This window comes from Terrabacter sp. 2YAF2, assembly GCF_052114705.1.
Lineage (GTDB): Bacteria > Actinomycetota > Actinomycetes > Actinomycetales > Dermatophilaceae > Terrabacter.
In genome coordinates, this window is the sequence record NZ_JBFRFG010000005.1 from 115,344 (window position 1) to 339,832 (window position 224,489).

General features: G+C 71.5%; 227 protein-coding genes and 2 pseudogenes (2 of these 229 cut by a window edge). 119 read left to right on the plus strand and 110 right to left on the minus strand.

Features of this window, described 5'->3' with window-relative positions:
* The 5 genes from AB4030_RS07070 to cobA form a co-directional block, all read left to right on the plus strand.
* Positions 1-861, plus strand: partial view of a nitrite/sulfite reductase gene (locus AB4030_RS07070; protein WP_442278496.1) — the 3' portion only. It extends 864 nt beyond the left edge of the window; 861 of the gene's 1,725 nt are visible here — the last part of the coding sequence; its start codon lies beyond the left edge, outside the window; it ends in the stop codon at positions 859-861.
* A complete protein-coding gene (locus AB4030_RS07075; RefSeq protein ID WP_442278497.1) occupies positions 858-1,625 on the plus strand; it encodes a phosphoadenylyl-sulfate reductase in 768 nt (255 codons plus the stop codon). Before AB4030_RS07070 ends, AB4030_RS07075 begins: the two co-directional genes overlap by 4 nt.
* Positions 1,622-2,614 (plus strand): sulfate adenylyltransferase subunit CysD, encoded by a 993-nt coding sequence (gene cysD, locus AB4030_RS07080; RefSeq protein ID WP_442278498.1) that lies wholly within the window; start codon positions 1,622-1,624, stop codon positions 2,612-2,614. Before AB4030_RS07075 ends, cysD begins: the two co-directional genes overlap by 4 nt.
* A 73-nt stretch (positions 2,615-2,687) precedes the next feature.
* On the plus strand, positions 2,688-4,007 hold the full coding sequence (locus AB4030_RS07085) for a sulfate adenylyltransferase subunit 1 (RefSeq protein ID WP_442278499.1): 1,320 nt from the start codon (positions 2,688-2,690) through the stop codon (positions 4,005-4,007).
* Positions 4,008-4,111: 104 nt separating this feature from the next.
* Positions 4,112-5,347 (plus strand): uroporphyrinogen-III C-methyltransferase, encoded by a 1,236-nt coding sequence (gene cobA, locus AB4030_RS07090; RefSeq protein WP_442278500.1) that lies wholly within the window; start codon positions 4,112-4,114, stop codon positions 5,345-5,347.
* Positions 5,348-5,378: 31 nt separating this feature from the next.
* Here the strand turns inward: cobA and AB4030_RS07095 are convergent.
* Both AB4030_RS07095 and AB4030_RS07100 read right to left on the minus strand, forming a co-directional pair.
* Positions 5,379-5,567, minus strand: a pseudogene (locus AB4030_RS07095) (DUF302 domain-containing protein); the annotation flags it as partial.
* Entirely contained in the window at positions 5,564-5,968 is a 405-nt protein-coding gene (locus tag AB4030_RS07100; RefSeq protein WP_442278828.1) for a thioredoxin family protein, read from the minus strand. The gene AB4030_RS07100 and the pseudogene AB4030_RS07095, both read right to left, overlap by 4 nt.
* 155 nt (positions 5,969-6,123) lie before the next feature.
* On the opposite strand from AB4030_RS07100, the gene AB4030_RS07105 reads away from it, so the two are divergent.
* Positions 6,124-6,300 carry a hypothetical protein gene (locus AB4030_RS07105; protein ID WP_442278501.1) on the plus strand — a complete coding sequence of 59 codons (177 nt, stop codon included), beginning with the start codon at positions 6,124-6,126 and terminating at the stop codon, positions 6,298-6,300.
* Positions 6,301-6,324: 24 nt separating this feature from the next.
* On the opposite strand, the gene AB4030_RS07110 is transcribed toward AB4030_RS07105, so the two are convergent.
* Entirely contained in the window at positions 6,325-6,879 is a 555-nt protein-coding gene (locus AB4030_RS07110) for a hypothetical protein (RefSeq protein WP_442278502.1), read from the minus strand.
* 107 nt (positions 6,880-6,986) lie between these two features.
* Here AB4030_RS07110 and AB4030_RS07115 point away from each other — a divergent pair, with 107 nt between their 5' ends.
* Positions 6,987-8,219: an AGE family epimerase/isomerase gene (locus tag AB4030_RS07115; RefSeq protein ID WP_442278503.1), complete on the plus strand. Its 1,233-nt coding sequence runs from the start codon at positions 6,987-6,989 to the stop codon at positions 8,217-8,219.
* 15 nt (positions 8,220-8,234) lie between these two features.
* Here the strand turns inward: AB4030_RS07115 and AB4030_RS07120 are convergent, their stop codons facing one another.
* Together AB4030_RS07120 and AB4030_RS07125 are read right to left on the minus strand one after the other, a co-directional pair.
* On the minus strand, positions 8,235-9,176 hold the full coding sequence (locus AB4030_RS07120) for a phosphotransferase enzyme family protein (RefSeq protein WP_442278504.1): 942 nt from the start codon (positions 9,174-9,176) through the stop codon (positions 8,235-8,237).
* Positions 9,177-9,206: 30 nt separating this feature from the next.
* A complete protein-coding gene (locus AB4030_RS07125) occupies positions 9,207-9,728 on the minus strand; it encodes a hypothetical protein (protein WP_442278505.1) in 522 nt (173 codons plus the stop codon).
* A 91-nt stretch (positions 9,729-9,819) separates the two neighbouring features.
* Between AB4030_RS07125 and AB4030_RS07130 the strand changes: the two genes are divergently transcribed.
* Genes AB4030_RS07130 through AB4030_RS07145 form a run of 4 tightly spaced genes read left to right on the plus strand, consistent with a single transcriptional unit; the run spans position 9,820 to position 12,879 of the window.
* A complete protein-coding gene (locus AB4030_RS07130; protein ID WP_442278506.1) occupies positions 9,820-10,287 on the plus strand; it encodes a YciI family protein in 468 nt (155 codons plus the stop codon).
* A gap of 5 nt (positions 10,288-10,292) precedes the next feature.
* Positions 10,293-10,679: a YciI family protein gene (locus AB4030_RS07135; protein ID WP_442278507.1), complete on the plus strand. Its 387-nt coding sequence runs from the start codon at positions 10,293-10,295 to the stop codon at positions 10,677-10,679.
* On the plus strand, positions 10,676-11,920 hold the full coding sequence (locus AB4030_RS07140) for an RNA polymerase sigma factor (protein ID WP_442278508.1): 1,245 nt from the start codon (positions 10,676-10,678) through the stop codon (positions 11,918-11,920). Before AB4030_RS07135 ends, AB4030_RS07140 begins: the two co-directional genes overlap by 4 nt.
* A gap of 47 nt (positions 11,921-11,967) precedes the next feature.
* Positions 11,968-12,879 (plus strand): class I SAM-dependent methyltransferase, encoded by a 912-nt coding sequence (locus tag AB4030_RS07145; RefSeq protein ID WP_442278509.1) that lies wholly within the window; start codon positions 11,968-11,970, stop codon positions 12,877-12,879.
* Between the two features lie 31 nt (positions 12,880-12,910).
* Here AB4030_RS07145 and AB4030_RS07150 read toward each other — a convergent pair whose 3' ends face one another.
* A complete protein-coding gene (locus AB4030_RS07150; protein WP_442278510.1) occupies positions 12,911-13,249 on the minus strand; it encodes a hypothetical protein in 339 nt (112 codons plus the stop codon).
* A 163-nt stretch (positions 13,250-13,412) separates the two neighbouring features.
* Positions 13,413-13,883, minus strand: a complete 471-nt coding sequence (locus AB4030_RS07155; protein WP_442278511.1) for a hypothetical protein — start codon at positions 13,881-13,883, stop codon at positions 13,413-13,415.
* Positions 13,884-14,022: 139 nt separating this feature from the next.
* Between AB4030_RS07155 and AB4030_RS07160 the strand changes: the two genes are divergently transcribed.
* Complete coding sequence (locus AB4030_RS07160) at positions 14,023-14,796, plus strand: aminoglycoside adenylyltransferase domain-containing protein (protein WP_442278512.1); 774 nt, start codon at positions 14,023-14,025, stop codon at positions 14,794-14,796.
* A gap of 22 nt (positions 14,797-14,818) precedes the next feature.
* Here the strand turns inward: AB4030_RS07160 and AB4030_RS07165 are convergent, their stop codons facing one another.
* Together AB4030_RS07165 and argE are read right to left on the minus strand one after the other, a co-directional pair.
* Positions 14,819-16,102, minus strand: coding sequence for an MFS transporter (locus tag AB4030_RS07165; protein ID WP_442278513.1), 1,284 nt, complete (start codon positions 16,100-16,102; stop codon positions 14,819-14,821).
* A 27-nt stretch (positions 16,103-16,129) separates the two neighbouring features.
* On the minus strand, positions 16,130-17,329 hold the full coding sequence (gene argE, locus AB4030_RS07170) for an acetylornithine deacetylase (protein ID WP_442278514.1): 1,200 nt from the start codon (positions 17,327-17,329) through the stop codon (positions 16,130-16,132).
* 72 nt (positions 17,330-17,401) lie between these two features.
* Between argE and AB4030_RS07175 the strand changes: the two genes are divergently transcribed.
* Complete coding sequence (locus tag AB4030_RS07175) at positions 17,402-18,520, plus strand: Lrp/AsnC family transcriptional regulator (RefSeq protein WP_442278515.1); 1,119 nt, start codon at positions 17,402-17,404, stop codon at positions 18,518-18,520.
* Between the two features lie 83 nt (positions 18,521-18,603).
* The gene (locus tag AB4030_RS07180; RefSeq protein WP_442278516.1) at positions 18,604-18,966 is read left to right on the plus strand and encodes a cupin domain-containing protein; all 363 of its coding nucleotides are present in this window, start codon (positions 18,604-18,606) and stop codon (positions 18,964-18,966) included.
* Between the two features lie 109 nt (positions 18,967-19,075).
* On the opposite strand, the gene AB4030_RS07185 is transcribed toward AB4030_RS07180, so the two are convergent.
* From AB4030_RS07185 to AB4030_RS07220, 8 genes are all read right to left on the minus strand, one after another.
* A complete protein-coding gene (locus tag AB4030_RS07185) occupies positions 19,076-19,327 on the minus strand; it encodes a DUF4242 domain-containing protein (RefSeq protein WP_442278517.1) in 252 nt (83 codons plus the stop codon).
* Positions 19,328-19,401: 74 nt separating this feature from the next.
* The gene (locus AB4030_RS07190; RefSeq protein ID WP_442278518.1) at positions 19,402-22,059 is read right to left on the minus strand and encodes an ATP-binding protein; all 2,658 of its coding nucleotides are present in this window, start codon (positions 22,057-22,059) and stop codon (positions 19,402-19,404) included.
* 65 nt (positions 22,060-22,124) lie between these two features.
* Positions 22,125-22,958: a M55 family metallopeptidase gene (locus AB4030_RS07195; protein WP_442278519.1), complete on the minus strand. Its 834-nt coding sequence runs from the start codon at positions 22,956-22,958 to the stop codon at positions 22,125-22,127.
* Positions 22,955-23,365, minus strand: coding sequence for a TIGR03618 family F420-dependent PPOX class oxidoreductase (locus AB4030_RS07200; protein WP_442278520.1), 411 nt, complete (start codon positions 23,363-23,365; stop codon positions 22,955-22,957). The genes AB4030_RS07195 and AB4030_RS07200 overlap by 4 nt, the downstream gene beginning before the upstream one ends.
* A 123-nt stretch (positions 23,366-23,488) precedes the next feature.
* Positions 23,489-24,259: an anti-sigma factor gene (locus AB4030_RS07205; RefSeq protein ID WP_442278521.1), complete on the minus strand. Its 771-nt coding sequence runs from the start codon at positions 24,257-24,259 to the stop codon at positions 23,489-23,491.
* Positions 24,256-24,867, minus strand: a complete 612-nt coding sequence (gene sigK, locus AB4030_RS07210; protein ID WP_442278522.1) for an ECF RNA polymerase sigma factor SigK — start codon at positions 24,865-24,867, stop codon at positions 24,256-24,258. Before sigK ends, AB4030_RS07205 begins: the two co-directional genes overlap by 4 nt.
* A 46-nt stretch (positions 24,868-24,913) precedes the next feature.
* Positions 24,914-25,576 (minus strand): fasciclin domain-containing protein, encoded by a 663-nt coding sequence (locus AB4030_RS07215; RefSeq protein ID WP_442278523.1) that lies wholly within the window; start codon positions 25,574-25,576, stop codon positions 24,914-24,916.
* Positions 25,577-25,688: 112 nt separating this feature from the next.
* Complete coding sequence (locus AB4030_RS07220) at positions 25,689-27,233, minus strand: molybdopterin-dependent oxidoreductase (protein WP_442278524.1); 1,545 nt, start codon at positions 27,231-27,233, stop codon at positions 25,689-25,691.
* Positions 27,234-27,327: 94 nt separating this feature from the next.
* Here AB4030_RS07220 and AB4030_RS07225 point away from each other — a divergent pair, with 94 nt between their 5' ends.
* On the plus strand, positions 27,328-28,344 hold the full coding sequence (locus AB4030_RS07225) for an LLM class flavin-dependent oxidoreductase (protein WP_442278525.1): 1,017 nt from the start codon (positions 27,328-27,330) through the stop codon (positions 28,342-28,344).
* Between the two features lie 6 nt (positions 28,345-28,350).
* Here AB4030_RS07225 and AB4030_RS07230 read toward each other — a convergent pair whose 3' ends face one another.
* Positions 28,351-28,794, minus strand: coding sequence for an SRPBCC family protein (locus AB4030_RS07230; protein ID WP_442278526.1), 444 nt, complete (start codon positions 28,792-28,794; stop codon positions 28,351-28,353).
* A 100-nt stretch (positions 28,795-28,894) separates the two neighbouring features.
* Between AB4030_RS07230 and AB4030_RS07235 the strand changes: the two genes are divergently transcribed.
* From AB4030_RS07235 to AB4030_RS07255, 5 genes are all read left to right on the plus strand, one after another.
* Positions 28,895-29,911 (plus strand): ABC transporter ATP-binding protein, encoded by a 1,017-nt coding sequence (locus tag AB4030_RS07235; protein WP_442278527.1) that lies wholly within the window; start codon positions 28,895-28,897, stop codon positions 29,909-29,911.
* A complete protein-coding gene (locus tag AB4030_RS07240; RefSeq protein WP_442278528.1) occupies positions 29,908-30,654 on the plus strand; it encodes an ABC transporter permease in 747 nt (248 codons plus the stop codon). Before AB4030_RS07235 ends, AB4030_RS07240 begins: the two co-directional genes overlap by 4 nt.
* On the plus strand, positions 30,651-31,778 hold the full coding sequence (locus AB4030_RS07245) for a sensor histidine kinase (RefSeq protein ID WP_442278529.1): 1,128 nt from the start codon (positions 30,651-30,653) through the stop codon (positions 31,776-31,778). The genes AB4030_RS07240 and AB4030_RS07245 overlap by 4 nt, the downstream gene beginning before the upstream one ends.
* Positions 31,775-32,389 (plus strand): response regulator transcription factor, encoded by a 615-nt coding sequence (locus AB4030_RS07250; protein WP_442278530.1) that lies wholly within the window; start codon positions 31,775-31,777, stop codon positions 32,387-32,389. The genes AB4030_RS07245 and AB4030_RS07250 overlap by 4 nt, the downstream gene beginning before the upstream one ends.
* A gap of 126 nt (positions 32,390-32,515) precedes the next feature.
* Positions 32,516-32,884, plus strand: coding sequence for a YciI family protein (locus AB4030_RS07255; protein ID WP_442278531.1), 369 nt, complete (start codon positions 32,516-32,518; stop codon positions 32,882-32,884).
* 76 nt (positions 32,885-32,960) lie between these two features.
* Here the strand turns inward: AB4030_RS07255 and AB4030_RS07260 are convergent, their stop codons facing one another.
* Complete coding sequence (locus AB4030_RS07260) at positions 32,961-33,569, minus strand: HdeD family acid-resistance protein (RefSeq protein WP_442278532.1); 609 nt, start codon at positions 33,567-33,569, stop codon at positions 32,961-32,963.
* A 150-nt stretch (positions 33,570-33,719) separates the two neighbouring features.
* On the opposite strand from AB4030_RS07260, the gene AB4030_RS07265 reads away from it, so the two are divergent.
* The 8 genes from AB4030_RS07265 (at position 33,720) to AB4030_RS07300 (ending at position 43,476) form a co-directional block, all read left to right on the plus strand.
* Positions 33,720-34,949, plus strand: coding sequence for an ATP-grasp domain-containing protein (locus AB4030_RS07265; RefSeq protein WP_442278533.1), 1,230 nt, complete (start codon positions 33,720-33,722; stop codon positions 34,947-34,949).
* 10 nt (positions 34,950-34,959) lie between these two features.
* On the plus strand, positions 34,960-35,886 hold the full coding sequence (locus AB4030_RS07270) for a Type 1 glutamine amidotransferase-like domain-containing protein (protein ID WP_442278534.1): 927 nt from the start codon (positions 34,960-34,962) through the stop codon (positions 35,884-35,886).
* Entirely contained in the window at positions 35,883-37,034 is a 1,152-nt protein-coding gene (locus AB4030_RS07275) for an alpha/beta hydrolase (RefSeq protein WP_442278535.1), read from the plus strand. The genes AB4030_RS07270 and AB4030_RS07275 overlap by 4 nt, the downstream gene beginning before the upstream one ends.
* 25 nt (positions 37,035-37,059) lie before the next feature.
* Positions 37,060-37,788, plus strand: coding sequence for an esterase family protein (locus tag AB4030_RS07280; protein ID WP_442278536.1), 729 nt, complete (start codon positions 37,060-37,062; stop codon positions 37,786-37,788).
* A complete protein-coding gene (locus AB4030_RS07285) occupies positions 37,785-38,519 on the plus strand; it encodes a glutamine amidotransferase (RefSeq protein ID WP_442278537.1) in 735 nt (244 codons plus the stop codon). The genes AB4030_RS07280 and AB4030_RS07285 overlap by 4 nt, the downstream gene beginning before the upstream one ends.
* A gap of 51 nt (positions 38,520-38,570) precedes the next feature.
* A complete protein-coding gene (locus tag AB4030_RS07290) occupies positions 38,571-40,973 on the plus strand; it encodes an ATP-binding cassette domain-containing protein (RefSeq protein WP_442278538.1) in 2,403 nt (800 codons plus the stop codon).
* An 84-nt stretch (positions 40,974-41,057) separates the two neighbouring features.
* Complete coding sequence (locus tag AB4030_RS07295) at positions 41,058-41,468, plus strand: hypothetical protein (protein ID WP_442278539.1); 411 nt, start codon at positions 41,058-41,060, stop codon at positions 41,466-41,468.
* A 127-nt stretch (positions 41,469-41,595) separates the two neighbouring features.
* Positions 41,596-43,476, plus strand: coding sequence for an ABC transporter substrate-binding protein (locus AB4030_RS07300; protein WP_442278540.1), 1,881 nt, complete (start codon positions 41,596-41,598; stop codon positions 43,474-43,476).
* A 27-nt stretch (positions 43,477-43,503) separates the two neighbouring features.
* Here the strand turns inward: AB4030_RS07300 and AB4030_RS07305 are convergent, their stop codons facing one another.
* Complete coding sequence (locus AB4030_RS07305) at positions 43,504-43,860, minus strand: VOC family protein (RefSeq protein ID WP_442278541.1); 357 nt, start codon at positions 43,858-43,860, stop codon at positions 43,504-43,506.
* Positions 43,861-43,912: 52 nt separating this feature from the next.
* Positions 43,913-44,899 (minus strand): GNAT family N-acetyltransferase, encoded by a 987-nt coding sequence (locus AB4030_RS07310; protein ID WP_442278542.1) that lies wholly within the window; start codon positions 44,897-44,899, stop codon positions 43,913-43,915.
* Positions 44,900-45,018: 119 nt separating this feature from the next.
* Between AB4030_RS07310 and AB4030_RS07315 the strand changes: the two genes are divergently transcribed.
* Positions 45,019-45,363 carry a DUF2200 domain-containing protein gene (locus tag AB4030_RS07315; protein WP_442278543.1) on the plus strand — a complete coding sequence of 115 codons (345 nt, stop codon included), beginning with the start codon at positions 45,019-45,021 and terminating at the stop codon, positions 45,361-45,363.
* 22 nt (positions 45,364-45,385) lie between these two features.
* Here the strand turns inward: AB4030_RS07315 and AB4030_RS07320 are convergent, their stop codons facing one another.
* The gene (locus AB4030_RS07320) at positions 45,386-46,216 is read right to left on the minus strand and encodes an isocitrate lyase/PEP mutase family protein (RefSeq protein WP_442278544.1); all 831 of its coding nucleotides are present in this window, start codon (positions 46,214-46,216) and stop codon (positions 45,386-45,388) included.
* Between the two features lie 143 nt (positions 46,217-46,359).
* On the opposite strand from AB4030_RS07320, the gene AB4030_RS07325 reads away from it, so the two are divergent.
* Positions 46,360-47,148 (plus strand): CPBP family intramembrane glutamic endopeptidase, encoded by a 789-nt coding sequence (locus tag AB4030_RS07325; RefSeq protein ID WP_442278545.1) that lies wholly within the window; start codon positions 46,360-46,362, stop codon positions 47,146-47,148.
* A 33-nt stretch (positions 47,149-47,181) separates the two neighbouring features.
* Here AB4030_RS07325 and AB4030_RS07330 read toward each other — a convergent pair whose 3' ends face one another.
* Positions 47,182-47,523 carry a nuclear transport factor 2 family protein gene (locus tag AB4030_RS07330; protein WP_442278546.1) on the minus strand — a complete coding sequence of 114 codons (342 nt, stop codon included), beginning with the start codon at positions 47,521-47,523 and terminating at the stop codon, positions 47,182-47,184.
* A gap of 175 nt (positions 47,524-47,698) precedes the next feature.
* On the opposite strand from AB4030_RS07330, the gene AB4030_RS07335 reads away from it, so the two are divergent.
* On the plus strand, positions 47,699-48,724 hold the full coding sequence (locus AB4030_RS07335; protein ID WP_442278547.1) for an NAD(P)-dependent alcohol dehydrogenase: 1,026 nt from the start codon (positions 47,699-47,701) through the stop codon (positions 48,722-48,724).
* A gap of 45 nt (positions 48,725-48,769) precedes the next feature.
* Here the strand turns inward: AB4030_RS07335 and arr are convergent, their stop codons facing one another.
* The 6 genes from arr to AB4030_RS07365 all read right to left on the minus strand — a co-directional run bounded on the left by arr (position 48,770) and on the right by AB4030_RS07365 (position 51,816).
* A complete protein-coding gene (arr, locus tag AB4030_RS07340; protein ID WP_442278548.1) occupies positions 48,770-49,723 on the minus strand; it encodes an NAD(+)--rifampin ADP-ribosyltransferase in 954 nt (317 codons plus the stop codon).
* A gap of 66 nt (positions 49,724-49,789) precedes the next feature.
* Complete coding sequence (locus tag AB4030_RS07345) at positions 49,790-50,185, minus strand: hypothetical protein (RefSeq protein ID WP_442278549.1); 396 nt, start codon at positions 50,183-50,185, stop codon at positions 49,790-49,792.
* Complete coding sequence (locus AB4030_RS07350; RefSeq protein ID WP_442278550.1) at positions 50,182-50,733, minus strand: hypothetical protein; 552 nt, start codon at positions 50,731-50,733, stop codon at positions 50,182-50,184. The genes AB4030_RS07345 and AB4030_RS07350 overlap by 4 nt, the downstream gene beginning before the upstream one ends.
* Positions 50,734-50,770: 37 nt before the next feature.
* The gene (locus tag AB4030_RS07355; RefSeq protein WP_442278551.1) at positions 50,771-50,998 is read right to left on the minus strand and encodes a hypothetical protein; all 228 of its coding nucleotides are present in this window, start codon (positions 50,996-50,998) and stop codon (positions 50,771-50,773) included.
* A gap of 20 nt (positions 50,999-51,018) precedes the next feature.
* The gene (locus tag AB4030_RS07360; protein WP_442278552.1) at positions 51,019-51,459 is read right to left on the minus strand and encodes a VOC family protein; all 441 of its coding nucleotides are present in this window, start codon (positions 51,457-51,459) and stop codon (positions 51,019-51,021) included.
* Positions 51,460-51,492: 33 nt separating this feature from the next.
* Positions 51,493-51,816, minus strand: coding sequence for a hypothetical protein (locus tag AB4030_RS07365; protein ID WP_442278553.1), 324 nt, complete (start codon positions 51,814-51,816; stop codon positions 51,493-51,495).
* A gap of 129 nt (positions 51,817-51,945) precedes the next feature.
* Here AB4030_RS07365 and AB4030_RS07370 point away from each other — a divergent pair, with 129 nt between their 5' ends.
* Positions 51,946-53,175: a S1C family serine protease gene (locus AB4030_RS07370; RefSeq protein WP_442278554.1), complete on the plus strand. Its 1,230-nt coding sequence runs from the start codon at positions 51,946-51,948 to the stop codon at positions 53,173-53,175.
* A 72-nt stretch (positions 53,176-53,247) separates the two neighbouring features.
* Here AB4030_RS07370 and AB4030_RS07375 read toward each other — a convergent pair whose 3' ends face one another.
* Complete coding sequence (locus tag AB4030_RS07375) at positions 53,248-54,378, minus strand: TIGR03118 family protein (protein WP_442278555.1); 1,131 nt, start codon at positions 54,376-54,378, stop codon at positions 53,248-53,250.
* A 133-nt stretch (positions 54,379-54,511) separates the two neighbouring features.
* On the opposite strand from AB4030_RS07375, the gene AB4030_RS07380 reads away from it, so the two are divergent.
* Positions 54,512-55,627 (plus strand): winged helix DNA-binding domain-containing protein, encoded by a 1,116-nt coding sequence (locus AB4030_RS07380; RefSeq protein WP_442278556.1) that lies wholly within the window; start codon positions 54,512-54,514, stop codon positions 55,625-55,627.
* A gap of 188 nt (positions 55,628-55,815) precedes the next feature.
* A complete protein-coding gene (locus AB4030_RS07385; protein ID WP_442278557.1) occupies positions 55,816-56,211 on the plus strand; it encodes a VOC family protein in 396 nt (131 codons plus the stop codon).
* A gap of 61 nt (positions 56,212-56,272) precedes the next feature.
* Here AB4030_RS07385 and AB4030_RS07390 read toward each other — a convergent pair whose 3' ends face one another.
* The gene (locus AB4030_RS07390; protein ID WP_442278558.1) at positions 56,273-57,184 is read right to left on the minus strand and encodes an alpha/beta hydrolase; all 912 of its coding nucleotides are present in this window, start codon (positions 57,182-57,184) and stop codon (positions 56,273-56,275) included.
* Between the two features lie 180 nt (positions 57,185-57,364).
* Here AB4030_RS07390 and AB4030_RS07395 point away from each other — a divergent pair, with 180 nt between their 5' ends.
* Positions 57,365-58,231, plus strand: a complete 867-nt coding sequence (locus tag AB4030_RS07395) for an aldo/keto reductase (protein WP_442278559.1) — start codon at positions 57,365-57,367, stop codon at positions 58,229-58,231.
* 37 nt (positions 58,232-58,268) lie between these two features.
* Here AB4030_RS07395 and AB4030_RS07400 read toward each other — a convergent pair whose 3' ends face one another.
* The 4 genes from AB4030_RS07400 to AB4030_RS07415 all read right to left on the minus strand — a co-directional run bounded on the left by AB4030_RS07400 (position 58,269) and on the right by AB4030_RS07415 (position 61,640).
* Positions 58,269-58,532 (minus strand): hypothetical protein, encoded by a 264-nt coding sequence (locus AB4030_RS07400; RefSeq protein ID WP_442278560.1) that lies wholly within the window; start codon positions 58,530-58,532, stop codon positions 58,269-58,271.
* Positions 58,533-58,659: 127 nt separating this feature from the next.
* On the minus strand, positions 58,660-59,466 hold the full coding sequence (locus AB4030_RS07405; RefSeq protein ID WP_442278561.1) for a hypothetical protein: 807 nt from the start codon (positions 59,464-59,466) through the stop codon (positions 58,660-58,662).
* 142 nt (positions 59,467-59,608) lie between these two features.
* Complete coding sequence (locus AB4030_RS07410; RefSeq protein WP_442278562.1) at positions 59,609-60,946, minus strand: threonine/serine ThrE exporter family protein; 1,338 nt, start codon at positions 60,944-60,946, stop codon at positions 59,609-59,611.
* Between the two features lie 79 nt (positions 60,947-61,025).
* Complete coding sequence (locus tag AB4030_RS07415) at positions 61,026-61,640, minus strand: YdeI/OmpD-associated family protein (RefSeq protein WP_442278563.1); 615 nt, start codon at positions 61,638-61,640, stop codon at positions 61,026-61,028.
* 94 nt (positions 61,641-61,734) lie between these two features.
* On the opposite strand from AB4030_RS07415, the gene AB4030_RS07420 reads away from it, so the two are divergent.
* Entirely contained in the window at positions 61,735-62,406 is a 672-nt protein-coding gene (locus tag AB4030_RS07420; RefSeq protein WP_442278564.1) for an MBL fold metallo-hydrolase, read from the plus strand.
* Between the two features lie 155 nt (positions 62,407-62,561).
* On the opposite strand, the gene AB4030_RS07425 is transcribed toward AB4030_RS07420, so the two are convergent.
* Positions 62,562-62,960, minus strand: coding sequence for a hypothetical protein (locus AB4030_RS07425; protein WP_442278565.1), 399 nt, complete (start codon positions 62,958-62,960; stop codon positions 62,562-62,564).
* A gap of 459 nt (positions 62,961-63,419) precedes the next feature.
* Here AB4030_RS07425 and AB4030_RS07430 point away from each other — a divergent pair, with 459 nt between their 5' ends.
* Both AB4030_RS07430 and AB4030_RS07435 read left to right on the plus strand, forming a co-directional pair.
* Positions 63,420-64,013 (plus strand): GNAT family N-acetyltransferase, encoded by a 594-nt coding sequence (locus AB4030_RS07430; RefSeq protein ID WP_442278566.1) that lies wholly within the window; start codon positions 63,420-63,422, stop codon positions 64,011-64,013.
* A gap of 186 nt (positions 64,014-64,199) precedes the next feature.
* On the plus strand, positions 64,200-66,032 hold the full coding sequence (locus tag AB4030_RS07435; protein WP_442278567.1) for a GMC family oxidoreductase: 1,833 nt from the start codon (positions 64,200-64,202) through the stop codon (positions 66,030-66,032).
* A gap of 366 nt (positions 66,033-66,398) precedes the next feature.
* Here the strand turns inward: AB4030_RS07435 and AB4030_RS07440 are convergent, their stop codons facing one another.
* Positions 66,399-66,815 carry a VOC family protein gene (locus tag AB4030_RS07440; RefSeq protein WP_442278568.1) on the minus strand — a complete coding sequence of 139 codons (417 nt, stop codon included), beginning with the start codon at positions 66,813-66,815 and terminating at the stop codon, positions 66,399-66,401.
* A 153-nt stretch (positions 66,816-66,968) separates the two neighbouring features.
* Between AB4030_RS07440 and AB4030_RS07445 the strand changes: the two genes are divergently transcribed.
* The 4 genes from AB4030_RS07445 (at position 66,969) to AB4030_RS07460 (ending at position 69,477) form a co-directional block, all read left to right on the plus strand.
* On the plus strand, positions 66,969-67,439 hold the full coding sequence (locus tag AB4030_RS07445) for a GNAT family N-acetyltransferase (RefSeq protein ID WP_442278569.1): 471 nt from the start codon (positions 66,969-66,971) through the stop codon (positions 67,437-67,439).
* A gap of 169 nt (positions 67,440-67,608) precedes the next feature.
* Positions 67,609-67,980, plus strand: a complete 372-nt coding sequence (locus AB4030_RS07450) for a DUF898 family protein (protein WP_442278570.1) — start codon at positions 67,609-67,611, stop codon at positions 67,978-67,980.
* A 103-nt stretch (positions 67,981-68,083) separates the two neighbouring features.
* Entirely contained in the window at positions 68,084-68,446 is a 363-nt protein-coding gene (locus AB4030_RS07455) for a YciI family protein (RefSeq protein ID WP_442278571.1), read from the plus strand.
* A 104-nt stretch (positions 68,447-68,550) separates the two neighbouring features.
* Positions 68,551-69,477 (plus strand): NAD-dependent epimerase/dehydratase family protein, encoded by a 927-nt coding sequence (locus AB4030_RS07460; protein WP_442278572.1) that lies wholly within the window; start codon positions 68,551-68,553, stop codon positions 69,475-69,477.
* A gap of 33 nt (positions 69,478-69,510) precedes the next feature.
* Here AB4030_RS07460 and AB4030_RS07465 read toward each other — a convergent pair whose 3' ends face one another.
* Positions 69,511-70,074: a GNAT family N-acetyltransferase gene (locus AB4030_RS07465; RefSeq protein WP_442278573.1), complete on the minus strand. Its 564-nt coding sequence runs from the start codon at positions 70,072-70,074 to the stop codon at positions 69,511-69,513.
* Positions 70,075-70,183: 109 nt separating this feature from the next.
* Between AB4030_RS07465 and AB4030_RS07470 the strand changes: the two genes are divergently transcribed.
* Both AB4030_RS07470 and AB4030_RS07475 read left to right on the plus strand, forming a co-directional pair.
* Entirely contained in the window at positions 70,184-71,083 is a 900-nt protein-coding gene (locus AB4030_RS07470; protein ID WP_442278574.1) for an NAD-dependent epimerase/dehydratase family protein, read from the plus strand.
* A gap of 58 nt (positions 71,084-71,141) precedes the next feature.
* Positions 71,142-71,864, plus strand: a complete 723-nt coding sequence (locus AB4030_RS07475) for a DUF72 domain-containing protein (protein ID WP_442278575.1) — start codon at positions 71,142-71,144, stop codon at positions 71,862-71,864.
* A gap of 42 nt (positions 71,865-71,906) precedes the next feature.
* On the opposite strand, the pseudogene AB4030_RS07480 reads toward AB4030_RS07475, so the two are convergent.
* Positions 71,907-72,320 (minus strand): annotated as a pseudogene (locus AB4030_RS07480) (nitroreductase family deazaflavin-dependent oxidoreductase); the annotation flags it as partial.
* 74 nt (positions 72,321-72,394) lie between these two features.
* Entirely contained in the window at positions 72,395-73,108 is a 714-nt protein-coding gene (locus AB4030_RS07485) for an alpha/beta fold hydrolase (protein WP_442278576.1), read from the minus strand.
* 188 nt (positions 73,109-73,296) lie between these two features.
* On the opposite strand from AB4030_RS07485, the gene AB4030_RS07490 reads away from it, so the two are divergent.
* The gene (locus AB4030_RS07490) at positions 73,297-73,551 is read left to right on the plus strand and encodes a Smr/MutS family protein (RefSeq protein ID WP_442278577.1); all 255 of its coding nucleotides are present in this window, start codon (positions 73,297-73,299) and stop codon (positions 73,549-73,551) included.
* A gap of 513 nt (positions 73,552-74,064) precedes the next feature.
* Here the strand turns inward: AB4030_RS07490 and AB4030_RS07495 are convergent.
* From AB4030_RS07495 to AB4030_RS07510, 4 genes are all read right to left on the minus strand, one after another.
* Positions 74,065-74,892, minus strand: coding sequence for a DUF2182 domain-containing protein (locus tag AB4030_RS07495; RefSeq protein ID WP_442278578.1), 828 nt, complete (start codon positions 74,890-74,892; stop codon positions 74,065-74,067).
* Between the two features lie 4 nt (positions 74,893-74,896).
* A complete protein-coding gene (locus AB4030_RS07500) occupies positions 74,897-75,499 on the minus strand; it encodes a DUF1326 domain-containing protein (RefSeq protein WP_442278579.1) in 603 nt (200 codons plus the stop codon).
* Between the two features lie 456 nt (positions 75,500-75,955).
* Positions 75,956-77,803, minus strand: a complete 1,848-nt coding sequence (locus tag AB4030_RS07505; RefSeq protein WP_442278580.1) for a SulP family inorganic anion transporter — start codon at positions 77,801-77,803, stop codon at positions 75,956-75,958.
* A gap of 241 nt (positions 77,804-78,044) precedes the next feature.
* A complete protein-coding gene (locus tag AB4030_RS07510) occupies positions 78,045-79,160 on the minus strand; it encodes an ROK family protein (protein ID WP_442278581.1) in 1,116 nt (371 codons plus the stop codon).
* Positions 79,161-79,385: 225 nt separating this feature from the next.
* On the opposite strand from AB4030_RS07510, the gene AB4030_RS07515 reads away from it, so the two are divergent.
* From AB4030_RS07515 to AB4030_RS07535, 5 genes are read left to right on the plus strand one after another with little or no spacing between them, the layout of a single operon-like run.
* Positions 79,386-80,666 (plus strand): extracellular solute-binding protein, encoded by a 1,281-nt coding sequence (locus AB4030_RS07515; protein ID WP_442278582.1) that lies wholly within the window; start codon positions 79,386-79,388, stop codon positions 80,664-80,666.
* Positions 80,663-81,619 (plus strand): carbohydrate ABC transporter permease, encoded by a 957-nt coding sequence (locus AB4030_RS07520; RefSeq protein WP_442278583.1) that lies wholly within the window; start codon positions 80,663-80,665, stop codon positions 81,617-81,619. The genes AB4030_RS07515 and AB4030_RS07520 overlap by 4 nt, the downstream gene beginning before the upstream one ends.
* Before the next feature lie 56 nt (positions 81,620-81,675).
* Positions 81,676-82,470 carry a carbohydrate ABC transporter permease gene (locus AB4030_RS07525; protein ID WP_442278584.1) on the plus strand — a complete coding sequence of 265 codons (795 nt, stop codon included), beginning with the start codon at positions 81,676-81,678 and terminating at the stop codon, positions 82,468-82,470.
* Positions 82,467-83,555 (plus strand): glycoside hydrolase family 15 protein, encoded by a 1,089-nt coding sequence (locus tag AB4030_RS07530; RefSeq protein WP_442278585.1) that lies wholly within the window; start codon positions 82,467-82,469, stop codon positions 83,553-83,555. Before AB4030_RS07525 ends, AB4030_RS07530 begins: the two co-directional genes overlap by 4 nt.
* The gene (locus tag AB4030_RS07535) at positions 83,552-85,156 is read left to right on the plus strand and encodes a glycoside hydrolase family 66 protein (RefSeq protein WP_442278586.1); all 1,605 of its coding nucleotides are present in this window, start codon (positions 83,552-83,554) and stop codon (positions 85,154-85,156) included. The genes AB4030_RS07530 and AB4030_RS07535 overlap by 4 nt, the downstream gene beginning before the upstream one ends.
* Before the next feature lie 489 nt (positions 85,157-85,645).
* On the opposite strand, the gene AB4030_RS07540 is transcribed toward AB4030_RS07535, so the two are convergent.
* The 6 genes from AB4030_RS07540 to AB4030_RS07565 all read right to left on the minus strand — a co-directional run bounded on the left by AB4030_RS07540 (position 85,646) and on the right by AB4030_RS07565 (position 88,457).
* Positions 85,646-85,942 (minus strand): hypothetical protein, encoded by a 297-nt coding sequence (locus AB4030_RS07540; protein ID WP_442278587.1) that lies wholly within the window; start codon positions 85,940-85,942, stop codon positions 85,646-85,648.
* A complete protein-coding gene (locus tag AB4030_RS07545; protein ID WP_442278829.1) occupies positions 85,851-86,717 on the minus strand; it encodes a class I SAM-dependent methyltransferase in 867 nt (288 codons plus the stop codon). The genes AB4030_RS07540 and AB4030_RS07545 overlap by 92 nt, the downstream gene beginning before the upstream one ends.
* Positions 86,714-86,809, minus strand: a complete 96-nt coding sequence (locus AB4030_RS07550; RefSeq protein ID WP_442278588.1) for a hypothetical protein — start codon at positions 86,807-86,809, stop codon at positions 86,714-86,716. Before AB4030_RS07550 ends, AB4030_RS07545 begins: the two co-directional genes overlap by 4 nt.
* Entirely contained in the window at positions 86,767-86,985 is a 219-nt protein-coding gene (locus AB4030_RS07555) for a hypothetical protein (protein WP_442278833.1), read from the minus strand. The genes AB4030_RS07550 and AB4030_RS07555 overlap by 43 nt, the downstream gene beginning before the upstream one ends.
* Positions 86,986-87,047: 62 nt before the next feature.
* Complete coding sequence (nrtS, locus tag AB4030_RS07560; protein ID WP_442278589.1) at positions 87,048-87,326, minus strand: nitrate/nitrite transporter NrtS; 279 nt, start codon at positions 87,324-87,326, stop codon at positions 87,048-87,050.
* 81 nt (positions 87,327-87,407) lie between these two features.
* A complete protein-coding gene (locus tag AB4030_RS07565; protein ID WP_442278590.1) occupies positions 87,408-88,457 on the minus strand; it encodes an alpha/beta fold hydrolase in 1,050 nt (349 codons plus the stop codon).
* Positions 88,458-88,765: 308 nt separating this feature from the next.
* On the opposite strand from AB4030_RS07565, the gene AB4030_RS07570 reads away from it, so the two are divergent.
* Together AB4030_RS07570 and AB4030_RS07575 are read left to right on the plus strand one after the other, a co-directional pair.
* Complete coding sequence (locus AB4030_RS07570; RefSeq protein ID WP_442278591.1) at positions 88,766-89,050, plus strand: ASCH domain-containing protein; 285 nt, start codon at positions 88,766-88,768, stop codon at positions 89,048-89,050.
* Positions 89,051-89,124: 74 nt separating this feature from the next.
* Complete coding sequence (locus AB4030_RS07575) at positions 89,125-90,081, plus strand: NAD(P)-dependent alcohol dehydrogenase (protein ID WP_442278592.1); 957 nt, start codon at positions 89,125-89,127, stop codon at positions 90,079-90,081.
* A gap of 386 nt (positions 90,082-90,467) precedes the next feature.
* Here AB4030_RS07575 and AB4030_RS07580 read toward each other — a convergent pair whose 3' ends face one another.
* From AB4030_RS07580 to AB4030_RS07595, 4 genes are read right to left on the minus strand one after another with little or no spacing between them, the layout of a single operon-like run.
* Entirely contained in the window at positions 90,468-91,733 is a 1,266-nt protein-coding gene (locus tag AB4030_RS07580) for an NAD(P)/FAD-dependent oxidoreductase (protein ID WP_442278593.1), read from the minus strand.
* Positions 91,733-92,638, minus strand: coding sequence for an amino acid ABC transporter ATP-binding protein (locus AB4030_RS07585; protein ID WP_442278594.1), 906 nt, complete (start codon positions 92,636-92,638; stop codon positions 91,733-91,735). The genes AB4030_RS07580 and AB4030_RS07585 overlap by 1 nt, the downstream gene beginning before the upstream one ends.
* Positions 92,635-93,456, minus strand: coding sequence for an amino acid ABC transporter permease (locus tag AB4030_RS07590; protein WP_442278595.1), 822 nt, complete (start codon positions 93,454-93,456; stop codon positions 92,635-92,637). The genes AB4030_RS07585 and AB4030_RS07590 overlap by 4 nt, the downstream gene beginning before the upstream one ends.
* Positions 93,457-93,466: 10 nt before the next feature.
* Positions 93,467-94,318 (minus strand): ABC transporter substrate-binding protein, encoded by an 852-nt coding sequence (locus tag AB4030_RS07595; RefSeq protein WP_442278596.1) that lies wholly within the window; start codon positions 94,316-94,318, stop codon positions 93,467-93,469.
* Between the two features lie 154 nt (positions 94,319-94,472).
* On the opposite strand from AB4030_RS07595, the gene AB4030_RS07600 reads away from it, so the two are divergent.
* From AB4030_RS07600 to AB4030_RS07615, 4 genes are read left to right on the plus strand one after another with little or no spacing between them, the layout of a single operon-like run.
* Positions 94,473-95,147: a nucleotidyltransferase family protein gene (locus AB4030_RS07600; protein WP_442278597.1), complete on the plus strand. Its 675-nt coding sequence runs from the start codon at positions 94,473-94,475 to the stop codon at positions 95,145-95,147.
* A gap of 48 nt (positions 95,148-95,195) precedes the next feature.
* On the plus strand, positions 95,196-96,083 hold the full coding sequence (locus tag AB4030_RS07605) for an AAA family ATPase (RefSeq protein ID WP_442278598.1): 888 nt from the start codon (positions 95,196-95,198) through the stop codon (positions 96,081-96,083).
* The gene (locus AB4030_RS07610; protein ID WP_442278599.1) at positions 96,080-97,201 is read left to right on the plus strand and encodes a vWA domain-containing protein; all 1,122 of its coding nucleotides are present in this window, start codon (positions 96,080-96,082) and stop codon (positions 97,199-97,201) included. Before AB4030_RS07605 ends, AB4030_RS07610 begins: the two co-directional genes overlap by 4 nt.
* Positions 97,194-98,405, plus strand: coding sequence for an XdhC family protein (locus AB4030_RS07615; protein ID WP_442278600.1), 1,212 nt, complete (start codon positions 97,194-97,196; stop codon positions 98,403-98,405). Before AB4030_RS07610 ends, AB4030_RS07615 begins: the two co-directional genes overlap by 8 nt.
* Positions 98,406-98,464: 59 nt before the next feature.
* Here AB4030_RS07615 and AB4030_RS07620 read toward each other — a convergent pair whose 3' ends face one another.
* The gene (locus AB4030_RS07620; RefSeq protein ID WP_442278601.1) at positions 98,465-98,956 is read right to left on the minus strand and encodes a PaaI family thioesterase; all 492 of its coding nucleotides are present in this window, start codon (positions 98,954-98,956) and stop codon (positions 98,465-98,467) included.
* Positions 98,957-99,039: 83 nt separating this feature from the next.
* Here AB4030_RS07620 and AB4030_RS07625 point away from each other — a divergent pair, with 83 nt between their 5' ends.
* Both AB4030_RS07625 and AB4030_RS07630 read left to right on the plus strand, forming a co-directional pair.
* Positions 99,040-99,762 carry a FadR/GntR family transcriptional regulator gene (locus AB4030_RS07625; protein WP_442278602.1) on the plus strand — a complete coding sequence of 241 codons (723 nt, stop codon included), beginning with the start codon at positions 99,040-99,042 and terminating at the stop codon, positions 99,760-99,762.
* A gap of 72 nt (positions 99,763-99,834) precedes the next feature.
* Positions 99,835-100,404: an NADPH-dependent FMN reductase gene (locus AB4030_RS07630; protein ID WP_442278603.1), complete on the plus strand. Its 570-nt coding sequence runs from the start codon at positions 99,835-99,837 to the stop codon at positions 100,402-100,404.
* Positions 100,405-100,537: 133 nt separating this feature from the next.
* On the opposite strand, the gene mgrA is transcribed toward AB4030_RS07630, so the two are convergent.
* A complete protein-coding gene (gene mgrA / locus AB4030_RS07635) occupies positions 100,538-101,581 on the minus strand; it encodes an L-glyceraldehyde 3-phosphate reductase (RefSeq protein WP_442278604.1) in 1,044 nt (347 codons plus the stop codon).
* Between the two features lie 132 nt (positions 101,582-101,713).
* On the opposite strand from mgrA, the gene AB4030_RS07640 reads away from it, so the two are divergent.
* From AB4030_RS07640 to AB4030_RS07665, 6 genes are all read left to right on the plus strand, one after another.
* On the plus strand, positions 101,714-102,205 hold the full coding sequence (locus AB4030_RS07640; protein WP_442278605.1) for a (2Fe-2S)-binding protein: 492 nt from the start codon (positions 101,714-101,716) through the stop codon (positions 102,203-102,205).
* Positions 102,202-104,685 carry a xanthine dehydrogenase family protein molybdopterin-binding subunit gene (locus tag AB4030_RS07645; RefSeq protein WP_442278606.1) on the plus strand — a complete coding sequence of 828 codons (2,484 nt, stop codon included), beginning with the start codon at positions 102,202-102,204 and terminating at the stop codon, positions 104,683-104,685. Before AB4030_RS07640 ends, AB4030_RS07645 begins: the two co-directional genes overlap by 4 nt.
* The gene (locus tag AB4030_RS07650; protein WP_442278607.1) at positions 104,682-105,539 is read left to right on the plus strand and encodes an FAD binding domain-containing protein; all 858 of its coding nucleotides are present in this window, start codon (positions 104,682-104,684) and stop codon (positions 105,537-105,539) included. Before AB4030_RS07645 ends, AB4030_RS07650 begins: the two co-directional genes overlap by 4 nt.
* A gap of 7 nt (positions 105,540-105,546) precedes the next feature.
* Positions 105,547-106,299 (plus strand): SRPBCC family protein, encoded by a 753-nt coding sequence (locus AB4030_RS07655; RefSeq protein WP_442278608.1) that lies wholly within the window; start codon positions 105,547-105,549, stop codon positions 106,297-106,299.
* Between the two features lie 112 nt (positions 106,300-106,411).
* A complete protein-coding gene (locus AB4030_RS07660; protein WP_442278609.1) occupies positions 106,412-107,071 on the plus strand; it encodes an NAD(P)-dependent oxidoreductase in 660 nt (219 codons plus the stop codon).
* A gap of 207 nt (positions 107,072-107,278) precedes the next feature.
* Positions 107,279-108,652: an L-serine ammonia-lyase gene (locus tag AB4030_RS07665; RefSeq protein ID WP_442278610.1), complete on the plus strand. Its 1,374-nt coding sequence runs from the start codon at positions 107,279-107,281 to the stop codon at positions 108,650-108,652.
* Here AB4030_RS07665 and AB4030_RS07670 read toward each other — a convergent pair.
* The gene (locus AB4030_RS07670) at positions 108,639-109,085 is read right to left on the minus strand and encodes a hypothetical protein (protein ID WP_442278611.1); all 447 of its coding nucleotides are present in this window, start codon (positions 109,083-109,085) and stop codon (positions 108,639-108,641) included. The genes AB4030_RS07665 and AB4030_RS07670 overlap by 14 nt on opposite strands.
* A 92-nt stretch (positions 109,086-109,177) precedes the next feature.
* On the opposite strand from AB4030_RS07670, the gene AB4030_RS07675 reads away from it, so the two are divergent.
* From AB4030_RS07675 to AB4030_RS07685, 3 genes are all read left to right on the plus strand, one after another.
* Positions 109,178-110,371 (plus strand): molybdopterin molybdotransferase MoeA, encoded by a 1,194-nt coding sequence (locus AB4030_RS07675; protein ID WP_442278612.1) that lies wholly within the window; start codon positions 109,178-109,180, stop codon positions 110,369-110,371.
* 36 nt (positions 110,372-110,407) lie between these two features.
* Positions 110,408-112,045, plus strand: a complete 1,638-nt coding sequence (locus tag AB4030_RS07680) for an ABC-F family ATP-binding cassette domain-containing protein (RefSeq protein ID WP_442278613.1) — start codon at positions 110,408-110,410, stop codon at positions 112,043-112,045.
* Between the two features lie 88 nt (positions 112,046-112,133).
* Entirely contained in the window at positions 112,134-112,484 is a 351-nt protein-coding gene (locus AB4030_RS07685) for a VOC family protein (RefSeq protein ID WP_442278614.1), read from the plus strand.
* Positions 112,485-112,500: 16 nt separating this feature from the next.
* Here AB4030_RS07685 and AB4030_RS07690 read toward each other — a convergent pair whose 3' ends face one another.
* The 3 genes from AB4030_RS07690 to fdhD all read right to left on the minus strand — a co-directional run bounded on the left by AB4030_RS07690 (position 112,501) and on the right by fdhD (position 115,403).
* Positions 112,501-114,078 (minus strand): DUF222 domain-containing protein, encoded by a 1,578-nt coding sequence (locus tag AB4030_RS07690; protein ID WP_442278615.1) that lies wholly within the window; start codon positions 114,076-114,078, stop codon positions 112,501-112,503.
* A 101-nt stretch (positions 114,079-114,179) separates the two neighbouring features.
* Positions 114,180-114,518, minus strand: coding sequence for a YciI family protein (locus AB4030_RS07695; RefSeq protein ID WP_442278616.1), 339 nt, complete (start codon positions 114,516-114,518; stop codon positions 114,180-114,182).
* A 36-nt stretch (positions 114,519-114,554) separates the two neighbouring features.
* Positions 114,555-115,403 (minus strand): formate dehydrogenase accessory sulfurtransferase FdhD, encoded by an 849-nt coding sequence (gene fdhD / locus AB4030_RS07700; RefSeq protein ID WP_442278617.1) that lies wholly within the window; start codon positions 115,401-115,403, stop codon positions 114,555-114,557.
* Between the two features lie 37 nt (positions 115,404-115,440).
* On the opposite strand from fdhD, the gene mobA reads away from it, so the two are divergent.
* Together mobA and AB4030_RS07710 are read left to right on the plus strand one after the other, a co-directional pair.
* Positions 115,441-116,055, plus strand: a complete 615-nt coding sequence (gene mobA / locus AB4030_RS07705; protein ID WP_442278618.1) for a molybdenum cofactor guanylyltransferase — start codon at positions 115,441-115,443, stop codon at positions 116,053-116,055.
* A gap of 230 nt (positions 116,056-116,285) precedes the next feature.
* Positions 116,286-118,346 (plus strand): M4 family metallopeptidase, encoded by a 2,061-nt coding sequence (locus AB4030_RS07710; protein WP_442278619.1) that lies wholly within the window; start codon positions 116,286-116,288, stop codon positions 118,344-118,346.
* Positions 118,347-118,492: 146 nt separating this feature from the next.
* Here AB4030_RS07710 and AB4030_RS07715 read toward each other — a convergent pair whose 3' ends face one another.
* Positions 118,493-119,104: a hypothetical protein gene (locus AB4030_RS07715; protein ID WP_442278620.1), complete on the minus strand. Its 612-nt coding sequence runs from the start codon at positions 119,102-119,104 to the stop codon at positions 118,493-118,495.
* 290 nt (positions 119,105-119,394) lie between these two features.
* Here AB4030_RS07715 and AB4030_RS07720 point away from each other — a divergent pair, with 290 nt between their 5' ends.
* Positions 119,395-121,308 (plus strand): N-acetylmuramoyl-L-alanine amidase, encoded by a 1,914-nt coding sequence (locus AB4030_RS07720; RefSeq protein WP_442278621.1) that lies wholly within the window; start codon positions 119,395-119,397, stop codon positions 121,306-121,308.
* Positions 121,309-121,468: 160 nt separating this feature from the next.
* Here AB4030_RS07720 and AB4030_RS07725 read toward each other — a convergent pair whose 3' ends face one another.
* A complete protein-coding gene (locus AB4030_RS07725) occupies positions 121,469-123,394 on the minus strand; it encodes a penicillin-binding transpeptidase domain-containing protein (protein ID WP_442278622.1) in 1,926 nt (641 codons plus the stop codon).
* A 46-nt stretch (positions 123,395-123,440) separates the two neighbouring features.
* Positions 123,441-124,073 carry an N-acetyltransferase gene (locus AB4030_RS07730; protein ID WP_442278623.1) on the minus strand — a complete coding sequence of 211 codons (633 nt, stop codon included), beginning with the start codon at positions 124,071-124,073 and terminating at the stop codon, positions 123,441-123,443.
* Positions 124,074-124,163: 90 nt separating this feature from the next.
* On the opposite strand from AB4030_RS07730, the gene AB4030_RS07735 reads away from it, so the two are divergent.
* Complete coding sequence (locus tag AB4030_RS07735) at positions 124,164-125,276, plus strand: App1 family protein (RefSeq protein ID WP_442278624.1); 1,113 nt, start codon at positions 124,164-124,166, stop codon at positions 125,274-125,276.
* A 12-nt stretch (positions 125,277-125,288) separates the two neighbouring features.
* Entirely contained in the window at positions 125,289-126,149 is an 861-nt protein-coding gene (locus tag AB4030_RS07740) for an Fpg/Nei family DNA glycosylase (RefSeq protein WP_442278625.1), read from the plus strand.
* Between the two features lie 44 nt (positions 126,150-126,193).
* Here the strand turns inward: AB4030_RS07740 and AB4030_RS07745 are convergent, their stop codons facing one another.
* A complete protein-coding gene (locus tag AB4030_RS07745) occupies positions 126,194-127,876 on the minus strand; it encodes a phospholipase C (protein ID WP_442278626.1) in 1,683 nt (560 codons plus the stop codon).
* A gap of 232 nt (positions 127,877-128,108) precedes the next feature.
* On the opposite strand from AB4030_RS07745, the gene AB4030_RS07750 reads away from it, so the two are divergent.
* Entirely contained in the window at positions 128,109-128,810 is a 702-nt protein-coding gene (locus AB4030_RS07750) for a hypothetical protein (RefSeq protein ID WP_442278627.1), read from the plus strand.
* A gap of 16 nt (positions 128,811-128,826) precedes the next feature.
* Here the strand turns inward: AB4030_RS07750 and AB4030_RS07755 are convergent, their stop codons facing one another.
* Both AB4030_RS07755 and AB4030_RS07760 read right to left on the minus strand, forming a co-directional pair.
* Positions 128,827-129,300, minus strand: coding sequence for a CD225/dispanin family protein (locus AB4030_RS07755; protein ID WP_442278628.1), 474 nt, complete (start codon positions 129,298-129,300; stop codon positions 128,827-128,829).
* A gap of 31 nt (positions 129,301-129,331) precedes the next feature.
* A complete protein-coding gene (locus AB4030_RS07760) occupies positions 129,332-129,655 on the minus strand; it encodes a rhodanese-like domain-containing protein (RefSeq protein ID WP_442278629.1) in 324 nt (107 codons plus the stop codon).
* An 82-nt stretch (positions 129,656-129,737) separates the two neighbouring features.
* On the opposite strand from AB4030_RS07760, the gene pdxY reads away from it, so the two are divergent.
* From pdxY to AB4030_RS07795, 7 genes are all read left to right on the plus strand, one after another.
* Positions 129,738-130,586 carry a pyridoxal kinase PdxY gene (gene pdxY, locus AB4030_RS07765; protein WP_442278630.1) on the plus strand — a complete coding sequence of 283 codons (849 nt, stop codon included), beginning with the start codon at positions 129,738-129,740 and terminating at the stop codon, positions 130,584-130,586.
* Positions 130,587-130,828: 242 nt separating this feature from the next.
* Positions 130,829-132,094: an ATP-binding protein gene (locus AB4030_RS07770; protein ID WP_442278631.1), complete on the plus strand. Its 1,266-nt coding sequence runs from the start codon at positions 130,829-130,831 to the stop codon at positions 132,092-132,094.
* Positions 132,095-132,172: 78 nt separating this feature from the next.
* Positions 132,173-133,264 (plus strand): sensor histidine kinase, encoded by a 1,092-nt coding sequence (locus AB4030_RS07775; RefSeq protein ID WP_442278632.1) that lies wholly within the window; start codon positions 132,173-132,175, stop codon positions 133,262-133,264.
* A complete protein-coding gene (locus tag AB4030_RS07780) occupies positions 133,261-133,926 on the plus strand; it encodes a response regulator (RefSeq protein ID WP_442278633.1) in 666 nt (221 codons plus the stop codon). The genes AB4030_RS07775 and AB4030_RS07780 overlap by 4 nt, the downstream gene beginning before the upstream one ends.
* 79 nt (positions 133,927-134,005) lie before the next feature.
* A complete protein-coding gene (locus AB4030_RS07785) occupies positions 134,006-135,202 on the plus strand; it encodes a hypothetical protein (RefSeq protein WP_442278634.1) in 1,197 nt (398 codons plus the stop codon).
* Positions 135,203-135,226: 24 nt separating this feature from the next.
* Positions 135,227-135,823, plus strand: a complete 597-nt coding sequence (locus AB4030_RS07790; protein ID WP_442278635.1) for an AAA family ATPase — start codon at positions 135,227-135,229, stop codon at positions 135,821-135,823.
* Between the two features lie 100 nt (positions 135,824-135,923).
* Positions 135,924-136,715, plus strand: coding sequence for an HNH endonuclease family protein (locus AB4030_RS07795; RefSeq protein ID WP_442278636.1), 792 nt, complete (start codon positions 135,924-135,926; stop codon positions 136,713-136,715).
* Here the strand turns inward: AB4030_RS07795 and AB4030_RS07800 are convergent.
* Positions 136,693-138,093, minus strand: coding sequence for an alanine--tRNA ligase-related protein (locus AB4030_RS07800; RefSeq protein WP_442278637.1), 1,401 nt, complete (start codon positions 138,091-138,093; stop codon positions 136,693-136,695). The two genes, AB4030_RS07795 and AB4030_RS07800, sit on opposite strands and share 23 nt — an antisense overlap.
* A 78-nt stretch (positions 138,094-138,171) precedes the next feature.
* Between AB4030_RS07800 and AB4030_RS07805 the strand changes: the two genes are divergently transcribed.
* Positions 138,172-139,152 carry a YdcF family protein gene (locus tag AB4030_RS07805; protein WP_442278638.1) on the plus strand — a complete coding sequence of 327 codons (981 nt, stop codon included), beginning with the start codon at positions 138,172-138,174 and terminating at the stop codon, positions 139,150-139,152.
* Positions 139,153-139,166: 14 nt separating this feature from the next.
* Here AB4030_RS07805 and AB4030_RS07810 read toward each other — a convergent pair whose 3' ends face one another.
* Entirely contained in the window at positions 139,167-140,705 is a 1,539-nt protein-coding gene (locus AB4030_RS07810; RefSeq protein ID WP_442278639.1) for an acyl-CoA synthetase, read from the minus strand.
* Positions 140,702-141,496 (minus strand): enoyl-CoA hydratase/isomerase family protein, encoded by a 795-nt coding sequence (locus AB4030_RS07815; protein ID WP_442278640.1) that lies wholly within the window; start codon positions 141,494-141,496, stop codon positions 140,702-140,704. Before AB4030_RS07815 ends, AB4030_RS07810 begins: the two co-directional genes overlap by 4 nt.
* Positions 141,497-141,677: 181 nt before the next feature.
* Between AB4030_RS07815 and AB4030_RS07820 the strand changes: the two genes are divergently transcribed.
* From AB4030_RS07820 to AB4030_RS07845, 6 genes are all read left to right on the plus strand, one after another.
* Complete coding sequence (locus AB4030_RS07820; RefSeq protein WP_442278641.1) at positions 141,678-141,962, plus strand: DUF4242 domain-containing protein; 285 nt, start codon at positions 141,678-141,680, stop codon at positions 141,960-141,962.
* Between the two features lie 21 nt (positions 141,963-141,983).
* A complete protein-coding gene (locus AB4030_RS07825) occupies positions 141,984-142,145 on the plus strand; it encodes a hypothetical protein (RefSeq protein ID WP_442278642.1) in 162 nt (53 codons plus the stop codon).
* A gap of 170 nt (positions 142,146-142,315) precedes the next feature.
* A complete protein-coding gene (locus AB4030_RS07830) occupies positions 142,316-144,904 on the plus strand; it encodes an ATP-binding protein (RefSeq protein WP_442278643.1) in 2,589 nt (862 codons plus the stop codon).
* A 53-nt stretch (positions 144,905-144,957) separates the two neighbouring features.
* A complete protein-coding gene (locus AB4030_RS07835) occupies positions 144,958-145,557 on the plus strand; it encodes a sulfite oxidase-like oxidoreductase (RefSeq protein ID WP_442278644.1) in 600 nt (199 codons plus the stop codon).
* The gene (locus AB4030_RS07840) at positions 145,527-146,294 is read left to right on the plus strand and encodes a ferredoxin reductase (RefSeq protein ID WP_442278645.1); all 768 of its coding nucleotides are present in this window, start codon (positions 145,527-145,529) and stop codon (positions 146,292-146,294) included. Before AB4030_RS07835 ends, AB4030_RS07840 begins: the two co-directional genes overlap by 31 nt.
* A gap of 13 nt (positions 146,295-146,307) precedes the next feature.
* Positions 146,308-146,643, plus strand: a complete 336-nt coding sequence (locus AB4030_RS07845; protein WP_442278646.1) for a DUF6510 family protein — start codon at positions 146,308-146,310, stop codon at positions 146,641-146,643.
* A gap of 60 nt (positions 146,644-146,703) precedes the next feature.
* Here AB4030_RS07845 and AB4030_RS07850 read toward each other — a convergent pair whose 3' ends face one another.
* Both AB4030_RS07850 and AB4030_RS07855 read right to left on the minus strand, forming a co-directional pair.
* Entirely contained in the window at positions 146,704-152,241 is a 5,538-nt protein-coding gene (locus tag AB4030_RS07850) for an ATP-binding protein (protein ID WP_442278647.1), read from the minus strand.
* 110 nt (positions 152,242-152,351) lie between these two features.
* The gene (locus AB4030_RS07855; RefSeq protein WP_442278648.1) at positions 152,352-153,254 is read right to left on the minus strand and encodes an aminoglycoside phosphotransferase family protein; all 903 of its coding nucleotides are present in this window, start codon (positions 153,252-153,254) and stop codon (positions 152,352-152,354) included.
* Positions 153,255-153,334: 80 nt separating this feature from the next.
* Between AB4030_RS07855 and AB4030_RS07860 the strand changes: the two genes are divergently transcribed.
* Positions 153,335-153,952, plus strand: coding sequence for a thymidine kinase (locus AB4030_RS07860; RefSeq protein WP_442278649.1), 618 nt, complete (start codon positions 153,335-153,337; stop codon positions 153,950-153,952).
* Between the two features lie 100 nt (positions 153,953-154,052).
* Here the strand turns inward: AB4030_RS07860 and AB4030_RS07865 are convergent, their stop codons facing one another.
* From AB4030_RS07865 to AB4030_RS07880, 4 genes are all read right to left on the minus strand, one after another.
* On the minus strand, positions 154,053-154,418 hold the full coding sequence (locus tag AB4030_RS07865) for a hypothetical protein (protein ID WP_442278650.1): 366 nt from the start codon (positions 154,416-154,418) through the stop codon (positions 154,053-154,055).
* 68 nt (positions 154,419-154,486) lie between these two features.
* Positions 154,487-155,800 carry an MFS transporter gene (locus AB4030_RS07870; protein ID WP_442278651.1) on the minus strand — a complete coding sequence of 438 codons (1,314 nt, stop codon included), beginning with the start codon at positions 155,798-155,800 and terminating at the stop codon, positions 154,487-154,489.
* A gap of 23 nt (positions 155,801-155,823) precedes the next feature.
* The gene (locus AB4030_RS07875) at positions 155,824-156,018 is read right to left on the minus strand and encodes a hypothetical protein (protein ID WP_442278652.1); all 195 of its coding nucleotides are present in this window, start codon (positions 156,016-156,018) and stop codon (positions 155,824-155,826) included.
* Positions 156,019-156,128: 110 nt separating this feature from the next.
* Entirely contained in the window at positions 156,129-156,797 is a 669-nt protein-coding gene (locus AB4030_RS07880; RefSeq protein ID WP_442278653.1) for a cobalamin B12-binding domain-containing protein, read from the minus strand.
* Between the two features lie 156 nt (positions 156,798-156,953).
* Here AB4030_RS07880 and AB4030_RS07885 point away from each other — a divergent pair, with 156 nt between their 5' ends.
* Positions 156,954-157,973, plus strand: coding sequence for a hypothetical protein (locus tag AB4030_RS07885; RefSeq protein WP_442278654.1), 1,020 nt, complete (start codon positions 156,954-156,956; stop codon positions 157,971-157,973).
* 809 nt (positions 157,974-158,782) lie between these two features.
* Here AB4030_RS07885 and AB4030_RS07890 read toward each other — a convergent pair.
* The 3 genes from AB4030_RS07890 to AB4030_RS07900 form a co-directional block, all read right to left on the minus strand.
* Positions 158,783-159,103, minus strand: a complete 321-nt coding sequence (locus tag AB4030_RS07890; protein ID WP_442278655.1) for a DUF2853 family protein — start codon at positions 159,101-159,103, stop codon at positions 158,783-158,785.
* 114 nt (positions 159,104-159,217) lie between these two features.
* Positions 159,218-160,219 carry a peptidoglycan-binding protein gene (locus tag AB4030_RS07895; protein WP_442278656.1) on the minus strand — a complete coding sequence of 334 codons (1,002 nt, stop codon included), beginning with the start codon at positions 160,217-160,219 and terminating at the stop codon, positions 159,218-159,220.
* 58 nt (positions 160,220-160,277) lie between these two features.
* Positions 160,278-161,273, minus strand: a complete 996-nt coding sequence (locus tag AB4030_RS07900; protein ID WP_442278657.1) for an ArsR/SmtB family transcription factor — start codon at positions 161,271-161,273, stop codon at positions 160,278-160,280.
* Positions 161,274-161,330: 57 nt separating this feature from the next.
* Between AB4030_RS07900 and AB4030_RS07905 the strand changes: the two genes are divergently transcribed.
* The gene (locus tag AB4030_RS07905) at positions 161,331-162,539 is read left to right on the plus strand and encodes a hypothetical protein (protein WP_442278658.1); all 1,209 of its coding nucleotides are present in this window, start codon (positions 161,331-161,333) and stop codon (positions 162,537-162,539) included.
* On the opposite strand, the gene mgtA is transcribed toward AB4030_RS07905, so the two are convergent.
* The 5 genes from mgtA to AB4030_RS07930 form a co-directional block, all read right to left on the minus strand.
* Positions 162,478-165,174, minus strand: coding sequence for a magnesium-translocating P-type ATPase (gene mgtA / locus AB4030_RS07910; protein WP_442278659.1), 2,697 nt, complete (start codon positions 165,172-165,174; stop codon positions 162,478-162,480). The genes AB4030_RS07905 and mgtA overlap by 62 nt on opposite strands.
* A 73-nt stretch (positions 165,175-165,247) precedes the next feature.
* The gene (locus AB4030_RS07915) at positions 165,248-168,226 is read right to left on the minus strand and encodes a helix-turn-helix transcriptional regulator (RefSeq protein WP_442278660.1); all 2,979 of its coding nucleotides are present in this window, start codon (positions 168,224-168,226) and stop codon (positions 165,248-165,250) included.
* Positions 168,227-168,294: 68 nt separating this feature from the next.
* Positions 168,295-168,453, minus strand: coding sequence for a hypothetical protein (locus AB4030_RS07920; protein ID WP_442278661.1), 159 nt, complete (start codon positions 168,451-168,453; stop codon positions 168,295-168,297).
* A gap of 156 nt (positions 168,454-168,609) precedes the next feature.
* Positions 168,610-169,314, minus strand: coding sequence for a nuclease-related domain-containing protein (locus AB4030_RS07925; RefSeq protein WP_442278662.1), 705 nt, complete (start codon positions 169,312-169,314; stop codon positions 168,610-168,612).
* Positions 169,315-169,387: 73 nt separating this feature from the next.
* The gene (locus tag AB4030_RS07930) at positions 169,388-169,984 is read right to left on the minus strand and encodes a LysE/ArgO family amino acid transporter (RefSeq protein ID WP_442278663.1); all 597 of its coding nucleotides are present in this window, start codon (positions 169,982-169,984) and stop codon (positions 169,388-169,390) included.
* Between the two features lie 70 nt (positions 169,985-170,054).
* Between AB4030_RS07930 and AB4030_RS07935 the strand changes: the two genes are divergently transcribed.
* The 4 genes from AB4030_RS07935 to AB4030_RS07950 all read left to right on the plus strand — a co-directional run bounded on the left by AB4030_RS07935 (position 170,055) and on the right by AB4030_RS07950 (position 174,578).
* Positions 170,055-170,936 (plus strand): LysR family transcriptional regulator ArgP, encoded by an 882-nt coding sequence (locus AB4030_RS07935; RefSeq protein WP_442278664.1) that lies wholly within the window; start codon positions 170,055-170,057, stop codon positions 170,934-170,936.
* A 178-nt stretch (positions 170,937-171,114) separates the two neighbouring features.
* The gene (locus tag AB4030_RS07940; RefSeq protein WP_442278665.1) at positions 171,115-172,449 is read left to right on the plus strand and encodes a chloride channel protein; all 1,335 of its coding nucleotides are present in this window, start codon (positions 171,115-171,117) and stop codon (positions 172,447-172,449) included.
* Positions 172,446-173,147, plus strand: coding sequence for a hypothetical protein (locus AB4030_RS07945; protein ID WP_442278666.1), 702 nt, complete (start codon positions 172,446-172,448; stop codon positions 173,145-173,147). Before AB4030_RS07940 ends, AB4030_RS07945 begins: the two co-directional genes overlap by 4 nt.
* 54 nt (positions 173,148-173,201) lie before the next feature.
* The gene (locus tag AB4030_RS07950) at positions 173,202-174,578 is read left to right on the plus strand and encodes a glutamate decarboxylase (protein WP_442278667.1); all 1,377 of its coding nucleotides are present in this window, start codon (positions 173,202-173,204) and stop codon (positions 174,576-174,578) included.
* A 20-nt stretch (positions 174,579-174,598) separates the two neighbouring features.
* On the opposite strand, the gene AB4030_RS07955 is transcribed toward AB4030_RS07950, so the two are convergent.
* The gene (locus tag AB4030_RS07955) at positions 174,599-175,039 is read right to left on the minus strand and encodes a rhodanese-like domain-containing protein (RefSeq protein ID WP_442278668.1); all 441 of its coding nucleotides are present in this window, start codon (positions 175,037-175,039) and stop codon (positions 174,599-174,601) included.
* Complete coding sequence (locus AB4030_RS07960; protein WP_442278669.1) at positions 175,036-175,533, minus strand: cysteine dioxygenase; 498 nt, start codon at positions 175,531-175,533, stop codon at positions 175,036-175,038. The genes AB4030_RS07955 and AB4030_RS07960 overlap by 4 nt, the downstream gene beginning before the upstream one ends.
* A gap of 267 nt (positions 175,534-175,800) precedes the next feature.
* On the opposite strand from AB4030_RS07960, the gene AB4030_RS07965 reads away from it, so the two are divergent.
* Positions 175,801-176,733, plus strand: coding sequence for a DMT family transporter (locus AB4030_RS07965; protein WP_442278670.1), 933 nt, complete (start codon positions 175,801-175,803; stop codon positions 176,731-176,733).
* A gap of 125 nt (positions 176,734-176,858) precedes the next feature.
* Positions 176,859-178,517, plus strand: a complete 1,659-nt coding sequence (locus AB4030_RS07970; protein WP_442278671.1) for an HNH endonuclease signature motif containing protein — start codon at positions 176,859-176,861, stop codon at positions 178,515-178,517.
* Positions 178,518-178,611: 94 nt separating this feature from the next.
* Here the strand turns inward: AB4030_RS07970 and AB4030_RS07975 are convergent, their stop codons facing one another.
* On the minus strand, positions 178,612-178,791 hold the full coding sequence (locus AB4030_RS07975) for a hypothetical protein (protein WP_442278672.1): 180 nt from the start codon (positions 178,789-178,791) through the stop codon (positions 178,612-178,614).
* A 91-nt stretch (positions 178,792-178,882) separates the two neighbouring features.
* Here AB4030_RS07975 and AB4030_RS07980 point away from each other — a divergent pair, with 91 nt between their 5' ends.
* Positions 178,883-179,845, plus strand: a complete 963-nt coding sequence (locus AB4030_RS07980) for a GlxA family transcriptional regulator (protein ID WP_442278673.1) — start codon at positions 178,883-178,885, stop codon at positions 179,843-179,845.
* 140 nt (positions 179,846-179,985) lie between these two features.
* On the opposite strand, the gene AB4030_RS07985 is transcribed toward AB4030_RS07980, so the two are convergent.
* The 6 genes from AB4030_RS07985 to AB4030_RS08010 are packed head-to-tail and all read right to left on the minus strand — an operon-like array spanning position 179,986 to position 186,850.
* On the minus strand, positions 179,986-181,383 hold the full coding sequence (locus AB4030_RS07985) for a tryptophan-rich sensory protein (protein WP_442278674.1): 1,398 nt from the start codon (positions 181,381-181,383) through the stop codon (positions 179,986-179,988).
* A 4-nt stretch (positions 181,384-181,387) separates the two neighbouring features.
* Positions 181,388-182,110: a CPBP family intramembrane glutamic endopeptidase gene (locus AB4030_RS07990; protein ID WP_442278675.1), complete on the minus strand. Its 723-nt coding sequence runs from the start codon at positions 182,108-182,110 to the stop codon at positions 181,388-181,390.
* A gap of 36 nt (positions 182,111-182,146) precedes the next feature.
* Positions 182,147-183,514: a cryptochrome/photolyase family protein gene (locus tag AB4030_RS07995; RefSeq protein ID WP_442278676.1), complete on the minus strand. Its 1,368-nt coding sequence runs from the start codon at positions 183,512-183,514 to the stop codon at positions 182,147-182,149.
* Positions 183,514-184,803 carry a class I SAM-dependent methyltransferase gene (locus AB4030_RS08000; protein ID WP_442278677.1) on the minus strand — a complete coding sequence of 430 codons (1,290 nt, stop codon included), beginning with the start codon at positions 184,801-184,803 and terminating at the stop codon, positions 183,514-183,516. The genes AB4030_RS07995 and AB4030_RS08000 overlap by 1 nt, the downstream gene beginning before the upstream one ends.
* The gene (locus tag AB4030_RS08005; protein ID WP_442278678.1) at positions 184,800-185,555 is read right to left on the minus strand and encodes a DUF1365 domain-containing protein; all 756 of its coding nucleotides are present in this window, start codon (positions 185,553-185,555) and stop codon (positions 184,800-184,802) included. Before AB4030_RS08005 ends, AB4030_RS08000 begins: the two co-directional genes overlap by 4 nt.
* Entirely contained in the window at positions 185,552-186,850 is a 1,299-nt protein-coding gene (locus AB4030_RS08010) for an NAD(P)/FAD-dependent oxidoreductase (RefSeq protein ID WP_442278679.1), read from the minus strand. Before AB4030_RS08010 ends, AB4030_RS08005 begins: the two co-directional genes overlap by 4 nt.
* Before the next feature lie 149 nt (positions 186,851-186,999).
* Between AB4030_RS08010 and AB4030_RS08015 the strand changes: the two genes are divergently transcribed.
* From AB4030_RS08015 to AB4030_RS08030, 4 genes are all read left to right on the plus strand, one after another.
* Complete coding sequence (locus tag AB4030_RS08015) at positions 187,000-187,455, plus strand: SRPBCC family protein (RefSeq protein WP_442278680.1); 456 nt, start codon at positions 187,000-187,002, stop codon at positions 187,453-187,455.
* Positions 187,456-187,458: 3 nt separating this feature from the next.
* A complete protein-coding gene (locus AB4030_RS08020; protein ID WP_442278681.1) occupies positions 187,459-188,394 on the plus strand; it encodes a MerR family transcriptional regulator in 936 nt (311 codons plus the stop codon).
* A 62-nt stretch (positions 188,395-188,456) separates the two neighbouring features.
* The gene (locus AB4030_RS08025) at positions 188,457-190,241 is read left to right on the plus strand and encodes a SulP family inorganic anion transporter (RefSeq protein WP_442278682.1); all 1,785 of its coding nucleotides are present in this window, start codon (positions 188,457-188,459) and stop codon (positions 190,239-190,241) included.
* A 10-nt stretch (positions 190,242-190,251) separates the two neighbouring features.
* Positions 190,252-190,710: an MOSC domain-containing protein gene (locus AB4030_RS08030; protein WP_442278683.1), complete on the plus strand. Its 459-nt coding sequence runs from the start codon at positions 190,252-190,254 to the stop codon at positions 190,708-190,710.
* Here the strand turns inward: AB4030_RS08030 and AB4030_RS08035 are convergent.
* The 7 genes from AB4030_RS08035 to AB4030_RS08065 form a co-directional block, all read right to left on the minus strand.
* Complete coding sequence (locus AB4030_RS08035) at positions 190,702-191,490, minus strand: hypothetical protein (protein ID WP_442278684.1); 789 nt, start codon at positions 191,488-191,490, stop codon at positions 190,702-190,704. The genes AB4030_RS08030 and AB4030_RS08035 overlap by 9 nt on opposite strands.
* Positions 191,487-191,981, minus strand: a complete 495-nt coding sequence (locus AB4030_RS08040; RefSeq protein ID WP_442278685.1) for a hypothetical protein — start codon at positions 191,979-191,981, stop codon at positions 191,487-191,489. Before AB4030_RS08040 ends, AB4030_RS08035 begins: the two co-directional genes overlap by 4 nt.
* Positions 191,978-192,352, minus strand: coding sequence for a hypothetical protein (locus tag AB4030_RS08045; RefSeq protein WP_442278686.1), 375 nt, complete (start codon positions 192,350-192,352; stop codon positions 191,978-191,980). Before AB4030_RS08045 ends, AB4030_RS08040 begins: the two co-directional genes overlap by 4 nt.
* A gap of 57 nt (positions 192,353-192,409) precedes the next feature.
* Entirely contained in the window at positions 192,410-193,471 is a 1,062-nt protein-coding gene (locus tag AB4030_RS08050) for a hypothetical protein (protein ID WP_442278687.1), read from the minus strand.
* Positions 193,472-193,619: 148 nt separating this feature from the next.
* Positions 193,620-194,402 (minus strand): ESX secretion-associated protein EspG, encoded by a 783-nt coding sequence (locus AB4030_RS08055; RefSeq protein ID WP_442278688.1) that lies wholly within the window; start codon positions 194,400-194,402, stop codon positions 193,620-193,622.
* Positions 194,403-194,633: 231 nt separating this feature from the next.
* On the minus strand, positions 194,634-194,924 hold the full coding sequence (locus AB4030_RS08060) for a DUF1905 domain-containing protein (protein WP_442278689.1): 291 nt from the start codon (positions 194,922-194,924) through the stop codon (positions 194,634-194,636).
* An 87-nt stretch (positions 194,925-195,011) separates the two neighbouring features.
* The gene (locus tag AB4030_RS08065; RefSeq protein WP_442278690.1) at positions 195,012-195,590 is read right to left on the minus strand and encodes an ArsR/SmtB family transcription factor; all 579 of its coding nucleotides are present in this window, start codon (positions 195,588-195,590) and stop codon (positions 195,012-195,014) included.
* Positions 195,591-195,651: 61 nt separating this feature from the next.
* Here AB4030_RS08065 and AB4030_RS08070 point away from each other — a divergent pair, with 61 nt between their 5' ends.
* Entirely contained in the window at positions 195,652-196,227 is a 576-nt protein-coding gene (locus AB4030_RS08070) for a dienelactone hydrolase family protein (RefSeq protein ID WP_442278691.1), read from the plus strand.
* Positions 196,228-196,242: 15 nt separating this feature from the next.
* On the opposite strand, the gene cobF is transcribed toward AB4030_RS08070, so the two are convergent.
* Complete coding sequence (cobF, locus tag AB4030_RS08075; RefSeq protein WP_442278692.1) at positions 196,243-197,586, minus strand: precorrin-6A synthase (deacetylating); 1,344 nt, start codon at positions 197,584-197,586, stop codon at positions 196,243-196,245.
* Positions 197,583-199,127 (minus strand): cobyric acid synthase, encoded by a 1,545-nt coding sequence (locus AB4030_RS08080; protein ID WP_442278693.1) that lies wholly within the window; start codon positions 199,125-199,127, stop codon positions 197,583-197,585. The genes cobF and AB4030_RS08080 overlap by 4 nt, the downstream gene beginning before the upstream one ends.
* Before the next feature lie 54 nt (positions 199,128-199,181).
* Between AB4030_RS08080 and AB4030_RS08085 the strand changes: the two genes are divergently transcribed.
* Complete coding sequence (locus tag AB4030_RS08085) at positions 199,182-199,688, plus strand: nitroreductase/quinone reductase family protein (protein WP_442278694.1); 507 nt, start codon at positions 199,182-199,184, stop codon at positions 199,686-199,688.
* 32 nt (positions 199,689-199,720) lie between these two features.
* Here the strand turns inward: AB4030_RS08085 and AB4030_RS08090 are convergent, their stop codons facing one another.
* The gene (locus AB4030_RS08090; protein WP_442278695.1) at positions 199,721-200,425 is read right to left on the minus strand and encodes a PadR family transcriptional regulator; all 705 of its coding nucleotides are present in this window, start codon (positions 200,423-200,425) and stop codon (positions 199,721-199,723) included.
* A 379-nt stretch (positions 200,426-200,804) separates the two neighbouring features.
* Between AB4030_RS08090 and AB4030_RS08095 the strand changes: the two genes are divergently transcribed.
* The 4 genes from AB4030_RS08095 to AB4030_RS08110 are packed head-to-tail and all read left to right on the plus strand — an operon-like array spanning position 200,805 to position 204,386.
* A complete protein-coding gene (locus AB4030_RS08095; protein ID WP_442278696.1) occupies positions 200,805-201,239 on the plus strand; it encodes an ATP-binding protein in 435 nt (144 codons plus the stop codon).
* A 21-nt stretch (positions 201,240-201,260) separates the two neighbouring features.
* On the plus strand, positions 201,261-202,724 hold the full coding sequence (locus tag AB4030_RS08100) for an LLM class flavin-dependent oxidoreductase (protein WP_442278697.1): 1,464 nt from the start codon (positions 201,261-201,263) through the stop codon (positions 202,722-202,724).
* A 28-nt stretch (positions 202,725-202,752) separates the two neighbouring features.
* A complete protein-coding gene (locus AB4030_RS08105) occupies positions 202,753-203,640 on the plus strand; it encodes a DUF5926 family protein (protein ID WP_442278698.1) in 888 nt (295 codons plus the stop codon).
* A gap of 14 nt (positions 203,641-203,654) precedes the next feature.
* Complete coding sequence (locus tag AB4030_RS08110) at positions 203,655-204,386, plus strand: glycosyltransferase (protein ID WP_442278699.1); 732 nt, start codon at positions 203,655-203,657, stop codon at positions 204,384-204,386.
* A 47-nt stretch (positions 204,387-204,433) separates the two neighbouring features.
* On the opposite strand, the gene AB4030_RS08115 is transcribed toward AB4030_RS08110, so the two are convergent.
* A complete protein-coding gene (locus AB4030_RS08115) occupies positions 204,434-206,623 on the minus strand; it encodes a hypothetical protein (RefSeq protein ID WP_442278700.1) in 2,190 nt (729 codons plus the stop codon).
* Positions 206,624-206,720: 97 nt separating this feature from the next.
* Between AB4030_RS08115 and AB4030_RS08120 the strand changes: the two genes are divergently transcribed.
* Together AB4030_RS08120 and pheA are read left to right on the plus strand one after the other, a co-directional pair.
* The gene (locus AB4030_RS08120; protein WP_442278701.1) at positions 206,721-207,260 is read left to right on the plus strand and encodes a DUF4446 family protein; all 540 of its coding nucleotides are present in this window, start codon (positions 206,721-206,723) and stop codon (positions 207,258-207,260) included.
* A complete protein-coding gene (gene pheA / locus AB4030_RS08125; RefSeq protein WP_442278702.1) occupies positions 207,257-208,204 on the plus strand; it encodes a prephenate dehydratase in 948 nt (315 codons plus the stop codon). The genes AB4030_RS08120 and pheA overlap by 4 nt, the downstream gene beginning before the upstream one ends.
* A gap of 30 nt (positions 208,205-208,234) precedes the next feature.
* Here the strand turns inward: pheA and AB4030_RS08130 are convergent, their stop codons facing one another.
* Positions 208,235-208,984 (minus strand): peptidoglycan-binding domain-containing protein, encoded by a 750-nt coding sequence (locus tag AB4030_RS08130; protein ID WP_442278703.1) that lies wholly within the window; start codon positions 208,982-208,984, stop codon positions 208,235-208,237.
* Between the two features lie 480 nt (positions 208,985-209,464).
* Between AB4030_RS08130 and AB4030_RS08135 the strand changes: the two genes are divergently transcribed.
* The 4 genes from AB4030_RS08135 (at position 209,465) to AB4030_RS08150 (ending at position 214,778) form a co-directional block, all read left to right on the plus strand.
* Positions 209,465-211,027, plus strand: a complete 1,563-nt coding sequence (locus AB4030_RS08135; protein WP_442278704.1) for a S8/S53 family peptidase — start codon at positions 209,465-209,467, stop codon at positions 211,025-211,027.
* On the plus strand, positions 211,024-211,605 hold the full coding sequence (locus AB4030_RS08140) for an RNA polymerase sigma factor (RefSeq protein ID WP_442278705.1): 582 nt from the start codon (positions 211,024-211,026) through the stop codon (positions 211,603-211,605). The genes AB4030_RS08135 and AB4030_RS08140 overlap by 4 nt, the downstream gene beginning before the upstream one ends.
* Before the next feature lies 1 nt (position 211,606).
* Positions 211,607-212,104: a hypothetical protein gene (locus AB4030_RS08145; protein ID WP_442278706.1), complete on the plus strand. Its 498-nt coding sequence runs from the start codon at positions 211,607-211,609 to the stop codon at positions 212,102-212,104.
* Between the two features lie 106 nt (positions 212,105-212,210).
* Positions 212,211-214,778 carry a CHAT domain-containing protein gene (locus AB4030_RS08150; RefSeq protein ID WP_442278707.1) on the plus strand — a complete coding sequence of 856 codons (2,568 nt, stop codon included), beginning with the start codon at positions 212,211-212,213 and terminating at the stop codon, positions 214,776-214,778.
* 11 nt (positions 214,779-214,789) lie between these two features.
* Here AB4030_RS08150 and AB4030_RS08155 read toward each other — a convergent pair whose 3' ends face one another.
* Entirely contained in the window at positions 214,790-215,974 is a 1,185-nt protein-coding gene (locus AB4030_RS08155; RefSeq protein ID WP_442278708.1) for a flavin-containing monooxygenase, read from the minus strand.
* 78 nt (positions 215,975-216,052) lie between these two features.
* Here AB4030_RS08155 and AB4030_RS08160 point away from each other — a divergent pair, with 78 nt between their 5' ends.
* Positions 216,053-216,919 carry a methyltransferase domain-containing protein gene (locus AB4030_RS08160; protein ID WP_442278709.1) on the plus strand — a complete coding sequence of 289 codons (867 nt, stop codon included), beginning with the start codon at positions 216,053-216,055 and terminating at the stop codon, positions 216,917-216,919.
* A gap of 14 nt (positions 216,920-216,933) precedes the next feature.
* Here the strand turns inward: AB4030_RS08160 and AB4030_RS08165 are convergent, their stop codons facing one another.
* Together AB4030_RS08165 and AB4030_RS08170 are read right to left on the minus strand one after the other, a co-directional pair.
* On the minus strand, positions 216,934-217,599 hold the full coding sequence (locus AB4030_RS08165; protein ID WP_442278710.1) for a DUF2461 domain-containing protein: 666 nt from the start codon (positions 217,597-217,599) through the stop codon (positions 216,934-216,936).
* A gap of 54 nt (positions 217,600-217,653) precedes the next feature.
* Positions 217,654-218,754, minus strand: a complete 1,101-nt coding sequence (locus tag AB4030_RS08170; protein ID WP_442278711.1) for a diacylglycerol/lipid kinase family protein — start codon at positions 218,752-218,754, stop codon at positions 217,654-217,656.
* Positions 218,755-218,833: 79 nt separating this feature from the next.
* Between AB4030_RS08170 and AB4030_RS08175 the strand changes: the two genes are divergently transcribed.
* The 5 genes from AB4030_RS08175 to AB4030_RS08195 all read left to right on the plus strand — a co-directional run bounded on the left by AB4030_RS08175 (position 218,834) and on the right by AB4030_RS08195 (position 223,038).
* The gene (locus AB4030_RS08175; protein ID WP_442278712.1) at positions 218,834-219,382 is read left to right on the plus strand and encodes a DinB family protein; all 549 of its coding nucleotides are present in this window, start codon (positions 218,834-218,836) and stop codon (positions 219,380-219,382) included.
* Positions 219,379-220,434, plus strand: a complete 1,056-nt coding sequence (locus AB4030_RS08180; RefSeq protein ID WP_442278713.1) for a Gfo/Idh/MocA family protein — start codon at positions 219,379-219,381, stop codon at positions 220,432-220,434. Before AB4030_RS08175 ends, AB4030_RS08180 begins: the two co-directional genes overlap by 4 nt.
* 121 nt (positions 220,435-220,555) lie before the next feature.
* The gene (locus tag AB4030_RS08185; protein WP_442278714.1) at positions 220,556-221,287 is read left to right on the plus strand and encodes a DUF998 domain-containing protein; all 732 of its coding nucleotides are present in this window, start codon (positions 220,556-220,558) and stop codon (positions 221,285-221,287) included.
* Between the two features lie 31 nt (positions 221,288-221,318).
* Positions 221,319-221,690 carry a YciI family protein gene (locus tag AB4030_RS08190; RefSeq protein WP_442278715.1) on the plus strand — a complete coding sequence of 124 codons (372 nt, stop codon included), beginning with the start codon at positions 221,319-221,321 and terminating at the stop codon, positions 221,688-221,690.
* Between the two features lie 46 nt (positions 221,691-221,736).
* On the plus strand, positions 221,737-223,038 hold the full coding sequence (locus AB4030_RS08195) for an RNA polymerase sigma factor (protein ID WP_442278716.1): 1,302 nt from the start codon (positions 221,737-221,739) through the stop codon (positions 223,036-223,038).
* 64 nt (positions 223,039-223,102) lie between these two features.
* On the opposite strand, the gene AB4030_RS08200 is transcribed toward AB4030_RS08195, so the two are convergent.
* The 3 genes in view from AB4030_RS08200 to AB4030_RS08210 are tightly spaced (at most 60 nt apart) and all read right to left on the minus strand, a layout consistent with a single transcriptional unit that may run on beyond the window.
* On the minus strand, positions 223,103-223,633 hold the full coding sequence (locus AB4030_RS08200) for a cupin domain-containing protein (RefSeq protein WP_442278717.1): 531 nt from the start codon (positions 223,631-223,633) through the stop codon (positions 223,103-223,105).
* The gene (locus tag AB4030_RS08205) at positions 223,630-223,902 is read right to left on the minus strand and encodes a hypothetical protein (protein ID WP_442278718.1); all 273 of its coding nucleotides are present in this window, start codon (positions 223,900-223,902) and stop codon (positions 223,630-223,632) included. The genes AB4030_RS08200 and AB4030_RS08205 overlap by 4 nt, the downstream gene beginning before the upstream one ends.
* Before the next feature lie 60 nt (positions 223,903-223,962).
* Positions 223,963-224,489: the final stretch of an AAA family ATPase gene (locus tag AB4030_RS08210; RefSeq protein ID WP_442278719.1), read on the minus strand. The gene runs 2,197 nt beyond the window's last position; 527 of the gene's 2,724 nt are visible here — the last part of the coding sequence; the start codon falls outside the window, past its right edge; it ends in the stop codon at positions 223,963-223,965.

The window sequence follows — 224,489 nt, forward strand, 5'->3', positions numbered from 1 at the left end:
TCGATCTTCCGCGACTACGGCTACCGCCGGCTGCGCAACAAGGCGCGTCTGAAGTTCCTGCTCGCCGAGTGGGGTCCGGCGAAGTTCCGGGAGGTGCTCGAGACCGAGTACCTCGGCCACCCGCTCCCCGACGGACCGCCGCCGGCACCCGCCACGGGCCCGGGCGACCACGTGGGAGTGCACCGGCAGAAGGACGGCAACTTCTACGTCGGGGCGACGCCCACGGTCGGCCGCATCAGCGGCACCCTGCTGACCGGCCTCGGCGATCTCGTCGAGTCCTACGGCGCCAGCGCCGTGCGGCTCACCGCGCACCAGAAGCTCGTCGTCCTGGGCGTCCCCGCCGACCGGGTCGACGCGTTCGTGGCAGACCTCGAGGGGCTCGGCCTGACGGCCCGACCCAGCCCGTTCCGTCGCACGACGATGGCGTGCACCGGCATCGAGTACTGCAAGCTCGCCATCGTCGAGACGAAGCAGACCGCCACGGCCGCCATCGCAGAGCTCGAGGACCGGCTCGCCGACCTCGTCGAGGACGGCTCGCTCGATGCGCCGATCCTGCTCAACGTCAACGGCTGCCCCAACTCCTGCGCCCGCATCCAGACCGCCGACATCGGCCTCAAGGGCCAGATCATCACCGTCGACGGCGAGCAGCAGCCCGGCTTCCAGGTCCACCTCGGCGGTGGGCTCGCGTCCCACGACCGCGACGAAGCGGGTCTCGGTCGCACGGTCCGCGGTCTCAAGGTCCCGGCCACGGAGCTGCCCGACTACGTCGAGCGCGTCGTGCGCTCCTACGTCGCCGGGCGCGTCGACGGCGAGACCTTCGCCGCGTGGAGCCACCGAGCAGACGAAGGAGCCCTGCAGTGAGCGGCACCCCCACCTCCACCCGTGTCACCCTGGCCACCCCGAAGGTGCCGCGCCGGCGCCGGAGCGAGGCCGAGCTCAAGGCCGTCGTCGACGACTTCAACGCCACCCTGGGTGCCGACCCGCGGCGGGAGCCGACGGCCGACGAGGTCGCGGCGTGGGCAGCCTTCCACTTCGACGGCACCCTCGCGGTGGCCTGCTCGATGGCGGATGCCGTGCTCCCGCACGTCGTGTCGCGGTTCGCTCCCGGGGTCGACGTGATCTTCCTCGACACGGGCTACCACTTCTCCGACACGCTCGTGACCCGCGACATCGTCGCCGAGGACCTGCCGATCACCCTCGTGAACGTCCTGCCCGAGCTCACGGTCGCCGAGCAGGACGAGAAGTACGGCGCGCGGCTCTACGAGCGCGACCCGGCCCTGTGCTGCCAGATGCGCAAGGTCGAACCCCTGGCGCGGAGCCTCGGGAGCTACGAGGCGTGGGTGACGGGCGTGCGCCGCGAGGAGTCGGAGACCCGCGCCGAGACGCCCCTCGTCTCCTGGGACGAGAAGAACGGTCTCGTCAAGATCAACCCGATCGCCGCGTGGACCTTCGACGAGGTCATCACGTATGCCGAGGAGCACCGGGTCGAGGTCAACTCGCTCCTCTCCGACGGCTACCCGTCCATCGGCTGCGAGCCGTGCACCCGCCGGGTCGCGCCCGGCGAAGACCCCCGTGCCGGCCGCTGGGCCGGCTTCGCCAAGACCGAGTGCGGACTCCACACATGACGACGACCGTGAACCCCACTGCAGCCCAGGCCATCTCGCCAACCGCGCTCGAGGCCGAGACGGCCCGGCCGGCATACCGCAACGGTGCGGACGACCGGCGGCTGAGCCAGCTCGACGTGCTCGAGGCAGAGGCGATCCTCGTCATCCGCGAGATGGCCGGCGAGCTCGAGCGTCCCGCGCTGCTCTTCAGTGGTGGCAAGGACTCCGTCGTCATGCTGCACCTGGCGACGAAGGCGTTCTGGCCGGCGCCGATCCCCTTCCCGGTGCTGCACGTCGACACCGGCCACAACTTTCCCGAGGTGATCGCCTACCGCGACGAGACGGTCGAGCGTCTCGGTCTGCGCCTCGTGGTCGCGAGCGTGCAGGACTACATCGACGACGGCCGGCTGCGTGAGCGCGCCGACGGCACCCGCAACCCGCTCCAGACCGTTCCGCTGCTCGACGCCATCGCCGAGCACCGGTTCGACGGCCTCTTCGGCGGTGCCCGGCGCGACGAGGAGAAGGCGCGCGCCAAGGAGCGGATCGTCAGCCTCCGCGACGAGTTCGGTCAGTGGGACCCGAAGAACCAGCGCCCCGAGCTGTGGAACCTCTTCAACCCCAGGCACCGTCCCGGCGAGCACGTCCGAGTCTTCCCGATCAGCAACTGGACCGAGGTCGACATCTGGCGCTACATCGAGCGTGAGGACATCCCGCTCGCACCGCTCTACTACGCCCACGAGCGCGAGGTCTTCCACCGGGACGGCATGTGGCTCGCCGTCGGCCCGGTGAGCCGGCCCCGTGACGACGAGCCGGTCGAGACCCGGCTCGTGCGCTACCGCACCGTCGGTGACATGTCGTGCACCGGGGCCGTCGAGTCCCCGGCCCGCACGAACGCCGACATCGTCGTCGAGGTGGCCGCCTCCACGCTGACCGAGCGCGGCGCCACGCGCGCCGACGACCGGATCTCCGAAGCCGCCATGGAGGACCGCAAGAAAGAGGGGTACTTCTGAACACCCCCACGAAGTTCTCCGCTCGTTCCTCGCTCCGATACTTCGCGGGGACCCCAAGAGAAGGAACCTTCTGATGGCTGGCACGCTGCTGCGCCTCGCGACCGCTGGGTCGGTCGACGACGGCAAGTCGACCCTCGTCGGGCGTCTGCTCCACGACACGAAGTCCGTCCTGTCCGACCAACTCGCCGCCGTCGAGCGGGTCAGCCGGGACCGCGGCCTGACGGCCGCCGACCTCGCGCTGCTCACCGACGGCCTGCGCGCGGAACGCGAGCAGGGCATCACGATCGACGTCGCCTACCGCTACTTCGCCACGGCCAACCGCTCGTTCGTGCTCGCCGATTGCCCCGGCCACGTGCAGTACACGCGCAACACCGTCACCGGCAGCTCGACGGCCGACGTCGTCGTGCTCCTCGTCGACGCCCGCAAGGGCGTGCTCGAGCAGACCCGACGCCACCTCGCCGTCACCGCACTGCTCCGGGTGCCGCACGTCGTCGTCGCCGTCAACAAGATCGACCTCGTCGACTTCTCGCAGGAGGTCTACGAGCGGGTCGAGGCCGAGGTGCAGGCCGTGGCCCGCGAGCTCGGCGTCGTCGACGCGATCGCCATCCCGGTCAGCGCCCTCGACGGCGACAACATCGCCGAGCGTTCCGAGCGCACGCCGTGGTACTCCGGGCCCAGCCTCCTCGAGCTGCTCGAGGCCCTGCCGCCGTCGGACGACCCGTCGCACGAGTCCTTCCGACTCTCGGTGCAGCTCGTCATCCGCCCGCAGGGTGCGGCGCGCGACGACGCCCACCGCGACTACCGGGGGTATGCCGGCCAGGTGGCCTCGGGCGTGGTGCGTGTCGGTGACGACGTGGTGGCCCTCCCGTCGGGGCGGCGCACGACCGTCGTCGGCATCGACCTCGGTGAGCAGCCGCTCGACGAGGCCTACGCCCCGCAGTCGGTGACGCTGCGCCTCGCCGACGAGATCGACCTCTCGCGCGGTGACGTCATCGCCGCCGTGGCCGACGCGCCCGAGCCGACCCAGGACATCAAGGCCGTCGTCTGCTGGCTCGGTGATGCTCCCCTGCGTCCGGGCCAGCGGCTGCTGCTCAAGCACGGGTCGCGCACGGTCCAGACGGCCGTCCGTTCGCTCGATGGCGCCCTCGACCTCGACGGCCTGCACACCGTCGCGTCGGATGCCTTGTCCCTCAACGACATCGGGCTCGTCACGCTCCGCCTCGCGTCGCCCCTTCCGGTCGAGAACTACTCCGTCTCCCGCCGCGGCGGCTCGTTCCTGCTCATCGACGCCCACGACGGGCGCACCGTCGCCGCCGGCATGGTCGGCGCGACGCTCCCCACGGCGGTACCCGCGCCGACCGAGCCGGAGGGTGATGAGGAATGGGACATCTGAACCCTCACGCTCGGGGGGCTCCGCCCCCCGAGTTCCCCCCGACGACCCGCGTGGCGGGCTCGGGCGGTCCGGCTCAAGCGGGGCTGAAGTCAGCGCTGCCGGTCGTGCTCGACCTGACCGGGCGCCTCGTCGTCGCTGTGGGCGGCGGTCCGGTGTCCGCGCGCCGCGTCAAGGCGTTCCTCGACGAGGGCGCCGTCGTCCGCGTCGTCTCCCCGTGGCTCTGCGAGGACCTCCGCGACCTGGCGGACGCGGGCCGGATCGACTGGGTCGAGCGGGACTACTGCGGCCCCACCGACCTCGACCGCGCGTGGTTCGCGCACACCGCCACGGGCGAGCCCTCCGTCGACCGCGAGGTCGCCGGCGACGCCGGGGCCTTGCGGATCTGGTGCGTCGACGCGACCGACGCGTCTGGCACCTCCGCCAGCGTCGCCGCGCGCGCGGACGTCAGCACGCCGGACGGCCGGGTCACCGTGTCTGCGTATGCCGCCGGCGACCCCGGTCTGGCCGTGACGGTCCGCGACGGGGTCGAGCGGGCGCTGGTCTCCGGCACTCTCGACCTGCGCCGCACCCGGACCCACCGGCAGCACGGGCAGCACGGACAGCACGGCTGGGTCGCCCTCGTCGGTGGCGGGCCCGGCACGGACGGCCTGCTGACGGCGCGCGGACACGAGCTGCTCGCGTCCGCCGACGTCGTCGTCGTCGACCGGCTCGCCCCCCGCGCCGTCGTCGACCGGCTTCCGGCATCGGTGCGCGTCATCGACGTCGGGAAGACGTCAGGGAACCACCCGGTGCCCCAGGCGCGGATCAACGACATCCTCGTCGAGGAGGCGCAGCGCGGCCTCGGCGTCGTCCGGCTCAAGGGCGGCGACCCCTACGTGCTCGGCCGCGGCGGCGAGGAGCGCGACGCGTGCCAGGCACACGGCATACGCGTGGAGGTGGTCCCCGGCGTGACGAGCGCGGTGAGCGTTCCCGCGGCGGCCGGCATACCGGTGACCCACCGCGGCGTGGCACGCGGCTTCACCGTGGTCACCGGCCACGAGGACATCCCGGTGCTGCCCACCGGCGGCGACCACACTCTCGTGCTGCTCATGGGCGTGACCCAGCTCGCGCGCACCGCCGAGCTGCTCGCCCAGCACGGCCGGTCGGCGGACTGCCCCGTGGCGGTCGTCGAGCGCGGCTTCGCCCCCGACCAGCGCACCACCTTCGGCACGGTCGCCACCATCGGCGAGCTCGCTCGTGAACGCGGCGTGCAGGCGCCGGCCGTCGTGGTCGTCGGCGACGTGGTGCGTCTCGGCCCGGACTGGCGGGCCGGGCACGAGGCGGACGGGGGTACTCGCTGACGGTCTCGCTCGAGAGCGCCTCGAGGGCGGCCAGGGCCAGCGGCGGCCGGCACGCCCCGAGGATCACCTGCGGGGCGATGTCGGCTCCGGCCTTGGCCTTGAGCGTGCCCGCGAGGTCGATCTCGCTGACGCCGAAGCCGGCGTCGGCGAGCCGGGCCTTCGTCGCGTCGAGGGTCTCGGCGCAGCCCTGCTCGACGGTGGTGCTAAGGGTGTGGCTCATGGTGGCGCCTCGGGTGTCGGCGGGTCAGGCGGTGACGTCGTCGGCCTGCTGGGCGGCGACCGACGGCGGACGTCGTCCATGTCGAGGTCGCGGACGGCGGCGATGACCTGCTCCAGCCCGACCGCGGGCAGGGCACCCGGCTGGCTGAAGACGAGGATGCCGTCGCGGAACGCCATGAGGGTCGGGATCGAGGTGATCCGGGCCGCCGCGGCGAGCTGCAGCTCTGCCTCGGTGTTGATCTTGCCGAAGACGATGTCGGGGTGCTGCTCGGAGGCCGCGTCGTAGACGGGCGCGAACATGCGGCACGGGCCGCACCACGACGCCCAGAAGTCCACGAGGACGATCGGATTCTCGGAGATCGTGGTGCCGAAGTCGGCGGCCGTGAGGTTTCGGGTGCTCAGGAGGCTCCTTCTCTGTCGTTCGATGTCATACCCACCGGGGTATATAACGGCAGGCTCTCCGACGGTGTTCCCGGCTTGGCCAGGTGCTCTGCGTCGGCTATCGTGAGCTGGGAAACATACCCCTACGGGTATCACCGGACTTTGAGGAGACCACCATGTGCCGTGCTGCCACCTGCAGGACCTGCGGTAAGACGACGTGGGCCGGCTGCGGCCAGCACGTCGACCAGGTCATGCGCAACGTGCCCTCGGGCCAGCGCTGCCCCGGCCACTCCCCGGCCGAGAAGGCCCAAGGCGGCGGCGGCTTCCTCGGTCGCATCCTCGGCCGCTCCTGACGCGTCCCCCTCGGCGGGGCTGCGTCAGCCGAGCGCGGCCACCTGGGCCTCGACGATCGCCGCGAGCTGCGGCCACCGGACGGCTTCGGCCCGCCCACCGAGCGCGGCGACGACGACGGTGCCGGCGACGACGCACCACACGGTCAGGGTGCGTGAGTGCTCGCCGTCGAGCACGAAAGGCTGCTCGGCCGCCTCGACATGGGTCGTGCCGGCCACCTCGGGTGCGGCGACCGCCCGCAGCTGTCCGACGTCGGAGAGGCCCTTGCACTTCGGCATCGTCCGGGGGAGGGCGCGCAGCTCCGTGAGCGCAGCGCGTGCGTCCTCCGGCGACGCGAACGGGATGACCTGGATGAACAGGTCGGCGCGGCCGACCTCCTGGTAGGCGCGGACGCTCGTCACCGACCGCATCTCCCGCGCCCTGGTGATGGCCCCGCTCGTGCTGCCGCTCGCCCCGGTCCGGTAGGTCCGTCCTCCGCGTGCGACCCAGGGACCCCCGGGCACGTCGCCCGCCGCGAGGCAGGCGTTCCGCGACCCGAGCGACCTGACCTGCGCCAGCATGAGGCGTCCGATGCTCGTCACGCGGCCACGATATGCCGCGGAGGCTGCAACGGTCGTACACCGAGCACGGTCGTGCGCGAGGATGGAGCACCGACCAGCCCGCCCGCACCGACCTGACGAGGACGACGATGCCCGTGACGCCCCTTCCCGAGAGCGCCCCCAGCCTCCCGCAGGCCGAGGTCCGACGCCTCGACGACGCGGCGGCCCGGCTCGTCGACGTCGCGACCCGCTCGCTCGACCCGGCAGGCGGATTCGGCTGGCTCGACGACGCGGGTCGGCTCACGCCGGGCCGTCCCGCCGAGACGTGGGTGACGTGCCGGATGACGCACACCTTCGCGCTGGCCCACCTCCACGGTGACGCCCGCGCGGCCGACCTCGTCGACCACGGGGTCCAGGCGCTGCGCACGACGCTGCACGACGACCGCCACGGTGGCTGGCTGTCGGTCGCGGGCAAGCAGGACGGTGGCAAGGAGGCGTATGCGCACGCCTTCGTCGTCCTGGCCGCGGCCTCTGCCACGGGGATGGGTCACCCGGACGGTCGAGCCCTGCTCGACGACGCGCTCGGCGTCATGGTCGACCGGTTCTGGGACGAGGGCGAGGGGCTCGTCGTCGACCAGTGGGACGCGTCGTGGACGCGCCTCGAGCCCTATCGCGGCGTCAACGCCAACATGCACACGGTCGAGTCGTTCCTGGCCGCGGCCGACGTCACGGGCGACCGGGTCTGGCTCGACCGGGCGACCCGCGTGCTGACCCGGGTCGTCGACGGCTTCGCGCGGTCGCACGACTGGCGGCTGCCCGAGCACTTCGACGAGCAGTGGCGCCCGATGCTCGACCACAACGTCGACGACCCGGGCCACCCGTTCCAGCCCTACGGCGTGACGATCGGACACCTCATCGAGTGGTCGCGGCTGTCGCTGCATGTCGCGACGGCGCTCGGCGACGAGGCACCCGCCTGGATCCCGGGCGCCGCCCGCGACCTCTACGCCGCCGGGGTTCAGCGCGGCTGGGACGTCGATGGCGCCCCCGGCTTCGTCTACACGACCGACTTCCAGGACCGGCCGGTCGTGCGCGAGCGCATGCACTGGGTCGTCGCCGAGGCCATCGCCGCCGCGTGGACGCTGCACCGCGCGACGGGCGACACGGCATACGCCGACGACTACACGCGGTGGTGGGCGTATGCCGTCCAGCACCTCGTCGACGACCGTGACGGCTCGTGGCGCCACGAGCTCGACGAGCACAACGAGCCGTCGAGCCGCGTGTGGTCGGGCCGTCCCGACGTCTACCACGCCTACCAGGCCACGGTGCTGCCGCTGATGCGCGAGGCTGCGAGCTTCATCGGCGCGGCGCGCGGCGGCTGGTGACGGGCGCCGTCGTCGTCAGGTGACGGCGGCGAGCACCCGGTCGATGCGCGGCAGTGTGACCGGGTCGTCGGGGATCTCGAGGAACCACGTGGCGAGGCGCTCGCGGTCGGACTCGCTGCTCGCGCCGACCCACCGGGAGCACGCCAGCTGACCGATGTGGGCCTGCTCGGCCACGAGCATCGTGAAGTGGCCACGCCGCGTCACGCGTCCCGGGCCGCCGGCGTCGCGGTAGGCCGTGTGGATGAGTCGCGCCCGTGACGGGTCGTCGTCGCCGAACTCGAAGAGCACCATGGCCAGCTCCTGGCTCGGGTCGGCCGGGCCGAGGTTCTCGAAGTCGACGACGCAGACCCGGCCGTCCTCGGTGGCCAGCACGTTGTCGGCCCACAGGTCACGGTGGCAGACGATGGTCGACTCGTGCGGCTCGATGACGGACTCGACGGCGACGAGCTCGTCGACGAGGGCACCGAGGTGCCCGGCGAAGGGCGCCCGCTCGTCGACGACTCGCTGGTGCAGCTCGCGCCAGCGCTGCTCCCCGAGGCCCGTCGCGAACCAGTTGTCCACGGGCTCGTCCGTCGGTGGCCCTGCTCGGTGCAGTGCCGCGAGGGTGGCCCCGACGGCCGCGGGGTCGAGACCACGCATCGGGCCGCGCAGGTCGACCCACTCGAACACTCGGATGGCCGTGTCGGCGACCGTCGTGGCCACGGCCCCCGTGGGGGTGTGCACGATGCGTGGCGTGACGACGCCCTCGGCCCGCGCCGCCGCGACGAGATCGGCGTCCCGCGACATGGTGGCGAGGTCCGGCGTCGCGAACCATTCCTTGACGGCATGGGTGCCCGCCTCGGTGTCGAGCCGCCACACCTGTCCCAGCTGCCCTCGTGCGACCGGGCCGGTCAGGGTGGCCGAGCCTCCGAGGCCGTATGCGTCGGCGACATCCTGCGCCGTCGCGGCCGTGAGCATCGGATTCCCTTTCGGCTCAGACGATCCCGTTCACGGCAGCAATCGCCAGACGGCGATGCCCACCGTGAGGACGGCGAGAACCAGTGAGGACCATCCGAGCGGTGACCGACCGGCGCGGCCTCGCCCGAGGAGGAGCAGCAGGGCCGCGAGCACCGACAGCACCGCGGCGACGACGGTCTCTTCGGCGCCGAGGTCGATGGTGCGGATGAGGATCGTGTCGGTGAGGCCGTTGCGGGTGAGGTAGCCGAGGGCCCGGATGAGGAAGAAGACCCACCAGCCGACCGTGATCCAGAAGAGGGCGACGCCGATCTGGCCGAGGAGGGGGTCGATGTTCTCGTCGACAGCGCGTCCCGCGGGCCCGGAAGGGGCGGGCGTGCCCGGCCAGACCGGCTGTCCGGCATGCGGGTTCGGCGGCACGGGGAGCTCACGGGTCGGCTCGAAGACGGGAATCGCCGGGGTCGGGGCGGTCACCATGTTGGGCACCGGCACGGTGAACTGCTCGTCGGGTGCTCGGGACCCGCTGGACCCGCTCGAGGCGGGACTGTCGCTCATGGCGTCAACGTACCCGCCGCAGGAGTCGCGATGCTGGTGCTGCCCCGACGAGGATTTTCCGGAAGGGTGTCGTATGAGGACGATGTCGTTCGTGGAAGAAGTGTCCGGCGGCCGACTCGGCCCGTCGGGAGCGGGGGGCCGGGACGGACCTCTCGCCCAGGACCAGGAGGAGCTGACGATGACGGAGTACCTGATCACCTTCAACGACGAGTGGGTGCAGGAGCACACGGAGGACGAGATCAAGGCCAAGGGAGTGGCCAGCAGGGCGGTGGTGCGCGAGATGCAGGAGCAGGGCGTGCTCCTCTTCACCAACGGCGGCCTGGACGCCGACACCGCAATCTGCAGCGTCGTGGCCGAGGACGGCAAGCCCGTCTTCACCGACGGACCCTTCGTCGAGACGAAGGAGCACCTCGGCGGCTTCTGCGCGGTGGACGTGCCGGACGACGAGACGGCACGCTACTGGGCCGGACGGCTCGCCGTGGCGCTCGAGTGGCCGCAGGAGGTGCACCGGTTCCGCGGTGCCGGGATGGCCCGCCGCGACATCGCCGGGCAGGTGTGAGCGCCATGGCCAGATACCTGTTGTCCGTCTTCGGAACACCGGAGACCACCGAGTTCGGCGCCTATCCCTCCCGGGAGGACATGCTCGAGGCGTTCGCCGCCACCGGCGAGTTCAACGACATGCTCAAGAGGGACGGGCACTTCGTCTTCGCCGACGGCCTCGAGCCGGCCTCGACCGCCACGACCGTGGACGGGCAGGGCGAGCGACCGGTGTTCACCGACGGCCCCTATCTCGAGACGAAGGAGTACCTCGGCGGCTTCTGGGTCATCGAGGCGGCCGACCTCGACGTCGCGCTCGCGCTGGCCGCCCAGGGGTCGAAGGCCTGCCGCGGCACGGTCGAGGTGCGGCCCTTCCGGACGGCGGAGTCCGTGCAGGCCCTGATGGAGCCGTGACCGAGCCCGACGTCGCACAGACGATCACCCGCGTCCACCAGCAGGAGTGGGGGCGGGTGGTCGCCGGCCTCGCGCGCCGCTTCGGCGACCTCGACGTCGCCGAGGAGGCCGCGGCCGAGGCGTTCGCCGCAGCCGCGGAGCGGTGGCCGCGAGACGGCATACCGCCCAACCCCGGCGGCTGGCTCGCCACGACGGCCAACCGCAAGGCGATCGACCGGCTCCGTCGCGAGTCCCAGCGCGACGCCAAGCACCAGGCGGCCCTGATGATGCACGACGACAGCCCTGCCGAGCCGACCGGCCCGGTCGAGGACGACCGGCTGAGGCTCGTCTTCACCTGCTGCCACCCCGCGCTCGCGATGGAGGCCCGGGTGGCCCTGACCCTGCGCCTGCTCGGCGGTCTCACGGTCGCCGAGATTGCTCGAGCCTTCCTCGTGCAGGAGACCACGATGGCGCGGCGGATCACCCGCGCCAAGGTCAAGATCGCCGCAGCGCACATCCCCTACCGCGTGCCGTCGGCCGACGACCTCCGTGAACGGCTCGCTGGAGTCCTCGCGGTCGTCTACCTCGTCTTCAACGAGGGCTACCTCGCCGGCGACGGTGACGACGCCGTCCGGGTCGACCTCACCGACGAGGCGATCCGGCTCGGGCGCCTGCTCCGGGACCTCCTCCCGGACGACGGCGAGGTGACCGGACTGCTCGCCCTGATGCTCCTGACGGACGCCCGGCGAGCCGCCAGGGTGTCCCGCACCGGGGAGCTGGTCACCCTCGCCGAGCAGGACCGGGGTGCGTGGGACCGATCCCTCATCGCCGAGGGCCGGGCCCTGGTCGACGAGCGCCTGCGGGTCGTCGCCTCCGGTGGTGAACGGCCGGGGCGCTACCAGCTGCTGGCGGCGATCAACGTCGTCCACACCGACGCCCCCTCGGCCCCGGACACGGACTGGTCCCGGGTCGTCGCCCTCTACGACGCGATGCTGCGCATCGACCCGTCGCCGATCGTGCGGCTCAACCGGGCCGTGGCGGTCGCCGAGCTGGACGGACCCCTGGTCGGACTGGCCGAGGTCGACCGCCTCGGTGACGCCCTCGACGGCTACCACGCCTTCCACGTCGCCCGGGCCGAGCTGCTGCGACGGCTCGGTCGCAGCGGTGAGTCGCGCACGGCATACGACCGGGCCATCGCCCTGACCGGCAACCCGGGGGAGCGGGCCCACCTCACGCGACGACGCGACCAGCTCACCGGCTGAGCGCCGGGCGGGCCGCTCCTACGTCTGGCGGTCCTACCGTGGCAGTCATGACGCACTCCCATCACGACGCTTCCGTTCCCCGAACGCACGGGCCGGCTGCCGGCCGCCCCCACGTCCACGACCAGGTGGACGCCTCGGACGGAGGGGACGACCTGCTCGACCTCGACGGCGAGGTCCTGGAGGCGTACTGGGGTGTGGCGCTCGACCGGGTGACGGCAGCAGCGGCGGAGGGTCTCGGGGTCGTCGGACGCTCGCCGGCCCGGGTCGTGGACCTCGGCGCGGGCACCGGCACGGGCGCCGTCGGGCTGGCGCGTCGCCTGCCGGAGGCGGAGGTCGTCGCCGTCGACGTCTCCGAGCCCTCGCTGGCCCGCGTGGCGGTCAAGGCGCACGCAGCCGGCGTCGGTGCTCGGGTGCGCACGCTCGTGGCCGACCTCGACACCGGTTGGCCCGACCTTTCCCCGATCGACCTCACGTGGGCCTCGATGTCGCTGCACCACCTCGCTGACCCGGTCCGGTCGCTGGCGGAGGTTCGCCGGCTCACCTCTCCCGGCGGCCTGCTCGCGGTGTCGGAGTTCGATGAGCCGTTGCGCTTCCTGCCCGACGACCTCGGCATCGGCCGGCCCGGTTTCGAGACCCGGGCGCTCGAGGTCCTCTCGACCGTCCACGCCGAGGCGCTGCCCAACATCGGGGCGTCATGGGCCGCGATGCTCGCCGAGTCGGGGTGGACCGTGGTCGACCAGCACGACGTGGTCATCGACGAACGTGCACCGGACCATCCGCTCGCCGGCCGCTATGCCAGGGCCTGGTTCGCCCGGCTCGAGGACGGGCTCAGTGGTCGCCTCGACGCCGAGGACCAGGTCACGCTCGAGGCCCTCCTCGACGACGGCCCGCAGGGGTTGCTGCACCGGAGCGACCTGCACCTGCACGGCATACGTTCGTTGACGCTCGCCCGAGCCTGACCGGCGAAGGTCCCGGTCGGCCCGCGGGGGATCAAGGCAGCTTCGGCCCGGGCCAGTGGCGGTCACGCACCCCGAGACGAAGTCCTGCAAGGCCGAGGGCAACGAGCAGGACGCAGGGGAGGAGGATCGGCGAGCGCCAGGGCTCGAAGGCGCCGTAACCCTGAACGGCGACCGCCACCCCGGCGACCATGGTGGCGCCGGCAAGGAGCTCGATGATGCTGAGGACCAGTGACAGCGGGCTACGACGAGCGGGTCCCGGTGTGAGCACGAGGACGGCCGCCCACGTGAAGAGCGCGGCAGCCACAGCGAGGATCACCCCGATCCCGAGGAGCACACCGCCCAACCCGGCCTCGGGGTCACGGCCTGCCACGATCATCACGCCGGCGAACACGAGGGCGGACCCCCCGACCAGCAGATGACCGCAGCTGATGACGCTTCGTGTGATGGAGCGGGGCCGGCCGGTTCCCATGACCCATCGAAACACGCGCCGGCCGCTGCCCGCCTGAGCAGTGCTACTCGCTCGGCGTGACCGGCTACGCGCCGCGGGCTGACAGGATCGCGGTGGCCAGCAGGATGTCGATGGTGGCCGCGACGACCAGGACGGCGGCCATGAGGCCGAGCTTGGCTCCGTTGGATCGCTCGGCCCTGACGATGCCCATGTTGACGGACAGTGCACCGAAGGCGACCAGGATGCCCAGGGCGCCCTGCACGAGCAGCAGCAGCAGGAGCGGGAGCAGCGCCAGGACCTGCTGGGCCTTGGGGGTGGGCGGTCCGGTCGGGTAGTCCTTGCCGTCGATGACCAACGACGGATAGGCACGCGCCACACCGCCCTTGACCTTGGCCTCGATCGGTCCGGCGGCGCCGGGAAGCGTCAGACGGTTGCGCGGGAAGCCGTGCGGCTTGACCTGCTGGCCGGCGACGCTGAACTTGAAGCCCTTCCAGAACGACTGCTCGACGGCGATGTCGCCGGAGACGCCCGGGATGTTGACTGTGGCGATAGGCATGGGCGGAGTGTGGCAGATGTGATGGTTTGCGGCTTTCACGCCTCGCCGGCTGGCGGCCTGTCGAGCTTCGGTCCGCCTCACGAGCTCGTCGCCCGTAACTCGCTGGCCGCGGGTCGGAGGTCTGGGCAGACTCCTGCGGGTGGACTCCCACGTCGTCGACGCGCTCCGTGATGCAGTGGTGCACCGGTCTCCCGGTCACCCGATCGGCCTGTACCTCACGGGCTCCAGCTGCGACGGCGGCCTGCGACCCGACAGCGACCTCGAAATCCTGCTCCTCACACGCGACAGCCTCGACGACGATGAGCGGCGGTATCTGGTTGGCCACCTGCTGAAGCACTCCGGACGACGCGCGACCGTGCGGCCTGGCCGCCCGGTCGAGCTCACGTCCCTCGTCCGCACCGACGTCGTGCCGTGGCGCTACCCAGCAGTCCGCGACTTCCGCTACGGCGAATGGCTCCGCGCCGACTACGAGACCGGCCACCTGCCCGCCCGCGAGGTCGATCCCGACCTGGCCGTGTTGTTGACCTCGGTCTCGGGGTCAGGCCGACAGCGCGCACGAGTGCTGCTCGGCCCCCCTCTCGCGGGGCTCGTCGATCCCGTCCCTCGCGCTGACCTGGCCAGGTCGATCTTCGACGCGCTGCCGGAGCTGCTCGACAACCTCGAGGGCGACGAGCGCAACGTCCTGCTGACCCTCGCGCGGATGCTGTACACCCTGCGCACCGGCCTGATCGCCCCCAAGGACACCGCCGCCGTCGCCGTGGCAGCGACCTTGAGTCCGGCCCGGGCGCGGACGCTCGACCTTGCGGCGACGGCATACCTCGGGAAGGCCGAGGACGACTGGGCCGCCCTGGGCGACGAGGCGGAAGCGCTGGCGACGGCTCTCGTCGCTGAGATCGACGCGCTCCGTCCCTGACAGCCTCCCGTTCGGCCTGCGGTCAGCGGACGTCGTACCGCCGACGCGCGACCGCGAGGCCGATGAGCGAGATGACGGCGACGGCCATGTAGTAGACGCTGGGCGCGTTGAGGGATCCGGTGAGCCCGATGAGCCAGGTGAGCACGAGCGGGGCGATGCCACCCATCACCGTGACGCCCACGTTGTAGGCGACCGAGACGCCGGTGGCTCGCACGTCACGCGGGAAGAGGGTCGTGAGCAGGGCCGGCAGCGGGCCGAAGTAGAGGGCCATGATGACGCCGAGGATGCCGATCGCGACGACGAGGACGGGGACGGTCGGCGACGCGATGACCACGGCGAACAACGGCCAGGCCAGCACCAGTGCGCCGATGGCGGCCCAGACCATGACCCGGGCCGGTCCGACGCGGTCGGCCAGCCGCCCGACCAGGGGGACGCCGACCATGGTGACCACGCCCGCCACGACGCCGCCGAGGTAGGCGGCGCTCGCCGGCACGCCGAGGTTCTTCACGGCATACGTGGGCATGAAGAGGATGAGGTAGACCGAGATCGTCGCGACGCCGACGCAGGCCGAGCCGGTGACCACGCGGCCCAGGTGCTCGGTGAAGGTCGCGCGGATCGGCGCCTCGTGCGGGGTGCTCTCGGTGAACTCCTTGGTCTCCGTCAGTCGGGCCCGGATGTAGAGGCCCACCGGGCCGATGAGGCAGCCGAGGACGAACGGGATCCGCCAGCCCCACGAGTAGAGGTCCGGCTTCGACAGCTGCGTGAACAGGACGTAGCCGAAGGCCGAGGCGAGGAACATCGAGATGCCCTGGCTCGCCACCTGCCAGGAGGCGTAGTAGGCCTTGCGGTTCGGAGCCGTTTCGACGAGGAACGTTGTCGCCGAACCGAACTCGCCACCGGCCGAGAAGCCCTGGACGAGTCGTGAGATCAGGATGATGACGCCCGCCCAGGCGCCCACCATGGCGTGCGTCGGCGCCGCCGCCATGAGGATCGTGCCCACCATCATGAGCAGGAGCGTGAGGGTCAGGGCCTTCTTGCGTCCGTGGCGGTCCCCGTAGCCGCCGATGAGCATGCCGCCGAGCGGCCGGACGAGGTAGGAGATGGCGAACGTCGCGAAGGTGAGGATCAGACCCAGCGTCTTGTCGCCCTCGGGGAAGAAGTTCTCGGCGATGACGATGGCGAACGACGCGTAGACGATGATGTCGAACCACTCGAGCGCGGCACCGATGGAGCTGCTGAGGACTGCCTTGCGTGCCTCGGTCAGGCGTTCGGGAGTCACCTCTGTGGGTGTGGCGGTCAGGGTCATGATGCTCCTTCGGTCCGGCGTGGGCGGTCAGGCGGTGAGGTGGCTGATGAGGTGATCGAGCAGCTCGTCACAGCGCTCGATCTGCTCGAGGGCGACGAACTCGTCCGGCGCGTGGGCCTGGGCGATGTCTCCGGGACCGCACACCACTGTCGGGATGCCGGCGCGCTGGAAGAGCCCGGCCTCGGTGCCGTAGGCCACCTTCTCCATGCTCGCGTCGGCGCCGAGGCCGGTCACGAGCGCGATGACGTCCTCGTCGTCGGCCGTGTCGAGCCCGGGGGCCTGCGCGCCGATGGAGACCTCGACGCGGGCGTCGGGGTTCTCCTCCCGCATGGCCTCCTCGATGCGGCGCGCCTCGGCGCGGAACGCCTCGATGGTGGCGTCGACGTCGACGGCCCCGACCGCGCGGAACTCGAAGGTGAGGGAGCACTCGGCGGGGACCGTGTTGACGGCGATGCCGCCCTCGATCTGGTTGACGGTGGCCGTCGTGAAGGGCACGTCGTAGTGCTCGTCGAACGGCCCGTCCGCACGGAACCCGTCAGCAACGCCACGGACGAAGCGGACGAGCTGAGCGGCATACTCGATCGCGTTGACGCCGTGGGGAGTTCGCGACGAGTGGGCCGCGACGCCGTGGAAGACGACCTCGATCATCGTCAGCGACTTGTGCCCACGGATGACGCGCATGCTCGTCGGCTCGCCCACGACGCAGGCGCGGGGACGCAGCCCGCGCTCGACGATCTCGTCCACGAGCGAGACGGCGCCGACGCAGCCGACCTCCTCGTCGTAGGAGAAGGCGAGGTGCACCGGCTCGCTCAGCGGCGTGCGGCTGAGCCGCGGCACCGCGGTCATGACCGACCCGATGAAGGCCTTCATGTCGCACGTGCCCCGGCCGTAGAGGCGGCCGTCGCGGATCTCGGGGACGAACGGCTCGCTCGACCAGTCCTGCCCGTCGACCGGCACGACGTCGGTGTGCCCCGAGAGGACGACGCCTCCGGTCGTCGTGCCGTCGGCGGCCGGGAAGGTCGCGAGGAGGTTGGCCTTCGTCCCCTCCTCGTTGGTGACGAGGACGGGCTCGACCCCGTGCGCGCGCAGCTCGTCGGCGACGAGGTCGATGAGCGGCAGGTTGGTCTCGCGGCTCGTCGTGTCGACCTGCAGCAGCCGCGTGGTCCAGTCCAGGCTGACCGGCTGGGTGGGGCGCGAGGTCTCGCGGGTGGCGCCAACGGACGGCATTCATCTCTCCCGGGTCGTGGTCTGCGTGCCGGGACTTGAGGCATCCCGCACTGGTGACCGAGGATGGCAGCCATGCCACCGAGAGGCCGCTCGACGCAGGATGACGCGACGCGTCGTGAGATGGCGCAGGATTCCGCCGGCCGCGCCGACGAGCTCGACCTGGCGATCGTCAACTGCCTGCAGCTGCAGCCGCGCGCCTCGTGGACCCTCGTGGGTAGGGCGCTCGACGTCGACCCGGTGACGGTGGCCCGCCGGTGGCAGCGCCTCTCCGCGGCCGGCATCGCGTGGGTGTCGGGTCGGGCGACCGGGCAGGGTCGCCCCGAGTCGTGCCTCGCCGTGGTCGAGCTGAGCTGCACCGCGGCCGAGACGCTCGCCATCGCACGGCGCGTGACCGAGCTGCCCCACGTGCTCAGCGTCGAGCACACGAGCGGGCCGCGCTCGTTGACGATCCTCGTCGAGGTGCGCGACCTCGCCTTCCTCTCCCGCTTCCTCCTCGAGTCGGTCGGGACGATCCCGGGCGTCGTCGCGACGAGCAGCCACGCCGTGACCAAGGTCTACTCGATGGGCGACCACTGGCAGCTGCACGTGCTCGACCCCGCGCAGCGGGGCGTGATGCTGCGGGCCCAGCAGCCGCGCCTCGACGGACTGACCTCCGACCAGGCCGACCTGGCGCGCGGCTACGACCCCGTCGACCGGCAGCTGATCCTGCTGCTCGGTGAGGACGGTCGTATGCCGGTCGCGACCATGGCCGCGCGCGCCAGCCTCAGCGAGAGCACCGTGCGTCGCCGCCTGGCGGGCCTCGTCGGCAACGGCCGGGTCGTCCTGCGCTGCGACATGGCGCTGCCCGACTCCGGCTGGCCCGTCATCAGCTGGCTCTGGGCCTCCGCGGATGCCGGTGACATCGACGACGTCGCCATGACCCTGCGTCGCCTGCCGGGCATCCGCGTGTGCTGGCGCATCTCCGGGGGTGGGCCGAACCTCATGCTCGCGCTCACGACGCACTCGCTGCACGAGCTGTCGCAGGTCGAGGCACGGCTGGCCGCGGAGGTGCCGCAGATGACGATCCACGACCGGTCGATGGTCCTGCGGTCGATCAAGCGGATGGGTCGCGAGCTCGACCTCGACGGCCGCAGCGTCCGCTCGGTGCCCCTGGACATCTGGGCCGACACCGTCGGCCCACAGCCGTCCTGAACCGCAAGAGGGAGCCCGACGCCCACGTCATGCCCGGGTCGATCGTCCGTCAGAGGGCGGTCGAGGCTTGGCAGACTGGATCGATGACCGATGACGTCGTGGACCTCGACAGCAAGTTCGCCCTCTTCGCCGAGCCGTGGTCGCCCAAGCTCGTGGCGCGCGTCAACGACTACGAGATCAAGCTCGTCAGGCTCGAGGGCGAGTTCGTCTGGCACACCCATGAGGACACCGACGAGCTGTTCCTGGTGGTCGAGGGGCAGCTGACCATCCAGCTGCGCGATCGCGACGTCGTCCTCGGACCCGGACAGCTGTTCGTGGTGCCACGCGGGGTCGAGCACTGCCCGCGCGCGGACCACGAGGTGAAGGCCCTGCTCCTTGAGCCTGCCGGCGTCGTCAACACGGGAGATGCAGGCGGCGACCTGACCGCTGTCGTCGAGGCGATCTGAGCCACCTTCGTGGTCAGCTTCCATGGTGGGTTCTCCTCGAAGCGAGAAGGCAGACGGAGGCATGCCGCCGGCTGCGGCCGACGGCATACCTCTCGTGGGTGCGCCGCGGTCAGGCGCCTTCCCTCACCTCGTAGATCGAGTCCGCCACGAGGCCGTGCGCGTCACGATGCACGGTGTGGGCGGCCTCGGCGTCAGGCGCCTCGACGAGGCAGAAGATCTGGCCCCGGTCCTCGTCGACCCAGTAGCGCAGGTAGCTGACGCCGTGCGGTCCCTGCGTGGCGAGGTCGGCCTGGTGGGCTTGTGCGACGGCGTCCATGGTGACCCCGTCGCCGAGGGAGTGGATGTCCATGAAGAGCGGCATGCTCGTGGTCCTTTCTGGTGCGGAATGGATACGTCCAGCGTCGCCGTCCGGGACCGCAGGGTCATGGGTGGTGGCTACCCATCCGCTCGTGGGGCGCCACCCATCTTGAGCAGCTCACGTCGGCTCGACACCCCCAGCTTCGCGAGGACCGAGGACACGTGGTGCTCGGCCGTTCGGCGGGAGATGACGAGCTGCTCGGCGATCGCGGCGTCCGTGCACCCTCGCTCGAGCAGGTCGAGCACCTCCGCCTCTCGCGCGGTCAGCCCCGCAGGGTGCTCGCGCGTCGACGTGCGGGGGGCACGTGACGTCGCCCACCCGTGCCCTCGCATCTCCGTCCGGGCGCGTGCAGCCGCCGCGTGGGCGCCGAGTCGGTCGAAGCCGGCCACTGCCTCGGCAAGCGCCTCCCGCTCGCCGCTCCGTGCCAGCGCGAGGCTCCGGTCGAACGGGCACCCGAGCGACTCCCAGCTGTCGGCGGCCTCGCGCCACGCCCCTGCCAGCTCGGCCGCGAACGGGGGAGCCACGCGTCCGATCGCCGCCGCCCCTCCGAAGGCCTCGAGCCGGCCGGCATCCGGTCGATCGGCGCCCAGCCAGCGCGCCACGCTGCCGCGGTTCCACGGGCCCTCTGCTGACTTGACGATTGGCCACGCCTCTGCTGCCAACGTGGCGGCGCGTCGAAGGTCGCCTCCGATCCAGGCGATCTCACACCTGGCGCCGACCGCAGGTACCACGCGCTGGATCTCGTTCGTGCCGGAGGCCAGCGTCCACACGCGCGCCAACGGCTCGTCGACGTCCCCCTCGCCGGTGCGGCCACACACGTGTGCAAGCGTGACGAGGGGCTGGATGGCGTCGATGACGGGAAGGTCGGGACGGCTGAGAAGCATCTCGGCGCAGGCCTTGGCGCGGCCCAGGTCGCCGCGGTCGAGATGCAGCTGGGCCTCCCAGCCCTCGAGATAGCGGGTCCACGAGTCCAGGTCGCGCTCGGTGCAGTACTCGAGACCCTCGCTCAGGTAGCGGCGTGCAGCGTCGTGCCGACGTTGGAGCACCGCAGGAGAGGCCAGGTTGCAGTAGGCCCGGGCGGCGTGCTCGTGCAGCTCGTGGGTGCGAGCCTGGTGCAGGCTTTGGTCCAGCAGCATCGTTCCGCCCACGATGTCGCCGGCGGCGAGCTCCATGGCGCCGAGGTTGTTGAGGGCATGCACCCGCACCTCGGTGCGCTGGGCGTCGGGTAGGGATTCGGCGAGCTCGAGGCTCCGTCCGGCCCACTCTCGCGTGCCGGCGAGGTCGTCGGCGAGCATCCTCAGCTGTGCCCGGTTGCTGTAGGCGAGCGCCAGCTCGTACGTCCCGGTGCCCTCCAAGAGGTCGATGGCTACCCGCGCCATCGACTCCGCGTCGTCGTTGCGGCCGGCCATCCAGCTGAGTCGCGACAGGGAGCGCCACGCGTCGCCGACCCGGACCGTCGTGTTGGTCCGCTCCCAGATCTTCCGGGCCGCCCCCACTGCCGTGATCGCTTCGTCGATGTGGTCGGTGAGGTAGAGCTCGTAGCCGAGGCCCCACAAGAGCTCGGCGTGCCGCTCGGGGGGCACTTCCGTCTCGCCCAGCGCGTCGGCATGGTGCAGGGCGCGCCGGTACTGCTCGGCGGCCTGTCGGTGGGCACCGAGCCTGGACGCTCGTGCCCCCGCCTCCGGGGCGTGCTCCAGCACGGAGCGGGCCAGGCCGGCGGCGTCGGCGTGGTGGGCCAGCCGGGCCGGGTCGGCCCCGCGAGCCTCCAGCGCGGCGAGGAGCCGGCGGTGGATGTGGATCCGGCGCCCCGCGGGGACCTCGCCGGCGACGGCGAGCCGGCCGAGCTCGTGCCGAAACGTGATGTCGTGGTCAGTGTGGATGAGCAGTCGCCGGCGGAGGGGCTCATCGATGACGAGGAGTCCCTCGGTCAACAGCTCCTCCAGCACGTCGGGCTCGACCCGCGACCCGGCCAGCGCGACGATTTCGAGCGCCCGGCGCGCCGGCTCGGGCAGCCGTGACACTCGCGCGAGCACGGCATCCCGCACGGTGGGTGGAACCCCCGTCGTGTCGCCCCAGAGCACCTCGGTGACGAAGAACGCGTTGCCACCGGTGACGTCGTAGAGGTGACCGGCATCGAGCGCCACGGAACCCGACAGCTGCCCGGCCCGCTCCGTGGCGAGGGTGGCCACCGCACGGGGGCTCAGGGCCGGGAGATCGATCCGACGCGTGCCATCAGCGGACGCCGTGTCTCCCAACAGGATTCGCAAGGCACTGCCGATGTGAGTGTCCTCGGGACGATACGTCACCAGCACCAGAGCGCGACATCCGTGGATCCGACGCGCCAGGTGACGCACGAGGTCGAGTGTTGCCTCGTCCGCCCAGTGCGCGTCCTCGATGACGAGGAGGTAGGGCTCGCCGGGTGGCGCGGCCCGGAGGGCGTCGACGACCCGGGCGAAGACCTCCGGACGGGAGGCGTCCTCGGACCAGACACCGGCTGGCAACGTGGGCAGCATGTCTCGCAGCGGCCCCAGCGGCGCCGGAGTGGCCGACCCGTCACAGGCGCCGATCCCGACGCGGGCGAGGCCCGCAGCCGCGGTCGCGGCCGCGGTCACGAACGACGTCTTGCCGATACCGGCCTCACCCGAGACGAAGACGAGCCGACCCCGTCCCGCGGCCGCCTCCTCGAGGTGGCCCGCGACGGCCCGGAGCTGCTCACGGCGCTCGAGAAGCGTCACCTGTCGATGCTAGGTCGTGCTCGCGCGCGCGGGTCAGGGTTCGGCGAGACCCGCGGGCCGGTCGCTCAGCGGCCTCCGGCCTGCCGGGTGATGTAGCTGACGGCGACGAAGGACCGGAAGGCCGCGAGCGCATCGTCCGACTCGATGCGGATGGTCCGGGTGCCGACGCGCTCGGCGCCCTTGACCCAGCTGCCGACCTCGGCCATGTCGGCGGTATGCACCTCGAGCTCGAGCCGCACCGGCCTGTCGAGCTGCGGCGGCCGGAGCCGGCCGTCGAGCGCGCGCCTGACCGCTTCGGCGGCCGCCTCCTCGATCCGCTCGCGAGCCACGCGCGGGTGCAGGCTGCTCGCGGCGAAGCGGGTGATCGAGTGCTTGGTGATGACCGTCGCGGCCTCTGGGGCAAAGGGCGACGTCTCGGTGATCGTCACCTCGTCGCCGGTGACCAGGCCGATCGGCACCCCGAAGTGCGCGGCCACGAGGGCGTTGATGCCGCTCTCGCCGACCTCGGTGTCGCCGATCCGCGCGGCGGAGAACACCTCCGGGTTGTAGGTGTGCGACAGCGTCGACGACTCCCCGGAGATCGAACCGTGGTAGCCGACCAGGAAGACGACGTCGAAGGAGTCGTCGAGTCCCTCCATCATGTAGAGCGGCTTGTGGCGACCCGAGATGTAGCTCGCGTCGTGGGACAGGTCGTCCGGGTCGAGATTGCGCATCTGTCCGTGCGAGTCGTTGACGACCACCTGGGTGGCACCTCCGCGCACGGCACCTTCGATCGCCGCGTTCACCTCGCCGAGCGTGAGGGCGCAGCCGATGTCGTATGCCGTCGTCCCCTCCCGACACTGCGTCCAGTCGACGATCCCTGCCACGCCTTCGAAGTCGAACGACAGGTAGGCCTTCACCGCACGTCCTTGAGCCGGCCCCACGCGTGCCACCGGTCGATCTCGACCCAGGCGCTGACGCGCGGGCGGTCGCGGACGGCATACGCCTTCCCGGTGTAGTGCCGGGCGATCCGGTCGATGTCGCGCAGCTCGGCGTCGTCGACGATCTCGGCGACGCGGCCCAGGATGCTGATGTGAGTGATCCAGTCACCTGGGTCCATGGCGCTGAGGCTCACCCGCGGGTTGGTCCGCAGATGATCGAGCCGCTTCCGCCCGGCATCCATGTTGACGAGCACTCTGCCGTCCTCGTAGAGGTACCAGGTCGGCACGGAGACCGGCTGCCCGTCCGGACGCACGGTGCTGATCGTCGCGTGCCAGGGCTTGACGAGCTCGTCTGCCACGGCTGCCGGCAGGGGTGGCTTGGGCACGAAGACTCCTCTGGTCGGGCTTCCCACCGTAGACCGCCGCCCCGCTGCGCGGCGGTCACGAGTCCCAGGCGGGGAAGCCGGGACGAGACTCGTGACCGCCGGATCAGGGGACGGCCGCGGGCGTCAGGCGAAGGCGACGAAGGCGATCGGGTTGGACGTCGGCTGGTCCGAGCCGCCGGCGGGCTCGACCGTGATGCCGGCGCCCTTCGAGTGCGTGGCGTCGCCGCTCAGCACGACGACCTGGTCGCCACCCCCGGGCATCAGGCCCGCGGAGGTCATGTGACCCGTCGCGTCCTGGAGCCACAGCTGGAAGACCTTGCCGGCGGGCGGCTGCGCCATACCCGAGGTGATGAGGACGGCCCGGTGGAGAGAGCTGGACCGGACCACGGTGGCTGTGGCTCCGCCTGCGAGGCGTTCCCCGTAGCGTGTCGCGTCCGACGCGGCGAGCACCTGGTCGGCCATGACCCGCTGGGGATCCTGACTGACCTGGCGCCACACGGTGAACCCGCCGATGGCGAGCACCGCCACCGTGGCGGCTGCCACGACGAGGCGCCAGCCCCGGCCGAACCCACGACCTGCGCGGGACCGGCGGCGTTCCGCGAGCTCGTCGGCCGTACTGTCCTCGGCCGGTTCGCTGCCCTCGGCTGGTTGGGGGGCCTCGATCGGCGGCAGCGGACGCACGGTCGAGATCTCGGCGAGCACCTTGGCCCGGAGCGACGGCGGCGGCGCGACCTCGGTCAGTGCCGACAGCTGGTGCGCGGCGGCGACGAGGCTGTCGACCTCGGCCTGGCAGGCCGAGCAGCCGGCGAGGTGGCGCTCGAACCGCGCCCGCTCGACCTCGTCGAGGGCGTCGACGGCATACGCGCCGGAGAGCGCGTGGATGTCCTCGCTCACAGGGTCACCCCCAACGTGTCTCGTAGTCTGATGAGTCCATCACGGATGCGTGTCTTGGCGGTCCCGAGCGGCAGGTCGAGCATGCTTGCCACCTCCGTGTGCGTGTACCCCGAGAGGTAGGCCATCTCCAACGCCTGCCGTTGGACCGGGGTGAGCGTCTCCAACGCCCGATGAACCCGCTCCGCATCGAGCCGTTCGACGACGGCCTCCGCGGTGGAGTCGTGCGTGACGTCCTGGTTGCTGGCGCCGTAGCCCTCGTCGCGGTTGCGAGCCGCCTCCGCCGACCGGACCCGGTCGACGGCCTTGCGGTGGGCGATCGTGAGCATCCACGACATCGCCGCACCCTTGCTCGGGTCGAAGCGTGCGCTGTGCCGCCAGATCTCGAGGAAGACCTCCTGGGTGACCTCCTCGGACTGGGCGGGGTCGCGCACGACCCGGCGGACGAGACCGAAGAGCCGGGAGGAGACCGCGTCGTAGAGCTCTGCGAACGCCGTCTCATCGCCGGTCGCCGCTCTGTGGAGCAGCTGCTCCAGATGGACTGGGCGGGCGGCCCCCTCCGGCGACTCATCGCCGGAGGGGACCACCGAGAACCGTGACATGGGGTCCATTGTGTCGCCCGTCGTCGTGCTCTGCGTCAGCCTGGTCGGCAGACGATCAGGGCATCAGCACGCCGTCGATGATGTACACCGTGGCGTTGGCGGTCGGGACGTTGCCGCAGATGACCTTCGCGTCGGCCTTGCCGACGGTGAAGTTCTCACCGGAGCCCTTGACCGTGATCGTCGTGCCGGCGAGCGTCTTGTGGTCGCCCGCGAGCTGGTCCGGCGAGAGCTTGCCGGCCACGACGTGGTTCGTGAGGATCTTGGTGAGGGTCGGCTTGTCGGCGAGGACCTTCTGGAGGTCGGCGGCCGGGATCTTGGCGAACGCGTCGTTGACGGGCGCGAAGACGGTGATCTCGGGAGCCGAGTTCAGGGTGTCGACGAGGCCGGCCTGCTTGACGGCGGTGACGAGGGTCGAGAGCAGCGGGTTGTTGCTCGCGGCGGTCGCGACCGGGTCGGTGGCCATGCCGTTGAACGAGCCCTTGCCGTCCTTCGGCACGGCCTGGCAGCCCGGGCCGAAGACGGCCGATGCGGCGTCCATCGAGGCGGACGAGGACATCGTGTCGGACGGGGTGTTCGACATCGTGTCGGCGGGCGTGCTCGCGGCAGGCGTGCTGCCACCGGAGGGCGCGGCGTCGCTGGAGCTGCTGCAGGCCGCGAGGCTCAGGGGCAGGGCGATGGCGAGGGCGACGAGGCCGGTACGGGTCTTCATGCTCTTCATGTCAGTCACTCCTTGTGGCTGTGTGGTGCACGGTCATAGGGGGTTCGGGGCCGCTCGGGCTCCGGATTGCTTGTCGGACAAGTTTTTTCGCGGGTTTCTCGGTCGTATGCGTTCACGCGACGGTCACCACCACCTCCTGGATGCCGCTCGACCCGCTGGGGAACGGCGTGGCACGTTCGGTGATCTGTGCCTGTCCCTTGAGGTCGGTCGCGCGCACGGAGATCCGGTGCAGCCCCGGCTTGGCGTCCCACGGGACGTACCACTGGCGCCAGTAGTCGACACCGACGTCGGGCCCGAGCTTTGTTGCCTGCCAAGGGCCGTCGTCGATCTTGACCTCGACCTTGCCGACACCGCGGTGCTGGGCCCAGGCGACGCCGCCGATGGCGGTCGTGCCGGCCTTGATCGTCGACAGCGGCGCCGGGGTGTCGATGCGGGCGCTCGTCTTGATGGGGGCGTCCGTCGCCCACTGGCGCTTCGTCCAGTAGGACTGGTCGGCGGCATACGTGGTCAGGGTGAGCTTGGTCAGCCACTTCGTCGCTCCGACGAAGCCGTAGAGGCCCGGCGTGATGAGGCGGGCCGGGAAGCCGTGGGTGTCGCTGAGCTGGGCACCGTTCATGCCGATGGCGATCATCGCGTCGCGTCCGTCGCGGACGACGCCGAGCGGCGTGCTGATGGTGAAGCCGTCGACCGCGGTGCTCAGCACCTGGTCCGGGTTGCCCTTGGTGCCGGCCCGGTCGAGCACGTCGGTGAGCCGGACGCCGAGCCAGCGGGCGGCGCCGATGTAGCCGCCGCCGACCTCGTTGGAGACGCAGGTCATGGTGATGTCGCGCTCGATGAGCGGCATCGCGGCGAGCTCGGCGAAGGTCAGGGTGAAGGGCTTCTCGACCATGCCGCCGACCTCGAGGGTCCAGCTGTCGACGTCGACCTTCGGCACGCTGAGGTTCGTGTCGACGCGGTAGAACTTCTCGGTCGGCGTGCGCAGGGGCGAGATGCCGGGGACCTTCGTCTCGAGGCCGGCCGGCAGTGGCTTGGCCTTGTCAGCGGCGGCGGGCAGGACGACCTTCTTGATCGTCTGGGCCCCGCTGCGGAGCTGGCCACCGACAGCCGCGAGCACCGAGAGCGCGGTGACGCCGAGCGCGCCGACGACGAAGCCTCGGCGGCTGGCGCCGGAGCGGGTGCCGAGATCGGCACCGAGGCCCGCATCTGGGCCCGCGCCGCGGTCGGCGTCGCCCGCGGCGCCGGCCAGGCGCGCGAGCCAGACGAGCGTGGCGACGCCGGCGACCATGGCGGCGAGGGCCGGCAGCGCGTCGAGGGGACGGGCCGCGGGTCGTAGCAGCGCAGCGGCACCGGCCAGCCCGGTGAGCAGCACGATGAGACCGACAGCGAGCGGCATCCGGCGGCGGGCGAGCAGACCCGCCACGGCGGCGAGGACGAGCGTCACCACAAGGACCGAGCCCTGCAGGATCAGCTTGTCGTTGGTCCCGAAGGTTGCGATCGCCCACTCCTTGACGGGCGTGGGGGTCAGGTCGATGACGGTCGACCCGATGGCGAGCACCGGCGACGATGCAGGGGCGAGGAAGCCCGCGACGAGGTGGCCGGCGGCGATCCCGGCCACCGCGGCGAGGATCCCGCTGAGGGCAAGTCGTAGGCGCATCATGCCTCGTGCTTCGGCGCGAGGGGGCGGACCGGATTGTCCGGCGCCGTCGACGGGAGTCCGGGAAGAGCGTCGCGACCCCGGTTGTTGACCGCACGTGAAGAAGATCGGATTCCTCTCGTTCGGGCACTGGAACCCGTCCCCCCACTCGGGGACGCGGTCGGCGGCCGACGCCCTGCTCCAGTCGATCGACCTGGCCGTCGCCGCCGAGGACCTCGGCGCCGACGGTGCCTACTTCCGGGTGCACCACTTCGCTCGCCAGCTGGCGTCGCCGTTCGCGCTGCTCGCCGCGGTCGGGGCGCGCACGAGCCGGATCGAGATCGGGACCGGGGTCATCGACATGCGCTACGAGAACCCCCTCTACATGGCCGAGGACGCGGGCGCCGCGGACCTCATCTCCGGCGGCCGGCTCCAGCTCGGCATCAGCCGGGGGTCACCCGAGCAGGTCGTCGACGGCTTCCGCTACTTCGGCTACGAGCCGAACGACGGCGACCATGCCGGCATGGCCCGACAGCACACCGAGGTCTTCCTCGACGTCCTGTCCGGCCGGGGCTTCGCCGAGCCCAACCCGCGACCGATGTTCCCCAACCCGCCCGGCCTGCTGCGCATCGAGCCGCACTCGCCCGGCCTGCGCGACCGCATCTGGTGGGGTGCCGGGAGCCGGGCCACCGCGGAGTGGACGGCTGAGCAGGGCATGAACCTCATGAGCTCGACCCTGCTCACGGAGGACACCGGGGTGCCCTTCCACCGCCTGCAGGCCGAGCAGATCCAGCGTTTCCGCGATGCGTGGACGGCGGCCGGCCACGAGCGCGAGCCGCGCGTCTCGGTGAGCCGCAGCGTCTTCCCCATCGTGAGCGACCTGGACCGGGCGTACTTCGGCCGCGAGTCGGCCAGCCAGGACCAGGTCGGCATCATCGACGGCGGCACGGCGCGTTTCGGCAAGACGTATGCCGGTGAGCCCGACCAGCTCGTCCGTGACCTCGCGGAGGACGAGGCGGTCGCGGCCGCCGACACCCTCCTCATCACCGTGCCCAACCAGCTCGGTGTCGACTACAACGCCCACGTCATCGAGAGCCTCCTGACGCACGTGGCGCCCGAGCTCGGCTGGCGCTGAACGGGTTCAGCCGCGGCTGAGCAGTCGGCGCAGCGTCGAGGCGTAGGCGGCGCACGCCACCCTCGACACGACCGGGTCGAGGATCGCCGGCACCGCCCGCACCCCGATCCGCTGCGCCCAGACGACCGCCGAACCAACTGCGGTCGGCGTCACCCTCAGGTCGATGACACCGCGGACCACATTGCCCTCCTTGCGGATCCGCGCGTGACCAGCCGAGGTCGATGTCGGCGGGACGATGGCCTCGACGACCATGACGTCGTCGAAGCCCATCGGCCCCAGTCCGGTCCGGGCGGTGAAGCGAGACCCGTCGACGAGCTCGCCGGCCGTCATCGCGTCACCCGTCACCGTGGTGAGCGGGATGACCGCGGTGTGCGCGCGTAGGTCGAGGATGCGTCTCCACGCCTCCGGGGCGGGCAACGGGGGGTCGAGGTGCACCTCGAAGTCGGCCATGCCCACAGTCTGTCCGGTCCCGGTCCCCGTGACACCTGTCATGCGCAGGACGTGACGCGTGCTGCTGACGCGTCACGTCCCGCCGCGGGAGAGTGGGGCCATGACCACCACATACTCATCGGTCGCCGGCGCCTCGGGGGCGCCGGCGGTCGAGCTGCGTTCGCTCGTCAAGACCTTCCCTGCCCGACGCGGGTCGCACGACACGGAGGTCCGCGCCGTCGACGGCGTCGACCTGCGCATCGAGCCCGGCGAGGTCGTCGCATTCCTCGGCCCCAACGGGGCGGGCAAGACGACGACCCTCGACATGGTGCTCGGGCTCACCGAGCCGACGACCGGGACGGCCCGGGTCTTCGGCCACCGGCCCCGCGAGGCGGTCGTCGCCGGCCACGTCTCCGCCGTCCTCCAGACCGGCGGCCTGCTGCGCGACCTCACCGTCCGCGAGACCGTGCGCATGATCGCGTCGACGTATGCCGCCAGCACCCCCGTCGACGAGGTGATCGACCTCGCGGGGTTGAGGGCGCTGGCCGACCGCCGCGTGTCCAAGTGCTCCGGCGGTGAGCAGCAGCGGCTCCGTTTCGCGCTGGCCCTGCTGCCGGACCCGCGGCTGCTCGTCCTCGACGAGCCGACGGCAGGCATGGACGTGACGGCCCGCCGCGACTTCTGGGACACCATGCACGCCGACGCGAGCGCGGGGCGCACCGTCGTCTTCGCGACGCACTACCTCGAAGAGGCCGACGCCTTCGCCGACCGCATCGTCCTCATCGCCGGTGGCCGCATCGTCGCGGACGGCACGACGGCCGAGATCCGGTCCCGCGCGAGCGGCCGCACCGTCTCGGCGACCCTGCCGTCGAGCTCGCTCGCCGCGGCCGTGGCGCGACTACGCGCCGTCGACGGCGTCCGCGACGTCGAGGAGCGCGGCTCCCGGGTGGTCGTCACGGCCGCCGACTCGGACGCGGTGGCGCGGATGCTGCTGCTCGACCTCGACGGCACCGACCTCGAGATCGTCACCGCCGGCCTCGAGCAGGCCTTCATGACCCTGACGGGCGACGAGCGCGACGGCCGTGGCGCCGGAGCCCACGACCACGACCAGGACCACGCAGAGGAGCTCGTCCGATGAACGTCACCTTCACCCTGCTCGAGATGCGGCGCATCACGCGCGACTGGAGCGGCATGTTCTTCACCGCCGTCCTGCCGGCCTTCTTCTACCTCATCTTCGGTGCGACGGTCGACGCCAAGGACGCGAGCATCGGCAATGGCAACGTCGCGATGTACGTCATGATCAGCATGGCCGCCTACGGCGCCGTCACCGCGACGACGAGCATCGGCGGCAACGCGGCCGTCGAGCGACAGCAGGGCTGGGGTCGCCAGCTCGGGCTCACCCCGCTGGCCGACTCGTCCTACATCGCCATGAAGGCGCTCATCGCGATGACCGTCGCCGCCGTGCCGGTCCTGCTCACCTTCACCCTCGGCGTCGCCACGGGCGCCAGGGGCTCGGCGCAGGCCTGGGCCCTCAGCGCCCTGCTCGTCCTCGGCGGTTCGGCGGTCTTCGCGCTCTACGGCCTGCTCATCGGGACGGCCTTCCGCTCCGAGGCCGCGGTCGGCGCGGCGGCGGGGACGCTCGTCATCTTCGCGTTCCTCGGCAACCTCTTCATCCCGCTGTCGGGTGCGCTGCTGTCCTTCGCGAAGCTGACCCCGCTCTACGGGTATGCCGCCCTGGCCCGCTACCCACTGACCGAGGGCTACCTCCCCGACGGCACGCGTGACCCGCTCTGGCTGCCGATCGTCAACGTGCTCGCCTGGCTCGCGATCTTCGGCGTGCTCGCCGTGGTGCTCGTCCGCCGCGGGCGGGAGCGCCAGTGACGGAGCAGGTCAGTGCCGTGACCCCGTTCGCCGAGCCGGCGAGCGGGGCGCCGGGGCGCAATCCCTGGGAGCGCTACGGCTGGGTGGTGCGCGGGGTCTGGCTCGTCTTCCTCGTCTTCCCCGTGCTCTCCCTCGTCACGGTGGCCCGGCCGTGGTGGCAGACCGTGGTCGGACTGCTGCTCGTGGTCGTCTTCGCGGTCACCTACGTCGTCGGGTCGCAGGGCCTCGAGCGGCGACCACGGGGGGCGGCCACGACGCGTCACGCGACGGCATACCTCGTGGTGCTGCTCGGGTGCACCGCCGGGACGGCACCGCTGATCGGGGCCGGCAGCCTCGGCTTCCTGCCGTTCGTCGTCGCCTTCGGCATGTTCGCGCTGCCGCTCGCGTGGGCGATCGCCCTCGGCGTCGTCGCGACCGTCATCGCCGGCAGCGCGGCCATGCTCGCCGACCCTGACGAGGGCACGTGGAGCGTGGCGATCATCGTCTTCGCCGTCGGGGTCATGACGGGCGGTGTGCGGATCGTCGCCGACCGGGGTGAGGACTACGAGCGGATGTCGCGTGACCTCGCGATCGTCGAGGAGCGCGAACGCGTGGCTCGGGACGTGCACGACGTGCTGGGTCACTCGCTGACCGTCGTCACCGTCAAGGCGGAGCTCGCCGAGCGCCTCGTCGACCTCGACCCCGAACGGGCCAAGGAGGAGCTGGCCGAGATCCAGGCGCTGAGTCGTCAGGCGCTCGCCGAGATCCGGGCCACGGTGGGCGGGCTCCGGGTGGCGCGGCTCGGAGACGAGCTGGCCGCCGCGAGGACGGCCCTCGCAGGCGCCGGGATCGAGGCCCACGTCCCTGAGGCTCCTGGTGTCGTCGACCCGCGCCACCGCACGGTGCTCGCCTGGGTGCTGCGGGAGGCGACGACCAACGTCGTGCGCCACAGCGATGCCGACACGTGCTGGGTCGAGCTCGCGACGAACCGGCTCACCGTCCGGGACGACGGGCGCGGCCTCGGCGGGCGCCCCGAGGGCAACGGCATACGTGGGCTGCGTGAGAGGGTCGGGGCCGCGGGGGGCCGGCTCTCGCTCGAGACGGGCCCGGAAGGTCATGGAACCGTGCTGGAGGTGACGCTGTGAGCGAGACGATCAAGGTGCTGCTCGCCGACGACCAGGCCCTCGTGCGTGGGGCGCTCGCGGCGCTGCTCGCGCTCGAGCCCGACCTCGAGGTGGTCGCCGAGGTGGGCCGGGGCGACGAGGTCGTCGACGCGGCCCGAGTCTCCGGCGCCGACGTGTGCCTGCTCGACATCGAGATGCCGGGCGTCGACGGCATCGCCGCCGCGGCCGCCGTCCGCAGCGCCCTGCCCGGGGTGCGCACCCTCGTGGTGACGACGTTCGGCCGGCCGGGCTACCTGCGCCGCGCGCTCGAGGCGGGGGCCTCCGGCTTCGTCGTCAAGGACACCCCCGCGCGCCAGCTCGCCGAGGCCGTTCGCCGCGTGCACGCCGGTCTGCGGGTCGTCGACCCCTCCCTCGCCACCGAGTCGCTCGTCGACGGCGCCAACCCTCTGACCGACCGGGAGCGTGAGGTCCTCGGTGTGGCGCTGCGCGGCGGCACGGTCGCCGCCATCGCCGGGGTCGTCCACCTGTCGCAGGGCACGGTGCGCAACCACCTCAGCTCGGCCATCGGCAAGACCGGCACCTCGACCCGCGCCGAGGCCGCTAGGGTCGCCCAGGACCGCGGCTGGCTCTGAGCCCGGACGTGTCGAGTCGGGGCACCCTGGCTCGACGTCGTGGTGGAGGCTGGGACCGACCCGGCACGCACCCGACACGCGCGCGATACCCCCGCGATACCCCGCGACACCCACGCAAGGAGAGCCATGCGCTACCTCATGATCCACAAGATCGACGAGTCCCGCCCCGAGGCGTCGAACCCCAGCCCGGAGTTCCAGGCCGCGATGGGCGCGTTCATGCAGGAGTGCGCCGCGTCCGGGGTGCTGCTCGCCGCCGAGGGCGTCACCCAGAGCAAGGACGGCGCCGTCCTGCGCAAGACCGAGGGCGGCGGCGTCACCGTGACCGACGGGCCGTTCACCGAGGCCCGTGAGGTCGTGGGCGGTTTCGCCGTCGTCAAGGTCGACAGCAAGGAGCAGGCCCTCGAGCTCGCTCAGCGGTTCATGTCGCTCTTCGAGGAGGTGTCGGTGGAGGTCCGCCGCATCTACGAGTTCGAGGACCTGCCGCCGCAGTCCTGACCTGGGCTGTCCTGACCCCACCGTGGACGGTCGCGCCCCCTCCCGGGGGTGCGAACGTCCACGCGGTCGTATGCGGTCAGGCCGCGGCGGGTGCCGGCCGGCTGCCCGTGCTTCCCGTGCCGGCGGCGCGACGGGCCATGAAGGCCGCGACGATCTCCGCGATGCCGATGAGGATGAGCATGATGCCCGCGAGCCGGGCGAGCAGCACGAGCGAGGACCCGGGGAAGATCGCCACGACGAGGCCGGCGATGATCGACACGACGCCGCAGACGATGAGGAAGACGCGGGTGCCGGTCGTGCGGTCCGAGCCGAAACCCTGGGCCAGGGCCGCGATGCCCTCGGCGATCCAGCCGATCGCGATGAAGATCGCGATGACGAAGAGCGAGGCGTTGGGTCGGAAGAGGCAGATCACACCGGCGACGATCGAGAGCACCCCGAGCCCCATCGAGACCGGCCGGAGCCAGCCCGGATCGCTCGGCAGGTCCCGGCTGACCGAGAGGCGCACGGCCCCGGCCGCGATGAGCTGCAGTCCGAAGGTGATCGCCACGACGAGAAGGGTCGCCTCGGGCCAGACGAGGACGATCACGCCCAGGACGAGGGACAGGATGCCCAGGGCGACGAGGGGCCCCGACCAGCCGGCCGGGCTCGTGGCGGGTGATGCCGGGTTCGGGACGGTCCTCGACATGGCTTCCTCCTGAGGGTGAGGTGATGCCCGAGATGCGACACCTCCATCTTCGTCCCGGACGGCCATCCGCGCATGCGTTTCGGGCGTGACCCGCGCGACGGCACACGGCAGCCGTGGCGACCCCTCCGGCTGACCGATAGCGTCGGCGAGGTGAACATCATCTTCGTGGAGCCGTCGTTCCCGGCGAACCAACGTCGCTTCGTCCACGCGCTCGCCTCGGTGGGGGCGAACGTCTACGGCATCGGCGAGTCCGACGAGGCCCACCTCGGCGACGACGTGCTGGGTGCGCTTCGCGGCTACTACCGCGTCGGGTCGGTGACGAACGTCGACCAGATGGTCGAGGCCGTCCGTCACTTCCAGGGCAAGGTGTGGATCGACGCCCTCGAGGCGACCGTCGAGGCGCACACGATGCCGGCGGCGCAGGTGCGCGAGGTGTGCGGCATCCCCGGCACGAGCGTGCGCACGACCTGGCTGTGCCGCGACAAGCCGTCGATGAAGGAGGCGCTGCGCCAGGCCGGGGTCCCCACGGCTGCCAGTGCCGCCGTCGACTCCGCCGCCGAGGCGCGCGCCTTCGCTGAGCGCGAGGGCTACCCGCTCATCCTCAAGCCGCGTGCCGGCGCCGGGGCGCAGGGAACGGTCCGCGTCGACAGTGACCACGAGCTCGAGGAGGCGCTGGCCGCATACGGCCGCGAGGGCGCGAGCTCGATCGCCATCGAGGAGTTCGTCGAGGGCCACGAGGGCTTCTACGACACGATCACCCTCGACGGCCACGTCGTGCACGACTGGGCGACGCACTACTACCCCAACGTCCTCGAGGCGATGCGCCACCGCTGGATCTCGCCGCAGTTCATCACGACGAACCGCGTCGACGAGCCGGGCAACGCCTTCTACGCCGAGGTCCGCGACCTCGGCCGCCGCGTCATCGAGGCGCTCGGCATCGAGACGTCAGCCACGCACATGGAGTGGTTCTACGGCCCGAAGGGCCTCAAGTTCAGCGAGATCGGTGCCCGGCCGCCGGGCGTCGGTGCGTGGGACGTCTACTCAGCCGCCAACGAGGTCGACGTCTACCGCGAGTGGGCGCACGTCATCACCCACCGCGCCCCCGAGCAGCAGATGAAGCGGACGTATGCCGCGGGCATCGTCGCGCTGCGCCCCGACCGCGACGGGTCGGTCACCGGCTACACCGGCATCGACGAGATCCAGTCGCGCTACGGCGAGTGGGTCATCGACGGCCACTTCCCGCCGGTCGGCCACGGCACCCAGGCGGTCGAGGCGGGCTACATGGCCAACGCCTGGGTGCGTCTGCGCCACCCCGACTTCGACACGGCGCGCGCCATGCTCGACGACGTGGGCCGCACCATCCACATGCACGCGGGCTGAGCCCCCGCCGATGTCGACGACGATCCTGCTCGGGCCGCAACGCTTCACGACGACGGTCGGTTCGACCGTGCGCGCCCTCGAGCTGACCGGGCGCATCGCCATGGTCAACTCCGGCTGGGAGGAGCGCGAGTCCGACGACGCCGAGCTCGCCGGCCACCTCGACGGCCGTGGCGTCAACCTCCGGCTGCACCACCGGATGCTCGACGTGCTGGCCAAGGACAGGCACGTCGCCGCGGCGGTGCTCGCGTTCCGCGACCGCATGGACGAGCTGCGCGCCTTCTACGGCATCCGGCTGCAGGCGGCGATCGACGCCGTGCAGGCGGTCGCCCACCGCACTTCGCTGCACGCCGTCGGTCCGGTCGCCGAGGAGGCCGCGATGGAGGCCGTGCGCGACGTCGACCGGTGGTATGCCGAGCAGCTCGCCGAGCTGTACCGCTCGACCCGTGCCCTCGCGGCGTCGGACGAGAACGGCACGGTCGGGTGGCACCAGGGCGAGATCGGCGCGATCCTCGACGAGTGCGAGGCCGTCGTCATCGCCGGCGGCAACGTGCGCACCCTGCTCTGGACGCTCCGTTTCTTCGACGTGACGATGAGTCGCGAGCAGACGGTCGTCGCCTGGTCGGCGGGGGCGATGGCGCTGACGGACAAGGTCGTCCTCTTCCACGACTTCACCCCGCAGGGAGTCACGGCGGCCGAGGTGCACGACACGGGGCTCGGCCGGCTGCCCGGCCTGATCGCGCTGCCGCACGCCAAGCGGCGCCTGCAGCTCGACGACCACGAGCGGATGTCGGTGCTGGCGAGGCGCTTCGGTGAGCACCGGCTGCTGCTCCTGGACGACGGCGCCGTCGTGCGCTTCCCCGACGGCGCGACCGACCTGCCTCCGGGCGCCCGCGTCATCGACCGCACCGGTCACGTGTCCGTGGTGGGCGCCGCATGAGTGCCATGGAACGCCTCGCCATCAACCTGCTGCGCGATCGGATGCCGCTCGACGGGCCGATGATCGACCGCTTCCTCGAGCGCCACGGCTGCCCGATCGTCGAGGGCGAGCGGGCGACCTTCCTCTACCGCGGCCACGTCGACGAGGTGTGGGTGCGGCACCGGGTCGTCGGTCTGCCGGACCCGTTGCCGCTCAAGAGGATCGGTGAGTCCGACCTCTGGGCCGTGACGACCGTGCTGCCCGAGGGGTCGCGGGTCGAGTACCAGATCGAGATCCGCAAGGGCGAGCACTACGAGCGCTTCAACGACCCGCTCAACTCCCGTCTGGCCCACAGCCCGATGGGGTCGTCGTCGGTGTGCGCGGCGATCGGCTACCGCGTGCCCGAGTGGGTCGCCGTCGACCCGGAGGCCCGCCCCGGCACCCTCGTCGAGGAGCAGGTCCGCAGCAAGGCCCTGCGGCGCGACCAGCCGGTGCAGATCTACCTGCCGGCCCGCTTCAACCGGGCGCAGCGCTACCCGTTGCTCGTCGTGCACGACGGCACCGACTACCTCCAGTTCGCCGCGATGAAGACCGTCCTCGACAACCTCATCCACCGGCTCGACATCGACCCGCTCGTCGCGGTCTTCGTGCCGCCGCGCGACCGGCTCAAGGAGTATCCCAACCACGCCCCGCACGCCCGGTTCATCGCGCGCGAGCTCGTGCCGATGCTCACCGAGCGACTGCCCCTGGTCGACGCCCCGGAGGCGCGCTGCCTCATGGGCAGCTCGTTCGGCGGCGTCGCCTCGCTCTCGACGGCGGTGCGCTATCCCGGCTTCTTCGGCTCGCTGCTGCTCCAGTCGGCCTCCCTCGTCTTCACCGACATCGGCTTCGAGCACGGCGGCGGTCCGGCGTTCGACCCGGTCGTGAAGTTCGTCAACCGCTTCCGGGAGAAGCCGACCGCGGTCGTCGACCGGATCTTCATGTCGTGCGGCGTCTACGAGCCGCTCATCAGCCCGAACCGGTCGATGGTCCCGGTCTTCCGCCAGACCGGCATGACAGTGCGCTACACGGAGTCGCGCGACGGCCACAACTGGGAGAACTGGCGCGACCGGCTCGGCGACGGCCTGTCCTGGATCTTCCCCGGACCCCAGAAGTTCGTCTACGAGTGAATGCAACTGAGAGGGCAGGCAATCCATGAAGATGACCGACCGGTGGTACTCCGACCGTCTGGGCCAGGACATCAGCGTTGCGAGGTGGGGCACCTACGGCGCGCCCGTGCTGCTCTTCCCGACCGCGGGCGGTGACGCGGAGGAGGTCGAGCGGCACCACCTGATCGCCCACCTCGAGCCCCTCATCGCCGCGGGCCGGGCCAAGGTCTACTCCGTCGACAGCGTCGCCGGCCGCGCCCTGGCCCAGCACCGCGGCACCGTCGAGCACCGCCTCGCCCTCTTCAACGCCTTCCACGAGACGATCGCCCGCGAGGTGATCCCGGCGATCCACTCCGACCTCGGCGGCCACCACGTCCCGGTCACCGTCGCCGGCTCGTCCATCGGCGCCTTCAACGCCCTCGCCATCACCTGTCGCTACCCCGAGCTCGTCCAGTCGGCGGTCTGCATGAGCGGGACGTACGCCATCGAGAAGTTCCTCGGCGGCCACGTCAACGACGACCTCTACTTCAGCTCGCCGCTGCGCTTCCTGCCCGGCCTCGAGGGCCCGTCCCTCGACCTGCTGCGCACCCGGATGGTCGTGCTGGCCTCGGGCAGTGGGCGGTGGGAGGACGTCGGGGAGTCGCTTGCCGTCGCCCACGTGCTCGGGAGCAAGGGCATCCCCAACCGCGTCGACGACTGGGGCAGCGCCTACGACCACGACTGGCCGACGTGGTGGGCGATGCTGCCGCTCTACCTCGACGACCTGCTCCCGTGATCGGGCGCCCCTTCCTGCTGCTCACCTCCCGCGTCGACGACGCGCTGGCCGAGCAGGAACGGGCGGCGTTCCTGCGGCTGACCGGCCTCGGCGCAGACGCCGTCGTGCACGTGCGCCTCGAGGAGGGACCCGTCCTGCCCCTGGACGTGACGGCATACGCCGGCGTCGTGCTGGGCGGCAGCCCGTTCACCGTGAGCGAGCCGGACTCGGCGAAGTCGCCCACCGAGCGGCGCGTCGAGGGGGAGCTGACCGTGCTGGTGCGCGAGCTCGTGGCGCGCCAGGTGCCCTTTCTCGGGCTCTGCTACGGCGTGGGCGTGACGAGCCTCGCGCTCGGCGGCGTCGTCGACCGGACCTACGGCGAGCCCGTCGGCACGACGACCGTGCGCGTCACCGCGGCGGGTCGTGACGACCTGATCTTCGGGTCGCTGCCCGAGGTCTTCGCCGCGTTCGTCGGGCACAAGGAGGCGGCCACCGAGCCGCCGCCGGGCGCCGTCGTCGTGGCGACCAGCGACGCGTGCCCGGTGCAGGGGTACCGGGTCGGGCCGTGCGCCTGGGTCACGCAGTTCCATCCCGAGCTCGAGGCCGAGGCCTTCGTCGAACGGATCCGGGCCTACGCCCACCTCGGCTACTTCCGGCCGGACGAGCAGGACGCGATCATCGAGGTCGTCCGCGCCGCCGACGCGTCGGCCGCGCACGACGTCCTGCGCCGGTTCGTCGCCGAGTTCGCCTGACCCCGGCCGGGACGGCCCCGTGGGTCGGCGGGGCGCCGTAGCGTACGTCGCATGGAGACGAAGAGCGCCGCCGCGCGCACCGCATCCGGCCCGTCGCGGGGGTCGCACCCCGCCGACGTCCACGACACGATCCGGGTCCAGGGGGCCCGGGAGAACAACCTCAAGGACGTCAGCCTCGAGCTGCCGAAGCGCCGGCTCACGGCCTTCACCGGCGTCTCGGGCTCGGGCAAGAGCTCGCTCGTCTTCTCCACGATCGCTGCCGAGTCGCAGCGGATGATCAACGAGACCTACAGCGCCTTCGTCCAGGGCTTCATGCCGTCGCTGGCCCGGCCCGACGTCGACCACCTCGAGGGACTGACGACGGCCATCATCGTCGACCAGGAGCGCATGGGGGCCAACCCCCGCTCGACCGTCGGCACCGCGACCGACGCCAACGCCATGCTGCGGATCCTCTTCAGCCGCATCGGGACCCCACACATCGGACCGCCGACCGCCTTCGCCTTCAACGTCCCCACCCGAGTCGCGAGCGGCGTCATGAAGACCGACCGCGGCAACCGGACGGAGACCTCGATCGTCCGCGAGGCCGTCTACCAGGGCGGCATGTGCGCACGCTGCGAGGGGATGGGGTCGATCAACGACTTCGACCTCACCGCCATCTACGACGAGTCCAAGTCCCTCTCGGAGGGCGCGCTGCTCGTCCCCGGCTACAGCATGGACGGGTGGTACGGCCGGATCTTCAGCGGTGCCGGCCTGCCCATGGACAAGCCGATCGCGAAGTTCACCGACAGGCAGCGGCAGAAGCTGCTCTACGGCGAGCCGGAGAAGATCAAAGTCGAGGGCGTCAACCTCACCTACGAGGGTGTCCTCACCAAGATCCAGAAGTCGATGCTGTCCAAGGACCTCGACGCGATGCAGCCGCACGTGCGGCGGTTCGTCGAGCGCGCGGTCACCTTCACCACGTGCCCGGACTGCCGGGGCACCCGCCTGTCCAAGGAGGCGCTGTCCTCGAAGGTCAGGGGCAAGAACATCGCCGAGCTCTGCTCGATGCAGATCAGCGACCTCGCCGAGTGGCTGCGCGACGTCGACGAGCCGTCGGTCGCGCCGCTGCTGCGCGGGCTGCAGCACCTGCTGGACTCGTTCGCCGAGATCGGCCTGGGCTACCTCTCGCTCGACCGCCCGGCCGGCACGCTCTCCGGGGGAGAGGCCCAGCGCACCAAGATGATCCGGCACCTCGGCTCCTCACTCACCGACGTGACGTACGTCTTCGACGAGCCGACGATCGGCCTGCACCCGCACGACATCGCGCGGATGAACTCGCTGCTGCTCCAGCTGCGCGACAAGGGCAACACGGTCCTCGTCGTCGAGCACAAGCCGGAGACCATCGCCATCGCCGACCACGTCGTCGACCTCGGACCAGGAGCCGGCACCGCCGGTGGCGAGGTCGTCTTCGAGGGCACCGTCGAGGCGCTGCGCCGGAGCGACACCATCACCGGGCACCACCTCGACGACCGGGTCAGCCTCAAGCAGGCCCTGCGCCAGGGCTCGGGGGCGATGGAGATCCGCGGAGCGTCGACGCACAACCTGCGCGACGTCGACGTCGACATCCCGCTCGGGGTGCTGTGCATCGTCACCGGCGTCGCCGGCTCCGGCAAGAGCTCGCTCGTCCACGGGTCGCTGGCCAAGCGCGAGGGGGTCGTCGTCGTCGACCAGGGCGCGATCCGGGGCTCGCGCCGCAGCAACCCGGCGACCTACACCGGCCTGCTCGAGCCGATCCGCAAGGCGTTCGCCAAGGTCAACGGCGTCAAGCCCGCGCTCTTCAGCTCCAACTCCGAGGGCGCGTGCCCGGCGTGCAACGGCGCCGGCGTCATCTACACCGAGCTCGGTGTCATGGCGACCGTCGAGTCGACGTGCGAGGAGTGCGAGGGCCGGCGCTTCCAGGCCGCGGTGCTTGACTACGAGCTGGGCGGACGCAACATCGCCGAGGTGCTCGCCATGCCGGTCACCGAGGCGCTGGAGTTCTTCGCCGACGGCGAGGCCCGCACCCCGGCCGCCCACACGATCCTGACGCGGCTCGCCGACGTCGGTCTCGGCTACCTCACCCTCGGGCAGCCCCTCACCACGCTGTCCGGCGGGGAGCGCCAGCGCCTCAAGCTCGCCGCGCAGATGGCCGAGAAGGGCGACGTCTACGTCCTCGACGAGCCGACGACCGGCCTGCACCTCGCCGACGTCGAGAACCTCCTCGGCCTGCTCGACCGGCTCGTCGAGTCCGGCAAGTCGGTGGTCGTCATCGAGCACCACCAGGCGGTCATGGCGCACGGCGACTGGATCATCGACCTCGGTCCGGGCGCCGGCCACGACGGCGGCAACGTCGTCTTCGAGGGGACGCCCGCCGAGCTCGTCGCGGGCCGCGCCACGCTCACCGGTGAGCACCTGGCGGCCTACGTCGGCGCCTGAGCGGTATCACCGCGCTCGGGAGTGCCCTCTGAGGTGAAGGGCCCGCTGGCCGAGCCGGCCCGACCGACCAAGGACGTGGCCACCATGAGCGTCACCGACGTCTTCCCCCTCATCAGGATGCCCGAGGCGTGGCCTGTGCCCGTCGTCGCGACGATCGCCATGGTCAGCCTCGCCGCGCTCGACCTCGCGGGCGCGCTCTTCGCCAAGGAGTGGGCACAGAACGGGAGCGCCCGGGGTCTCGTCCTCGGCGCAGGCGTCTTCCTCGTCCTCTTCTGGGTGTATGCGTCGTCGCTGAGGTACGCCGAGCTCGCCCTCGTCACGATGGGCTGGATCGTCATGCTCCAGGTCGGGCTCGTCCTCGTCGACCGGTGGCGCTACGGGGTGGAGCTGCCCACCGGCAAGTGGGTCGCCATCGGGATCCTGCTCGTCGCGCAGGCCTACCTCGTGCTCGCGCCCAGCGCCGCGCCAGTGAGCGCTGCCGCAGGCGGCGGCTAGACTCCGGAGACGGACAGCGGTGCTCCGGGTCGCCGTCGGCGCCACCTGTCGTCCCGCTCCCGTCCCGCTCCCCGTGCCTGCCGCAGTCCCAGTCCGGCCCCGTGCCGGGCGCCCCCGAAGGAAGTCCATGCGTCGACGTCTCGTCCGCCCCACGACGGTGGCGGCGATCGGCGTGCTCACGGTGGCGTCGGCGGCCGCCTGCACGGCCGGGTCAGCGGGGCCGCTCTCCTCGGCCACGACGTCGGGCAGGGCATCGGGCACGACCCCGGGCAGCGCGACGGCACCCGCGACCGCCTCGGCGCCGCTCGTCGTCGGCGCCGTCTTCGACCACTCGACCCTCGACCCGACCCGCCAGTTCGACCGCAGTGGAGCGATGCTGACGCACGCCCTCTACCAGACCCTGACGAGCCTCGACCCCGCCGACCCGACGAAGGTCGTGCCGGGGATGGCCGAGTACACGCTCTCGCCCGAGGGCCGCTGGCTCACCCTGCGCCTGCGCAAGGGGCTCCGCTTCTCCGACGGCACGCCCGTCACGACCGACGACGTCCTCTTCACCCTCGAGCGCGCGAAGGGGCTGTCGGGTCCGACCGCGTCGATCATCGGCGCGATCACGTTGACCAAGGTCGACAACCGCACCTTCACGCTCACCTCGGCAGGCTCGAACTTCGCCCTTCCGGCGATCCTCGCCAACCCGGCGTTCGGCATCCTCAACTCGACGGCCGTCAAGGCCCACGGCGGCACCATCGGACCCGGTGACACCGCGAGCGCCTACCTCTCGCAGCACTCCGCGGGCTCCGGTCCCTACGTCATCGAGAGCGTCCGCGGGACGACCGAGGTTCGGCTGCAAGCCAATCCGCTGTGGTCGGGGCCCAAGCCCGCCTTCCCCGAGATCATCGTGCGCAACCTCGACGCGGACCACCAGCTTGCCGAGCTGCGGTCCGGCGGCGTCGACGTCGCCCTCGACCTCTCACCCGGCCAGGCCGCCGCGGTCGGCACTCGGCCGGCGGCCTCGCAGACCGCGCCGGCCTCGCAGACTGCGCCGACGTCGGCGACCGCGCCCGCCTCGGCCGTCAGGGTCACGACGATGCGCTCGAGCTCGCTCGTCTACCTCGCCCTCGGGCGCAACCCGGCCCTCAACGCGTGGACCGCCAACCCCGACTTCGCCGATGCGGTGCGGCGCGGCATCGACCGGGACGCGCTGAGCCGTGTCGCGTCGGGCTCGACCCCCGCGGCCGGGCTCATCCCCGAGGGCATTGTCGGAGCGCTCGAGGACCTGGCACCCAAACCGGGGCCGACCGCGACCCCGGACGGCACCGGCGGCACCAGCACCGGCACGCCGGCCCCGTCGTCGACCACCTCCCCAGCGACCCCGGTCCCGTCGTCGTCCGGCTCCTCGGCGACGCCGACGGATGCCTCCACGACCGGGGCGAACGGCAAGCCCACGCCGGTCGTGACGCTGCCGCTCGTGCCCGCCCGCGACCTCGTGGCCGCGAAGGCGGCGCTGCGCCGGTCGGGCTACAAGGGTCAGCCGGTCCCGTTGTCGTATGCCGTGGACCTGCCGATCCAGGGCATCCCGGCGAGTGCGCTCGCGGTGGCCGTCCGCTCCCAGCTCGCCGAGGTCGGCATCAAGGTCCAGCTCAACCCGGCGCCGGCCGCCCAGGCGATCGCCGCCTACCGGGCGGGGCGCAGCGCGTTCAGCCTGTGGAGCTGGAGCCCGGACTACCCGGACCCCGAGAACTACCTCGCGTTCGCCCCCGGCGAGCTGCTCGGCTCCCGCGCCGGCTGGGCCCGCGGGACCGACCGGACGATCGACGACCTCACCGACACCGCGGGCGACTCCGTCGGTGACGACCGGGCTGGGGCGTATGCCGCGTGGCAGCTCGCGATGAATGCGCGCAGCCCGTTCGTCCCCCTCATCCAGCCCGCGACGCGCGTCGCGAGCGACGCCCGGGTCACGACCGTGCCGGGCAACCCGGTTTGGACCGTGGACCTCGCCCGGATCAGCTGACCAGGCGCCGCTCGCCCACGGCTGCTGTCAGTCGACGCAGAGGCAGAAGGGGTGGCCGGCGGGGTCGAGGAAGACGCGGAACGACGTGCCGGGCTGGTGCGCGTGCTTCGTCGCACCGAGGGCCAGCACGGCCGGCTCGGCCTCGTCGAGGTCCTCGACCATGACGTCGAGGTGCATCTGCTGCGGCACGTCCTGGCCCGGCCACTGCGGCGGCGTGAACCCCTCGACCTGCTGGAAGCAGATGCACTGACCGGTGGTGTCACGGATCTCGCCCCACCCGTCGGACGTCTTGACCGTCCAGTCGAGGAGGGTGCCGTAGAAGGTCGCGAGCCCGGTGGCGTCGGGGCAGTCGATGACGAGGCTGGGGTAGCGGGCGATGGCCATGGGAACGACGGTAGGGCCCATCCCGGACGATCGGCGTCCGCGGACGCGACGATCAGCGGCGTCGGTGCACGATCACCTCGGACTCGACGGGGACGAAGCCGAGGTCGGCGTTGATCCGGCGCATCCACACGTTCTCGTCGTCGCTGCTCGTCCGGACCCGGGATGCGCGACCGTGCTCGCGGCAGGCGCGCAGCGACGCCACCTTGACCGCCCTCCCGAGACCGTGTCCGCGGTGCTCTGCCAGGACCAGCGTCCCCTCGATCTGCGCCGCGCGGGCAGCGTCGGCCGCCACGACGACGCCGGTCCAGGCGACGACGGCGCCGTCCGGGCCGAGGGCGACGGACTCGATCGTCGTGCGATCCTGCTCCTGCGCGAGCGCGATCTCGGCGGCGTACTCCTCCACGCTGACCGGGGTGGGTTGCCAGTCGAGCTCGCCGTTGGGCGCCTCCGCGTCGACGAGTCCCTTGAGCACGCCCACCTGGGCGCGCAGCTCGTGCGGGACGCCATCGACGTGCGTCGAGATCGCGTATGCCGTGGGGTGGCCGGTCGCGCCGGCCTGCAGCTCGGCGTGGACCAGATCGAGCTCGACCACGGTCTCCGTCGTGGCGACCTGGTAGCCGAGGCGCCGGGCGAAGCCTTCGACGAGCTCGTCGACCGCGGCGGACGTGGGCCGGTAGGCGCTGGCGACGAAACGGCTCACGTCGGGCAGGGCGCTGTCCTCGACCGACCGCGCCAGACGCAGACCGACGCCGCGTCGTTGGGCTCTAGGGTGCACCACGACGTCGACCCAGCACGTGTCGGGAGTGTCGTGGGCCGTCTGGGCCGAGGCGACGCCCACGAGGTCGGTGCCGTCGAAGGCTCCGACGAGGAGACGATGCCACCCGTTGTCGGCTCGCCACGCCGCGAGGCGAGCGGACTCTCCCAACGGCACCCAGCCGGCACGGACGTGGCTCGTCGCAGCCGACTCGACGGTATACGCCCCAGCCAGCTCTGCGTCGTCGCCGAGTTGGAGGGGGCGGACGGACACCGTGATGCTCATACGAGAACCGTTCTGGCAGAAGGGTTGGGCTCCCGATCGTGCCGCAGGCGACCGGGTCCGGCCACCGAGAATCGCCGGACCGGGGCCTCCCCGTCACCGCTCGTGGCTACCCTCGAGGGATGGCGCATCGCATCTTCACGACGTCCGTCGCGTCGGTCTACCCCGCCTACGTGAACAAGGTCGAGCGCAAGGGGCGCAGCAAGGCCGAGCTCGACGAGGTCATCGAGTGGCTGACGGGCTACGACGAGAAGGCGCTCGGCCGGCATCTCGAGGACGGGACGACCTTCGAGGACTTCTTCGCCCAGGCCCACCTCAACCCGAACGTCTCGGAGATCAGGGGCGTGGTCTGCGGCGTTCGCGTCGAGGACGTCGAGGACCCGCTCATGCAGAAGATCCGCTACCTCGACAAGCTCGTCGACGAGCTGGCCAAGGGCAAGGCGATGGACAAGGTCCTGCGGGCCTGACGGCGCCCGCAGAGCGGAGCGGTCACCGGCTGAAGCGTCGCTGCAGGTCGGCGTAGCCGATCGCACCGTCGAGGAAGCCGAGGGTGCCGGTGTCGAGCAGCTCCCGTCCGGCGCGCTCGACCAGGCTGAGGGCGGCCCGGGCGAGGCTGCCGCCCAGGCTGACCCGTCTGACACCGAGCGAGAAGAGCGTGCGCGCGTCGATGGTGCTGGCCAGCCCTGCCACCACGTTGAGCGGGCCGGGGATGGCTGCCGCGAGTCGCCGGATCGTGTCCTCCTCGACGACGCCGGGGACGAAGACGCAGTCGGCCCCGGCGTCGAGGTAGCGGCTCGCCCGCTCGACCGTCTGCGCGAACAGGTCGTCACTGTCGCGACCCGGGAGGCTCGGGTCGACGAAGTAGGTGTCGGTGCGGGCATTCAGCACGAAGGAGCCGCTCGGGGCGGCGGCCCGGGCGGCCGCGAGGCGGTCGACGGCCTCCTCGATGCCGAACAGCCCACCGTCACTGGCGTCCTCGATGTTCGCGCCGACCGCCCCGACCTCCGCGGCCAGAGCCACGGTGCGCCCGACGTCGGCCGAGGTGTCGCCGTAGCCGGCCTCGAGGTCGGCGGTCACGGGCACGCCCACGGCCGCCACGATGCGGCCGACGTGCTCGAGCATCGTGTCGCGATCCAGGGCCTCACCGTCCGGGACTCCGCAGGACCACGCGATGCCCGCGCTGGTCGTCGCGATGGCCGGGAAGCCGATCTGCTCGAGGATGCGGGCCGAGCCAGGGTCCCAGGCGTTCGGGAGCACGAAGCCGGGACCGGCGTGCAGGGCGAGGAGGATCGCGGCCTTGTCCAGCTCTGGGGTGGGCACCACCCCATGATCGGACATCACCGCCACGTAGGGCACCCGAACGTGACTGCTCGGGGTCGGCTCAGGAGGGACGTCAGGGTGATCCCGGATGTGGGACCGAGTCGCCGGCGCGCATCCTGCTGAGCGAGCCTGAGGAGGTCAACATGTCCCACTCCAACACGTCGGTGGTCGCGACCCGGTCGTCCGCGGGTGCGGTGACGCCGCGCCAGTACGACCTGCACCGGATCCTCGGCGTCTGGGCTGCGGCGGCGCTGCCGATGGCTGCGCTGTCCTGGCTCGTGGCCCCGGCACTCGCGGCGCAGCTGGACGGTCCGACCGCGTGGCCGCGGGCGCTGGTGGCCTGCCTGACCGTGGGCCTGGTCTGGCAGGGCGTGCTGGTGCTGGTGCTCGTGCGGCGCGAGACCGGGACGCTGCGGTGGCGTGCCGTCGCGGACGCGCTGTGGCTGCACCGGCCCCGCAGTCCGCGCACCGGCCGCGTCGGTGGGCGCGTGTGGTGGGTGCTGCTCCCAGCGGTGCTCGTCGTCGGTCTCGAGCAGCTCCTGCCGTCACTGCACGTCCCGGCCGGTCGCGACCTGGGCGCGTTCCTGCGGTCGACGAACGGGCACGAGTTCCTCTCCGGGAACTGGCCGTGGTTCGCCGCGATCGTCGTCATGACGGTCTTCAACACGGTGCTCGGCGAGGAGCTGCTCTTCCGCGGCCTGCTGCTTCCGCGGATGCGCGGCGTCTTCGGGCGAGCCGACTGGCTGGCGAACGGGCTCCTCTTCGCGCTCTACCACCTGCACATGCCGTGGGCGATCCCGAAGGCGCTGCTCGACACCCTGGCGCTGGCCTACCCGTCCCGTCGCTACGAGAGCGCCTGGCTCGGGATCATCGTGCACAGCCTCCAGTCGGTCCTCATCGTCGGCGCATCACTGGCCCTCGTGCTGCGGTGACCGGCCCCGGAGCCTGCGAGCGAGACAGCGACCTCAGCCGTGCTGGACGTGGTAGACGACCGTCTGCACGCGGATCTTGCCGTCGGCGAAGACGAAGGTGTCGATGCCGTCCTCGACCTTGAACCCCTCCCCGGTCGCAGACCACTCGAGGTAGAGGACGTCGTCGGCGAAGGTGGTGGAGAGGCTCCAGTCAGCGTTCGGGACGTCGCTGAGCAGCTGGGTGAAGACCTCCCGGGCCCCGTCCAGTCCTCGAAGGACCTTCCCCTGCACGATGAAGAGCGAGTCCTCGCTGTAGTCCTCGAGGATGCCCTCCAGGTCGCCCGCCCCCAGGACCTGCCCGTGGTGTGCGAAGACTTCTTCCGGAGTGCGCGACATGGAGCTCCCCTTCACTTTCCGTGGGTGGTGTCTGCAAGGGCGACATGGGGATTGTCGCACCCGGCAAATCCGTGCGGCAGGGTTTTGCCGCCTCTGGCCAACCGGACGCCGCGGTGCTTGGCTCTCCTCAGGCGGCCCAGACGGTCACCGCTTCCCCACCACGCGAGGAGAGGTCATGAAGGCGGTCCGACTGCACGAGTACACCCGGCGTCCTGTGGTCGAGGAGGTCCCGGAGCCGACGCTCGCGGGTCCGCTGGATGTCATCGTCGACATCGGCGGCGCCGGTCTGTGCCGGACCGATCTGCACATCGTCGAGGGACAGTGGGCGCCGAAGAGCAACGTCACCCTGCCCTACACGCTGGGGCACGAGAACGCCGGATGGGTGCGCGAGGTCGGCTCCGCGGTCGATCACCTCGCGCCCGGCGACGCGGTCATCCTGCACCCGCTCGTCACGTGCGGCTTCTGCCGGGCCTGCCGCGCTGGTGACGACGTGCACTGCATGGCGAGCCAGTTCCCGGGCATCGACACGGACGGTGGCATGGCCGAACGGATCCGGACCTCGGCCCGGTCCGTCGTCAAGCTCGCCCAGGGGATCGAACCGGCCGCCGTGGCGGCGCTCGCGGACGCCGGCCTCACGGCATACCACGCGGTGAAGAAGGCAGTCCCGCTGCTCTTCCCGGGATCGACGTGCGTGGTCATCGGCGCGGGAGGCCTGGGGCACATCGGGATCCAGGCGCTGCGCGCCATGAGCGCCACCCGGATCGTCGTCCTCGACCCGAACCCGGAGGCGCTCGCCCTCACGGCGGAGATGGGCGCCGACGAGATGGTCCTCGCCGACGGCAGCCACGTGGCGAAGGTCCTCGAGATGACCGACGGCAACGGCGCCGAGGTGGTGCTCGACTTCGTCGGCGAGCAGGGCGCCGAGACCGAGGCCTGGGCCATGACGCGGCGGGCCGGGAGCGACTTCGTCATCGGCTACGGCGGCACGATCGAGATCCCGGCGATCGACGTCATCTCCACCGAGCGCAACGTCATCGGCAACCTCGTCGGCTCCTACAACGACCTGGTCGAGCTCATGGCCCTCAACGCTGCAGGCAAGGTCAGCATGCACACCCGCACGTACGAGCTCGGCGCCGTCAACGAGGCGATGGACGACCTCGAGGCCGGTCGGGTGCGTGGGCGCGCCATCCTCGTCCCCTAGGAGTGCCGTCGCAGTCCCGGCCGCGGGGCGCGGGGCCCACCGCCGTCAGTCGTCCATCGCCTCGATCCCGAGCTCGGCGAGCTCGGCCATCCGCTCGCGCATGTGCTGCACCATCTCCTGCGGAGGCCGCTCCCAGCCCGTGATCTCCTCGAGGACCCGCAGCGGCTCGGTCGTCCGGTAGGAGCGGGTCGGGTTGCCGGGGAAGCGCTTGTCGGTGACGTTCGGGTCGTCCTCGATCGTGCCGAGGGGCTCGACCCGGTAGACCCGTCCTGGCCCCTCGCCGCGGGCCAGCTCGGCGGCCAGCGGCGCGCCCGCGCGCGTGGCCGTGAGGTAGATGTGGTTGGACTGGCGCTGCGAGCCGTAGTTCGAGCGCCAGCCCGGGGTGAGCAGGTCGCCCGGACGCACGTCGGCTCTGGTCCCGTGGAAGAACGGCCCGGGGTCGTCGACGACGCGCGGCGTCGGGGGAGGGTCGCGGAGCAGGCTGTCGAGCCGTTGCATGAGAACCGCGATCCGGCTGCGCCCCTTGGGTGCTCGCGGATAGCGGCCCAGCACGTCGAGGACGGCCGGCGTGGCCCGCTTTGCGGCGGCGGTGACGACGTACTCCGCGACCACCGGGTCGTCGCCCCGCGCGAGCTCGGCCGCCCGGGCGGCGTGGGTCGCGGCCCCGAGGATGTGGCGCACCTGCGTCGCCTTGGCCAGGGGATGGAGGTATGCCGCGGCGGCGGCATCCCCTGCAGCGCTCGCTGCGTGCCGGGCGGGCTCGGTCGTGGCGTCCCGGGCCGCGCGGTGGGCGTCGGCCGCGGCGGTCCGTTGGAGGCGGGACCGAGGCGCTCCCTCGGCGAAGACGCGCGCGGCTTCGAGAGCCGCCGCCGGGCGCGGGTCGTCGGGATGGGCCTTCGCGAAGATCACGAGGGCGGGCTCGGCGCACGCCACGGCATACGCGGCGACCGCCCGCAGCTCGTCGGTCGTCAGAGCGAAGTCACCCGAGAGCGTGTCCATCTGTCGGAGTTTCGCACAGCGCGCCGCCCGATCCCGGTCTGAGGGAGGACGCCCCTGACACGGGTCTCAGAGTCGGAAGAGCCAGCGCAGGAACCTGACAGGTCGCGGCCACTCGCCGGCTCGGTAGCTCTCGGAGAGATAGCGAGCGGCTCGGCGGGCGTTCCACAGGGTCACGACGAGCAGGCCGATCCCCACCACCCAGGCTGTGGTCAGCGCGACATACTCCGGCGCGACGCTGCCCCCGCCCGTCCAGTAACGGACGACGTCGCCGGTGCTGAGGAGCAGGAACACGACGAACCAGACGACGAGGACGACGCCGATCCCGACGATGCGCCAGCCCGCACCCGGATCACGAGCCGGCGCCGACAGGACCCCTCGGGCGTAACCGAGCACGGCCGCGACCCCCAGGGCGGCTGGCCCACCGAGCAGTGCCGCCATGGTGGTGGCCTGGGTCGGGGTCACTTCTTGGCGGGGAGGTCGGCCTTCGGGAAGTCGTCGCCCAGGACGACAGCCCACGGATGAGCATCGTCATCGGTGACGACCCGGACCTCGACACCCGTGCGACCCGCATAGGCGACGAGGGCGTCGCGACGGTCCTCCGACTCCAGGGTGACCTTGGTGCCGTTGAGACCGTCGACGGTCAGGCGACCCAGCTGCCGGGCGCCGCGCATCGACCACGCGAGGGTCAGCGCGTCGGCGTCGTCGCTGTAGGTGGCGAGCAACGTTGCCCGCATGCTGCCGGCCTGTCGTGGCGTCACGCGGAAGAGGGCCTGGATCTCGAAGTCCTCGATGACCCGGCCGAGCTGGCGGCTGATCTCGACCAGGATGGCGGAGCGCTCGGCCACGAGGCTGGTGGGGACGGGCCCCGACTCGACGGTTCGGGAGTACGCGTTGCGTTCCATGGCGTCGAGGTATGCCGCGACGAGCACCTTGGCGTTCGAGCGCACTCCGAGGCGACGGGCCACCACCGTCTCCAGCTGGCTCTGCTCGTCCTTCGTCAACCCCGCCATGGCGGCACCCTAGCCCCGTGGGGGGACGGACCAAGGCCTACTCGTCCTCGTCGTTGGCGACGGTCTCGATCCAGTCGACCGCCTCGTCGGAGAGCTGCGTCTGCCCGTCCGCCGAGGGGCCGGTCCACCACTGTGCGCTGGCCTGACCGCCGGTGACGCCGAGGATCTCGGCCACGAGCTGGTCGGGCAGGGGCTCGCCGTTGTGCTCGACGAGCCATGAGCGGCTCGACGGGCTCAGGCGCGGCCAGATCTCCGGGAAGTCCATGGAGCCATGATTCCTCGCACTCAGCCGATGCGCGCGGCTATGGACACGATGATCCCCTCGGGACCGCGGACGTAGGCCATCCGCCACGTGTTCTCGTAGTCGCCGATCCCACCGACGAGGCCGTACCCGTCCGCGGCCAGCTGGTCGACGGCTGCGTGGACGTCGGCGACCTCGAAGGCCACGTTGCGCAGGCCCAGCTCGTTCGCCATCGCGGCCGGGGACCCGGGCTCGTGGTCGGGCCGGACGAAGCTCGAGAGCTCGAGCATGGTCCCGCCGGCGGGCGGCCGGAGCATGACGATCTCGGTGCGCACGTCCGGGATGCCGGTGACGGTGTCGACGAACTCGCCTTCGACGAAAGTCCGTCCCTCGACCTCGAGACCCAGCCCGACGAAGAACGCCGTCACCGCGTCGAGGTCCGCGACGGTGATGCCGACATGGTCGAAACGTTGGATGTGTGGCACGTGCTGCTCCTCGGTGGATCGTCTGGGGTCCGGTCACCGGGCTGGCGGAAGGAGCTGGACCAAGGCGTTGGACATCCGGTCCCGGCCGGCTCCCTTGCGACCCCAGCCGGTCAGGCCGAACTGGAGGTCCGACGACAGCGTCACTTGCACGGTCCCCGTCGCGGCCTCGCGCACCCGGACCGTGACCTTCTCGCCGAAGGCCAGCACGGTCCTCCCGGAGGTGAAGACCAGGATCCCCCTCGCCGGGTCTGCGGAGAGGTGCTGCATCCCCGCACGACGGGCCGCCTCCTCGATCGCCGTGATCGCCTCTCTGGCGCTCGCCGAGAAGGTCATCGACGTCCCGCCACGTGCGGCCATGTCACCCCTCCCTCACGCCGACGCCGACGGGCCGACTCACAACCAACTCATGGCTGTCCCAGAGACACCTCATGGGCGCCCTTGGTCAACTCATCTCAGCAGATCCGGTACGTCTTGAAGGAAGCAACGATGGAACCCACAGGCAACGCCGCGGCCGTCACGCAGTCGGTTGACAGCCCCTCCACATCTCCCGCCCACAGCCGACGGCTCCGACGTGGCGCGCTCGGCGCAGCCACCGCGCTGCTCGTCTGCCTGGCCGCTGCCTCGCCGGCCCTGGCCGCTGGGCACTCGACCGGCGCACCCACGTTGCGGGACTGGGGCTCGTCCTCGTCCCAGGGCGGCTCCGGCGCGCAGTCGTGGGAGTCCCCCTACGGCTCGGGCAGCTCGGGCAGCTTCGGAGCGGGCGCGACGTCGCAGCCGGCCACCGCGGCCGAGTCCGCCGGTGTCGTGCTCATCGACACGGTGCTGCCGTACCAGCACGGCCAGGCCGCCGGCACCGGCATGGTCCTGACCTCGAACGGCCAGGTGCTGACGAACTACCACGTCGTCCAGGGCTCGGGTTCGATCCGGGTCACTGTCGCCCAGACCGGACAGACGTACCAGGCGACCGTGGTCGGTGCCGACCCGACGCAGGACGTCGCGCTCATCCAGCTCGCCGGTGCCTCCGGTCTGACGACGATCAAGCCCGACCCCGATGGGGTGGACGTGGGCTCTCAGGTGACCGCGGTCGGAAACGCTGGTGGCACAGGCACTTTGACCGCGGCCGACGGCGAGATCACCGGGCTCGACTCCTCGGTCACCGCAGCCTCCGAGGACGGGACCGCTCCCGAGACCCTCACCGGCATGCTCGAGACCAACGCCAACGTGCTCGCCGGCGACTCCGGTGGACCGCTGTTCGACGCCCAGGGCGAAGTGGTCGGCATCGACACGGCCGGTTCGTCCGGTGGCGCGCCCGACGCATACGCCATCCCGATCGACCGCGCGCTCTCGATCGCGCAGGAGATCCAGTCGGGTCACGAGACGAGCACGGTGCGGATCGGTCCGGCCGCGTTCCTCGGGGTCCAGGTCAGCAGCGCTTCCTCGTACCCCGGCTACGGCGACGGTGCCCGTGGTGGGTTCGCGACGACGCCCGGGGCGCAGGTCAGTGGCGTCGTCAGCGGGGAGGCGGCCGCCAACGCCGGCCTCCAGACCGGCGACGTCATCACCAGCCTCAACGGCCGGGCCGTCTCCACTCCGGACGACGTGTCGGCAGCGCTCGTCGGGGCGAACCCGGGTGACAACGTGCCGATGGGGTGGACCAGCCAGGACGGAAGCCAGCACGAGGCGCCCGTCACGCTCGGAGCCAGCCCGGTCGCGTGACCCGGCGGGGGTGCTGCGGGGGTGCTGCGGGGTCGTCCAGCCGACCCCGCAGCACCGTCACGTCACGTCACGTCAGGACGTCGCGTGCAGCAGGCCGAGCAGGCCGTGTGCCTCCTTCTGCGGACCGGCGGTGAACAGCACGTCATGGGTCGATCCCTCGGTGCCGTAGCCCGGCAGGAGGGCCCAGAGCCCGTCGATCGCCACGGCCTTGCCGCCCGGGGTCCGGAGGGCACCCGCGAAGTCCAGCGTGCGGGGGTTGAAGGCGTTGATCCGCCCGTCACCGAAGTTGCCGACGAGCAGGTCCCCGGAGAACGTGCCGAAGCCCGACGGGGCGATGGTGAGGCCCCAGGGCGCGTTGAGCACGCTGTGGCTCGACAGGTGCCGGAGGAGGACGCCGTCCTGGGTGAAGACGTCGACCCGACCCCGTCCGGCACCGGCGATCTCGTCGTGGCGCGCACTGTCCTGCTTCGCGTACGAGACGTAGACCTTGCCGCCGGAGACCATGACGTTGAAGGGCGCATAGCCTTGGGGCAGTTGGGTGTCCGTGAAGTTGCCCTTGGTGATGACGCGCTGGAAGTCACCGTTGTAGACGTCCACGACGCCGGCGGAGAAGTCCGCGACGTAGAGCATCGGGCCGGCTGCCGTCTGGCCCATGGCCATCCCCTTGTCGACGGCGCCCGGGGTGACCACTGCGTCGACGGCGTGGGTCGACGGAGGCGCACCGGTGCCACCCACGGCAGGGTTCCACCCGCTGAGGTGGCCGGTCTCCCCGACGAAGAGGAAGCGCGCGGGTGCCGAGTGGCCTGCGGCGTCATGCACCGCGAAGGACGTCGTGGCGTTGGACACCTGACCGGTGGGCGCGCCGCCCGGGATGCTCACGACGAGCGGGACGATGGTCTGCGGGCTGCCGTTGACTGCTCCGGAGTAGAGCGTCGTGACGTCCGCGCCGTTGTCCGAGACCCAGAGCGGGCTCGCGCCCAGGTGAGACGCGCCCCAGGCGTTGACCAGGTGCGGGTCGGTGACCTGGGCCCTCCCGGGCACGTCCGAGACCAGATTGACCTGTTTGTAGGCAGAGGGACCGCTCGAGTGCGCAGCGAGGGCGGTCGCGCCGGCTGGGGCGCTGACGGCCAGCAGGCCGACGGCCGCGCCGAGGCCGGCGCCGAAGGCCAGCAGCGATGACGGACGACGGATGGTGTGTCTCATGGGAAACCTCCCGTTCGAAAGCGCACAGCCCGAATTGGACCGGCACCCTTGAGAAGACGACACCGGCCACCAGCCGGTTCAGCAGTGGTTCACCAGGGCGTCTTCCGTCCGGAACCGGTGCGACGATGCGGGCATGAGGAGCACGACCGAAGCCACCACCTCGTGGGACCAGGCGCTGGCCTGGCGGCTGGAGCGACACCTGCTCGACCCGGTCGGGTCCTCCTCGGTCGCCGAGGTCGTTCGCCGGCTCGGGGCGGTGCTGTCGATGGACGAGTCGCTGGCCGACCTCGCGGTGCGAACGCGCAGCACGACGGCGCGTGCCGGCGACCTCGCGCAGGCCCTGGCGGACGGGTCGGTGATCAAGGCGTTCGCGTTCCGCGGGTCGATGCACTACCTGTCGCCCGAGGACGGTGGCGTCTACCTCGCGCTCCGGTCGGCCGGGCGGCAGTGGGAGCTGCCGAGCTGGGTGGACCACTACCGGCTCGCGCCGTCGGACTGGCCGGACTTCCGCGCGGCGGTGCGTGAGGCGCTGAGCGACGGACCGTTGACGATCGGGGAGCTCGGTGACGCGCTGACGAAGCACACGGCATACGCCCACCTGGGAGCGGTCTTCGACGAGGGTGCGGGCACGCTCGTCAAGCCGTTGACGTGGCAGGGGGACATGAGCTTCGGGGCGCCCCGCGACGGGCAGCACACCTTCCAGCGGCTCGACACCAACCCGCGCTGGGCGGGCATCCCCGACCTCGACGACGCCGGTCCGCGGGCCGTCACGGCCTACCTGCGCACCTACGGGCCGGCGACGCTCGAGCACGTCCACTACTGGCTCGGCAACGGGCTGAGCGCCGGTCGTCGACGACTCGATCGGTGGATCGAGGGACTTCGCGACCAGCTGGTCGCCGTCGACGTCGACGGCACGACCGCGTACGTCGTGCGCGAGGACGTCCCGTCCCTGCTCGACGCGCGGCCGTCGGAGGCCGTGCGGTTCCTCCCGGGGCACGACCAGTGGGTCATGGGTCCGGGGACCAAGGACGTCCACGTCACGCCGCCGCCGCTTCGGGACGCCATGACCCGCAAGGCCAACCCGCTCGTCGTCGGTGGGGTCGTCCGAGGGACGTGGACGCGGAAGGGTGACGCGCTCACGGTCTCCTGGCTGGACGGGCGACGGCGACCCGACGAGGCCATCGAGCAGGAGGCGGCGCGGCTGGCCGGCATGCTGGGCACGGACCTCCACATGACACCGGCCCGTTAGCCGGCACCCGGAGCGCGACCGCGTCAGGCTGGGTGAGGGGACTTTCAGGCAACGCCGCCCATACCCGCCGCTATCGCGAAGCTGCCTTCGCGGTTCGGCTGCGGCGGCGCCGGAGGAGGTGTATCGCGGGATGAGGGCCATCGCAGATGTGGCCCGGAACCACCTTCGTCAGCCGCAGGAGGACCCCCATGCTCACGAGTGCATCCGTCACCGCCAACATCCCGGCCGCCGACATCGCGCGGGCCCGATCGTTCTATGCCGACACCCTCGGCCTCAAGCCGGCCAGCGAGGTCGGGGACGCCGGAATGCTCATCTACCGCACCGACGGCGGAACGATGTTCAGCGTCTACCAGACCGACTACGCCGGCCAGGCCGGTCACACCATCGCCCAGTTCCACGTCGCCGACGTCGTGGCAGAGGCCCGCGCCCTGCAGGCCAAGGGCGTCGCGCTCGAGACCTACGACATGCCCGGCGTGAGCTGGGACGACGGCGTCGCCGACATGGGTGGGATGGGCAAGGCGGCCTGGTTCAAGGACAGCGAGGGCAACACTCTCTGCATCGACTCCGGCTTCCCGGAGGGCTGAGCAGCCGAGCCCAGCCCAGCCGAGGCCACAAACAGCCCACGGGACCGGAGGCGCGCGACAGTCACGACCGCAGCGCGCGGTCGAGTGCGCTCTTGATCGTCGCCGGCCAGTCCTCGGGCTTCGGCACCGTCAGCATCTCGGACGGCGATGACATCGCGAGCACCCGGCGCTGGAACTGCCGCCACGCCGCATCCATCTTCTTCGCGTCGACCGCCGCCGGCCACGGCTGCGCCTGCGCCTCGACGAGGTCGTAGAGCGGCGTGGACATCGCCGGGAGGCGCAAGTAGGCCGCCCACGACCTCGGGTCGAGGCTCTCCTTGTTCGTCGCCGGCTGGTTGAACCTGTCGATGTCGGCCCACAGGTTGGCCAGCTCCGGATCGCCCGGGTCCTTCGGCGGCAACAGCTTCACCAGGGCCCCGTCCGGGCCGAAGTAGCCGGGTGGAACGGGGTCGAACAGCACGACCGCGCGCGCGTCGGCCTGGTGCCGGCTCACCCACGACAGCACGATGGGGGCGCCCATCTCGTGGCCCATCACGACGACGGGCCGGGTCAGCCCCAGCGCCGAGATCACGCCGTCGAGGTCGTTCGCGAGGCCTGCGAAGGTCTGCAGGTCCGGGGCCGGGTCGCTGCGCCCGACCCCGAGACGGTCGTAGACGCAGACCCGACTGCTCGCCGCGAGGGTCTGCGGGATCGTGCCCCACGCGTCGTCCATGGCCCGTCCGATGTCGGCCAGCATGACGACCGACGGCCCGTTGCCGGCGCACCGGGCCTTGAAGTGCCGGCCGGCGACGGTGACGTCACGTTCGGGCTCGAGCGTCGTGGCCATGGCTCCGCCGGGGGTCGTCGCGGTCGTATGCCGTGTGCTGGCGTTCGTCGACGACGCCGGGTCGGCGCCGGACGTGCACCCGGACAGCCCGAGGCCGAGCACCATCACGGCCACCGCGGCCAGCCGTCCGTGTCCGTGTCTGCTCACGCGGCGGTGCGTGGTGGCTGTGCCGCGGCGGCGTTCGGTCGGTGTTCCCATCTCGGTCTCCTCGGCGAGCGCGAGGGCGTCCTTCGTCCACGTCGATGATGGCCGTTCGAGGCGCGCCTGTCTGTGCGCCCGGTGACACAGGTGTTGCCCCCACCGTGCGGGTGGCCGAAGGTGGGGGGCATGGAGACGCGAAGACTCGGTCGGCTCGGGCACCGGAGCTCGGTGCTCATCTATGGCGCGGCGGCCCTGAGCGAGGTGTCCCAGGACGTGGCCGACGCCTCGATCCAGGAGGCCCTCGACGGCGGGATCAACCATTTCGACGTCGCTGCGAGCTACGGAGACGCGGAGCTGCGGCTCGGGCCGTGGATGCCCCGGATCCGCGACCAGATCTTCCTGGCCACGAAGACCGGTCGCCGCGACCGTGAGTCGGCCTGGCGAGAGATCAACGAGTCGCTGGAGCGGCTGCAGACCGACCGGGTCGACCTGCTGCAGCTCCACGCGGTCGGCGACCTCGGGGAGCTCGACCTGGCCACCGGCCCGGACGGCGCCCTGGAGGCAGCGGTTCGCGCGGTGGACGAGGGACTCGTCGGCGCGGTCGGCGTGACCGGGCACGGCACGGAGGCCGCCCAGACCCACCTGGAGGCGTTGCGTCGCTACCCGTTCGCGACCGTGCTGACCCCGCTCAACCCCGTGCTGTGGCGCGACGACACGTACCAGACGGCATACCTGGCGCTCGTCGACGAGATCCGTCGCCAGGACGCCGGGCTGATGACCATCAAGACCGTGTCGCGGCGCAACTGGCCCGAGGGTGCGGCTCGCTCGCACACGACGTGGTACGAGCCGTACCACCACCAGAGGCCGATCACCGCGGCGCTGTCGTGGGTGCTGAACCACGACGAGGTCACCGGGATCCCCACGGCCGGAGACGTCGGGCTGCTGGGCATGCTTCTCGAGGCCGAGCGGAACCGGGTCTCTCCAGCTGAAGCCGAACGGCAGCTGGCCGGCGACGACGACTACTCGTCACCGTTCATCGCGATGCCGTTCTGACGCCGTCCTGACTCCGTCGCGCTGCGGTCCGAGGGGTCTAGGCCTCGACGAGGATCACCAGGGTCTCGGGCAGCACGCCGTCGTGGGCCATCGCCTCGGCCGCGCCCTCGGACTGCATCGCGGCCTGGAAGGTGTCCATGTCGGCGACGTCCATGAGCACCGCGACGTGGTTCGGGTTCTGGGGGTCGACGAACGTGCGGATGTTGGAGACCCCGAGCGGCCCGAAGAACTCCTCGCGCTTCGGCGACGCCAGCCAGTGGTCGCGGTCCTTCACGTCGTGGTGACCAATCAACGTCGGCATAGCTCCTCCTCGGCATCCAAGGCCGACGGGAGTCAAGCCCTGTGGTTCGACGCTAGACCCGGGTCACTCACGCACGCATCGGCCAAACCGCGTAGGCCTTCCATCTGCAGTGGTCCCGCGCCGCCGCTCAGGCGTGACCGCTGAGCTGGCCGAGGCGGTCGGCGAGCGCGTCGACCATGGCGCCGGCGCGCTTGTCGGAGAGCGGCGCCTTCTTGTCGCCGCCCTGGCTCGAGACGGGGAGCACGTCGACGGAGAGCTTCGCGCCGCCGGCGAGGGCGCGGAGGGCGTCGATCTTGTCGCCGAAGGGTGAGCCGCTGCCCGGGGAGTAGTAGCGGACGACCTCGTCGATGTCGTCGGGGTAGAGGTCGGTCTTCGTCACCGCGATGATGAGGAAGATCGGCTTGTGGCGGCGCACGGCCATCGAGGCGACGCGGTGCGAGGTGATGGCCCAGTCCTCGAGCTCGGCGGCGAGCTGCTCGTCGCGCGTGGCGCTCGCAGTGCCGGTGGTGCCGCCGGTGCGGCGCGGGGTGGCGTAGCCGTTGGCGACGACGTGGATCACCCCGTCGACCGGTTCGTCGTGGAAGACCTCGTCCAGGGCGCCGAGCCTCGTGGCGGCGTTGTCGCCGGGCACGACGAGGAAGCGGAAGCCGTGCAGCCTGGCCCCCTTGCGGGTGCGACGCTCCATGACGGCCGAGCCGACCTGCGCCACGGCCTCGTCGGTGGAGCGGCGGGTCAGGCGGTCGACGAGCTGGCTCTTGCCGACCCCGGTCATCCCGGTGACGGCCACCATGGGATAGCGGTCCCGCAGGAGCCGGCCGAGCCGCTCGGGCGCCTGGGCGATCGCGGTCAGCAGGCCGGTGGCGACGGTGGCGCCGAGGGCAGTGCGACTCGACGTCGGCAGGATCGTCTTGATCCGGGATGAGGTCTGAGACACGGGTGGCTCCTCCGCGTGGCTGGTCACAGGTGCCAGTTGGCCCCTAGAGCCTACGTTCCGTACCCATGACGGCGGTCCCCGCACCCGTGGCGACGAACAACACCCCGTCCTGGCGAGAGGACAGGGTGTTGCGTCTGCGACTCTAGTCGGCTGCGGCCTCTGGTGCTGACGTGGCTGCCTCAGGCAGCGGCGCCGCGAGGCGCCCGCGCAGGGCGCGGCCGAGCGACGAGCCGACGAGCAGGCCGAGGGAGATCGCGATGGCCACGCCGAGCAGGCCGAGGGCGACGTCGGTGACGGACTCGCGACCCGCGGCGAGCTCGGTGACGCCGACGAGGCCGAGGCTTCCGGGCACGAGCAGCCAGAACGCGGGGAGGAAGAGCACGAGGCGGGGCAGCAGGGGGCGGCGCAGCTCGACGATGCTCGCGCCGAGGCTCGCGGCGATGGCGCCGACGAAGCCGCCGAGGGCGATCGTGCCGAGCTGCTGCCCGGCGACCTGGGCGCCGAAGGCGAGACTGAGGACGAGCAGGACCCAGCCCTGCAGGCGCAGCGGCACACCCTCCATGAGGCAGATGCTCGCGCCGATGAGCACGAGCCCGACCGGGGCCCCGGCCCAGCCGATCTCGTCGACGCGGAGGTTGACGAGGGTCTCGGTGGGGATCCGGAGCAGCGCGGTGGCCATCAGGAGGCCGAGGGCGAAGAGGCCGAGCTGAGCCAGGCCGTAGGCGAGGCGGGCCGAGCCGGCCTGCATGTGCCCGGAGGCGAGCTCCGACATCCCGTTGACGACGAGCGCGCCGGGGAGCAGGACAGCGAGCGGGGGGAGGACGGTGCGGAGCGGGCCGTCGAGCAGGCCGGCGTTCGCCGCGCCGAAGACGGCGAGCGACACGGCGAAGGCCGCGAGGGTCGGCAGCAGGGCCTTGACCACCTCGTGGCGTTCGGCGAGCTGGACGAGCGCGAGGACGATGAGGGCGCCGACCGCGGCGGCGGCGACGTTGGCCCAGCCGGGCTGGAGGATGAGCGCGATGCCGACGGCGAGCACGGGCCACGCGAGGGCGACGAGCCACGGGGGCTGCTGGACGGGACGTGTGGCCGTCGCTGCGAGCTCGTCACGGGCGGCGGGGATGGTCAGCTCGTCGTGCAGCAGCTGGTGGCGGATCAGGCGGACGCTCGCCGACTGGTGCAGGCGCAGGCCGGCGGGGGCCGAGCGGTAGGTGGAGGGTCCGCCGGCGGTGAGGGTGACCATGAGGCCGGTGGGACCGACGGCCGACTGGACCTCGGGGTAGCCGAGCCGGGCGCTCACTTCGGCGAGCTCCTCCTCGATCTCCTGCACGGGCTGCCCGGTCGCGATCATGGCGGTGCCGAGCTCGGCGAGCAGGGCGCGGGTCTCGGTCTCGCGGTCGGGTTGCGTGTGGGCTGCGGCTGGCTGGGCCGGCTGGGCCGGCTGGGCTGCGTCGGGCTGGTGCGCGGCCGCAGGTCCCTCCATGCCGGTCATCATGTCAAAGCGCGAGGCCGGGCCGTCGGGGCATCACCTGCGAGCGCTGGCTCGCTGCGGCTTCGTCCAGCTATGCGTGGAGGTCGCCATCCTGGTCCCTCGCAGGGTTGGGGTAGATGGTTTCTCCCCGCGCGAGCATGGCGACGAACTGCTCGATGCGTCGGCTTCGGGTCTCGGCACGCTTGGCGGTCTCGATGCGGTAGAGCACGGCGTAGCGATTACGGCCGTTGAGGTTCTCGAACATCGTCCGCGCGGCACGGTTGGACTCCAGGGCTGCGGCGAGATCGGTCGGTACCTCGATGCTCGCCGGTCCGGCATACGCGGCGTCCCAACGGCCGTCAGCCTTGGCGCGCTCCACCGCATCGAGTCCTGCCGCCTGCATGCGCCCTTCCGTCATTAGCCGCTCGGCGATGGCGACGTTGCGCTTCGACCACCCGCTGCGCGGAGTGCGGGGCGTGAAGCGCTGTCGGTAGCTGTCCTTGTCGCCGCCGCGGATCTGCCCGTCGATCCACCCGTGGCACAGCGCCTCCTCGAGCGCCTCGTCGTAGGTGAGGCTCGTGGGTGCGGCAGCGCCCTTCTTCGCCAGGGTCAGCCACACCCCGCGGTCATCGCTGTGGTGCTCTTTGAGCCAGGCGCGCCACGCGATGCTGTCCGCGACCGTCAAGGCAGGCAGCTCGTCAGTCACGCTGCCAACCTTCGCACGCGCACCCAGGCGGCGTTCCCGGTACAGGCCAGCCAAAGACGCGCGCCGCCGGCCACTCTGCACCAGACTCTCCGCCATGGGTGATCCACGAATCGAGAAGGGCGGGGGACCGGAAGGCAAGGTCTCGTCGCTGACCGTCACGCCAGTGCTCGTCGCCGAGCTGCTCGCGGACGGCGAGCGGATGCCGGTCTACGTGCACGTCATCGACCATCCCGACGCGCGGGTGCTCGTCGACACCGGCATGACGCAGCTGCATCCGGCGGTCGACGACATGGACCCTCAGCTCACTCCACTGAGCGAGCAGGCCGACTTCGACCCGGCCGGGATCGACATCGTCGTCAACACGCACCTGCACTTCGACCACTGCGGCGGCAACCACCTCTTCAGCGGCAGGCCGGTCTACGTCCAGCAGGCGGAGCTGGACGATGCGCGCAGCCAGGACGACTACACGATCCGGGAGTGGGTGGACGCGCCTGGGGTGCGATACGTGCCCGTCGACGGCGTGCTCGAGCTGCTGCCGGGCATCCGGCTCGTCCCGACGCCAGGTCACACCCGGGGCTCGCAGGTCGTGGTCGTTGGAACGGGCGACAGCTCAGTCGTCATCGCCGGTGACACGGCCGTCTTCTTCGACGAGCTCGACGATCCCCGCACCGAAGGACAGCGGCTGGTCCGGGCACTCGCTCCCGAGGAGGTCTGGCTCTCGCACCAGCACGAGCCGTGGCGCCCGTCGAGCGATCACGACGCATGAGCAGCCGGTTCTCGAGGAGACCGACCGGTTTCTCGCGTGGGGGTGGGGAACGCCGCCCGGGAGCGTGAGCGAGCGCCACCAGCTCTGTGGTGTTGCCTTCGGTCCAGCACAGCACTTCTGGTCGCTGAACTGAGATGCAACGGTTGGTCCGGGTGCTAGGACGCCGGCGTGATGAAGATGACCGAGGTCCCGACTCCGTGGAAGGTCCCGGTCGGCGTGACTCGAACGAAGTCGAAGTGGCAGGTCACGAGGTCTCCGACCGGATGTGGTTTGGTGGTGTCCACTTGTGACACGACGACGGGCTCACCGCCAGTCGGGGTGAATGTCGCGGTGGCCCTCAGTGACTGGATGACATACGTCGCTGTGCTGCCGACAACATGCCCTGGTGTGAAGTTGCCGTTCCCGTTGAAGGCGGCCTCGACGGACTGGCCGTTGTCGCAGGTCAGCGGGATCGTGGTGTTCTTGGGGTCCGCGGAGGCAACGGGCGCGATGGCCACCGCCGCGACCGCTGCGATGGCTCCGAAGAAGACTGAGGCGTATGGACGCTTGACCATGCGTGGCTTTCCTTTCGGCTGTGAGTCGGTTCCTACAGGCTTTCTGAGGGGTGCGCCGCGCCGTGGGATCTGTCCGTTCGGGACCGGATGGATCAGCGCAGACCAAATGGACCGGTGTGTGCGAGTCGGATGGTTCGCGAGACCAGATCGTCTGCCAGTCACTCTCCTTGCCAATGCCTGGCAGCAGGACGACGAGAGCGCGCTTGGCGTGCACCCCGACGAGAGAGCTCTTGGCGTGCGCCGCGGCGGAGAAGGTGCGCGAGCGGTCATGGTGCCACCTCGTCGGTGGGTCTAGGGCAATCGGCGAGTAGCCCTCGTCCCGGCTTACTCCTCATCGGATCGTCTCGCAGGGGAATCACTCCCACGGTGGGCGTTCGTGCCGGTTCTGCCCGACCTTGCACCAAACGGAATGATGGTCACTGCGTCGTTCCTGGCGGCGGCCGCGACTAGTCTCGCGGTGTGCCCGAGTTCAGCTGGCGACCGGCCAACGACGCGACGCTCGAGGACGTCGAGGCCGTGTTCGACGCCGGCGGCGCCCGCAAGTGCCGCTGCCAGGCGCTCAAGGTCCCGGGCTGGATCTGGCGCGACACGACCCAGGAGAAGCGCGACGCCGCGTTCCGGGAGCAGGCCGGCTGCGGCACGAGCGGTCTTACATCCGGCCTCGTCGGGTACGTCGACGGCGAGCCCGCCGGCTGGGTCGCGGTCGAGCCGCGGGAGAACTACCCGAGGATCTGGGCACGGCAGAAGTCGTGGATGCGGATGGAGCCCGACCTCGATGGCGTCTGGTCGGTCACCTGCTTCGTCGTGCGCAAGGGCTTCCGTCGCCAAGGACTGCTGTACGAGCTCGCAGCCGCAACCGTCGAGTACGGCAGGCAGGTCGGCGCTCGCGTCCTCGAGGGCTACCCCACCGCCCCGCCGCCGGGGAAGACCGTGATCTGGGACGAGGCGTCGGTCGGGCTGCTCCAGGTCTTCCTCGACGCCGGCTACGAGGTCGAGGCGTCGCCCACCCTGCGCCGGAGGGTGGTGCGACACCGACTCGGCGCGTCGTCCTGACGGTCGGTTCCGTCCCAGCCCGGGCAGAGTCGTCGGACCTGGGCCCATCGCTCTCCACAGCGGTTGGGCACCCTCGGTGTCGTTCGAGGCCGGGGCCACCGACTCCCTTGTCGGCTCCCCCTGAGTGTGGTTGCGTGGCCACACCGTCCCCGCCGTCCGGCGAGGCACCACGACGAGGTGGTAGCGATGGGCTCGACGTACGACTACGTGATCGTTGGGGCGGGATCGGCGGGAGCCGTGGTCGCCGCCCGACTGACTGAGGACCCCGAGGTCCGGGTGTGCCTGCTCGAGGCCGGCGGCCCGCCGCCGCCCGCGGAGCTGGTGCCGGCCGCGGTCGCGAGCTTGCAGAACAACCCCGCGACCGACTGGATGTTCAACGGCGACCCCGGTGGGGTGGGGAAGGGACTCGTCGGCGGCCAGATGATGGTGCCCCGGGGAAAGATGCTCGGCGGCTCCTCCGGCCTGAACTACATGGCATACGTCCGGGGACACCCCGGCGACTTCGACTCCTGGGCCGCTGGGGGCGCGGAGGGCTGGTCGTATGACGAGGTGCTGCCCTACTTCCTCAAGGCCGAGGGGTTCGTGGACAGCCCCGAGCTGCACCCGGACCGCGAGATGCACGCCCACAACGGCCCGGTGGGGGTGTCGGTGCGCCAGCCGATCCTCCGCGCCTCGACGCAGTTCGTCGAGGCCGCGGGCGCCGCGGGTCTGAAGCAGGGCGACTACAACGGTCGCGACCGCCTCGACCCCGAGGGGGTGGCCTCGCTCTTCCAGACGACGACGAAGGACGGCCGGCGCAGCTCGACCTTCCACGCCTACCTCGAACCAGCGATGGACCGGGAGAACCTGACCGTGGTCACCGGCGCGCTCGTCGAGCGGGTCCTGCTCGAGGCGGACGGAGAGGTGGTCCGGGCCACCGGGGTCGCCTACCGCACCGAGCACGGCACCCACGAGGAGGTGGCCGCGGGCACCGAGGTGGTGCTGTGCGCGGGCGCCATCGGCTCGCCGCACATCCTGCTGCTCTCCGGGGTCGGGGCGCGCGACGAACTGGCAGCCGTCGGGGTGGACTGCGTCGTGGACCTCCCCGACGTCGGGCGTCACCTCAAGGACCACCTCCACACACCCTTGATGTTCGCCGCGGACGGCATCGGCGAGACGATGACCGACGTCGCCATGGCCCTCGGGCCGGACGCGCTGCGGGCCCCGGCCGGTCCGCTCCCGGCCGACCCCGCCGACGACGTCGACCTCCCCGAGCCGCTCGCCGCCGCCAAGGCCGAGGCCGAGCGCCGCATCGGCGAGTGGTTCACCACCGGCCGCGGCCTCGCGTCGTCCTCCCTCTACGACGCCGTCGCGTTCTTCTCGACCGGGCTGGGCGACGAGCACACGCACGACGCGCAGATCGGTTTCCTCGCGACGGGCTACACCCCGCCGATCTGGGAGGCCGTCTTCCGACTCCCGCCGTCCGCGTTCTTCGAGGACCCGGAGTCCTTCCTCGACCCGACCCGCGGCCAGGTGGTCGTGCTGCCCAATCCCGTGCAACCCCACTCCGAGGGGTCGGTCACGCTGGCCAGCGCGGACCCCGCCGTCCCACCCCGGATCGACCTCAACTACTTCGACGACCCGCACGACGTGAGGGTCATGATCGCCGTGATGCGCAGGGCCCTGGAGATCGCGAAGGCCTGGCCCGGCGGTGGTCTGGGTGGGCCGGTCATCCCGCCGCACCTGGCACAGGCCCACGGCCACGAGGTCGGCTCCGAGCCGAGCGACGCTCTGCTGGAGGACCTGGCTCGCCACTACGCGCTGACCGTCTACCACGCGACGTCGACCTGCCGGATCGGGGAGGTCGTCGACCCGCGGCTGCGGGTGCACGGCATCGAGGCGCTGCGCGTGGCGGACGCGAGCGTGATGCCGAACGTCGTCAGCGGCAACACCAACGCCGCGGCCATCATGATCGGTGAGAAGGCGGCCGAGCTGATCGCGACGGACCACGGCGTCCACCTCCACGAGCTGGTCGGCTGACGGCTCGCGTGTTCGAGAAGCTCTTGCAGCGCGGGGCGATCACCAGACAGGTATCCCGAGGTCGACGTGTCGTCCTCCTGCGATCGGTCGGACGCCAGAGGGCGTGCGTTGTCGTCGTGGTGGGCGATGGCCGTGGGTGTCGCGTTGACGCTCGCCGGGGGTGTTGGCGCAGTCTGGGGCCTGTCGTATCTTCGCGACGCGCTGGCTCCTGGCAATGCCTCGAATCCCTTGCGGGACATCGGAATCGCCATCGGCGTTGGAGTCAGTGTGCTCGGCGTTCTTCCTTGCCTATGCGGTGTCGCTGTGATGACGGCGTCCATTCGGCACAGGGGTCGGTCCTCACCCAAGCGTCGCCGCCCGCGATAGTTACTGGGTTCCGCGACGCGGGGACACGGTTTGACCGCCCCACTGCTCGGGCGCGACGTCGACGATCGTCTGGTTGAGGACCCACTGGTGCCCGAACGGGTCATCGATCGTGGCCTGTCGCTCGCCGTACTCCCAGTCGTGCGGCGGGTCGACCATAACGGCGCCTCGAGCCGTCGCCCTCTCGACCACGCGCGCGACGTCGGCGACCTTGAGCATCACTTGGTGCGACCGCTCTCCTTGAGGCGTTCGCCGTCCGGGCCGAACCTCGGCCACCACGAGCTCGGCGGGCTCCCCGTTCGGCAGCCCGAGCTGCGAGCGGTGTCCTTCGCCGATGCGGACGTGTTCGACGAACCCGAACACGTCGGCGTACCAGGCCACCGCCGCCCGAACGTCGGCGACGGTCAGAACGGGTGTCACGCGCGCATGCGGCGCAGACCGGTTCGTGAGCATCCAGCCACAGTAGATCGTTGGGCACGTGCGCACACCAGCACGCGCCAACCCTTGCGGCACCGCAGCGGCGACCATGTAATGCTCCGCAGCTGCCGGCCGTTTGAGTGTCAGCATGACGTCGTGCCCACTACTCCCGGCGGTCTCCTGCGCATCGCCTCTCCCGGCGACGGTCCTGAACTCGTGCGATTGTGGGCGCTGCTGTTCGACGAGGACGACTCTCCGCGCGACGACGTCTGGCGCGGCCATGCACGCGAGTGGTTCACGCAGTTCGTCGCGCGGCCCAGCCTCGTCAGATTTCCGCTGGTCGAGGTCGACGGCGAGATCGTGGCGACGGCAATAGGCACACTCGAGGTGGGTGTCCCGAATCCTCAGTGCCCTCGAGGGCGCACGGTCCGGCTCGCGAACGTCATTACTCTCGCCGCGCACCGGGGCGTCGGCTACGGCACCTTGCTCGTCAACGACGTGACCGACTGGGCCAGGTCGATCGACGCGGACCGTGTCGACCTCAGCGCCACGCCGGAGGGCCAGCGGATCTACGCGAGGGCGGGATTCGTCCTGACGTCGGCGCCCCGCATGAAGCTCGTCCTCTGACACCTGACGCGCGGACGGCATATGGCGCCTGGGCAAATTGCGCGTTTCGGGTTCTACCGGTTGCTGGAACTGGCAGAGTCGGCGCGGCCGCTGGGCTATCCGCACTGCGTCAGACGAGTCGCGGAGGGGCGCCCTACACGATCAGCATGCACACCACAGGGGAGAGTCAGTGTCGTACAACTCCGGGCGTTTTCGGTTTGACGGGGGTGCCGGGACCTACCTCGGGACGGCCATCCTGGGAGTCCTCATCACGGTCCTCACCGCCGGTATCTGCTACCCGTTCGCGCTGGTGTTGAACGAGCGGTGGCGAGCGAAGCACTCCTACATCGACGGACAGCGACTCGTCTTCACGGGCACGGCTCTGGGCCTCTTCGGAACCTGGATCAAGTGGCTGGCCCTCACCTTCGTCACGGCGGGCATCTACCTCTTCTGGGTGGGCCCGCGCATCGTCCGATGGAAGTGGGAGCACACCGACTTCGACCCGACGACGCGCCTGGCTCAGCCTCAGGGCCCGACGGTCAACGTGAACCTGCGGGCGTGAGAACGCGTTCGGAGTGGATGTCGAAGACTCTGACCGTCGTTCGACGTACGAGTGTGAGACAACACCCCAGCAACCCCGAGGAGTGATCGAGATGCCGCGTTTCATGGGATTCGTGAGGATGGAAGAGGGGATCGGCACCCCACCGCAGGCGCTGTTCGACGCGATGGACGTCCACATCGGCGAACGGGCCGCCGCAGGTGTGTTCCTCGACGGCGGTGGTCTGTACGGGACGGAGGACGCGGTGAACTTCGTGGTCCGGCAAGGCGAGGTCAGCCGGCACGACGGACCGTATGCCGAGGCGCGGGAGGTCGTCGGAGGCTGGTCGATCCTGCAGTACGACACGCTCGAGGAGGCCGTGGCCGACCAGGAGAAGTTCGCCGAGCTGCACGCCAAGTACTGGCCTGAGGTCACCGTGATCTCGACGCTGCGCCAGATCTCCAACGGCCCGGAGGCCCCCGCCGACTGAGGCTGAGGCTGTAGCGCGACGCCAGCGCTTCGACGTGGCAGGCCGAGTCGGCCTGCCACGTCGGCTGACTCGACCGGGGATCGGTGCTGGTTAGTGTTGCCGGCATGCGCGTAGTGGTCATCGGCGGCACCGGACACATCGGCACCTATCTCGTCCCGGGCCTGGTGGATGCCGGCCACGAGGTCGTCGTCATCAGCCGCGGGTCTCGCCAGCCCTATCGGGAGGACCCGCTGTGGGTCGAGGTCGAGATGGTGACGTGCGACCGGGAAGCGGCGGAGGGCGACGGCCGGTTCGGCACGTTCGTCGCCGACCTGCGACCCGATGCGGTCGTGGACCTCACGTGCTTCAGCACCGCCCAGGCCGAGCAGCTCGTCGAGGCGCTCGACGGCCAGCACCTGGTCCACACCGGCAGCGTCTGGTCCTACGGACCCAGCACGCTCGTCCCGACGACGGAGGACGCGCCCAAGCACCCCTACGGGGACTACGGCGTGGGCAAGCTCGCCATCGAGGAGTACCTCATGGCCCAGGACCGGGTGCGCGCCAGCGTCGTGCACCCCGGCCACATCAGCGGTCCCGGGTGGATGCCCATCGGACCGGCCGGCAACGTCGACCCGGCCGTCATCGAGTCCCTGCGCGCGGACGGCTCGTGCGTGCTCCCCGACCGTGGCGGCGAGACCATCCACCACGTGCACGCCGAGGACGTGGCGGGCCTGCACCAGGCCTGCCTCGAGCGTCCGGAGGCCGCGACGGGGGAGAGCTTCAACAGCGTGTGTATGCAGGCACTGACCCTTCGCGGCTACGCCGAGCTCGTCGCGCGCCACTTCGGTCACGAGCCCCGGCTCGAGTTCGTGCCGTGGGCCGAGTTCGTGACGAGGCTGGACCCGGAGCAGGCCGCGCTGACGATGGACCACATCGGGCGGTCCCCGATGTTCTCGATGGACAAGGCCCGCGCGCTGCTCGGCTTCGTCCCGAAGCACAGCGTCACCGACACCGTGCTCGAGGCCATCGACGCCTGGGTGGCGTCGCAGTGACGTGCCGAAACCTCCACCAGTCCCAGACGAACGTCAGGGCACGGTCCGGCGCATGACGCAGTTGCCTTGGCCCTTGGCGCGGACGTAGGTGAAGCCGGCTCGCTCGAAGAGAGCCCGAGTCCCGTCGTAGAGGACCGACTTCTTCATGCCCGCGTTGTCGTGCGGGTAGCCCTCGACGGTGCCGCCACCCGCCGCCGCGATGAGGTCGACTGCGCCCTGCAGGACGAGGTCCGACAGGTGCTTCCGGCGGTAGCGCTTGTCGACGAAGATGCACGTGATCCGGTAGTCGGGCAGGAGGTCGAGCTCTTCGTCGTACTGCTTGCGGTGGTAGATGTTGGGCAGCTCGGCGGGCGACCCGAACTGCGCCCACGCGACGGCCTCGTCGCCGTCGAAGACAAGCGCCGCGTGGGCTCGGTCCTCGTGGACGAGGCGCTTCTTGAGGGCGCAGTTGGCGTCGTAGGTGCGCTCCTTCTCGGCGGGCATCGTCTGGAACCATGTGCACCAGCACCCGCCGAAGACGCCGTTGTGCCGTTCCATCATCGCGGCGTACGCGTCCCAGGTGTCCGGGGCCAGCGCCCTGACCTCGTAGTCCGTCAACGGTCCCTCCTTCGCCGGGCCGCGACGCGTCGTCGCGGGTGTCACCCAGCATGCTGCCGGAGGCGGACGATCCGGAGTCGCAAAGCGCATCGGTGATTGGATCGGGTTCATGCGCATCTTCTTCACGGGCGGCAGCGGCAAGGCCGGAAAGCACGTCGCACCCTTCCTCGCCGAGCAGGGTCACCAGGTCACCAACGCGGACCTCGTCCCGCTGGGGCACCCGGGCGTCGACGACCTCAAGGTCGACCTCACCGACATCGGAGAGACGTACTCCGCCCTCGCGGGACTGGCGCGCTTCGACGAGCTGGAGCTTGCGGCCAAGCCGGCATACGACGCCGTCGTGCACTTCGCGGCGGTGCCGGCGATCCTGCTCACGTCGGAGGCCAAGACGTACGCCACGAACGTGCTCAGCACGTACAACGTGCTCGAGGCGGCGACCCGGCTCGGCATCCGCAAGGTGATCTTCGCGTCGTCGGAGACGACCTACGGCATCTGCTTCGCCCAGGGGGAGCGGCGGCCGCTCTACGTGCCGGTCGACGAGGATCACCCGACGGTGCCGGAGGACTCGTACGCGATGTCGAAGGTGGCCAACGAGGTGACGGCGCGCTCGTTCCAGGCCCGCACCGGCGCCGACCTCTACGGGCTGCGGATCAACAACGTCATCGAGCCGCACGAGTACGCCGAGATGTTCCCGCCGTTCCTGGCCGACCCGGCGTTGCGGCGGCGCAACGTCTTCGCCTACATCGACACCCGCGACCTCGGCCAGATGGTGCAGCGCTGCCTCGAGGTGGACGGGCTGGGCTACGAGGTCTTCAACGTCGCCAACGCCGACATGTCCGTCGCCGCGACGACCGACGAGGTGCGCGAGCGCTTCTACGACGGGGTGGAGCTGCGTCGGCCGATGGGGCGCAACGAGACGTTCTACTCCATCGACAAGGCCCGGGATCTGCTGGGCTACTCGCCGCAGCACTCGTGGCGTGACGTCCTGCCGGATCCGCACGCCTCGTGAAGGCGGTCGTCTACTGCCTCGTGCGGCTGCCGAACCCGGTTCCGGGAGGGGTAGGCACGTGGACGTTCGGGTAGGGCTGTGCGGTTGGACGGTCTCGCAGGCCTCGTATGTGCGGCGCTTCCCCGTCGTCGAGGTGCAGAACACGTTCTACGACCCGCCGACGGACGCCGTGCTGACGCGCTGGCGGTCCCAGGTGCCGGCTGGCTTCGAGTTCACGATGAAGGCGTGGCAGATCGTCACGCATGAGTCCAACAGCCCCACGTACCGGCGCATGACGCGGCCTCTGCCGGAGAGCGCCCATGGCCAGGTGGGATCGTTCCGGACGACGCCGGAGGCCCTTGCGGGTTGGGAGCGGACTCTCGAGTGCGCCCGCACCCTGCAGGCCAGCGCTGTGCTCCTTCAGTGCCCGAAGAGCTTTCGCCCGACGCCGGAGAACATCCGGCGGCTGCGTGACTTCCTGACCCAGGTGGAGCGACCGGCCGGTCGGCTGCTCTGGGAGCCCCGCGGTGAGTGGCCCACGCAGCTGCTCACGGAACTCTGCGCCGAGCTGGACCTGGTGCACGTCGTGGACCCCATGCAGACCGAGACGGTGACACCGGAGCAGACCTACTACCGGCTGCACGGCACCACGGGCTCGCGCCACGTCCACACCGACGACGAGCTGCGTCGGCTGCGGGACCTCGTCGACGGCCGACCGAGGCCGTACGTCATGTTCAACAACCTGCCCCGCACGGGCGATGCAGAGCGGTTCCTCGCCCTGCTCGCCGGTGGAGGTGGGTGAGCAGGCGGAAGTGTTGCCCGGTCCCTCCCCCGGCAAGGACTCTCAAAGGTCGGGTTCATGGTCGGCCGGGTCGTGAACCGTGAGCACGATGAGCGGACTGTGCTTCAGCATCTCCGGTACGTCGGTGCGACGCCAACGCCTGGCGGCGGCCTCGATGTACGGTTTGCGCTCGTCGGGGTCGGTCACCACTCGCGCGGTCGCAGGGACATCGGCGACCACTGACTGCTTCAGGTGGATGATGACGTGCGGGTCGGCTTCGACGTTGTAGATCCAGTCACGCGTTCGGTCGCTCCGGGGCATGCCCGTGATGAACAGCTGGTCATCGTCGTAGTGCAAGAAGATCTCGATGCGCCGGGGCTGGCCGGTTCGCCGGCCAGTCGTCGTGAGGTCGATGACCTGGCTGTGGTGCAAGGCGGCTCGGGTCGCCTCGCTCGCAGAGTGAGCACGGTCCATGGCGCGATCCTCTCGACTGGCCCGATCCTCAGAACTCTACGGGCATCCCGACCACGCCAAGGCCAGGCGTCGCGTCGTTAGAGGGTCACTGCTTCGAGTAGCTTGCCGACAGCGGCCGCGACTGCACTCGGTTGCTCCTGGGCGATCATGTGGCCGGCGTCCGGGACGAGGGTGAGCTGGGCGTCTGGGACGGAGTCGGCGATCTCGACCGCGTTCTCCGGTGCGATGAGCTGGTCCCCGGTGCCATGGACAACGGCCGTTGGGCAACGGATCGACGCGAGGTCGGGGCGTGAGTCCGGACGGGTCATGACAGCCGCGAGCTGGGTCAGGAAGGCGTCGGGACCGATCTCGTGCGCCATCGTTCTCCAGAAGTCGGCCAGGTCCTTGCGCGTGATGTTGCCGGCGTCGACCAGGACGGGGTAGACGGCATCAACGAGCTCGTCGAAACGGCCCGCGGACACGGCACGCGCCTGCTCGCGTCGGCTCGCCACCTGTTCGGGTGAATCTGGACGTGCCGAAGTACTGATCAGCGCCAGCCCCGTGACCCGATCCGGGTAGAGGCGCATGACCTCGAGGGCGACGTACCCGCCCATGCTGAGACCTGCGAGTGCGAATCGGTCGGGCGCTGCGGCGAGCAGCCGTTGGGCCATCGCGGTCACCGTGCTGTCGCGGCGGTTGTCGGCGACGGTGACGCTGCCGTAGGACCACACAGGCGGCAGCAGCTGCTCGTACAGTCGGGCCGAGCACAGCAGGCCGGGGATCAGGACAGTGTGAAAGGGGGCTGTCGCCATTCCGGCAACGGTACAGAGCGAGTCAGACATGGCAGTCCCGCACGATGACCACTACCGGGTGCCGGGACGCGACGTAAGGACGCGAATCGCTTCTGCCGCTCGGGATTCCGGGCCTCGGGCGGGTCAAGTCCGGGTCGCTGCTGCCCTCCTTCGGGTCGGCGGATGCCCGTCGGGTGGAGGATTCCGTCATGAAGCTCAAGCTCGACCTGCACGACATCTACAACCGGGGGGACGAGATCGAGCGAGCCCTCAAGGCCATCATCGACGAGGCCATCGAGAAGAAGGCGCCCTTGGTGGAGATCATCCCGGGGAAGGGCTCCGGACAGCTCAAGAAGCGGGTGCTGCGGTTCCTGGATCGCAAGGACATCAAGGCGCTCTATCACCGGGTCGAAAAGGACTCCGACAACTTCGGTCGCATCTTCGTCCACTTCAGGTGGAAGTAGCCACCGAAAGCGAGCGGGCCTCGCCAGCTCATCCGTGCCCACCTGGAGGGAGTGCCCGGGCTCACTGGCCGTCAGGTTGGTCGCTTGCGGCGGTTGGACGCAGCTCGCGTGACCATCAGACCTGGCGGATCGCGGCCGAAATCCCATGTTCCATTCGTCCCACGCGAACGCGCCCGACAAAGGGCACGATGTGGGTATGCGTCTGCGGGATCACAACAAGGGAGACCTCGCCCTTACAGGACTGACCCTGACCGTCGCAGCAGCGGCAGCTGCGAGAGAATTAGTCAGTTGGGCAGGCCGACGTCACCGTCGACGACGCCACCCCGCGCAGGCGCTGCGCCGCACGCCGAAATAGGCGCCCGGGGGTCGTCGAGCCGACGAGCTCGGATGGAAGGTCACCGTGGCGGGCCAGACCCTCAGGTTCTGCCCAATCGATGCGCGGGCCAGGGCACGTGGGCGTGACGTGCCGCCCGCCAGGCGGCGCTACGACGCAGGTGGTCGAGCTCTTGCCATTCAGTGCCCCATCGGGGTCGTCACGGACATGGAGTCGTGTCCTGGGACGGTGAGACCGGGTAGCGCATCCGGGGCGACGAGGACGAGCACGCCGAGCACAAAGAGGACGAGCGCCGTGCCGTAGACGGCTGTTCGGCGCCACGGCAGGATCTTCTCGACTGCGATGAAGCCAGCGACGATGGCCATCCAGATGAGGCTCATGACACCCAACGCGAACAGTGACGCCATCAGGGCCCAGCAGCACCCAACGCACCAGGCACCGTTCTTCAGCCCCATGCGAAGGGCGCCGAGTGAGCCGTCGCGCCACGACCCCAGAAGGGTGCCGAGCGGGCTGCGGCACTTGCCCAGGCATACGTTCTTGAGTGGTGTCAGCTCGTAGACGGCGGCCAGGATCAGGATTGCCCCAGCTATCGGGCGCCCCGCCTGTCCCCATGACAGCTCGCCCGCCGCTGCACGGGTTGCGGCGAGCCCGAGCACGAAGGCGACGACTCCGAATCCAGCCCAGGTCACGAGATAGCCACCGGTGAACACCCACGGCTTCAGTGACGACGGCCCGCTCAGCCGCGAGAACAGCGCGACCGTGGGAGCGATGGATGGGAACATCATCGCCGCCATCATGACCACCCAGACGCCGAGGAACCATCCGAACGTGCCGAGGCCGGTCCAGGGCCCCTCGTCCATTCCGCGCATCTGTTCGGCCGTCCACCACCAGGCCGCTACAGCAAGGGCGAAGAGGGCTACGACGAGCACCCAATGAGCGCGGCTGGCGGCGAACGCCGGGCGAAGGCCTCTCTGGGCGGACGAGGTGGGCGACCCGATGTCGCTCATTCCCTCAGGCGGCCCACGAGAAGTCCGACTTGGACAGTCCGGTCTTTCCTTCGTACTCGATGCCGAAGGCCTTGATCCTCGACCGCTTGGCTTCGGCCATCGTCAGATCGGAGCCGGCTGGGTGGAACATCCCCGAGAACTTCACCGGCTGGGCGGTCTCCACTCCGAACGGAACGATGTCCTCGATCTCGAAGTCGATGATCTCGCCGATGCGCACGCTGTGGCGCAGCCCGTCATCGTCAACATCGATACGCGCCCGCTCAACGCCCAACATCTCACCGATCAGCGGAGCCAGTGCCCCCATGGGCCCACCCAGCTGCCCGCTGAAGACCTGAACGAGCTGGTCGAACTGGGCGTCGGTCGCGCGGTCGTCGACGAAAACGCCGACGCGCCAGTTGCCGTCGGTCATCACCTTCGGCGTATCGGCTATCAGCGCAACCTTGCAGCCACCGACGTCCGTGCTGTCGACGGCACCCTGGTGGATGTTGAAGACGAGAGTCACGCGACAGAAGTCATAGGTGGCTCCGTGATCGAGTGACAGGTTGCACGGGCACATGAGTTCGCACGAGCAGGTCTCGACGTAACTTCCCGCCAGGTTCCACGACATGAGACCCTCCCTTGCCCAGGCTTTGAGTGTCCCGCCGCAGATCAACCCCGTCAACGGGCCGGGACGCCGCTGCGGCGTCAGCGACGTCCGATATCCGACGTTCCGGACGACGGTCGCTCAGTGCGGGTGGCCATCGCGCCGAACCGTGGCCAGGCTCGACCTGTCCCGTGTCCTGGATCCGATTGCTGACCCCGTCCTCCTCTCCTAGGTCAGCTGAGGATGCCGGCTCCATCGGACCTGCACGCACTGCCGACACGCGGCGGTGCGGCCGGTTTCGTCGAGTGGCCACGATGCCTACCGGGGCCGCTCGTCGGGAAATCGCCGTGTCCAGGGAGCTGCGACTTGCTCTCCCGGCAGAGTCTGTGACTCGTCATCCGCACCCGTGTCGTACTCGTCTGGCCTCCCGACGATCCGTGCTATCACCTCGCTGCAGCTCGTCTCCCTCGCGCACCGCGATCACGAGGACCCCTGTTCGTTCGGCGGGACTGGACCTGGGTCCCGGGCCACGATGTGTTCCTCGCCGTCGGCATCGAGGGGTTCGGCGGCCAAGGCTTCGTCGGCGGGTGGCGCGCCTTCGAGGGCAGCGGGGTCGAGCAGGCCGTGCACTCGGCGCGCCTCTCGCACACCCTGGGAGATGCTGTGCCATAGGTGGTCTTCGCCGAGTTCGGGGATCAGTCCGGAGCGGCGCAGCGCCTTGCGGACCGGCCACATGACTCGGACGAGAAAGAGGTCGACATCTCGTCGCAGCAAGGCAGCCCGGAGGTCCGCGAGGGCGTCCGCGCTGGTCGTGTCCATCTGGTTGGTCGCCTCCAGGTCGAGGACCAGGGCGCGCGTGCCCGGCGTGGAGTCGATCAGGGCGAGGATGCTGTCGTTGGCCGGCGCGGCCGTGACCCAGAAGAGCGGCACGTCGAGCCGAAGCACGATCACCCCGGGGTACGTCGAGCGCTCAGCGTGGTTGCGCGTGCTGCCCCAGGCCGCCTTCTCATGGGGCACTTTGCCCATCACTTCGACGTCGACCCTGGTGGAGCGGAAGACCAGGCCGATCACCGATCCGGCGACGGCGAGCAGCAGGCCATTGAGGGGGCCGAAGGCCAGCACGCCCACCGCAGCGACGACCGCGGCGACGATGTCGTTGCGGCGCACCCGGCTGTATCGACCCAAGGCCTCGAAGTCCATGAGCTTCCATACCGCGTTGACCACGATCGCGCTCAATACCGCCCGTGGGAGCACCGACAGCGCGGGGGCGATGGCGACGATGACGACCACGGCCAGCCCCGCCGCAGCCAGCCCAGTCAGCTGCGTCCGCCCGCGCGCGTCACTGACTGCAGCCGTCTTGGACAGGCTCCCGGCCACGCCGAGCCCACCGAACAGGCCGCACGCGACGTTGGCCGCGCCGGAGGCGAGCAACTCCTGGTCGGCGTCGATCCGGTAGGCCCCTCGGGCCGCGAAGAGGCGGGCCGCGCTCAGGCCCTCCGCCAGGCCCACGAGCGCGAGTGCCGCTCCGGCGGTGAGCAGCCCGGCCAGATCGGCGGGGTCGACGACAGGTATGCCGGGCGTCGGCAGCCCACGCGGGACCGGGCCGACAACCTCGACGCCGAGTGCCTGAAGATCCAGCGCCGCCGACGCCGCCAAGCCGCCGAGCAGGACCACGAGACCCCACGGGACCTTTGGAAGCAGACGGTGGCCGCCGAAGAGGACCACGAGCGAGACCGCCGACACGGCCACAGTCGTGAGGTCGGTCTCGCCGCGCGTGACACTCGAGCCCAGGGCGCCGACCCGTTCGATCACCTTCCCTGCGGGCGTCGGCACCCCGACCAGGTGGGGCACCTCGTTGAGGATGACAAGCAGGGTCAGTCCGAGGACGAAGCCTGTGACGATGGGCTTGGACAGGAACTCGGCCATCCACCCGATCCGGACGAAGCCCGCGGCGACGAGCACCAGCCCTGAGCCGAGAGCGAGGGCGGCCGTGTACGACGCGGCGCGCGCCGTGCCGGCGACCCCGAAGCTGGCCAGGAAGGACCCGGACAGCACGGACACGGTCGACACCGGGCCCACGACGAGCTGTCGGGACGAGCCGAACACGGCATATGCCACGAGCGCCACCGGGAGCGCGTACAGGCCGACCTCAACGGGAGCACCTGCGATCGACGCGTAGCCGAGAGCCTGCGGAATCGCGAGCGCCGCCACCACTGCGCCAGCGATCAGGTCCCCGCGCAGCCACGCAGCCTGGTAGCGCGGCAGCCAGCGGACCATCGGAACCCGGCGCCAGCGGCCCTCCGAGAGTGCCATCGTGTCATCGCTCACCCGTGCCACCTCGTTCTGCCAGGTGTGCTGCCACGCTACCGGAGCAGATCCGTGGCGCCCCAAGCCAATGGGCCACGCGGCGAAAGGACTGTGAGGATCGCCAAGGCAGCCTGAACGAAGCGGTCGAGCCGCTGTCCCGCCCGGCCGGACCCTCTGGCGGCCCAGCCTTGCTGAACGACACCTTGCAATCGTCTTGCAATCGTCGAGACAAGGGCGCGTCGCCGGTGACTCCGCGTGATCGTCAGCGAGCTGGTGCGTCGCTGCTGAGCATGAAGTGCTGGATGGCCACGGCTGCTGCGCCCCGGGCCCAGAGGTCGGACTCGTATGGCTGCAGAACGAGGTCGACCGCCGAGGCGTTGGGGTCGCGGTCGCGTGCGATTCCCGCGCGGACATGCTGCTCACCGATCTGGGCAAGGCGGATGCCTTCACCGGACACGAAGATCCTCTGGCTCATGGTGAGGTTGGCGACGGCCGCGACGAGCCGTCCGAGCGCGAGTGACGACTCCCGGACGATCGCGGACATGGCCGGGTCGCCCTCTTCGGCGAGGTCTAGAACGTCGTCGTAGGAGAGATCGCGCCTCAACGCCACGGCGGCCTGGGAGCGCACCCCGCTGATGCTGAGCATCGTGTCTGCGCAGCCGCGGTGGCCGTCAGCGCACCAGGGGCCTTCGGGCGCCACCGGGAAATGACCGACGAGACCCACCCCGGCGTCGGGGCTTGTCACCAGACGTCGGTGGGTCACCAGGCCGTAGCCAACGCCTGCGCCGATGGTGAGCACGGCGAAGTTGTCGATGTCGCGGCCGTCGCCGAACCACTGTTCGGCGAGCGTCATGGCGAGAAGGTCGTTCTCGATGGCGGTGGGTCGTCCCAGGCGCTCGGTCACCAGGGCTGCAAGAGGAACGCCGGTCCAGCCGAGGAAAGGGGCCCGCGAGACCTCGCGGTGGTCGGGGGTGCTCCCACCGAGGCTGATGCCGATGGCCGTCACGGCGCTCGGCTCGGCCAGCGACACGACGAGCCGCTCGACGGCGTCGACGACGGCAGTCGGGTCGTGGTCCTCCAGCCGCGCGTCGACCGACTCCAGCACCCGGGCCCGCAGGTCGGTGCGCACGGCGTGAATCGAGTCGCCCGAGAGCTTGATTCCGACGAACTCATGGTTGCCGGTCACGATGTCGAGGGGGCGAGCTGGGCGGCCCAGCCGACCGGCGACGGGTTCGTCGGCGGATTCGAGCAGGCCACCGTCTACGAGCGGGGCAGTCAGCCGGGTGAGCGTGGGGGCGGACACGCCGAGTCGGTCGGCCAGCTCCGAGCGGGTGATCGGGCCGTGGATGAGGACGGCGAGGACCAGGTCGCGGGTCAATCCGTCGAGCTCGTCGAGCCCCCGGCCGCCGTCGAACGTCGTGGCTATTGTCGTACCTCCCTCCTCGGCAAACGCCCAGACTTCATTTCAGATGAATGCTAAAGCATCCGACGGGCCGGTGAAAGGTCCCGGTCTTGACGCTGACTAAGTTCCATGTTGAAAATATACCCGACGACATGCCCGTCGTCACCAGACGCAACGACGCGTTACCCCTGGAGGACGAAGATGCGGACCAGTTCCCGCACAGCACTGCTCGCCGTGGTCGGGACCACGGCCACGGCTCTGGCCCTGACGGCTTGCTCCGGTGGGTCGTCGGCCTCGACGACGGACGCCAACAAGAAGGTCACCCTCACCTACTGGCACGCGTACAGCGCGGACAGCCCCGAGGTGCACCAGCTCGAGACGGTCGTCATCCCGGCCTTCACCAAGGCCCACCCCAACATCACCGTCAAGGACGTGGCGTTCCCCTACGACCAGCTGCACCAGAAGCTGCTCACCTCCGCGGCCGGCGGCAACCTGCCGTGCCTCGTGCGCAGCGACATCATCTGGGTGCCTGAGCTGGCCAAGCTCGGCGCGATCGTCGACATGGACAAGCAGCTGCCCGAGTTCGGGACGATCGCCGGCCGGACCTACCCTGGCGCTCTGGCGACGAACCTCTACAAGGGGGAGCACTTCGGCCTGCCACTGGACACGAACACGCGCGTGCTCATGTACAACCAGGCGACGCTGACCAAGGCGGGCATGACCAGCCCGCCGAAGACCTTCGACGACGTGCGCGCGCTCGCGGCCAAGCTCAAGGGCACCGGCGACGTCGCGTTCGCCGACAACGGCACGAGTGGCTGGAACCTCTTCCCCTGGATCTGGTCGGCCGGCGGCGACGTCACCGATCCCGCCCAGACCAAGGCGACCGGCTACCTCAACTCGGCCAAGTCGGTGGCCGGGGTGCAACTGCTCGTCGATCTGTACAAGCAGGGCCAGCTGCCCAACATCGTCATGGGCGGCAAGGGCGGACTGGACACCGCGGTCGGACTGCCCAACGGCAAGTACGCATCGATCCTCGACGGCCCGTGGATGTACCCGATCTTCCAGAAGCAGAACCCGACGTTCGCCCTCAAGACCGCCCCGGTCCCCGACGGGGGCGGAGGCTCGATCTCGGTCGTCGGCGGTGAGGACCTCGTCATGACGAGCAGCTGCCCCGACATGCCCGAGGCCTCGGAGTTCGCCCGCTACATGCTGAGCGACGACGCCCAGATCGCCATGGCCAAGGTCGGACAGATGCCGGTCCTGAAGGATCTCGGCAGCAAGTTGACCGCCATCCAGCCGTACTACGCACCCTTCGTCGCGCAGCTGCAGACGGCCAAGCCGCGGCTGCCCAACCCGGAGTACCCGAAGATCGAGACGATCATCTCCGACGAGGTCCAGAAGGCGTTCAAGGGTCAGGAGACGGTTCAGCAGGCACTCGACGCCGCGGCGAGCCAGATGGACCCGCTCCTGGCGAACGGATGACGGCCCTTTCCAACCGGCTGCGGGAGGCGCGCGGCCCCCACCTGCGCGCCGCCCGCAGCACCCAGCCGCACGGCAAGCGCACTGGCACGGCATACGCGTTCCTCGCCCCGGGGCTGGTCCTCTTCCTGGCCCTGATCGCCTACCCGGTCTTCCTTGCCCTGAAGATCAGCTTCTACGACTGGAAGGTCATGCCGGGCGCGATCAGCCCGTTCGTCGGCCTCGACCAGTACACCCGGGCGCTCAAGGACCCAATCCTGCGCAAGGCAGCAGTGAACACGGTGTTCTACCTCGTCGCGACCGTCCCCGCGCAGATGGTGATCGGCATGCTGCTGGCGCTGCTGCTCAACGGGGCGATCCGTGGCCGGGTCGTGTTCCGGGCGCTCTACTACCTCCCGGTGATCACGAGCTGGGTCGTCGTGTCGTTGGTCTTCGAGTACCTCTTCGGTTCCGACGCAGGCCTGGTCAACCACGTGCTCCACGACTGGCTCCACGTCATCGGAGCCCCGGTCGACTGGCTGGGGTCACGCTGGCCGGCGATGATCACCCTTGCCCTCCTCGGCATCTGGAAGGGCGTCGGGTGGTCGATGCTGATCTTCCTCGCCGCGCTCCAGGCGGTCCCCAAGGAGCTGCTCGACTCGGCCGCCGTCGACGGCGCCGGTCCGGCGCGGCAGTTCTTCTCGGTGACGCTGCCGCTGCTGCGTCCCGTGGTCGCCTTCGTGACGGTCATGCTCGTCATCGGCGGTTTCAACGTGTTCATCTCCGTCTTCATCATGACCGGCGGGGGCCCCGCCAGCGACACCGAGGTCGTGCTCACCTACATGTACAAACAGGCCTTCACGTTCCTCGACTTCGGCTACGGCTCCGCCATCGCCTACCTCCTTGCGCTGTGCATCTTCGCCCTGTCGTTCGTCCAGATGCGACTGTTCCGCTTCGACCAGGAGGTCGGTCAATGAGCGGGTATGCCGGCGGTCGGAGTCTCCGTAGTCGAGGCGGGTTCGCGGGGCGGCATGTGGTGCTGGCCCTCGGGGCCTTCGTGTTCTGCGTGCCGTTCCTCATGATGGTGTCGACGTCATTCAAGAAGCAGACCTTCGTCCTCGAGGTGCCGCCCCGACTGCTGCCCCACGACCCGACGGCGGCCAACTACCAGCAGGCGCTGGCGTCCAACGGCTTCGCCCTCTACTTCGCCAACAGCCTGCTCGTCTCGGTGGCGACCGTCGTCGGCGTCCTGTTCCTGGGCGCGATGATGGCCTACGCCTTTGCCCGGTTCGAGTTCGTCGGCAAGCGGGTCGTCTTCCTCGGCCTGGTCGCCACCCTGATGATCCCCGGGATGATGCTCGTCATCCCGCAGTACCTCGTGGCCCGGGACCTGCACGTCCTGGACTCCCGCATCGGGCTCGTCCTGTTCTACGTCGCCGGGCAGCTGGCCTTCACCACCTTCCTGCTGCGGGGTTTCATCGCGTCGATACCGCGTGAGCTGGACGAGGCGATGGTCATCGACGGGGCGGGGCCGTTCCGCATCTTCTGGTCGCTCATCCTCCCGCTGTGCCGACCCGCGCTCGCGACGGCCGGGATCTTCGCCTTCCTCGGATCGTGGGACGAGTTCGTCTGGGCGCTGACGATCATCGACTCGCCGGAGAAGCGGACCCTGCCCATCGCCATCGCCCTGTTCCAGGGACAGCACGCCACGTCGTGGGGGCTGGTCTTCGCCGCCTCGGTCATCGCCGTGCTCCCTGTCGTCATCGTGTTCATCATCTTCCAGCGCCAGTTCGTCGCCGGAGTCCAGGCAGGAGCCCTCAAGGGATGACCATCAGCCCCCCCACGACCGACGCGCTGGTCTCGCACGCAGTGGAAGTGCTGCTGTCGGGTCAGGCCGCATCAGGTGCGTTCGTCGCAGCCCCCACCTACCCCACCTACCGGTTCGCCTGGCTGCGTGACGGGAGTTTCTGCGCTGATGCGCTCGACCGGCACGGTCGAGGCCCCGCGGCGTCGAAGTTCCATGCCTGGGTCGTGCGCACCCTCCTCGGCATGGCACGCCACGTCGAGCACGTGACGGCCTCGGCCGCCACGACGCCGGCGGACGGCATGCTCCCCACCCGCTTCGAGCTCGACGGGACGGTGGAGTCAGGCGAGGAGAACTGGCCCAACTTCCAGCTCGACGGCTACGGCACCTGGCTGTGGGCTTTTGCCGAGCATGTCGCCCGCCGCGGAGCCACCCCCGACGATGCCGAGCGGCAGGCCATCCGCTTGGTGGCGGACTACCTGGTCGCGACTGGCGACCGAGCCTGCTACGACTGCTGGGAAGAGTCCGACGACCGGCGGCACGCCGCGACCGTGGCCGCCTCCGTCGCCGGATTGCGCGCCGCCGCGGCCCTTCTCGCCGATGACCACTACCGTCGGTCCGCGGACGACCTCCATTCAGTGCTGATGCGCGACTTCGTCAGCGACGGCTCGTTCGTCAAGCACGATGACACGAACGCGGTCGACGCCTCGCTGTTGTGGATCGCCGTCCCGTTCGGGGTCGTCGACGTCCACGACCCCGTCTTCGCGCGCACGGCGGCACGGGTCGAGGCCGAGCTGCTCACTCCCGGCGGCGGTGTGCTGCGCTACCTCGGCGACACCTACTACGGCGGCGGCGAGTGGCTGCTCTTGACGGCCTGGAGCGGCTGGGTGCACCTGTCAGCCGGTCGGGTCGACACGGCATACGAACGCCTGCGCTGGGTCGAGCGCCAGGCCAGCGAGACGCTCGACCTGCCCGAGCAGGTCATCGACCACCCGCAGGACCCGACCCGTGTGGGGGAGTGGCTCGAACGCTGGGGCCCGGTTGCGACCCCGCTGCTCTGGTCACACGCGATGTACCTCACCCTCGTCCACGAGATCGGATCGGCATGACCGCAAGCACCTTCGACGTCCGGAGCGAACGCGGCAGCCACGACCCGGGCACTCTCGTCGTCCTGCTGCTCGACGCGCCCTCCTCCGGGGAGGTCGTGGTCGAGGTGCGCAGACTCGCCACGGTCGTCGACACCCAGTCCTTCATGACGTCGACTGGGCGCAACCGCCTCACCCTCGGGCGCTTCGACGTCGGTGCGTATGCCGTCCTCGTCCGGTCCGGCGAGTCAGTCGCTAGGACGGCCTTCGACGTCCTCGCCGACGCGAACGCGCGTCCGCGATACGGCTTCGTCACCGACTTCCGGCCCGGCCGGCCCGACGCCGACGCGGTCGCCGACTCGTTCCGCGCCTTTCACCTCACCCACATCCAGTTCTACGACTGGATGTACCGGCACGCCGCCCTCCTGCCACCCACCGACGAGTTCGTCGACACCCTCGGCCGCGAGCTGTCGCTGCCCGTCGTCCGCGACTTCATCCGGGCCACGCGCGAAGCCGGCGCCCAGACGCTCGCGTACGCCGCCGTGTACGCGGCGGGCAAGGAGTACGCGGCGGAGCATCCCGAGCAGCTCGTCAGCCACCCGGACGGTTCGCCCTGGATGCTCGGCGACTTCCTGTGGAACACCGACCTGCGGCCCGGCTCGGCCTGGTCGCGGCATCTGGTCTCCGAGATGGGCGCCGCCGTGGACGAGGTGGGCTTCGACGGCCTGCACCTGGACCAGTACGGCGACCCCAAGCACGCCACCGCCTCCGACGGGGTGGTCATCGACTATGCCGAGGCGTTCCCCGCCTACATCGACGCGGTCCGTGCCCGACTGCCGCACTCCACCCTGATCTTCAACAACGTCAACGACTACCCGACACGCGCCACCGTCCGGGCCAGGCAGGACGCCACCTACATCGAGGTGTGGTCGCCGCACGACACGCACGCCGACCTCGTCGACCTGGTGCGCCGAGCCCGTGACCTCGCCCCCGAGCGGCCGGTCATCCTGGCCGCCTACCTCGAGCCATTCGCTGCCGCCTGCGGACCGGCCGAGGTGAGTGCCGCCAAGCTCGCACTCGCGACGGTGTGGGCCGAGGGTGGGCAGTACCTCCTCTTCGGCGAACGGGACGGCGCTCTGGTCCATCCGTACTACCCCAACTACGCGACCTTGACGGCGGAAGCCCTCGCCGTGCTGCGGAAGTTCGCCGACTTCGCGGTAGCGGCCGGGGACCTGCTCTACGACCCCTCGATCCGAGAGGGGACGAGTCACCTGTTCGGCGGGATCAACCAGGACGTCATGGTCGAAGGCGCTCCGACGTCGCTCCGCCCATCGCCGGGCAGCGTGTGGGTCCGCGTCAGCACTCTCGGCCGGCGGACCATCGTCCAGCTCATCGACTTCCGCTCTCAAGACGACGGCCAATGGAACGTGCCCCGCCAACAGATCGGGCTGTGCAGCCGCGTCCGCGTCCGCGTCAAGATCGCGTCGACCTCGGCCTCGGCAATAGTCGGACAGCCAATGGACGGTCCTCAGTTCTCGCCGGTTGACCTTGCGCTGGACGGCGAGTATGCCGTCATCGACGTCCCTGAGTTCGACACCTGGGCCGTCATCGTCGTCGACCACTAACCGCGGGGCGACCCGTCGAGACTCGGGAAGGGGGTGCGCCGTCGCCACGCTCGCATCCTGGAGTTCCTTTCGAAGAGGCGAGCTCTCCGTCAGTAGCGATACGGCGACCACGAAGGAGTCCTGGCTGACTCGATGAAGTCCTTCGCCCTGTTGCAGGTCCGAGACTTGGACGTCCTCCGTGTCCAAGAGAGGTCGAGCCAGCGATGCCCCTTGCTACCTCACCGACCACCCCAGGGCGTGCATCGAGATCGTTACCGAGATATGTAGCGCACGCATCGAAGTCTGGCTCCTGAACGCAGACGGCAACAGCAAGATTCAGGGATTGAAGGACGGGGTTGACAGTGTCCAACACGCGGCGGGATGACGCGCCATTCCGAGTCGAGCGCGGTCCCTTTGTCGCGGGCGTCCACCGCGGGGACCGGACCGCTTGGCAAGGACTGAACTCCTGGGTGCCACGGAGAGGGCGCACCAGCGCCGGTGCCAGCAGGTCTACAGCTCTACTTCGCGCAGCACGTCGAGGTTGCGAAAGGTTGGCGCACCCTCGCAAATCCCGGCCAGGAACGCGGCAAACTCCGCGGTCTGGGGGCGGTTGGAGTTCTTCATAGCCTGCTCGTGCGACGCGAACACCACCAAGAGCGTGTACTGGTCGTCGGCGTCCCGGTCCTTTGTCAACACGGCGCGGTGCGGGATCCGATCACCTTCGGTCCTGGCCATCCAGGCATCGAGATAGTGGTCGAAGTCTGCGATCCGACCCGACCTGAAGTTGATCGTCTGGGCAAACTTCACGATGCTCTCGCCTCCAGCACGACGTTGAACGGCGTCTCGGCCACCCGTCGGAAAGTCGAGAACCCGCGCCGACAACGATTTCACGCAGTCTGGACTCCCCCGCTTGCGCACCAAGCGCGGCACCCACGTCCTGCGACAACGAGCTCGGAGTGCAGAGCAGTGTCGAGAACCCGTAGTAGGCGGCGCCGACCGGGTTGAGGTTGTCGCTGAGGTCATCATTGGCGAACGGCTCGATGAGCATGAGGGTCCCGCCCGGCGCCAGATGATCGCGGGTGTGGGCACATGCACCGGCCGGGTCGCCCATGTCGTGCAGGCAGTCGAAGAAGCAGACGAGATCGAAGGCCCCTTCGAACGTCGCGGCGGAGGCGACCTCGAAGCGAACCCGATCGGCCAGTCCTGCGTCTGCGGCACGCTTCCGCGCTGCCTCGATCGACCCTTCGTGCGCATCGAAACCGACGATGCTCGAGGCCGGGTACTCCTGCGCGAGGAGCAACGTGGACGCACCGTGTCCGCATCCGACGTCGGCGACGTGGGCGCCGGCCCTGAGCTTGGCCTCGACACCGTCGAGCGCGAGGATCCAGGCATTGGCCAGGTTGTTGAGGTAGCCGGGCCGGAAGAACCGTTCGCAGCCGCCGAGGACGTGGGCGTCGTGGTCGCCCCAGGAGAAGCCCTTGCCGGTCCGGAACCGCTCGGCGATCGTGTCCGTCGCGTAGACCGATCCGACGGCGATCTCGAAGGCTCCGATGACGCAGGCTGGGCTGGTCTCATCGGTCAGGGGATGGCGTGTTCATCGGGGAGCAGGAACCGGCCGTCACCGTCGTACATCAGGTAGCCGCGTGCCGCTTGTGCGCTCGACCACTCGCGCACGTACCGCTCGGCGGTGCCGGTGCGGCCGGCCAGGTCCGCCGGGCTGAGCCAACCGGCCCGGCCATCGCGCGGTACAGGCCGAGCTTGTCGCCGATGACGACCAACGAACCGCCGAGCAGGGCTCCGACATCGCAGATGGCTTTCTCGACGAATTCGGTCATTCTCGCCTCGTTCATGTCCTTCTTCCTTTCCTGCTCTTGGCATCATTGCTCTGGTGTGGGTGAGGAGTTCGCCGCTCTCAACCGGTTTGGGTTGAACGCGAGCGGTGCACAGTTCTGCGGGTGGCCGACAAGAGGCCGAAGTTCGAGACGCAAAACGGAGTCAGGTAGGTCAGAACGGCCTTCACCCAGACCAGGACGGTCGCGCGCCCAGCCAGGATGACGCCGAGCTGGTTCATCGCGAAGAACGCGGTTCCGACAATCAACATGACGGAAACCGTCCGCTTGAGCTGCCGTCGCGAAAAGGCCACCGACAGCAGTTCACGCGGCGTGGACCACGTTGACCCTGACTCGTTCATCTCGACCTCCCTCGATCTGGGGTTGTCGATCAAAGTAGGCAGGGACGGTCAGAGATACCTCCGTATAGATACGGGACTTTGCTAGATTCCGAGCTCGGCGGCCCGGCGCACCAGTTCCGTCTTCGAACCGATCTCGAGCTTTTCGTAGACGTTGACGAGGTGACTCTCCACGGTGCGCTTGCTCACACCGAGCTGGCCGGCGATCGCGCTGGCCGTCTCGCCGCGGGAGGCGAGCAGAGCCACCTCGCGTTCGCGTCGGCTCAACGCATCGACCCCCAGACTGGTCCGCCGCCTCGGACGGCTCTTTCGACCGGTCACGAAGATCTCGACCTCATCAGCGATCGCGTCGACGTCGCCGAGCCAAGGCCGGTGGTCAGTTCCGGACAGCTCGACGTAACGGGCTCCGGGAAGGTGCTCAGCGAGGTACCGCGCGTGGCCCACCTCGATCCACGTGTCACCTGCCCGGTGCAAGATCAGGGCCGGCTGCTCGACCTTCGGGAGCAGGTCCCGGACGTCCATCCGCATGTTCATCCGGATGGCGTTCTGCGCCATGGCCGGGCTCGCCGCCATCCGCAGGTACCGCGCCCACCACGCGCGATGCTGCGCATCGTCGGCTGGACTCGGGCGGCCACCATCCCACCACGTGCCCGACGCCCACGCCCGGTCCATCCCGACGATGGTGTCCTCGAGCTGCTCAGCGGAGGGGCCGTAGGGGTAGTCGGGTCCGGCAAGGCGACGTGCCCACGACCCGTACAGGACCAGCGCCCGCGTCCGCTCCGGGTGCTTGTGGGCGAACAGCAGGCTGAGTGTGCCGCCTTCCGATACGCCGAACAGGGTGGCACGGCGCGATCCGGCGGCATCCATGACAGCGCGGATGTCGTCCATCCGCTGCTCCATCGACGGCGGGCGGTCAACGGGGTCGGACATGCCGGAACCCCGCTTGTCGAACACGATCAGCCGCGAGAACGAGGCCAGTCGGCTCAGGAAGTGAGCCAACCGCGGCTGCTCCCACGCCACCTCGACATGAGAGACGAAGCCCGGCACCAGGATCAGGTCATGCGACCCGTCACCCACGACCTGGTAGGCGACGCTGACCCCATCGCTCTTCGCGTATTGCGTCTCCGGCTTCATCATCCAGCACTCCAGCCCGCGAGGCCGCCGAGACAGCCTCCCGTCAACGATAGAGCCCGGGCCCGGCAGGAACCACGGATACCTGCGCTTGACGGCGGCGCATGCACGCGAGCGGCACCCGAAGGACGTCGTGCCGTCATCCGGCCCGGGTAGCTGGCCGATCCCGGTCAGTCTGGACGCTGAGGATGCGCTTCGCCGATGAGGTCTCGAAGTGGGCCGGAGGAGCTCGCGCGCCGGCGACCTTGGCGGCGGAAGGGGCCACATCGACGAGCACCTGCAGGCGGTTTTAGCGGGTTTAGCGTATTGGGATGATGTTCAGTCGAGACCTTCGCGACCGGGTTGCATGTGGCGAAATCACGGTCTCGATCAGGCTATGGAGCAGGCCGCAAGTCAAGGTGGGGGGCCGCTACCAGACTGCTGGCGTCGTCATCGAAATCGAGTCCCTCGATGTGCTGCCGTTCTCGGCTGTGACCGAAGACGACTTGGCCGCATCAGGCGAGGCTGATCTTGAGGCCCTTCGGGACCGGGCGGCCCACTCTGGGCCGATCGCCGACGACACCCTCGTTCACAGAGTCGAGTTCCATGTCGTGTAGCGACAGGGGGCGGAGTGACGCACGCCCTTCGAGCAGACCTGACAGGATCGAGGCATGGCCGCATTGGAGGGGGCATGAGGGCAGTCGTCTACGAGCGCTACGGGGGCCCCGGGGTGTTGCGTGTCCAGGACGTCCCGACTCCGTCCCCTGCTGCCGGGCAGGTCCTGGTGAAGATTGCGGCCACGTCGATCAACCTCAGCGACTGGGAGGCCTTGCGTGGCTCGCCCGGGTACGCGCGCCTGGGTGGGCTGCGCACGCCGCGACGTCGCACGCTTGGCTCGGACATCGCCGGGCTTGTCGAGGCCGTCGGCCACGGCGTCACTCGATTCCAGCCGGGTGAGGAGGTCTACGGCGACAACCTGGCGCTGATGGGCGGCTTCGCCGAGTACTCGGTGGCACCCGCGTCGGCCCTGGCTCTCAAGCCGCCGGAGCTGACCTTCGCCGAGGCCTCGACGATCCCGCAGGCCGGCGCGATCGCGCTGCAGGGCACGGTCCGCGCCTCGAGCGGGCGCCGAGTGCTCATCAACGGTGCGGGCGGTGGCTCGGGTTCCTTCGCCATCCAGCTGGCCAAGCGCTCAGGTGCGCACGTCACCGGCGTCGACAACGCCCACAAGCTGGAGTTCATGCGGACCCTCGGCGCCGATGAGGTGATCGACTACCGCCACGATGACTTCACCCGGGGCCACGAGCCGTACGACCTCATCCTGGACCTCGTGGCCCAGCGGTCGGTGTTCGCCTACCGTCGCGCGCTCGCTCCCGGCGGCTGGTACCGGTGCGTGGGCGGGTCCGTCCGAGCGCTGCTGCGGGTGCTCACGATCGGCGCGACGGCGGGGATGATCACGGGCCGCCGCATCGGGGTGATGGTCGTGCAGCCGGGTCCGGCCCACTTCCAGCCGTTGACCGATCTGTGCGTCGCCGGGCAGGTGGGCATTCACATCGACCGCACCTACCCGCTCGAAGAGGTACCGGAAGCGCTGGCCCGCGTCGGGCAGGGCCGCGCCCTCGGCAAGGTCGTCATCACCCCAACCTGACGCCGGTACGCTTCGGCAGTCTGAATCTGCCCTGGCTGCCGCGCCTCAGCGCGCGATGTGGGCGCTGCTGTGGCCTGCTGACACCTGGGAAGATGGGCAGGCCGGTGTGAACCGAGATGGGCGAGCATTGCCGTGGTCCAGTCGACATGCGCAGACGAAGTGGATTCCACAGCAGTCGCTTACGCGGCGGAAGGGAGCGACTTCGTCACGCACCGCATCGAGGCGGTGGGACGCCGCTGTGGGGTCGGACGAAGCTGGTGCCGAAGGCTTGCGGATCGCGGCGTATGACGTCAGCCCGTTGCAGTTGCCGGCATGGCCGGGCGGTCCTGCGCCTCCCTTCGGTGTGCTGCTCTTCCTCGACGCCAGGCGTCGGAACGACACGCGTCCTAACGGTGTCGTCGGGTGAAACGCATCGGGTCGAAGGCCGGGAGCGAAGCGGCTGGGCCACGCGCGACGAGTTCGGCCACCAGTGACGCAGTGGGGGCGGCGAGGCTGAGTCCGAGCATGTTGTGCCCGGTCGCCACGACGATGCGTTCGGCTCCCGGCGCGCAGCCGATGAGCGGCTTGCCGTCGGGCGTCATGGGGCGAGGTCCGGCCTGCTCGTCCGTGCTGGCACGCCAGTCGATCCCGGACAGGTAGGGCGCGGCTTTGCGCTTCATGACGTCGATGCGCCCGGCGTTCAGGCCGTCCGGGGTGCCGTCGAACTCGACCATGCCGACCAGCCGCGTCCGGTCACCCATGGGGGTCACCCCGACGTGCGTGTCGCCGAGGCGGAGTACGTGCGTCGGTGGGTGCTCGGGATGGATCGTGAAGCTGTAGCCCTTGCCCGGGGTCACGTAACCCCGGATCCCGAGCGGCCGGAGCAGCTGCTCGGACCAGGCGCCCGCCGCGACGACGGCATGGCTGGCCTCCACCACGCCAGAGGGGGTCGCGAGCTCGACCCGGGTCCCGCGCTGTCGCACCGCCCGGACCGGCGTGCCGGTCGCGAAACGTGCACCTCGCGAACTCAGCGAGGCGGCAAGGCGATCCACCAACCGCGACGGATCCAGCCACCGGTCACCTCGGTGGACGAACCCGAACTGCGATGCCTCACCGAGCCCCGGCTCGAGCTCGACAAGCGCCTGCCGTCCCACGATCGGATCGGGCGCCGGACAGAGCCCGCGCCGCGAGACCGCGAGCAGGGACGCCCGTGACACCTCGGCCTCCGAACGGGTCGAGTGCAGCATGAGGAAGCCCTCGTCCTGCAAGTCGTCGATGATCCCGGCCTCCACGAGCTTGTCCACGAGCCCGGCTGTCCGACCGTTCAGCACGTCGAGCTCGTCCCAGGAGCGGACGAACCGGCCCTCGCCCGAGCTCGCGAGGAACCGCGCGAGGTAGCCCGCCACCCGCGGGAGCGCCCTCGCGCGCAAGAAGAAGCTGCCGCTCCCCGGCGAGGTGAGCGAACGCATCCCGTCGCGGACGACACCCCACGACGGCAGCGGGTCGCTGCGTGCCGGACAGACCCAGCCCCCGTTGACGCGAGCCGCACCCCCGCCGAGCCCGCCCGCCTCGACGACCGTGACGGCATACCCACGTTCGAGCAGGTAGTGCGCGCTGAAGAGACCGATCAGCCCAGCACCGACGACGGCGACGTCCCCCGTCGGACCCGGCATCAGAACCGCTGCTCCTTGATGTCGTCGGGCACGTGGGGCTGCGCCCGCGCCGAGAGCTCGGCCTCCCTGATCTGGGAGCGCCGCTCGTCGCCGGGGTCCTCGTCGACGTCCGGGTCGACGTGCGTGGGGTCGAGGACCCGCTTGAGGAACGTCCGGGTCCGACGGTGCTGCGGGTCGCCGATGACGCGGTCGGGGTGCCCCTCCTCGACGATGACGCCGCCGTCCATGAAGATGACGCGGTCGGCGACCTCGCGCGCGAACGCCATCTCGTGCGTCACCACGATCATCGTCATGCCCTCGGACGCCAGCCGTCGCATGACCGCCAGGACCTCGCCGACGAGCTCGGGGTCGAGCGCAGACGTCGGCTCGTCGAAGAGCATGAGCTCCGGCTCCATCGAGAGCGCCCTGGCGATCGCGACGCGCTGCTGCTGCCCGCCTGACAGCTGGGCAGGGAAGGCGTCGGTCCGGCCCGCGAGCCCCACCTTGTCGAGGTTGGCCCTCGCGATCTTCTCGGCCTCGGCCTTGCCCCGCTTGTGGACGACCTGCTGCGCGACCGTGCAGTTGTCGAGCACGGTCAGGTGCGAGAAGAGGTTGAACTGCTGGAAGACCATCCCCATCTTGCTGCGCACCCGGTCGATGTCGCAGTCGGGGTCGGTGACATCGATCCCGTCGACGAGCACCGTGCCGCCGCTCGGCTCTTCGAGCAGGTTGATGCAGCGCAGCAGCGTCGACTTCCCCGAGCCGGAGGGGCCGATGACGCAGACCACCTCGCCCTGCTTGATCGTCGTCGTGATGTTGGTCAGGACCTCGACCGACCCGAACGACTTGCGCAGGTCCGTGATCTCGACGACGACAGCCTCGCCGTCCGAGGAGGTCGTATGCGTGGGGGTCTGGTTCGCCGTCATCGTGCCCTCGCCGACTTCGCTTCCATGCGCCTGACCGCGAAGGTGAGCGGCAGCGTGATGAGGAGGTAGCAGAGACCCGCGATGACGAGCGGGGTGAGATTCGCGTTCGTGTTGGCGAGGTCCCGGCCGTACTTCGTCAGGTCGAAGGACGTCGCGGACAGTCCGATGATGTAGGCGAGGGAGCTGTCCTTGACGACGAGGATGAGCTCGTTCGTCAACGGCGGCGTGACGATCCGGAACGCCTGGGGGAGCACGATCTTGCGCGTCGCGGCGCCGGCCGGCATGCCGAGCGACCGGGCTGCCTCGACCTGCCCCTTCGGCACGGCCTGGATGCCGGCGCGGATCGTCTCGGCCATGTAGGCCGCCGCGACGATGCCGAGCGCGCTCCACACCGTCCCGTAGATGCCGAACGGGATCTCCAGGCCCGGGAAGGCCAGCGGGAGCAGCCCGAAAGCCAGGAGCACGATGATGGCCGGCAACCCTCGGAAGAACTCGATGTAGACCGTCGCGATCCAACGGTAGGGGCCGACGGACGACAGGCGCATGAGGGCGAGGACCGTCCCGAGCACCAGGCCCAGGACGAAGGCGCCCAGCGCATAGATGACAGTGTTGAAGAGCGCGCGGCCGAGTCCCTGGGTCAGGGTGTCGACGATCAGGTCACCCCGGAAGAAGACCTTCTGGATCTGGCGGAGGTCTGCGACCGCTATGAGCAGGGCGACGGCGGCGACGAGGACGGCGTACTGCACCCACCGGATGCGCTGGGCCCGCTTGCGGGGTGAGAGCCTCCGCGCTCGCCCCGCTGCTGCAGGGGACGTCATGGCAGTGTCCTCACGACACGGTCGGCATCACGGCCGGGTCCGAGCCGAACCACTTCTTGTAGCTGTCCTTGTAGGACCCGTCCTGGATCGACTTCTTGAGGGCCGCGTTGAAGGCGTCCTTGATCTTGGCGGCGTTGGCATCGTCCTTCTGGAAGAGGAAGCCGTACTGCTCGCCGGTGTCGAACTCCTTGACCACCGCGAAGTCCGGGTTGGACTTGGCGAAGTCGAGGAGTGGGCCGTTGTCGTTGATGGCGGCGTCGACCCGGCCGGACTGGACGCCGGCGATCTCGGTGGGCAGGTCGTCGAAGACGACGGTCTCGTAGCCGTTGGCGTCCTTGTTCTTCTCGGCGTAGGCCTGTCCCGTCGTGTCGGTCTGGACACCGACCTTCTTGCCCTTGAGAGACGACAGGTCGGTGACGTTGGAGGACTTCTTCGCGAGCAGGGCCTGCGTCGCGCTGAAGTAGGGGGTCGAGAAGGCCACGGACTGCTTCCGCTTGTCGTTGATGGTGACCGCGCCCATCGCCATGTCGCACTTCTTCGCGGCGAACACTGCGCCGGAGGTCTGCGAGGCGAAGTCGATGTCGACGATGGTGACCTTGGACTGCCCCAGCTGCTTCGCGGCGTTCTGCGCGAGGTCCATGTCGAAGCCGACGACGTTGCCCGAGCTGTCCTTGAACTCGAACGGCTTGTAGGACAGGTGCGTGCACACCGTCAGGGCGTCCGAGCTGACGAGCTGGGGCCCACCGGAGGGGTTGCTTCCACCAGTGCTGCCGCTCGAGTTCGAGCCGCAGGCGGCGAGGGCGAGGGCCGTGAGGGAGACGACGGCCGCGTAGCCGAGAAGGGGAGACCTGAGCTGCGACATCTGCATTCCTCCAGAATTGACGGTTGGTGGCGAGACTACAGAGCGTCGGCGACTCCATGGGACAGGCGAGCGGCTGAGCCTCCCCCGGGTCCTGAGATCCTCGAGGCGTCACGGGAAGCCCGCCGGGGCTGCGTCCGCGGGGTACGTTCCGCAGGTGAGCGAGAGTGAGAACGCGCCCCACCCGGCTTCGGTTCACGGGCGGGCCCCGCACGTGCGTGGTCTCGTCCTCGCCGCCGGCGCCGGCCGACGGATGGGCGGCCCCAAGGCCCTCATCCGCCGTCACCCGAACGACCCGACCCTCGTCGAGGGCGCCGTCCGGCTGTTGCACGACGGCGGCTGCGCCGGGATCACCGTCGTCGTCGGGGCTGCCGGCCAGGAGGTCACCGCCATCGTGACGGCCCTCGGTCGGGACATCGATGTCGTCACCTGCCACGACTGGGACGAGGGGATGGGCGCGAGCCTCCGGTCCGGCCTGACCGCGCTGGCCCGCGCGAGCCACGAGGGCGAGGCGCGCGTCGACGCCGTGCTCGTGACCCTCGTCGACCTGCCCGACCTCACCCCGGACGTCGTCGCCCGGGTGCTCGACGTGCCGCGCCAGGAGGACGAGCCCGCGCTGCGTCGGGTGCTGCGGCGGGCGGCATACGACCACCACCCGGGGCACCCCGCGCTCATCGGGCGCGAGCACTGGGAGGGCGTCGTCGCGATGGCCGTCGGCGACCACGGCGCCCGGCACTACTACCGCGCGCACCCGCACGAGCTCGTCGAGTGCGGCGACCTCGCGACGGGACGCGACGCCGACACCCCGGGCGACCTCGACACGTCCCGCTGAAAAGGCCCTCCGCTTCCCCAAGCCCGGTTCATGAGTGATGCTCAGGGGATGGATCACCTGTTCACCAGTGCCGACGACGTCACGACCGCCCTGGGCGGCACGGGCTACCTCGCCGACGAGGCGCTCGCGACGGTGACCTTCCTCGCGAGCCGGCTGAACCGGCCGATCCTGCTCGAGGGCGAGCCCGGCACCGGCAAGACGGCGCTCGCCGAGGGCCTCGCCCAAGCGCTCGACCTCAAGCTCATCCGCCTCCAGTGCTACGAGGGCATCGACGCGACGCAGGCCCTCTACGACTGGGACTTCCCGCGCCAGATCCTCCACCTGCGCACCGTCGAGGCCCTGAGCCGCGACGAGCACCACGACGCCAAAGCGCTGGAGGCCGAGCTCTTCGACGAGCGCTTCCTCCTCGCCCGCCCCGTGCTGCAGGCTCTCCGTGAAGCCCCGTGCGTCCTGCTCATCGACGAGATCGACCGCGCCGACGACGAGTTCGAGGCCTTCCTGCTCGAGGTGCTCTCCACGTGGCAGGTGACGATCCCCGAGCTCGGCACCATCAGTGCCGCCACGCCCCCGATCGTCGTGCTGACCTCCAACCGCACCCGCGAGCTGCACGACGCCCTCAAGCGCCGCTGCCTCTACCACTGGATCGACCACCCGGGACTGGCCCGCGAGCTCGAGATCGTGCGCACCCGCCTGCCCGAGGTCAGCGCCGCGCTCGCCGAGCAGGTCGTCACCCTCGTCCAGCGGCTGCGCAGCTCGGGCGAGCTCATCAAGCCCCCGGGCGTCGCCGAGACGCTCGACTGGGCGCGCGCGCTCGAGACCGTCGGCGCCACCCGCCTCGACGCCGAGGTCGCCGCCGCCACCCTCGGCGCCGCCCTGAAGTACCGCGAGGACTCCGAGAGGATCCGCGCCTCGCTCGACAAGCTGCTCACCGCATGACCGTCGAGCTCCAGCCACCTCCCGAGCCCGACGTCGACGAGCTGCTCCTCGGCTTCGCCCGCGCCCTGCGCGCCGCCGGCCTCCACGTCACCGCCGACCGCGAGCGCACCTTCCTCGTCGCCGCGGCCACCGTCGGGATGGGCGAGCGCACCGGCGTCTACTGGGCCGGCCGCGCCACGCTGACGAGCACCCCGGCCGACTTCCCGGCCTACGACGAGCTCTTCGAGCGCTGGTTCGGCGGCGAGTCCATCCCGAAGGGGCAGCGCGTCGACATCCAGCGCCCGCCGGTGAGCCAGGCCCCGCTCGACAGCGGCGAAGGCGAGGCCGGGGACGGCGACACCGACAGCGTCCAGGCCCGCGCGAGCGCGCAGGAGGTGCTGCGCCACCGCGACGTCGCGACCCTCAACGCGGCCGACCGCGCCGCTGCCGCACGGATGTTCGCCGGTCTCGACCCGCGCTCACCGCTGCGCCGCGCCCGCCGCCACGTGCGGGCGCGGAGCGGCGCCATCGACGGACCGGCCACCTTGCGCGAGCAGCTGCGCCGGATGGGCGAGCCGGGCCGCGTCCACCACCGCCGCCGCGGCACCCGCCCGCGCCGCATCGTCCTGCTCATCGACGTCTCCGGGTCGATGAGCGCGTATGCCGACAGCCTCCTCCGCCTCGCCCACGTCTTCGTGCGCACGGTGCCCCACGTCGAGGTCTTCACCATGGGCACGCGCCTGACCCACGTGACTCGTGCCCTCGCCGAGCGCGACCCCGACCGGGCGCTCGCCGCCGCCGGACGCGTGGTCCCCGACTGGTCCGGCGGCACCCGCCTCGGCGACTCCATCGGCGCGTTCCTGGACCGCTGGGGCCGGCGGGGTATGGCCCGCGGCTCTGTCGTCGTTGTCTTCTCCGACGGCTGGGAACGCGAAGGACCGGAGATGCTCGGCGAGCAGATGCGCCGGCTCGCCGCCCTCTCGCACCGGATCGTGTGGGTCAACCCGCACCGCGGGAAGGCCGGCTACGCGCCGGTGCAGCAAGGGATCGTCGCGGCCCTGCCGCACATCGACGACTTCGTCGCGGGGCACTCGCTCGCGACGTTCGAGGAGCTGATCGAGGTGGTGGCCCGTGCGTGAGGTGATGGACGAGCTGATGCAATGGTGGTCGGCGGGCGAGACCGTCGGCGTCGGCACCGTCGTCGGCACGTGGCGCTCGGCGCCGCGACAGGCCGGCGCCTCGATGCTCGTCGGCCCCGGCGGGGAGGCCGTCGGCTCCGTCTCGGGCGGCTGCGTCGAGGGCGCCGTCTACGAGCTGGCCCAGGAGGTCGTCGAGTCGGGCCACCCCGTGCTCCAGCGCTACGGCGTCAGCGACGACGAGGCGTATGCCGTGGGCCTGACCTGCGGGGGCATCCTCGACGTCTTCGTCGAGAAGGTCTCACGCGACACCTTCCCCGAGCTCGGCGAGGTCGCCGCCGACATCGCCGCCGGTCGGGCCGTCGCCGTCGTCACCGTCATCGAGCACCCCGAGCCGTCGTGGGTCGGTCGGCGCGTCGTCGTGCACCCCGAGGAAGTCGACGAGGCCACCGAACGGGCCGGGGGGAGCACGGGGGGCGGAGCCCCCCGTGGGTCGGCATCCGTCCTCGGCTCGCTCGGCAGCGGACGTGCGGACGACGCCGTCCGCGACGACGCGAGGGGGCTTCTCGCGCAAGGCCGCTCGGCCATCCTCACCTACGGTCCCGACGGGGAGCGTCGTGGCGAGGGGATGCGGGTCTTCGTGGCGGCGCACGCGCCGAAGCCGCGGATGCTCGTCTTCGGCGCCATCGACTTCGCCGCTGCCGTCGCGCGGGTCGGCGGCTTCCTCGGCTACTACGTCACCGTGTGCGACGCGCGCCCCGTCTTCGCGACGAAGACGCGCTTCCCCGGCGCCGACGAGGTCATCGTAAAGTGGCCGCACGACTACCTCCAGAACGAGGTCGACGAGGGGCGCATCGACAGCCGGACCGTCATCGCGGTGCTGACCCACGACCCGAAGTTCGACGTGCCGCTGCTCGAGGTGGCGCTGCGCCTGCCGGACGTCGCCTACATCGGCGCCATGGGGTCGCGGCGCACCCACGAGAACCGGCTCGACCGGCTGCGCGAGGCCGGACTCACCGACGACGAGCTGTCCCGGATGAGCTCACCGATCGGGCTCGACCTCGGGGCGCGCACGCCCGAGGAGACCGCCGTCTCGATCGCGGCCGAGATCATCGCCCTGCGCTGGGGCGGTGCGGGTGAGCGGCTCGCCGCCACCGAGGGGCCGATCCACCACCACCATCCCGCCCACGACACCACCCCCGAATGATCGAAAGAGCGATCCGTCCGGCACGCGCGCGGACGGATCGCTCTTTCGATCGGGGTGGGTCAGGTCCGCGGGCGCCACCGCTTCCAGACGGCGGTCGCCTCTGCGCGCACCTTGCCGTCGAAGCGCAGCACGGCCGCCACGGTGATCTGCGGCTCGTCCGCCGCGGTGACCACGGCGTGCAGCTCCACGGTGTCGTGCAGCGGGGCCGGGCGCAGGAATCGCACGTCGAGCCCGGCCGTGACGTAGGCGAGGTCTGCCCCCGGCAGGGCCGGCCACCCGCGGCGCTTCGCCTCGAGCATGACGGCCGCGGCGCTGTGGCAGTCGAGGACCGTGCCGATGATGCCGCCGTTGAGGTAGCCGACGCCGTTGTCGTGCTCGGGCCACGGCGTGAACGAGGCCGTGACGCCACCGGCCCACCCGTCTCCGATCGGGTAGCTCCTGAGCCGCAGGCCCTTGTCGTTGGCCGGCCCGCAGCCGAAGCACGGGAGGTTCGGGTAGAGCCACTCCTGGATGCTGAGCGCCTCGTCGGCGTCGGGTGCGAGGTCCGCCATGGGGTCACGCTACTAAACGCCGCGCGTGACAGAACTGGTCGAACCTCTTGATGAGTCGAGGCGCCGGTGTCATCCTCGTCGTCGTGAGGAAGCGCGGAGACCGGGGCGAGTCCGACGAGGTCTTCGTCGAGCTGCGCGACGCCGTGCTCACCGGGCGGTTCGCTGCCGGTGACGCGCTGCCGTCCGAGGGCGAGCTCGCCGTCTCCCTCGGCATCAACCGGGACGCGGTCCGCGAGGCCCTCCAGCGCCTCGAGGCCGCTGGCTTCGTCAGGGTCGTCCACGGCGGCGGCGCAGTGGTCCTCGACGTCCGCAGCAGCGCCGGCCTCGACCTGCTCGCTCACCTCGCGCGATCCGGCGAGGGACTCGACCCGATGATCCTGCGCGACGGCCTCGAGATGCGCCGCTGCATCGGCGTCGAGGCGGCCCGCGTCGCCGCGACCCGGGCGTCCGACGCGGCGAGGGTCCGCATCATGGCGGCAGCGGGGGCATACGACCTCGACGACCACGGCGACGCCGACCGGCACTTCTGGCTCGAGGTCGTCGAGGCGAGCGGCAACCTCGCCTTCCGGCTCGCACTCAACTCGCTCGTCATGGCCATAAACAGCTGCCCCGAGGTCATGGACGCCCTGCTCGCCGGTGACCGGTCCGACCTCGTGGCGCACGCGCCGCTCGCCGCCGCCATAGCCGCCCGCGACGCCGACCTGGCCGCTCGCCTCGCCGACGCGATCCTCACCCAGGCGGTCGACGTGTGGGCCTCGCTCACCGACTCCGGGCGCACCCTCGACCCGGTGACCCGGGGCGCCTGACGGTCGACATCGTCGGCGCGGGGGAGGAGGGTACGAGGTGCGCCAAGGACTTTCCCGCCCGAGGAGGACAACGTGAGCACGTACCAGGTCGGCTACTTCGTGGGCAGCCTGTCATCGACCTCGATCAACCGAATCCTGAGCCGGGCCCTGATCAAGCTGGCACCGGCGGACCTCCAGTTCACCGAGATCCCCATCGGTGACCTCCCGCTCTACAGCCCGGACTTCGACGCCGACTACCCTCCGGCGGCGCGCGCCCTCAAGGAGGCCATCGGCCGGGCGTCGGCCGTCCTCTTCGTCACCCCGGAGTACAACCGCTCCATCCCGGGCGCCCTGAAGAACGCCATCGACTGGGCGTCCCGCCCGTGGGGTCAGAACTCCTTCAACCACATGCCGGCGGCCGTCATCGGCGCCTCGCCGGGCCAGATCGGCACGGCGCTCGCCCAGCAGAGCCTGCGCGGCGTTCTCAGCTTCTGCAACGCCCGCCAGATGACCGCGCCCGAGGCCTACATCAGCCTCCGGCCCGGCCTGATCACGGACGACGGCGAGGTCACCGACGACTCGACCGCGACCTTCCTGTCCGACTTCATGCGGGAGTTCCGCGACCACATCGAGCGGGTCCTCACCGTCCTGCCCCGCGACTGACACCCGACCGCCGACGTCCGGCCGGCTACGGCCGACGCCCGCCATCCGGCAACACACCCGGTAAGGGTCAGCGCGGCGCGGTTGCAACCGTCGTCGGCTGACTGTTACCGGGTGTGTTGCGTGGCGCCCGGGGTCAGTGGGCGCTCGAGGTCTTCCAGAGGTTGATGCCGCCCTCGACGGCGTGCTGGTCGATCTGGTCGAGCTCCTCCTGCGAGAACTCGAGGTTGTCGAGCGAGCCGAGGCTGTTCTCGAGCTGGCCGACAGACGACGCGCCGACGAGCACCGACGTGACGCGCTGGTCCCGAAGGATCCACGCGAGCGCCATCTGCGCGAGGGACTGGCCGCGCTCCTTCGCCATGCCGTTGAGGGCGCGGATGTGTGTCAGGTTCTGCTCGGTCAGCAGGTCGGTCGACAGGGACTTGTCCTGCGCCGCGCGGGAGCCCTCCGGCACCCCGTCGAGGTACTTGTCGGTGAGCATGCCCTGGGCGAGCGGGCTGAACGCGATGCAGCCGACGCCCTCCTCACCGAGCACGTCGAGCAGGTCCTCCTCGACCCAGCGGTTGAGCATCGAGTAGCTCGGCTGGTGGATGAGCAGCGGCGTGCCGAGCGACCGCAGGATCTCGACGGCCTCGCGAGTGCGCGGACCCGAGTAGGAGGAGATGCCGGCATACAACGCCTTGCCCTGACGAACGGCGGTGTCGAGCGCGCCCATCGTCTCCTCGAGCGGCGTCGTCTCGTCGAAACGGTGGGAGTAGAAGATGTCGACGTAGTCGACGCCCATCCGCTGCAGCGACTGGTCGAGCGAGGACAGGACGTACTTGCGGCTGCCGCCGCCCTGGCCGTAGGGGCCGGGCCACATGTCGTAGCCGGCCTTCGTCGAGAGGATCAGCTCGTCGCGGTAGCGCTTGAAGTCCTGCGCGTAGATGGCGCCGAAGTTGCGCTCGGCGCTGCCGTAGGGCGGGCCGTAGTTGTTGGCGAGGTCGAAGTGCGTGACGCCGAGGTCGAAGGCGCGGCGCAGCGTCGCGCGCTGGCGGTCGAGGGGCACGTCGTCACCGAAGTTGTGCCACAGCCCGAGCGAGACGGCGGGCAGGTCGAGGCCCGATCGGCCGGTGCGGCGGTAGGTCATCGAGTCGTAGCGGCTGCGCGAGGCCTGGTAGTCGTCGGCGTGAAGAGTCATGCGCCCCAGTCTGCCCCCTTCGCTCGGGCCCTCGAATCCGGGGAAGCCCTTGTGCACTCGTCACTTGTGACAAAGACTGCGCGTGGGGAAGTCAACGATGTCAACTGCAGCGTGGCAGGAGGACCGACAAGCATGACCCGTATCAATGTGACCGTCGACGGGGTGAGCTACTCCGACGAGGTCGAGCCCAGGACCCTTTTGGTCCAGTATCTTCGCGAGAGCCTCGGCAAGACCGGAACCGTCGTGGGGTGCGACACGAGCAACTGCGGTGCCTGCACCGTGCACCTCGACGGCACGAGCGTGAAGTCGTGCAACGTCCTCGCCGTCCAGGCGGACGGCCACGAGGTGACGACGATCGAGGGGCTCGCCAAGGATGGCGAGCTCCACCCGGTTCAGCAGGCCTTCCACGAGTGCCACGCCCTCCAGTGCGGCTACTGCACTCCCGGCATGATCATGCAGGCGTGCGACGTCCTCAAGGACAACCCCGACCCCAGTGAGCAGGAGATCCGCGAGGGTCTCGAGGGCAACCTCTGCCGCTGCACCGGCTACCACAACATCGTCAAGGCCGTGCAGCAGGCGGCCGGCGCGATGAGCGGCGCCGGCTCGCAGGCGGTGTCCTCATGACCATCACCGAGGACCGCGCTGACACGCCGTCGGGCGAGATCGGCAAGGCGCGCACCCGCAAGGAGGACCAGCGCCTCATCACCGGCCGGACGCGCTGGACCGACAACATCCAGCTGCCCGGCATGCTGCACCTCGCCATGGTGCGCAGCCCCTTCGCCCATGCCACCGTGACGGCGATCAACACCGACGAGGCCAAGGCTGCGCCGGGTGTCATCGCCGTCGTCACCGGCGCCGACATCAAGGACGTCCAGGGCGCCGTCGCCAACGCGTGGCCGCTCAACAACGAGCAGAAGACCCCGAACCACCTGCCCGTCGTCGTCGACCACGTCGCGTGCGCCGGCGAGATCGTCGCCGTCGTCGCGGCCCGCACTGCGGCCGAGGCCCGCGACGCCGCCGAGCTCGTCGACGTCGACTACGACGAGCTGCCGGCCGTCCTCGACCTCAAGGAGGCCGTCAAGGACGAGGTGCTCGCGCACCCCGACCTCGGCACCAACACCTCCGCCGTCTGGACCCTCGACTCCGCGGCGCAGGGGTCGGGCACCGACGTCGAGGACGAGATCGCCAAGGCCCGTGACGGCGGCATCGTCATCGAGCGCGAGTTCCGTCAGCAGCGGCTCATCCCCGCCTTCATGGAGCCGCGCTCGACGGTGTGCGACCCGACCGGTGAGCAGATGACGGTGTGGAGCTCGACGCAGGTGCCGCACATCCTGCGCTTCCTCGTCGCCGCGACGACCGGCATCCCCGAGTCGAAGGTGCGGATCATCGCGCCCGACGTGGGCGGCGGTTTCGGCGGCAAGCTCCAGACGACGCCGGAGGAGTTCGCGACCATCGCCGTGGCCCGCCGGCTGGGCAAGCCGTGCAAGTACACCGAGACCCGGTCGGAGTCGCTGCTCTCGGGCCACCACGGCCGCGACCAGTGGCAGAAGCTGACGCTCAGCGCCCGCAAGGACGGCACCGTCACCGGCCTCAAGGTCGAGCTGCTCGCCGACCTGGGTGCCTACGTCGGCGTCGTCGGCGGTGGCGTCCCCGTGCTCGGCGCGTGGATGTACAACTCCATCTACAAGTTCGCGGCCTACCACTTCACCGTGCGGACGCTGCTGACCAACAAGACGTGGGTCGACGCCTACCGCGGGGCCGGTCGGCCCGAGGCGACCTACGCCATCGAGCGGATGATGGACGAGCTCGCCGCCGAGCTCGGTCGTGACCCGCTCGAGGTCCGCCAGCAGAACTGGATCACGCACGACGAGTTCCCGTTCACCTCGGTCGCCGGCATGACGTACGACTCCGGCAACTACGAGGCGGCGACCGCCAAGGCGAAGGAGCTCTTCGGCTACGACGAGCTGCGCGCCGAGCAGCAGCGCCGGCGCGAGAGCAACGACCCGGTCCAGCTCGGCATCGGCATCTCGACGTTCACCGAGATGTGCGGTCTCGCCCCGTCACGCATCCTCGGCGCCCTCAACTACGGCGCCGGCGGCTGGGAGAGCGCCAGCATCCGCATGCTCGCGACCGGCAAGGTCGAGGTCATCACCGGTGTCTCACCGCACGGCCAGGGCCACGAGACGGCATGGAGCCAGATCGTCGCCGACCGGCTCGGGGTCCCGTTCGAGGACGTCGAGGTGCTGCACGGCGACACGCAGATCGCGCCCAAGGGCATGGACACCTACGGTTCGCGCTCCCTCGTCGTGGGCGCCGAGGCCGTCGTCCGGGCCGCCGACAAGGTCATCGAGAAGGCCAAGGTCGTCGCCGCGCACCTGCTCGAGGCCAGCGCCGACGACCTGGAGTTCACGGCCGGCCGCTTCGGCGTCAAGGGCACCGACAAGGGCATCGGCATGGCCGAGATCGCCCTCGCGACGTGGACCGGCCACAACTTCCCCGAAGGCGTGGAGCCGACGATCGACGCCGACGCGACGTTCGACCCCGACAACTTCTCCTTCCCGCACGGCACCCACCTGTGCGCCATGGAGGTCGACACCGAGACCGGGGCCACGACGATGCGCAAGTACGTCTGCGTCGACGACATCGGCGTCATCATCAACCCGCTCATCGTCGAGGGCCAGGTGCACGGCGGCCTCGTCCAGGGCATCGCCCAGGCCCTCTGGGAGGGGGCGGAGTACGACGAGCAGGGCACCCTCGTGACCGGCTCGTTCGTCGACTACACCCTGCCGACGTCGGCCGACACGATCAGCTTCGTCACCGACCACACGACGTCGCCGTCGACCTACAACACCTTGGGCACCAAGGGAGTCGGTGAGGCGGGCGCCATCGCCTCGACACCGGCGGTCGTCAACGCGATCGTCGACGCGGTGCGTCCTTTCGGCGTCGACGACATCGTCATGCCGTGCACGCCGGAGCGGGTGTGGAAGGCCATCCAGGCCGGCCACCCCGTCTCGCACGAGGGCGAGCGTGAGGCCGCGCCGCACTTCGATGAAGGGGCGCCCAACCAGGATCCCGGTGCGGCCAGTGAAGGGAGCCAGGCATGATCCCCGCCCAGTTCGACTACCTCGCCCCCTCCACCGTCCAGGAGGCCGTGGCGGCACTTGCCGAGCATGGCGACGACGCCAAGGTGCTCGCCGGCGGCCAGTCGCTGCTGCCGATCCTGCGGATGCGCCTCAACGCACCCGGCGTCGTCATCGACCTCGGCCGGATCGCCGAGCTCCAGGGCATCTCCGAGGAGGGTGACCACCTCGTCATCGGCGCCATGACGACGTATGCCGCCGTCCTGGCCTCCGAGGCCGTGTCCACCCATGCGGGCCTGCTGTCCAAGGCGATCCAGACCGTCGCCGACCCGCAGATCCGGCACCGCGGCACCATCGGCGGCGCCCTGGTGCACGCCGACCCTGCGGGTGATGTCGGTGCGCCGGCGCTTGCCCTGGGGGCCGAGCTCGTCATCGCCGGCACGGACGGCTCGACCCGCACCGTGGCGGCGGAGGACTTCTTTGAGGACCTCTTCACGACGGCCGTCGGGGAGGGTGAGCTGCTGACGCAGATCCGCGTCCCGAAGCACACCGGCTGGGGGTCGCACTACGAGAAGTTCGTCCGCGTCAGCCACCAGTGGTCGATCGTCGGCGTGGCGGCAACGGTGCGCAGCGAAGGCGGCTCGATCGCCGAGGCACGCGTCGGCCTGACCAACATGGGCTCGACCCCTCTGCGGGCTCGCTCGGTCGAGGAGGCCCTCGTCGGGCAACCCGCGACCGACGAGGCCGTCCGGGCGGCGGTCGCGTCGGTGGCCGAGGGCACCAACCCGCCCTCGGACCTCAACGGCGACTCCGACTACCGCAAGCACCTCGCCACGGTGCTGACGCGGCGCGCGGTCCTCGCCGCGGCAGGAGCGTGATCGCCGGATGGAGCTGACGCACTCCTTCACCGTGCCGACCTCGGTCGACGACGCCTGGGCCCTGTTCATGGACCTCGAACGCGTCGGCGGGTGCTTCCCCGGGGCGACCGTGACGGAGGTGACCGACGACACCTTCTCCGGCACGGTCAAGGTCAAGCTCGGGCCGATCGCCCTCGTCTACACCGGGTCGGGCGCGTTCGTCGAGCGTGACGACGCGGCGCACCACGCCGTCATCGAGGCCAAGGGCAAGGACAAGCGCGGCAACGGCACGGCCGGGGCCACGGTCTCCATCACCCTGAGCCCCGACGGCGGTGGTGGTGGCGCCCGGGCCGACGTCGTCACCGACCTCGCCGTCACCGGCAAGCCGGCGCAGTTCGGCCGCGGCGTCATGCAGGACGTCTCGGACAAGCTGCTCCAGGCCTTCGTCGCCTGCATCGAGAAGCAGCTGACGGGACCTGCGGCCGCACCGGAGCCGGAGGTGCCGGTGGCCGCGGCCGCCTCGACCGCCTACGTCGAGACGGGCTCCGACGCGCTCGCCGCGGACACGGGCGCGCCGAGACCCGCCGCCCCGGCGGCGGCGGCGCACGAGGCTCATCCGCCGCGCCGGGTCCCGGCCGACCTCGAGGAGGATGCACCGCTCGACCTCGGCTCGACCGTCATGCCGGTGCTCATCCAGCGCTACGCCGGCTATGCGGTCGCCACCGCCATCGGGATCGTCATCGGTTGGCTCATCGGCCGCGGCAGCAGCAGCGGCGGCTGACCGCCCCCGCACGCTCAATCGAAAGAGCAATCCGTCCCCCATCAGAGGGGACGGATTGCTCTTTCGATCGGCTTCTCGTGTCTCTGAGGCGCGACTCTGCGACGCTGGAGCCATGTCACGAGTGATCATCATCGGCGGCCACGGCAAGGTCGCCCTGCTCGCCGCCCCGCTGCTCGTCGCCGACGGTCACGACGTCACCTCCGTCGTGCGCAACCCGGACCAGGTGGCCGACGTCGAGGCGACGGGAGCCACAGCGACCGTGCTCGACGTCGAGAACAGCTCGACCGAGCAGATCGCCGACCTCGTGCGCGGCAGCGACATCGTCGTCTGGTCAGCAGGAGCCGGCGGCGGCAGCCCCGAGCGGACGTATGCCGTCGACCGCGATGCCGCGATCCGCTCGATGGACGCCGCCACGCAGTCGGGCGTCGGGCGCTACGTCATGGTGTCCTACTTCGGCGCCGGCCCCGACCACGGCGTCCCCGAGGACAACGTGTTCCACGCCTACGCCGAGGCCAAGGCTGCCGCCGACGAGCACCTGCAGGGCACCGACCTGGCGTGGACGATCCTGCGCCCGAGCGCGCTGACGACCGGCGCGGCCACCGGCCACATCGCGACGGGTGAGGGAATGGTCGCCGGTGAGGTGTCCCGCGACAACGTCGCCCACGTCATCCGCTCGGTCGTCGAGCACCCGGAGTCGACGGCCCGTCGGATCCTTGCCTTCAACGACGGCTTCCAGCCCATCGACGAGGTCGTCGCCAAAACCCCCGCCTGACACTCGAGCGGGAGGAACGGGCGGCGGGTCGAGGTGATGCGCGACGGCATACGGTCGCGGATCACCTCGATCGAAGGAGGGGGCAGGCCTGCGACGGGGAGGTCCCTCCACGCATGTGCGTGGGATGGCCCGCCGGACGTAGGCTCGATCGGGTCGCCCGCCACCCCTGGGCGACAGACGTCAACGACGACACGAAGTCAGGACACCATGGCGCTCAGCGTTTTCGATCTCTTCTCGATCGGCATCGGCCCGTCGAGCTCACACACCGTCGGGCCCATGCGGGCCGCGGCGCTCTTCGCGGAGCGGCTCCACGACGAGGGCGTCCTCGACCGGGTCGCGCGGGTGCGCTCGCAGCTGTTCGGCTCGCTCGGCGCCACAGGTCACGGGCACGGGAGCGACAAGGCCGTCCTCCTCGGCCTCACCGGTGAGCGGCCCGAGCTGTGCGACCCGCGCAAGGTCGAGGGACGCCTCGCCGAGATCCGCGCGACGAAACGGCTCTCGCTGCTCGGGCGGCACGAGATCGACTTCAACGAGGACGAGGACCTCACCCTGCACCGGCGCAAGACCCTGCCGGTGCACCCGAACGGCATGACGTTCACGGCTCTCGACGCCGCCGGACTGACGCTCGCCGAGCACACGTACTACTCCGTCGGCGGCGGCTTCGTCGTCGGCGAGGACGCCGACGGCTCGACGATGGTCGTGCAGGACACGACCCCGGTCGCGCACCCGTTCCGCACCGGCGACGAGCTGCTGGCCCACTGCAAGGAGACCGGCAAGTCGATCGCCCGCATCATGCTCGAGAACGAGCTGTCGTGGCGCACCGAGCAGGAGGTCCGCGCCGGCCTGCTCGAGATCTGGCGCGTCATGAAGGAGTGCGTCCGCAACGGCATCGCCACCGAGGGGGTCCTGCCCGGCGGTCTGCGCGTGCGCCGTCGCGCGCCCGAGCTGGCGCGGCGCCTCCAGCTCGAGGGGGAGAGCGACGACCCGCTGCGTGGCATGGACTGGATCACCCTCTACGCCCTCGCCGTCAACGAGGAGAACGCGTCGGGTGGACGCGTCGTCACCGCCCCGACCAACGGCGCCGCCGGCATCATCCCGGCCGTGCTGCACTACTACGTGAACTTCGTCAACGGCGCCGACCGCGACGGCATCGTCCGCTTCCTGCTCACGGCTGGAGCCATCGGCGTCATCTACATGGAGACCGCGTCGATCTCCGGCGCTGAGGTCGGCTGCCAGGGCGAGGTCGGCTCGGCGTGCTCGATGGCGGCCGGTGCCATGGCCGCGGTCATGGGGGGCACGCCCGAACAGGTCGAGAACGCCGCCGAGATCGGCATGGAGCACAACCTCGGCCTCACCTGCGACCCCGTCGGCGGCCTCGTCCAGATCCCGTGCATCGAGCGCAACGCCATCGCCTCGGTCAAGGCCATCACCGCCGCCCGCACCGCCCTGCGCGGCGACGGCTCCCATGTCGTCAGCCTCGACAAGGTCATCAAGACGATGCGCGAGACCGGTCGCGACATGAAGGTGAAGTACAAGGAGACGGCGCGGGGCGGGCTCGCCGTCAATGTCATCGAGTGCTGAGGCCCTGGGTCTCGTCGAGGCTGGGCAGGGGCAGCTCGACCTCGCACTCGTAGTAGCGCATGGCCAGCTTGTAGCGCACGGGGTCGACGGCTCCTTCGCCGATCGCGAGCACGTCGTTGAGCCAGAGGTGTGACGGCGTATCCGTCTGGAAGGTGAGGACGTGCAGGCCGCGGCCGTCGCTCAGTGACGAGAGCCCGGTCAGTGCGAACAGGACGATGCCGCCGCCGTCGACCTCGATGACGCCCTGGGCGTGCGGCGACGCGTAGCCCTCCCGGATGCGGGGGAAGTTCGACCACGTCGCCGTCCCCGACAGGCGCCCCGTGACCGTGCCCGTCCCCTGGCCGTAGACGCGGCCATCGCGACCCGGTGAGGGCTCGACCCTCTGGACGAGGTCGTAGGTCCAGTTCGCATCGCACAGATGGTTCAGGCGCATGACAGCCTCCTCGGAAGAGTCCGGTCCTTTCGACGGTACTCCCGGCGAGGGGTGGGATCCCGGCCGTCGCAGGATGCGACAGACTGGCGCACGTGGGTCACGTGTCCGTCGCAGATCACCGCGCCGCCGTTGCGCGGCTCCTCGGCGACGGCTCGCTGGAGCGGTTGACACTGGACCGCCATGCAGCGGGGCGGCGCCTGGCCGCCGACCTCGTCGCCGCCGACGACCTGCCACGCTTCGACAACTCAGCCATGGACGGGTATGCCGTGTGCCCGGGTGCGCCCGACCAGCGCAGCTATCCGGTGGTCGGCGACGTGCCGGCCGGGTCCGCGCCGGACTTCGTGCTCGCACCCGGCGAGGCGGCGCGGGTCATGACCGGGGCCCGGGTGCCGGACGGCACCGTCGCGGTCGTCCCGGTCGAGCGCACCGACGCGAGCCCGACCGGACCGGCGCCGCAGCACGTCACCGTCGACCTCGACCCGGCGCCGGGTCAGCACGTGCGGTCCCGCGGCGAGGACGTGACGGCCGGGTCGGTCATCGCCGCGGCCGGGTCCGCCGTCACGCCGGCGCTCATCGCCCTGGGGCGCTCGTCCGGCTGCACCACCGTCGACGTGCACGTGCCGACGCGCGTGGCCGTCATCGCCACCGGCGCCGAGCTCGCGCCGCCCGAGGCCGACCCGGGCGCGGGGGGCATCCATGAGTCGAACTCCGACATGGTGGCCGCGCTCGCCGAGGCCGCCGGCTGCGACGTGCGCCGGGTCGAGGTGTGCTCCGACGAGCCCACCGACCTCCGCTCGCTGCTCGCCGAGCTCGACGCCGATCCGGGCATCGATGTCGTCGTCACGACCGGCGGCGTCAGTGCCGGTGCCTACGAGGTCGTCCGCCAGGTGTGTTCACCGCTGCCGACCTTCGACTTCGTGCACCTGGCGATGCAGCCCGGTGGGCCACAGGGGCTCGGCTGCTTCGGCTCCACGCCGGTCGTCTGCCTGCCGGGGACGCCGGTCGGCGCCTTCGTCGCCTTCCACGTCCTCGTGCGTCCCGCCCTCGACCGACGCCACGGGGTGCCGGCGGCGCGACCCGGCCACGCGGCATACGCGGGCAGGACCCGGCACACGCGCGCCGGGCGCGTCCAGTTCCTCACGAGCGTGCTCCACGACGACGGGACCGTGTGCGCCCCGGACGCCCGGCACCTCACGGCGCTCGCCGCCGCGAACTGCCTCATCGAGGTGCCCGAGGCCGTCGACCAGCTCATCGACGGCGACGTCGTCACGGTCCACCTGCTGTGAACGGGGCACCGGCCGCGCGGCCCTAGGCTGTGGGGCGTGAGCGCGACCCTCGTGGCCAAGGACCTCGCCGGGGGCCACGCCCACCGGACCCTCTTCGAGCACCTCGACCTCACGGTCGCACCGGGTGACGTCGTCGGTGTCGTCGGCGCCAACGGCGCGGGCAAGTCGACGCTGCTGCGCCTGCTCGCCGGCGAGGACGTTCCTCTCTCTGGCACGGTGACGACGGCGCCGTCCGACGCGTTCGTCGGGTGGCTGCCGCAGGAGCACGAGCGGGTGTCCGGCGAGACCGTCGCCGACCACATCGGTCGCCGCACCGGCGCCACGGCCGCCACGACCGCCATGGAGAAGGCCGCGGCTGCCCTCGGCGGCGACGACCCCACGGCCGACGAGACGTATGCCGTCGCCCTCGACCACTGGCTCGTCAGCGGAGCGCCCGACCTCGACGAGCGCATCCCGCCCATGCTCGCGGAGCTCGGTCTCGAGGTCGGGCCGGACGCTCTCATGACCTCCCTCTCGGGTGGGCAGGCCGCCCGGGCGGCGCTCGCCGCGCTGCTGCTGAGCCGCTTCGACCTCGTGCTGCTCGACGAGCCGACGAACGACCTCGACCTAGCGGGGCTCGACCGCCTCGAGGCCTTCGTCCACGGCCAGCGGGGCGGCGTCGTGCTCGTCTCGCACGACCGGGAGTTCCTCGCCCGCTGCGTCACGCGCATCGTCGAGCTCGACCTCGCGCAGAACTCCGTCTCGGTCCACGACGGCGGCTACGAGTCCTACCTGGAGGAGCGCGAGGTCGCCCGCCGGCACGCCCGCGAGGCGTACGAGGCGTATGCCGGCACCAAGTCCGACCTCGAGGCGCGGGCGCGCACGCAGCGCGAGTGGTCGTCCAAGGGCGTGCGCAATGCGATGAAGAAGAGCCCCGACAACGACAAGAACCGTCGCGCCGCGAGCATCGAGTCGTCCGAGAAGCAGGCCCGCAAGGTGCGACAGATGGAGTCGCGGATCGCCCGGCTCGACGAGGTCGCCGAGCCGCGCAAGGAGTGGGTGCTGCAGTTCTCGATCGGGGCCGCGCCACGGTCGAGCTCGGTCGTGTCGACCCTCAACGAGGCGGTGGTCTTCAGGGGCGACTGGACGTTCGGGCCGGCGTCGCTGCAGGTCGAGGCGCGCCGGCGCATCGGCATCACCGGGCCCAACGGCGCCGGCAAGACCACTCTGCTCTCGCTGCTGCTCGGACGGGTCGCGCCCGACGACGGCAGCGCGTCGCTCGGCGCGAGCGTGGCCATCGGCGAGATCGACCAGGCGCGCACCGGGCTGCGCGAGGACCTGCCGCTCGGCGACGCGTTCGGCGAGGCCGTCCCCGACCTCAACCCCGCCGATCGGCGCACGCTGCTCGCCAAGTTCGGACTCAAGGCCGACCAGGTCGCCAGCGCCGTCGGGCGGCTCTCACCCGGCGAGCGCACCCGGGCGGCGATGGCGCTGCTCCAGACGCGCGGCGTCAACCTGCTCGTCCTCGACGAGCCGACCAATCACCTCGACCTGCCCGCCATCGAGCAGCTCGAGGAGGCGCTCGACTCCTACGACGGGGCGCTGCTGCTCGTGTCGCACGACCGTCGCCTGCTCGGGAACGTGCGCCTCGACGAGCGCTGGCACGTCGAGGCCGGTCAGGTCACCCGCCTCTGACGCTGCACGGGTGTCGATTTCGGGGCCGCTCGTTCGTCAAGGAGGTGAGCGGTCACCGGCCGGTGGCCGTGAACCCCAGGAGGTCATCATGAGTCACCCCATCGTCCACGCCGAGATCCGCTCCAGCGACCCCGACGCGACCCGCGCCTTCTTCGGCGACCTGTTCGGGTGGACCTACCCCAATGAGGGAGCCTTCCCCGGCTACACGTTCGTCGAGACCGGCGTCCCGGACGCGCTCTACACCGCCATCAGCCCGCTCCAGGGCGACGATGACCTCGTCACGTTCTTCGTGGGCGTCGACGACATGGCCGAGTCCATCGAGAACGCGACCCGGCTCGGCGGCCGTGTCGTCCAGGACCCGGTCACCGTCCCGGGAGTGTCGTTCGCGCTCATCGCGGACCCCCAGGGTCACGTGGTGGGCCTGGCCCAGCAGCTCTGACTGTGCCCGGGACGCGTCAGGCGGCCAGCGCGAGGGTGAGGGCGCGTTCGACTGGGCTGAGGTAGGGCGCGCGGAGGTCGGGCGGGCTGAGGTCGGGTGGGCGGGGTGGTCGGGCGGGGAGCAGGGGTGGGGCGTGGGAGGTGTAGGTGTGTCCGGTCGGGGTGGTGGTCTGCACAGTGTGGGGTGCGCCGGGCTGCGGGCCGGTGATGGTGGTGGCGGTGAAGCCGGGGAGCTGTTTGGTGTGGTTGCAGCGCACGCAGAGGCTTTGGCCGTTGGTGTCGGTGGTGGGTCCGCCGTCGGCGTGGTCGTGGATGTGGTCGAGGTGGCGGGCTGGGGCGTCGCACCAGGGGATGCGGCAGGTGCCGGCGTCGCGGGTGAGCAGGTAGCGGCGCAGGCCGCCGTCGAAGGTGCGGCGGACCGAGTCCATCGCGACCAGGGCCCCGGTGACCGGGTGGGTGAAGAGCCGGCGGAGCCACACGTTCGCCGCCCGGGCCCCGGCGGCACCCGCCGCGGCCTCCCCGGTGGCCGGGCCGGTGGCCGGGGCGGTGGCCGGGTCGGTGGCGTGGTGGAGTCGAGTGAGGAGGTCTCGGACCCACTGTGCTGGGACGGGGCCGTAGCCCGTGACGTGCGCGGGGGTGTCGTCGTCGGCGAGGAGGGCTTCGTCGGTCATGACGAGCTGGACCTCGACCGGGACCGCGTCGGCGGTCGCCTGCCCGGTGACCCGCTCCACGAGGGTGTCGGCCATGACCTGGCCCTTGCCGCGGTCGTCGCCGGCCGCGGCGCGGGCGGCATCCGCTGCGGCCGTCAACGCGGCGTGGGCGGCGACGGCCTGCGCGACGGGCAGCAGCGCGGTGAGGTAGGCCATCGTATCCGGCGCGGGCCGCAGCGTGACCCGGCGGTCCGCCTCAGCCTTCGCAGCCCGGGCCATGACCGAGGCGGCGTCGATGCGGTAGGCGACGGCACGCACGCGACGGGCGAGCTCTTGGTCACCGAACGCCGCGACCGGCTGGGTCGGGTCACCCACGACCTCGGCGTCGACCAGGGATCGCTGCTCGCTGGTCAGGGTGGCGGTCTCCCGGACGATGATCTGGGCGCGCCATTCGCTCAGCTCGCCGGCCTCGAGCGCGGCCAGGGTGTGCGGCATCTCGCGGGTCAGCGCGAGCGCGAGCCGGACGTGCCCGGCGCCCCGGAACGGTGACTCGTGCCGGGCCAGCGCGACCTGGGCCGCGACCCCGGTCAGCCCCGACGGCCGACGCCGTCGCCGCTGGGAGCCGCTGTCGGAGCTCTCGTCGTCGGCGTCGTCGAAGGATGCGGCGCGGGCCCGCTCCCGCGCGGCCCGCCACCCGTCGAAGTCCCCGGCGTCGGAGCACTCCCGCGCCCGCTCCGACCAGGCCTGCGCGACCTGCTCCTGGGAGTCCACGAACGCCGCCGTCACCCGCACCTGCGCCGCCGCCACCGCGGACTTCACCCGCTCCAGCGCCGTGAGCTGGTCGACCCGGGCCTGATCGGACTCGTCGTCCGACCCGACCCGCGACAGCGCCGACACGAGGGCCTCGAGGCCCTCCGTCGTCACCACCGTCGCGTCGTCGATCATGTGTTCGATTCTACCTGACCGAAGGCGACACCAGAAGGCTCATCCACAACCAGTTCGCCTGAAAGACAAGCGAATTGGAGGTGGATGAGCCCCCTGAAAAGTCAGCCCGGGGAGTTGGTCGGGTCCGCGACCCAGGGCCCCAGCGGCGGGTCCCACTGGCGCACCACCCGTCGCAGGATGTGCCCGCCGAGCCAGTAGGGGTCCTGGTCGAACGTCTCCGCGACGGCCTCGAGCGAATCGGCCGAGTAGACGATGAGTGCGGCGTTCGCCGGCTCCTGGTCGGTCGGCTCACCCTCGCTCACCTCGTCGATGCCGGGTTGGTACATCCCGGCGACGAGCAGCCCCGACAGCCCGGCGAGGAACTCGCGGTGCTCAGGCCGGATCGTCAGCATCTCGGTGACGTCGTCGGGGTAGGTGTAGTGGATCGCGAAGATCGCCACGGTGGTGCCTCCAGGTGCTCGGGTGGACGTCGGTGGTCAGTCGGTCGTGATGCGGTGCGCGCCGGCATACACGTTGAGGCGGCTTCCGCGCACGAAGCCGAGCAGGCTCATCCCGGCGTCCTCGGCGCACTCCACAGCCAAGGACGAAGGCGCGGACACCGCTGCGAGACAGGGAATCCCGGCCATGATCGCCTTTTGCGTCAGCTCGAACGACGCGCGACCCGACACGACGAGCACGCACCCGACGCCGGGGACGCGGCCACTCTGCAGCGCCCATCCGACGACCTTGTCGACGGCGTTGTGCCGACCGACGTCCTCGCGCACGACGAGCAGCTCGCCGTCGGCGGTGAAGAGTCCGGCCGCGTGCAGGCCGCCCGTCTTGTCGAACGACCGCTGCTCGCCGCGCAGCGCGTCAGGCAGCTCGGCGAGGACCTTGGCCGCGAACTCCGTTGCGTCCGAACGCACGTCGAAGGCCGACTGTGCCCGCAGCTGCTCGATGCTCGCCTTGCCGCAGACCCCGCACGACGAGTTGGTGAAGAAGGCCCGCGTCGCAGACGGTGCCGGGGCCGCCACACCCGGCGCCAGGCTCACGTCGATGACGTTGTAGGTGTTCTCGTCGAATCCGCTCTCGCCGGAGACGACCGCGCCCTCGCAGTAGCGGGCCAGCGCGATGTCGTCGGCCGACCGGATCAGCCCCTCCGACATGAGGAAGCCGTGCACGAGCTCGATGTCGTGCCCCGGCGTGCGCATCGTGACCGTGAGCGGCGTCCCGTTGACGCGCAACTCGAGCGGCTCCTCGACGGTGAGCGTGTCTGGGCGGGTCGTCGTCGACGGGGTCGCGAGATCGATCGTCGTGACCCTGCGCCGTACCGTCACCCGTCCCATGGACTCAGCCTGCCAGACTCCGTGCCAGACTCCGAGAGTGCCACCTGTCCCAGCCGCCACGTCCGCGGTCGTCGTCGTCCTCACGGGCGGCGCGTCACGGCGCATGGGCTCGCACAAGCCGCTGCTCGACGTGGGCGGCCGACCGCTCGTCGCGCGCGTGCTCGACGCCGCCGGTCACCGCCCGGCGCTCGTCGTGGGCCCCGGCCAGGGAGTCCCGGAGGGCGTACGCGTCGTGCTCGAGCGGGTGCCCGGCGGTGGTCCCGTGGCCGGCCTGGCCACCGCCGTCGAGACCCTGACGGCCGCTGCCGACGCGTCCCTTCCGGATGCCGTGGTGGTCCTCGCCGCCGACCTGCCGTTCGTGACCTCCGCCCACGTCGACCGACTGCTGGGCGCCCTGGGTGACGCCGACCTCGCGGTCACCGTCGACCGCGATGGCCGCACGAACTGGCTCTGCGCGGCCTGGCGACTCCCGGCCCTGCGAGCCCGGTTCGGCGAGGTCGGTGATGCCTACGGAAGGAGCATGCGCGAGCTGGCATCCGGCATACGCACGCAGTCCGTCGACGACCCCGCCGAGCTGGCCCTCGACGTCGACACCCCGGCCGACCTGGCCCGCGCCCGAGCACGCTCGGAAGGTGCTCAGACCTCCGGCTGACGGCGGGTCCCGACGACTCTGAGAGATCACCAAGTCGCGCCCTGCGGCGAATCGCCTTGCCGCCAAGCGCCGCTCAGGACTTGGAACGCATATGGCAAAGACTTGGCAAGGCCGTTGACCGGTGTTCTCCGCGGCTGCGAGCGTCGCGCTCGTTCCGGCCCGATCTCAAGTCGTGGGATGGCGGAACTCTCTCGAGCGGCCACCTGCCGCAACTCGACAAGGAGCAACCAGTGAATCGACTGAAGTCCGGGCTGGCGACCGGAGGGCTGCTCGCCCTCGCTCTCGCCATCTCGCCGGCGATCCCGGCGGGCGCAGCGGCCGGTGCAGGGCGCGACAAGGCGCCTGCCCCCGAGTCCCAGAGCCTCAAGACGACCGAGCAGTCCCGAGCCGCGGCATCCGCCAGCGCCCTCGGCCTCGCCTCGGGCGAAAAGCTCATCGTCAAGTCCGTCATCGCGGACCCCGACGGTGCCACCCACGTCCGGTACGAGCGCACCCTCGACGGTCTCCGCGTCATCGGCGGCGACTTCGTCAGCCACAAGGACTCCTCGGGCGCCGTCAAGAGCGTCACCTGGAACGTCCGCAAGGGCGTCACCCCGTCGACGATGACGCCGACCGTCTCCAAGAGCCAGGCGCACCAGGCCGGTCTCGCCGCCGCCAAGGCCAACAAGGAGACCGCCACCCCGGGTGAGCTCGTCGTCTTCCAGTCGGCCACCGGACCCAAGCTGGCGTATGAGGTCATCACCGAGGGCATCAAGGCCGACCAGACCCCGACCAAGCTCCACACGATCGTCGACGCCACCACGGGCAAGACCCTGACGAGCTGGGACGACGTCAAGGAGGGCACCGGCAACGGCATCTTCGTCGGAAGCGTGTCGCTCGCGACCTCGGGCAGCTCCGGTGCCTACACGATGAAGGACTCGCACGGGAACTACACGACGGACCTCAACCAGGCCACGTCCGGCAACGGGACGACGTTCACCGACGCCGACGACGTCTGGGGCACGGGCTCGCAGAGCAACCGGCAGTCGGCAGCGGTCGACGCGCACTACGGCGCGGGCAAGACGTACGACTACTACAACACCCAGCTCGGCCGCGCCGGCATCTGGAACAACGGCACCGGCGCCCGCAGCCGGGTCCACTACGGCCAGAACTACTCCAACGCCTTCTGGGACGGCACGCAGATGACGTACGGCGACGGCGCCGGCAACGCCGCCCCGCTGGTGGAGATCGACGTCGCCGGTCACGAGATGAGCCACGGCGTCACCGAGAACACCGCTGGTCTCGCGTACACCGGGGACGCGGGCGGCCTCAACGAGGCGACGTCCGACATCTTCGGCACGGGCGTCGAGTGGTACACGAACAACCCCAACGACACCCCCGACTACCTCATCGGCGAGAAGCTCAACCTCAACGGCAACGGCACGCCGCTGCGCTACATGGACAAGCCGAGCAAGGACGGCGCCTCGAAGGACTGCTGGAGCTCGACCCTCGGAAGCCTCGACCCGCACTACTCCTCCGGTCCGCTCAACCACTGGTACTACCTGGCCTCCGAGGGCTCGGGCGCCAAGACGGTCAACGGCGTCAGCTACAACAGCCCCACGTGTGACGGCTCGACCGTGACGGGCATCGGCCACGTCAAGGCCGAGAAGATCTGGTACCGCACGCTCTCGACGTACCTCACCTCGTCGAGCAACTACGCCGCGGCGCGCACCGGTGTCATCAAGGCGGCCAAGGACCTCTACGGCGTCGGCTCCGCCGAGTGCACCGCCGTCGACAAGGCGATGGGCGCCATCTCCGCACCCGCCAGCACCGAGACGTGCGGTACGAGCGGAGGCGGCGGAACGGGTGCTGCGCTGACGAACGGCGGCTTCGAGTCCGGCCAGACCGGGTGGACCGGAACCGCCGGCCCGATCACCAACGACACGGGTCGCCCGGCCCACAGCGGCTCGTACAAGATGTGGCTCGGTGGCAACGGGGTCTCCGGCTCGGAGAACGAGTCGCAGACCTTCGCCGTCCCGTCCACGGCCACCTCGCCGACCCTGACCTACTGGATCCGGATCGACACGTCCGAGACGTCGACGACCAGCGCCTACGACACGGCGACGGTGCAGATCAACGGCGTCACGAAGCAGAGCTACTCGAACCTGTCCACGCCGAAGGCGTCCTACGTCCAGAAGACGATCGACCTGACGGCCTACAAGGGCACGAACGTCACGCTGAAGCTCGCCGACACCGAGGACTCCTCGCTGCAGACGAGCTTCGTCGTGGACGACGTCGCGACGAACTTCTGAGCGAGCGCTCGGTCATCTGACACGCGCACCATCCCCAGAGGTCGGTATGCCGCGGGCTCAGCCCCGCGGCATACCGACCTCGTGCGTGTGGCGGGTGAGTCCTCGACGGCGAGCGACCGGGGAGCGGGCGCCCAGGGCGCGAGCGCTCAGGGAGCGGGCGCGACGGCGGGCTTCGCCGACGTCGTGCAGCGGGTGGTCGCGGGCACCGAGAGCGTGACGTCGCTGACGAGGGTGCCGACCAGGCCCGAGACCTCGCCGAGCGAAGGGTCGCTGAGGTCGACCCGGCGCGCCTCGTGGTCGGTCACCGAGATGGTGATCGGGTCGGTCACGGGGTCGGGACTGACCGCGCTGGTCTCCCCAGCAGGCGCGTCGCCGGACGGCAGGTCCTCGCTCGGGCGCGGGCCGAGGCGCAAGGTGGCGAGGAGCGCCACGAGCTGACGCAGCTGGGGAGCGCCGAGCGTGCAGACGCGGCCGTGGACCGTGCGCGTCTCGACATGGACCCGGCCGTCGAGGTCGAGGACGACGTGGTCGTCGAAGCCGGCCATCCCGCCGGTGCGGCGCAGGGTCAGCGGGAACGCCGGCCCGTGGGGGGCGGAGAGGGCATCGTTCCCACCGCCGCCGACCCGCGGTGGAGCCGGTGTCGACGACGTGGCGGTGGAGGAGGTCGGGTCAGTCTGGTCGCCGGGCGAGACGGCCCCGCAGCCCCCGAGAAGGAGTCCTGCGATGGCCAACCCCGCGCCCACGTGTGCGCGCCCCATGTGAACCATGGTGCTCCCTCCCGGAAGGCGGTGCATGCCGGACGCGGTGGATCGGGGATGACGGGTGGGTGACGGTTTCAAGTGGCGGGCCTCAAGGTGCACGGGAATGCTCGGTCTCAGAGGTGTGTGCCGACCGGGGTCGGACGCGCACCCAGTCGCAGGACGACGACGCCGATGACCCTTGTCGACGGCTGCGGATCCTGCGGTCATACGGATACGAAAGGGACGATCGAGTGATACCCAACTCCACACCGCACCGAACTCCAGGGGCCCGCAGAGTGAGGCGGTCCGTGGCAGCGCTCGGTGCGCTCGCAGCAGTCGCCGCCGGGATGGCCGTGGCCAGTCCGTCGGCGCAGGCTGCCGACCCGACCTCGTCCAATGGGGCGAGCGCGGGCAGCGACCCGGCGAGCCGGGAGCGCGCCTTCGCGGCCGCCTCGGCCGAGTACGGCGTGCCCCGCACGGTCCTCGAGGCCGTGTCGTACGCGCAGACCCGCTGGGACTTCAACCCGGGGCACAGCACGTCGGGCGGCTACGGGCCGATGCATCTCGTCGACGCGAACCTCGGCTCAGCAGCCGAGGGCCGGGGCCTGGGCGACGCGCCGGCTCCGGCGCCGGCACCCGCTGCCGACACGCTCGGCCGGGCCGCGACCCTGACCGGCCTGCCGGAGGCCGCCCTGCGGACCGACGAGCGCGCCAACATCCGTGGCGGTGCTGCCCTGCTAGCGGCCACGCAGAAGCGGCTCGGCCTGCCTACGGGCGCGTCCACCGACGCGGGCCAGTGGTACGCCGCGGTCGCCGACGCCTCCGGCTCGACCGAGCAGGACGTCGCCTCGGCCTTCGCCGACGACGCCTACTCCGTCATCGCCTCCGGCGCCTCCCGGCGGACCGTCGACGGCAAGCAGGTCTCGCTCGTCCCCTCGAGCGTGAAGCCGCAGGCAGCCCAGGTCGGCCGACTCGGTCTGCACAAGAAGCAGAACGCCGGCCCCGTCGACTGCCCGCCCGGACTCGACTGCGAGTGGGTCCCCGCGCCCTACCAGGACCTCGGCGGCGGTGACTACGGCAACCACGACCTCGCGAACCGCCCGACCGCGCCCAAGATCACGAACATCGTCATCCACAACACGGAGGCGACCTACGACACGACCCTCAAGCTCGCGACCGACCCGACGTACCTCGCGTGGAACTACACCCTGCGCAGCTCCGACGGGCACGTCGCGCAGCACCTCCAGGCCAAGGACGTCGGCTGGCACGCCGGCAACTGGTACATCAACGGCCACTCGATCGGGCTCGAGCACGAGGGCTTCGCCGCGACGGGTGCCCAGTGGTTCAGCGAGCCGATGTACCGCTCGTCGGCGCGTCTGGTGCGCTACCTCGCCAAGGAGTACGACATCCCGCTCGACATGCAGCACATCTTCGGCCACGACCAGATTCCCGGGGTCACACCCGCGAACGTCGCCGGCATGCACTGGGACCCGGGCCCCTACTGGAACTGGGAGCACTACTTCCAGCTGCTCGGTGCCCCGCTGCAGTCGCACACCTCCGGTGCCGCCAAGGACCTCGTCCGCATCCTGCCCGGCTTCGAGGACAACCGGCAGACCGTGACGTACTGCGACGGCGCGGTCGCCGACAGCTGCGGCTCGCAGCCGACGAACTTCGTCTACCTGCACACCGCCCCGTCCGAGACGGCACCGCTCGTCAACGACATCGGTCGCAACTCCAAGGGTGCACCGTCGACGACGTCGGTCTCCGACATCGGCGCGCGTGCCCAGGCCGGCCTTACCTTCGCCGTCGCCGAGCGCCAGGGCGACTGGACGGCGATCTGGTTCAACGGCGTCGAGGGCTGGTTCCTCAACCCGGCGTCCGCCCCGGCGGCCGTCCCGGTCAAGGGCTCCTACGTCGTGCCGAAGGCTGGCCTCGCCAAGGCGCCCGTCTACGGTCGCGCCTACCCCGAGGCGTCCGCCTACCCGGCCGGCATCCCCGTGCAGGCGCTCGCCCCGCTGCAGTACTCCTTCGCGGCGGGCCAGCGGTATGCCGTCGGTGACCTGACGGTCCCGACGGACTACTACCGCGCCGTGACGTTCTCACCCGACACCCCGAACGACCACCTCGACGTCGTGGGTCAGGACCGCTACTACCAGATCTCGCTCGGCCACCGTTTCGCGTTCGTGCGCGCCGCGGACGTCGACGTCGTCAAGGCCCAGTAACCCGCCCCTCCAACCGTCGAGAGGCCACGATTTGCCGCCTCACCGACATCGAAAGGCCACTTCTCGTCGCGAGAAGTGGCCTTTCGACTGTCCGGACCCGGCCACACGTGGCCTTTCGACGGTGTCAGCGGTAGGGGTCAGCGGGGTGGGGGGGTGGGGGTCAGCGGAGGTCGTATGCCTTGAGGAAGCTGACGATGAAGGGCGCGGCGCCCGTCACGCCGTTGTCGCCGACCTCGTTGTAGGCGGCGATCGCGATGTCGCCGCGGCCGGCGACCATCCAGACGTGGGTGTCGGGCGGGTTCTTCGTCCCGAACTCGGCGGTGCCGGTCTTGGCGTACTCGACGCCGAGCGGCCTGAGGACTGTGCCGGACCCCTCGGCCACGACGGCGCGCATCTCCTGGCGCACGACGTCGGCCTCGGTGGCGGCGAGCGGGGTGGCGGGCGCGGGCAGGGCAGGTGCACCGGCGACGAGCTGCGGGCGCACCGTCTGGCCCTTCATCACCGACGCGACGACGAGGGCCATCGTCAGCGGCGACGCCTCGACGCGGCCCTGGCCGATGAACGAGGCCGCGTGCTCGACGACGTCGTCGGTCGGCGGCACCGAGCCGAGGAAGCCGGTGAACGGCAGGTCCAGCTTCTCACCCATCCCGAGCGACTGCGCCGCGGCGACGAGGTCGTTCTGGCCCACCTTCTGGTACTGGCTGATGAAGGCCGTGTTGCACGAGTAGGCGAGCGCGGTCCGCATCGGGATGTCCCCGAGGTGCGCGGCAGGGTAGGTCGTGTAGTTGCTGAACTGACGGCCGTTGACCGTCAGCGTCGGGGTGCAGGGCAGCAGGGTGTCGGCGGTGGCGCCCTTGCGCACGTTGGCGAGGGAGCTGACGATCTTGAACGTCGAGCCGGGCGCCTCCTTGCCGGCTAGGGCGAGGGTCGAGCCGTTCGCAGCCGGGCCGACGGCCGCCGCGAGGATCTCTCCCGTCGACACCCGCACGGCGACGAGGGCGGTGGGGTGCGCCGTCTGCTGGGCGAGTGCCGCCTCCGCAGCGGTCTGGGCCCTCTGGTCGAGGGTGATCGTCAGCGGCTTGCCGTCGGTGGACGGCTCGGCGAAGAGCTCACGCTTGTCGAGGATGCTGCCGTCGGCGCCGCGCTTGACGGCGTGGACGGCGAGCCCGGGGGTGCCTCGCAGCTGCGCGTCGTAGCGGTACTGCAGTCCGGTCTGGCCGACCGAGTCGCCGGCCTCGAGGGTGCCCTTCGAGGCCTTGATCTGCTCGGCGTTCGCCTCGCCGACCGTGCCGAGGATCGGGGCGGCCCACGTTCGGCTCGGGCCGAGCACCTGCATCGTCGGCACCGTGAGCGCGCCCTTGACCTTGGCGATCGCCGCGCCGTTCCGCTCGAGGACCGGGTCGGTCTGGCGCAGGGTCACGCCCTGGACGAAGGCCTTGGAGCCCGCCGCCCCGACCTTCGCGGCGAAACGGGCGGGGTCGATGCCGATGAGAGCCGCCAGCGCCTTCGCGGAGGCGGTGGCCTCGGCCCCGGACACCTTCGTCTTGTCGATGCCGACCGCCGCGACCTCGCGCTCGGTCATGATCTTGCCCCCGGCGGAGTCGACGATGTCGGCGCGCTGGGGCCATTTGCGGGCGACGTCCAGGGTCTCGTCGGCGGTGAGCTGCGGCGCCACGACGCCGGGACTCCACGACACCTGCCACGTGCCGTCGACGAGGGTCATCGGGACCTGGGTCTTGTAGGTCCAGTCGGTCGGGGACGCCGAGACGTCCCACCGGCTGACGAGCGTCGCCGTCGCACGGTCGGAGCCCTCGGCGTGGCTCATCTCGTTCAGCGACACCTGGGGCCGCAGCGTGCCGAGGTCCTTGTAGGCGGCCTTGACGAACGCAGTGGCCTTGGCCGGCGTCGTGCCCTTGAACGTCACGGCACCGAGGTCCCCCGAGGCCAGGCCCGCGGCGAGGGCGCGCGCGGCGTCGCCGGGCTCAGGCGGTGAGTCGAACATCGAGCAGCCAGCCGCGAGCGTGCCGGCGAGCACACCCGTGAGCGAGACGGAGACGAGAGTCCTGAAGCGAGATCCCCTGAGCATGGCCCCACGGTACGTGCCGCAGCGCGACCTGCTCGTCACCGGACGGTCAGCGCTCGGGGCGCCAGAGCTGCACCGACGCGACCGGCTCGAAGCCCGCCGCCAGAAAGGCGCGCAGGGCCCGGGCGTTGCCCGGGGCGCACGCGGCGACGACGACCTCGCCCTCCGGCAGGAGCGTCAACGCGTCTCTGACGATGTCGGCGCCGACGTGGTCCTTGGCGGGGTCGGTCTCGACTCCCACCTCGGTCAGCCCACCCAGCCCCCGCGAGAGGGTCACGAGCGTGTGGTCGTCCGGGGCGGCATACCCGAAGGTCGCGACGTCGCTGCGCACCGACGTGGCGTGCTCGGCACGGGGATGGTTGCGCAGGTCGCTGCGGGGCACGAGGGTCGGCTCGCCGCCGGTGCCGCGTGCGACCAGCACGATGTCGAGGGAGTCGATCCAGCCGCTCCCGGCGAGCCGGGAGACGAGGCGGGGGCTGCTGGCGCCCCCGAAGCCGTCCGGGCCGAGCGAGACGAGGGTGCCGTCGGAGACGTCGTCGTCGACGGCGAGGTAGGCGCGGCCGGTGAAGGCGACCACGCCCTCGACGCCGGGGCGCCACGGTTCGACGCGCTGCCAGCCACCGTCCACGGTGGGGAAGTCGCCGCCCGCGGCCTTGCTGAGGACTTCCGCGATGGGGTGCACGCCGTCCATCCAACCCGGCCCGTCCGGCCCGCGCCCGTCGGGGTCCACCTGTTGGCGCCCGCTCAACGCCCCGGCGGGTAGGTTGAGGCCATGTCACGACCGCACGCGGCCGCCATCGTCGAGGACGCCGTCCACGAGCAGGTCGAACGCGTGCTGCGCAGCCGCGGCTGGGGCAACCGCGTCATCACGCACGTGGGCTACGGGTCGACGAGCTTCGTGCGGGTGTATGCCCGGATCCTCCTCGGGCGCAAGGGTCGTGAGCACATCGAGGGACCCGAGGCCCGACAGGACGCCACCGGTGCCCTGAGCCCGGCACACTACGACCGCGGCTGGCGCGCGTTCCTCACGTCGCCGGCCACCGGCGTCCCCGTCAAGGTCACCGTGGGCGACCGCGAGGTCTACGGCCGGTCCGACCGGGGCGGCCACGTCGACATCGTCGCCCGCGACCACGGTCTGGAGCCCGGATGGCAGCAGGTCGTCGTCGAGGCCCAGGGCACCGACCCGGTCGCGGCCGACGTCTTCATCGTCGCCGACGGCGTGACGCACGGGATCGTCAGCGACATCGACGACACCGTCATCACCACGATGCTGCCCCGCCCGATGATCGCGGCCTTCAACACCTTCGTCCGGCGTGGCAAGGCCCGGCACTCCGTCTCCGGCATGGCCCCGATGTACCGCCGCATCCTCTCCGCCCACCCCGGGGCGCCCATCGTCTACGTGTCGACGGGGGCCTGGAACACCGCGGCCACCCTCAACCGGTTCCTCGTCGAGAACGGCTTCCCCCTCGGGCCGCTCATGCTCACCGACTGGGGTCCCACCAACACCGGTTGGTTCCGCAGCGGCCAGGCGCACAAGCGCAGCTGCCTCGACCGGCTCGCCCGGGACTTCCCGGACATCAGGTGGCTGCTCGTCGGCGACGACGGCCAGCACGACCCGCAGATCTACGCCGACTTCGCCGAGGCCCGGCCCGACCGGGTCGACGCCATCTGCATCCGTCACCTGTCCCCGAAGGAGCAGGTGCTGTCCAACCCGATCCGGATGGACTCACCGATGCGGCCGTGGGCGTCACGCTCGGTGCCGACCTTCTCGGGGCCCGACGGGCACGGGCTGCTGCGGGTGCTGACCGATGCCGGCAAGGTCGGGGAGGCCGTCGCCACCGACGAACAGCCCTCGCGTCCGGGCCGTTCCGTCGTCTCCGGATGACAGACTGGGGCCATGCCTGAGCTGCCGGAGGTGCAGGCGCTCGTCGACTTCCTCGCCGAGCGGACGGACGGTCTCGCCATCACGTCGGTCGAGCTCGCGTCGTTCAGCGTGCTCAAGACCTTCAACCCGCCGCCGCAGGCGCTCGAGGGGGCGCCCGTCGACGGCGTCCACCGCCACGGCAAGTTCCTCGACATCGACGCCGACGGCACGCATCTCGTCTTCCACCTCGCGCGTGCCGGCTGGCTGCGCTGGTCCGACCAGCTGCCGGCGACGGTCGTGCGCCCCGGCAAGTCCCCGATCGCGCTGCGCGTGCGCCTGTCCGACGGCTCCGGGTTCGACCTGACCGAGGCGGGCACGAAGAAGTCGCTCGCGGCATACATCGTCAAGGACCCGGCCGAGGTGCCCGGGATCGCGCGGCTGGGGCCCGACCCGATGGCCGACGACTTTACCCTCGAGCAGTTCCGGTCGATGCTCGACGGCCGGCGCACCCAGATCAAGGGCCTGCTCCGCGACCAGGAGTTCATCGCCGGCGTCGGCAACGCCTACTCCGACGAGATCCTCCACGTCGCGAAGATCAGTCCCTTCGCGATCGCCGGCTCGCTCGCTCCCGAGGTCGTCGACCGGTTGTATGCCGCCCTGCGCGACACGCTCAAGGGCGCGGTCGCGACGGCGTCGGGCAAGCCGGCCAAGGAGCTCAAGGACGCCAAGCGCGCCGGCATGCGGGTCCACGCCCGCACCGGTGAGGCGTGTCCGGAGTGTGGCGACACCGTGCGTGAGGTGTCGTTCGCCGACACGTCCCTGCAGTACTGCCCCACCTGCCAGACCGGCGGCAAACCGCTCGCCGACCGGCGGATGTCGAAGCTGCTCAAGTAGTCCCGCACGCAGAGAGGGGGGGGGGGGGGGGGTTCTCGTCGAGGTCAGTCCTCGTGACGGCCCCGGCGCACCGAGGTGACCGTGCCGTTCGTCTCGTCGAGGATGACCTGCGGAGCCTGCGACTCGTCGAAGGAGAAGAGGCCGCGCATCGACCCGGCCCAGGCGTCGGCCGAGCCGTCACCGATGCGGCCGACGCCCCAGTTGTCCTCGATGAGGCGCAGGATCGAGGCCTGGTCGGTCTGGTGGTGGTCGACGTAGTTCGTCTTCGCGAAGGGCGAGATGACCACGAGCGGCTGGCGCGGGCCGGGGCCGCAGCGGTCCTGGTAGCCCTTGGCGATCGGCACTCCCGAGGCGGCCGCCTGGGTGCAGAAGGCGGCGTCGTCGGTGGTGTTCGAGGCGTTCTTCACCTGCGCGGCGACGTGGTCGTACCAGCCGTCGGAGTCGTCGTAGGCCAGGACGATGGCGGTGTCCTTCCAGTGCTTCGACTTCTGGATGGCGTTGATCTCCTTGACGATGAAGTGCTGCTCGTCAAGGGGGTCGGAGTAGCCGGCGTGCCCGTCCTGGTAGTTCGGGGCCTTGAGGAAGCTCACCGCCGGCATGTTGTCCGTGCCGACCACCTGGTCGAAGGACGACATGTCGTACTGGTGGTTGGCCTGCCCGTCATGGCCGATCTCGGCAGCGCTCGCCGGCGGCAGGTGGTGCGGGTTCGCCGTCGACGCGTAGTACTGGAAGGGCTCGTGGTGCGGGTTGTAGTCGGTCGAGCTCACCCCGGCGACGTTGGTGTGGGAGGCCATGCACGCGGCGGGCGCGCCGCCTGCGGCAGCGGTCGTCGGCGTGAAGCCGCCCTGGAACCAGCCCCACGACACCTTCTTGGTGTTGAGGAGGTCGCCGATGTTGCGGCCCGTCATGCCGGCGAGCGTGTAGCTCTTCGTGTGGCTGTTGTTGGAGCAGTCGTCGTAGACCGGGTCGGGGTCGCCCGTCATGGTGCCGACGCCGTGCGCGTCGGGGAAGCGCACCGTGTAGTCGCCGGCGGCGGGCGTCGTCGCGGGCGTGCCGTCGGCGTTGAACTCCTTGACGCCGTGCGTCTGCGCCGAGACGAGGTTGATCGCGCCGGGCGAGGAGGGGCCGAAGGTCGTGCTGAACGCGTGGTCGCTCATCGCGTAGTGCTGGGCGTAGTTCCACATCGCCGTGACGGTGTTGCCGTCGTAGTAGTCCATCGTCAGGCCCTCGCGCCCGAAGGTGGGCGCGGCGCACGCGTCCTTGCTCGTGAACTCCACGAACTTGTCCATCGCGCCGGCGTTGTAGGCCTTCTGCTCGTTGGTGTACGTGTGGTCCTGGTCGCAGGTCACGGCCTGGCCCGGTGTGAGGCGCTCCGGCTGGACCGAGTTGGGGTTGGTCGGCGCGAGCAGGCGGTCGTGCGCCAGCGAGGCGATCCCGCGGGGCGTGCCCGGGGCGGCCTTGAAGGTGGGGGCGGGAGTGGTCGAGCCCTGCAGCGTCTCGCCGGGGGTGTTGGCCGCCTGCGGGTAGGTGGCGAAGTAGTGGTCGAAGGACACGTTCTCGCCGAAGATGACGACGACGTGCTTGATCGGCGTCGACGTCCTGGCCGACGTCGAGGTCCGGGACGTCGGCGCGGGATGGGCGCTGACGGCGCCGGCGGTGGCAACGACCGGCACGACGAGGGCGGCAGCCCCGGCACCGGCGAGCGCGAGACGGACGGAACGTTTCATGGGGTCTCCTGTGACGATCGGGAAGCGGCCGGGCGCGCCTGGCGCAACGCTGAAGGGCCGGGGCAAAAGTACGCCCGGCCGGATCGGCACAGGGCTGCCGGACGCCTCGTTTAAGGACTGTTTGCCGAAACTGCGCCCCGTCTTGGTGCAACTGTCAGCGGGCTCCTCGAAAACGTGCAGGTTTCGCTCAGGACCGCCTGAATCCGCCTCGGGCTGCAACGATCCGCATCCCGTGGTTGTCTTCCCCACCATGAAGTCCTCGACGCTCCACGCCCCGCGCGGTCCTGTCCGTCCCGTCCCCGCCCTCGTCCTCGCGGCGGCGCTCGCCACGAGCGCCTGCGGACAGGCGACGCCCTCCCCGGGAGCGCCCACGGCCGCGGCTGGTGCGGTCCCGATGGTCCAGACGGTCAGCTCGGGGCCAGTGCGCCTGGAGGCGACGATGGCGCCGGCCGGCCGCGTCGTCAGCTACACGGTGACCAACACCGGGGCCCAGCCCCTCCTCGCCTACGACGTCGTGCCGCAGGACCTCGGCAGCGCCACGCTCCCCACCGGCGTCGACGTCGCGCACGCCTGGGTCTACGAGCAGTCGGGGGTGCTGCGCCTCAGCAAGCAGGGCTTCGCCACGGCCCCGAACGTCCGCTTCGCCGCTGCCCCGGTCATGGGTGGGCACGTCATCGCGCCGGGCGCCAGCATCCGTGGGAGGGCGTATGCCGCGTCGCCGCCGAAGCTGGACGTGCCGGGGGACTCCTTCGATGCCCCACGCACGGCCGTGGACCCCGGCGTGAAGCAGTGGCAGCTCTGCGTGCAGGTGGACGACCGGGCCGCGCAGGCCAGGCCCGCCGCCGTCGGAGGTGGCATCGTCCAGGCTCCCTCAGCGGCTCCCCAGGGCGACGAGCTCGTCTGCACGCGCCCGGGGACCATCCCTGCCGACTGACGGGCCCGGCGCCGGGTCAGAGCATCCCGAGCATGCCGGTGCAGGCGAAGAGGAGGGCTGAACCGGGCCACGCGAGGGCGGCGAGGATGCACCAGTTCTTGACCGAGCGCGACGTGCGGTACGCCTCGCCCCAGCGACCTTGTGCCCAGAGGGAGTTGACGGAGGTCGCCTTGACGATCGCGACGATGCCGAAGGGCGTGAAGCAGAAGATGGTGCACAGGATCGCGAGGGCGAGCCGGTTCGGTGGGGGTGGGGTGTAGGGCTGAGGGCCTCCGAGGGGTGGCGGGGGCGACGCGGCATACCACCTCATCGGTGGGCCGGGCGGGGCGGCCGGCGGCGGGACCGGGGCCGGCGGGATGGCGGAGTCTGGTGGCGCCGACGCCTGCGGGAGCGGGGTCGTCGACGGGTCGAGGCGTGGCAGCCACGCCGACCACGAGTCGACCGTCGGGTCCGGCTCGGACGCGTCGTCCTGGCTGCTCCGGTGGGTCACGTGCGCGCCACTTCCTGTCAGATCGCGGGGATCAGATGATGCTGGGTTGGCCGTCGGCGGTGAGCTGCTTGCCGGCACGCTGCCACTCGACCATGCCGCCCTCGACGTTGGCGACGTCGTAGCCCTGGTGCACGAGCCACTGCACGGCACGGGCCGACCGGCCTCCCATGCGACACACGACGGCGACGGTGTCGTCGGTCTCGGGCAGCTCGTCGATGCGCGACGGCAGCTCGCCGAGCGGGATGTGGATGGCGTTGGGGGCATGGCCGGCAGCCCACTCGTCGGCCTCGCGGACGTCGACGAGGACGGCGTCGTCGGGCAGCTCGGACACGGTCGTCGTGGGGATCGCGCTCATGGGATCCATCCTGACACGGCGGCGCCCGCGAGCCCCAGCAGATGAGGGGGACCGCTCACCCCGCGTGGTTAGGGTGGGGGCCGTGAAGATCCTGTCGATCCAGTCTCACGTCGCCTACGGCCACGCCGGCAACTCGGCCGCGGTCTTCCCGCTCCAGCGGCTCGGGCACGAGGTCTATCCCGTGCTCACGGTGACCTTCTCGAACCACACCGGCTACGGCTCGACCCGGGGCCCGCTCATCGCGCCGGCCGACGTCGCGGCCGTCATCGACGGCGTCGAGGAGCGCGGGGCCTTCCCGACGATCGACGCCGTGCTCTCCGGCTACCAGGGGGCCGAGGCGGTCGGCGAGGTCGTGCTCGACGCCGTCGCGCGGGTCAAGGCCGCCAACCCCGCGGCGATCTACTGCTGCGACCCGGTCATGGGCGACGTGGGACGCGGGTTCTTCGTCCGGGAGGGCATCCCCGAGTACCTGCGCGACCACGTCGTGCCCAAAGCCGACATCGTCACCCCGAACCAGTTCGAGCTCGAGTTCCTCGTCGGCCGCGAGGTCGCCACCGAGGCCGACCTCGTCGCCGCGGCACGTGAGCTCGTGGCGCAGGGGCCCACGGTGGTGCTCGTCACGAGCGCCCTGACCTCCGACACCCCCGAGGGCTCGATCCAGATGGCCTGCATCACCGCCGACGACGCCTGGGTCGTCACGACGCCGATGCTGCCGATGACCGTCCGCGGCGGGGGCGACGTCACCGCCGCGATCTTCCTCGCGCACTACCTGACGGACGGTCCGCAGGTGGCCCTGCGCCGTACGGCCGCGTCGATGTATGCCGTGCTGGAGCGCACCCACGCCAGCGGCTCGGACGAGATGCGCCTCGTCCAGGAGCAGGACGCCATCGCCCGGCCCGACGAAGTCTTCGACATCGTTCGCATCGGTTGACGGTTCCACAGCCGACCGGGTTATAGTCGCATCGCGCCGTTCCGCATGACCACCCCTGACCATGCGGAACGGCGTCTTCATGTGCCCGCATCCTTCGGATTCCGAAGTGAGGCTCGTCGGATCAGCGCCAGTCGGTGCCGGTCGACGCGTACCGGTGGGTGGGAGAGAGTCTCCGCGACGCGCCGATGAGGCCCTATTCGGATGTCTCAGGTTTCCGGTAGAGACGCGTATAGCCTCCGAGCGTGGACCCGATCACGAACCCGTATGCCCCGGGCGCGGGCCAGCGCCCGCCCGAGCTCGCCGGTCGCGACGAGCAGCTGCGCACTTTCGACGTCGTGCTCGAGCGCATCGCCCGCGGCCGTGCCGAGCGCTCGATCGTGCTGACCGGACTGCGCGGCGTGGGCAAGACGGTGCTGCTCAACGCGCTCCGCTCGTCCGCCGTCCGCGCCGACTGGGGCACCGGCAAGTTCGAGGCTCGTCCCGACCAGCGGCTGCGCCGCCCGCTCGCCGCAGCCGCGCACCAGGCCGTGCGCGAGCTCGGCCACCCGCGCGGGGAGGACATCGACCAGGTGCTGGGCAGCATCAAGGCCTTCGCGCTGCGTGACACCCCCACGGGAGCCAAGCTGCGCGAGAGGTGGCAGCCCGGCATCGACGCTCCGGCCGTCACCGGACGCGCCGACTCGGGCGACATCGAGATCGACCTCGTCGAGCTGTTCACCGACATCGGGGGACTCGCGGCCGATGTCGGCAAGGGCGTCGCCTTCTTCATCGACGAGATGCAGGACCTCGACCCCGAGGACGTGTCGGCGCTCTGCGCGGCTTGCCACGAGATCTCGCAGTCGGGCCTGCCCGTCATCGTCGTCGGCGCCGGGCTGCCGCACCTGCCGGCTGTCCTCTCGGCGTCGAAGTCCTACTCGGAGAGGCTGTTCCGCTACTCGCGCATCGACCGGCTGCCGCGCGACTCCGCCGACCGTGCGCTCGTCGGACCGGCAGCGGAGGAGGGCTGCGAGTTCACCCCCGAGGCCCTCGACGAGATGTATGCCGTCACCGCCGGCTACCCGTACTTCATCCAGGCCTACGGCAAGGTCGTGTGGGACGTCGCGCCCTCCTCGCCCGTGACCGCCGAGGACATCCGCGTCGCCGTGCCGGAGGCGGAGTCCGAGCTCGCCGTGGGCTTCTTCGGCTCCCGCTTCGAGCGGGCGACGCCCGCGGAGCGCGAGTACCTCCGTGCCATGGCGGACGCCGCCCTCGTGAACCCGCTTGCAGGCGAAGCGGATTCGGGAGGTGAGGGATCCCCGGACGACGTGGCGGCATACGTCCGCGAAGGGGTGGCCGAGCGCGAGGCGGTGCCGACGTCCGCGGTGGCGGACGTGCTGGGGCGCAAGCCGCAGTCGCTCTCGCCCGCCCGGGACGCCCTCATCAAGAAGGGCCTCATCTACTCCGGGGAGCGGGGCCTCATCGCCTTCACCGTGCCGCACTTCGGCCGCTACCTGCGCACCCAGTCCTGAGCGTTGGCGGTCTGACCGCGACGAACCCGCTGGCCGGGCGTGGTTGACGCGTTCTGAGGCGGGCGCGACATTGGGACGGTGAACCGGGCGCTGCCGACGCTGGCAGTAGCAGCGTGGCTGGTGATGCTGCTCGAGGCCGCTCCCAGCGGCTCGATCCTGCCGGCCGGTGTCCTCGGGGCCGTGTTCGTGGCCTGGTCGGTGGCCGGCTACCGCTGGGCGCTCGGCCGTGGACGCCTGGCCGCAGTCGTCCACCTGGCCGTTGCGCTGGTGCTCGGGTTCGTCGTCTTCGACGTCGCCGGTCCCGGCGTCGGCAGCACCCTGCTGCTCRTCGTGGTGGTCGTGCAGGCCGTCGTGCTGCTGCCCCTCGGCTGGGCGGTCATCGTCGCGCTGCTCGTCCCGCTGGTCCATGTCGGGATGCCCATGGTCGACGGGCTGCGGCAGGTCGTCAGCACGGGGCTCGCGTGCGCGTTCGCCTTCGTCCTGGCCACGCTGCACCTGCGTGAGCAGCAGGCCCGGTCGGAGCTGGCCGTGGCCAACGACCGGCTGCGCGACCTCAGTGCGCAGGCCGAGGAGCTGGCGACCATGCGGGAACGCACCCGCGTGGCCCGGGACATCCACGACGGGCTGGGGCACCACCTCACGGTCGTCGGCATGCAGGTCCAGGCCGCGCGGGCGGTGATGAGCAGCGACCCCGCTCGGGCCGACCGCCTGCTCAGCCAGGCGGAGGACCAGGCGCGCCAGGCGTTGACGTCGGTCCGCGAGTCGGTGGCCGCCCTGCGCGAGGCGCGACCGGCCCAGCGGCTCCCGGAGCAGCTGACGACGCTGGCCGGCGAGAGCGAGGCGGCCGGCCTGCCCACGTCCGTGGACGTCGTGGGCACCGAACGCCGGCTCGACCACGACGCCCAGGTGGCCCTCTATCGTGCCGCCCAGGAGGGCCTCACCAACGTGCGCAAGCACGCGCGCGCTCACGCCGCCGTGATCCGGCTCGCCTACCTGCCGGACTCGGTGAGTCTGGAGGTGCGCGACGACGGGTGCGGCCTCGCGCGCCACGACGGCGGCGGGTTCGGCCTGGTCGGCATCCGTGAGCGGGTCGATCGGCTCGGCGGCTCCCTCACCGTCGAGTCGGCACCGGGCGCCGGCGTGACCGTCCGCGTCGAGGTGCCGGGATGAGCCCTGACCGCCCCGTGCGGGTGCTCGTCGTCGACGACCAGACGTTGTTCCGTGAGGCCCTGACGACGCTCCTGGACGTGCACGAGGAGGTCGAGGTCGTGAGCGCCGCGGCGGACGGGGCCGAAGCGCTGGAGCTCGTGGCCACGCTGCGACCGGACGTCGTCCTCATGGACCTGCGGATGCCCGTGCTCGACGGCGTGGCCGCGACGCAGCGGCTGCGCGTCGAACATCCCGACGTGCGGGTGCTCGTCCTCACGACCTTCGACGGCGACGACGAGGTCTTCCCCGCCCTGCGCGCCGGCGCCGTCGGCTACCTGCTCAAGGACGCCACCGCGTCCCGGCTCGTCGAGGCCGTGCTCGCGGCGGCCCGCGGCGAGTCCGTGCTGCAGCCGTCGGTCGCCGCCAAGGTGCTGGCCCGGATGAGCCGGCTGCCCGACCTCCCGCACGAGCCGCGCCCGCAGCCGCTCGTCGACCCGCTCACCCACCGTGAGCTGGAGGTCCTTCGGGCCCTCGCCGACGGGCTCAGCAACCGGGAGACCGCCGAGCGCCTGTACCTGTCCGAGGGCACCGTCAAGAACCACGTCACCAACGTCCTCGCCAAGCTCGGCGTCCGAGACCGCGCGCAGGCGGCGCTCCGGGCCCAAGCCCTCGGCCTGCTGTGAGGGTCATGCCGTCGGGGTGACCTCGAAGGTGACCTCTGGCACGTCCGGGGTGCGGCCCTCCGGACCGACCATCGTCGGCATGACAACGTACTCGACCTCGTATGCGGACCGTACGCCTCGCGCCCTGGCCCGCCGGCTCCTCCACACGCGGCTCGGCCGCTTCCTCACGGCATACCTCGAGATGACCCTCGCGATAGTCGTCGGCATGGGGGTGCTCGGCATCGTCTGGGACGCCGCGTGGCCCGGCCTGACCGGCCGCCCGGACGTCATGGCCCTGACCATGGCCTTCGACATGACCGTCGGCATGGCGGCCTGGATGTGGGTGCGACGGCATGCACGCCGGCACATCGCGGAGATGTCCGCCGTCATGGTGCTGCCCTTCCTCGTCCTGCTGGTGCCCTACTGGCTCGGCGTCCTTCCCGGCGAGCACCTGCTCACCTGGGGCCACGTCGGGATGTTCGCGCTCATGGCCGCCTACCTGGCCTGGCGTCCGCACACCCCGGGCGGCGCCACCTCGGCCCGCAGCGGGGACGGTGTCCCACGTGGCTCGCGCACCGGCCGGCTCTCCGCGGTCCTGCTCGTCACCGGCGCCGTCCTGGCCGTCGTGGGCGGCATCCTGCATCCGCACGAGGAGCCGCCGAACTCCCACGAGGCCGTCTTCGCCGAGTACGCCCACAGCGCGGACTGGGTGTGGGTCCATGACCTCCAGTTCCTGTCGGCGACAGTGGTCGTCGCCGGGTTGCTGACTGCGGGCCGTGCCCTGCAACGAGTCGGCGTTCCCCGGTCCCTCGTGCGGGTCGGCGACGCGGCGGCGGCCGCCACCGTGGCCCTCATCGCCGTGAACATGGCCGTGGACGGCGTCGCCCTCAAGAGGGCGGTCGACGCGTGGGCGGCCGCAGACCCCGCAGACCGGGCGTCCCGGTTCGCCGCCGCTGAGGCGGTGCGCTGGCTGGAGTGGGGCGTGAACTCGTTCTTTGCCATCCTGCTCGGGATCACGCTGATGACGGTCGCTGCAGGCCTGCTGCGACAGGCTCACCTCGGCGCCCACCTCGGCACCCGTGTCCGTCTGGCCGGTGTCACGGGAGCCCTGTCAGGCGTCCTTCTGGTCCTCAACGGTCTGACCGTCGGCGCGCACGGCTTCGAACCCACCGCCCTTCCTCTCGTGGCAAGCGGCCTCTACGTCGTCATGGCACTCGGCATCCCGGCCCTGGACCGAGCCGTCGGTCAGGCCCCCGAGCACCGACCGTCGGCCGGGCAGCCCGTTAGTGTCGTCTGACCTGACATCCCTCAGGAGCCCTGCATGCCTGCCCACGACCGCCTCGACCCGAGCGATCCGCCTGTCGGACCTGCGACCGTCTACCTGATCGTCGGCCTTCCCGGCGCCGGCAAGACGACTCGCGCGAAGGAGCTCGAGGTCAGCGCGTCGGCCCTCCGGCTGACGCCGGACGAGTGGCAGCTGATGCTCTTCGGTGACCAGAACCCACCGGACAAGCGTGATCTCGTCGAGGGCAAGCTGGTGCAGATCGGCATGCGGGCCGCGGAGCTCGGCACCGACGTCGTCTTCGACTTCGGGTTCTGGGGCACCGACGAGCGTTCGGCGCTCCGCTGGATCGCGGGCGCCGTCGGTGCGCGCAGCCAGGTCGTCTACCTGCCGGTCGACCACGAGGAGCAACGCCGACGGGTCACCCGTCGCTTCGCGGCCACGCCCGACCAGACGTTCCACATGAGCGACGTCGAGCTCGAGCAGTGGCGCGGCCAGTTCCAGGCGCCGGACGACGAGGAGCTGCGGGGCGGCCGGATCCCACCCGTTCCGCCCGGGCACGCGACCTGGTCGGAGTGGGCCTCCCAGCGCTGGCCGTCCTTGCCCGACCAGTACGCCCGGCGAACCGACGTGTGATGTCCGGCCCGCGAGCGGGCTGAGCCTGCGAACCGGCGGACCTGCCACCCAGCCATGGAGTGAATTCCATGAGGTGGCAGGGTTTCCCACCGTGCATGCAGTGAGCTCGACCCGTCTCCGCGCCCCTCGGCCCGTCCTGCGCCGGGTCTTCCTCGCGGTCTCCGCCGCCGCCGCGCCCTGGCTGCTGGCTGCGTGCGGCCTCCCGTCGTCGTCACCCGGCGCCGGTGTCCCGCACACCGCGACCCGGGTGGAGCAGCGAGGCACGACGAGCCCGTCGGCGCCGCAGCCTGTCCCGAGCCTGACGCGGGCACAGGCCCGCGCGGCCGTGGTGGCTCTCGGCACCCTCCCGGTCAAGGGCCGGGCGCCGAAGACGGGCTACACGCGCGCCGAGTTCGGCCCCGCGTGGAGCGACGACGTCGACGTCGACGGCGGCCACAACGGCTGCGACACCCGCAACGACGTGCTCCGGCGCGACCTCACGGCCGAGGCGCTCAAGCCCGGTACGCATGGGTGCGTCGTGCTCTCGGGCACACTCGCCGACCCCTACACCGGCCACCTCATCGTCTTCGCCCGGGGACGCTCGAGCTCCGCGATGGTGCAGATCGACCACGTCGTCGCGCTCGGCGACGCCTGGGTCACCGGCGCCCAGCAGCTGACGCCGACGCAGCGCCGGACTCTCGCGAACGACCCCCTCAACCTGCTCGCCGTCGACGGACCGACCAACGGCGCCAAGGGCGACGCCGACGCCGCGTCCTGGCTGCCGCCCAACAAGGCCTTCCGCTGCACCTACGTGGCGCGCCAGGTCACCGTGAAGCAGCGCTACCACCTGTGGGTCACGCCCGCGGAGCAAGCTCAGATCGCGCGCGTCCTCACCGGCTGCGCGGCGCGCTGACCCCTCGCGAGCGCGCCCGCTGGGCCGCCATGTGCTCGTCGAACTCCTCACGCCACGTGCGGCTGACGACGATGCCCTCCGCGCGCGCCACCTCCGTCGACAGCTCGACCGGGAAGCCGTAGGTGTCGTAGAGCACGAAGAGGTCGGCACCGGTGACGCCAGTGTCCCGGTGACCCTCCAGCCGCTCGAGGCCGCGCCGCAGCGTGCGCCGGAAGACCTGCTCCTCGCGCGCGAGGAGGTCCGCCACCGCGTCGGCCGCGGCTGCCACCTCGGGGTAGGCGCCAGCGTAGATGCCGGCGATCGTCGGGATGACGTGCGGGAAGAAGTTGTCCTCGATGCCGAGGTCGACGGCGAACCGGACGGCCCGGCGCACGAGCCGGCGCAGGACGTAGCCCTGCGCCTTGTTGCTCGGGCGCACGCCGTCGACAGCGAGGAACGTCGGCCCGCGCAGGTGGTCGGCGATGACCCGCATGGCAAGCGTCTCGTCCTCGTAGGTGCGCCCCGACAGCTCCTGGAGCCGCTCGATGATCGGCCACAGCAGGCTGATCCGGAAGACGTCGGAGGTGTCGAGCGCTGCGGCGGCGATGCGCTCGAGCCCTCCGCCGTAGTCGACGTTGCGGCGTGGCAGGGGCTCGAAGCCGCTCTCGGTGCGGCGGTACTTCATGAAGACGGAGTTGCCGAGCTCGATGAACCGGCCGCAGTCGCAGTTCTGGTGGCAGTGCTCGCCGTAGGTCGGGTCGTGCTCGACGTGGGGGAAGAGGTAGAAGACCTCGGTGTCCGGGCCGCCCGGTTCGCCGACCGGCATCCGCTCCGGGCTGCCCTCGCGGCACCACCAGTTCTTGTTGCCGTAGAAGGCGATCCGCGCACCACCGGTCCCGACCCGTGCCGCGTGCTCCTCGGTGCCGAGCTCGACCTGGTCGGCCGGGACGCCCGCCGCCGTGAACAGCTCCCGCCACAGTGCCGCCGACTCGTCGTCCTTCGGTATGCCGTGTGCCTCCTCACCGATGAAGCACGACACGTAGAGCCGGGCGGGGTCCAACCCCACCGTCCCGGTGAGGAAGTCCCAGAACTGCCGCAGCTGCTCGGGCTTGAAGTAGTCGCCGAGGCTCCAGCTGCCGAGCATCTCGAAGAAGGTCGTGTGCCGGTTGTCACCGACCTCCTCGATGTCCTGCACGCGCAGGCAGGTCTGGCTGTCGACGAGGCGGCGGCCGGCCGGGTGGTCGTCGCCGAGCAGGTAGGGCAGCAGCGGCTGCATCCCACTGCCGGTGAAGAGCGTCGTCGGGTCGTCGTCGGGGACCAGCGACGCGCGCGGGATGACCGCGTGGCCGCGGCCGGCCAGGTGGTCGAGGAACGCGCTGCGGATCTCGTCTGCGTCCATGCCTCGATTCGACACCCCGGAAGGTGCTGCCCACCAGCCGGTTTCGTGGCGAAGGGTCCGGGAGGGCATGCTCGTCGCATGCGCCCCCTTGTCGACCTCGTCCTCGTGGCGGCGTTCCTCGTCCTCTTCGCCCTCACCGTGCGCACCGAGCCGCGACAGTGGCGCACCGGCGTTCTCCTTCTCGGAGCCCTCTGGGCTGCGACGACCGCCGTCGGCGCCTCCCCGCTCGTGCTGCCCTGGGTCGGAGCGATGCTGCTCGGGCTCCTCTTCCTCGGCACCGGACTGCGCGTCGTTCGCCCGGAGGGTCGCAGCCGCACCAACGCGTTGTCCCTCGTGCTCGGGGTGGCGATGGTGACGGCGACCGTCCTCGCGATCTGGCTCTTCCCGCCGAGCCCGACCCTGCTGGGGGTCGTCGGTGTCGTCGTGCTCCTGCTGCCGGGCTATCCCGGCCTGGTGCTCGTCGCCTACGCCCTCTACTGCCTCGCCTACGACCGTCGGCGACCCCGCCCGGCCCCGTCGGCGCTCATCGTCCTCGGGTCAGGCCTCGTCAACGGCACCGTGCCGACGCTGCTCGCCCACCGCCTCGACGCCGCCCTCGCGGCCTGGCACGACGAGCGCGCCCTCGGCCACGACCCGCTCCTCGTCCCGAGCGGCGGACAGGGCGACGACGAGCCGATGGCCGAGGGAGTGGCCATGACGGCATACCTCGTCGCCCACGGCATCCCCGCGGAGGCGGTCGCGACGGAGGACCGGTCGACGACGACGGAGGAGAACCTGCTGCTCTCGCGTGAGATCCTCCGTGCCCGGGGGCTCGCCGACGCGGGCCACCTCCGGGTCGTGACGAGCAGCTACCACGTCGGACGGGCCGCGCTGCTGACGCGCAGCCTCGGCATCGACGCCGACGTGACCGCCGCGCCGACCGCGTGGTACTTCCTGCCCAGCGCGTTCCTGCGCGAGCTCCTCGCCGCGCTGACGCTCCACCCCCGGACCAACCTCGTCGGCCTCGGCGTGTGGACCGCGGGGACGGCCTACCTCGCGTATGCCGTCCCCCTCCGCTGACCCGGACCGCTCGGTCAGCGCGGGGCGGCCTGCTGCGCCAGGTCGTCGCGGAGCACCCTCTTGAGCAGCTTGCCGCTCTGGTTGCGGGGCAGCTCGTCGACGAAGTGGATCGCCTTGGGCAGCTTGAACGGCGCGAGGGTCGTGCGGGCGTGGTCGACGAGCTCGCTCTCGGTGACGGTCTGCCCGGCACGGAGCACGACGACGGCCGTGACCGCCTCGACCCACCTGTCGTGCGGGGTCGCGATGACGGCGACCTCGCCGACGGCGGGGTGCGTGTAGAGCGCGTCCTCGACCTCACGGGACGCGACCATGACGCCGCCGGTGTTGATGACGTCTTTGATGCGGTCGACGACGGTGAGGTAGCCGGCCTCGTCGCGCGTGACGAGGTCGCCGGAGTGGAACCACCCGTCGCGGAAGGCCTCGCTCGTGGCGTCCTGCTTGTTCCAGTAGCCGGTGCACAGCTGGGGTGAGCGGTAGAGCAGCTCGCCCGGCTCGCCGGCCGGGACGTCGGAGCCCTCCGGGTCGACGACGCGGGCCTCGACGAAGAGCACCGTCCGGCCGCAGGCCTCGGGCCGCTCGGCGTGCTCCTCGGGGCGCAGCACCGTGGCCAGCGGGCCGATCTCGGACTGGCCGAAGCAGTTCCAGAAGCCGAGCTCGGGCAGCCGCTGCTGGAGCCGGTCTCGCACCGGGACCGGCATGATCGACGCGCCGTAGTACGCCTTGTGCAGCGACGTGAGGTCGGCCGTGTCGAGGGCCGGGTGGTTCGACAGCGGCACCCACACCGTGGGCGCGAGGAAGAGCGAGCCGATGCGGTGGGTCTGGACGCGCTCGAGGATCGTCTCCACGTCGGGCCGGGTCAGCAGGTGGTTCGTCGCGCCGACCGCGAGGTAGGGCAGCAGGAAGACGTGCATCTGGGCCGAGTGGTAGAGCGGCATCGAGTGCAGCGGCGCGTCGTCCACGCGCAGGTCGAGCGCGACGATGCTCGAGACGTACTCGTGGACGAGGGCCCGGTGCGTCATCATCGCGCCCTTGGGCTGGGACGTCGTGCCCGAGGTGTAGAGCAGCTGGACGAGGTCGGTGTCGCGGGTCTCGACGTCCAGCACGGGCACGTCGCCCTCGCTCCACCGTGGCAGGAGCGCGTCGTCGCCGCCGTGGAGGAGCAGCACCTGCTCGAGGTCGGTGTCGCCGCGGACCGCCTCGACGGAGTCGCGCAGCGCCACGTCGACGAGGGCCACTCGCGCCCCCGAGTCGCGCAGCAGGTAGGTCAGCTCGCGGCCGGTCAGCGCGTAGTTGATCGGCACGTGGACGAGGCCTGCTCTCGCACATCCGAGGAAGGCGAGCAGGTAGGCGTCGGAGTTGACCCCCACGGTCGCAACCCGGTCGCCAGCGGTGAGCCCGAGGCCAAGGAGGTGCGCGGCCGCGCGTGAGACGGCGTCGTCGAGGGCGGCATACGTCCACGTACGGTCGTCGAAGACGAGGGCCACCCGGTCGGGGTGGCGGCTCGCGCTCCGGCGGACGATGTCGTCGACGGTGCTCGAGGTGGTCGCGCTCATGGGCTGTCTCCGGGGGTCGGGTGGGCGGGGGCTGGGGCGAACGAGGCGAGCAGGGCGCCGGCCTCGGCGGTGGCCGAGAGGCGCGCGATGGTCGCGGCCTCGTCGGCGAGCTGGGCTGCATACGGCCGCTCGCCCGACCGGCGCAGCAGACGCGCCGCCTCGCCCACGGCCTGGCGCGGCAGCGCGGCGATCGCGGCGACGACCTCCCCGGCGCGCGCGTCGAGCGTCTCGGCTGGGCACACCTCGGTGACCAGCCCCCAGTCGAGCGCCGTCGCGGCGTCGACGGGCGTGCCGGTCAGCAGGAAGAGCGCAGCCCGGCGGGCACCGACCGCCGCGGGCAGCAGCGCGCTGACGCCGCAGTCGGGCGACAACCCGACGGAGGGGTAGGCTGCGACGAAGGTGGCGTGGTCGGCGGCCAGCACCACGTCGGCTGCGAGGACGAGCCCCACGCCTGCACCGGCCGCAGTGCCCTGGACGACGGCGACGACGGGGACGGGCAGGGCGCGCAGCGTGTCCAGTGCGTCGTGCAGCACGCCGGCCAGCTCGGCGACGAAGGCCGGCCGGTCGGGCGCGGCAGCCATGGCGCGGACGTCACCGCCGGCGCAGAAGAGCCGGCCGTCCGCGCGGAGCACGACGACGTGGATCTCGTCGAGGGCCTCCGAGATCCCTTCGACCGCATCGCGCAACGCGATGGCGGTCGGCAGGTCCACGGCGTTGCCCGCGTCGGGTCGCGCGAGCCGGATCGTGGCCACGCCGTCCGACACCGACAGCTTGGGCAGCGTCGTCGTCACGGGTTCATCCTGCCTGCCCGGCCGGCGGATGGGGCGGAGTGACCGTCATAACGTAGGGAGGTCGCCGACCCGGTCCGGTCGAAACATGGGGAGGTGCGCCCGATGTGGCACCTCGCCCCGCGACCGCACTCTGGTGGTGCGTCGACGACCGTCGGCGCAACACCACACAGAAGGAAGCACCATGAAGCGATTCCTCATCGAGCGCGAGGTCCCTGGGGCCTCGTCGATGACCAAGGACGACCTGCGCGAGATCGCACGCACGTCCAACGCCGCCGTCGACTCCCTCGGAGTGCCCTACACCTGGGTCACGAGCTACGTCGCCGGCGACAAGATCTACTGCGTCCACGAGGCCGACGAGGCCGAGGCGATCCTCGAGCACGCCCGCCGCGGCGGCTTTCCGGCGAACCTCGTCTCCGAGGTCGTCGACGAGATCGGCCCGCACACCGCGGACCACGTCGCGGCCTGAGGGCCGGGGGAGGGAGAGAGCATGGTCGACAGCCAGCTGTACGCGCTCGTGCGCGAGCTCGCGCGCCAGCGCCACGGGGAGGCGCCCGACCGCCGGTCGCACCGGCACCGGGGTCTGCAGCGCAGTGCCCGCGAGATCTCGCTCGCGGTGCGACGCCAGCGTCGGCACGGCGAGGCCGCCTGACCCGGAGCGGCGCCCACGCGGGACGCCTCACCCGCAACACACCCGGCTACGGTCAAGGCCGCACGGTTGCATCAGTGCCGGGTTGACCGTTACCGGGTGTGTTGGCGAGGGAGCCGGCGTCGCGGGAAAATGCCGGTGTGGCAGCGGGCCGGCCGCTCTACGCTTCGACGGTGGGGCTCTTGGAGCGCGAGCGTGAGCTCGCGCGGCTCCGCCGGGCGATGGGGGACAGCGCCCGGTCGGGGCAGGTGGTCGCCGTCACCGGCGAGGCAGGAGCGGGCAAGACCAGCCTGCTTCGTGCCGCGACGTCCACCCCGACCGGCGGGCGCGTCGTGCGCGGGCTCTGCGACCCGCTCACGACGCCACGTCCGCTCGGCCCGGTCCGCGACATCCTGGCCGAGCTCGGCGTGGACCAGCCGCCCGGCACGCCCGGCCGCGGGGACGTCGAGGCGCTCCTCGTCACGGCCGTGTCCACCTGGCCGACCGGGTCGACGGGGCCGACGACGGTCGTCGTCGAGGACGTCCAGTGGATCGACGAGGCGTCGGTCGAGGCGCTGCGCTTCCTCGTGCGGCGCATCGACGCCCTCCCCGTCCTGCTCGTGCTGACCTACCGCGACGTGGAGATCGGCACGACCCACCCGTTGCGACCGTTGCTCGGCGACCTGGCCCGGCTCGAGAACTCCGACCTCATCGCCCTCCCGCCGCTCAGCGTCGACGCCGTGGGCGTGCTGCTCGACGGCACCGGGCTCGACGCAGGTGGCGTCCACCGGCTCACCGGGGGAAACCCCTTCTACGTCAGTGAGATCGGTCGCCACGCCGGCAGTGGGCTGCCCGCGTCGGTGCGTGACGCCGTGCTGGCCGGCACGAGCGAGCTGGCCGACGACGACCTCGAGGTGCTCCAGCTCGTCGCGACGGCGCCGGACGGTATCGACGACCGGCTCCTGCCGCTGCTCGGCGTGGACGCTGCCTGCCTGCGGCGCCTCGACGCGACCGGGCTGCTCGTGCGCTCGCGACGCGGGATCGGCTTCCGGCACGAGCTGGCTCGTCGAGCGGTGCGCACCTCCATCCCGCTCGGCGCCGAGAGCGGACTGCACCGCCGGCTGCTCGACGCGCTCGAGCGGGTCCGGTCGAGCGACCACGCCGTGCTGACGCATCACGCCGACGCCGCGCACGACCGGTCACGGACCAGCCGGTATGCCGCCCTGGCCGCCGAGGACGCCGCCCGCGCCGGCTCGCACACCGAGGCGGTCGCCTTCCTGACGTTGGCCCTCGACCGCGGCGACGACGAGTCGGCGGCCCGGGCCCGCATGCTCGAGGCGCTCGGCCAGGAGCAGTACATGGTGAGCCGGCTCCCCGAGGCGATCGGTTCCATCACGGACGCCATCCGGCTCTGGGAGCGCGTCGGCGACGTCCGCGGGATGGCCGCGGCGCACGACCGGGGCGCCATCATCGAGTACTACTCCGCCCGACGCCGCGAGGCCGAGCAGCACGCCCGCCTCGCGGTGGCCCGCGACGACACGGCGGCCTTCGCCTCGGCCTGCGCCACGCAGGCCTACCTCGCCTACCGCCGGCACGACCACCAGACCGCCGACGCGATCAGCCGGCTGGCACGCGAGGTGGCCGCCCGGCGCGGGGACGACGCCGTCGGGCTCCGCTGCGACATCATCGAGGACGCGAGCGAGCTGCTCCGCGGCACGCTCAACGCTCGGGGGCGGCTGCTCATGCACGCGGCCGTCGCCCTGGAGCGCTCGTTCGACGAGGTGGGGACGACGGCATACTCCAACCTGTCGGCGATCGACATCGAGCACCGGCGCTTCCGGGAGGCCGAGGGGGTGCTCGACCAGTCGATCCCGATCACGGTCGAGCGCGACATCCCCGTGTGCAACCAGTGGCAGATCGGGATGCGGGCGCGCCTGCACTTCCAGCGGGCCCGCTGGGCGGCGGCGCTCGAGGACGCCGACGCCGTCATCGACGGGCAGGGCATGCCGCTGGCGATGATGTGGCCGCATCTCGTGCGGGGGCTGGTGGCGCTCAGGACCGGCGAGGCACCGGCGGGGAGGTCCGCGACCGAACACCTCGATGCCGCCTGGATCGTCGCGCAGCGGCTCGACGAGCCCCTGGCCCACCTGCCCGTGCTGTCGGCGCTCGCCGAGGGGTCGTGGCTGACCGGCGAACCCGATTCTCGACTGGACGCGGCCACCGCCACGCTGGACGACGTCGTCGGCCTGTCGGGGGTGCAGTGGGCGGTCGGTGACCTCCTCGTGTGGCTGGCCCGGATCGGACGGGACGCGGGTTCGGAGGCGCTCCGGGACGGGGTGGCCGAGCCGTTCCGCCTGGAGCTCGCCGGTCGTCACGACGCCGCCGCAGCGGCCTGGACCGAGCTCGGTGCGCCGTACGAGGCTGCCCTGGCGGCGGTCCACGGCGACGACGAGACCCGGGCCGCGCGCGCCGTCTGGGACCTCGAGCGCCTGCCGGCGGCAGCCTCGGCCACCCGCGCCCGGGCTGTCCTGCGCGAGCGCGGGCTGAACGCGGTCCCGCCGCGTCGCCGGGCGAGCACACGCGCCAACCCGTCGGGCCTGACGAACCGGCAGCTCGACGTCGCGCGCCTCGTCGCCCGGGGCCTGACGAACGCCGAACTGGCCCGCGACCTCTTCATCTCGCCGAAGACGGTCGACCACCACGTCTCGGCCGTCCTGGGGCGCCTGGGGTTGCGCACCCGGCGCGAGATCGTGCGGCGCGCCGCCGAGCTCGGCCTGGACTGACCTGCTGGCGTATGCCGTCCGGCTCGGTCCGAGGGCCCGTACAGTGGCTGGGCATGGACTTCGTCACGCGAGGGTTCCAGGGTCGTCCCCGAGGTCGGGACGAGCGGCTGCCCCCGGGGCAGTACCTCACCGGTGACTTTCCGGTGCTGTCAGCGGGTCCGACGCCGCCGGTCGACCACGACGAGTGGGAGCTCTGGGTCAGTGCCGAGGACGGCACCCGGCACACGTGGTCGTGGCAGGAGCTCATGGCCCTCCCGGCCGAGACGGTGACCGTCGACATCCACTGCGTCACGAGCTGGTCCAAGCTCGACACGCAATGGCGCGGCGTCTCGCTCGACACGCTCCTGGCCGACGTCGAGACGGCCGCCGACTTCGCGATGGTGCACAGCTACGGGGGCTACACGACCAACCTGCCGCTCGAGGACCTCCTCGACGGGCAGGCGTGGGTCGCGTTCGAGTTCGACGGGGACGACCTGCGGCCCGAGCACGGCGGCCCCGCCAGGCTGCTCGTGCCCCACCTCTACTTCTGGAAGTCGGCCAAGTGGGTGCGCGGTATCGAGCTGATGCTCGAGGACTCACCCGGCTTCTGGGAGCAGCTCGGCTACCACGACTACGGGGACCCATGGCGCGAGCAGCGGTACCAGGGGGACTGAGCGCCCGGCGGGCCTGGCGTGAGGCCACGCTCGTCGAGCGACGTCCCGAGACCGACAGCGCGGTGACCCTCGTCCTCGACGTCCCGGACTGGCCGGGACACCTGCCCGGTCAGCACGTCGACGTGCGGCTCACGGCTCCCGACGGCTACACCGCGACGCGGAGCTACTCCGTGTCGGCACCCGAGCGGGGCGACCACGTCGAGCTGACCGTCCAGCGTGTCCCCGACGGCGAGGTCTCGAGCTTCCTCGCCGACGGTCTCGCCGTCGGCGACGCGGTGCGGCTGCGCGGTCCGGTCGGCGGCTGGTTCGTCTGGCGCGCAGGCCAGCCCGAGCCCGTGCTGCTCGTCGCCGGTGGCTCGGGCGTGGTGCCGCTCATGTCGATGCTCAGGGCCCGCGCCGGACAGGACGCGTCGGGTGCACCGCGCTTCCGGCTCGTCTACTCGGTGCGCGAGCCCGAGGACGTCATCTACCGCGACGAGCTCGAGGCGCGCGCCGCCACCGCTGGCGTCGGGGTGCACCTCGTCCACACGCGGCGTGTCCCGGACGGGGACCCGCGCCCTGTCGGGCGGCTGCAGGCGGAGGATCTCGTCGCGCCGGGGTGGACCGCCGAGGACGCGCCCACCTGCTACGTCTGCGGGCCGACGGGCTTCGTCGAGGCCGCGGCCGACCTGCTCGTCGGGCTCGGCCACGCGCCCGACCGCGTCAGGACAGAGCGATTCGGGCCGAGCGGCCCGTGAGGAGGCGACCACCATGACCGGCATCGATGAGCGCGACGGCGCGCAGGGCGGGGACGGCACGCACGGCGCTGGGGCCGCCTGGGACGGCAACGTCATGGCCGGACCGCTGTCCGAGCTGTTCGCCCTCGACGTCACGGCGGCGGTGGTCCGCTGCCGCGGCTGCGGGAGGGCCGCGGAGGTCGCCACGCTGCGCGTCTACGGTCCCGAGCCCGGGCTCGTCGGCCGCTGCCCGGGCTGCGACGACGTGCTGCTCCGGGTCGTCCGCACGCCCGACGCCGTGTGGCTCGACCTCGGCGGCGTCACCTCGCTGCGCGTCCCCACCCCACGCAACCACGCAGCCCCATCGTGATGAGAGAGGGCGGGTACCGGGAGCCCCGCTCCCGGCACACGCCCTCTTCGTCGTCGTGCGTCAGTCCTGCAGGCCGGCCTCGATGGCGGCGATGATGCGCGGCCGCATGTCGTGGGCGTCGATGACGGCGTCGACCGATCCGACCGAGACGGCCCGGTGGATGCTGTGCACCGTGTCGAACTCGGACGCAACCTGACCGAGCTTCTCGGCCCGCACCGACGTGCGCAGCTCGGCGAGCTCGGTGGCGAGGCGCGCCCGCTCCACTCCGGACGCGGCGGCCAGCCGGCGCTCGAGCTCGGCCACGCGCGGGTCGGACGCCGTGCGGGCGTCGACGTCGCGCGAGAAGACGACGGCCGCCGCCGGGGCGCCACCGAGCACCGAGGCGAACGACCCCTCCACGGCGAGCACCGTCATGCGCGGGTTGAGCGTCTTGGAGAAGACGACGAACGCGCCACCGTGGTAGCGGGAGACGACGGTGAAGATGATCGGGCCGTCGAAGTTGACGATGGCCCGGCCGATCTCGGCGCCGTACTCGAGCTGGAGGCTGCGCATCGACTCCGGCGAGCCGTCGAAGCCCGACAGGTTCGCGAGGACGACGACCGGACGGTTGCCGCTCGCGGCGTTGATGGCCCGCGCGACCTTCTTGCTCGACCGGGGGAAGAGCGTGCCGGCCGTGTAGGTGTCGGGGCCGTCGGTGGGCGGGAAGCCGCGACGCGGCACCGACTTGGACTCGATGCCGATGAGGCACACCGGGATACCGCCGAGGTGGGCGTCCTGGACGACGGCCGTCTCGGCGTCGGCCATGCCGGCCCAGCGCTCGAGCGGCTCGTGGTCCTGGTCGGAGACGGCCCGCATGACGGTGCGGATGTCGAACGGCTTCTTGCGGTCCGGGTTGGTGAGCGAGCTGAAGATCTCGCCGACCGTCGTGAAGTCCGAACCGGGTGCGTCGTGCGGGAAGAGCGTCACGTCACGGTGCGACGGGTCGCTCGTGGGGACGCGGCGCGGACCGGACTCGCCGGGGCTGACGTAGGCGTGGTCGTAGTGCGCCATGAGGATGGCGCGGGCGCCGGCGAGGTCCTTGGCCCAGTACTGCGCCTGGCCGTTCGGGCCCATGACCCGGTCGTAGCCGCCGATGCCGAAGTTGTCCTCGGCCGAGACGCCCCCGGAGAAGTCGAGCGACTGCTTGCCGGTGAGCACCATCGCACTGTCGGGCGTCATGACGAGGATGCCCTTGGTGTGCATGAGCATCGTCGCCTCGGCGTTCCAGTACGGCTGGGCGCCGACGTTGATGCCGGCGACGACGATGTTGATCTCGCCGCCCGCCTGGGTGAACTCGATGATCCGCTTGAGGGCCCGGGCCACCCAGTCCATGTTCTCGGTGCCCGAGTCCATGGAGATGCGCGCGCCGGCCGAGAGGGAGTACCACTCGAGGGGGACCTGCATCTGCTCGGCGAGGTCGATCGCCGCGATGACGCGGGCACACTCGGCCTCGGCGACCGAGCCGAGCGAACGGAGCGGGTCGCCCGACAGCACGACCCGGGTGACGCCCTCCGGGTGGCGCGCGGTCGGCGAGCTGACGACGGCCACGATGATGCCGGCCTTGTTGAGGCCCTGCGGGCGGTCGGCCGGGACGAGTGCGCCGGTGTCGTCGAGGTCGTGCTCGACGACGGTGCCGCCGTCGCCCGCGATCATCGACTGGAGCTCGTACGGGTAGACGAGGCCGCGCCGTCGGGCCCGGACCACCTTGGAGGCGTAGTCGTCCAAGGGCTTGAGCGGCTCGGTCGGCGGTGCCCCCACTGCGGCGGTGACCCCCGAGCCGGGCTGGTAGAAGAACCGGCCGGCGATCGGCAGCGGCGCCTCGCCGGGCGCCCCCGCGATGTGAGCCTGGACGAGGACCTCCTCGATGCCGGCGCCGGCCGTGACCGGGGCGATCTTGTCCTGCAGGGCCGTCAGCTGGCTGAGGTCGGCCTCGATGGTCGGCCAGATCTGCACCCACACGTGGTTCATGTCGAGCTTGGAGCCCTTGGCGCCGCGGCTCGCCCGGACCCGGCGGATCGCCTCGAGACAGTTGGCGATGGCGCGCTCGACGTGCGGCAGCCCCGAGACCTGGCCGGACTCGTCGCGCACGACGACGATCTGGCGCACCTGGGCGAGGGCGACGAGTCGGTGGTCCTCGGGGTTGTCCTTGGCGACGCACTCGTAGAGCAGGACGTCCTCGGGCGACTCGAGGCGCGTCACGTCGAAGGACGTGAGGCGCCACAGGTTGAGGCGGCGCCCCACCATGGGGTGCACGCCACGGACGAGCCGGTCCTCGACGAGCGCGCCGTCGACCGGGCGGAAGGTGAAGTAGCTGACGGGACGCCCGCGGCCGGCGCTCACGGCGACGGCCACCCGGCGTACGTCCTGCGCGAAGGGAAGCTGCTGGAGGAGCGAGGCCAGCTGCTCGCTCGCGGCGTCGGGCGACGCGGGCTCTTCGGGCCAGCGCAGGTAGAGATCGACGACGGAGTGCATCCCGGTCGGGCGCGACCACACGTCGTTGGACACGGCCGCGTCGAGGGGGCCGCCGGGCACGAGCTCGTCGACGCCGCCGATCGTCGACGTCAGGTGCGTCGGACGGTCGTCGAGCGTGTAGTCGGCGACGGCGAAGGGGCGGCCGCCCTCGGAGAAGGTGCGGAGGCCGTGCAGCTCGTGCTCGCGGTAGTGGCGCTTGATGAGCACCTCGAGCATCGGCTCGTGCTCGGGCAGCCGCTCGGGTGCCTCCTCGTGCAGCCGCTCGGCGAGGAAGCGGACGATCTGCTCGGGGATGGCCGCCAGCTCGTCGATGCGCGCAGCGTGGTCGGGTGCCTCGGGCTCGGCGGCCAGGGCCGCGAGCTTGTCCCGCACGCCGGCCAGGACGCTCTGGCGGTCCTCGTCGACGAGGGGCTGGTCGAACCAGCGGAAGCGGACGCTGCGAGCGAGGTCGCCGATGACGGGGAAGCGCAGCTGCGTCGCGACGACGAGGCGCTCGAGCACGTCGCGGGCGGCCGCGTCGTGCGGCGGCTCAGGGATCGGCTCGGCGAGCCAGCGCTGGAGGATCGAGGTCGCCAGCTGCACCTCGGGGGCCGAGCGCTGCTGCGCGAGGAAGATGCGGAAGACCGCCTCCTCGAGGTCGGGCGTGCGCTCGAAGTCGGTGACGCCGTAGTGGCGAAGGACGCGGGCGAGCTTGTCGCGGAACTCCGCCGAGAGGCCGGCGCGGTCGACGTCGAGGCTCTGGAGGTAGGAGTGGAAGTGCTCGCGCGGGCTGTGCACGAGCAGCTCGGTGTGGCGCTCCTCGGCGGCCGGGCGGTTGCGGCTCAGCTCGGCGAAGTCGGTGAGCAGCTCGAGGACCGCGATCTCCTCGCCGAGCGGGATCGTGCCTCCGGCGGCGATCTCGTCGCGCGCCGACAGGTAGCGGGTGAGCACCTGCCGGTCGCCGCTCGGGTCGCCGTCGAAGCCGAGGACGCTCGCGGAGAGGTCCTCGATGCCGCGGTCGACGCGCTCGCGCACCGTCGCCCGGCCGGCGCTCGAGTCGGGCAGGTCGAGGTCGACCCCGTCGGTGGCGGCCGCCTCGACCACCTCGTCCTCGTCGCCGGTCGGCTCGAGGCGCACGAGCGGTGCGCCGGTCTCGACCTGGCTGCCGACGGAGACGAGGAGCTCACGCACGCGCGCCGCGAAGGGGGCCGGCAGCACCGTCTCCATCTTCATCGACTCGAGGACGAGCACCGGGGCGCCCGCGGCGACCTCGTCACCCACCTGGGCGGGGGTCGCGACGACGAGCGCGGGCGCGGGCGAGCGCACGACGCCGCCCTCGTCGCGGGTGACGCGGTGGGTGATGCCGTCGACCTCGACGAGGTGGACCGGCCCGTGGGTGGCCGTGATCAGGCGGTGCGGGCGGCCCTCGACGACGATGCGGCCGGCATACTCGTCGATGCGGTCGAGCGCCGCGTCGACGACGTGCTCGTCGCCGCCGTTCGTGATGGAGACGCGGTAGCGGTGCGACGCCGTGCGCAGCACCATGACCTTGTATGCCGTGCCGCGCAGCTTGAGGTCGATGGCGCGGCCGACCGTGTGCTGGACCTGCGGGCGACCGCCCCGGGCCGACTCGAGCAGGCGGGCGCGCTCGATGGCCTCGGCGTCCTCGTAGGCCTCGATGCCGGCGGCGACGAGCGCGACGCCGGAGTGGCGGTGCGAGACGAGGCGACCCTCGGCGCGGACGCGGTCGATCCAGCCGGTGTCGGCCGAGCCGTCGATGATCTCGGGCTGGTCGAGCAGGTCGAGGATGAAGCTCTTGTTCGTCGAGCCGCCGTCGATGACGACGGTCGTCTCGGCCATGGCGCGGCGCAGGCGGGCGAGCGCCTCGTCGCGGTCGCGGCCGTGCGCGATGATCTTGGCGATCATCGAGTCGAAGTCGGCGGGGATCGAGTCGCCCTCTCCCACACCGGTGTCCACGCGAATGCCGGGACCGGCAGGGAACTGGAGCAGGCTGATGCGGCCGGGGCTCGGCGCGAAGTCGCGGTCGGGATCCTCGGCGTTGAGGCGGGCCTCGACGGCGTGGCCGCGCTGGGTGGGCCGGCCGCCCGGCAGGTCGTCGAGGCGACCGCCGTTCGCGACGAAGATCTGGAGCTTGACGAGGTCGGTGTCGGTGACGACCTCGGTGATGGGGTGCTCGACCTGCAGGCGGGTGTTGACCTCGAGGAAGGCGAAGAACCGATCGCCCGGGTGGTAGAGGAACTCGACGGTGCCGGCGCCGGCGTAGCCGACGGCGATCGCGAGGCGCTCGGCGCTCGTGCGGACCTCGTCCTCCTGCTCGGGGCTGAGCACGGGCGAGGCGGACTCCTCGATGACCTTCTGGTTGCGGCGCTGCACCGAGCAGTCGCGCACACCGACCGCCCACGCGGCGCCCTGCCCGTCGGCGATGACCTGGACCTCGATGTGGCGGGCGCCGGTGACGAGCTTCTCGAGGAAGACGACGCCCGAGCCGAACGCGCGCTGCGCCTCGTCCCGGGTGYGCTCGTAGGCGTCGGTGAGGTCGGCGTCGGAGTCGACGCGGCGGATGCCGCGACCACCGCCGCCGGCGGTCGCCTTGAGCATGAGCGGGTAGCCGATCCGCGCGGCCGCGGCCTTGGCGTCCTCGAGGGTGTCGACGCCGCCGCGGCTCCACGGCGCGACGGGCACGCCGACCTCCTCGGCGATGAGCTTGCTGCCGATCTTGTCGCCGAGCTTGTGCATCGCCTCGGGGTTCGGGCCGATGAAGGTGACGCCGACGCGCTCGCACAGCTCCGCGAACGCCGGGTCCTCGGCGACGAAGCCCCAGCCGACCCAGGCGGCGTCGGCGTTCGTCTCGCGCAGGGCGCGTTCGAGGACGGCGTGGTCGAGGTAGGGGCGCGCCGACGCGGGGCCGAGGTCGTAGGCGTGGTCGCTCTCGCGGACGAACATCGCCCGGCGCTCACCCTCGGTGTGCAGGGCGATCGTCTCGATGCGGTGGCCGTGCGCGCCTGCTGCGGCGTTGAGGTCCCGCACCGCGTGGATGAGCCGCATGGCGGCTTCGCCGCGGTTCACGATGGCGATGCGAGAGATCATCGGGGCTCCTTCTGCCGAGGGGTGGTGTCGCTCCCCGCAGCCTTCCACGCCGGCGCGGTGACCGGCGAGTAGACAGGCGCCGATTCGTCGGTTGGTCCGGTCAGCTCGGGTCAGGTCAGCTCGGCCACGACGGCCCGCACCATGCGTCGTCCGTGCTCTGCCATCCGGGGGAAGGTGTGCCGGTAGTAGTCGATGCCCGTGAGCGACGGCGCCAGCGCCCAGCCGCAGGCGCGCAGCCACGTGGCGTCGTCGGGGCAGACCGCCGTGCGGTAGGCGTCCCGGGCCTCGCCCGTGAAGGTCCAGAGTGCAGCGGCGACGTCAGGTGCCGGGTCGCCGACGCCGAGAGCGCCCCAGTCGATGACGGCGACGAGCCGGTCGTCGTCGACGACGAGGTTGCCGGGCTGGAGGTCCCCGTGGATCCACACCGGGTCGGCGCCCCAGCCGGGCGCGGACACGCACAGCTCCCAGGCGCGCTCGGCGGCCGCGAGGTCGATGCCGTCGTCGTGGGCCCGCAGGCGCTCGAGGCCTGCCCGGGCGCCGGCGTCGGCGTGCACGAGCGGGGTGCCGCGCGATCCCGGCGGCTTGGTGGGGCCGCCCGTGGCGTCGACCGCACGCAGGGTCAGGGCGAACGCTGCGAGGTCCTGGGCCAGCCGCACGTCGTCGACGCCGAGGCGTGGCGGCGTGGACCCGACGACCCAGGGCACCACGGACCACACCCACGGGTAGCCGTTCGAGGGCCGGCCGACGTGGACCGGCACCGGCACGGCCGCGGGCAGGTGCGGGGCGAGCAGGGGCAGCCAGCGCGCGTCGGACTCGGCCTGGTCCTGGGCCCAGTCGATCTTCGGCATGCGCACGACGAGCTCGCTGCCGAGCCGGAAGAGCACGTTGTCGGTGCCCTCGACGTCGTCGGGCAGCGTGGTGACGGGCAGGTCCCCCCACTGTGGGCACTGCTCGGCGACGAGCCGCTCGACCAGCTCGGGTGTGGCGCGGACCTCGTCCTCGTGCATCGGCATCCCGGTCACGCTAGGCGGGTGGGAGCTCGGGGGCGACGGGTTTTCCGGACTGACACCGGCGAGCGATAGCGTTCTCGCCCGTGACCACGATCGACGACGTCAGGCAGGCCGTTCGCACCGCATCCGGGGTGTCCCTCGACGTCGTGCTCGGTCCGATGAAGTCGGGAAAGAGCCTGGCCCTGATCTCGACGCTGTCGCCGCTGCAGTTCACCCGCGTGAGGCACCGCGTCTACCAGTCGGAGCGGCACGTCCGCGACACCGGCGTGACCTCGCGCAGCGGCGGCGAGCTCGCGACGACGAAGGTCTCGTCCCTGCACGCCGCCCTCGACGAGCAGCTCGACGTCGTGGGCGTCGACGAGGTGCACATGTTCGACCTCGACGACATGGCCGTCATCGGCGAGCTGCTGCGTCGCGGCACCCGCGTCGTCGTCGCCGGGATCGACCTCGACCACCGCGGCGAGCTCTTCGCCCCGGTCCGGGCCCTGCTCGAGCTCGGGCCCGACACCGTCGCCTACCGGCGCGCGGTGTGCGACCAGTGCCGTGACTTCAGCGCCACCCACACGCAGGTGCTCCGCTCGGGTGAGCCCTTCCTCGACCACCTCGGCGGTTCCGAGGCGCTGCCCGACGACGGCACCTTCACCTACGAGGCGCGCTGCCGCTCCTGCTTCGTGCGTCCCGCACGGGTGGGCGTCCGGTGATGCTGCCCGGCTGCTGTGCACTGGGTTGTCGCTGTGACCCAGACACTCCTCGCCACGGCCTGAGTCACCTGGCGACCCAACGCACAGGGGCCGCGTCGGGTCACAGCGACGCGGCGGCCCGCTCCCACGGGCGGTCGGACGCGAGGAGCGGCTCCTCTGCGCCCATCCACGCGTCCCAGAACTGCTCCGCCTCCCCGGGTGTCCGGCCCAGCTCGACCTCCCGTCGGATGCCGCGCTGCCGCGCCTCCAGCCGGTCGGACTGCACCCAGACGACCGCCTCGGCACGGGCAGCCAGCGACGCGCGTCCCGCGCCGACGCCCTCGAGGACGAGAACGCCCTCGGCCAACGTCACAGCTCCGTGCCACGCGAGGTCGTCGGTGTGGACGACGGCGCCGTGGAGCAGGGCGGCCACGCGTTCGGCGAAGGTCGTCTTGCCGCTGCCGGAGCGTCCGTCGACGAGCAGCACGCCGCGACCGTCTGGAAGCGGGGGCGCGAGCAGCGCCGTCAGCCCGTGGTCGGCAACGGTCCGACGTGTCAGCGCGGCCGTCGAGCACCTCGTGATCCGTCTGCTCGGTCCGTTTCGTCCGGCCTGGCGACGGTGGGACGGACCGCAGGCCGTGATTCGCGCGCTGGGGCCCGAGGAGACGTGATGGGCGTCGTCGAGCGGCCCGGCAGGACGGTGAGAGCGAGCCCCATCGCGACGACGGCGAGCGCCACCACCGCCTCGACGACGGCAGACCAACCCGGACCCGACCACGCGTAGCCCAGCACCCATCCGACGAGCGCGGACCCGCTGTAGTAGAAGACGTTGTAGAGCGCCGTCGCCTGGGCCCGTCCGGTCGTGGCTCGGGCGCCCACCCAGGCGGATGCCGTCGCGTGAGCCGCGAAGAAGCCTGCGGTGAGCACGAGGAGCCCGACGACGACCACCACCAGCGCGCTCGAAAGGGTGAGCAGGGCGCCCATCACCATGGTCAAGGTGCCGCCGAGGAGCACGCGGCGCCGCCCGAGGCGCGGCACCCATCGGCCGGTCAGGCGCGAGCTGACGGTGCCGGCGGCATACGCAGCGAAGATCAGCGACCCGACCGTCGCGGGCAGCCCGAACTCGGGTCCCTCGAGACGGAAGGCGAGGTAGTTGTAGACCGCGACGAAGCCGCCCATGAGCAGGGCGCCCTGGGCGTAGAGCGCGAGCAGCGCAGGGTCGCGCAGGCTCGTGCGGATGCCGTCGGCGACGGTCCGGGCGGTCGTGGCGGTCGACGGTCGGTAACCGCGCGGACGGGGCATGAGGCGCAGGAACACGACGGAGGCGACCGCGCACACGGCGGCCACGGTGAGCAGCGCCGGCCGCCAGCCCACCAGGCCGGCGAGGGGTCCGGCGATGAGGCGTCCGGCCGCGCCGCCGACGGTGGTGCCCGAGATGTAGGCCGCGGCGGCGGCCGCCGTGTGGCGCGCATGCACCTCGTCGTGCAGGTAGGTGACCGCCAGTGCCGGGAGGCCGCCGAGGGCCATGCCCTCGACGAGGCGGAGCCCGAGGAGGACCTCGATGGTGGGGGCGAGCGCGACGAGGACACCGAGCACGGTCGAGGCGACGATGGCCACCTGCATCGCACGCAGCCGGCCGACGCGGTCGGCGACCCACGACCACGGCAGAACCGCGATCGCGACGCCGAGGGTGGCGAGCGAGACGGACAGCGCGGCCTCGGTCGGACTCACCCGGAGCCCGCGGGCCAGGGTCGGGAGCAGCCCTTGCGGCGAGTAGAGCTGCGCGAAGGTCGCGACTCCTGCGGCGCCGAGCCCGACGAGGATGCGACGGTACTCGCGGCTCGCGGGAAGGTGTCCGGCCCAGGTCATGCGCTCGTCCGCGGCGGCCGTGCTCAGCCGGCCATCGCGAGCACCAGGGCGATGAGACCGCCGACGAGCAGGGCGGCGACCGCGAGGCCGGCGAAGACGAGGCCGATGCGCTGGTCGCGCACCCTCCGTCCGGATCCCTCCACGAGCACCGACTCGACGGGCTCGACGGGCTGGGGGACCTCCGCGGCCTCCTGGTCCCCGCTCGGTCCTTCGTTCATGGGAGCTCCATCGGTCTGGTCCTGCGGATCACGGTGGCTGGGCATGACAGACGAGCCTATCCTCGCGGAGGTCCTGGGCCCGGTTCGCCCGGCGCCGTCGGCCGTGTCGGTCAGACGGCGGTGGGCTCGGCGACGTCCGGGGTGGACCGTCCGTGCGCCTCGTGCAGCGCGCGGGCTGCCCACACCGGGTCACCGTGCAGGCTCGAGGCGCCGCAGAGCTCGGCGACCTCGTCCGTGGCGCCATGGGCCGCGAGGTGCACCGTCGTCGACCCGGCCAGCCGCCGGAGCGCCGGCGCGTGGGCTGCGAAGGCGGTGGACCGGTGGGCGGCGACGACGACAGCCGCGGGCCGGAGCATGCGACAGGTGTGGGCGAGCTCGGCCGTCGGCGTGTTGGCGCCGAGATAGCTCGAGCGCCACCCGAGCCGCGACAGGACGATCGCGGTGGCCATGAGCCCGAACTCGTGGTGCTCTCCGGGCATGCACGCGAGCACGGCGAGCGGGCCGTCGGCGCGCTCGGGGGCCTCCATCAGGACGGAGAGCCGCGAGCGCAGCACGTGGCTCGCGAAGTGCTCCTGGGCCACCCCGATCGAGCCGGCCGACCAGCGCTCGCCGACGTCGTGGAGGTAGGGCAGCACGACCAGCGAGAGCGCGTCCTCCACGCCGAGCTCGTCGAAGACCCGGCTGAGGACGCGGTGCCCACCGGTCTCGTCGAAGCTCTCGAGCGTCTCCTCGAGGCCGTCGCGCCACTCGCCGGGTGTCGTGCGGTGCGGCGTGGTCATGGAGGGCTCCCTCGGGTCGGGCCGGGGACCGTGAGCGCCCGGTGAGAACTGCGGCGTCGTACCCGTTCCGCTCAGCCTGCTCACCGTCGTGACCGAATCGTGCCCTCCGGGCGCAAAGTCGGTTGGCGCGGCCGCGTCCTGCGCACAGGATGGGGTATGCCGTCCTCCGCCCTCCCGCGCGCCACCGTCCTCCTCGAGGTGGCGTGCGACGAGTCCGGTTCGGAGGGGGAGAAGCTCGTCCGAGGCAGCACCGACACCTTCGCCCATGCGAGCGTAGACGTCACGACGTCGACGGCGACGGCGACGATCGAGCGCGTGCGCGTCGAGGCCAGGTCGCCGGCGACGGAGGTCAAGGCGAGCGTCGTGCTGCGGCCCCAGAACCGGCGGCTGCTCGAGTGGCTCCTCGGCGCCGACGGGCCGCTCCTCGGCCGAGCCCACGTGCACCTCACCGACAAGGCCCTGCACCTGACGGGCCGCATGGTGGCGCTGCTCGATGGCGGACCGGCGTCGCTCCCGGACAGCGCGCGTCGATCGGAGCAGCTGCACCGCACGGCCGTGCGACGCCTGGGTCGGCAGGGCTGGGAGACGGTGCTCGCCGACTTCAACGACATCGTGCGCGCCCGCTCGCTCGACGAGGCGGCCGAGAGCGCCCAGGCCTTGCGCCGCGGGCTGGCCGACGTGGCCGACCTCGCTCCGGACCTGGTGGCAGGGGTGCCCGCGGGTCCGGAGGCGCTGCTCGCCCTCGTGGCGCGCGGTCGGGGCGTGCTCGACCCGATCGTGCCGGCGTTCGCGGAGGTCCTGCGTCACTGGGGAGCGGTCGGTCGTCCTCTCTGGGTGGTCCACGACGTGCAGGCGACCCTCACCGATGCGGCGATCCGCACGGCCGTCGGCTCGAGGGCCGACGGGTCGTCGGAGGCGCTCGAGGGCATCAGCTTCGTCGACTCGCAGGACGACCCGCGCGTTCAGCTGGCCGACTTCCTCGCCGGCGCCTCACGACGGATCGCTTCGCAGGTGCTTGCGGGACAGGCCGATCCGGGACTCGTCGACCTCATCTCTCCCTATGTGAGCCCGCGCTCGACCTGGCTCGACGCGTGGCCGGGTTCCGGTGCGCCCCAGCCTCTGGTGCCGGAGGGCACCCGCACGTGTCAGGCGGTGCCGAGCCGCGTGATCCAGTAGCTCGAGGCCGTCACCGCTCGTGATCGGTGGGCCGCCGGTGACGGCGATGCGTCGCGTGGCTCCGGACTCGCCGTCGACCTGCCACAGGCCGCCCACACGCGTGTTGTTGAGCACGAACACGTCCTCAGTCAGTGCGCGAATGCCGTTGGCGTTGAATGTGTTCGGGGGACTGGCCGGCCACGCGCCGGTCAGGTCCACGAAGCGGGCAGGGGACCCGGTGGGGTGGCCGCTGCGGGTGAGGCGCACGACGGTGAGCCGGTCGACGCTCGAGTCGGTGACCCACACCGCGCGAGGGGTGACGACGAGGTCGTTGAGGAAGCCGGCCTCGGGGACGACGGTGTCGCCGGTCACGGCTCCGGAGACCGCGTCCACCGCCCAGACGTGCCCCTCGGTGCCGAGGCTGCCCACGGCCCAGACCAGTCCGGTGCGGCGGTCGAAGAAGAGGCCACGCAGTGAGCGGCCGGTGGCGGGAGAGAGGAGGGCGCGGACGGTCCCGGTGCGCAGGTTGCCTTTGACGATGCGTCCGTCGCCGAACGAACCGACGTAGAACGTGGCGCCCGGCCCCGAGGTGATGCCCTCCGGTTGGAGTCCGTTGGGGAGGGGGATCCTCGCCGGGAGGCGACCGCCGGGGCGGCCCTGCTCGGCGGAGGCGACGCGAGGGAGTGCCATGGTGCACGGCGTTGTGGTTGTCCGTGTTCCATGCTGCGCCGATGCACGGTCAGAAATCGAGGCCTGGACCCAGGATCTTGGCGCGGGTGTGCCGTTGCACGTGGCAACGGCCCACCCGCGTCAGCAGCCCTCGGGTCGCCTCAGCGGAAGAGGTCGAGCTTCCCGTGCTTCTCGGCCAGCAGGTAGTAGACGGTGACGCGGTTCTTCGTGCGGTCGCCCTTGAGCGTCTGGCCGACCTCCGCCAGTGAGGCGTCGAGCTCGGCGTCCGAGTCGGTGAGCCCGAGCTTCTTCTTCATGAATCCGTCACGCACGCGGTCGGTCTCGGTCTTGTCACTGAACGACACGAGTGCCGAGTCGCGCTTCTGCAGCGCGATACCGCAGTGCCGGACGATGCCCTTGATCGCGGCGTCGTCGGCGTCGGGGGAGTACTTCTTGACGTCTGCTGCCCAGTCTTCTGCCATGTGCCGTGCCCCTCTTCGTTGAATGGCTGGAACACGAGTGACGCTAGACCCGCCCACGTCGCCTGAGAGGGGTTTCGCGACGAGACTTCACCTCGAGGCTCCGGGCGCTTGCCGTCAGGCGGTGAGGGCCGCCCAGGTGCGGGCGCCGACCACCCCGTCGGCCGTGAGATGGCGCGACTGCTGGAAGGCCTGGGTCTTCGTCGCCGTCATCGCGCCGAAGACGCCGTCGGCGGTCAGCGCGTGGCCGCGGTGGGTCAGCAGCTTCTGGGCCGCGACGACGGCCTGGCCGCTCGAACCGCGCTTGACGGTCACGACGAGTGCCGACCACGTCTTCGGGCCGACCACGCCGTCGGCCGCCAGGCTCCGGGCGTGCTGGAAGGAGATGACACGGCTCTGGGTCGTCGGGCCGAACGCGCCGTCGACCGTGAGGGTGTAGCCGTGGTGGCGCAGCAGGTGCTGGATCGCCGTGACGCGGAAGCCGCTTGCGCCGCGCTTGACGGTCGTCCACGTGATCGGAGCGGGCGCCGGCGCGCCGCCACCTCCGCCGCCGATGCGCTTGGCGAGGGCCGCGAGCCGGGCATCACCCGGACGCACGTTGATCTCGAAGTGCATCTCGTCCTTGCGGCCGGAGTAGTCGCCGCCCCACCGCACGACTCCGTTGCAGGAGTTCAGGATCGAGCGGATGTGCGAGCGCTGTGTGGCGCTGAAGGTGCCCGACTTCCCGAGCGGGTGGCGGGGCGCGTTGAGGTCGATGGCGGTGCCGCTCGAGTGGTTCGACAGCGACGTGCTGCCGGAGATGACGCGGTAGCTGTGCCCCCAGCACCAGCCCTTGACTAGCGCCTCGACCTCGCGGTCGAAGCGGCGCGCGACGTAGCCGAGGACGACGTGGACGTCGCCGCGGCGCACCCCGGCCGGGAAGGTAGCGGCGCCGACGGACAGTGCGTCGAGCGGGACGACGGCCGACGAGCCGGCCGACCAGCCGTTCTGCGAGGTCGCGGCCTGCGCGGCGGTGGCCGTGGCGGCGACGAGACCGCCGCCGATGAGCAGGCCGCCGGCGCCACGGAGCAGCGTGCGACGGCCGACGGAAGGACTGGCGGTTTCGTGGAGCTCAAACATGACGGACCCCTGAGCGTGTGTCGACGGCGTGGACGCGGGCGCGTCCGCAGGGCCGACGCTAGGGCCGGGCGCCCTTGCGGTACATGGGGAGAACTCCCCGCCCGGACGCGACGAGGGCGTCGCCGAGGGCGGTGCGCCAGTAGAGCACCTCGCGACCCGAGCGCCGGCGCAGCACCGCCCCGGCCGCGAGCAGGACCTTGAGGTGGTCGCCCACCGAGCCGAGCGGCATACCCGTGCGGGCGACCAGGGCGCTCGTGCTCGATGGTCCGTCGAGTCCGCGCAGCAGGCGGGCTCGGGCGCTCCCCACGAGGCACTCGAGCCCGTCGTCGGCCTGGCCGTCGACCTCCGCGAGCGCTCCGGTGACGGGGTAGTAGATCGCATAGCGCCGCGGCAGGTGCCACCCGACCCAGGTGGCGGTGCCGTGGGCGGGCACGAAGTAGAGGTCGGCGTCGTCGTCGAGCACGCGCGAGGGCAGGTCGAAGCGGTTGATCCGCAGCTGGCCGTCGCCGAGCCACTCCCGGTCCCGACCGAGGTCGCGCAGCACGGCCGCCCAGCCATGGGTCGCGAGCCGGGCCGTGCGCGAGACGATGTCGGCGCGCAGGATGCGCTCGCGACGGGCCCAGTCGGTGGCGAGGGCATGTGTCCAGACCCACTCGAGCAGCTGCGCCGCGTGCTCCGCGGTGCCGGGCCGGGTCAGGATGCGAGGGAGCGTCGTCTCGGGACTGCTCTCACGCAGGCACGCGCGAACCTGCTTGTCTCCCAACGTCCGCACGTCGTCGATCTCCTCGGCGAAGGTGCGTCCGGGGCCGTCGGGCGGCAGCGCGAGCCAGTCGGAGATCCAGCCGGGCCGCCAGCTGTGCTCGAGGACGGCACGTCGCACCGGGTGCTCGGCCAGCATCTCCTCGAAGGACTCGCGGTGCGCTGACGCGAAGGCGCGACCGGCGGCATCGCTCGGCCGCACGAGGTCGTTGAGGGCGGCGACCGTCTCGATGCGCGGAGACACGACGAAGCGGCTCCGCGCCAGCAGGTCGGCCGAGATCTGCCACGTCCCCATGTTTCGCCTCCGACCGAAACATTAGCGTGGGCGACGTCGGGCCGTCAGGGTGACCGGGTGAAGACCTACCGCCAGCTGTTCGCCATCCGTGAGTTCCGGGTCCTCTTCCTCGTCCAGTGCCTCAACGTCGGGTCGTATGCCGTCGCGTCCCTCGCGCTCGGCACCATCACCTTCGCCGCCACCGGGTCCCCGATCCTGACGGCGCTCGCGATGTTCGGCGCCCCGCTCATGCGGCTCGTCGGCCAGACGCTCTTCGGGTCCGGCTCCGACCTCGTGCGGCCACGCACCGCGCTCGTGGTCGTCGCCGGCACGACCATGGTGACGGACCTGCTGCAGGCGCTGCCCGGACTCGAGTGGGGATGGCGCTTCGCGCTGCTCGCGGTCGGGCCCCTCATCACCTCGGCCCTCGGCGGCAGCATGATGGCGCTCGTCTCCGACATCCTCCCGCCCGACGGCTTCATCCTCGGCCGGGCCACGATGAACATCGCGGTCGGCGGCATGCAGATCGTCGGCTACGGCATCGGTGGCCTGCTGCTCATCACCTTCTCGACGACGCAGCTCTTCCTCGGGGCGGGAGCAGCGCTCTTCGTCGCGGTGCTCCTGCTGCGCCTCGGCCTCTCGGACCACCCGCCGCGCCATGCCGGCGCGTCCCTCGTGCGCCGCACGCGCGAGGTGAACCGGGCCTTGCTCGGCTCGCGCGTCATCCGTCCGCTCTACCTGACGATGTGGGTCCCGAACGGCCTCATCGTCGGCTGCGAGGCGCTCTTCGTGCCTTTCGCGGGCGAGCGCGCCGGCTACCTCTTCGCCGTCACGGCCGCCGGGATGCTCCTCGGCGACATCGTCGTCGGCCGCTTCCTGGCGGTCGCGCTGCGCGACCGTCTCATCGGTCCGCTGCGCCTGCTGCTCGCCGTGCCCTACCTCGCGTTCTTCCTCGTCCCGTCGCTGCCGTATGCCGCCGCGCTGGCCTTCGTGGCGTCCGTCGGCTACTCCGCGAGCCTGCCCCTGCAGGAGCGCCTGGTGTCGCACACCGACGGTCAGGCGCGTGGTCAGGTGTTCGGCCTGCAGGGCACCGGGCTCATGGTGGGCCAGGCCTTCGGTGCCCTGCTCGGCGGCGCGGTCGCGAGCGCCCTGGGGGTGGGACCGGTCGCGGCCTCGCACGCGATGGGGGTCATGGCCGCGGCGTCCGTGCTCGTCTCGATCGCCCTCACGCCCGGCCTGCGCCGCTCGCGGCCAGGTTACCCGGTGCTCGAGACCGCCCCGACCTGAGGCGGTTCGCGGGCGGGGCCGCCACACTGAAGCGTGCTGCCCGCCGCCGCACGAACCGGGTGCCGAGGTCGGTGGGCCGGCCGGTGGGCTGCGCCCCGGCAGCGCGGTAGAACCATCTCTTGCCGAACTCGACGAGCACCAGGTAGCCGACGACCATGAAGACGAGGGCGGCGAAGAAGCCGCCGGGTAGCGGCGCGAAGCCGAGTGGCGCGGCCAGCGGCGACGACGGGAGCACCGCGCCGACGAGGACGACGCCGAGGGCCGCGAGCGTCAGCGGCAGGCTGGGGTGGCTCCGGAAGAAGGGGATCGCGCGCGTCCGGATGGCGAAGATGACGAGCGTCTGGGTGGCCAGCGACTCGACGAACCAGCCTGACCGGAAGAGGTCGGGCCCGGCGTGGAAGACCCAGAGCATGATCCCGAACGTGAGGAAGTCGAAGATCGAGCTGAGCGGTCCGAAGAGGAGCATGAAGCGGCGGATGAAGCCGATGTCCCAGTGCGACGGCCTCAGCAGCTGCTCCGGGTCCACGTTGTCGGTCGGGATGGCCAGCTGCCCGGTGTCGTAGAGCAGGTTGTTGAGCAGGATCTGTGACGGCAGCATCGGCAGGAACGGCAGGAAGAGCGACGCGCCGGCCGCCGAGGCCATGTTGCCGAAGTTGCTCGACGTCCCCATGAGGACGTACTTCAACGTGTTGGCGAAGATGCGCCGCCCCTCGACGACGCCGTCGGCGAGCACGTCGAGGCTCTTCTCGAGCAGGATGACGTCGGCGGCGTCCTTGGCCACGTCCGTGCCCGAGTCGACGGAGATCCCGACGTCGGCGGCGTGGAGCGCGAGCGCGTCATTGACGCCGTCGCCGAGGAAGGCCACCCCGCCCCCGCCGTGACGGTGCGCGCGGACGATGCGTGCCTTGTGCTCGGGGCTGACCCGCGCGAAGACCGTCGTGGCGGTCACGGCGTCGATGAGGTGCTCGTCGTCGAGGGCGTCGAGGTCCGCGCCGGTGAGCACCTCGTCGCCCGGCAGGCCCAGGTCGCTGCACACCTTGGCCGCCACGACGGCGTTGTCGCCGGTCACGACCTTGACGCGGACACCGAGGGTGGCCAGCCGGCCCAGGGCCGCGGCGGCGTCGGGCTTCGGTGCGTCGAGGAAGACGAGGAGGCCGCGCAGCTGGAGGCCGTGCTCGTCCGCGGCCTCGGGTGCCCGGGCGGTGGCGACGGGTCGGCTGGCGACGGCGATCACGCGGTTGCCGGCCGCGAACTCGGCATCGAGGGCGGCGCGGGTCCCCGGTCGCACGTCGACACACCGTTCGAGCACGGTCTCGGGGGCCCCCTTGGTGACGAGCTGCAGGGCCCCGGCCGGGTCGCGGACCACGACGGACAGCATCCGGCGCTCGTGATCGAAAGGCAGCACTCCGAGCACCTCGAGCGCGGTCGGCGACTCGCGGACCAGAGCCGTGGCGGGCGAGTCCCACAGGGCCGCGTCGAGCGGGTTCGTCCCGACCGCCGCTCCTCCCGGGACGTTCTCGGTGCAGAGCAGCCCCCACCGCACCACGTCCTCCGAGCGCTGTCCGTCCACCGGCACGGCCCGCGCGTAGTCGATTCGACCGGCGGTCAGGGTGCCCGTCTTGTCGGTGAAGAGCAGGTCGATGTCACCGAGGTCCTCGATGCAGACGAGCCGCTTGACGAGGACCTTGCGCCGGCTCATCTGGCGCGACCCCGCGGCCAGGCTCGTCGAGGCGACGGCGGGCAGCAGCTGTGGCGTGATGCCGACGGCGATGGCGAGCGAGAAGAGCAGGGCGTCGAGGAACGGCTTGTGAAGCAGCACGTTGATGACGAAGATCGCGGTCGTCAGGGCGCCGGCGACCTTGACGAGCAGCATCGAGAAGCGCCGCAGGCCGACCTGGAACTCCGTGTCGAGCTGGTGGGTGCTGAGACCGGTGGCGATGGCCCCGAACTCGGTCCGGGAGCCCGTGGCGACGACGACGCCGCGCCCGCTGCCGGCGTGCACGACGGTCCCCATGAGCGCACATCCGCAGAGATCGGCGAGGGAGGCCGCCTCGTCCACTGCGTCGGTCGTCTTCTCCACCGGCTGGGACTCGCCCGTGAGCACCGACTCGTCGCACTCGAGCCGGGCGACGAACACGAGGCGGATGTCGGCGGGCACCACCTCCCCGAGGCTGAGCTCGACCACGTCCCCCGGCACGATCGAGGTCACGTCGACGCGGCTGAACGCTCCACCCCGCAGGACGACTGCCTCGTGGGTGACCTGCGAGTGGAGGGAGGCCGCCGCCTTCTCTGCGCGGTACTCGTTGACGAAGCCCAGTCCCACGGAGACGACGACGATGAAGCCGATGATGACGGCGTCGCCCTGCTCACCGACGAAGTACGACGCCGTCGCGGCGACCAGCAGCAGGCCGAGCAGGGGGGAGTCCAGCTGGTGCCACAGGACGGTGAGGACACGCGCGTGGTGGGTCGCGATCGCGTTGGGGCCGTAGGTGACCCGTCGCTGCTCGACCTCGCCGGGGCCGAGTCCGCGGGAGGGGTCCACGCCGAGGGACTCGAGCACCTCGGGCGCAGCTCGCGCGGCAGCGGCGCGGATCGACGCCGCTCCGCCGCTGGGTGCCAGCACCCCGGAGGTCACGCCTTCATCGTGCTCCTCGGGACGGAACCAGGCGGCCCTTCGCGGCAGACAGCCGAGGTCACCTCGAGGGGGGTCAGGAGACGAGTCCCCGTCGTCGGGCGATGGCGGCGGCCTCGGTGCGTCCGGAGGCGCCGAGCTTGGCGAGCAGGTTGGACACGTGCACGCTCACGGTCTTCGTGCTGATGTAGAGCTGCTTGCCGATCTGGCCGTTGGTCAAGCCCTGTGCGAGCAGGGCCAGCACCTCGAGCTCGCGCGGTGTGAGCTCGGGTGGCCCGGCACCCTCCACGGCGGCATGGCTGGTTGCCGCGCCGGGGCGCACGTCGTCGAGCTCTGCGAGCAGCGGCTTCGCCTCGAGGCGGATGGCCACCTCGCGGGCCTGCTCGGCGACGTCGCGTGAGGCGGCGTGGTCGCCGGCGGCCCGCAGGGCGGCGGCGAGTCGGGTCCGCGACCGGGCGGCCTCGAAGACGTGCCCGTAGCGCTCGAACGCCGCGACGCTCTCACGCCACGCGTCGACGAGCGCGGCCACGGGCGGTGGGTCTCCGACGCCGGCGACGCGCTGGAGACGCAGGAGCTCGGCCTCGAGACGCACCGTCCACGCCCAGGTCTCGCGGCTCGTGTCCTCGAGCGACCCGACAGCAGAGCGCTCGAACATGGGTCGGCTCGCTCTTTCGACCGCCGGCCGCAGCTCGCTGATGAGGCGACCACGGTCGGCGAGCTCGTCGACCACGGCCAGGGCACGAGCCCGGAGCGCAGGGTCGGCGTGCGGCACGAGCGCGGCCGCCTGGCCGGCGACGAGCGCGGCGAGCCGGACGATGGCGTGGTACTCGCCCCACGTCGAGTCGAGGACGCGCACCGCGGCCTCCGTCAGGTCGAGCAGCGCGCGCAGGTCGCCGGACTGACCGAGCACATCCACCGCGGGCATGGTCGTCAGCACGACGCAGATCGCGTCGACGTGCCACCACTGCCGGAGGGCATCGAGGAGGGCGGGGTCGACCGGCTCGCCCCGACCGGCCTGGACGCTGAGGGCGGCCGCCGTGAAGATGGCGCGCCCCGGCTGAGGGGCCGGCCGGCCGGCGAGGTCGAGCCGGCGGACCACGCCGTCCCAGTCGCCGAGCTCGTAGGCCGTGAGGCCCCCGAGCAGGCGGCACTCCTGACCCCACGGCGCCCACTCACGGTGCATGCGTCGCGCCACCTCGGCGCCGCGGTCGTAGAGGGCGAGCGATCCGGGCAGGTCGCCGCGGCGGTGCGCGAGTGAGGCGAGCTGGTGCAGGGCGCGCAGCAGCAGCGGGTCGTCGGGCGGGATGTCGGCGACGACCGACCGCAGGTGGGCCTCGACCGAGTCGAGGTCCTCCTGCGCCTCGACGACCCGCGCCATGATCGTGCGGACCTCGGTGAGCGCGCCGCCCAGGCCGAGCCGCTCGGCGAGCAGCGACACCTCGTCGCCGACGACGGCAGCCTCGACGAACGAGCCGTTGTCGACGAGGGCCTGCACGCGCGCGACGAGGACCCGGACCCGGCGCTCGTCGGTCTCCTCGCCGAGAAGTGACAGGGCCTCGTCGGTGAGGGCGACGGAGTCGATGGGCAGGTCGAGCATGCGCGAGCGGATGACGAGGGTCGCGAGCAGGACGGCGCGCGCGCCCGGCTGCTGGGCGGTGCCCGGGTGGTCGAGCCGGTCGCGCAGCAGGTCGATCGCGCGGATCGGCTCACCGGCGACGGTCGCCGCGCGAGAGGCGCCCAGGGTCACCTCGTCGCGCTCGGGGTCGTTCTCGTCGAGCCACGACAGGGCCCGCTCGAAGTGGAGCAGCGCCTCCTGCGGGCCACCGACGGCCATCGCCGACTCGGCCGCCGCTCTGCTCGCCCGGACCGCCGTCGGCAGGTCGCCCACCGCCGCGGCATGGCGGGCCAGCTCGGAGGCGGGGGCGAGCTCGGGATGCTCGGCCAGCGTGGCGGCATACGCCCGATGGAGGCGCAGGCGCTCGCCCGGAAGCAGGCTGTCGGCGACCGCCTCGCCGAGCAGGGCGTGGCGGAAGGTGTAGGCCGGGGGCCAGCGCGCCTCGAGGACGTGGTGCTCGACGGCAGCGGCCAGCGCCGCCTCGAGGCTCTCGTCGGGGAGGTCGACGACCCGGGAGAGGAGGTCGTGGCCGATGAACTGACCGCCCTTGAGGGCGATGGCGCGCAGCACGCGCTGCGTGGTGTCGTCGAGCTGCTCGACCCGCGCGCGGAGCACGCGGCCCAGACCGCCGGTCAGGGCCTGGCCGGCGGCGGCGCTCGCGACGAGCTCCTCCGCGAAGAACGGGTTGCCCTCCGCTCGCCGGGCGATCTCGGTGGCCGTGTCGGGATCGAGGGGGGCACCTTCGATGCCGGAGACGAGTTCTCGGACGGCGTCGTCGGGGAGCGGGGCGAGCTCGACGTGCTCGAGCCCCGCGATGCGCGCCCACACGGCGAGCGTCTCGTGGAGGGGGTGGCGGCGGTGGAGGTCGTCGGAGCGGTAGGTCACCACGAGACCGACGGCCGAGGCGAAGCCGCGGGTCAGCAGGAGGGTGATGAGGTCGCGCGAGGAGTGGTCGGCCCAGTGGACGTCCTCGACGACGACGAGGGAGGGCTGCGCGTCGCCGAGGGCCGTGAGCAGGGCGTGGACGGCCTCGGCGACCTGGCCCGGGTCGGTGGCCCGTTCCGCGTGCTGGGCAAGCTCGCCGTCGGGCACGTCGACACGGCCGGGCAGCAGGTGCCCGAGGATCGGGTGCGTCACGAGCACGCGTTCGACGACGTCCGGGCGACCGGCGTCGATCGCGCCCACGAGCTCGACGAAGGGGAGGTACGCGAGACTGCTGCCGGCCTGACCGACGCAGTGGCCGACCGCGGCGAACCAGCCGGCGCCGGTGGCGTCGGCGACGAGCTGCGCGACGATCCGCGACTTGCCGATGCCGGCGTCGCCCGACAGCACGACGACGCCACCGCGCTGGGCCCCCGCGACGGGGCGCAACCCGATGGCGTCGGCGAGACGGGACAGGTCGGTGTCCCTGCCGATGAGAGGGCCCGTGCGCAGCGGCATACGCGGCATCATCGCGTACTCCGCCGACAGCGGTGCGTCGGTTGGCGACACCGCTCGGGGCGCCGTCGTCACCGGGTGCGGCCCGGCTGGGTCTCCTGCCGGGAGATCCGCGCCATGGTGCGGCGAATGATCTCGAGCGACGAGTCGCGGCGGACGCGGCGACGCTGCGGGTAGCGGGACTCGATCTCGTACTGGATGGCGCGGAAGTCGAGGTACTGGGTGGTCATGGTCTTTCCTCTGCTGGTGCCGTTCTGGACTTCTCCAGACTCGGTCGCTGAGGTAGACCCCCACATCGGACGACCTCCCTATCCCGGGGCGTTCGCTACCTCAGATCCGATGGCGTATGCCGTCCCGCGTGGTCTGAGGTAGCGCGCGGGGCCGCTTCAGGCAGGAGGAAAGGCCCGCGCGACGCGGGCGTGGACCGATGCGACGTCGATGGGCGCGGGTGTCTCCGGCCCACGCGTCGTCGGCTCGGCCGCCACGACCTGGGCGAGGCGTTTCGGCCAGAGGACGTGCACGCCGCGGGTCGTGAAGGAGCCTCCGAAGAGCGGCCACTCGGCCGCGACGAAGCAGAGCACCGCGGTGACGGGGAGAGCGGGGTCGTCGAGAGCGGCGCGGACGAGCTCGACCTGCTTGAGCACGCTGTCGACGAGCTTCGAGCAGTTGCGTCCACCGACGACGAGGGTCTCGGTCCGGGGACGGAACAGGCCGCCCTCGACGCGCAGGCCCGGTTGGCCCTTGTACTTCTTCGCGTCGACGACGAAGACGCCGGCACGCGAGACGACGATGTGGTCGATGTTGGCCCTGGTTCCCGGGATGCGTCGGTCGTGCAGGACTGTGAGCCCGTCACCCGTGAGGCCGTCGAGCCGGGCTCCGACCACCTGCTCGCCGGCGGCGCCGGTGTCCCACGCCTTGGTGCTCTGAGGCTCGTCCGTGACGGCGAGGAGGAAGCCGCCGATGCGGGGGAAGCGCTCGCGCACCCGTTGCTCCCGGGCATCGCGTCGTCGCTCGAACTCGCGACGCGCCGACCCGCCCGCCGGGCCACTCGACTTGTCGTCGCCGATCGCCGCGACCTCCCCTGTGCTCACTCGGCAGAGGCTAGGTCGATCCTTGCCGGTCACGCAGGACAACGCGGCAACCCGCGCGCTGCGGGCGTGGACCTCAGCCGAGGACGAGGGTGGCGGCGATGGTGAACATGACCAGCGCTATGGCGAGGTCGAGGACACGCCACGTGGAGGGTCGCGCGAAGAGCGGCGCGAGCAGCCGCGCGCCGTAGCCGAGCGCCGTGAACCAGGCGAGGCTCGCGGCGGCGGCTCCGGCGGCGAACCACCAGCGCCCCTCGGCGCCGTGCTGGTTGGCGAGCGAGCCGACGAGCAGGACCGTGTCGAGGTAGACGTGCGGGTTGAGCCACGTCAGGGCGACGACGGTGGCGAGCACGCCGCTGCGTGACCTCTGGGTCCCGTCCGCATCGAGACCCTGGGGGTGGCGCGCGTTGCGCAGGCAGAGCAGGCCGTAGCCGACGAGGTATGCCGCCCCGACCCATCGCACGACCGTGAGCAGTCCCGGGTGGGCCGTGACGAGACCACCGACGCCGAGCACGCCGGCGACGACGAGGACCGCGTCGCTGAGGGCGCAGACGGCGACGACGAGTCCGACGTGCCGGCGCGCGAGTCCGGTGCGGAGCACGTAGGCGTTCTGCGCCCCGATGGCCACGATGAGAGAGGCCATGGTGAGGAAGCCGGGCAGGAGGGAGGTCACGCCCTCGACGGTAGACGGGGGATTGGCTTCAGTGAAGCGAAGCTTTCTTCAGCATCATTAGCATGGCTTCATGCGGCTCCAGCCTGAGCACCTGGCCACCCTGCTCGCCATCATCGACACCGGCACCTTCGACGCGGCGGCGAGGCAGCTGCACGTGACGCCGTCGGCCGTCAGCCAGCGAGTCAAGGCGCTCGAGGCCGAGGTGGGGCGGGTCGTCGTCGTGCGCACGTCGCCCTGCCGGGCGACGGCCGCGGGAGAGGCCCTCGTTCGACTGGCCCGTCAGCAGAGCCTGCTCGAGTCGGAGGCCCTCGCGGGTCTCGCCGTCGACACGCGGTCTCGCACCGACCTGCCGATCGTCGTCAACGCCGACTCGATGTCTACCTGGTTCGGCGCGGTGCTGGCCGAGGCGGCCCAGTGGGACGACGTCGTGCTGCGCATCCGCGTCGAGGACCAGGACCACTCGGCCCGGCTGCTCCGTTCGGGCGAGGTGCTGGGTGCCGTGACGTCGGACCCGACACCGGTCCAGGGCTGCTCGACCGAGCCGCTCGTGACGATGCGTTACCTGCCGGCGGCGACGCCGCAGCTGCTCGACCGCCACCGAGCGGGCCGCGGTTTCGACTGGGCTGCAGCGCCTCTCGTGCGTTTCAACGACAAGGACGACATCCAGCAGCGCATCCTCGACCGGCATGGGGTGACGAGTGCGCCACCGACCCACGAGGTGCCGGACGGCGGGGGATTCGTCACCGCGGTCCGCTCCGGCCTCGGGTGGGGTGCGCTGTTGACGGGGCAGCTCGCGCCGCTCCTCGAGGCAGGCGAGCTGGTGCGTCTCGGGTCGCGCGACCGCGTCGACGTGCCCCTCTACTGGCAGCGCTGGCGACTGCCATCGTTGCACCTCGACCGCCTCAGCATGCTCGTCCGGAAGGCAGGCGGGCGCGCGGGACGCCGCTCCTGAGACGCCGCGCACGGCATACCAGGCGGAATACGGGACGGCATACCGGACGGCATACCGGACAAGACGGCCGGACTCGCCAAACGTGCGCGGGACGCCGGGCCGCCCGGCTACGTTGGGCTGGCAAGCATCTCCCGCTCGGAGCGCGAATGCCCTCGCTCTCCCGAGGAGGCAGACCGAGGTGACCGACGCAGCCGCTCCGATCGGGGCCACGGCCCCGATCGACGTCGCGCGCACCGTGCGCTCCCGGTCCTACCTCTCGGCCCTCGTGCTGGCCGCACTGCTCGGCATCCCTGTCTCGGCGATCGCCTACGGCTTCCTCGCGCTCGTGTCGGTGGTGCAGAAGTATCTCTTCACCGACCTGCCCTCGAACCTCTTCGACGGGTCGCGCCCGGCCTGGTGGCCCCTTCCCTGGCTGATGCTGTGCGGACTGCTCGTCGCCCTCACGATCCGTCACCTGCCCGGGACCGCCGGGCACTCGCCGGCCCTGGGCTTCAGCACCGGGGGCGGACCCGCCACCGGGCGCGACCTGCCCGGCATCGTGATCGCGGCCCTGCTCACCCTCGGGCTCGGGGCGGTCCTGGGGCCCGAGGCGCCACTCATCGCGATCGGTGGCGGGCTCGGGGCCCTGACGGTGCACCTCGCGAAGCGCGACGCCCCGCCGATGGCCGCGACGATGATGGCGTCCGCCGGCAGCTTCGCGGCGGTGAGCACGCTCCTCGGCTCGCCGCTGCTCGGCGCCTTCCTCATCATGGAGGCGGCCGGCATTGCCGGGGCGACCCTCAGCCTCGTGGCGCTGCCGGGGCTGCTCGCGTCGGGCATCGGCGCCCTCGTCTTCGTGGGCCTCGACGCCTGGACCGGTCTCGGCACCTTCTCGCTCGCGCTGACCACGGTGCCGCCCGGCGTGCAGCCGACGCTCGCGTCCCTGCTGTGGTCCATCCCGGTCGGCGTCGCGGGCGCCCTGCTCGGCTGGGGCGTCCGCCGGCTCGGGCTCAGCCTGCGGCCCTACGTGCACCGCAAGCGCGTGGCGGTCACCGTGGGACTGGGCCTGGTCGTGGGCCTCTGCGCCACCGGGTACCAGCTGGCCACAGGTCGGCCCTTCGACGAGGTGCTGTTCTCCGGACAGAGCGCACTGCCCGGGCTCGTGGCCGGCGCGGCCGGCTACTCCGTCTGGGTGCTCGTGCTGCTCGGTCTGTTGAAGGCGGTCGCCTACGGCGTCTCGCTCTCGGCCTTCCGTGGGGGCCCGGTCTTCCCCGCGATGTTCACCGGTGCGGTGCTCGGCATCGCCGTCAGCGGCCTGCCTGGCATGGAGCTCGCCGCCGCCATCGGGACCGGAATCGGTGCGATGTGCTGCGCCATGCTCCGGCTGCCACTGACGTCCGTGCTCCTGGCGACCCTGCTGATGGGCACCGACGGGCTCACGGTCATCCCCCAGGTGGTCGTCGCCGTGGTCGTTTCCTTTGTCGTCACTGCGGTGCTTCCGGTGCCCGACGCGCAGAGGAAGCCGCCCGGATGACCGTGCGACCCCAACGCCTCAACGCGACCGTCGCCTGGCTCTTCATGGTCGGGTCGGCGTGCTTCGCGATGGGTTCGGTGCCCGCCTACCTCAATGCCATCGGTGGGTGGGTCGACGGCATCACGTATGCCGTCGGGTCACTCTTCTTCACGAGCGCCTCCTACGGCCAGCTCGTCCAGGCGCAGACCCCGGCGATGACTGCCGTCGACGCGGTGACCCAGCACCGACCCGCTCCCGTGCGTCTGTGGGGGTGGATCCCTCACGACCGCAGCTGGCTGGCTGCAGCCGTCCAGTTCCCGGGCACGGTGTTCTTCAACATCAGCACCATCGCCGCCCTGACGCACAACGCGACTGCCGCCGAGTCGGACCGGTACGTCTGGCGCCCGGACCTCTACGGGTCCGTGCTCTTCCTCGTGTCGAGCGCGTTCGCCGTGCTCGCGGTCTCGCACCGGTTCTTCGCCGTCCAGCCGCGGTCTCTCCCGTGGCGGATCGCCTGGTTCAACATGGTCGGCTCGGTGCTCTTCATGGCCTCGGCGATCGCCGGCTACGTCGTCCCGAGCGCCGACGCCATGCTGAGTGCGCGTCTCGCCGTTGCCGGCACCTTCGGCGGCGCCGTGTGCTTCCTCGTGGGCGCGGCCCTGATGCTGCCCGCCTGGCGACGTGCCGTCACGTCCGCCGTCGTCGCGACATCCCCCTGACCGATACCCCTGTCCGATACCCCTGCCCGGAGCCACCCATCGAAGGAGAAGCGCATGTCAATTCCGTCCGAGATCGACGCCGTCTCAGCCCTCTATGGCAACCGGTTCCTCACCCAGGAGGTGCCCAGCCGGGAGTTCCCACGAGCGGGAATGTCCGCCGTCGACGCGATGCGGCTCGTGGCCGAGGACCTCGCCCTGGAGGGCGACCCGGGCCGCAACCTCGCCACCTTCGTGACCACGTGGATGGAGCCGGAGGCGCAGCTGATCATCGCCGAGAACCTGCACCGCAACTTCATCGACCACGCCGAGTACCCGCGCACCGCCGAGATCGAGCAGCGCTGCATCCGGATGCTCGCCGACCTCTTCCACGCGCCCGGCCCGACCACCGGCGCACGCACTCAAGGCTCGTCCGAGGCGATCATGCTCGGCGGCCTGTCGCTGAAGTGGAACTGGCGCACCCGTCGACAGGCCGAAGGAGGGTCCACGGAGCGCCCGAACCTGGTCTTCGGCGGCGACGTGCACGTCGTCTGGGAGAAGTTCTGCCGCTACTTCGACGTCGAACCGCGCATCGTCCCCCTACAGCCGGGGAAGTACACCATCGGCCCGGAGGACGTGGCGCCGCACGTGGACGAGAACACGATCGGAGTGGCGGCCGTGCTCGGCACCACGTTCACGGGCCACATGGACGACATCGTCGGCATCAACGACCTGCTCGTGCAGATCAAGCAGGAGCGTGGTCTCGACGTGCCGCTGCACGTCGACGGGGCGAGCGGCGGTTTCGTGTGGCCGTTCCTCTACCCCGACTCGCCGTGGGACTTCCGGCTCGAGCAGGTGCGCTCGATCAACGTCTCGGGACACAAGTTCGGCTTGGTCTACCCGGGCATCGGCTGGCTGATCTTTCGGGAGGTCGCCGACCTGGCACCCGATCTCGTCTTCAAGGAGAACTACCTCGGCAAGACCGACTCGACCTTCACCTTGAACTTCTCGACAGGGTCGTCGATGGTCCTGGCGCAGTACTACAACTTCGTGCGGTTCGGTCGTGAGGGCTACACGTACATCATGCGCAACATGGAGGAGAACGCCCGAACGCTCGGCGACAAGCTGGAGGAGCAGGGACGGTTCGAGCTGATCGGCCGGGACGCGGAGCAGCTGCCACTCGTGGCCTTCCGGCTCGCCGGCGACCAGCCGTACAACGAGTTCGACATCGCCTGGCAGCTGTCGGCCGAGCGCGGCTGGATGGTCCCCGCCTACACGATGCCCCCCAACGCCCAGGACATCACGATCATGCGCGCCCTGGTCAAGGAGACGATGAGCCGCGAGCACGTCGACACCCTGGCCCGGGACATCGAGGACGCCTGCCAGACGCTCGCGGTCAAGGGAGGCGCGCACGAGTCGGAGCGAGCCAAGATGGTGACCGGCCCGGGCCACTGATTCGACGCGGTAGTGGGCCGCTACGGACCTTCGTCCGTGGAGGCCTGCTCCGCGGACGTCTGCACCGCGGACGCCTGCCAGGCGCGCCACGCGGCATACCCCCCGATGACGTCGGTGGCGCGGTGGATGCCGAGCTCCTGGAGGGCGGCGGCAGCGAGGCTCGAGGTGTAGCCCTCCTGACAGAGCACGACGACCTCGAGGTCGTGGCTCGCGATCGGCAGTGACGCGTCGCTCGCGGGATCGAGGCGCCACTCGAGGACGTTGCGCTCGATCGGCGTCGCGGAGGGCAGCTCGCCCTCGGCGGCGCGCTGAGCGGCGGGACGGATGTCGACCAGGAAGGCGCCCTTGGCCCTCGCCGCGTCGGCCTCCGCGGGCGTCAGGCGATGGAGTCGGCTGCGCGCGTCGGCGAGCACCTCGTCGATGGTGCGGGGCCGGGCGGGTCGGTCGGGCGCGGGCGTCACCAGTCGACCCCGACCTCGGCCTGCTCCTCGACCTCCAGCACACCGTCGACGGCGCGGTAGTTCGTCATGGAAGTCAGTCTGGGGCCATAGACGTGCAGACTGACAGCCGGATCGGAGCCGGCGTTCGTGACCCGGTGCAGGTGGCGGGAGCCGAACGTCCGCTGGTCACCCGGGCTGAGGAGCACTCCCGGGCCGGTCGCGCGCCGGACGTTGTCGAGGTCGACGGCCGTGCGGTAGCCGGCGACCTCCTCGGTGAGGACGCCTTGGAGCACGACGAACGAGCCGGCGCTGCCGCCGTGGTCGTGCCACGGTGTGCCCTGACCGGGCAGCCAGGTGAGCAGCCAGGCCTCGTGGTCGTGGTCGGCGAGGAGGCGCGCGTAGTAGCGGGTGATGGGGTCGAAGTCGACGAGGCGCTGCCAGAGGGCGCGCTGGCGGGCGAGTCGGCGGGCGGTTTCGGCGAGGTCGACGGAGATGCGCTGGGCGCCGCGGGACATGGTCGTGCCTTTCGGGGTGGGTGGGTGCTGACGGGGGCGGGGGCGCTCGGGAGCGGCCGCGGCGGCGTGGCCTGCGGCTCAGCGCACGGGCATGCTCCCGAGCAGGGGACAGGCACCCTTCATCCACACATAACCAGTCATTGCCATAAAGCAAACGCTAACTTATGCATGGATGCAGAGCAAGCGCGCCCGAGGTGGCGGGATGTCGGGGACATCTGACCGGAAACCGCGCGGCGGGCTGTCAGTGCCGACGCCTATGGTCACGGGGTGACCGTGGACTCTCGCACCGCAGCAATGGCCCCGCCCAGCAATCGGCGCTCGAGCGTGCTGGTGCTCGGCGCCGTGGCCGTGACGCTCCTGCTCTGGGCGTCGGCCTTCGTCGCGATCCGGCACCTCGGCCGCGACGTGCCGCCCGGCGCGTTGTCGCTGGGTCGGCTCCTCGTCGCATCCGTCGCGCTCGGTGTCCTCGTCTTCCGTCGGCCGCGCACCTGGCCGGCCCGCCGTGACTGGCCACTGCTCCTGCTCTGCGGCGTGGGCTGGTTCGGCGTCTACAACCTCGCCCTCAACGAGGCCGAGCGCCGCATCGACGCAGGCACCTCGGCACTCATCGTGCAGATCGGTCCGATCATCGTGGCGCTGCTCGCCACCGTCTTCCTCGGCGAGAAGATGAGCCGCTGGCTCCTCATCGGCATGGCCGTGGGCTTCGCGGGCGTCGTCGTCATCGCGCGAGGGTTCTCCTCCGGTGACTCCGGCGACATGGTGGGCGTGTGGCTGGCCGTGCTCGCCGCGATCACGTATGCCGTGGGCGTGCTCGCGCAGAAGCCGCTCCTCGGGCGGTTGCCCGGCCCCGAGGTCACCTGGATCGCCTGCATCATCGGTGCGGTCGTGTGCCTGCCGTGGAGCGGCGAGCTCGTGACCGTCGTGCGCGACAGCGACGCGAGCACCTTGTGGTGGATCGCCTATCTCGGCGTCTTCCCGACGGCCATCGCCTTCTCGACGTGGGCCTATGTGCTGGCGCGGAGCGATGCGGGCAAGCTGACCCTGACGACCTTCCTCGTGCCCTTCATCGCCACGCTCATCGCCTGGGCGCTGCTCTCCGAGGTGCCGCCGCCCCTGACCTTCGTCGGCGGCGCGCTGTGCATCGCGGGCGTGCTCCTGACGCGTCGCAAGTCGCGAGCGAAGCCCGTCCCGAAGAGCTGACCACCCCGAATCCCGTTCTGCGGCAAGGGTGTCGAGGTGAGAGACGGGTGTGGACAACTCTTGTGAGCTAGTCGAACATGTGTTCTACTTGAGGAGTCGGCGACCCGGGTGGGAGGAGTGAGTTCGTGCCATTCCTCGACTCCGGGCGCTCGGCTTCCAGTGCGGCCGGCGACGGCCTCAACCCGCGTGTCGTCTGGCTGCTGAGACAGGCGAAGTCGGCGTCGGGGCCGGGTCCCAAGCCACGTCCGGCACTCTCGCTCCTCGACGAGGCTGAGGCGGTGCTGTCGCAGATCGAGCGCCTCGAGGTGCACAAGGCCCGCCTCGAGGGCCGGATCGTCGATGCCTATGCGGCGCTGCACTCCGTCGAGGAGCAGCACCTCTCCCAGCTGGTTTCGACCTCGCCGGTGCCCATCACGGCCGACCAGGTCGTGACGCAGGAGATCGCGTGCGCGACCGGTGTTGGCGCGTCAGAGGTCGCGCGCAGGTTGGAGCTGGCGACGGCGCCCCGACGGCACCGGGTGCTGCGCGAGCGGTTGCGCGCCGGCTCGGTCAGCCTCCAGCGGGCGCTGCGCATCGTCGCGGAGACGAGGACGCTCGCCGATGACGCCGTCCCCGAACTCGAGGCGACCGTCCTCGCGCCCGCTCGCGACGGCTCGATCCCCTCGCACCGCCTCTTCGGCGACCGGTTGCGGCGGTGCGTGCGAGCCGCCGACCCGCCTGGGCACGAGGAGCGCCGACAGGCTGCCACGGCCAGGCGCACGGTCTTCGGTCGACTGGTCGATGACGGCATGGGCACGTTCACCGTCGTGGCGCCCGCCGAGCGCGTCGTCGGGGTGCTGGACCGCGTGGACGCGATGGCACGGGCCGCGCGTGCGGCCGGCGACCCCCGCACGCTCGACCAGCTGCGCAGCGACCTGCTCTGCGACCTCGTCCTCTTCGGGCTCGTTCCGGGCCCGGAGGTCGACCGGTGCGGATCGTGTCGCGGACGCGGCCCTGGAGGCGGCCCGCTCACCGGTGGGGCTCGGCCCGCAGGTGCGTCCTGCTCGGACGGCGGTGCGGACTGCACCGAAGCGGACGCCGGCCCGGGGGAGGGGTTCAGCGCTGGCGGCCCGAGCTGGTCCGGCCTGTCGGACGCCCCGCCCGCGGCGGTGCGCATCGTCGTTCCGTTCGAGGTGGCTGCCGGTCTGTCCGACGCCCCGTGCGAGCTGACCGGCCACGGCTGGGTCACGGCAGCGCACGCCCGCCGGATCATCACCGCCCCCGGCTCGGTCTGGCAGCGTCTCGCGGCCGACGTCGACACCGGCCGCGCCCTCGAGCTCTCGACCGACCGCTACACCCCGACTCCCGAGATGGTCGAGCACGTCAAGGCGGTCGACGGTGTGTGTCGCGGCCCCGGGTGCCAGGTGCCGGCCGACCGGTGCGACGTCGACCACCTCCTACCGTGGCCGGCCGGCCGCACCCACGTCTCCAACCTCGACTCCCTGAGTCGCAGCTGCCACAACGGCAAGACCGCTCGAGTCTGGCGCGTCCGCCGCGCGGCCGATGATGGGATCTCATGGACCTCGCTCGCCGGCCGGGAGTACATCACCTATCCGAAGGACTGGCGTGAGCCGCTGCGTGAGCCGCTGCGTGAGCCGCTGCGCGGCCGGGGCTCGGGGTCGCCGATCCGGGGCGCCTCACCAGGCCCCTTACCAGAAGATCGGCCCGACGAGGTGCCGGACTCGACACCACCGGACTCGACACCACCGGACTCGACACCACCGGACGACCCGCCGCCGTTCTGAGCGAGGTCGGTCAGTCGCCGTAGACGTCGGCGAGCGCGGACGGGTCCGGGCAGTCGAGGGATGCGGACGCTCGTCGCACGGATCGGTCCGAGGCTCAGTGGGCGACCGGCGTGTCGTATGCGACGGGCACGTCGTGGCGCACGCGCTCGATGTCCCGGTCCAGCGCGGCGTCCGCGCCGAACGGAGCCCGTGGGAGGGAGAACGTCCGACGGTGGTGCGGCTCGAGGGCGGCGATGATGGCGACGATCATGATGAAGAAGAAGATGGTGTCCATGGCAAAAAGTCTGCGCTCACCATGATCCCGCCACGAGTGGCAGAACAGTCGGTGTTCGACAAGATCCTGCCACCGGTGCCATGCTGGGCAGATGTTGCGCACCATCGCCGTCATCGTCCAGGAGCCCGTCGCGACGTTCGAGGTCGGCGTCCTGTGTGAGGTCTTCGGCATCGACCGCACCGACGACGGCGTCCCGGCCTTCGACTTCCGGGTCTGCTCGCCCCGTCCCGGCGAGGTGCTGCGCACCACGAGCGGCATGGGCGTCGTCGCGCCGTTCCCGCTCGAGGCCGCCCGCGGCGCCGACCTCGTCGCCATCCCCGGGGGCCCCGTCGACGGCCCCTACGACCCTCAGGTCCTCGACATCCTCCGGGACAACGCGGCACGCGGTGGCCGCGTGCTCTCGGTCTGTTCCGGCGCCTTCCAGCTCGCGGCCGCGGGCCTGCTCGACGGCCGCGAGTGCGCCACCCACTGGAGGTATGCCGCTCGGCTGGCCGAGGAGAACCCGGGAGCCCGCGTGGACCTCGACGTCCTCTATGTGGAGGACGGCCCGGTCCTGACGAGCGCTGGCACCGCCGCCGGCATCGACGCGTGTCTGCACCTCGTGCGCACCGAGCTCGGCTCAGAGGTCGCGACCCGCATCGCGCGCCGGATGGTCGTCCCCCCGCACCGCTCCGGGGGCCAGCGCCAGTTCGTCGAGACGCCCGTCCCGTCCGAACCGTGCGAAGGGCTCCAGGACGTCATGGAGTGGGTCTCGGAGCGACTCGACGAGGAGCACTCGATCCCCTCGCTCGCCAAGCGGGCCGCCATGTCCGAACGCACCTTCGCCCGGCGGTTCACAGCCGAGGTCGGCACGACTCCGCACAAGTGGCTGACGAGTCAGCGCGTGCTCCGTGCGCGCCACCTGCTCGAGTCCACCGACCTCGACGTCGAGCGCATCGCCCGCGAGAGCGGCTTCGCGACGGCCGCCGTCCTGCGCCACCACTTCCAGCGCCAGATCGGTATCCCGCCGGTCGCCTACCGCCGTGCCTTCACGAAGCAGCCGGTCAGCGCCTGACGCATCCGCCACCCGTCGTCGCGCCGCGCGGACATCGCATTCGCCGGTCGAGCGCTCGGCCGACTGTTCCGTCTCGAGGGCTGTCTGCCGATGTATCAGCAGAACGCTAGAGAGGCAGATACATCTGGATCGACCCGCCGTCAGCCGTTGCGACGGGCGATCGCGGTCGAGAGGGCGGTCGCGAAACCGCACCACGCGGCATACGGCGACAGGGCGATTCCGGCGCCCTTGCTGACCGTCCCCGCACGGCGGGCCAGGTCGGCTGAGCTCGCGGTGAGCAGGGCGGCCTCGGCCGCAGCCACCCACGGCCTGCGGGAGCGCCAGAAGAGCACGCTCCACGCTGCGTTGAGGGCCAGGTTGGTGCCGCACGCCTTGAGGTAGGCGTTGCGCCCCTCGCTGTCGCCGGCCTTGTCGTACGCGTTGAGCGCGGTCGCCGAGCTCGCCGCGATGTCGGCGTAGAGCGCGGTCCACACGATCGGGAAGGCGAGGGTCGGGGGCTGCCACTCCGGCAGGTCGAGCGAGCGGTACCACGTCGAATCGGGCTTGGTGGCAAGGGAGCCCACGGCGACGGTCGCGACGGTCGCTGCACTCGTCAGGGCGAGGTTGCGCATCGCGGTGTCGGGCTTCACGGTGCGCATCGCCGAACGGACGGCCGTGTCGAAGTCGGTGAAGCCCCCCGGCACGTCGAAGAGCTCCTGCAGGTCGTTCTCCTTGGCGACGACCTCGTGCACGAGGCTGCCGACGAGCGGCTTGGCCAGCCCGGCCGAGATCGGGGTGACGAGCCCGACCCAGTGGCTCGCGAGGCGCGGTGTCAGCACCGGCACGGTCACGACGAGCGGCCGGCGGCGACCCGTGGCGTCGGAGAACCGCGCGATCATCTCGCGGTAGGTGAGCACCTCGGGGCCGCCGATGTCGAAGGTGCGGTTGACCTCGGGCGGGAGGCTGCCGGCGCCCACGAGCAGCGTGACGACGTCGTCGATCGCGATCGGCTGGATCTTGTTGTCGAGCCACTTCGGCGCGACCATCGCTGGCAGCCGCGTCGTCAGGTAGCGGAGCATGTCGAAGGACGCCGACCCGTCGCCGAGCACGACGGCGGCCTGGAGCACCGCCGTCGGCACGCCCGAGTCGAGCAGGATGCGGCCGACCTCGACGCGCGAGGCCAGGTGCGGCGAGAGGATCTCGTCGTCCGGGTGCAGGCCGCCGAGGTAGACGATGCGCGAGACGCCGGCCGACTTGGCCGCCTCGGAGAAGTGCGTCGCGGCCTCGCGGTCGCGCTCGGCGAAGTCGGGCTGGTCGTCCATCGAGTGCACGAGGTACCACGCGGCGTCGACATCCTCGAGCGCCCGGCGCATGTCATCGGCCGACCCCACGTCGCCCTCGGCCACCTCGACGCGGTCGACCCACGGCTTGCCGTCCATCGAGGCGCGGCGCCGGGTCAGGACGCGGACCGTCCAGCCCTCGTCGAGCAGCCGGGGGACGACCTGGCCGCCGACGTAGCCGGAGGCTCCGGTCACGAGGGCCCTGCGGGGTGGGGTCATGGGATCACCTGGTCAGCTCGAGGGCGGGTGGGAGGAGCAGGAGCATCCCGGTCGACCACGTCACGTGCGTGATGATCGGCCCGAGGATGCCGCCCGTGACGCGTCGCTGCAGCGCGGTGACGAGACCGATGATGGCGGCCGCGAGCACGAGGAGCGGGATCCCGCTGCCGACGGTCGTCAGGGCGTAGAGCACGGTCGTGATGGCGACCGCGTGGGACGGGAGGGCGGCATAGAGCGCGCCACGGAAGTAGAGCTCCTCGACGATGCCGTTGACCATGGTGATGGCGAGCACGACGGGCAGGGACCCGAAGCGGGCATGGTCGAGCAGTTGGTCGACGGGCTCGCGCAGGAACGGGACGCGCGCGACCACGAGGGCGCCGACCAGGAAGACGAGGAGCAGCAGGGCGCCGAGGGCGAGGGACTGCACGACCGGCCGGGACTCTCGCTCGCCCGAGCGGGTGTGGCCACGACCGAAGTGGAGCGGGCCGGACGCGATCGCGCCGATGCCCCACACCGCGGCGAGGGCGATCGAGGCGGTGTAGAAGAGCGGGTCACCCGCGGGGACGCGCAGCGCCCACGCGAGCACGACCGATCCCACGACGAGCGTGACGGCGACGACGACGCGACGCCGCATCCGCGCCTCTGGTGGGTCGACGTGCTGCTCGCGCACCGGCTCGAGCAGGGCGGCGTCGAGGAACGCGCGCAGCTCGGCGACGGGTCCTCTCACGTGCTCTCCTCCTCGCTTTCCTCGGGTCTGATCGTCTCAGCGTCGCGCGCGCTCGTAGCGGGCCAGGGTCTCCTTGCGCTCGTCGTCGTGGTCGACGACCGGCTGGGGATACTTCTCGTCGTACCCGTTGTCGTGCTTCCACGGCTCGTGGGCCGCCGCACCCGACAGGTGCCGCAGCTCGGGCACCCACCGGCGCACGTACTCGCCGTCGGGGTCGAACTTCTTCCCCTGGGTCACCGGGTTGAAGACCCGGAAGTAGGGCGAGGCGTCGGTGCCGGTGCCCGCGACCCACTGCCAGCCGTGGTTGTTGGAGGCGACGTCGCCGTCGACGAGGTGGTCGAGGAAGTGCTGCGCCCCGACCGGCCACCACACGTGGAGGTCCTTGGTGAGGAAGCTCGCGGTGATCATCCGGACCCGGTTGTGCATCCAGCCCTCCTCGAGGAGCTGGCGCATGCCCGCGTCGACGATCGGGTAGCCGGTGCGGCCCTCACGCCACGCGTCGACGAGCCGGTCGGTCTCGGGGCCGGAGTCGTAGGGCAGCTTCGCGAGCTCGGGCCGCAGGTCGTGCCACGCCGAGTCGGGTTGGTGCCAGAGGACATCGGCGTAGAACTCCCGCCAGATGAGCTCGGTGACGTAGGTGCCTGCCGCCTGCGACCGCCCGGCGGAGTGCGCCGCGATGTCGGCGAGGATCGTGCGCGGGTGGATCTCGCCGTACTTCAGCGGCGCCGACAGTCGCGAGGTCGTGTCGAGGTCGGGTCGGTCGCGTTCCTTGTCGTATGCCGTCAGCCCGTCGTGGAGGAAGCTCTCCCACCGCTTCAGCGCGGCGGCTTCGCCGGCCTCGACCTTCGAGGCCTTCGCGCCCCGGGGGAGGGCGTCGCTGCGCACGTCGTCGCGCAGCCACGGGATGCGCTTGGGGCGCTCGGCCGGGGCGGGGCGTCCGTGCTGGTGCCAGGCCTTGGCGAACGGCGTGAACACCTTGTAGGGCGAGCCGGACTGGTTGACGATGCGACCCGGCCCCACGGCATACGGCGTGCCGGTGCCGATGAGCTCGCGTCCGTCGTCGGCGAGGGCCTTCTCGACGGCCTCGTCGCGGCGGCGGCCGTAGGGGGTCGTCTCGCGTGAGACGTGCACCTGCTGGGCGCCGACCTCCTGAGCGAGCTCCGGGATGACGTCGACGGGGTTGCCGCGCCGGATGACGAGCGCGCCCCGGGTGTCCTTCGACAGCGACGCGACCGAGGCGAGCAGCCGCCGCGTGCGCGGGGTGTCGTTCTCGAGAAGCCGGGGGTCGAGGACGAAGACGGGCAGCACGTGGGTGGCGGAGTCGATGGCCGCGAGCAGCGCCGGGTGGTCGCTCAGGCGCAGGTCGCGCCGGAACCACAGGATCGACGTCGTGGCCGCTGTCATCAGGCGGCCGCGGCTGCGGCGCCCTCCCGCTCGAACCGGACCTGCGCGACGTCGAGGTAGCCCGTCGCGAAGCCGGCCTCGCAGTAGGCGAGGTAGAACTCCCACTTGCGGCGGAACGTCTCGTCGAAGCCCAGTGCGTGGACCTCGGACCAGCGGGCGAGGAAGGTCTGACGCCAGCGCCTCAGGGTCTCTGCGTAGTCGGCGCCGAAGGCCTCGACCGCCGTCATGCGCAGGCTCGTGGCGGCGTCGGTCGTCTCGCTCATCGCCTGGAGGCTCGGGATGAGGCCGCCGGGGAAGATGTGTTTCTGGATCCAGCCGTAGGAGTGCTTCGTGGCCATGAGGCGCTCGTGCGACATGAGGATCGCCTGCACGGCCGCGATGCCACCCGGGGCGAGGCGCTCGTCGATGGTGCGGAAGTAGGTCTCCCAGTACTCCTCGCCGACGGCCTCGATCATCTCGACGCTGACGACGGCGTCGTAGACACCCTCGACCTCGCGGTAGTCCTGGATGCGGATGTCGACCGTGTCCGTGAAGCCGGCGTCGGCCACGCGCTGCCGGGCGAGCGCCGCCTGCTCCTTGGAGAGGGTGACGCTCGTGACCGTGGCGCCGCGCCGCGCCGCCTCGAGGGCGAGCGTGCCCCAGCCGGTGCCGATCTCGAGCACCCGGCTGTCCTGGCCGACCTTGGCCATGTCGAGGATCGCGTGCACCTTGCGCAGCTGCGCCTGCTCGAAGGACTGCGTGCGCAGCGGCTGGTCCTCGTCGAAGATCGCCGAGCTGTAGCTCATCGTCTCGTCGAGGAAGGTGGCGAAGAGGTCGTTGGACAGGTCGTAGTGGGCCTCGATGTTGCGGCGCGAGCCGAGCAGCGAGTTGTTCTGGATGCTCGGGATGCGGCGGTCGACGAAACCACGCAGCCGCAACCAGCCCTCGGGCACGGCCGTCGTCATCCGTTCGGCGAACGGCATGAGCAGCTCCGCGAGGTCGGTGCCCTCGGCGGCCTTCCAGTCGCCGGCCATGTAGGCCTCGCCGATCCCGATCTTGGGGTGGTGCGCGAGCCGCTCGAAGAGGGCCGTCGGGCGCACGATCTCGAGACCGGGACGGTCGGCCCGGCGGGTGCCGCCGCCGAGCAGCATGCCGTCCGGCATGACGACGTCGACGGGCACGCGCTTGGCGACCTGGGCGAGGATGCTGCGGGCCAGACGGGCACGCACGCACAGCACGCGCAGGGTGGGTCGGCGCAGGCACAGCGGGGATGCCATGGTCGGTGACGTGGCGGCGGACTGGGCGGTCATCGGACGGCCTCCTTGGGGTGGCGGGGGCGGGGCATGACGGGTAGGCGGCGCAACCACAGTCGAATGCCGTGTACCCGGATGAGAGCCGTCACCCTCTGGGTGACGAGACCGTGACGTCGGACGAGACGGAGCAGCGCACGGGTCGTGGCCGGCTCCGGGGTGCCGCGGGTGACCGCGGTCATGATGCGTTCACCACCGCGGTCGAGTCCCACGGTCACGGCGACGGTGTCGGGCTCGAGGACGAGGCGGACGGCATACTCCCCGCTCGTGTCGTTGAACGGCGAGACGTAGAACGCCTTGTCGACGGTCGCCGTGCCGTCGTCCCGGACGTCGAGCAGGTAGGCGTGGCGCTCGCCGTACGTGTTGTGCACCTCGAAGACGACGGCGAGCAGCGAGTGGTCGGGCCGCAGGCACCAGAACACCGACAGCGGGTCGAAGGTGTGCCCGAGCATGCGGGCGTTGGCGAGCATGAGCACCCGGTCACCGGCGGTCAGCGTCACACCGCGCGCCGCGAGGAACCGCTCGACGTCACCCCGGATGCCGCCGCCGAGCCGACCGCCGTCGAGGTGGTCACGGGCGTCGAAACGCGCGAGCAACCTTGCCGGCCAAGGAAGTCGGGGCAGGTCGGCCAGGTCCACCAGCCATTGGTAGTGGCCGTAGGTGAAGCTGTGGTGCAGCGGCGTGCGGCGCGAGTGTGCCACGGTGCCGTCGACGAGCGCAGGCACCTGCGGCGGAGTGAGGACGGTCGTCACCAGCGCACCCCGAAGGACTCGGCGGCTTCCACGCCGGAGCGGCACCCGTCCTCGTGGAAGCCCCACCCGAGGTGCGCGCCGGCGAAAGCCAGACGGTCGCCGCCGCCCTCGCGCAGCCGGGACGCAGCCTCGACCGCCTCGCGTGTGAAGACGGGGTGCTCGTAGGACATCCGCGCCGTGACGAGCGACTCGTCGACGGCGCCGCCGGGGTTGAGCGTCACGACGTGGTCCTCGGCGTCGGTGATGCCGTGCAGACGGTTCATCCAGTAGCTGACGGTGACGTCGGGCGCGGGAGCGTCGCAGGCGTGCATGCGGTAGTTCCACGAGGCCTTGGCCTGGCGCGGCTTCGGCAGGACCGAGGAGTCGCGGTGGAGCCAGGTCTCGTTGCGGGAGTAGCGGATCGCCGACAGGTCGCGCTTCTCGTCTGGGGTCGCGTCGGCGAGCAGGTCGAGGGCCTGGTCGGCGTGCGTGGCGACGACGGCACGGTCGAAGGTCGCGGTCCGTCCGTCGCGGACGAGCACGTCGACACCGTCGTCATGCCTCGTCACGGCTGTCACCGGGCTCTCCTTGCGCACGTCGGGCAGGCGCTCGACGAGCCGGTCGACGTAGGTGGCCGACCCGCCGGTGACGGTGCGCCAGGTCGGCGAACCCGTCACCGTCAGCATGCCGTGGTGGTCGAGGAACCGGAAGAGGTGGCGGGCTGGGTACGACGACGCGTCGAGGTCGCCGCACGACCACACGCAGGCCACCAGCGGGATGGCGAAGTGGCGCACAAAGTAGGCGGAGAAGCCCTGTGCGGCAAGGAACTCGCCCCATGTGGGGTCCTGCGACTCGTCAGCCAGCAGGGCGCGGGCGGCCTGGTGGAAACGCGGGATGTCCTTGAGCATGCGGATGAAGCGCGGGTCGGCGAGGCGCCGTTTCTGGGCGAACATCCCCTTGGGGCCGCGCCCGCCGGCATACGACAGCCCGCAGCCCTCGCACGTGATGCTCATGCTCATCTCGGTCGGCTGCGTCGGCACGTCGAGCTCGCGAAAGAGGCGCAGCAGGTGCGGGTAGGTCTTCTCGTTGTGGACGATGAAGCCGCTGTCGATGCGCAGGCTTCCGTCGCGCCCGGGGACGTCGTGGGTGTGTGCGTGCCCGCCGAGACGCGTGTCGCTCTCGAAGAGGGTGACGTCGTGGGTCGCGCTCAGGACGTGGGCGGCGGTCAGTCCGGACACGCCCGCACCGATGACGGCTGCGGTCGGTCGGGCCGCGCCGGATCCGGCGGGTGTGTCGGTTCGGTTCGGTCGAGTCACCGAGGCCTCCTGGCTGATGTGGTCCCGTGTGGTTCGGCGCGGAGCTCCGACCGGATTGCCGGGAGGACGGGGTGCGGTGGGGTGCGTTGTCCATCCTTCGTCCACACCGTAGAGTGGCTGTTCAAGGTCTGTCAAAGGTTGGAGAAGGTATGGAGATCGAGCGCAGCGTCACCGTGGGCCAGCCCGTCGACCGAGTCTTCGCCTACCTCAGCGACTTCACGAACACGACCGAATGGGATCCCGGCACCGTGCGCACCGAGCGGGTGGCCGGGGACGGGGGAGTGGGCACGCGCTACCACAACGTGTCGAAGTTCCTCGGCCGCGAGACGGAGCTCGACTACCTCGTCGTCGAGCACGTGACCGGTGAGAAGTTCGCGCTCCGCGGCGAGAACGCGACCGTCGTCGCCAAGGACACCATGACGTTCGTGCGGACGACCAAGGGATCGGCGGACCCCGCGTCCGAGGAGACGACCGTCACCTACCGCGCCGAGTTCGAGTTCAAGGGGCTGGCCAAGCTCGTCGCCCCGTTGTTCGCGCCGGCCTTCAAGAAGCTCGGTGACGAGGCCGAGCAGGGCATGCGAGACGCCTTGGGCAGGTTGGGGTAGCCGATGTACACCATCAAGCGTGCGGCGGAGCTGACCGGGATCAGCGTCGCCACCCTCCGCGCCTGGGAGCGCCGCTACGGGGTCGTCAGCCCCCAGCGCTCCGATGGCGGTTATCGCCTCTACGGCCCCGAGGACGTCCGCGCCCTCGCGATCATGAACTCCCTCGTCAACGAGGGGTGGTCCGCCCGGGAGGCCGCTGCCGAGACGACCCGTCGGCTCTCGAGCCGCGACGCCGCCGGCCGTGAGGCCCCCTTCGGGCGGGGTGACCGTGAGGTCCGTGGCGGTCGGGTCGCCCCGCTGCGACCCGGCGGTCGCTACCAGTCGGAGGACGCCGAGGCGTTCATCCGCGCGGCCGAGCGTCTCGACTCCGCGTCGGCGACGGCGGTCCTCGACGCCCGCTTCGCCCTCGGCACGTTCGAGCACGTCGTCGACGACTGGCTCATGCCGACCCTCGCGCTCGTCGGTGAGGCCTGGGCGCACGGCCGCCTCACCGTGGCCGGCGAGCACCTCGTGTCGTATGCCGTCCAGCGGCGCCTCGCGGCCGCCTACGAGGTCGCGTCGGTGCGCGCCGACGGCCCGACCCTGCTCATCGGGCTCCCGCCCGGCGCCCGCCACGAGCTCGGGCTGCTCGCCTTCGCCGTGGCCGCCCGGCGGGCCGGCTTCGCGACCGTCTACGTCGGCGCGGACCTGCCGGTCGAGGACTGGCTGCGGGCGATCGAGGCCCGGCGCGCCGCCGGCATGGTCATGGCCGTGCCGCGCAACATCGACATCGCCACGGCCCAGGAGATCGTCGACACGGTGAGCCGCACCCACCCCGAGGTCGTCATCGGGCTCGGCGGCAGCCAGCAGAACGAGATCAACGGCACCTGCGTGCACCTCGGCCACTCGATCACCGTCGCGGTCGGCGAGATGATGCGGCGGCTGCGCGTCCCCGCCTGAGCCCAGGCCCACGTCTTCGCGAAACCCACCTCACGGCATACGCCGTCGCGTACGTTCGTCGCGTGACCGCGGGTCCGCAGCAGCCGGCACGGTGGGAGCGGCGGCTCCCCGGGGTCGCGGTGCTGCGCCGGTACGACCGGGTGTGGCTGCGCGGTGACGTGCTCGGCGGCATCACGGTCGCCGCCTACCTCGTGCCCCAGGTCCTCGCGTACGCCGAGGTGGCCGGGCTGCCCGCCGTCACCGGCCTGTGGGCTGCCGGTCCGGGTCTGCTCGTCTACGCGCTGCTCGGCTCCTCGCGCCAGCTCTCGGTCGGCCCCGAGTCGACGACGGCGCTCATGACGGCCGCCGGGATCGGGGCGCTCGTCACGGCCGCGGGGGGTATGGCTCTGCGCCAGGAGGCGGTCGCGCTGCTCGCGATCGTGGTCGGGGTCATCTGTCTCGCCGGGTTCGTCCTGCGGCTCGGCTTCCTCTCCGACCTGCTCTCGAAGCCCGTCCTCGTCGGCTACATGGCGGGCATCGCGGCGCTCATGGTCGTCAGCCAGATCGGCAAGGTCTTCGGCATCACCGTGGAGGGCGAGTCGTTTGTCCAGGAGGTCAAGTACGTCCTGACGCATCTCGGCGACACGCACCTGCCGACGCTCTTCCTGTCGCTCAGCGTCCTCGCCGTCCTCTTCGCCTTCCAGCTCTTCGCGCCGACCTGGCCCGGTCCCCTCATCGCGATGCTGGGCGCCACGGTCGTCGTCGCGGTCTTCGACCTCGTCGACCGGGCCGGCGTCCACGTCGTCGGTCCGGTGCCGGAGGGTCTGCCGGCCCTGACGCTGCCCGACGTCGGCGACGTGGACCTGTGGGCTCTTCTGCCGGCGGCGCTCGGCATCGCCGTCGTCGGCTACTCCGACAACGTCCTGACCGGCCGTGCCTTCGCCGCCCGGCGCCGCGAGTCCATCGACAGCGACCAGGAGTTCCTCGCGCTCGGCACTGCCAACGTCGCGACCGGCCTCTTCCAGGGCTTCCCGATCAGCTCGAGCGGCAGCCGCACCGTGATCGCCGACACGATGGGCGCCCGAACCCAGCTGCACTCGCTCGTCTCCCTCGTCCTCGTCGTCGCGACGCTGCTCTGGCTGGGCCCCGTCATCGCAGCCTTCCCGACGGCGGCCCTCGGCGCCGTCGTCGTCTTCGCCGCGATCCGGCTCGTCGACGTCGCGGAGCTGCGGCGGATCGCGGCCTTCCGGCGCAGCGAGCTCGTCCTGGCGCTCGCGACGACGGCCGCGGTGCTGCTCTTCGGTGTGCTCCCCGGCATCGGGGCGGCCATCGCGCTGTCCGTGCTCGACTTGTTGCGGCGCATCGTCCACCCGCACGACGGGGTCCTCGGCTACGTGCCGGACGTCGCCGGCATGCACGACATCGACGACCACCCCAATGCCCAGCAGGTGCCCGGCCTCATCGTCTACCGCTACGACTCGCCGCTCTTCTTCGCCAACTCCGACGACTTCACCAAGCGCGCGATCGCGGTCGTCGACCGGGCGTCGGCGCCCGAGCGCGTCGAGTGGTTCCTGCTCAACGCGGAGGCGAACACGGAGGTGGACCTCACCGCCGTCGACGCGCTCGAGCTGCTGCGCGACACGCTCGACCGTCGCGGCATCGTCTTCGCGATGGCCCGCGTCAAGCAGGACCTGCGCGAGTCGCTCGAGGCCGGGGGGTTCGTCGAGAAGGTGGGGGCCGACCTCATCTTCCCGACCCTTCCGACGGCCGTCGCCGCGTATGCCGCGTGGTACGAGCGCGCCCACGGCTTCGGTCCCCCGGGGCTGCGCATCCCTCCCGTGCCGGGGCAGCCCGAGCCGGAGGCCTAGCCTGACCGGCATGCACTCCGACCAGCTGACGCCGACAGTCGTCGCGATCCATGTCGCCAAGGGTCGTCGGCTGCCGATGCGCTCGGTGCCGAGCGTCGAGGCCGAGGCCGGTGCCGGGCTCGTCGGGGACCGCTACCACGGGAGCAGGCACCGACACGTGACGATCCAGTCGTTGCCCGACCTCGAGGCGGGCGCCACTGACCTCGGTCGACCGGTCGATCCGGGGCTGACCCGGCGCAACCTCACCATCTCCGGCGGCACGATCCCGACGAAGCCCGGCGCCCGCGTCACGATCGGCGGCGTCGAGCTCGAGGTCGTGCGCATCGCTGCCCCGTGCCGGCTCCTCGACGACACCCTCGGGCCGGGTGCCGCCCGGGCGCTGCATGCGCGGGCCGGGACGGTGTTCCGGCTGCTGTCGTCCGGCACGATCAGCGTCGGTGACGAGGTCGATCTCTCCCCGTCAGACTGACGGCGACGGGACGCCGAGCTCGGCGTCCGACGGCAGGATGCCCGACAGCAGGAACCAGATGTCGGTCGGGGTGGTGGGCACCAGCGTCAGGCGGTCATCGGTGCTGGTGTCGGCCGCGCTCTCGAGCGCCAGCATGCCCGCCGCGGTGTCGAGCACGCAGACGCGGCGGCTCACGAGGTCGGCGTCGGACCGAACGGGCCGGCCGGGAGGAGCCCATGAGACCTCTGCCGTCCAGAAGCACCATGCACCGGCCCGGACGAGCTCTGCCGGCTCGCCCCATCGCGGGGTGAGGACCGAGGCGAGGTCGTCGGCCGCGCGGGCTCGTCGGTGGTCTTCCGGGTCGATGAGCGCGTCCAGCAGCTCAGGGGTCACGGTCACCGTGCCCGGGTCCAGCCGTGGGCGCGGACGGAGCCGGACCAGCCGTGCGATGGTGGTGGGCACGAATTCCGTTGCCACGCCGGCGAAGTCGTAGGTGCCGTCACCGACGTCGGCGAGGACGGCGGAGAGGACCGACATCCAGCCCTGGTGGACGAGCAGGCCCTGACGTGAGGACACGACCGCCTCGAGCCGCGCCAGCGGACGGGTGACCGCTGCCAGACCGGGGGCCAGGACCTGGTGCGGGCGGCCGTCGACGAGGACTCCCGCGGCAGACAGGTCGGCCGCGGCGGATCGGTCAGCCCCGGTGGACCGGTCGGCGCTTGCCTCGAGGTCGACGAGGGCGTCGAAGGCGCGCGGGTCGAGCCGCACCCGACCGACGGTGGGGTCGAACTGGATGGTCACGCGGTCCCTCCCCGTGCTCCCGCGGGTGCCACGACGAGGCTCGAGAAGACGTGGGCGAGCAGTTCTGCCTGCGCCGCCCAGGCCAGCGTGCTCGTGGTGGCGGTCAGGGTCACGCCCACGCCGTCGACGACCGTGGAGCGCTGCTCCACGGTGACCGAGCGGTTGTCCTCGGTGGCATACGTCGCGAGACGGCGCAGGCCGGGCTGGCCGCCGACCGCGAGACGCTCGGCATCGAGCGGGACGTAGTCGTCGAGGTGGGCGGCGAGGTAGGACTCCGTGCCGATCTGCCAGTCGCGCAACGACATCGCGACGTCGGTGACGGTGAGCACGAGGTTGGCGCGGAACAGGCCCTCCTGCTCCGGCTCGACGGCGACGAGCTCGACGCCGTCGTGCGGGTGGTGGACGGTCTCCCACGCATCGGGGACGAGCAGCGAGACGGCTCCGTCGGCGACGACCTCGCGACGAGGGTCGCCCGTGGCGGGCAGGCTCATCGACGACGCCCTCGGTCGCGGCGTGACTCGCCGATGACGCGGACCTGCAGGCGGGGCGCCCGGGCCTGCTGCGACCAGTGCGGCACGTACCAGCGCGGCACGGGCAGGAAGAGGCCACCCCAGAGGCTCACGACGAGGCCGACGAGCAGGAGCGGGACGAAGGCGAGGGCGCCGGGGTGGGCGCCGTTGCCGTAACCGCGGAGTCCCGCCGTGGCAGCGAGGACGAGGGCCAGTCCGGGGAGCCAGAAGAGCACTGCGGACTCCTGGAGGCGGTCACCCACCCACCAGCGCGCCCCCTCCGTCCGGCCCAGGCGCGACCAGACGACGAACCCGAGCATGGCTACGGCGACGACGACGAGGAGGGCGGACACGGCCACGACTCTACCCACGGCCAGGGACCAGGACTGGACGGCACGGGCGGGTGGGCATCAGTCGAACAGCCCGCCGATGAAGTGGCCGGCGGACTCGAACCCGTCGCTGATCGTGTGGCCCGCCCACTCGGCGGCATCTCCCACTGGACCCACCACCTGGTCGCTCACCCAGCCGCCGACGACGCCGCCGAGACCGCCGCCGACGAAGCCGCCGATGGCTCCACCGATGACGGCGCCGACGGGACCTCCGACGGCCGCGCCGACGAGGGCGCCGCCCTGGGCTCCGGCCCAGGCCCCCGCCCAGGAGCCGGCGGCCGTGACGGCGCCGGCCGTGGCCGAACGCGTGACCCGTTCGGTCGTGCCCATCGTCGGGTCGGCGGAGTCCTTTTTCCACTGCCCGAACGCCGAGGTCGCGAACGAGGTCACGGTGCCGGCCCGTCCGGCCCACTTCGAGGCCGTGCCCCACTTGGCGACGGTGGCCGCGCGATACGGGTTGGCCTGCCAGTTGCGCGCCTGGTTCATCGACCAGGCGGAGGCCCAGCGGCCGGTGGGACGCGGGAGGTAGCCGTAGCGCCCGTTGGCCATGTAGCCGCGGGGCTGCCAGCGCCCGAAGTGGTTGCGCTGCAGGTAGGAGGCGAGCACGCTCGTGCCGAACATCGTGTTCGCAGTGACGAGCCCGGGCCAGGCGAGGAACGACGCCGAGTCGTCGGGCGCGAGGTTGGACTGCGTGAGCAGCTTCTCCCAGAAGGAGTCCCCGCCGGGGCCGCCAGCGGGTCCGCCGCCAGCAGGTCCGCCACCACCGGGCAGACCAGCGGTGACGAACGCCGCCGAGGTGATCGAGGCCCCGTTGCCGCTGGTGCCGCGCTGGGCCTCGGCGTTGCGGGAGAGCCGGTCACCAAGGCGGCCCAGGTCCGCGCCGAACCTGTCCATCTGGGCCTCGATCGCGGGCCACTGGGAGATCAGCGACTGGAGGTTCTCGCCACCCCAGTTGCCCTTGAGCGCACCGAGCACGCCGCTGACGGCCTGTCGTGAGGCGGCGGCCTCACGCGCGTAGTTCACGAGCAGCTCGGCGGAGCGGTCGAGTGCATCCGGGTCGGCGCCCTTGCGATAGATGGCCATCGCTCCCCCTGTCGGTCCTGGCGCGGACCCTCGGCTCCTCTGGTCTGTCGGCCGGACGACGGTGTCGGTGACAGTGTGACGTGTCGTCGGCGGTGCAGAGCCTAGGTGCGGGTGCGGGCACCCGCGATGGGGAGCGCTCCCCATCACGTCATGCGGAGGTCTGCTCCCGAGTGTGGACCGGGTCGGCGCGCAGCGCCGCGACGACCTCCTGCCAGATGCTGCCCGTGGTGGTGCCGGAGAGCACCGGCCCGGCAGCGTCGTCCTCGACGCGGAGCGCCCCTGCCGGGGTGTCGAGCCAGACGACCCGCTGGGTCGACGTGCTGCCACTGTGGCGGTGTGCCACGTCCAGGCCGCACGAGCGCCACGACCCGGTCCGGAGACACGCCGCGACGGCCGGCCAGGGTGCCGCGGCGGCGGCCAGCTCTGCGGCGGCGTCGTTTCGCCGCGACCCGCTCGGGCTCAAGAGAGCGTCACAGGCGCCACCGTCCACCGGCCCGCCCCGGCCGTCGAGCCGGGGGCGTGGCTGCAGGTGGGTGAGGTGCGCGATGGTGGCGGGTAGGAACGCCGCCTCGATCTCGAGCAGGTCCGCCACCTCGTCACCGTGGTCGACGACGAGCGCACTGACGCGGTGGACCCAGCCCTGGTGCAGCCGGGTCGAGCTCGGGGTGGCCACCTCGACCTCCAGCCGTGCGGACGGACGAGCCACGGCGTCGAGACGCTCACGCAGGGCCGGGTGGAGGCGCCCGTCGACGAAAACACCTGCGCGCGCGAGAGATTCGCGCTGACCGGCGCTGAGCCCGTTCCGCTCGTCGACATGGAGGTCGACGAGGGCGAGCACGGTTGCGACGTCGGCGTGGAGGCGGCCGGTGGACGCGTCGAAGTGCGGTGTCTGCGGTCGACCCGCAGCCATGGTCCAGCTGTTCGTCTGCATGCCGTCTGAACCCGTCCCCCCCGGGAAATCCCCTTGACGAGCCCACCCCCGTGCTGGGCTCGGTGCCCATCATGGGGCACGGCCACGAATCGTGGCGGCGTTTTGCGTCGAGTCGAGTCGGGTTGAGGGCGAGTCGGGTTGAGGGCGAGTCGGGTTGAGGGCGAGTCGGGTTGAGGGCGAGTCGAGTCCGAGTCGGCGCGGTCGGTGTGGCCGACGGTCAGACGCCAGAGGTCACGGCTCGGCGCGGACGTCGAGGCCCACCGAGACCGTGTCCCCCTCCTGGACGTCCTCCGCACGACGGACGGCGAGCTTGAGCGGCACGACGTAGCTGCCGTCCTTCGGCCAGAGCGAGGTCGCCCACCTCGTGCCGCCGATACGGGCGGTGACCGGGATCATGCCCCAGCCGTAGCTGACGTGGGCGACGTCGTGCAGGGCCTGCGCCTCGTCATCGGGCACGGTGACGAAGTAGTAGGGCGCGGGTCCTCGCCACTCCCAGACCTCACCGCTGAACTCCAGCTCCATGACGTCAATATGGCAGCCGGCGCCGCGGAAGGGGTCGAAGGGCGCCGTCGTCTCCGTCGTGACCTGGCGCTCCGATCTCTCGCGCTGTCAGGCGTCGTCGCGTTCGGGCAGGACCGGCTGGTCCGTGGGGTAGAGACCGACGGCCAGGCCGTAGACCGTGTCGCCCGAGCGGGGGAGCGCGGTGAACTCACGCACGAGGCCCTCGACCCGGCGCCAGAACTCCGAGGCGCTCTCGCGTGGGATCCGCGCGTGGCGCAGCGTCGAGTAGAGCGTGTCGTCCTCGTGGGCTGGCACGGACTCGGCGGCGGCGACGGACAGCGCGTTGACGCATACGGGGGTCGTCTCGTCGCCGGGTCGTCGCGCGATGCCGATCGTGATGGTGCGGCCGGTGCGTCCGTAGTAGCGCTCGTCGATGGCCCGGACCCTGCGAGTTCGGACGACGCGGAGCATGCCGGCGTCGACGAGCACGGCGACGTGGTGGGCCACGGTGCTCTTGGGCCGGCCGACGGCAGTGGCCAGCTCGGCGACGGTCGCGGCCCGTTCGAGCACGAGGTCGAGGATCGACGACCGGAGGGGGTCGGCGATGGCTCGCAGCTGGGCAGGTGTCGTCAGCTCCACCGCGTCGGGGAGCTCGTAGTCGGGGAGCTGCTGGCTATTGATCGACATTGTTGGATCAGTCTAGATTGTTGGATCAACAGCACGGGAACCTTCGAGCACAGGAGCAAGCATGGCCGACGTCCTCCTCCTCCACCACGCCCAGGGACAGACCCCGGGCTTCCTCGCCTTTGCCGACGCCCTGCGGACGGCCGGGCACACGGTCCACGCGCCGGACCTCTACGCCGGCCAGAGCTTCGCCACGCTCGACGAGGGCATGGCCAACGCGCGGTCGATCGGCTTCGGCACCCTGCTCGAGCAGGGCGTCGCAGCGGCCGAGGGGCTGCCCGAGGGCGCGGTGTATGCCGGCTTCTCCCTCGGCGTCATGGCCGCCCAGTGCCTCGCGCAAACCCGTGCCGGAGCCGGCGGCGCCATCCTGCTCGACTCGGCGATCCCGTTGGGTGAGTTCGCCCCCGGCTGGCCGGAAGGGGTCCCGGTGCAGATCCACGGCGGCGAGGCCGACGAGTTCTTCATGGACGAGGGCGACGTCGACGCGGCCCGGGCCGTCGTGGCGGCTGCCGGGGACGGCGAGCTCTTCACCTACCCCGGCTGCGGCCATCTCTTCGCCGACGCCAGCGCGACGGCCTACGACCCGGAGGCGGCCGCGCTCGTGCAACGGCGCGTGCTCGACTTCCTCGCGAGGGTCTGACGCCGGCACCGGTCGTCAGCCGGGCGGGCCGCCGGGGACCAGGGAGTAGTAGACCTCGTCCGACCGGGTGCCGTCGGGGTTGGGCAGTCGAGCGCTGAGCTGCCCCTCCATCCGGAAGCCGGCCCTGGCGGCTGCCTTGCCGGATGCGACGTTGCCGACCTTGTGCCCGAGCTCGAGTCGCGCGAGCCCCGCCTCCTCGAACGCCCAGCTCGAGACGAGCCGCAGCGCGCGCGTGGTGAACCCGCGTCCACGGAAGGCCGGGAGCACGCCGTAGCCGACGAGGCCGGTCCCTGGTGGTCCCATGCGCAGGACGCCGATGACGCCGGCACCCTCGCCGGAGTCGACGTCGACCATGACGAAGCGAGCCGCGCGGCCTCGACGCCATTCCAGAGCGGCGCGTGCTGCTTGGCGGCGGGCGTCGTCGTCGGTCAGTCGCCGCCCCTCGAAGTCCCAGCGCAGCGACTCCTCGTCGTTGTGCTCGTCGCGCACGACCTTCCAGTCGCCGGCGGTGACGGGACGCAGCGTGAGCACGCCGTCCGTCAACGCGCCCGTCTCCGGGAAGGCCTGCGGCGTGGGGGCTGGCGAAGCACCCTGCGGCCGACGCAGCAGGTAGCAGTCCGTGACCCACCCGTGGCGTTCACGTGCGGCAGCACGCACACGGCCCACCTCGTCGATGACGTCGCCAAGCCTCCCGTGCACGAGCAGCTCGTCGGGCGTGCCGAGGTAGGCGCCCCAGTAGAGCTCGAGGTCGGGGAAGGCGCCGGCGAGCTCGGTGCACGCGAGGCGGCCGTCGAACGGAACGACGACGTCGCCGAGGGACGGGTCGTACTCGTCGCCGAGGCGACGCCCGGTCGTGATGTGGAGAGGCACGTCAGCGCGGCCCAGCGGGATGCGGTGGCGCGCGGCGAGCAGCTGCGGTGCGCTGATCCCGGCGATGACGTCATGGTCGAGGGCGACACCGCTCTCGGCATACCGCTCGACGAGCGCGTCGACGACCCGGATCGTGGCCTCGTCCCACGCCGGGTCACCCCACGCGAGGAAGCCGACCGTCGTCTCACCGGCGGCCAGTCCGTCGATGACGTGGGCGTAGGTGTCCACGATCCCGCGGTCGTATGCCGGGTCGTCGCGTTCGGCGTCCGGCTCTCCTCGCGGGTCGCGGACCTCCACGACGCGGTACGCACGGTCTGCAGGGATGAGGGCGTCGCACACCGCCTGCCGTGCGGCGGCGAGGTCGGAGGGCTCGTCACCCGGATCGGGGACGAGGAAGACGTCGACCGTGGCGAGGGCCCGGACGGCATCGCCGGTCACCTGACCGGGATCACCGGGACCGACCCCGATGACGCGGATCCGCTCGATCATCTCCCCCCACCCCTCAGCTCGAGGACGCGCGTCAGGGAGAGGAGTGCATCGACGTCGACGTGCTCCTCGAGGGCGTCAGCGAGGGTGTCGAGCATCCGCTCGCGCCGCTCCGCGAAGCCGGGGGCGCCCGACTCGGGCTGCCACCGGGACCCGGCCGCACGTGCAACCTCGGCCAGCCACGCCCGGCGGAAGTCGTCACTCTCGAAGGCTCCGTGCCACATCGTCCCCCAGACGGAGCCGACGTTCCAGCCGTCGAGGAAAGGTTGCACCGCAAGCGAATCCGCGTCGTCACCAGTGGCAGGCGCGATGCGTCGGGCGATCCCGTGGTGGATCTCGTAGGCGCTGTCGACGAGGTGTCCCGACCATGAGCCGACCGGACGTGCGAGCACCTTGCTCCCGTGGAACTCGACACGCACCGGAAGGTGGCCCAAGCCCGGCACGACGCCCACGCGTCCCTCGACATCGTCCTCGATCTCGTGAGCGAGCATCTGGTAGCCCCCGCAGATGCCGAGGACCGGCCGACCGGTCGCCACCCGGCGAGCGACGACCTCGGCGAGGCCGCGCACGCGCAACCATTCGAGATCGCTTGCAGTCGAACGTGATCCGGGCAGGACGAGCAGGTCGGCGGACTCGGCGACAGCCGGATCGATGGTCACGAGGACGTCGATGCCCGGCTCGATGGCCAGCGCATCGACGTCGGTCGCGTTCGAGATGCGCGGTAGCCGGATGACGGCCACCTTGAGCCGCTCGCGCGACGACGTGGACGAGGCGGTGGAGGCGCGCCAGTGGGCGACCTCGAGGGTGTCCTCGCTGTCGAGCCACACGTCGAGCAGCCACGGGATGACGCCGTGGAACGGCACCCCGGTGCGCTCCGTGATCGCCTCCAGCCCCGGTTCGAGCACCGATGCGTCGCCCCGGAACTTGTTGATGACAAAGGACTTCAGCAACGCGCGGTCGTCCTCGTCGAGCAGTGCCCACGTGCCGTAGAGCGAGGCGAGGATGCCGCCGCGGTCGATGTCGCCGACGACCACGACCGGCAGGTCGAACTCGCGGGCCAGGCCCATGTTGACGTAGTCACCCGCGCGGAGGTTGATCTCCGCCGGCGAGCCCGCGCCCTCACACACGACGAGCTCGTAGGAGTCGGCGAGCTCGCGGTAGGCGGCGAAGGCGGCCTCGGCCAGGTGGGCGCGCCCGGCGGCATACTGCCCAGCCTCGAGGGTGCCCGCGGGCTCGCCGCGCACGACGACGAACGCCCGGCGGTCGGTGCCCGGCTTGAGCAGCACGGGGTTCATCGCCGTCGTGGGCTCGAGGCGGGCCGCCTGCGCCTGGAGGTACTGCGCCCGGCCGATCTCGCCGCCGTCGAGGCAGACCATCGAGTTGTTCGACATGTTCTGCGCCTTGAAGGGCGCGACCTCCACCCCGCGCCGAGCGAGAGCCCGGCACAGACCCGCGACGACGACGGACTTCCCGGCATCGGACGACGTGCCGGCGACGAGGAGGCCGGACGGGCCGGAGCGGTCGGAGGGCGCGGACGAGAGCACCTGACCATCCTGCCGGACGGCCCGCCGCAGCCGGGTCGGTCCTACGCTGCAGGCATGCAGCTGCGCCGTGTCGACGAGGCCAACCCGGTCCAGCGATCGCTGCGCGGGCTCGTGGCGTCGCGCCCCGGGGCCTGGGTGTCCAAGCGCGTGCTCCACCGGCTCGACGGGCTCGGGCACCGCCTCGCCCCCGGCCGCACCCTGCCGAGCCAGTGGCTCGCCGCCGTCCCGGTCGGGATGCTGACGACGACCGGCGCCCGGTCGGGGCAGCCGCGCACCGTGCCGCTCATGCTCGCCCCGCTCGAGGACGGGTGGGGCGTCATCGCCTCGCACTACGGCTCCGAGCGGCCACCGGCGTGGTACTTCAACCTCCGCGCCCACCCGCAGGCCTCCCTCGAGGTCGACGGTGTGGTCCACCGGGTGCGGGCCGAGCAGGTGCAGGGCCCCGACCGGGAGCGCGTGCGCGAGGCGGCGCTGGAGTTCTACCGCGGCTACACGGCCTACGAGGAGCGCGCCGGGGGCCGCGACCTCGGCTTCTTCGTGCTGCACCCCGAGCGCGACTGACGCGCTCGGGGTGCGGCGGCCGAAGGGTCAGCTCACTCGGGGTCGCCGTCGGCGAGCAGGCGGTAGAGCTTGCGCCGGGTCTCCGTGAGGATCTCCGCGGCCTCGGCCCGCTGCTGCGAGGTGCCGGTCGTGACGACCTGCCACATGCCGCCCATGACCTGGCCGACGAGAGGCATGAGGTCGCCTGCACCGCCGGTGGGTCGGGGCGCCTCCTCGTCGGGCTGCTCCTCGAAGGGCCGCCAGGTCGCGGCCATCTCGTCGGCGTTCTCCTCGACGTAGGCGCGGCCCGCGTCGGTGAGGCGCAGCAGTCGCCGGCCCTCGACGTCGCGGCCCTCGACGAGGCCCTCGTCCTCGAGCTGCTGGACGGTCGGGTAGACCGACCCCGGGCTGGGCTTCCAGGCCCCGCCCGTGCGCTCCGAGATCTGCTGGATCAGCTGGTAGCCGTTCATCTCGTCGCCGGCCAGGACGTCGAGGATGGCGGCGCGGACGTCCCCGCGACGCGCGCGGGGTCCGCGGCGACCGCCGAACTCCGGGCCGACGCCGGGGCCGCCGAAGTGGCGGACGAGGTCGGCGACCCACGGGGGAGGGCCGGGGCGGCCACGGCCGCCGGGTCCTCCGGGACCGCCCCACGGGCCGCGGCCGGGTCCGAAGCCGGGGCCGCTGCCCTGACCTCCCCAGCCACCTCCCCAGCCGCCGTCCCAGCCGGATTCTCGTCTGGTGTGTCGGTGTCCGTGCATGGTGGTTCTCCTTTGTCCGAACGCGACTCACGAACAGTCGCGATAGGTCGACGATATATCGCGACTGTCTCATGTGCAAGGGGTTCTCGATCGGGTAAGGAGCGAATGACATGCCGCTTGGGCTGACGGCGATGACGTCGTATCGGCACTTCTAGGCAATGCACTAGATGACCCGATCTGACGGAATCGCCGGACACGTGCCACGGAAAAAAGTCACACTCCATTGAGGTACGGCACAGGTTTGGTTACGGTTCGTCGACCGCGGTACGCGGCGCGCTCGTGAGGAGGACGTGACGTGGCGAGCACACAGGGGGACGGTTCGGCGGGCACAGCCGGTGGCGGTGTCGGACGAGCCGAGACGATCGCGAGGAGATCCACGATGAGCAACGTCCCAGCGGCGCCGCTGGGCGACAAGCGCACGGTCCGCATCCAGTGGGCGCCGTCCGCGGCCCCGCGCATCCGCAAGGAGCTCGTCGAGGACCTCGTGGCCCGCGAGGTGGTGCCGCAGGTGATCGACGAGGCCGAGATCGTCGTCAGTGAGCTCGTCGCCAACGCCATCCGCCACGCCAGGCCGCTGTCCGACGGTGCGATCCGCATCCACTGGAAGGTCAAGAACAACGTCGTCGAGGTCGAGGTGTCCGACGGCGGCGGCCCGACCGTCCCTCGTCCTGCGCCGCCCACGACCTGGGCGCCCGGCGGTCGCGGCCTGCGCATCGTCCGGTCCCTGGCCCACGAGTGGGGTGTCATCGAGGAGCCCCACGGGCGCACGGTGTGGGCCTCGCTCGGCGGCCCCTCCCGACGCCGCTCGCACTGACTGGCGCGGAGACCCGCCGCCGTGCTGCTGCCCGACCCGGCCCTCGTCGTGCTGGTCGGTGCGTCGGGCTCGGGCAAGTCGACCTGGGCGTCGTCCCGCTACCGCCCTGCCGAGGTCGTCTCCTCGGACCTGCTGCGCGGGGTCGTCGGCAGCGGTGAGCACGACCTCGACGCCACGGTCGACGCGTTCGCCCTTCTCGAGCAGGTCGTCTCGGCCCGCGTCGGGCGCGGGCTGACCACCGTCGTCGACACGCTCGGCACCGACGTGGTCAGGCGCCGCCGCTGGCTGGCCGCAGCCCGGACCGCCGGTCTTCCGGCCGTCGCCGTCGTCCTCGAAACGCCTGCGGCCGTATGCCGTTCGCGCAACGCCGCTCGTGAGCGCCCGGTCCCGGCCCGCGTCCTCACGAGCCAGCTCGCCTCGGTCGCCGCCACCGCGGACCTGCTCGAGGCGGAGGGGTGGCAGGTCGTCCGGGTGACACCCGATGAACCCACGCCGGACCCACCCGAGCCTGGCGGCACGGCACGCCGCCCGGAGTTCGCGGACCCTCTCATCCGATCCGGCCTGCACGGGGTCGTGCTCCAGCTGTCACGCTTCCCGGCCGACGGAGACCTCCTCGCATGGCTGCGCGACATGGCGGCTGCCGCCGAGGAGGCCGGGCTCGCCGGCATCGCGCTCATGGACCACCTCATCCAGATCCCGCAGGTCGGGCGCGCCTGGGACCCGATCCCCGAGCCGTGGGTGACGCTCGGCGCCCTGGCCGCCTCGTCGACGCGGCTCCAGCTCGGGACGCTCGTGACGCCGGTGACCTTCCGGGCCCCCGGCATCACGGCCAAGGCCGCGGCGACGCTGTCGGCCCTGACGGGCGGGAGAGCGTTCGTCGGGGTCGGTGCGGGCTGGTGGGAACGCGAGCACGCGGCATACGCCCTCGGGTTTCCCTCTGCGAGAGCGCGCCTCGACGCGCTGGAGCAGTCGATCGAGACCATGAGGGCCCTCTGGGCGCCCGGCACCAAGCCGTATGCCGGACAGCGGGTCTCGCTCCCCGAGACGACGTCGTACCCCCGGCCGGTCGGTGACCTCCCCCTGATCGTCGGCGGTGGGGGTGACCGCACGCTGCGCATCGCGGCTCGTCTCGGGGACGGCTGCAACGTGCCGTCCGACGAGGTGGGGCTCGCCAAGGTCGAGCGCTACCTCGCCATGGTGCGAGAGGGCGGCCGCGACCCGTCGACGGTCCACGCGACGGTGCTGGACCTGCCTCTCGTCGGTCGGGACCGTGACGACGTCTGGTCACGCGTCGAGCGCCACCGCGGCCGGGCCCCGGCAGCGACGTTCGCGGCCCGGCACCACGCGGGCACCGCGACCGAGCATGCCGTCCGCCTCGCCGGCCTCGCCGAGCGGGGTGTCACGACGGCGTTCATCGCCCCGGTGGGGCTCGACGTACCGGACGACGTGCTGGCACTCGCGCCGCTCGCGACCGCGTTCGGCTGACCACGGCCCGGCCACTAGGGTGGCGCGCATGGGTAAGGCATCACGTCGACCGCGCGGCGAGCGCGCTGACCGTTCCGCACGTCCGCTTCCGGCCCCGTTCGTGGCCCGTCCCTTCGAGGGCCTGCCCAACGAGACCGACTGGGTGGCGATGCGCGAGATCGTCCCGGCCGCGACCGCGACCGTGCGTTTCGCCAAGGGCAAGGCGCCCGAGGGCGCTCCCGACGAGGTGACGATCGCGACCGTGCTCCCGCTCGCCTGGCCGGGCCTGCACCGCGAGAGCGGCGAGGTCGTCGTCGGCATCCAGTCCGGCAACGGCAGTGGCGACACGAGCCGTGACATCGCGCAGGCCATCGCGCTCGCAGCCGTCGCCGAGGCCGGTTCGCCCGTCGCGACGCTGCCGGTCTCGATGGCGGACACCCCACGCCTGCAGGACGTCCTCGACACCGACGCGCCCTTCGAGATGCAGCTGCACGAGGGCTTCGACTTCTGGGTCGCGGACGCCGACCTCGACGCCGACGGCAAGGAGTCCCTCGAGCGCGCCAACGAGTCGGCCATCCCGACCGTGAAGCTCGAGGCCGCGCCGTCGGCCTTCTGGTGCCGCATCGGCGAACGCACCTACGTCCGCTGGGTGCTGCCGTTCGACGAGGATGCGGCCACGGGCGCCCTGGCTCGCCTGCACGCGGCCGGTGAGAGCCACCTCGGCGAGAACGGCCGTCTGCTCGGCTGCTTCCGCTCGAGCGGCCTGCTCATCCCGGTGTGGGAGGTCGACCCCGGCTCCGAGGCCGCCGACTTCGAGGCTCCCGTCGCGGCCATGAGGACGAAGATCGACGCCGCCGCCGCTGCCACCGAGCCGCTCACGGCCGCCGAGCGCGGTGCCAGGGCCGGGCTGACCAACCGCCAGGTCACCCTGCGCTGAGAGGACGGGTGACGATGACGACCCCGCCCCTGTCCGTCGCCGTCGTCATCCCGGCCAAGGACGAGTCGGCGCGGATCGCCGCCACGATCTGCGGGGTGCGAACGATCCCCGGCGTCCGTGTCGTCGTGGTCGTCGACGACGGCTCGACCGACGGCACCGCCGCCATCGCCGCCCGCGCGGGTGCCGAGGTGGTCCGCCTCCCGCGCAACCACGGCAAGGCAGACGCCATGATGAGCGGCCTCGGTCGCGTCACCGGGCTGCGCCGCGTCGGGCGGCTCGACGACAGCACAGCGGTGCTCTTTGTCGACGCCGACCTCGAGGCATCAGCCCAGGCCGTCGGCGCGCTCGTGGGACCCGTCGCCCGCGGCGAGGCCGACCTCACCATCGCGACCTTGCCTGCGCAGCAGGGCAGCGCCGGCGGGCACGGACTGGTCGTCGGCCTCGCCCGGCGCGGCATCGAGGAGCTGACCGGCTGGTCCGCGAAGCAGCCCCTCTCGGGGATGCGCTGCCTCTCGCCGGCCGCGATCGCTGCGGCGACGCCCTTCGCCCGCGGCTGGGGCGTCGAGGTGGGCATGACCGTCGACGTGCTCGATGCCGGCCTGACCGTCCTCGAGGTGCCGTGCGACCTGCAGCACCGGGTCACCGGCGCCGACTGGCGCGCCCAGGTGCACCGCGCCGCGCAGTATCGCGACGTCGCCCTGGCCCTCGGCGTCCGCCGGCTGCGCCGTCGCCTCGGCCCGGGCTGAACGGGCCGCGAGGGCGGCCTTGACCGGCTCCATGGCCCCGGAACGGGTCAGAGGTGGCGGTCGCGACGTCGGCGCACCGGCGCGTTGCGTGCCTCGATGGACAGGAAGTGCATGACCGCCGAGACGACGAGCGGCACGGTGAAGATCGCGGCCACCGGCGGGATCGCCGCGCCGGAGTCGTTGGTGAGGAAGCCGATGACGGCCATGACGATGACCGAGAGCAGGCCGCGGCGCATGATCGGGGCCTCCTCGAGCAGGCGCCGCAGCGGCTCCGTGCCGAAGGTGCCGGGCCGCAGCACGATGATGACCCCGACGACCATGAGCGCGACGACGAGGACGAGCAGGACCGGCAGGTGCACCGAGAGGGAGACGTTGGCCCACAGCTTGCGGGAGATGACGTCCCAGGCGCCGCCGTCGATGACCGTCTGGAGGAAGCGCCCCGGGTGCGAGCGCTCCGCCTCGGGCCGGCGCCAGTCGAGGTAGCACACGAGTCCGACGACGAGGCCGGCGACGAGCAGGACGATGGAGACGTTGCGCACCGAGGTGCGCCACCCCACGACGCCCATGAGCAGGAAGCCGAGCGCGGGCACCAGCGCGATGGGGCCGCCGAAGTCGGCCCCCCACGCCGGGAGCACGTCGACGGCGAGCGCCACGCCGCCCACGACGACGACGGCGAACACGGCGAGGCGCGGCGCGTTCCGGCGGACGAGCGCGTGCGCGAGGGCGGCGCACAGGAGCAGGACGGCGGCGGCATACAACGCGAAGGCGACGTTGCCCATGCCGTAGAAGCGACCGCCGACGAGCGGTTGGAGCCCGAAGATCGAGGAGATCTGCAGGCGCGACCCCGTGAGCAGGTCGATGCCGATGACCCCCGCGGTGATGGCCGACATCGCCGCCAGCGGACCGAGAGCCGAGCTGCTCCACGGGCCCTTCAGGCAGGCGAGGGCGAGCAGGGCGCTGACGACGAGCACGAGGACGAGGAGCATCGCGACGAGCGCGACGGTGTTCGTCGACGCCCGCCACCACGGCACGAGGTTCGCCAGGAAGGTGGCGGCGGGCATCGCCGCCGAGACGAGCCCCACGAGCCGCGCCAGGCGCAGCACACGCGCCCGCGTGAACCGTCGGTTCCACGGTCGGGCCCGTCGGACGACCAGCCACAGGACGAACATGGCGACGACGGTGCCGGCGAGCCAGAGGATGAGGAAGGGCGCGACGATGCGGTGCATCGCGTCGGCCTTGGTGTCGATGTCGGTGAGCGCCGTGAGCTTGCTGGCGGCGGTCGACTCGCTGTTGTTCGCCGAGGGGACGACGCTCAGGGCCCGGCCGCCGATCTCGGACTTCGCCTCGACGCCTCCACGCTGGAGGATCGTGGCCGTGATGTCGGACAGCTGGGCGACGCCGGTGAGTCGGGTGGAGGCGGACGCGAGCAGACCCGGTCCGTAGTGGGGACCGCTCGCCGTGAGCAGCCGCAGCCGTTCCTGCTGGTCGCGGTCGGCGAGCCCCGCCACCACGAGGTCGGCGCCGCTGGGCATGGCGTCCATGACGAACTCGATGCGGCGCTCGAGGCCGTTGATCCGTTCGAGGTGTCGCGTCGGGTTGGGGTCGGTCGTGTCGATGCCGCCGACGTCCACGATGCTGACCGGGCACTGGGCGAGGTCGGACACGAGGGTGGTCGCCTGGAACGGGGAGTACTTCGCGACCTTGCCGTCGGAGGTCGCGGCGGCGAGGGCGGCCCCCGGTCCGACCGTCTGGATGCACGTCTTCTGGGCCGCGAAGCTGTCGCCGAGCAGGCCCAGCTGGGCCCGGAACTCCGCCTCGCGGGACGCGGTCGCCAGGGCGCTGAAGCCGCTGATCCTGAAGCCGGAGGCGGCGTCGCCCGTGACCGAGGGGAGCGGGGAGCACTGCGGGCGCGCCTCGGTCGTGTCCGGTCCGGCCGCCTCACCGGCGGAGACCGTGGCCCAGCCGTCGGTGGGGCACGTCGTCAGGCGCAGGCTCTTGACCGACACCGAGGCTGCCGAGCCGTCGCGGAGCAGTCCCCAGAGGATCGGGGTGTCCTCGGCCGAGACGTCGTCCCACGACAGGCCCCCGAGCCCCACGACGACGAGCGACTGGCCCGGCTGCGGCGGCGTCGTGGGCGGCACGGGGACGGTGGTGCGCCCGGCATAGGCGAGGGTGAGAGCAGCCACCAGTGCCAGGAGCAGGACGACGAGCGTCTTGACGGGGTGGCGGCGGATCACGGGGGACAGACTACAAACCGGGCCTGTCGGCCCCCGGCACGGTCACGGGCTGGAACCGACGGGCCCCGCGCCACCTGCGCGGCTACCCTTGCCGATCGTGGACGCCTCGACGCTGACGACCCTGGCCATCGTGGCCGTCGCCGTCGCGCTGCTCGCCCTCGCGCTCGCCGTCGCCGCGCAGCAGCGGCTGGCCGGGGTGCGACGCGACTTCGCCGCGCTCGACGACGGCGGACAGACCGACATCGCGCGCGTGGCCGCCACCCAGAACCACCGCATCGACCGACTCACGGCCGAGCTGGCCGCGCTGCGGGAGCACGTCGCGAGCGCGGAGGACGACGTGCGCCAGAGCCTGCGCAACGTCGCCGTCGTGCGCTACGACGCGTTCGGCGACATGGGTGGGCGCCTGTCGTTCTCCGCCGCGATCGTCGACGATCTCGGCGACGGCATCGTCCTCAGCTCGATCCACGCCCGCGGCGAGTCCCGCACGTATGCCAAGGGCATCGTCGGCGGCCGGTCGAGCATCACCCTGACCCCCGAGGAGCAGCAGGCGCTGGCCTCGGCCACCAAGGACGAGCCGGGCCCGAGCCGCTCCGTGCGGCCGGCCGGCCGGCCCGACCTGACGAAGGACGCGTCGTGACGCCGCCCCGCACGCCCGCCGAGCTGCACCGCTTCGGCTACCTCGGTCCCCGCGGCACGTTCACGCAGATGGCGCTCGACGCGTGGGACGCCGCCGAGGGTCGGGATCACCTGCCTTTCGGGTCTGTCGACGCCGCCCTGTCGGCCCTGCGCGCCGGCGACATCGACGCGGCGATGGTGCCGATCGAGAACTCCGTCGAGGGCGGCGTCTCCGCGACCCTCGACTCGCTCGCGACGGGCGAGCCGCTCGTCGTCATCGGCGAGGTGCTCGTCCCCATCACCTTCGTGCTGTGCGCCCGACCGGGTACGCCGCTCGACCGGGTCCGCACCGTCGGCACCCATTCGCACGCCTGGGCCCAGGTGCGGGGCTGGATGAGTGGGCACCTGCCGGGCGCGGAGTACGTCCCGACACTGTCGACGGCGGCGAGCGCGGCGGCACTGGGCCAGCCCGGCGAGGTCATGTTCGACGCCGGGGTGTGTGCTCCCGTCGCCGCGCACAACGAGGGGCTCGAGGTCCTCGCCGAGGACATCGGCGACAACGCGTCGGCCGTCACGCGCTTCGTCCTCGTCGCGCGCCCGGGCACGCTGCCCGAGCCGACCGGCGCCGACAAGACCACCGTCGTGCTCTTCCAGCGCGAGGACCACGCCGGTGGCCTGCTCGAGCTGCTCGAGCAGTTCGCGGTCCGCGGCGTCAACATGACGCGGCTCGAGTCGCGACCGACCGGGGCGGCGATGGGGTCGTACTGCTTCTCCATCGACTTCGAGGGCCACCTCCTCGACGCCCGGGTCGGCGAGACGCTGATGGGTCTGCGCCGGGTCTGCGCCGAGGTGCGCTTCCTCGGGTCCTACCCGCGGGCCGACGGCGGTCGCCCCGACGCGCGTCCAGGCACCTCCGACGAGGACTTCGACCAGGCCCGGGCCTGGCTCGACGACCTGCGGGCCTGAGCCGTCCGACGCCGGGCCCGAACGGCCGGGTCAGCCGATCGTCGCGCCCATCTTGAGCAGGAAGAGCGTCTCCTCGCCGACGACACCGTCGTCCCCGACCCGGTTGGCCTGCTGGAAGCGCTGGACGACCTTCTTGGTCTCAGCGCCGAAGTCGCCGTCGACGGTGATGGTGCCGCCGGCTGCGCGGAGCGCCCGTTGGAGCGTCACGACCTCGGCGCCCTTCGACCCGACCTTGAGGGTCTGGGTGCCGAGCGAGCGTGAGATGAGCAGCACCCACATGCTGGCGTCGATGCGGCCGGGTGCGGGCCGCGGGCCCTCGAAGCTCGCCTCGACCTTCTTGACGGCCGCTCGCGTCTGGGCGCCGTAGACGCCGTCGACGGCCACGGGCCCGTAGGCGCCGTCGTCGAGGAAGCACTGCAGGGTCCGCACCGCCGCACCCTTCGCGCCGGGCTCGAGCACGGGGTATCCCGGCAGGGTCCGCTCGCACGAGCCCGCCACGCTGCCGGGATCGGTCGTCGGACCCGGGGCCGGCGTCGTCACCGTCGGGGTGGGCACGGTGGTGGTGCGCGTGGCGCTCGCAGTGACGGGCGCGCTCGGCGTCGGCTTCGTCGGGGTGAGCGGGTCGGCCGTGACCGTCGGGATGGGGCCGGTCGTGTCGTCACCGGCCGGTGTGGTCGCCGCGGTGGTCGGCGTCGTCTGCTGCGCCGTCGACGACCCCGTCGCCGTGGTCTGCGGTGCCGTGCTGCACGCCGACAACGTCATGCCCAGGACGACCGCCATTGCGACGGAGGCGAATCCGCCCCGCCGGCTTCCGGTGCTGCGAACGCCTGCCCTGACCTGCATCTGACTCCCCGAACTCACGCGGCGGCCCCGACGTCCGCTCACGTCCGCCAAGTATGCGCCACGGGTGGCGAGCGCAGGGGCGCGACGCGCGGCAACGGCATACGCCCCCGTTCTGCGGTTCGTCCCCTCCTGTGGGCAGGGGGAGGGGGCGCCGGTGCTGCCAGGCCCGACGCCCCACGACGGGACCGCCCCCATGGAAGTCCCGGTCCCTGCAGTCACCGGGCCTGCTGCCCCTCCGCAGCGCCCCCGAGGCACCCGATGACCGTTCCCCTGAACACCCAGAGTCACCGGCTCCCGTGGTGATACATCCCCGGACAAAGAGTTTTCGGAGGGCTGGATGTATCAGGAAACCGCATACGCACACTCAGTCGGGTGTAAGGGTCTTTCAACACCAGCCCGCCCCTCAGGAGGTTGTCGATGTCAGAGTCGGGTCCCGACGTCCCGCAGGGCGCGAACGGCGACGGTGCAGGCGACGGCTCACGTCGCCCCGAGCGACCGCCCGTCCGTGCGCTCGACCCGGCCACGGCGATGCGCCTGACCGACGGCCGCCCGCCCCTTCCCGCGCTCTACCTCTCCGACCGCCTGCTCGTGCGCAGTGCGACGGGTGGCGGACGGCCCCGAGGACTCGACGAGCTGCGCGCGGCCCTCGCCAGGCTCGAGCTCGACTTCCGGGTGACGCCGCGGCCCGACGGGAGCCCGCGTGACCTCGACCAGCCCACGTGGGGCACGAGCATCACGCTGACGCCGACCCGCTCGATCGACCCCGTCGACGCGTGGAGCGTGCTCCAGCGACTGCGCCAGGCCGGAGACCCGGTCGCCGAGCAGCTGAGTCTCGAGCACGTGCTCCGCCCGGCTGGCTACTGGGGTGGCGTGGGCTACTGGGGCGGGGTCGGCTACTGGGGTGGCGTGGGCGGTTACTGGGGGGGCGTGGGTGGCTACTGGGGTGGCGTCGGGGGGTCGGCCCTCCAGGAGTACGCCGTGCCGGGGCGCGGAGGCCGTATGCCGGTCGCCCTCGCGCTGCCCGACCCGCGTCTGCGAGCACGTCCCGTCGATCGCAGACCGGTCGTCGTCGTCCCCGACACGGCGATCGCCGCGCACCCGTGGTTCACGGACGACGAGGGAGTCGTCCGGATGGAGCTCAAGGACGGCCGGCTCGTGCCCCTCCTCACGGGGCCCGGCGAGCCGCCGATCTCGGCGCCGGCGCCGGCCGAGCCCGTCGGGCTGCTCCAGGGACACGCGACGTTCATCGCCGGGCTGGTCCGGCAGGGCTGCCCCGAGGCGACGATCCTGTCGATCCCGGTCATGGGCGACGACGGCGTCGTCGACGAGAGCGTCATGCTCGACGTCCTGCAGGCCCTGCTCGACCGGCACGTGCACGGACAGGAGAACGACGACGCGGCTGAGGTCGTCGACGTGCTGTCCCTGTCGCTCGGCTACTACGCCGAGGACCGCACCTACACGTCCGGACCCGTAGCCGACCTGCTCGACCGGTTCGCCGACAACGGGGTCCTCGTGGTCGCCGGCGTCGGCAACGACGGCACCGACGCGCCCTTCGTCCCGGCAGCGCTCGCGGCCGCCCCTCCGCAGCGGATCACCCGGGCGTCGGTGCCGCCGCTCGCCAGCGTCGGCGCGACCAACCCCGACGGCACGACCGTGGCGCTCTTCTCCAACAACCTCACGGTCGTCAGCGCGGTGCGCTCCGGGGTCTCCGTCGTCAGCACCCTGCCCCTCACGAACGGCATGGGTCAGCCCTCGGCCCAGGACTCTTCCGACGGCACGGTCCGCTGCACGGTCGACCCGGACGACTACACGGGGGGTTTCGGCGTGTGGAGCGGCACGTCGTTCGCCACTCCGGTCTTCGCGGCCGAGCTGGCTGCGGCCCTCATCGACGAGGGCGGCCTCACCGACGTCTCGTCGTCCACCATGCGCAAACGGGCCATCCGGGCGCTGCGCACCTGCATCGCGAGGACGCGGTCATGACACCCACCCCCACCGCACCCGACGGCCTCGGGACCCTCGCTGGTCAAGCGTTCTCCGCCTACCGCGCTGGTGACCGGGAGCGGCTCTCGGAGCTTGTCGACCTCGTGACGCCCGTGCTGTGGAACGCTGCGCGTTCCCAGGGCGGCGCGCCGGCGACGTGCGAGGACGCCATCCAGACCGCCTTCCTCCAGCTCGTCGACCGGGCCGACTCGATCAACGAGCCGGCGGCGGTGCTCGGCTGGCTCGTCGTCGTCGTCAAGCGCGAGGTCTGGCGCCTGGCGCGCGGGGCCCGGCGCGAGCTCGGCGTCGAGGAGGTGCCGGAGCCTCCGGCGCAACAGCTCGACCCCGAGGCGCAGTCCATCCTCTCCGAGCGCCAGCGCGTGCTGTGGAGGCACGTCTCGACCCTCACCCCGCGGTGCCAGGAGCTGCTCCGGGTCATCGCGTTCGCCGACCGTCCTGACTATGCCGCCATCGCGGAGTCGTTGGGCATGCCCGTCGGCAGCATCGGCCCGACCCGCGGCCGTTGCCTCCAGAAGCTGAGGACCACCCTCGGCTCCGACCCCGGATGGGCGGTCTGACATGACATCGCACACGGACGCCATCGATGCCCGCGACATCGCCAACCTGGGCCACGTGCGGGACCTCTTCGGTCACGCCGACCCCGTGCCGAGCGACCTCGCCGAGCGGGTCAAGTTCGCGATCACGGTGCACGCGCTGCACGCCGAGGTCGCCGAGCTGATGGACTCCGCGCTGCTGACGACGCGGGGCGCGGAGGTCACGGTTGAGCCGACTCCCACGGAGTCGGTGACCTTCACGGCTGCCTCGCTGAGCCTCATGGTCTCGGCCGGCCCGATGGACTCCGACGAGCTCGAGGACCGCGTCCGCGTCGATGGCTGGGTCACGACACCCGGCGCCCGGGTCCAGGCTGTGACGGCGGAGGGGAGCAGCTCGGTGATTTCGGATGCGAACGGCCGCTTCGTTCTGGATGATCTACCCCATGGGCCGGTGCACTTCGTCGTGACCGACCCGGGCAACGAGGACACGAGACCGGTCATCACCCCGACGATCCAGATCTGACGATCCCGACACACGTGGTGACCGGCCCTGAGCGAGAGGCCGGGCGGGAGCCATCGATCTGCTCGACAGTGCCCGCGCCCTGCGCGAGCAGGGCGCCGCGGACAACATGGCCGGGAGGCCGGTCGACGCTGCGCGCTCGCTGACGGCGGCACTGGACGAGATCGACCGGGTGGCCGGATCTGCTCCCTCGGCTGAGCGGCTGGAGCTGCGCTGCAAGACGCTCATCACGCTGGCCCTGACCGAGTTCATGCTGTCGGGGCTCGAGACGGCGTCAGCACGGCTCGCGGAGGCCGAGGAGCTCGTCGAGGACCTCGGCGACGACCGGCTCCGGGCGCGCCTGGACTACCAGCGCGCCAACATCCACGGCCGCGTCGGTGACCTCGCCTCGGCCTGGGACGGACTCGAGGGGGCCGTGCGCCGGCTCGATGCCTTCACCGAGCGCGAGCAGTGCTCGGTGCACCTGAGTCGGGGGATGCTGGCCTTCGAGCTGCTGCGGCCGCAGGAGGCTCTCGACTCCTTCGCGGAGGCGGCGCGCCTCGCGCACGAGCTGGGAGGGGCCGAGCAGGAGTTCATGGCTCGTCACAACGAGGGGTATGCGGCATACCTCCTCGGTGACATCCCGCGGTCGCTGGCCGGCATGGCTCGCGCCCAGGAGCTCGAGGCCGACGTCTTCCAGGGGCCGGCCCGGCTGGACCGCGCCCAGGTCCTGCTCGAGGCCGGGCTCGTGAAGGAGGCCGTGGAGGCACTGCACGCGGGACTTGCCGAGCTCGCCGGCGACGGGCACGACCAGATGCGAGCGGAGTTCGAGCTCGCCCTGGCCCGTGCCCACCGGCTCCTCGGGCACCTGGGCCTCGCCACGGGTGCCGCGGTGTCGGCCCGCGAGACCTACGGGCGCATCGGGGCGACCGCGTGGGCCGCCAAGGCGAGACTCGTCGAGCTGCTCGTGGACCTCGACCGGCAGCGGAGGACGCGTCGCGCGCAGGGACAGCCAGAGGCCGAGCCGGTCCCGCCTCTCGTGGGGGACACCACGGGCGACACCACGGGCGCTCTCGCTGCGGCCGCGACGGCCGACGAGCTCACCGAGACGGCGGCGGAGCTCGGAGACCCGGAGCTCGCTGACAGCGCTCGCGTCGTCGCGGCGCAGGCGCTCCTGCTCGCCGGGGACGCGGCGGCCGCGAACACCCGCCTGCTCAGCCTCGAGCGGGTCTCGACCGGCTCGCTGTCCGACGAGCTCGACGCGGCGGTCGTGACGGCGATGACGCTCGTGGCCACGGGCGACGTCACCCCGGCCCGGCGCATCCTCGTGCGGGCGTCCCGCCGGCTCGCGGCCGGCCAGCAGGGCAGCGCGAGCCTCGACCTGCGCACGGCTCGCGCGGTGCACGGCGCCCGGTTGTCCGAGCTGGACCTCGAGCTCGCCGTGCCGCGCGGCAGCGCCTCAGTGCTGGAGGCCCTCGAACGGTGGCGCAGCGCGACGGATCGGCTCCCGTCCCTCGGGCGACCCGACGACGAGCAGCTCGCCCAGCTCACGGAACAGCTGCGGTCCGTACGCGGCCACCTGCGCGGTGAGAACGACCCCGCGCAGGTCCGGGAGCTGCACGACCACGCCTCGCGCCTCGAACGGCAGATCCGCGACCGTGACTGGGCCCTGAGCCGCACCGTCGGGACGACCCGTGCTGCCCCGGTGCGGGTGCGCGAGGCTCGCGAGCACCTCAGCCGGGTCGACCGCGACCTCGTGTGGTTCTACCGGCACCGCGGCCGCATCGGTGCGGTCGGCGTCGTGGGCGGCCGGGCGACCATGCGGGAGCTCGTGGCGGCCGACCGCGCCGCCGAGCTGGCCCAGCGCGTACGCGTCGACCTCCGTGCTGCCGCCACGCACCACCTCGGCCCGCTAGCGGGAGCCGTCTGGTCCTCGCTTCGGGCGAGCGCGGCCGAGCTCGACGATGCCCTGCTTCGGCCGTGGCGTTCCGACCGCGGGCTCGTCGTCGTGACCTGTCCCGAGCTCTCAGCGCTCCCGTGGGCGCTGCTGCCCTCCATGGTCGGGCGGCCGTTCACCGTTGCCTTGTCGCTGACCTCATTCGCGCGGCGGGGTGTGGCACGTGACGACGCGCCCGGTGCCTCCGGTGCCTCCGGTGCCTCGGAGGTCCACGTCAGCGTCGGCCCGTCGGTGCCGCGCGCGTCGAGCGAGGGTCGGGCGATCGTCGGCACGTGGGGCGACGGGGCCCGCCTCGTGGAGCCCTCCCGGCGGGACGAGCTCGTAAATGCCCTGTCCCGGCCCGGCGTCGTCCACGTCGCCGCCCACGGCACGCACCAGGTCGAGTCGCCGCTGTTCTCGTCGCTCGTGCTCCACGACGGGCCGGTCTTCGCCCACGAGCTGCAGCCCACCGGCGTGTGCGCCGACCACGTGGTGCTCTCGGCGTGCGAGGTCGGCCTGACGTCTGCTCGCCCCGGTCACGAGTCCCTCGGCCTCGCCGTGTCGCTGCTCTCCCTCGGGGCGCGGTCGGTCGTCGCGGCGGTCTCGCCCGTGCCCGACGACGTCGCGGCGTCCACGATGACGCGACACCACGAGCTGCTGGCGTCCGGCCTGCCGAGCGACGAGGCGCTCGCCCGCGCCGTCGCCGAGACCGACGACGTCGCCGCCGCCTTCCTCAACCTCGGCGGCCAGCACCGCCCCTGAGGAGTCCCGGGTCAGGCGGCCTGGCGGCGCAGGTCCTTGATCTCCTGGCGCTTGCGCAGGGCCATGGCGAGGGCGATCTTGCGGGCATCGATCGAGATCTCCCGCAGCATCCCGGAGATGGGGTTGGTGTAGCCGGTGAACCAGAGCCCCTTCGCGCCCCGCGCCGTGCGTCCCCCGCGCTCGACGGGGCGGCCCTTGTCGTCGAGGACGCCGAGGTGGCCGATGAGCGGCTCGAGTCCCTGGGCGTACCCGGTCGCGAGGACGACGAGGTCGGGCCGAAGGCGCGTGCCGTCCGCGAGCACGACGCTGTCGCCGTCGAACTCGCGGAGCGCGGCGACCGGCTCGACCGCCCCGGACCGGATCGCGTCGATGATGCCGACGTCCTGCACCGGGATCGCGTTGTCGCGCTCGACGCGGGTCAGCAGGCCGGTGTCCGGTCGCGGCAGCCCCTGCGCCGACAGGTCCGGGGTCTGGATGCGCTCCACGACCGGCGCGACCCGGTCGACGAAGGCCGTGGGCAGATGGCGCACGGCGATGCCGGTGTACTGCGCGGCATACGGCCCGGTGTTGCGGCGCAGGATGTGCGGCACGGTGCGGACGGCCAGGCGCACGCGCGCAGCGCCGTGCTCGACGAGGTCGACGGCGAGCTCGGTGCCGGTGTTGCCCGTGCCGACGACGAGGACGTCCCTGCCGGCGTGTGCCGACCCGTTGCGGTAGTCGCGGGCCATCACGACCTCACCGGAATACTCCTGCAGCCCAGGCGCATCCGGCTCGCGCGGTGTGTGGTTGAACCCGGTCGCGACGACGGCGTACGGGGCGGTCAGGGTCGTCCCGTCCGCGAGGGTGAGGGTCCACGAGCCGCCGTCCGAGGACCGGTCGACACGGCGCACCTCGGTGTTCAGGCGGACATCGAGTCGGTGGTGGGCGGCATACAGCTCGAGGTAGCGCACGACGTCGTCGCGAGAGACCCAGCGGCCCATCTCCTTGGGGATGGGGAAGCCGGGCAGGCCGGAGAGCTCGCGCGGCGTGTGCAGGTGCAGGCGGTCGTAGTGCCCGCGCCACGACGTGCCGACGCCGTTGCTCCGTTCGAGGACGACGCCGTGCAACCCGCGGGCCTCGAGGGCGGCGGCCGTGGCCAGCCCGCCCGGGCCGGCACCGATGATGTATGCGTCGACCGGGACGCTGCGCTGGGTCACCGGGCCAACGTAGCGCCCACCCCGGCGGTTATCGGCAAACGGGGCTTCGACCCGGGGGCCGAGCAGCATGCTGGAGGCGTGACCCCTTCGTCGGTCCCGACTCCTCACCAGGAAGGGTCGGGAGCCGCGCCGAGCATGTTCACGCGCGAGCGGATCGGTGAGGGCGGCGCGGCCCGCGTCGCCACCCTCGTCGCGCTCCTCGACGCGCAGGAGCAGCAGCCGGCGGTCCGCCGGCTGCGCGACTGGGCCTTCGAAGCCCTCGCGCCTCAGCCGGGGGAGTCCGTCGTCGACGTCGGCGCCGGCACCGGCACCGAGCTGCGGCGCCTCGCCGAGGCGGTGGCCCCCGACGGGCGTGCGGTTGGCATCGAGCCGAACCCGGGCCTCCGGGAGGAGGGGTCGCGCCGGGCGGCCCTGACCGGGTCGGCCGCGACCCTCATGGACGGGGACGCCGCGGACCTGCCCTTCGCCGACGGCGCCGTCCACGTGCTGCGGTGCGAACGCGTCTTCCAGCACCTCCCCGACCCGCAGGCCGCGGCCCACGAGTTCGCGCGCGTCCTCGCACCCGACGGACGGGTGGCCGTGCTGGACAGTGACTGGGGGACCGTCATCAGCCACCCCGGCGACCCCGACCTCGTGCGCCGCTACGCCGAGGCGAACTGGCGGCGCATGGCCAACCCGTTCGCGGCCCGGCACCTGCCGAGCCAGCTCCGCGTCGCCGGGCTGGTCGTCGACGACGACATCGGCTCGGCAGCGCTCGTCATGCCGCCGCGTGCCCTGCTCGGCAGCGGTCTGATCCACCGCAACGCCGATGCCGCGGTGGAGGAGGGGGCACTGTCCCGCGCGGAGGCCGACCAGTTCCTGGCCGATGCGATGGCAGCCGCCAGCGCTGGGACGGCGTTCTTCTCCGTGACGATGTTCGGCGTCGTCGCGCGCAAGGTCGGATGACCCGAGCGGACACCTCAGTGGAGGCGGACCGGCACGTCGGCGCCGACGTGCTCCTCCAGCCAGGCCGTCAGCGGGCGCACCGAGCGCCAGGTGTTGCGAACCTCGGTCAAGGCCCGCTTCGTGCCGAGCCAGCCCGGCGCGCCGAAGTCGTGCATGACCATGAGCTCCTTGTGACGCAGCGTCTCGATGCGCGGGTGGTCGGCGGCATACCCCCTCGGTGTCGTCTTCACCTGCTCGCCGAGCACGTCGAAACGCTTGCCGCGCAGGGCGGCCAGGATGGACTCGAGCTCCAAACCGCTCGACGGCGCGTCGACGGCGGCGCGGAAGCGGGCGGTCTGTGCGGGGCTCGCCGCACGGAAGCCGCCACCGGCCCGCAGGCCGTCCGCACTCACCTGCACGTAGTAGCCGAGGACCGTGCCGGATCCGACGAGCGCACCCTGGTGCGTCTTGTAGGGCGACTTGTCGGCGCTGAAGCGCACGTCGCGGTTCGGCCGGAAGAGCTTGGCCTCACCGAACTCCTCCTCGAGGCCGTCGAGGAGGGCGAGCATCGGCTCACGGACGTCGCGCTCGTAGACGTCCTTGTGGGCGAGCCACCAGTCCCGGGAGTTGCGGTCCTCGAGCTCGGCATAGAACGACAGGGCACCGGCCGGGAAGCCGGAGAAGGAGGCTGGCGTGCTCATGTGGCAACTCTGGCACCGACGGCAGGTGGTCGGGCAAGCACGCCCCTCTGGCCGCTACTGGCTGACGCGCACCGTGAGGCATCCGGGACGCACCGTGGCACTGACCTCGCTCGCCTCGCCGATGACGTCACCGTCGATCTGGACGGGGACCGGACGGTCGGTGCGCACCCGGACCTCCTTGCACGCCTTGTGGTCGAGGGTCGGGTGACCCTTGCGCTGACGGGTGGCCACGCGGGTCGCGACCGGCACCCAACCGACGACGCCACGCGGTGACGCGATGACCGCGTCGAGCTGTCCGTCGTCGACCCGCGCGTTCGGCATGAGCACGAGACCGCCGAGGAGACGTCCGCAGTTGCCGATGACGACCATGCGGGCACGGCGGCGGAACTCGAGCTCGTCGTCGACCTTGACGGAGATGCGGAACTCGGGCGACACGAGGTGCTTGAGCCCGGAGACCATGTATGCCGGCCAGCCCACCTTGGCCTTGAGGTTCTCGTTGGTGCCGGCCATGATCTGCGCGTCCATCCCGATGCCGGCCATGACGAGGAAGGAGTGGGTCTCGGGGTCGCCCGACTCGTCGGGGGCGTCGTCCATCGGCGCCGCGCCGATGACGAGCTCGCCGACGTCGATGCGGCGGTTGCGGCCCGTCAGGGCGACGGTGACGGCCGTCTCGAGCGCGACGGGCAGGTCGAGGTTGCGGGCCAGCAGGTTGCCGGTTCCCGCGGGCAGGATGCCGAGAGCCGTCTCGGTGCCGACGAGCGCGCCGGCGACGTTGCGCACCGTGCCGTCGCCGCCGAGGGTGCAGACGATGTCGGCGCCGTCACGCACGGCCTGCGCGGCCTGCCCCTGGCCGGGGTCCTCCATGGTCGTCTCGTAGAAGAGCGGCTCGCCCCAGCCGTTCGCGAGACACGCGGCAGTGATCCGCGCGCGCACCGCGGGCAGGTCGGGGAACTTCGTGGGGTTGATGACGACGCCGGCGCGCTTGAGCGGCGCCGGCGCCTCGTCGCCGGCCCGGAAGTGGTCCCGGTGAGGGCGTGGGCGGCGGCGTCGCGTCGCGGTCGCCTCGGGCACGACGCGGGTCAGGACCAGCCCTCCGACCACCAGCGCCAGCACGACGAGGCCGGCGATGATCCACGGCAGGTAGTCCTTGAGCACGAAGACATACGGTATCCCGAGCGTGAACGGGTCCTGAACAGACGTCGGAAACGCCCGCGGCTCCCCATACCCTGAGCGCATGAGCGAGCCGATCACCGACCCCGGGCCCTCGACGCCCGACGACGCGGACTGGACGTGGGTCCTGACCCGGCCCTGCCCCGACTGCGGCTTCGACGCCACGGCCACCGATCCCGCCGACGTCCCCGCGATCCTCCGCGACGCCGGGAAGAGGTATGCCGCGGCGCTGCGCCGCGACGACGTGCGCACCCGCCCGGCCGAGGGCGTGTGGTCGCCGCTCGAGTACGTCTGCCACGTGCGCGACGTCTGCGACGTCATGCGCGCGAGGCTCGAGCAGATCCTCGGTGCCGGTGGCTCCCTCGTGCAGTTCGCCAACTGGGACCAGGACGAGACGGCCCTCGAGCGGCAGTACTGGCGCTGCGACCCGGACGTCGTGGCACGCGAGGTCACGGTCGCGTTCGAGAGGGCGGCGACGGCATACGCCCTCCCGACGGGTACGCAGTGGGAGTGGCCGGCCCTGCGCAGCAACGGCTCGACGTTCACGGCCCGCACGCTCTCGCTCTACTTCGTCCACGACATCCGCCACCACCTCTGGGACGTGATCGCATGACCCTGCCCATCGACGTCGCCCTCCGGCTGCCCGAGCCGCGCACGCCCGACCCGCACGACGCGCCGGCCATCCGCTGGGGCGTCCTGGCGCCCGGAGGGATCGCGCACGCCTTCGCCGACGCCGTCGCGGTCGGCACGGCCTCCTCGGTCGTCGCCGTCGGCTCGCGCAGCCGTGAGCGCGCCCTGGACTTCGCCGACGAGTTCGCGATCCCGCGCGCCTACGGCTCCTACGAGGAGCTCGTCGCCGACACGGAGGTCGACGCGATCTACGTCGCGTCGCCGCACTCCGAGCACCGCGACCACGCACTGCTCGCGATCGAGGCCGGCAAGCCGGTCCTCGTCGAGAAGGCCTTCACGCGCAGCGCCGCCGAGGCCCGCGAGGTGCTCGCGGCCGCCGGGCGGCAGGGGCTGCTCGTCGTCGAGGCCATGTGGAGCCGCTTCCTGCCGCACTACGACGTGGTGCGCCACGTCGTCGAGACCGGCCTCATCGGCGAGCTCGTCAGCGTCTTCGCCGACCACGGTCAGCGGCTCTACCCCGACGGCCCGGCCCGGCTCTCGCAGCCGGAGCTCGCGGGCGGGGCGCTGCTCGACCTCGGCGTCTACCCCGTGTCGTTCGCCGACCTCGTGCTCGGCGCCCCGACGTCCGTGTCGGCGGCCGGCACGCTGACCGACCTCGGCGTCGATGCCACGACGACCATCACGGTCACCGGAGCCGGGGGAGGCCACGGCGTCCTGTCCTGCACGATGGCCGGCGTCACGCCGTGCACCGCCGTCGTCGCGGGCACCGAGGCGCGGCTCGAGCTGTCCGGCACCTTCTACGGCGCCGGCTCGACGATCCGGCTCGTGAACCGCACCAACGAGGTCCTCGACGAGCGGCCCGGCGGTCTCACCGACGACGTGCGCGGCTTCTCCTACGAGGCGGCCGAGTTCGCCCGCTGCCTCGTCGCCGGCGAGACCGAGTCACCGCTCCTGCCGCACGCGACGACGCTGCGCGTCATGGAGACGATGGACGACGTACGCCGTCAGACCGGGGTCGTCTACCCCGGGGAGTGATGCCGGGGTCGGGCCGTCCGGAAGCTTCTTCGTCGCGGATGTCGATCGGGGGTCGTCCCACTCGTGGAAGGGGTGACAGCGCACGGCACCAGGCCGGCGCCCCCTGACCCGGGAGGGCACCATGACCACCACCGAATCTCGACACACCCAGACCGGCACCATCCCCAGCGTGGGCAAGTGCGGCGACGGGTGGACGCCGATGCACGTCACCCGCAGCCTGCTCGGCTGGGGCGCCGTCGCTGGTCCGTTCTACGTCCTCGTCTCGCTGGGCCAGGCCGTCACCCGCCCGGGATTCGACCTCACCCGCCACGAGTGGAGCCTCCTCGAGAACGGCGACCTCGGCTGGGTGCAGGTCAGCAACTTCGTCCTCACCGGGCTGATGCTGCTCGCCTTCGCGGTCGGTCTGCGGCGCGCGCTTGCGGGTGGGCCTGGCGACCGGTGGGCTCCACGGCTCACCGGCGTCTTCGGCGCCGGTCTCGTGGCTGCCGGCCTCCTGCGTGCGGACCCGGCGCTCGGCTTCCCTGTCGGGACGCCGGAGGGCGTCGGCGTCGTGACCGCCCACGGCATCGGGCACTTCGCGGCCGCAGGCGTCGGCTTCGTCGCGATCGCAGCCGCGTGCTTCGTGCTCGGGCGTCGGTTCAGGGCCGAGGGCGGACGTCGGGTCTCCCTCTTCTCGCGGGTGACCGGTGTCGTCTTCATCGGCGGCTTCCTCTGCGTGGCCTCCGGCGCGGGTAGCGTCGCAGCCAACCTGCTCTTCACCGGTGCGGTGGTCCTCGTCTTCTCCTGGCTCGCCGTCGTCGCCGTCCACCTCTACCGCTCGCTCGCCGACGGACCCGCACCCACGCGGTCCTGACCGACCAGACCCAGACGACAAGGAGATTCCCATGCGTTACATCAGCGTCCTCAAGGGCACCCAGCCAGCAGGTCCGCCGCCCGAAGGTCTCATGGCGGCGATCATGAACCTCGGCGGCGAGGCCACGGCGTCGGGCGCGCTGCTCGACAACGCCGGCCTGGCGCCCAGCGCAGCAGGTGCGCGCGTCACCGTCGCCGGAGGTGAGCTGTCCGTCATGGACGGCCCGTTCACGGAAGCCAAGGAATACATCTCGTATGCCGTCTACGACGTGCGCTCCAAGGAGGAGGCCGTCGAGTGGACGTCGCGCTTCATGCAGCTCCACGCCGACCTGTGGCCCGGATGGCAGGGCGAGTCGGACGTCATCAAGATCATGGGGCCGGAGGATTTCGGACCGCCGCAGTGACGTCAGCTCGTCCGTTCGGGGTGGGTCCGCGGCCTAGGGTCGAGGGGTGACGGATGCGTCGGGCCAGACCGGGGGTGAGGCTGCCGCGCGGCGCGCCGTCGAGGCGGTCTGGCGCATCGAGTCCGGTCGCCTCATCGCGAGCCTTGCCCGCGTGACCGGCGATGTGGCGCTCGCGGAGGACAGCGCCCAGGAGGCGCTGGTCGCGGCGCTCGAGCAGTGGTCGGCTTCCGGCATCCCACCCAACCCGGGGGGCTGGCTCATGACGACCGCCAGGCGTCGGGCCATCGACGCCCACCGTCGCACGGCGACCCACGAGCGCAAGGTTGCCGTCCTCGCGCGGGACCTCACGGCCGATGAGTCCGGCGTCGACTCGGACGGCCACGTCGACGCCCTGGACGACCACATCGGTGACGACCTGCTGCGACTCGTCCTCACCGCGTGCCACCCGGTGCTGTCGCTCGAGTCGCGGGTCGCCCTGACGCTGCGCTGCCTCGCCGGGCTGTCGACAGACGAGATCGCCCGAGCCTTCCTCGTCCCCGAGGCGACCATGGCTCAGCGCATCGTTCGCGCCAAGAAGACATTGAGCGACAAGCAGATCCGCTTCGAGCTGCCGTCACGCGACGAGCTCGCCACTCGTCTCTCGTCCGTCCTCGAGGTCGTCTACCTCGTCTACAACGAGGGGTATGCCGCCACGGCCGGAGAGGACTGGGTGCGGCCTGCGCTCTGCCAGGAGGCGATGCGCCTCGGCCGCCTCCTCGCCGTCCTCACGCCCGAGGAACCGGAGGTGCACGGCCTGCTGGCGCTCATGGAGCTGCAGGCTTCGCGACTGCCGGCCCGCGTCGGTCAGGGGGGAGAGCCGGTGCTGCTACCCGACCAGGACCGCCGCCGGTGGGACCGGCTCCTCATCAGGCGCGGCCTTGCCTCCCTCAGGCGCGCCGAGGAGTTCGAGCGGCCGCTCGGGCCCTACACGGTCCAGGCCGGGATTGCCGCGTGCCATGCGCGCGCCCTGAGCGCGGAGGACACAGACTGGAGGCGCGTCGCGGATCTCTACGCCGTGCTCGCCGCCATCTGGCCGTCTCCGGTTGTCGAGGTGAACCGCGCAGTCGCCGTGGGCTTCTCGTCAGGCCCAGACGCGGGGCTCGCGATCATCGACGCGGTCGTGGCTTCGGGGCGTCTTGCGGACTACCCGCACCTGCACGCGGTGCGCGGCGACCTGCTCGACCGCGGCGGACGGCATACGGAAGCGGGCGACGCGTTCGAGCGTGCGGCCGGGCTGACACGGAGCGAGGCCGAACGGACCATGTTCAGCGGGCGGGCCTCGGCTGCCCGCGACCACGGCCGCCCCTGACGGGGAGTCCACCAAGCGCGGGCACGCGACCACTGCGCGTGCCCGCGTGCCTTGCGTCAGGCCTTCAGTTGGGGCAGACGGCCGGGTTGGGATTCGGCTTGTCGATGCGTCGAGGGAAGCCCGCCGGCACGAACGAGACCACGTAGACGTGGTCAACGACCTGGGTGTTGTTGCGCACGACGTGCAGGTCCCCACCTTCGTCCACGAAGGTCGATCCGAGCGGGGACCCGGGCCCGTACAGCTGCGGCTTGCAGGAGGGTGCGTGGTAGACGCTCAGCATGCCTGACTTGACGATCACCAGGCTGGGTCCCGGATGGCTGTGCCAGCCGAAGGTGCCTCCCGGCGCGATGATGTTCTCGAGGATGTGGACATCGGTGGCTCCTTGGGCAGAGATCCTGACCCTCCAGAACTCCTTGGCGGCACCGGGGTCCACGTCGGTCTTGGCCTTGACATCGATCCCGCCCTGGAAACGCCCGACGACCGGCGACCATGGTGGGTTGGTGACGCCCGAGGGTGGGGTCGCACTGGCGGCCCCGCCGTAGAGGGCGGCGCCCGAGAGCCCCAGAACAGCCGCCACGATCAGTTTCCGTCTCATTGTTCCGTCCCTTTCGACATGAGGGCCTCGACCACACGGATCGGGTCGAGCCCGGCGCCCTGCGCGGTCAGCGCAGAGTGGTGTGCCGACGGCGCGCGGAAGACGTAGAAGGAGGTCTCGTCCTCGGGGACGTGGATCACGAACTCGAATCGGACGGTCGTGCCCTCCCGCGTCAGCTTCGCCGCAGCCGCTCGGACCCGGGCCTCACGGGCACGGCGCTCTCGCGTCTCTTCCCGAGAGAGGTAGGTCTCGACGACGTAGTTCGGCATGCCTGACGGTAGGGCGGTGGCCGGTCGAGAGGAATCGTCAGAACCCCTCGACATTGCGCTCTATGGCTGGTCAGCGGTGTGGAACCGGCCGGCGAGCTCCGTGCGCGACCGCACGCCGAGCTTGAGGTAGATGTGGGTCAGGTGGCTCGCCACGGTGCGCTCCGCGAGGAACAGGGCGGCTGCGATCTCGCGGTTGGTCCGACCCTCGGCCACGAGCGAGGCGACGCGCTGCTCGGCCGGTGACAGTCCGTCGGCGCGCGTGCGCCCACCGATGTGGCCGAGCTCGGCGCGGGCCGTCTCGGCCCAGCAGCCGGCGCCGAGCGCCTCGAAGGTCTCGAGGGCGTCCGCGGTCGCCGCTCGGGCCGGGCTCTTCTGCCGGGCGCGCCGCCTGACCGTGCCGAGCATCAGCTGCGCGCGGGCACGGCCGAAGGGATCACCGACGGCACCATGCTCGGTGACGGCCTGCCCCAGCAGCGCCAGGGCACCCTCGACGTCCCCGATGGCCGCCGCGACGAATCCGCGACATCGGGTCACGTGAGCCAGCGTCCACTCACGTGCGGTGCGGGTTGCGTCCGTGGCCCAGAGGT

Bases quoted from the DNA above. Each gene is read 5' to 3' on its own strand.
- cysD (WP_442278498.1), top strand. From the start codon at position 1,622: ATGACGACGACCGTGAACCCCACTGCAGCCCAGGCCATCTCGCCAACC.
- AB4030_RS07085 (WP_442278499.1), top strand. From the start codon at position 2,688: ATGGCTGGCACGCTGCTGCGCCTCGCGACCGCTGGGTCGGTCGACGAC.
- AB4030_RS07105 (WP_442278501.1), top strand. From the start codon at position 6,124: ATGTGCCGTGCTGCCACCTGCAGGACCTGCGGTAAGACGACGTGGGCC.
- AB4030_RS07115 (WP_442278503.1), top strand. From the start codon at position 6,987: ATGCCCGTGACGCCCCTTCCCGAGAGCGCCCCCAGCCTCCCGCAGGCC.
- AB4030_RS07120 (WP_442278504.1), bottom strand. From the start codon at position 9,176: ATGCTCACGGCCGCGACGGCGCAGGATGTCGCCGACGCATACGGCCTC.
- AB4030_RS07125 (WP_442278505.1), bottom strand. From the start codon at position 9,728: ATGAGCGACAGTCCCGCCTCGAGCGGGTCCAGCGGGTCCCGAGCACCC.
- AB4030_RS07135 (WP_442278507.1), top strand. From the start codon at position 10,293: ATGGCCAGATACCTGTTGTCCGTCTTCGGAACACCGGAGACCACCGAG.
- AB4030_RS07145 (WP_442278509.1), top strand. From the start codon at position 11,968: ATGACGCACTCCCATCACGACGCTTCCGTTCCCCGAACGCACGGGCCG.
- AB4030_RS07155 (WP_442278511.1), bottom strand. From the start codon at position 13,883: ATGCCTATCGCCACAGTCAACATCCCGGGCGTCTCCGGCGACATCGCC.
- AB4030_RS07165 (WP_442278513.1), bottom strand. From the start codon at position 16,102: ATGACCCTGACCGCCACACCCACAGAGGTGACTCCCGAACGCCTGACC.
- argE (WP_442278514.1), bottom strand. From the start codon at position 17,329: ATGCCGTCCGTTGGCGCCACCCGCGAGACCTCGCGCCCCACCCAGCCG.
- AB4030_RS07175 (WP_442278515.1), top strand. From the start codon at position 17,402: ATGCCACCGAGAGGCCGCTCGACGCAGGATGACGCGACGCGTCGTGAG.
- AB4030_RS07180 (WP_442278516.1), top strand. From the start codon at position 18,604: ATGACCGATGACGTCGTGGACCTCGACAGCAAGTTCGCCCTCTTCGCC.
- AB4030_RS07185 (WP_442278517.1), bottom strand. From the start codon at position 19,327: ATGCCGCTCTTCATGGACATCCACTCCCTCGGCGACGGGGTCACCATG.
- sigK (WP_442278522.1), bottom strand. From the start codon at position 24,867: ATGGACCCCATGTCACGGTTCTCGGTGGTCCCCTCCGGCGATGAGTCG.
- AB4030_RS07215 (WP_442278523.1), bottom strand. From the start codon at position 25,576: ATGAAGAGCATGAAGACCCGTACCGGCCTCGTCGCCCTCGCCATCGCC.
- AB4030_RS07220 (WP_442278524.1), bottom strand. From the start codon at position 27,233: ATGATGCGCCTACGACTTGCCCTCAGCGGGATCCTCGCCGCGGTGGCC.
- AB4030_RS07230 (WP_442278526.1), bottom strand. From the start codon at position 28,794: ATGGCCGACTTCGAGGTGCACCTCGACCCCCCGTTGCCCGCCCCGGAG.
- AB4030_RS07235 (WP_442278527.1), top strand. From the start codon at position 28,895: ATGACCACCACATACTCATCGGTCGCCGGCGCCTCGGGGGCGCCGGCG.
- AB4030_RS07240 (WP_442278528.1), top strand. From the start codon at position 29,908: ATGAACGTCACCTTCACCCTGCTCGAGATGCGGCGCATCACGCGCGAC.
- AB4030_RS07255 (WP_442278531.1), top strand. From the start codon at position 32,516: ATGCGCTACCTCATGATCCACAAGATCGACGAGTCCCGCCCCGAGGCG.
- AB4030_RS07260 (WP_442278532.1), bottom strand. From the start codon at position 33,569: ATGTCGAGGACCGTCCCGAACCCGGCATCACCCGCCACGAGCCCGGCC.
- AB4030_RS07270 (WP_442278534.1), top strand. From the start codon at position 34,960: ATGTCGACGACGATCCTGCTCGGGCCGCAACGCTTCACGACGACGGTC.
- AB4030_RS07275 (WP_442278535.1), top strand. From the start codon at position 35,883: ATGAGTGCCATGGAACGCCTCGCCATCAACCTGCTGCGCGATCGGATG.
- AB4030_RS07280 (WP_442278536.1), top strand. From the start codon at position 37,060: ATGAAGATGACCGACCGGTGGTACTCCGACCGTCTGGGCCAGGACATC.
- AB4030_RS07290 (WP_442278538.1), top strand. From the start codon at position 38,571: ATGGAGACGAAGAGCGCCGCCGCGCGCACCGCATCCGGCCCGTCGCGG.
- AB4030_RS07295 (WP_442278539.1), top strand. From the start codon at position 41,058: ATGAGCGTCACCGACGTCTTCCCCCTCATCAGGATGCCCGAGGCGTGG.
- AB4030_RS07300 (WP_442278540.1), top strand. From the start codon at position 41,596: ATGCGTCGACGTCTCGTCCGCCCCACGACGGTGGCGGCGATCGGCGTG.
- AB4030_RS07305 (WP_442278541.1), bottom strand. From the start codon at position 43,860: ATGGCCATCGCCCGCTACCCCAGCCTCGTCATCGACTGCCCCGACGCC.
- AB4030_RS07310 (WP_442278542.1), bottom strand. From the start codon at position 44,899: ATGAGCATCACGGTGTCCGTCCGCCCCCTCCAACTCGGCGACGACGCA.
- AB4030_RS07315 (WP_442278543.1), top strand. From the start codon at position 45,019: ATGGCGCATCGCATCTTCACGACGTCCGTCGCGTCGGTCTACCCCGCC.
- AB4030_RS07325 (WP_442278545.1), top strand. From the start codon at position 46,360: ATGTCCCACTCCAACACGTCGGTGGTCGCGACCCGGTCGTCCGCGGGT.
- AB4030_RS07330 (WP_442278546.1), bottom strand. From the start codon at position 47,523: ATGTCGCGCACTCCGGAAGAAGTCTTCGCACACCACGGGCAGGTCCTG.
- AB4030_RS07335 (WP_442278547.1), top strand. From the start codon at position 47,699: ATGAAGGCGGTCCGACTGCACGAGTACACCCGGCGTCCTGTGGTCGAG.
- arr (WP_442278548.1), bottom strand. From the start codon at position 49,723: ATGGACACGCTCTCGGGTGACTTCGCTCTGACGACCGACGAGCTGCGG.
- AB4030_RS07350 (WP_442278550.1), bottom strand. From the start codon at position 50,733: ATGGCGGGGTTGACGAAGGACGAGCAGAGCCAGCTGGAGACGGTGGTG.
- AB4030_RS07355 (WP_442278551.1), bottom strand. From the start codon at position 50,998: ATGGACTTCCCGGAGATCTGGCCGCGCCTGAGCCCGTCGAGCCGCTCA.
- AB4030_RS07365 (WP_442278553.1), bottom strand. From the start codon at position 51,816: ATGGCCGCACGTGGCGGGACGTCGATGACCTTCTCGGCGAGCGCCAGA.
- AB4030_RS07370 (WP_442278554.1), top strand. From the start codon at position 51,946: ATGGAACCCACAGGCAACGCCGCGGCCGTCACGCAGTCGGTTGACAGC.
- AB4030_RS07375 (WP_442278555.1), bottom strand. From the start codon at position 54,378: ATGAGACACACCATCCGTCGTCCGTCATCGCTGCTGGCCTTCGGCGCC.
- AB4030_RS07380 (WP_442278556.1), top strand. From the start codon at position 54,512: ATGAGGAGCACGACCGAAGCCACCACCTCGTGGGACCAGGCGCTGGCC.
- AB4030_RS07385 (WP_442278557.1), top strand. From the start codon at position 55,816: ATGCTCACGAGTGCATCCGTCACCGCCAACATCCCGGCCGCCGACATC.
- AB4030_RS07395 (WP_442278559.1), top strand. From the start codon at position 57,365: ATGGAGACGCGAAGACTCGGTCGGCTCGGGCACCGGAGCTCGGTGCTC.
- AB4030_RS07400 (WP_442278560.1), bottom strand. From the start codon at position 58,532: ATGCCGACGTTGATTGGTCACCACGACGTGAAGGACCGCGACCACTGG.
- AB4030_RS07410 (WP_442278562.1), bottom strand. From the start codon at position 60,946: ATGGAGGGACCTGCGGCCGCGCACCAGCCCGACGCAGCCCAGCCGGCC.
- AB4030_RS07420 (WP_442278564.1), top strand. From the start codon at position 61,735: ATGGGTGATCCACGAATCGAGAAGGGCGGGGGACCGGAAGGCAAGGTC.
- AB4030_RS07425 (WP_442278565.1), bottom strand. From the start codon at position 62,960: ATGGTCAAGCGTCCATACGCCTCAGTCTTCTTCGGAGCCATCGCAGCG.
- AB4030_RS07435 (WP_442278567.1), top strand. From the start codon at position 64,200: ATGGGCTCGACGTACGACTACGTGATCGTTGGGGCGGGATCGGCGGGA.
- AB4030_RS07455 (WP_442278571.1), top strand. From the start codon at position 68,084: ATGGGATTCGTGAGGATGGAAGAGGGGATCGGCACCCCACCGCAGGCG.
- AB4030_RS07460 (WP_442278572.1), top strand. From the start codon at position 68,551: ATGCGCGTAGTGGTCATCGGCGGCACCGGACACATCGGCACCTATCTC.
- AB4030_RS07470 (WP_442278574.1), top strand. From the start codon at position 70,184: ATGCGCATCTTCTTCACGGGCGGCAGCGGCAAGGCCGGAAAGCACGTC.
- AB4030_RS07485 (WP_442278576.1), bottom strand. From the start codon at position 73,108: ATGGCGACAGCCCCCTTTCACACTGTCCTGATCCCCGGCCTGCTGTGC.
- AB4030_RS07490 (WP_442278577.1), top strand. From the start codon at position 73,297: ATGAAGCTCAAGCTCGACCTGCACGACATCTACAACCGGGGGGACGAG.
- AB4030_RS07495 (WP_442278578.1), bottom strand. From the start codon at position 74,892: ATGAGCGACATCGGGTCGCCCACCTCGTCCGCCCAGAGAGGCCTTCGC.
- AB4030_RS07500 (WP_442278579.1), bottom strand. From the start codon at position 75,499: ATGTCGTGGAACCTGGCGGGAAGTTACGTCGAGACCTGCTCGTGCGAA.
- AB4030_RS07515 (WP_442278582.1), top strand. From the start codon at position 79,386: ATGCGGACCAGTTCCCGCACAGCACTGCTCGCCGTGGTCGGGACCACG.
- AB4030_RS07520 (WP_442278583.1), top strand. From the start codon at position 80,663: ATGACGGCCCTTTCCAACCGGCTGCGGGAGGCGCGCGGCCCCCACCTG.
- AB4030_RS07530 (WP_442278585.1), top strand. From the start codon at position 82,467: ATGACCATCAGCCCCCCCACGACCGACGCGCTGGTCTCGCACGCAGTG.
- AB4030_RS07535 (WP_442278586.1), top strand. From the start codon at position 83,552: ATGACCGCAAGCACCTTCGACGTCCGGAGCGAACGCGGCAGCCACGAC.
- AB4030_RS07555 (WP_442278833.1), bottom strand. From the start codon at position 86,985: ATGAACGAGGCGAGAATGACCGAATTCGTCGAGAAAGCCATCTGCGAT.
- nrtS (WP_442278589.1), bottom strand. From the start codon at position 87,326: ATGAACGAGTCAGGGTCAACGTGGTCCACGCCGCGTGAACTGCTGTCG.
- AB4030_RS07565 (WP_442278590.1), bottom strand. From the start codon at position 88,457: ATGAAGCCGGAGACGCAATACGCGAAGAGCGATGGGGTCAGCGTCGCC.
- AB4030_RS07570 (WP_442278591.1), top strand. From the start codon at position 88,766: ATGATGTTCAGTCGAGACCTTCGCGACCGGGTTGCATGTGGCGAAATC.
- AB4030_RS07575 (WP_442278592.1), top strand. From the start codon at position 89,125: ATGAGGGCAGTCGTCTACGAGCGCTACGGGGGCCCCGGGGTGTTGCGT.
- AB4030_RS07580 (WP_442278593.1), bottom strand. From the start codon at position 91,733: ATGCCGGGTCCGACGGGGGACGTCGCCGTCGTCGGTGCTGGGCTGATC.
- AB4030_RS07585 (WP_442278594.1), bottom strand. From the start codon at position 92,638: ATGACGGCGAACCAGACCCCCACGCATACGACCTCCTCGGACGGCGAG.
- AB4030_RS07590 (WP_442278595.1), bottom strand. From the start codon at position 93,456: ATGACGTCCCCTGCAGCAGCGGGGCGAGCGCGGAGGCTCTCACCCCGC.
- AB4030_RS07595 (WP_442278596.1), bottom strand. From the start codon at position 94,318: ATGTCGCAGCTCAGGTCTCCCCTTCTCGGCTACGCGGCCGTCGTCTCC.
- AB4030_RS07605 (WP_442278598.1), top strand. From the start codon at position 95,196: ATGGATCACCTGTTCACCAGTGCCGACGACGTCACGACCGCCCTGGGC.
- AB4030_RS07610 (WP_442278599.1), top strand. From the start codon at position 96,080: ATGACCGTCGAGCTCCAGCCACCTCCCGAGCCCGACGTCGACGAGCTG.
- AB4030_RS07620 (WP_442278601.1), bottom strand. From the start codon at position 98,956: ATGGCGGACCTCGCACCCGACGCCGACGAGGCGCTCAGCATCCAGGAG.
- mgrA (WP_442278604.1), bottom strand. From the start codon at position 101,581: ATGACTCTTCACGCCGACGACTACCAGGCCTCGCGCAGCCGCTACGAC.
- AB4030_RS07640 (WP_442278605.1), top strand. From the start codon at position 101,714: ATGACCCGTATCAATGTGACCGTCGACGGGGTGAGCTACTCCGACGAG.
- AB4030_RS07645 (WP_442278606.1), top strand. From the start codon at position 102,202: ATGACCATCACCGAGGACCGCGCTGACACGCCGTCGGGCGAGATCGGC.
- AB4030_RS07650 (WP_442278607.1), top strand. From the start codon at position 104,682: ATGATCCCCGCCCAGTTCGACTACCTCGCCCCCTCCACCGTCCAGGAG.
- AB4030_RS07655 (WP_442278608.1), top strand. From the start codon at position 105,547: ATGGAGCTGACGCACTCCTTCACCGTGCCGACCTCGGTCGACGACGCC.
- AB4030_RS07660 (WP_442278609.1), top strand. From the start codon at position 106,412: ATGTCACGAGTGATCATCATCGGCGGCCACGGCAAGGTCGCCCTGCTC.
- AB4030_RS07665 (WP_442278610.1), top strand. From the start codon at position 107,279: ATGGCGCTCAGCGTTTTCGATCTCTTCTCGATCGGCATCGGCCCGTCG.
- AB4030_RS07670 (WP_442278611.1), bottom strand. From the start codon at position 109,085: ATGCGCCTGAACCATCTGTGCGATGCGAACTGGACCTACGACCTCGTC.
- AB4030_RS07685 (WP_442278614.1), top strand. From the start codon at position 112,134: ATGAGTCACCCCATCGTCCACGCCGAGATCCGCTCCAGCGACCCCGAC.
- AB4030_RS07690 (WP_442278615.1), bottom strand. From the start codon at position 114,078: ATGATCGACGACGCGACGGTGGTGACGACGGAGGGCCTCGAGGCCCTC.
- fdhD (WP_442278617.1), bottom strand. From the start codon at position 115,403: ATGGGACGGGTGACGGTACGGCGCAGGGTCACGACGATCGATCTCGCG.
- AB4030_RS07715 (WP_442278620.1), bottom strand. From the start codon at position 119,104: ATGGGGCGCGCACACGTGGGCGCGGGGTTGGCCATCGCAGGACTCCTT.
- AB4030_RS07725 (WP_442278622.1), bottom strand. From the start codon at position 123,394: ATGCTCAGGGGATCTCGCTTCAGGACTCTCGTCTCCGTCTCGCTCACG.
- AB4030_RS07735 (WP_442278624.1), top strand. From the start codon at position 124,164: ATGTCACGACCGCACGCGGCCGCCATCGTCGAGGACGCCGTCCACGAG.
- AB4030_RS07740 (WP_442278625.1), top strand. From the start codon at position 125,289: ATGCCTGAGCTGCCGGAGGTGCAGGCGCTCGTCGACTTCCTCGCCGAG.
- AB4030_RS07745 (WP_442278626.1), bottom strand. From the start codon at position 127,876: ATGAAACGTTCCGTCCGTCTCGCGCTCGCCGGTGCCGGGGCTGCCGCC.
- AB4030_RS07760 (WP_442278629.1), bottom strand. From the start codon at position 129,655: ATGAGCGCGATCCCCACGACGACCGTGTCCGAGCTGCCCGACGACGCC.
- AB4030_RS07780 (WP_442278633.1), top strand. From the start codon at position 133,261: ATGAGCCCTGACCGCCCCGTGCGGGTGCTCGTCGTCGACGACCAGACG.
- AB4030_RS07785 (WP_442278634.1), top strand. From the start codon at position 134,006: ATGACAACGTACTCGACCTCGTATGCGGACCGTACGCCTCGCGCCCTG.
- AB4030_RS07790 (WP_442278635.1), top strand. From the start codon at position 135,227: ATGCCTGCCCACGACCGCCTCGACCCGAGCGATCCGCCTGTCGGACCT.
- AB4030_RS07800 (WP_442278637.1), bottom strand. From the start codon at position 138,093: ATGGACGCAGACGAGATCCGCAGCGCGTTCCTCGACCACCTGGCCGGC.
- AB4030_RS07805 (WP_442278638.1), top strand. From the start codon at position 138,172: ATGCGCCCCCTTGTCGACCTCGTCCTCGTGGCGGCGTTCCTCGTCCTC.
- AB4030_RS07810 (WP_442278639.1), bottom strand. From the start codon at position 140,705: ATGAGCGCGACCACCTCGAGCACCGTCGACGACATCGTCCGCCGGAGC.
- AB4030_RS07820 (WP_442278641.1), top strand. From the start codon at position 141,678: ATGAAGCGATTCCTCATCGAGCGCGAGGTCCCTGGGGCCTCGTCGATG.
- AB4030_RS07825 (WP_442278642.1), top strand. From the start codon at position 141,984: ATGGTCGACAGCCAGCTGTACGCGCTCGTGCGCGAGCTCGCGCGCCAG.
- AB4030_RS07835 (WP_442278644.1), top strand. From the start codon at position 144,958: ATGGACTTCGTCACGCGAGGGTTCCAGGGTCGTCCCCGAGGTCGGGAC.
- AB4030_RS07840 (WP_442278645.1), top strand. From the start codon at position 145,527: ATGGCGCGAGCAGCGGTACCAGGGGGACTGAGCGCCCGGCGGGCCTGG.
- AB4030_RS07845 (WP_442278646.1), top strand. From the start codon at position 146,308: ATGACCGGCATCGATGAGCGCGACGGCGCGCAGGGCGGGGACGGCACG.
- AB4030_RS07855 (WP_442278648.1), bottom strand. From the start codon at position 153,254: ATGCCGATGCACGAGGACGAGGTCCGCGCCACACCCGAGCTGGTCGAG.
- AB4030_RS07870 (WP_442278651.1), bottom strand. From the start codon at position 155,800: ATGACCTGGGCCGGACACCTTCCCGCGAGCCGCGAGTACCGTCGCATC.
- AB4030_RS07875 (WP_442278652.1), bottom strand. From the start codon at position 156,018: ATGAACGAAGGACCGAGCGGGGACCAGGAGGCCGCGGAGGTCCCCCAG.
- AB4030_RS07880 (WP_442278653.1), bottom strand. From the start codon at position 156,797: ATGACCACGCCGCACCGCACGACACCCGGCGAGTGGCGCGACGGCCTC.
- AB4030_RS07885 (WP_442278654.1), top strand. From the start codon at position 156,954: ATGCCGTCCTCCGCCCTCCCGCGCGCCACCGTCCTCCTCGAGGTGGCG.
- AB4030_RS07890 (WP_442278655.1), bottom strand. From the start codon at position 159,103: ATGGCAGAAGACTGGGCAGCAGACGTCAAGAAGTACTCCCCCGACGCC.
- AB4030_RS07895 (WP_442278656.1), bottom strand. From the start codon at position 160,219: ATGTTTGAGCTCCACGAAACCGCCAGTCCTTCCGTCGGCCGTCGCACG.
- AB4030_RS07900 (WP_442278657.1), bottom strand. From the start codon at position 161,273: ATGGGGACGTGGCAGATCTCGGCCGACCTGCTGGCGCGGAGCCGCTTC.
- AB4030_RS07915 (WP_442278660.1), bottom strand. From the start codon at position 168,226: ATGCCGCTGCGCACGGGCCCTCTCATCGGCAGGGACACCGACCTGTCC.
- AB4030_RS07920 (WP_442278661.1), bottom strand. From the start codon at position 168,453: ATGACCACCCAGTACCTCGACTTCCGCGCCATCCAGTACGAGATCGAG.
- AB4030_RS07935 (WP_442278664.1), top strand. From the start codon at position 170,055: ATGCGGCTCCAGCCTGAGCACCTGGCCACCCTGCTCGCCATCATCGAC.
- AB4030_RS07945 (WP_442278666.1), top strand. From the start codon at position 172,446: ATGACCGTGCGACCCCAACGCCTCAACGCGACCGTCGCCTGGCTCTTC.
- AB4030_RS07950 (WP_442278667.1), top strand. From the start codon at position 173,202: ATGTCAATTCCGTCCGAGATCGACGCCGTCTCAGCCCTCTATGGCAAC.
- AB4030_RS07960 (WP_442278669.1), bottom strand. From the start codon at position 175,533: ATGTCCCGCGGCGCCCAGCGCATCTCCGTCGACCTCGCCGAAACCGCC.
- AB4030_RS07975 (WP_442278672.1), bottom strand. From the start codon at position 178,791: ATGGACACCATCTTCTTCTTCATCATGATCGTCGCCATCATCGCCGCC.
- AB4030_RS07980 (WP_442278673.1), top strand. From the start codon at position 178,883: ATGTTGCGCACCATCGCCGTCATCGTCCAGGAGCCCGTCGCGACGTTC.
- AB4030_RS07985 (WP_442278674.1), bottom strand. From the start codon at position 181,383: ATGACCCCACCCCGCAGGGCCCTCGTGACCGGAGCCTCCGGCTACGTC.
- AB4030_RS07995 (WP_442278676.1), bottom strand. From the start codon at position 183,514: ATGACAGCGGCCACGACGTCGATCCTGTGGTTCCGGCGCGACCTGCGC.
- AB4030_RS08000 (WP_442278677.1), bottom strand. From the start codon at position 184,803: ATGACCGCCCAGTCCGCCGCCACGTCACCGACCATGGCATCCCCGCTG.
- AB4030_RS08015 (WP_442278680.1), top strand. From the start codon at position 187,000: ATGGAGATCGAGCGCAGCGTCACCGTGGGCCAGCCCGTCGACCGAGTC.
- AB4030_RS08020 (WP_442278681.1), top strand. From the start codon at position 187,459: ATGTACACCATCAAGCGTGCGGCGGAGCTGACCGGGATCAGCGTCGCC.
- AB4030_RS08030 (WP_442278683.1), top strand. From the start codon at position 190,252: ATGCACTCCGACCAGCTGACGCCGACAGTCGTCGCGATCCATGTCGCC.
- AB4030_RS08040 (WP_442278685.1), bottom strand. From the start codon at position 191,981: ATGAGCCTGCCCGCCACGGGCGACCCTCGTCGCGAGGTCGTCGCCGAC.
- AB4030_RS08050 (WP_442278687.1), bottom strand. From the start codon at position 193,471: ATGGCCATCTATCGCAAGGGCGCCGACCCGGATGCACTCGACCGCTCC.
- AB4030_RS08055 (WP_442278688.1), bottom strand. From the start codon at position 194,402: ATGCAGACGAACAGCTGGACCATGGCTGCGGGTCGACCGCAGACACCG.
- AB4030_RS08060 (WP_442278689.1), bottom strand. From the start codon at position 194,924: ATGGAGCTGGAGTTCAGCGGTGAGGTCTGGGAGTGGCGAGGACCCGCG.
- AB4030_RS08065 (WP_442278690.1), bottom strand. From the start codon at position 195,590: ATGTCGATCAATAGCCAGCAGCTCCCCGACTACGAGCTCCCCGACGCG.
- AB4030_RS08070 (WP_442278691.1), top strand. From the start codon at position 195,652: ATGGCCGACGTCCTCCTCCTCCACCACGCCCAGGGACAGACCCCGGGC.
- cobF (WP_442278692.1), bottom strand. From the start codon at position 197,586: ATGATCGAGCGGATCCGCGTCATCGGGGTCGGTCCCGGTGATCCCGGT.
- AB4030_RS08085 (WP_442278694.1), top strand. From the start codon at position 199,182: ATGCAGCTGCGCCGTGTCGACGAGGCCAACCCGGTCCAGCGATCGCTG.
- AB4030_RS08090 (WP_442278695.1), bottom strand. From the start codon at position 200,425: ATGCACGGACACCGACACACCAGACGAGAATCCGGCTGGGACGGCGGC.
- AB4030_RS08095 (WP_442278696.1), top strand. From the start codon at position 200,805: ATGAGCAACGTCCCAGCGGCGCCGCTGGGCGACAAGCGCACGGTCCGC.
- AB4030_RS08105 (WP_442278698.1), top strand. From the start codon at position 202,753: ATGGGTAAGGCATCACGTCGACCGCGCGGCGAGCGCGCTGACCGTTCC.
- AB4030_RS08110 (WP_442278699.1), top strand. From the start codon at position 203,655: ATGACGACCCCGCCCCTGTCCGTCGCCGTCGTCATCCCGGCCAAGGAC.
- AB4030_RS08130 (WP_442278703.1), bottom strand. From the start codon at position 208,984: ATGGCGGTCGTCCTGGGCATGACGTTGTCGGCGTGCAGCACGGCACCG.
- AB4030_RS08135 (WP_442278704.1), top strand. From the start codon at position 209,465: ATGTCAGAGTCGGGTCCCGACGTCCCGCAGGGCGCGAACGGCGACGGT.
- AB4030_RS08140 (WP_442278705.1), top strand. From the start codon at position 211,024: ATGACACCCACCCCCACCGCACCCGACGGCCTCGGGACCCTCGCTGGT.
- AB4030_RS08145 (WP_442278706.1), top strand. From the start codon at position 211,607: ATGACATCGCACACGGACGCCATCGATGCCCGCGACATCGCCAACCTG.
- AB4030_RS08150 (WP_442278707.1), top strand. From the start codon at position 212,211: ATGGCCGGGAGGCCGGTCGACGCTGCGCGCTCGCTGACGGCGGCACTG.
- AB4030_RS08165 (WP_442278710.1), bottom strand. From the start codon at position 217,599: ATGAGCACGCCAGCCTCCTTCTCCGGCTTCCCGGCCGGTGCCCTGTCG.
- AB4030_RS08175 (WP_442278712.1), top strand. From the start codon at position 218,834: ATGAGCGAGCCGATCACCGACCCCGGGCCCTCGACGCCCGACGACGCG.
- AB4030_RS08180 (WP_442278713.1), top strand. From the start codon at position 219,379: ATGACCCTGCCCATCGACGTCGCCCTCCGGCTGCCCGAGCCGCGCACG.
- AB4030_RS08185 (WP_442278714.1), top strand. From the start codon at position 220,556: ATGACCACCACCGAATCTCGACACACCCAGACCGGCACCATCCCCAGC.
- AB4030_RS08190 (WP_442278715.1), top strand. From the start codon at position 221,319: ATGCGTTACATCAGCGTCCTCAAGGGCACCCAGCCAGCAGGTCCGCCG.
- AB4030_RS08200 (WP_442278717.1), bottom strand. From the start codon at position 223,633: ATGAGACGGAAACTGATCGTGGCGGCTGTTCTGGGGCTCTCGGGCGCC.
- AB4030_RS08205 (WP_442278718.1), bottom strand. From the start codon at position 223,902: ATGCCGAACTACGTCGTCGAGACCTACCTCTCTCGGGAAGAGACGCGA.